Origin of the sequence: Paraburkholderia podalyriae (genome assembly GCF_014397785.1) — a bacterium.
GTDB lineage: Bacteria > Pseudomonadota > Gammaproteobacteria > Burkholderiales > Burkholderiaceae > Paraburkholderia > Paraburkholderia podalyriae.
Genome location: NZ_VZQQ01000001.1, coordinates 343309 through 514144, shown reverse-complemented (window position 1 = coordinate 514144; position 170836 = coordinate 343309). Strand labels below are relative to the sequence as shown.

161 protein-coding genes, 5 pseudogenes and 1 riboswitch (1 of these 167 cut by a window edge) are annotated in these 170836 nt (G+C 64.1%); of the genes and pseudogenes, 63 read left to right on the top strand and 103 right to left on the bottom strand.

The window, feature by feature from the left end:
* Positions 1 to 196: 196 nt before the first annotated feature.
* Both F6X42_RS02320 and F6X42_RS02315 read right to left on the bottom strand, forming a co-directional pair.
* Positions 197 to 1477, bottom strand: a complete 1281-nt coding sequence (locus F6X42_RS02320) for an SGNH/GDSL hydrolase family protein (protein WP_187632636.1) — start codon at positions 1475 to 1477, stop codon at positions 197 to 199.
* Between the two features lie 114 nt (positions 1478 to 1591).
* The gene (locus F6X42_RS02315) at positions 1592 to 3214 is read right to left on the bottom strand and encodes an NAD(P)/FAD-dependent oxidoreductase (RefSeq protein WP_187632635.1); all 1623 of its coding nucleotides are present in this window, start codon (positions 3212 to 3214) and stop codon (positions 1592 to 1594) included.
* 248 nt (positions 3215 to 3462) lie between these two features.
* On the opposite strand from F6X42_RS02315, the gene paaA reads away from it, so the two are divergent.
* The 8 genes from paaA to F6X42_RS02275 all read left to right on the top strand — a co-directional run bounded on the left by paaA (position 3463) and on the right by F6X42_RS02275 (position 9839).
* Positions 3463 to 4461, top strand: coding sequence for a 1,2-phenylacetyl-CoA epoxidase subunit PaaA (gene paaA, locus F6X42_RS02310; protein ID WP_187632634.1), 999 nt, complete (start codon positions 3463 to 3465; stop codon positions 4459 to 4461).
* A gap of 35 nt (positions 4462 to 4496) precedes the next feature.
* Positions 4497 to 4781, top strand: a complete 285-nt coding sequence (gene paaB, locus F6X42_RS02305) for a 1,2-phenylacetyl-CoA epoxidase subunit PaaB (protein WP_187632633.1) — start codon at positions 4497 to 4499, stop codon at positions 4779 to 4781.
* An 8-nt stretch (positions 4782 to 4789) separates the two neighbouring features.
* Complete coding sequence (paaC, locus tag F6X42_RS02300) at positions 4790 to 5602, top strand: 1,2-phenylacetyl-CoA epoxidase subunit PaaC (protein ID WP_187632632.1); 813 nt, start codon at positions 4790 to 4792, stop codon at positions 5600 to 5602.
* A gap of 7 nt (positions 5603 to 5609) precedes the next feature.
* Entirely contained in the window at positions 5610 to 6182 is a 573-nt protein-coding gene (gene paaD, locus F6X42_RS02295) for a 1,2-phenylacetyl-CoA epoxidase subunit PaaD (protein WP_187632631.1), read from the top strand.
* Position 6183: 1 nt separating this feature from the next.
* Positions 6184 to 7272, top strand: coding sequence for a 1,2-phenylacetyl-CoA epoxidase subunit PaaE (paaE, locus tag F6X42_RS02290; protein WP_187632630.1), 1089 nt, complete (start codon positions 6184 to 6186; stop codon positions 7270 to 7272).
* 175 nt (positions 7273 to 7447) lie between these two features.
* Positions 7448 to 8263, top strand: a complete 816-nt coding sequence (locus F6X42_RS02285; protein ID WP_187632629.1) for a DUF1835 domain-containing protein — start codon at positions 7448 to 7450, stop codon at positions 8261 to 8263.
* A gap of 17 nt (positions 8264 to 8280) precedes the next feature.
* Positions 8281 to 8892 (top strand): TetR/AcrR family transcriptional regulator, encoded by a 612-nt coding sequence (locus tag F6X42_RS02280; RefSeq protein ID WP_187632628.1) that lies wholly within the window; start codon positions 8281 to 8283, stop codon positions 8890 to 8892.
* 278 nt (positions 8893 to 9170) lie between these two features.
* A complete protein-coding gene (locus F6X42_RS02275; RefSeq protein WP_187632627.1) occupies positions 9171 to 9839 on the top strand; it encodes a GNAT family N-acetyltransferase in 669 nt (222 codons plus the stop codon).
* A gap of 99 nt (positions 9840 to 9938) precedes the next feature.
* Here the strand turns inward: F6X42_RS02275 and F6X42_RS02270 are convergent, their stop codons facing one another.
* Positions 9939 to 10436, bottom strand: coding sequence for an Lrp/AsnC family transcriptional regulator (locus tag F6X42_RS02270; protein ID WP_167047585.1), 498 nt, complete (start codon positions 10434 to 10436; stop codon positions 9939 to 9941).
* A 187-nt stretch (positions 10437 to 10623) separates the two neighbouring features.
* Here F6X42_RS02270 and hppD point away from each other — a divergent pair, with 187 nt between their 5' ends.
* Positions 10624 to 11721 carry a 4-hydroxyphenylpyruvate dioxygenase gene (gene hppD, locus F6X42_RS02265; RefSeq protein WP_187632626.1) on the top strand — a complete coding sequence of 366 codons (1098 nt, stop codon included), beginning with the start codon at positions 10624 to 10626 and terminating at the stop codon, positions 11719 to 11721.
* Positions 11722 to 11857: 136 nt separating this feature from the next.
* Here hppD and F6X42_RS02260 read toward each other — a convergent pair whose 3' ends face one another.
* Positions 11858 to 12058 (bottom strand): hypothetical protein, encoded by a 201-nt coding sequence (locus F6X42_RS02260; RefSeq protein ID WP_187632625.1) that lies wholly within the window; start codon positions 12056 to 12058, stop codon positions 11858 to 11860.
* A 390-nt stretch (positions 12059 to 12448) separates the two neighbouring features.
* On the opposite strand from F6X42_RS02260, the gene F6X42_RS02255 reads away from it, so the two are divergent.
* The gene (locus F6X42_RS02255; protein ID WP_187632624.1) at positions 12449 to 16048 is read left to right on the top strand and encodes an indolepyruvate ferredoxin oxidoreductase family protein; all 3600 of its coding nucleotides are present in this window, start codon (positions 12449 to 12451) and stop codon (positions 16046 to 16048) included.
* Between the two features lie 159 nt (positions 16049 to 16207).
* On the opposite strand, the gene F6X42_RS02250 is transcribed toward F6X42_RS02255, so the two are convergent.
* Both F6X42_RS02250 and F6X42_RS02245 read right to left on the bottom strand, forming a co-directional pair.
* On the bottom strand, positions 16208 to 18490 hold the full coding sequence (locus F6X42_RS02250; RefSeq protein WP_187632623.1) for an NADP-dependent malic enzyme: 2283 nt from the start codon (positions 18488 to 18490) through the stop codon (positions 16208 to 16210).
* 264 nt (positions 18491 to 18754) lie between these two features.
* Positions 18755 to 18935: pseudogene (locus tag F6X42_RS02245) on the bottom strand (MFS transporter); the annotation flags it as partial.
* 267 nt (positions 18936 to 19202) lie between these two features.
* Between F6X42_RS02245 and F6X42_RS02240 the strand changes: the two are divergent.
* The gene (locus F6X42_RS02240; protein ID WP_018418686.1) at positions 19203 to 19889 is read left to right on the top strand and encodes an orotate phosphoribosyltransferase; all 687 of its coding nucleotides are present in this window, start codon (positions 19203 to 19205) and stop codon (positions 19887 to 19889) included.
* A 128-nt stretch (positions 19890 to 20017) separates the two neighbouring features.
* Here the strand turns inward: F6X42_RS02240 and F6X42_RS02235 are convergent, their stop codons facing one another.
* Entirely contained in the window at positions 20018 to 20707 is a 690-nt protein-coding gene (locus F6X42_RS02235; protein ID WP_187632622.1) for a response regulator, read from the bottom strand.
* A 270-nt stretch (positions 20708 to 20977) separates the two neighbouring features.
* On the opposite strand from F6X42_RS02235, the gene F6X42_RS02230 reads away from it, so the two are divergent.
* From F6X42_RS02230 to argC, 3 genes are all read left to right on the top strand, one after another.
* Positions 20978 to 21574 (top strand): YbhB/YbcL family Raf kinase inhibitor-like protein, encoded by a 597-nt coding sequence (locus F6X42_RS02230; protein ID WP_187632621.1) that lies wholly within the window; start codon positions 20978 to 20980, stop codon positions 21572 to 21574.
* 90 nt (positions 21575 to 21664) lie between these two features.
* Positions 21665 to 22237, top strand: a complete 573-nt coding sequence (locus tag F6X42_RS02225) for a flavodoxin family protein (protein WP_187632620.1) — start codon at positions 21665 to 21667, stop codon at positions 22235 to 22237.
* Between the two features lie 230 nt (positions 22238 to 22467).
* On the top strand, positions 22468 to 23415 hold the full coding sequence (gene argC / locus F6X42_RS02220; protein WP_187632619.1) for an N-acetyl-gamma-glutamyl-phosphate reductase: 948 nt from the start codon (positions 22468 to 22470) through the stop codon (positions 23413 to 23415).
* 253 nt (positions 23416 to 23668) lie between these two features.
* Here argC and F6X42_RS02215 read toward each other — a convergent pair whose 3' ends face one another.
* Positions 23669 to 24304, bottom strand: a complete 636-nt coding sequence (locus F6X42_RS02215) for a LysE family translocator (protein WP_187632618.1) — start codon at positions 24302 to 24304, stop codon at positions 23669 to 23671.
* Positions 24305 to 24413: 109 nt separating this feature from the next.
* Positions 24414 to 25283, bottom strand: coding sequence for an NAD(P)-dependent oxidoreductase (locus F6X42_RS02210; protein WP_187632617.1), 870 nt, complete (start codon positions 25281 to 25283; stop codon positions 24414 to 24416).
* 93 nt (positions 25284 to 25376) lie between these two features.
* Between F6X42_RS02210 and F6X42_RS02205 the strand changes: the two genes are divergently transcribed.
* Both F6X42_RS02205 and F6X42_RS02200 read left to right on the top strand, forming a co-directional pair.
* Positions 25377 to 26135 carry a Mut7-C RNAse domain-containing protein gene (locus F6X42_RS02205; protein WP_187632667.1) on the top strand — a complete coding sequence of 253 codons (759 nt, stop codon included), beginning with the start codon at positions 25377 to 25379 and terminating at the stop codon, positions 26133 to 26135.
* A 55-nt stretch (positions 26136 to 26190) separates the two neighbouring features.
* On the top strand, positions 26191 to 26469 hold the full coding sequence (locus tag F6X42_RS02200) for a hypothetical protein (RefSeq protein WP_187632616.1): 279 nt from the start codon (positions 26191 to 26193) through the stop codon (positions 26467 to 26469).
* A 151-nt stretch (positions 26470 to 26620) separates the two neighbouring features.
* Here the strand turns inward: F6X42_RS02200 and F6X42_RS02195 are convergent, their stop codons facing one another.
* Both F6X42_RS02195 and F6X42_RS02190 read right to left on the bottom strand, forming a co-directional pair.
* Positions 26621 to 26830, bottom strand: coding sequence for a hypothetical protein (locus F6X42_RS02195; protein WP_187632615.1), 210 nt, complete (start codon positions 26828 to 26830; stop codon positions 26621 to 26623).
* Positions 26831 to 27095: 265 nt separating this feature from the next.
* A complete protein-coding gene (locus tag F6X42_RS02190) occupies positions 27096 to 27848 on the bottom strand; it encodes an IclR family transcriptional regulator domain-containing protein (protein ID WP_187632614.1) in 753 nt (250 codons plus the stop codon).
* A gap of 125 nt (positions 27849 to 27973) precedes the next feature.
* On the opposite strand from F6X42_RS02190, the pseudogene F6X42_RS02185 reads away from it, so the two are divergent.
* Positions 27974 to 28183 (top strand): annotated as a pseudogene (locus F6X42_RS02185) (EamA family transporter); the annotation flags it as partial.
* Positions 28184 to 28255: 72 nt separating this feature from the next.
* Here the strand turns inward: F6X42_RS02185 and F6X42_RS02180 are convergent.
* The 6 genes from F6X42_RS02180 to F6X42_RS02155 form a co-directional block, all read right to left on the bottom strand.
* Positions 28256 to 28507 (bottom strand): hypothetical protein, encoded by a 252-nt coding sequence (locus F6X42_RS02180; RefSeq protein WP_187632613.1) that lies wholly within the window; start codon positions 28505 to 28507, stop codon positions 28256 to 28258.
* Between the two features lie 780 nt (positions 28508 to 29287).
* Complete coding sequence (locus tag F6X42_RS02175) at positions 29288 to 30094, bottom strand: DUF2242 domain-containing protein (protein ID WP_187632612.1); 807 nt, start codon at positions 30092 to 30094, stop codon at positions 29288 to 29290.
* A 182-nt stretch (positions 30095 to 30276) separates the two neighbouring features.
* A complete protein-coding gene (locus tag F6X42_RS02170; protein WP_187632611.1) occupies positions 30277 to 30969 on the bottom strand; it encodes a lytic transglycosylase domain-containing protein in 693 nt (230 codons plus the stop codon).
* Positions 30970 to 31056: 87 nt separating this feature from the next.
* Positions 31057 to 32367, bottom strand: a complete 1311-nt coding sequence (locus tag F6X42_RS02165; RefSeq protein ID WP_187632610.1) for a cytochrome-c peroxidase — start codon at positions 32365 to 32367, stop codon at positions 31057 to 31059.
* Positions 32368 to 32390: 23 nt separating this feature from the next.
* Positions 32391 to 33626 carry an alkaline phosphatase family protein gene (locus tag F6X42_RS02160; RefSeq protein WP_187632609.1) on the bottom strand — a complete coding sequence of 412 codons (1236 nt, stop codon included), beginning with the start codon at positions 33624 to 33626 and terminating at the stop codon, positions 32391 to 32393.
* 105 nt (positions 33627 to 33731) lie between these two features.
* Positions 33732 to 33887 (bottom strand): hypothetical protein, encoded by a 156-nt coding sequence (locus F6X42_RS02155; RefSeq protein ID WP_187632608.1) that lies wholly within the window; start codon positions 33885 to 33887, stop codon positions 33732 to 33734.
* Between the two features lie 14 nt (positions 33888 to 33901).
* Here F6X42_RS02155 and F6X42_RS02150 point away from each other — a divergent pair, with 14 nt between their 5' ends.
* Positions 33902 to 34162 (top strand): DUF6723 family protein, encoded by a 261-nt coding sequence (locus tag F6X42_RS02150; RefSeq protein WP_187632607.1) that lies wholly within the window; start codon positions 33902 to 33904, stop codon positions 34160 to 34162.
* Positions 34163 to 34211: 49 nt separating this feature from the next.
* On the opposite strand, the gene F6X42_RS02145 is transcribed toward F6X42_RS02150, so the two are convergent.
* The 6 genes from F6X42_RS02145 to F6X42_RS02120 form a co-directional block, all read right to left on the bottom strand.
* Positions 34212 to 34811, bottom strand: coding sequence for a rhomboid family intramembrane serine protease (locus F6X42_RS02145; protein WP_187632606.1), 600 nt, complete (start codon positions 34809 to 34811; stop codon positions 34212 to 34214).
* Positions 34812 to 34983: 172 nt separating this feature from the next.
* Positions 34984 to 36801 carry a glutamine--fructose-6-phosphate transaminase (isomerizing) gene (glmS, locus tag F6X42_RS02140; RefSeq protein ID WP_187632605.1) on the bottom strand — a complete coding sequence of 606 codons (1818 nt, stop codon included), beginning with the start codon at positions 36799 to 36801 and terminating at the stop codon, positions 34984 to 34986.
* Between the two features lie 59 nt (positions 36802 to 36860).
* Positions 36861 to 38222, bottom strand: coding sequence for a bifunctional UDP-N-acetylglucosamine diphosphorylase/glucosamine-1-phosphate N-acetyltransferase GlmU (glmU, locus tag F6X42_RS02135; protein ID WP_187632604.1), 1362 nt, complete (start codon positions 38220 to 38222; stop codon positions 36861 to 36863).
* 141 nt (positions 38223 to 38363) lie between these two features.
* Entirely contained in the window at positions 38364 to 39362 is a 999-nt protein-coding gene (gene ttcA / locus F6X42_RS02130; protein WP_187632603.1) for a tRNA 2-thiocytidine(32) synthetase TtcA, read from the bottom strand.
* 3 nt (positions 39363 to 39365) lie between these two features.
* Positions 39366 to 39761 (bottom strand): dihydroneopterin aldolase, encoded by a 396-nt coding sequence (locus tag F6X42_RS02125; RefSeq protein WP_187632602.1) that lies wholly within the window; start codon positions 39759 to 39761, stop codon positions 39366 to 39368.
* A gap of 92 nt (positions 39762 to 39853) precedes the next feature.
* Positions 39854 to 40681 carry an SDR family oxidoreductase gene (locus F6X42_RS02120; protein ID WP_187632601.1) on the bottom strand — a complete coding sequence of 276 codons (828 nt, stop codon included), beginning with the start codon at positions 40679 to 40681 and terminating at the stop codon, positions 39854 to 39856.
* A gap of 13 nt (positions 40682 to 40694) precedes the next feature.
* Here F6X42_RS02120 and F6X42_RS02115 point away from each other — a divergent pair, with 13 nt between their 5' ends.
* Together F6X42_RS02115 and F6X42_RS02110 are read left to right on the top strand one after the other, a co-directional pair.
* Positions 40695 to 41897: a class I SAM-dependent methyltransferase gene (locus F6X42_RS02115; protein WP_187632600.1), complete on the top strand. Its 1203-nt coding sequence runs from the start codon at positions 40695 to 40697 to the stop codon at positions 41895 to 41897.
* A gap of 31 nt (positions 41898 to 41928) precedes the next feature.
* Positions 41929 to 42123, top strand: coding sequence for a DUF2905 domain-containing protein (locus F6X42_RS02110; protein WP_167047497.1), 195 nt, complete (start codon positions 41929 to 41931; stop codon positions 42121 to 42123).
* A gap of 31 nt (positions 42124 to 42154) precedes the next feature.
* On the opposite strand, the gene F6X42_RS02105 is transcribed toward F6X42_RS02110, so the two are convergent.
* The 4 genes from F6X42_RS02105 to F6X42_RS02090 form a co-directional block, all read right to left on the bottom strand.
* Complete coding sequence (locus tag F6X42_RS02105) at positions 42155 to 43387, bottom strand: multifunctional CCA addition/repair protein (RefSeq protein WP_187632599.1); 1233 nt, start codon at positions 43385 to 43387, stop codon at positions 42155 to 42157.
* Positions 43384 to 44037 (bottom strand): glutathione S-transferase family protein, encoded by a 654-nt coding sequence (locus tag F6X42_RS02100; RefSeq protein ID WP_187632598.1) that lies wholly within the window; start codon positions 44035 to 44037, stop codon positions 43384 to 43386. Before F6X42_RS02100 ends, F6X42_RS02105 begins: the two co-directional genes overlap by 4 nt.
* 29 nt (positions 44038 to 44066) lie before the next feature.
* Positions 44067 to 45020 carry a complex I NDUFA9 subunit family protein gene (locus F6X42_RS02095; protein WP_187632597.1) on the bottom strand — a complete coding sequence of 318 codons (954 nt, stop codon included), beginning with the start codon at positions 45018 to 45020 and terminating at the stop codon, positions 44067 to 44069.
* Positions 45021 to 45101: 81 nt separating this feature from the next.
* Complete coding sequence (locus tag F6X42_RS02090) at positions 45102 to 47069, bottom strand: lytic transglycosylase domain-containing protein (RefSeq protein WP_187632596.1); 1968 nt, start codon at positions 47067 to 47069, stop codon at positions 45102 to 45104.
* A 77-nt stretch (positions 47070 to 47146) separates the two neighbouring features.
* On the opposite strand from F6X42_RS02090, the gene F6X42_RS02085 reads away from it, so the two are divergent.
* Positions 47147 to 47689: a 5-formyltetrahydrofolate cyclo-ligase gene (locus F6X42_RS02085; protein ID WP_246529910.1), complete on the top strand. Its 543-nt coding sequence runs from the start codon at positions 47147 to 47149 to the stop codon at positions 47687 to 47689.
* 40 nt (positions 47690 to 47729) lie between these two features.
* On the opposite strand, the gene F6X42_RS02080 is transcribed toward F6X42_RS02085, so the two are convergent.
* Positions 47730 to 48242: a winged helix DNA-binding protein gene (locus tag F6X42_RS02080; protein WP_187632595.1), complete on the bottom strand. Its 513-nt coding sequence runs from the start codon at positions 48240 to 48242 to the stop codon at positions 47730 to 47732.
* 211 nt (positions 48243 to 48453) lie between these two features.
* On the opposite strand from F6X42_RS02080, the gene pxpB reads away from it, so the two are divergent.
* Genes pxpB through pxpA form a run of 3 tightly spaced genes read left to right on the top strand, consistent with a single transcriptional unit; the run spans position 48454 to position 50929 of the window.
* On the top strand, positions 48454 to 49107 hold the full coding sequence (gene pxpB, locus F6X42_RS02075) for a 5-oxoprolinase subunit PxpB (protein ID WP_187632594.1): 654 nt from the start codon (positions 48454 to 48456) through the stop codon (positions 49105 to 49107).
* A complete protein-coding gene (locus F6X42_RS02070) occupies positions 49104 to 50156 on the top strand; it encodes a 5-oxoprolinase subunit C family protein (RefSeq protein ID WP_187632593.1) in 1053 nt (350 codons plus the stop codon). The genes pxpB and F6X42_RS02070 overlap by 4 nt, the downstream gene beginning before the upstream one ends.
* Before the next feature lie 20 nt (positions 50157 to 50176).
* Positions 50177 to 50929 (top strand): 5-oxoprolinase subunit PxpA, encoded by a 753-nt coding sequence (pxpA, locus tag F6X42_RS02065; protein ID WP_187632592.1) that lies wholly within the window; start codon positions 50177 to 50179, stop codon positions 50927 to 50929.
* 236 nt (positions 50930 to 51165) lie between these two features.
* Here the strand turns inward: pxpA and F6X42_RS02060 are convergent, their stop codons facing one another.
* The 10 genes from F6X42_RS02060 to ahcY all read right to left on the bottom strand — a co-directional run bounded on the left by F6X42_RS02060 (position 51166) and on the right by ahcY (position 62788).
* Entirely contained in the window at positions 51166 to 52239 is a 1074-nt protein-coding gene (locus F6X42_RS02060; protein WP_187632591.1) for a TraB/GumN family protein, read from the bottom strand.
* On the bottom strand, positions 52232 to 53251 hold the full coding sequence (locus tag F6X42_RS02055) for a peptide ABC transporter ATP-binding protein (protein WP_187632590.1): 1020 nt from the start codon (positions 53249 to 53251) through the stop codon (positions 52232 to 52234). Before F6X42_RS02055 ends, F6X42_RS02060 begins: the two co-directional genes overlap by 8 nt.
* Complete coding sequence (locus F6X42_RS02050) at positions 53248 to 54252, bottom strand: ABC transporter ATP-binding protein (protein ID WP_187632589.1); 1005 nt, start codon at positions 54250 to 54252, stop codon at positions 53248 to 53250. Before F6X42_RS02050 ends, F6X42_RS02055 begins: the two co-directional genes overlap by 4 nt.
* 2 nt (positions 54253 to 54254) lie before the next feature.
* A complete protein-coding gene (locus tag F6X42_RS02045) occupies positions 54255 to 55172 on the bottom strand; it encodes an ABC transporter permease subunit (RefSeq protein WP_187632588.1) in 918 nt (305 codons plus the stop codon).
* Positions 55173 to 55178: 6 nt separating this feature from the next.
* On the bottom strand, positions 55179 to 56189 hold the full coding sequence (locus tag F6X42_RS02040; protein ID WP_187632587.1) for an ABC transporter permease subunit: 1011 nt from the start codon (positions 56187 to 56189) through the stop codon (positions 55179 to 55181).
* A gap of 156 nt (positions 56190 to 56345) precedes the next feature.
* Positions 56346 to 57977: an ABC transporter substrate-binding protein gene (locus tag F6X42_RS02035; protein ID WP_187632586.1), complete on the bottom strand. Its 1632-nt coding sequence runs from the start codon at positions 57975 to 57977 to the stop codon at positions 56346 to 56348.
* Positions 57978 to 58181: 204 nt separating this feature from the next.
* The gene (locus tag F6X42_RS02030; protein ID WP_187632585.1) at positions 58182 to 59840 is read right to left on the bottom strand and encodes an ABC transporter substrate-binding protein; all 1659 of its coding nucleotides are present in this window, start codon (positions 59838 to 59840) and stop codon (positions 58182 to 58184) included.
* 159 nt (positions 59841 to 59999) lie between these two features.
* Positions 60000 to 60830: a methylenetetrahydrofolate reductase [NAD(P)H] gene (gene metF / locus F6X42_RS02025; RefSeq protein ID WP_187632665.1), complete on the bottom strand. Its 831-nt coding sequence runs from the start codon at positions 60828 to 60830 to the stop codon at positions 60000 to 60002.
* An 11-nt stretch (positions 60831 to 60841) separates the two neighbouring features.
* The gene (locus F6X42_RS02020; protein WP_187632584.1) at positions 60842 to 61195 is read right to left on the bottom strand and encodes a phage holin family protein; all 354 of its coding nucleotides are present in this window, start codon (positions 61193 to 61195) and stop codon (positions 60842 to 60844) included.
* Positions 61196 to 61369: 174 nt separating this feature from the next.
* Positions 61370 to 62788: an adenosylhomocysteinase gene (gene ahcY / locus F6X42_RS02015; protein ID WP_187632583.1), complete on the bottom strand. Its 1419-nt coding sequence runs from the start codon at positions 62786 to 62788 to the stop codon at positions 61370 to 61372.
* Between the two features lie 33 nt (positions 62789 to 62821).
* Positions 62822 to 62956, bottom strand: a riboswitch (S-adenosyl-L-homocysteine riboswitch).
* Between the two features lie 264 nt (positions 62957 to 63220).
* Here ahcY and F6X42_RS02010 point away from each other — a divergent pair.
* From F6X42_RS02010 to F6X42_RS02000, 3 genes are all read left to right on the top strand, one after another.
* The gene (locus tag F6X42_RS02010; protein ID WP_187632582.1) at positions 63221 to 64189 is read left to right on the top strand and encodes a LysR family transcriptional regulator; all 969 of its coding nucleotides are present in this window, start codon (positions 63221 to 63223) and stop codon (positions 64187 to 64189) included.
* A 267-nt stretch (positions 64190 to 64456) separates the two neighbouring features.
* A complete protein-coding gene (locus F6X42_RS02005; protein ID WP_187632581.1) occupies positions 64457 to 66145 on the top strand; it encodes an isovaleryl-CoA dehydrogenase in 1689 nt (562 codons plus the stop codon).
* A gap of 106 nt (positions 66146 to 66251) precedes the next feature.
* Positions 66252 to 67670 carry a coniferyl aldehyde dehydrogenase gene (locus F6X42_RS02000; RefSeq protein WP_187632580.1) on the top strand — a complete coding sequence of 473 codons (1419 nt, stop codon included), beginning with the start codon at positions 66252 to 66254 and terminating at the stop codon, positions 67668 to 67670.
* A gap of 585 nt (positions 67671 to 68255) precedes the next feature.
* On the opposite strand, the gene F6X42_RS01995 is transcribed toward F6X42_RS02000, so the two are convergent.
* From F6X42_RS01995 to fliE, 5 genes are all read right to left on the bottom strand, one after another.
* The gene (locus F6X42_RS01995) at positions 68256 to 68600 is read right to left on the bottom strand and encodes an EscU/YscU/HrcU family type III secretion system export apparatus switch protein (RefSeq protein WP_187632579.1); all 345 of its coding nucleotides are present in this window, start codon (positions 68598 to 68600) and stop codon (positions 68256 to 68258) included.
* Complete coding sequence (gene fliK / locus F6X42_RS01990) at positions 68600 to 70012, bottom strand: flagellar hook-length control protein FliK (protein WP_187632578.1); 1413 nt, start codon at positions 70010 to 70012, stop codon at positions 68600 to 68602. Before fliK ends, F6X42_RS01995 begins: the two co-directional genes overlap by 1 nt.
* A gap of 106 nt (positions 70013 to 70118) precedes the next feature.
* Positions 70119 to 70445 carry a flagellar protein FliT gene (locus tag F6X42_RS01985; RefSeq protein WP_187632577.1) on the bottom strand — a complete coding sequence of 109 codons (327 nt, stop codon included), beginning with the start codon at positions 70443 to 70445 and terminating at the stop codon, positions 70119 to 70121.
* Positions 70442 to 70876 (bottom strand): flagellar export chaperone FliS, encoded by a 435-nt coding sequence (gene fliS / locus F6X42_RS01980; protein WP_129959878.1) that lies wholly within the window; start codon positions 70874 to 70876, stop codon positions 70442 to 70444. The genes F6X42_RS01985 and fliS overlap by 4 nt, the downstream gene beginning before the upstream one ends.
* Positions 70877 to 71125: 249 nt before the next feature.
* The gene (gene fliE, locus F6X42_RS01975) at positions 71126 to 71461 is read right to left on the bottom strand and encodes a flagellar hook-basal body complex protein FliE (protein ID WP_187632576.1); all 336 of its coding nucleotides are present in this window, start codon (positions 71459 to 71461) and stop codon (positions 71126 to 71128) included.
* A gap of 236 nt (positions 71462 to 71697) precedes the next feature.
* On the opposite strand from fliE, the gene fliF reads away from it, so the two are divergent.
* The 13 genes from fliF to fliR all read left to right on the top strand — a co-directional run bounded on the left by fliF (position 71698) and on the right by fliR (position 84028).
* Positions 71698 to 73494, top strand: a complete 1797-nt coding sequence (gene fliF / locus F6X42_RS01970) for a flagellar basal-body MS-ring/collar protein FliF (RefSeq protein WP_187632575.1) — start codon at positions 71698 to 71700, stop codon at positions 73492 to 73494.
* Positions 73484 to 74479: a flagellar motor switch protein FliG gene (gene fliG, locus F6X42_RS01965; protein WP_187632574.1), complete on the top strand. Its 996-nt coding sequence runs from the start codon at positions 73484 to 73486 to the stop codon at positions 74477 to 74479. The genes fliF and fliG overlap by 11 nt, the downstream gene beginning before the upstream one ends.
* Complete coding sequence (fliH, locus tag F6X42_RS01960; protein ID WP_187632573.1) at positions 74466 to 75155, top strand: flagellar assembly protein FliH; 690 nt, start codon at positions 74466 to 74468, stop codon at positions 75153 to 75155. The genes fliG and fliH overlap by 14 nt, the downstream gene beginning before the upstream one ends.
* Positions 75149 to 76774: a flagellar protein export ATPase FliI gene (gene fliI, locus F6X42_RS01955; RefSeq protein WP_187632572.1), complete on the top strand. Its 1626-nt coding sequence runs from the start codon at positions 75149 to 75151 to the stop codon at positions 76772 to 76774. Before fliH ends, fliI begins: the two co-directional genes overlap by 7 nt.
* A gap of 17 nt (positions 76775 to 76791) precedes the next feature.
* Positions 76792 to 77241: a flagellar export protein FliJ gene (fliJ, locus tag F6X42_RS01950; protein ID WP_187632571.1), complete on the top strand. Its 450-nt coding sequence runs from the start codon at positions 76792 to 76794 to the stop codon at positions 77239 to 77241.
* Positions 77242 to 77302: 61 nt separating this feature from the next.
* A complete protein-coding gene (locus F6X42_RS01945) occupies positions 77303 to 78835 on the top strand; it encodes a flagellar hook-length control protein FliK (protein WP_187632570.1) in 1533 nt (510 codons plus the stop codon).
* Positions 78836 to 79532: 697 nt separating this feature from the next.
* Complete coding sequence (gene fliL / locus F6X42_RS01940; RefSeq protein WP_187632569.1) at positions 79533 to 80033, top strand: flagellar basal body-associated protein FliL; 501 nt, start codon at positions 79533 to 79535, stop codon at positions 80031 to 80033.
* Between the two features lie 58 nt (positions 80034 to 80091).
* Positions 80092 to 81090: a flagellar motor switch protein FliM gene (gene fliM, locus F6X42_RS01935; protein ID WP_187632568.1), complete on the top strand. Its 999-nt coding sequence runs from the start codon at positions 80092 to 80094 to the stop codon at positions 81088 to 81090.
* Positions 81083 to 81547, top strand: a complete 465-nt coding sequence (gene fliN / locus F6X42_RS01930; RefSeq protein WP_187632567.1) for a flagellar motor switch protein FliN — start codon at positions 81083 to 81085, stop codon at positions 81545 to 81547. Before fliM ends, fliN begins: the two co-directional genes overlap by 8 nt.
* Positions 81544 to 82086 (top strand): flagellar biosynthetic protein FliO, encoded by a 543-nt coding sequence (gene fliO / locus F6X42_RS01925; RefSeq protein WP_187632566.1) that lies wholly within the window; start codon positions 81544 to 81546, stop codon positions 82084 to 82086. The genes fliN and fliO overlap by 4 nt, the downstream gene beginning before the upstream one ends.
* Positions 82086 to 82895, top strand: a complete 810-nt coding sequence (gene fliP, locus F6X42_RS01920) for a flagellar type III secretion system pore protein FliP (RefSeq protein WP_187632565.1) — start codon at positions 82086 to 82088, stop codon at positions 82893 to 82895. The genes fliO and fliP overlap by 1 nt, the downstream gene beginning before the upstream one ends.
* A 34-nt stretch (positions 82896 to 82929) precedes the next feature.
* Positions 82930 to 83199 (top strand): flagellar biosynthesis protein FliQ, encoded by a 270-nt coding sequence (gene fliQ, locus F6X42_RS01915; protein WP_187632564.1) that lies wholly within the window; start codon positions 82930 to 82932, stop codon positions 83197 to 83199.
* Positions 83200 to 83245: 46 nt separating this feature from the next.
* Entirely contained in the window at positions 83246 to 84028 is a 783-nt protein-coding gene (fliR, locus tag F6X42_RS01910; protein ID WP_187632563.1) for a flagellar biosynthetic protein FliR, read from the top strand.
* 75 nt (positions 84029 to 84103) lie between these two features.
* Here fliR and flgL read toward each other — a convergent pair whose 3' ends face one another.
* The 12 genes from flgL to F6X42_RS01850 form a co-directional block, all read right to left on the bottom strand.
* Positions 84104 to 85330 carry a flagellar hook-associated protein FlgL gene (gene flgL / locus F6X42_RS01905; protein WP_187632562.1) on the bottom strand — a complete coding sequence of 409 codons (1227 nt, stop codon included), beginning with the start codon at positions 85328 to 85330 and terminating at the stop codon, positions 84104 to 84106.
* 11 nt (positions 85331 to 85341) lie between these two features.
* Positions 85342 to 87336 carry a flagellar hook-associated protein FlgK gene (flgK, locus tag F6X42_RS01900; RefSeq protein WP_187632561.1) on the bottom strand — a complete coding sequence of 665 codons (1995 nt, stop codon included), beginning with the start codon at positions 87334 to 87336 and terminating at the stop codon, positions 85342 to 85344.
* A gap of 129 nt (positions 87337 to 87465) precedes the next feature.
* Entirely contained in the window at positions 87466 to 88233 is a 768-nt protein-coding gene (locus F6X42_RS01895; RefSeq protein ID WP_512699613.1) for a flagellar brake protein, read from the bottom strand.
* A gap of 284 nt (positions 88234 to 88517) precedes the next feature.
* Complete coding sequence (gene flgJ, locus F6X42_RS01890; protein ID WP_187632560.1) at positions 88518 to 89522, bottom strand: flagellar assembly peptidoglycan hydrolase FlgJ; 1005 nt, start codon at positions 89520 to 89522, stop codon at positions 88518 to 88520.
* 12 nt (positions 89523 to 89534) lie between these two features.
* Positions 89535 to 90704 carry a flagellar basal body P-ring protein FlgI gene (locus F6X42_RS01885; protein WP_281393894.1) on the bottom strand — a complete coding sequence of 390 codons (1170 nt, stop codon included), beginning with the start codon at positions 90702 to 90704 and terminating at the stop codon, positions 89535 to 89537.
* A gap of 2 nt (positions 90705 to 90706) precedes the next feature.
* Complete coding sequence (gene flgH / locus F6X42_RS01880; protein WP_187632663.1) at positions 90707 to 91405, bottom strand: flagellar basal body L-ring protein FlgH; 699 nt, start codon at positions 91403 to 91405, stop codon at positions 90707 to 90709.
* A gap of 29 nt (positions 91406 to 91434) precedes the next feature.
* Positions 91435 to 92223 carry a flagellar basal-body rod protein FlgG gene (gene flgG, locus F6X42_RS01875; RefSeq protein ID WP_187632559.1) on the bottom strand — a complete coding sequence of 263 codons (789 nt, stop codon included), beginning with the start codon at positions 92221 to 92223 and terminating at the stop codon, positions 91435 to 91437.
* Between the two features lie 54 nt (positions 92224 to 92277).
* Positions 92278 to 93036, bottom strand: a complete 759-nt coding sequence (gene flgF / locus F6X42_RS01870; RefSeq protein WP_187632558.1) for a flagellar basal-body rod protein FlgF — start codon at positions 93034 to 93036, stop codon at positions 92278 to 92280.
* Positions 93037 to 93053: 17 nt separating this feature from the next.
* Positions 93054 to 94568 carry a flagellar hook protein FlgE gene (locus F6X42_RS01865; protein ID WP_187632557.1) on the bottom strand — a complete coding sequence of 505 codons (1515 nt, stop codon included), beginning with the start codon at positions 94566 to 94568 and terminating at the stop codon, positions 93054 to 93056.
* A 43-nt stretch (positions 94569 to 94611) separates the two neighbouring features.
* Positions 94612 to 95334 (bottom strand): flagellar hook assembly protein FlgD, encoded by a 723-nt coding sequence (locus tag F6X42_RS01860; RefSeq protein WP_187632556.1) that lies wholly within the window; start codon positions 95332 to 95334, stop codon positions 94612 to 94614.
* Between the two features lie 10 nt (positions 95335 to 95344).
* A complete protein-coding gene (flgC, locus tag F6X42_RS01855; RefSeq protein ID WP_027199188.1) occupies positions 95345 to 95770 on the bottom strand; it encodes a flagellar basal body rod protein FlgC in 426 nt (141 codons plus the stop codon).
* Positions 95771 to 95899: 129 nt separating this feature from the next.
* Positions 95900 to 96397 carry a flagellar basal body rod protein FlgB gene (locus F6X42_RS01850; protein ID WP_187632555.1) on the bottom strand — a complete coding sequence of 166 codons (498 nt, stop codon included), beginning with the start codon at positions 96395 to 96397 and terminating at the stop codon, positions 95900 to 95902.
* Between the two features lie 218 nt (positions 96398 to 96615).
* Here F6X42_RS01850 and flgA point away from each other — a divergent pair, with 218 nt between their 5' ends.
* From flgA to F6X42_RS01825, 5 genes are all read left to right on the top strand, one after another.
* Positions 96616 to 98040: a flagellar basal body P-ring formation chaperone FlgA gene (gene flgA / locus F6X42_RS01845; protein WP_187632554.1), complete on the top strand. Its 1425-nt coding sequence runs from the start codon at positions 96616 to 96618 to the stop codon at positions 98038 to 98040.
* A 198-nt stretch (positions 98041 to 98238) separates the two neighbouring features.
* A complete protein-coding gene (gene flgM, locus F6X42_RS01840; RefSeq protein WP_187632553.1) occupies positions 98239 to 98598 on the top strand; it encodes a flagellar biosynthesis anti-sigma factor FlgM in 360 nt (119 codons plus the stop codon).
* 92 nt (positions 98599 to 98690) lie between these two features.
* Positions 98691 to 99137: a flagellar protein FlgN gene (locus F6X42_RS01835; protein WP_187632552.1), complete on the top strand. Its 447-nt coding sequence runs from the start codon at positions 98691 to 98693 to the stop codon at positions 99135 to 99137.
* A 290-nt stretch (positions 99138 to 99427) separates the two neighbouring features.
* Positions 99428 to 99610, top strand: coding sequence for a type II toxin-antitoxin system HicA family toxin (locus F6X42_RS01830; RefSeq protein ID WP_187632551.1), 183 nt, complete (start codon positions 99428 to 99430; stop codon positions 99608 to 99610).
* On the top strand, positions 99607 to 100017 hold the full coding sequence (locus F6X42_RS01825; RefSeq protein ID WP_187632550.1) for a type II toxin-antitoxin system HicB family antitoxin: 411 nt from the start codon (positions 99607 to 99609) through the stop codon (positions 100015 to 100017). Before F6X42_RS01830 ends, F6X42_RS01825 begins: the two co-directional genes overlap by 4 nt.
* Before the next feature lie 90 nt (positions 100018 to 100107).
* Here the strand turns inward: F6X42_RS01825 and F6X42_RS01820 are convergent, their stop codons facing one another.
* The 20 genes from F6X42_RS01820 to flhD all read right to left on the bottom strand — a co-directional run bounded on the left by F6X42_RS01820 (position 100108) and on the right by flhD (position 122280).
* Positions 100108 to 100842, bottom strand: a complete 735-nt coding sequence (locus F6X42_RS01820; RefSeq protein WP_187632661.1) for an RNA polymerase sigma factor FliA — start codon at positions 100840 to 100842, stop codon at positions 100108 to 100110.
* Positions 100843 to 100878: 36 nt separating this feature from the next.
* Positions 100879 to 101748 carry a MinD/ParA family ATP-binding protein gene (locus tag F6X42_RS01815; protein ID WP_187632549.1) on the bottom strand — a complete coding sequence of 290 codons (870 nt, stop codon included), beginning with the start codon at positions 101746 to 101748 and terminating at the stop codon, positions 100879 to 100881.
* Entirely contained in the window at positions 101741 to 103729 is a 1989-nt protein-coding gene (gene flhF, locus F6X42_RS01810; protein ID WP_187632548.1) for a flagellar biosynthesis GTPase FlhF, read from the bottom strand. Before flhF ends, F6X42_RS01815 begins: the two co-directional genes overlap by 8 nt.
* Before the next feature lie 280 nt (positions 103730 to 104009).
* Positions 104010 to 106112, bottom strand: a complete 2103-nt coding sequence (flhA, locus tag F6X42_RS01805; protein WP_187632547.1) for a flagellar biosynthesis protein FlhA — start codon at positions 106110 to 106112, stop codon at positions 104010 to 104012.
* On the bottom strand, positions 106109 to 107356 hold the full coding sequence (flhB, locus tag F6X42_RS01800; RefSeq protein WP_187632546.1) for a flagellar biosynthesis protein FlhB: 1248 nt from the start codon (positions 107354 to 107356) through the stop codon (positions 106109 to 106111). Before flhB ends, flhA begins: the two co-directional genes overlap by 4 nt.
* Positions 107357 to 107530: 174 nt before the next feature.
* Positions 107531 to 108847: a DUF3443 domain-containing protein gene (locus F6X42_RS01795; protein WP_187632545.1), complete on the bottom strand. Its 1317-nt coding sequence runs from the start codon at positions 108845 to 108847 to the stop codon at positions 107531 to 107533.
* A 14-nt stretch (positions 108848 to 108861) separates the two neighbouring features.
* Complete coding sequence (locus tag F6X42_RS01790) at positions 108862 to 109419, bottom strand: DUF2844 domain-containing protein (RefSeq protein ID WP_187632544.1); 558 nt, start codon at positions 109417 to 109419, stop codon at positions 108862 to 108864.
* 340 nt (positions 109420 to 109759) lie between these two features.
* Entirely contained in the window at positions 109760 to 110470 is a 711-nt protein-coding gene (gene cheZ, locus F6X42_RS01785) for a protein phosphatase CheZ (RefSeq protein ID WP_187632543.1), read from the bottom strand.
* Position 110471: 1 nt separating this feature from the next.
* Positions 110472 to 110867: a chemotaxis response regulator CheY gene (gene cheY / locus F6X42_RS01780; protein WP_129959964.1), complete on the bottom strand. Its 396-nt coding sequence runs from the start codon at positions 110865 to 110867 to the stop codon at positions 110472 to 110474.
* Positions 110868 to 110928: 61 nt separating this feature from the next.
* On the bottom strand, positions 110929 to 112017 hold the full coding sequence (locus F6X42_RS01775; RefSeq protein WP_187632660.1) for a protein-glutamate methylesterase/protein-glutamine glutaminase: 1089 nt from the start codon (positions 112015 to 112017) through the stop codon (positions 110929 to 110931).
* A 5-nt stretch (positions 112018 to 112022) separates the two neighbouring features.
* Entirely contained in the window at positions 112023 to 112736 is a 714-nt protein-coding gene (gene cheD, locus F6X42_RS01770; protein WP_187632542.1) for a chemoreceptor glutamine deamidase CheD, read from the bottom strand.
* Positions 112733 to 113695 carry a CheR family methyltransferase gene (locus F6X42_RS01765; RefSeq protein WP_187632541.1) on the bottom strand — a complete coding sequence of 321 codons (963 nt, stop codon included), beginning with the start codon at positions 113693 to 113695 and terminating at the stop codon, positions 112733 to 112735. The genes cheD and F6X42_RS01765 overlap by 4 nt, the downstream gene beginning before the upstream one ends.
* A gap of 204 nt (positions 113696 to 113899) precedes the next feature.
* Positions 113900 to 115732 carry a methyl-accepting chemotaxis protein gene (locus F6X42_RS01760; protein WP_187632540.1) on the bottom strand — a complete coding sequence of 611 codons (1833 nt, stop codon included), beginning with the start codon at positions 115730 to 115732 and terminating at the stop codon, positions 113900 to 113902.
* 39 nt (positions 115733 to 115771) lie between these two features.
* On the bottom strand, positions 115772 to 116305 hold the full coding sequence (locus F6X42_RS01755; RefSeq protein WP_187632539.1) for a chemotaxis protein CheW: 534 nt from the start codon (positions 116303 to 116305) through the stop codon (positions 115772 to 115774).
* Positions 116306 to 116383: 78 nt separating this feature from the next.
* The gene (gene cheA / locus F6X42_RS01750; protein ID WP_187632538.1) at positions 116384 to 118738 is read right to left on the bottom strand and encodes a chemotaxis protein CheA; all 2355 of its coding nucleotides are present in this window, start codon (positions 118736 to 118738) and stop codon (positions 116384 to 116386) included.
* Between the two features lie 100 nt (positions 118739 to 118838).
* Positions 118839 to 119216 carry a response regulator gene (locus F6X42_RS01745; protein ID WP_018418789.1) on the bottom strand — a complete coding sequence of 126 codons (378 nt, stop codon included), beginning with the start codon at positions 119214 to 119216 and terminating at the stop codon, positions 118839 to 118841.
* A 63-nt stretch (positions 119217 to 119279) separates the two neighbouring features.
* Positions 119280 to 120290: a flagellar motor protein MotB gene (motB, locus tag F6X42_RS01740; RefSeq protein WP_187632537.1), complete on the bottom strand. Its 1011-nt coding sequence runs from the start codon at positions 120288 to 120290 to the stop codon at positions 119280 to 119282.
* Between the two features lie 22 nt (positions 120291 to 120312).
* On the bottom strand, positions 120313 to 121173 hold the full coding sequence (gene motA / locus F6X42_RS01735; RefSeq protein ID WP_027199213.1) for a flagellar motor stator protein MotA: 861 nt from the start codon (positions 121171 to 121173) through the stop codon (positions 120313 to 120315).
* A 136-nt stretch (positions 121174 to 121309) separates the two neighbouring features.
* A complete protein-coding gene (flhC, locus tag F6X42_RS01730) occupies positions 121310 to 121960 on the bottom strand; it encodes a flagellar transcriptional regulator FlhC (protein ID WP_187632536.1) in 651 nt (216 codons plus the stop codon).
* The gene (gene flhD / locus F6X42_RS01725; RefSeq protein ID WP_281393892.1) at positions 121960 to 122280 is read right to left on the bottom strand and encodes a flagellar transcriptional regulator FlhD; all 321 of its coding nucleotides are present in this window, start codon (positions 122278 to 122280) and stop codon (positions 121960 to 121962) included. The genes flhC and flhD overlap by 1 nt, the downstream gene beginning before the upstream one ends.
* Before the next feature lie 774 nt (positions 122281 to 123054).
* On the opposite strand from flhD, the gene F6X42_RS01720 reads away from it, so the two are divergent.
* A complete protein-coding gene (locus tag F6X42_RS01720; RefSeq protein WP_187632535.1) occupies positions 123055 to 124119 on the top strand; it encodes a glycosyltransferase family 4 protein in 1065 nt (354 codons plus the stop codon).
* Between the two features lie 383 nt (positions 124120 to 124502).
* Here the strand turns inward: F6X42_RS01720 and F6X42_RS01715 are convergent, their stop codons facing one another.
* A complete protein-coding gene (locus F6X42_RS01715) occupies positions 124503 to 124805 on the bottom strand; it encodes an H-NS histone family protein (protein ID WP_013090908.1) in 303 nt (100 codons plus the stop codon).
* A gap of 288 nt (positions 124806 to 125093) precedes the next feature.
* Here F6X42_RS01715 and aqpZ point away from each other — a divergent pair, with 288 nt between their 5' ends.
* The 3 genes from aqpZ (at position 125094) to F6X42_RS01700 (ending at position 127371) form a co-directional block, all read left to right on the top strand.
* Positions 125094 to 125834, top strand: coding sequence for an aquaporin Z (gene aqpZ, locus F6X42_RS01710; RefSeq protein ID WP_187632534.1), 741 nt, complete (start codon positions 125094 to 125096; stop codon positions 125832 to 125834).
* A gap of 173 nt (positions 125835 to 126007) precedes the next feature.
* Complete coding sequence (locus F6X42_RS01705) at positions 126008 to 126775, top strand: histidine phosphatase family protein (protein ID WP_187632533.1); 768 nt, start codon at positions 126008 to 126010, stop codon at positions 126773 to 126775.
* Between the two features lie 287 nt (positions 126776 to 127062).
* A complete protein-coding gene (locus F6X42_RS01700; RefSeq protein ID WP_187632532.1) occupies positions 127063 to 127371 on the top strand; it encodes a hypothetical protein in 309 nt (102 codons plus the stop codon).
* Between the two features lie 94 nt (positions 127372 to 127465).
* On the opposite strand, the gene F6X42_RS01695 is transcribed toward F6X42_RS01700, so the two are convergent.
* On the bottom strand, positions 127466 to 128293 hold the full coding sequence (locus F6X42_RS01695) for a Cof-type HAD-IIB family hydrolase (protein WP_187632531.1): 828 nt from the start codon (positions 128291 to 128293) through the stop codon (positions 127466 to 127468).
* A 47-nt stretch (positions 128294 to 128340) separates the two neighbouring features.
* Positions 128341 to 129231, bottom strand: a complete 891-nt coding sequence (locus F6X42_RS01690) for a glucosamine kinase nucleotide-binding domain-containing protein (RefSeq protein WP_187632530.1) — start codon at positions 129229 to 129231, stop codon at positions 128341 to 128343.
* Between the two features lie 140 nt (positions 129232 to 129371).
* On the opposite strand from F6X42_RS01690, the gene F6X42_RS01685 reads away from it, so the two are divergent.
* Together F6X42_RS01685 and F6X42_RS01680 are read left to right on the top strand one after the other, a co-directional pair.
* Positions 129372 to 129968 (top strand): DNA-3-methyladenine glycosylase I, encoded by a 597-nt coding sequence (locus tag F6X42_RS01685; RefSeq protein ID WP_187632529.1) that lies wholly within the window; start codon positions 129372 to 129374, stop codon positions 129966 to 129968.
* A gap of 158 nt (positions 129969 to 130126) precedes the next feature.
* The gene (locus F6X42_RS01680) at positions 130127 to 130552 is read left to right on the top strand and encodes a hypothetical protein (protein ID WP_187632658.1); all 426 of its coding nucleotides are present in this window, start codon (positions 130127 to 130129) and stop codon (positions 130550 to 130552) included.
* Positions 130553 to 130654: 102 nt separating this feature from the next.
* Here the strand turns inward: F6X42_RS01680 and rpsU are convergent, their stop codons facing one another.
* Both rpsU and F6X42_RS01670 read right to left on the bottom strand, forming a co-directional pair.
* A complete protein-coding gene (gene rpsU, locus F6X42_RS01675) occupies positions 130655 to 130867 on the bottom strand; it encodes a 30S ribosomal protein S21 (RefSeq protein ID WP_006050883.1) in 213 nt (70 codons plus the stop codon).
* Positions 130868 to 131277: 410 nt separating this feature from the next.
* Positions 131278 to 132219 (bottom strand): aldo/keto reductase, encoded by a 942-nt coding sequence (locus F6X42_RS01670; RefSeq protein ID WP_187632528.1) that lies wholly within the window; start codon positions 132217 to 132219, stop codon positions 131278 to 131280.
* Positions 132220 to 132489: 270 nt separating this feature from the next.
* Between F6X42_RS01670 and F6X42_RS01665 the strand changes: the two genes are divergently transcribed.
* The 5 genes from F6X42_RS01665 (at position 132490) to F6X42_RS01645 (ending at position 139986) form a co-directional block, all read left to right on the top strand.
* Entirely contained in the window at positions 132490 to 133941 is a 1452-nt protein-coding gene (locus tag F6X42_RS01665; protein WP_187632527.1) for a flagellin N-terminal helical domain-containing protein, read from the top strand.
* A gap of 189 nt (positions 133942 to 134130) precedes the next feature.
* Positions 134131 to 135675 (top strand): flagellar filament capping protein FliD, encoded by a 1545-nt coding sequence (gene fliD, locus F6X42_RS01660; protein WP_187632526.1) that lies wholly within the window; start codon positions 134131 to 134133, stop codon positions 135673 to 135675.
* Between the two features lie 17 nt (positions 135676 to 135692).
* Positions 135693 to 136013, top strand: a complete 321-nt coding sequence (fliT, locus tag F6X42_RS01655; RefSeq protein ID WP_187632525.1) for a flagellar protein FliT — start codon at positions 135693 to 135695, stop codon at positions 136011 to 136013.
* Between the two features lie 315 nt (positions 136014 to 136328).
* The gene (locus F6X42_RS01650) at positions 136329 to 139259 is read left to right on the top strand and encodes an O-linked N-acetylglucosamine transferase family protein (RefSeq protein WP_187632524.1); all 2931 of its coding nucleotides are present in this window, start codon (positions 136329 to 136331) and stop codon (positions 139257 to 139259) included.
* 40 nt (positions 139260 to 139299) lie between these two features.
* The gene (locus F6X42_RS01645; RefSeq protein WP_187632523.1) at positions 139300 to 139986 is read left to right on the top strand and encodes a glycosyltransferase family protein; all 687 of its coding nucleotides are present in this window, start codon (positions 139300 to 139302) and stop codon (positions 139984 to 139986) included.
* Between the two features lie 98 nt (positions 139987 to 140084).
* On the opposite strand, the gene F6X42_RS01640 is transcribed toward F6X42_RS01645, so the two are convergent.
* From F6X42_RS01640 to F6X42_RS01610, 7 genes are all read right to left on the bottom strand, one after another.
* Positions 140085 to 142112, bottom strand: a complete 2028-nt coding sequence (locus F6X42_RS01640) for a class I SAM-dependent methyltransferase (RefSeq protein WP_187632522.1) — start codon at positions 142110 to 142112, stop codon at positions 140085 to 140087.
* The gene (locus F6X42_RS01635) at positions 142109 to 143398 is read right to left on the bottom strand and encodes a class I SAM-dependent methyltransferase (protein ID WP_187632521.1); all 1290 of its coding nucleotides are present in this window, start codon (positions 143396 to 143398) and stop codon (positions 142109 to 142111) included. The genes F6X42_RS01640 and F6X42_RS01635 overlap by 4 nt, the downstream gene beginning before the upstream one ends.
* Positions 143395 to 144447, bottom strand: coding sequence for a pseudaminic acid synthase (gene pseI / locus F6X42_RS01630; protein ID WP_187632520.1), 1053 nt, complete (start codon positions 144445 to 144447; stop codon positions 143395 to 143397). The genes F6X42_RS01635 and pseI overlap by 4 nt, the downstream gene beginning before the upstream one ends.
* 55 nt (positions 144448 to 144502) lie before the next feature.
* Entirely contained in the window at positions 144503 to 145213 is a 711-nt protein-coding gene (gene pseF, locus F6X42_RS01625) for a pseudaminic acid cytidylyltransferase (RefSeq protein ID WP_187632519.1), read from the bottom strand.
* Positions 145210 to 146376, bottom strand: a complete 1167-nt coding sequence (gene pseC / locus F6X42_RS01620) for a UDP-4-amino-4,6-dideoxy-N-acetyl-beta-L-altrosamine transaminase (protein ID WP_187632518.1) — start codon at positions 146374 to 146376, stop codon at positions 145210 to 145212. Before pseC ends, pseF begins: the two co-directional genes overlap by 4 nt.
* Positions 146373 to 147368 (bottom strand): UDP-N-acetylglucosamine 4,6-dehydratase (inverting), encoded by a 996-nt coding sequence (gene pseB, locus F6X42_RS01615; protein WP_187632517.1) that lies wholly within the window; start codon positions 147366 to 147368, stop codon positions 146373 to 146375. Before pseB ends, pseC begins: the two co-directional genes overlap by 4 nt.
* A gap of 277 nt (positions 147369 to 147645) precedes the next feature.
* Complete coding sequence (locus F6X42_RS01610; RefSeq protein ID WP_187632516.1) at positions 147646 to 148245, bottom strand: formyltransferase family protein; 600 nt, start codon at positions 148243 to 148245, stop codon at positions 147646 to 147648.
* Between the two features lie 5 nt (positions 148246 to 148250).
* Here F6X42_RS01610 and F6X42_RS01605 point away from each other — a divergent pair, with 5 nt between their 5' ends.
* Positions 148251 to 148871, top strand: coding sequence for a YdcF family protein (locus tag F6X42_RS01605; RefSeq protein WP_187632515.1), 621 nt, complete (start codon positions 148251 to 148253; stop codon positions 148869 to 148871).
* 2 nt (positions 148872 to 148873) lie between these two features.
* On the opposite strand, the gene F6X42_RS01600 is transcribed toward F6X42_RS01605, so the two are convergent.
* Complete coding sequence (locus F6X42_RS01600) at positions 148874 to 149098, bottom strand: ATP-binding protein (RefSeq protein WP_312892381.1); 225 nt, start codon at positions 149096 to 149098, stop codon at positions 148874 to 148876.
* Positions 149099 to 149639: 541 nt separating this feature from the next.
* On the opposite strand from F6X42_RS01600, the pseudogene F6X42_RS01595 reads away from it, so the two are divergent.
* A pseudogene (locus F6X42_RS01595) lies at positions 149640 to 150849 on the top strand (MFS transporter).
* Between the two features lie 34 nt (positions 150850 to 150883).
* On the opposite strand, the gene F6X42_RS01590 reads toward F6X42_RS01595, so the two are convergent.
* From F6X42_RS01590 to F6X42_RS01555, 9 genes are all read right to left on the bottom strand, one after another.
* Positions 150884 to 151168: a hypothetical protein gene (locus F6X42_RS01590; protein WP_187632514.1), complete on the bottom strand. Its 285-nt coding sequence runs from the start codon at positions 151166 to 151168 to the stop codon at positions 150884 to 150886.
* 149 nt (positions 151169 to 151317) lie between these two features.
* Entirely contained in the window at positions 151318 to 152013 is a 696-nt protein-coding gene (locus F6X42_RS01585) for a glycine zipper 2TM domain-containing protein (protein ID WP_187632513.1), read from the bottom strand.
* 366 nt (positions 152014 to 152379) lie between these two features.
* Positions 152380 to 153108, bottom strand: a complete 729-nt coding sequence (locus F6X42_RS01580) for a cytochrome c biogenesis CcdA family protein (protein ID WP_187632512.1) — start codon at positions 153106 to 153108, stop codon at positions 152380 to 152382.
* Positions 153108 to 153494 (bottom strand): thioredoxin family protein, encoded by a 387-nt coding sequence (locus F6X42_RS01575; RefSeq protein ID WP_187632511.1) that lies wholly within the window; start codon positions 153492 to 153494, stop codon positions 153108 to 153110. The genes F6X42_RS01580 and F6X42_RS01575 overlap by 1 nt, the downstream gene beginning before the upstream one ends.
* A 76-nt stretch (positions 153495 to 153570) precedes the next feature.
* Positions 153571 to 153786, bottom strand: coding sequence for a GDCCVxC domain-containing (seleno)protein (locus tag F6X42_RS43745; RefSeq protein WP_246529918.1), 216 nt, complete (start codon positions 153784 to 153786; stop codon positions 153571 to 153573).
* A 92-nt stretch (positions 153787 to 153878) separates the two neighbouring features.
* A complete protein-coding gene (locus tag F6X42_RS01570; protein WP_187632657.1) occupies positions 153879 to 154376 on the bottom strand; it encodes a DoxX family protein in 498 nt (165 codons plus the stop codon).
* A complete protein-coding gene (locus F6X42_RS01565) occupies positions 154373 to 155188 on the bottom strand; it encodes an HvfC/BufC N-terminal domain-containing protein (RefSeq protein ID WP_187632510.1) in 816 nt (271 codons plus the stop codon). The genes F6X42_RS01570 and F6X42_RS01565 overlap by 4 nt, the downstream gene beginning before the upstream one ends.
* Complete coding sequence (bufB, locus tag F6X42_RS01560) at positions 155160 to 156050, bottom strand: MNIO family bufferin maturase (RefSeq protein ID WP_187632509.1); 891 nt, start codon at positions 156048 to 156050, stop codon at positions 155160 to 155162. The genes F6X42_RS01565 and bufB overlap by 29 nt, the downstream gene beginning before the upstream one ends.
* 15 nt (positions 156051 to 156065) lie before the next feature.
* Positions 156066 to 156386 (bottom strand): BufA1 family periplasmic bufferin-type metallophore, encoded by a 321-nt coding sequence (locus F6X42_RS01555; protein ID WP_187632508.1) that lies wholly within the window; start codon positions 156384 to 156386, stop codon positions 156066 to 156068.
* 133 nt (positions 156387 to 156519) lie between these two features.
* Between F6X42_RS01555 and F6X42_RS01550 the strand changes: the two genes are divergently transcribed.
* A complete protein-coding gene (locus tag F6X42_RS01550; RefSeq protein WP_246529908.1) occupies positions 156520 to 157179 on the top strand; it encodes a sigma-70 family RNA polymerase sigma factor in 660 nt (219 codons plus the stop codon).
* Complete coding sequence (locus tag F6X42_RS01545; protein ID WP_187632507.1) at positions 157176 to 157841, top strand: NrsF family protein; 666 nt, start codon at positions 157176 to 157178, stop codon at positions 157839 to 157841. The genes F6X42_RS01550 and F6X42_RS01545 overlap by 4 nt, the downstream gene beginning before the upstream one ends.
* Before the next feature lie 18 nt (positions 157842 to 157859).
* Here F6X42_RS01545 and F6X42_RS01540 read toward each other — a convergent pair whose 3' ends face one another.
* The 5 genes and pseudogenes from F6X42_RS01540 to F6X42_RS01525 all read right to left on the bottom strand — a co-directional run bounded on the left by F6X42_RS01540 (position 157860) and on the right by F6X42_RS01525 (position 161816).
* Positions 157860 to 158474: a class I SAM-dependent methyltransferase gene (locus F6X42_RS01540; protein ID WP_187632506.1), complete on the bottom strand. Its 615-nt coding sequence runs from the start codon at positions 158472 to 158474 to the stop codon at positions 157860 to 157862.
* A gap of 201 nt (positions 158475 to 158675) precedes the next feature.
* Positions 158676 to 159440, bottom strand: a complete 765-nt coding sequence (gene arsH, locus F6X42_RS43740; RefSeq protein ID WP_246529917.1) for an arsenical resistance protein ArsH — start codon at positions 159438 to 159440, stop codon at positions 158676 to 158678.
* 87 nt (positions 159441 to 159527) lie between these two features.
* Positions 159528 to 159860: pseudogene (gene arsC / locus F6X42_RS43735) on the bottom strand (arsenate reductase (glutaredoxin)); the annotation flags it as partial.
* An 11-nt stretch (positions 159861 to 159871) separates the two neighbouring features.
* Positions 159872 to 160899: pseudogene (arsB, locus tag F6X42_RS01530) on the bottom strand (ACR3 family arsenite efflux transporter).
* A 638-nt stretch (positions 160900 to 161537) separates the two neighbouring features.
* Complete coding sequence (locus F6X42_RS01525) at positions 161538 to 161816, bottom strand: helix-turn-helix domain-containing protein (RefSeq protein WP_187632504.1); 279 nt, start codon at positions 161814 to 161816, stop codon at positions 161538 to 161540.
* 98 nt (positions 161817 to 161914) lie between these two features.
* Here F6X42_RS01525 and F6X42_RS01520 point away from each other — a divergent pair, with 98 nt between their 5' ends.
* Both F6X42_RS01520 and F6X42_RS01515 read left to right on the top strand, forming a co-directional pair.
* Entirely contained in the window at positions 161915 to 162922 is a 1008-nt protein-coding gene (locus F6X42_RS01520) for an AAA family ATPase (RefSeq protein WP_187632503.1), read from the top strand.
* A gap of 86 nt (positions 162923 to 163008) precedes the next feature.
* The gene (locus tag F6X42_RS01515; RefSeq protein WP_187632502.1) at positions 163009 to 165567 is read left to right on the top strand and encodes a S8 family peptidase; all 2559 of its coding nucleotides are present in this window, start codon (positions 163009 to 163011) and stop codon (positions 165565 to 165567) included.
* A 12-nt stretch (positions 165568 to 165579) separates the two neighbouring features.
* On the opposite strand, the gene F6X42_RS01510 is transcribed toward F6X42_RS01515, so the two are convergent.
* Positions 165580 to 169320 (bottom strand): anti-phage protein Upx-like protein, encoded by a 3741-nt coding sequence (locus F6X42_RS01510; RefSeq protein WP_187632501.1) that lies wholly within the window; start codon positions 169318 to 169320, stop codon positions 165580 to 165582.
* A gap of 241 nt (positions 169321 to 169561) precedes the next feature.
* On the opposite strand from F6X42_RS01510, the gene F6X42_RS01505 reads away from it, so the two are divergent.
* A protein-coding gene (locus F6X42_RS01505; RefSeq protein WP_187632500.1) for a hypothetical protein crosses the window boundary here: on the top strand, positions 169562 to 170836 show its 5' portion. Its footprint extends 324 nt past the window's final position; 1275 of the gene's 1599 nt are visible here — the first part of the coding sequence; it begins with the start codon at positions 169562 to 169564; its stop codon lies off the right edge, out of view.

Sequence of the window (170836 nt, the reverse complement as noted above, 5' to 3'; positions counted from 1 at the left end):
CGCACCGCGCATCAAGCGCCCACACTTATCGGCTGTTAGTTTTTAAAGATCGTTCCGCCCAACCCGCAGCACCTGCACCACAACCACCGGCACCGCTTCGTTTGCGTCGCTGCATCTGCAGCAGAGAGATGAAATTATGGAGACTCTTTGACGCCCCGTCAATACCCGTTTTCGCTTTCGCTTAAAAAATTGTGCCTCACTTCAAGGCCGCACTCACCACGGCCTCAACAAGGACAGCGTCGGCCATAGCCGCGTAGCCCGCGTCGCTCGGATGGATGTGATCGCCGCTATCGAAAGCACGCTGCAGACGGTCCGGCTGCGCCCGGTCACGCAGCGCCGCGTCGAAGTCGACAACGCCATCGAAAGCATGACCGGTCCGAATCCACCGATTAACAGCGAGCCGGATGTTTTCCCGCTCTGGCGGCAGCGACGCCGGCGTCAGCGTCGCGCCGAAGACCTTGACGCCATTGCGCCGCGCGGCGGCGATCACTCGCTGGTAACCGGCGATCAGATCGGCGGCCGTGACCGACGTATGCGGAAAGTCGCAGTCGAGGCCGCCATGAGGCGGCATTGCCGCAAAGTTGATGTCGTTGATGCCAATCAGCAGAATCGCCGCCTTGACGCCTGGACGTCGCAAAACGTCATGGTCGAAGCGGCTCGCGAGCGCGTCGCCATAGCAAGGCGAGTCGCTCAAAAGCCGGTTGCCGCTGATGCCGAGATTCACGATCGCAGTCGACTGCGCGCCGCTTGCCGCCAGCCGCCGAGCCAGCAGATCCGGCCAGCGACGGTTCAGGTTCAGGCTGGAGCGCATGCCGTCGGTGATCGAGTCGCCGATCGCGGCCACGGCAGCCGACGGCACCGCCGCCTCCACCGACAACTCAGTGACCCATACATATTGCGTGAAGCGGCCGCGAAACGGTGCGGCGGACGCGTCGGCCGTGTGATTGCCGGGACCCGATACATAATTGACCTGATTCGACACGCGGTGCCACGCGACGATCCGCTGCTCGGGCCCCATAAACGCGCTGATCGCATAGGGCGAGCCTTCGACGACGTCAATCACGATCGGATCGCTGTCCAGCTCTCCGCCAGGCGGAATCCTGACCGCGCCCCTACCGCCAAACGTCACACGGCTACCGCCGCCCTCGACCGCCGCCGCGCCGCCGACCGAGCGCGCGATGCGCAGTTCATCGATGACGAGGGGCGTCTTGCCATATGCATTGCTCAGATGGATTCGCGCCGTTTTCCCCGATAAGGTCGGATAAACGATTTGCCGAACTGTGCGCCCGGCGACTTCTGGCGCGCGATATAGCGACGGCAACTCTGCGTGCTGCGGAATCGGCTGGAGCGCGGTCGCCCACACGGCGACCCAATGCTCGGGCGTTCCGGCAGCGAATGCGCTCGAGGAAACGACAAACGGAGCAAATTGGGCAAGCAGCGCCGCGCCGCATGCGGCAGCCAAGGTGCGAATGGTCATTCGGAGGATCGTTTCGAGGCGAAACGCGCATTGTGCCCGAACGCCGAGGCAATCGTCGGCAATCGCAGGCAGGCCCGCTTCATTCCGACGGTCGGCTGCTGCGCCCGCTGAACGTCACACCGTCTGCTGACACATGATCTTCAGCGCGACCGCTTCGGCGACCTCGATTCCGTCGATCGCCGCCGAGTAGATCCCGCCCGCGTACCCCGCGCCCTCACCCGCCGGATACAGCCCCTTGACGTTGATGCTCTGGTAGTCGTCGCCGCGACGCACGCGCACCGGCGACGACGTGCGCGTTTCAACGCCGGTCAGCACGGCGTCATGCATTGCGAAACCGGCGATTTTCTTCTCCATCTGAGGCAGCGCTTCGCGAATCGCCTCGATTGCGTAGTCGGGCAGCGCGGTGCTGAGATCGGTTGGGCGCACGCCGGGCTTGTACGACGGCACGACCGAACCGAGCGACGTGGACGGCCGCCCGGCGATGAAGTCGCCGACCAACTGCCCCGGCGCCATGTAGTTACCACCGCCGAGTTCGAACGCCCGCTCCTCCCACTTGCGCTGGAAAGCGATGCCGGCGAGAGGCCCGCCCGGGTAGTCGTCCGGCGTGATTCCGACCACGATGCCCGCGTTCGCGTTGCGCTCCGCGCGCGAGTACTGGCTCATGCCGTTCGTGACGACGCGTCCCGGCTCCGACGTGGCCGCGACCACGGTGCCGCCCGGACACATGCAGAAGCTATAGACCGCGCGCCCGTTGCTGCAGTGGTGCACCACCTTATAGTCGGCTGCGCCGAGCTCTTTGTGACCGGCAAATTTCCCAAAACGGCTGCGATCGATTACCCCCTGCGGATGTTCGATCCGGAAGCCGAGGGAAAACGGCTTCGCCTCGACGTGCACGCCGCGGTCGTACAGCATCTGGAAGGTATCGCGCGCGCTATGGCCGACCGCCAGCACCACGTGGTCGCAGAGCAGCGTCTCGCCGGTCGACAGCGTCAACCCGCGCACCTGGCCGTGGTCGATGTCGATGTCCTCGACACGCGTCTCGAAGCGCACCTCGCCGCCCAGTTCGTGGATCATTGCGCGCATCTTCTCGACCATGCTGACGAGGCGGAACGTGCCGATATGCGGCCGGCTCAGGTACAGGATGTCATCCGGCGCACCGGCCCGCACGAATTCGTCGAGCACCTTGCGGCCGTAATGCTTCGGGTCCTTGATCTGGCTGTACAGCTTGCCGTCCGAAAACGTGCCTGCGCCGCCCTCGCCGAACTGCACGTTCGACTCGGGATTCAGCACTGATTTGCGCCACAGGCCAAAGGTATCCTTGGTGCGCTCGCGCACGGCCTTGCCGCGCTCGAGGATGATCGGCCGGAAGCCCATCTGCGCGAGGATCAGGCCCGCAAACAGCCCGCACGGCCCCATGCCGATCACGACCGGACGCGGCGTGTTCAGCTGCGCGGGCGCTTTCGCGACGAACTTGTAGCTCATGTCGGGCGTCACGCCGCAATGCGGCACGTCGGCGAGCCGCTTCAGCGCGGCCGCTTCATCCTTGACCTCGACATCGACGAGGTAGGTGAGTTTGATGTCGGCGCGCTTACGCGCGTCGTGCGCACGGCGAAACACGGTGTATCGGATGAGCCCGTCCCCCGCCACGCCGAGTTCCGCGAGGCGCGCACGGATGGCGGCTTCGAGGACGCTCTCGGGGTGATCGAGCGGGAGTTTGATTTCGCTTAGACGTAACATGAGTACCGGAGATGCAAGTGGGCCGCAAACCGCGGCCAATTCGCGATTTTACCGGTAAGAGTCGGAGCGGGGTGACGGCCGCTCATGAACCGCCGACGCATCGAAATCACGACAAGCCAGCAAGCATGCTTCGACGCCGTAAATGACGCTATCGACTCCGACCTCTGCCGGCAAAAAATTTATTAACCGACCGGTCGGTTGGTTTATACTACGCCCACACAGACCACTCCCCCAGAGAGCGTCCCCCCATGTACACGCAATCCCTCGATATCCCCGGCCATGTCGCCCCGCTCGACGCGGACGCGAATTCGCCCGAACAGGCGCGCTTCGACACGGTCATGGCCGCCGACGGCAAGATCGAGCCGCAGGACTGGATGCCCGAGGCGTACCGCAAAACGCTGGTGCGACAGATCTCGCAGCATGCGCACTCGGAGATCGTCGGCATGCTGCCCGAGGGCAACTGGATCACGCGCGCGCCGAGCCTCAAGCGCAAGGCGATCCTGCTCGCCAAGGTGCAGGACGAAGCCGGCCACGGCCTCTATCTGTATAGCGCCGCCGAGACGCTCGGCGTCTCGCGCGACCAGCTGATCGACGCGCTGCATGCGGGCAAGGCCAAGTATTCGAGCATCTTCAACTATCCGACGCCCACCTGGGCCGACGTGGGCGTGATCGGCTGGCTCGTCGACGGCGCGGCGATCATGAACCAGATCCCGCTGTGCCGCTGCACGTACGGCCCGTACGCCCGCGCGATGATCCGCATCTGCAAGGAAGAGTCGTTCCATCAGCGCCAGGGCTTCGACGCGCTGCTCGCGATGATGGCCGGCACCGACGCGCAGCGCGCGCTGGTGCAGCAGGCGGTGACCCGCTGGTGGTGGCCGGTGCTGATGATGTTCGGCCCGAGCGACAAGGACTCGGTCCACAGCAACCAGTCGGCCAGATGGGGCATCAAGCGCATCACCAACGACGACCTGCGCCAGAAATTCGTCGACGCGACCGTCGAGCAGGCGAAGGTGCTCGGCGTCACGCTGCCCGATGCGGACTTGAAATGGAACGAGGCGCGCGGCCATTACGACTACGGCAACATCGACTGGGAAGAGTTCTGGCGCGTCGTGAACGGCGACGGCCCGTGCAACCGCGAGCGCCTCGCGACCCGCGTGAAGGCCCACGAAGACGGCGCCTGGGTGCGCGAAGCCGCGCTCGCCCATGCCGGCAAACAGCGCCAGCGCGCGCAACAGCACGCCGCCTGAGCGGCACAGCACATCAGAGGAATAGGAGATCAGCAATGAATAGGGAATGGCCGATTTGGGAAGTGTTCGTGCGCAGCAGGCAGGGACTCGACCATAAGCACTGCGGCAGTCTGCACGCCGCGGACGCGCCGATGGCGCTGCGCATGGCGCGCGACGTCTACACGCGCCGCCAGGAAGGCATCAGCATCTGGGTGGTGCCGTCCTCGGCGATCACGGCCTCCGCGCCGGACCAGAAGGCCGAGCTGTTCGAACCGGCGGGCGACAAGATCTATCGCCACCCGACGTTCTACACGCTCCCCGACGAAGTCAACCACATGTAAGCGCAGCCATGACCACTACGTCCACTACGCCCGAACATCTGAAGTACGTGCTGCGCCTCGCCGATACCGCGCTGATCCTCGGTCAGCGCAACGCCGAGTGGTGCGGTCACGGCCCGATCCTCGAAGAGGACATCGCGCTGTCGAACATGAGCCTCGACCTGATCGGCCAGGCGCGTCTGCTGTACACGCACGCGGCCGCGCTCGAAGCGCAGCTCACCGGCCGTCGGCGCAACGAAGACGACTACGCGTACTTTCGCGCCGAGCTCGAATTCGCCAACTACACGCTCGCCGAGCTGCCGCATTACGGGCCGCTGGCCGGCACCGCCCAGGCACAGAAGGACTACGCGGTCACGATCGTGCGCAACTTCCTGTACGCGACGCTGATGATGCATCTGTGGCGCGCGCTGACCGAGTCCGCCGACGCGCAGCTCGCCGCGATCGCCGCGAAATCGATCAAGGAAACGCAGTACCACGCGCATCACGCGAGCGAGTGGCTGATACGTTTCGGCGATGGCACCGACGAATCGCACCGTCGCGCGCAGGCCGCGCTCGACTACCTGATGCCGTACACGTACGAGTTCTTCAGCGCAGACGCGGTGGAAGACGCGGTCGCCGCGGCCGGCATCGGCCCGCGCACCGCGGCGCTGGAGGCCGCGTGGCTCGACGACGTGCGCGCCACGCTCGACGAAGCCACGCTGACGCTGCCCGCGGCGCTCAGGCACGTGACGACGGGCAAGCACGGCGAGCATTCCGAGCACATGGGTTTCGTGCTCGCCGAAATGCAGAGCCTCGCGCGCCAGCATCCGGGCGCGAGTTGGTAAGCACGCGATGACGACAACCTCGACCTCGAGCGCCCCGCAGCCCGCGAACCTGTCCGACGCCACGCTCGCACGCGCCTGGAGCGTGCTCGAAGCGGTCCCGGACCCGGAAATCCCGGTGGTATCGATCCGCGAGCTCGGCATCCTGCGCGACGTGCGACGCGCCGCGGACGGCGCGCTCGAAGTCCTGATCACGCCGACCTACTCGGGCTGCCCGGCGATGTCGCAGATTGCCGAAGACATCAGCCTCGCGCTGGAGGCCGCGCAGCTCACGCCCTACCGCATCGCCACCGTGCTGGCGCCGGCGTGGACCACCGACTGGATCACCGCCGGCGCCCGCGACAAACTGCGCGCGTACGGCATCGCGCCGCCGACGGGCAACTGCGGCTCGGCCGCCCACGCGCCCGCGGCGCCGCAGGAAAAAGTCCTGCGCTTCGTCCCGCGCGCGCTACCCGCGCCGGGCTGCCCGCGCTGCGGCTCCGCGCACACCGAGCGGCTCGCGCAATTCGGCTCGACCGCCTGCAAGGCCCTGTATCGCTGCCTCGACTGCCGCGAACCCTTCGACTACTTCAAACCGTACTGATATGGCCACCCCGCAATTCCATCCGCTGCGTATCCGCGAAGTGCGCCCCGAAACCGCCGATGCGGTCTCGGTCGCCTTCGAAGTCCCGCTCGAACTGCGCGACCAATATCGCTTCACGCAGGGCCAGTTCGTCACGCTGAAGACGCACATCGACGGTGAGGAAACGCGCCGCTCGTATTCGATCTGCGTGGGTGTCACCGACTACGATCGCGACGGCGAGTTGCGCATCGGCATCAAGCGCGTGCGCGGCGGGCGCTTCTCGAACTTCGCGTTCGACACACTGCAGCCGGGCCACACGATCGACGTGATGACCCCGGACGGCCGTTTCTTCACGCACCTGAACGCCGGACAGGGCAAGCAGTACCTCGCGTTCTCGGGCGGCTCGGGCATCACGCCGGTGCTCGCGATCATCAGGACCACACTCGAAGTCGAGCCGCGCAGCATGTTCACGCTGGTGTACGGCAACCGCAGCGTCGAGCAGATCATGTTCGCCGAAGAGCTCGAGGATCTGAAGAACCGCTTCATGAACCGCTTCGTGCTGTATCACGTGCTGTCGGACGATCTGCAGGACGTCGAGCTGTTCAACGGCGTGCTCGACCAGCCGAAATGCGCGGCGTTTATCGAACAGCTGCTGCCGGCCGACGCGATCGACGAAGCGTTCATCTGCGGCCCCGCGCCGATGATGGACGCCGCCGAGGCCGCGCTGAAAGCGGCCGGCGTGGAGCAGGCGAAGGTCCACGTCGAGCGCTTCGGCACGCCGCTGCCGCAGGCGGGCGTGCCGCCCGTCGAGATCACCGCGGACACGCCCGCGGCGGACCTCGAAATCGTGATCGACGGCAAGCGACGCAAGCTGCGGCTGCCCTATCAGGGCGTGAGCGTGCTCGACGTCGGACTGCGCGCGGGCCTCTCGCTGCCGTATGCGTGCAAGGGCGGCGTCTGCTGCACCTGTCGCGCGAAGGTGCTCGAGGGCGAAGTGAAGATGGAAAAGAACTACACGCTCGAAGAACACGAGGTCCGCGACGGGTTCGTGCTGACGTGTCAGTGTCATCCGGTTAGCGACAGGGTCGTCGTGAGCTACGACGAACGTTGAGTCGAGCACTTCTGCGGCCCGGGTGCGGACTGGCTTCGCGTGGCGGCCGCCGCCGCTTTCGGACGTTTCGCGATCCGCTTACACTAGGGGCCGCTCGTCGATCGGGACATCGGTTTCCCGCCGGCGAGCGGCCTCTTTTTGTTACAGCTGCTGGCGTCACAGCAAGCCCTTGCCCATGAGCACGATTCACCTCACCAACGGCGACGTCGCCGCCGAGTCGCTTCGTACCGCGCTGGCCCAAGCGGGCCGCGACGATCGCGTAGAGCCGTTGCGGGACGATCTGGCGGTCGGCCCGTTATGCGGCGTCGACGACGCTCCGCACGTGCGCGCCGACTTCTGGGCGCGCGTCAGCGCCGACAGGCAACGCGACTTCGTGCGCGAGTTCCGCGAACAGGCAGGGGTGCTCGACGGCCTGGCAGGCAGCACCGCGAATCTCGTGGTGTGGCACGGCGAAAGCGCGTCCGATCAGCTGATGCTGCGCCGCGTCTGCTATCTGATGCGCAACGATCCGCAGCGTTTGAACGAAGTGCGCCTGTCGATTGCAGACCTGACCGATCCGCAAGCGTGGGCGCATACCCGCTCGGATCGCGCGACATCGGTCGGCATGTTTGCGCCGGACGTGCTGCAGACTCATCTGCCGGACGCCGCGCCGATTTCCGTACTGCGCATCAGCCGGCTCGCGCTCGAATGGCAGGAGGTCAAGCAGGCGAACGGCGAGACGCGGCGCTGGCGCGACAACACCTTCACGAACAGCAGCTTTGCCGAACTCGACGCGCTGATCGTCGAATGCGCGACCGACGACTGGCAGCCCGCCGCGCGCGTCGCCGCCTATGTGATGGCCGCCGAGCAGTGGCTCCTCGTCAGCGACAGCATCGTGCTGTGGCGCATGCGCGAACTCGCGGCGCTGCGGCGCATCCTTTTGCGCGGCGACGCGACCGAATGGCGCTCGCTCGAACTGCGCGGGGCGCCCGCCCCCTGCTCACCCCAATAAGACAAGAACAGACGAATATGGCCCGCACCCGAGCCCCCGACCACGAAACCCAACGCGAGCAGATTCTCGAACTGGCCGCGGCGAAATTCGCGCAGACCAGCTATCCGAGCACGTCGATGTCTGATCTCGCCGCGGCGAGCGGCACCTCGAAGGCGCGCCTCTATCACTATTACGAGAGCAAGGAAGCGATCCTGTTCGACCTGCTCGATCGCTACACGAAGCGACTGATGCTGATCATCGCCGAGGTGGAAGGCTCGAGCCAGCGGCGCGAACTGAGTGAGCGCGAAACCTTCGCGGAGTTGATCCGCGCGTTTCTGTCCGAGTATGAGACGTCGCACAGTCGGCACGTCGCACTGCTGAACGACGTCAAGTATCTGGTCGATTCGCAGCGCGAGATCATCCTGAACCGCCAGCGCGACGTGGTCGCCGCGTTCGCGCGGCAACTTGCGCGCGCATACCCCGAACGCGCGACTCGCGACAACCAGACCGCGCTGACGATGATGGTGTTCGGCATGATCAACTGGACCTTCACGTGGCTCAAGCCGGACGGCCGCATGGGCTACCGCGAGTTCGCCGAGCAGGTGATCGGCATGGTCGAGCATGGCCTTGGGACGGCGCCGGTCGAGTGACGCGACGGTTCGAACCGATCGCCACCTGCGCCCGCAATGACGCAAAGCAACAACATGCGGACGTGATAAATCCGCGGACGGAATGCATGCGGCATCATGTCACGAACGTGCGTTCACTTTTATTTCCTGTTTAAAATCAATTAATTATATTTATGGTCCCAGCATTCTAGGTATTCGCCTCAGTTTTTAATACGGGTTTTCCCTAGTGAATGGCCCGGGTTTCCGCTAAAATCGGTTTTGCAGTGCACAACGCCGCCTGACTAAAAGGAGAACTCACCATGAACACGCTTAACCATCGCACCACCGAACCGATTGCACCGAGCGATCGTGCGTCGCTGCCTGCCGGACGCGCGCACGTTCTGGTCCGGGAACTCACCGCGGTCGATCGCGACCGCCTCCTCACGCACTTCCTCGCGCTCGACAAAAACGACCGTTTGCTGCGCTTCGGCCAGGTTGTGCCGAACCACGTGATCGAGAACTACGTGCGCGCGATCGACTTCACGCGCGACACCGTGTTCGGCGTGTTCAACAGCAAGCTGGAACTGAGCGGCGTCGGCCATCTCGCCTATTTGCCGGCCGAAGGCGACAAGCGCACCGCCGAATTCGGCGTTTCGGTGCTCGAAAGCGTGCGCGGCCAGGGCATCGGCTCGAAGCTGTTCGAGCGCGCCGCGATCCGTAGCCGCAACGCGCATGTGACGATGCTGTACATCCACTGCCTGTCGCACAATTCGACCATGATGCACATCGCCAAAAAGGCCGGCATGAAGATCGAGTACGCGTACGGCGAAGCCGACGCCTATCTGACGCTGTCGCCGGCCGATCATTCGAGCATCCTCGCGGAAATGCTGCAGGAGCAGGCCGCCGTGTTCGACTACGCGCTCAAGCGCCACGCGCGCCAGGCATCGCGACTGTTCGAGTCGTTCATGCCGGTGGCTGTCGCTGCCTGAATAATCGCTACGGGGAAATGAGAATGGGGCGGCCGCAAGGCCGCCCTTTTTCTGTCTGGAACCAAACGATCGCGACGCGCAGGACCATGCGCCCCGGGCCTACAAAATGGGCAACGCAGTCGTTTCCTTGATCTTTTCCAGCGAAAAGCTTGATTTCACGTCGATTACCGACGGATGCCGCAGCAACTGATCCTGCACAAAGCGCGAAAAGTGCGCCATGTCCTCCACCTGGACGCGCAGCAGGTAATCCATCTCACCAGTCATCGCGTGACACGCGACCACTTCGGGCCACGTCTGCACGGCCGCCCCGAACAGATCGGCGTGCGTGGCCTCGCCATGCGGACTGAACGCGCGACCGCCGCCTTTCTCCAGTCGCACGCTGACATACGCAAGCAGGTCGAGCCCGAGCCGTTGCGCGTCGAGCAGCGCGACGTAGCCGCGAATGACGCCGCTTTCCTCGAGCCGGCGAATCCGACGCAGGCACGGACTCGGCGACAGATTGATCCGCTCCGCTATCTCCTGATTCGAGAGCCGGCCGTTCTGCTGAAGGATCGCCAGAATGCGCCGATCGATTGCGTCTATTTCGCTGTTAGCCATGTTCTGCCGCGCATCCTCCAAACGGAGCTATAAACTGGCTCAAGCGTAGCGACGCGCGATTAACTTCGCAAGTTTTTGCCCCCGCCGCAGTTCTACACTTGCTCTATCCGGTCGCGTTCAGGCGATCGTCCCGCGCTCACCGCCAGCGCACCTCGGCAACCCGCTTGCATAGGATTGGAGACAGACAATGCAGGTTTCAACTTGGGAAAATCCGGTCGGCACCGACGGCTTCGAATTTATCGAATACACGGCGCCCGACCCGAAAGCGCTCGGCAAGCTGTTCGAGCGGATGGGCTTCACAGCCGTCGCGCGGCATCGTCACAAGGACGTGACGCTGTATCGTCAGGGCGACATCAACTTCATCGTCAACGCGGAAAAGCATTCGTTCGCGCAGCGCTTCGCGCGCTTGCATGGCCCGTCGATCTGCGCGATCGCGTTTCGCGTGCAGGACGCCGCGAAGGCCTACAGCCAGGCGCTCGAAAAAGGCGCATGGGGCTTCGACAACAAGACCGGCCCGATGGAGCTGAACATTCCGGCGATCAAGGGCATCGGCGATTCGCTGATCTACTTCGTCGACCGCTGGCGCGGCAAAAACGGCGCGACGCCGAACAGCATCGGCGACATCGACATTTACGACGTCGACTTCGAGCCGATTCCGGGCGCAAACCCCAATCCGGTTGGGCACGGCCTGACTTATATCGATCACCTGACGCACAACGTGCATCGCGGCCGTATGCAGGAATGGGCCGAGTTCTACGAGCGTCTGTTCAACTTCCGCGAGGTGCGCTACTTCGACATCGAGGGTAAGGTGACCGGCGTGAAGTCGAAGGCGATGACCTCGCCGTGCGGCAAGATCCGCATTCCGATCAACGAGGAAGGCTCGGACACCGCCGGCCAGATCCAGGAATATCTCGATGCCTACCACGGCGAAGGCATCCAGCACATCGCGCTCGGCACCAGCGACATTTACCGCACCGTCGACGGCGTGCGCGCGTCGAAGATTTCGCTGCTCGACACGATCGATACCTACTACGAACTCGTCGACCGGCGCGTGCCGAATCATGGCGAGCCGCTCGACGAGTTGCGCAAGCGCAAGATCCTGATCGACGGCGCACCGGACGATTTGCTGCTGCAGATCTTCACCGAAAACCAGATCGGCCCGATCTTCTTCGAGATCATCCAGCGCAAGGGCAACCAGGGCTTCGGCGAAGGCAACTTCAAGGCGCTGTTTGAATCGATCGAACTCGACCAGATTCGCCGCGGCGTTGTGCAAGACAAGACCTGATCACGGTGAGTCGCGAGTAACCGGCGTGCACAGAAAAAAGGGCGAGGATCGCAGATCCTCGCCCTTTTACCTTGCTACGCCGCCGCTCTCGTCGGAACGGCGGCCGGTAGAAATAAGACGCGCGCGATACGGCGCGTCACGAATTCTGCCTGTACTGGTCGCTGCCGATCGCACTGTCGATCCGCTTCATTTCCAGACGCGCTGGGGCTACCTGCGCCGTGCGGATGATCGCGTTCGATAGTGCCCCCGTGCTGCCCGGATTCGAGCGGACCGGCGCGCTCATCGCGAAGAAAGCGGCGGAAACCATCAGGAAGGTCTGGATGTTTCTTGCGTTCATGCGTACTCCTTTTCTAGCTAGCTACCTGCTGCCCTGAAGCTGCGCAGAATGCGCAGCGTTCGGCATCGCTCGCAGGTCGGGGGTTAGACAGTGGTTTTCACTGCGGTTCCGCAAATTTGTAGGTTTTACAGCTTGTTACACGCCCAAGCGCAACTAAGCCGATTCCGCCAAAAATCCTAGCCAATTTCCGTCAACCTGCGGGTAACTAGACGCGAAACCGGTTGAAGTCAGATCGTGCGCTGGCAATTTTTGATCGGCTGCGGCGGGTTTCCACCAGTGCTACCATCACTTAAAACCCGTCAATATGACGACCCCGGCCCCAGCATTCACGAGATGCCGGGGGCCAGAAAAGTTTTGGTGATCCCAAGCTGAAGTGGAGGAGTACACATAATGAATGCCCCGCTAGACGCAGGCCAGCGAGCCTCGCTCGAAGCCGCGTTGTCTTCCGTCACGCTCGACGACAAATACACCCTCGATCGCGGCCGCGCGTACATGAGCGGCATCCAGGCGCTGGTGCGTCTGCCGATGCTGCAGCAGGAGCGCGACCGCGCCGCCGGCCTCAACACCGCCGGCTTCATCTCCGGCTACCGCGGATCGCCGCTCGGCGGACTCGATCAGTCGCTGTGGAAAGCACAAAAACATCTGTCCGCGCATCAGGTCGTGTTTCAACCCGGCGTCAACGAAGACCTCGCGGCCACCGCCGTATGGGGCTCGCAGCAGGTCAATCTGTACCCGAGCGCCAAATACGACGGCGTGTTCTCGATGTGGTACGGCAAGGGGCCCGGCGTCGACCGTTCCGGTGACGTCTTCAAGCACGGCAACTCGGCCGGCTCGTCGCGGCACGGCGGCGTTCTCGTGCTCGCCGGCGACGATCACGCGGCCAAATCCTCTACGCTCGCACACCAGTCAGAACACATCTTCAAGGCGTGCGGGCTACCGGTGCTGTTCCCGTCGAACGTGCAGGAATATCTGGACTTCGGCCTGCACGGCTGGGCGATGAGCCGCTATTCGGGCCTGTGGGTCGCGATGAAGTGCGTGACCGACGTGGTCGAATCGTCCGCGTCGGTCGATATCGACCCACACCGCACCAGCATCATCCTGCCGGAAGACTTCTTGATGCCCGACGGCGGGCCGAACATCCGCTGGCCCGATCCACCACTGGTGCAGGAAGCGCGTCTGCTCGACTACAAGTGGTACGCGGGCCTCGCCTACGTGCGCGCGAACAAACTCGACCGCGTCGAAATCGATTCGCCGCATGCGCGCTTCGGCATCATGACCGGCGGCAAGGCCTATCTCGACGTGCGTCAGGCGCTGACCGACCTCGGTCTCGACGACGAAACCTGCTCGCGCATCGGCATCCGGCTGTACAAGGTCGGCTGCGTCTGGCCGCTCGAGGCGCAAGGCGCGCAGGCCTTCGCCCGCGGTCTCGACGAAATTCTCGTGGTCGAGGAAAAGCGTCAGATCCTCGAATACGCGATCAAGGAAGAGCTGTACAACTGGCCCGACGCGCAGCGTCCGCGCGTGTTCGGCAAGTTCGACGAAAAAGACGGCGCCGGCGGCGAATGGTCTGTGCCGATGGGCAACTGGCTTCTGCCGGCCCACTACGAGCTGTCGCCCGCGATCATCGCGAAGGCAATCGCCACGCGGCTCGACAAGTTCGATCTGCCATCGGACGTACGCGCGCGCATCGCCGCGCGCATCGCGGTGATCGAAGCGAAGGAAAAGGCGCTCGCGCGGCCGCGCGTCGAAGTCGAGCGCAAGCCGTGGTTCTGCTCGGGCTGTCCGCACAACACCTCGACCAACGTGCCGGAAGGCTCGCGCGCGATGGCCGGCATCGGCTGTCATTACATGACTGTGTGGATGGACCGCAGCACCAGCACGTTCAGCCAGATGGGCGGCGAAGGCGTCGCGTGGATCGGCCAGGCACCATTCACGAACGACAAGCACGTGTTCGCCAATCTCGGCGACGGTACCTACTTCCACTCGGGGCTGCTCGCGATTCGCGCGGCGATCGCGTCGAAGGCGAACATCACGTACAAGCTGCTGTACAACGACGCGGTCGCAATGACGGGCGGCCAGCCGGTCGACGGCGTGCTGACCGTGCCGCAGATCACGCACCAGCTCGCCGCCGAAGGCGCGGCGAAAATCATCATCGTCACCGATCAGCCGGAGAAATACGCGGCGAACGTCGGCCTCGCGCCCGGCGTCGACATTCATCACCGCGACCAGCTCGACGACGTGCAGCGCCAGTTGCGCGAGATTCCCGGCACGACGATCCTGATCTACGACCAGACCTGCGCGACCGAGAAGCGCCGTCGCAGGAAGCGCGGCGCGTATCCTGATCCGGCGCGGCGCGTCGTGATCAACGAAGCGGTGTGCGAAGGCTGCGGCGATTGCTCGGTGAAGTCGAACTGCCTGTCGGTCGAACCGCTCGACACCGAGTACGGCACCAAGCGCCAGATCAACCAGTCGACCTGCAACAAGGACTTCTCGTGCGTGAACGGTTTCTGCCCGAGTTTCGTCTCCGTTGAAGGCGGCCAGTTGCGCAAGCCGAAGGCCGCGTCGGGCGTCGGCGCCGACATGCCGCCGGTGCCGACGCCCGAGTTGCCGTCCACCGACCATCCGTACGGCGTGCTGGTGACGGGCGTCGGCGGCACCGGCGTCGTCACGATCGGCGCGCTGCTCGGTATGGCCGCTCATCTCGAGAACAAGGGCGTCACCGTGCTCGACGTCACCGGCCTCGCGCAGAAAGGCGGCGCCGTGATGAGCCATGTGCAGATCGCGAACCAGCCGGCCGACATCCACGCGACCCGCATCGCGATGGGCGAGGCGAGCCTCGTGATCGGCTGCGACGCGATCGTGACCGCCAGCGACGAATGCGTGTCGCGCATGCAAGCCGATCGCACGCGCGTCGTGCTGAACAGCGCGCATACGCCGACGGCCGAGTTGATCAAGAACCCGAACTGGCGCTTCCCCGGCAGCAGCACCGAAGCCGACGTGCGTGCCGCAGCCGGTGACGACAACGTCTCGACAATCGACGCGAATCACTTCGCGCTCGCGCTGCTCGGCGACGCGATCTACACGAACCCATTCGTGCTCGGCTACGCGTGGCAGCGCGGCTGGGTGCCGCTCACGCACGAGTCGCTGATTCGCGCGATCGAGCTGAACAATGTGCAGGTGGAGAAAAACCGCGCGGCGTTCGAATGGGGCCGGCGTGCCGCGCACGATCTGACCGCAGTGCGCAAGCTCGCGCAAACGCAGGGACGCGGCGTCCCGGCGGACAGCGCGAGCGGCAAGATCATCGCGCTGCATACGCCGAAGGCGCTCGACACGCTGATCGACAAGCGCGTCGACTATCTGACCGCGTGGCAGAACCGTGCGTATGCGGAGCGTTATCGCGCGCTGGTGTCGCAGGTGCGGGCCGCGGAAGAAGGGCTCGATTCCGCCGACGGTCAGATGCCGCTCACCGAAGCGGTCGCGAAGAACCTGCACAAGCTGATGGCGTACAAGGACGAATACGAAGTCGCGCGTCTGTACAGCGACCCTGCCTTCATCGAAACCCTGAACGCGACGTTCGAAGGTGACTGGAAGCTGCATCTGCATCTCGCGCCGCCGACGCTATCGAAGAAGGACGCGCACGGCCATCTGGTGAAGAAGAAGTACGGTCCGTGGATGTTCCGTGCGATGCACGTGCTAGCGAAGCTCAAGTTCCTGCGCGGCACCGCGTTCGACGTGTTCGGCAGCACCGACGAGCGTCGCACCGAGCGCGCGCTGATCGGCGAATACGAGGCATTGGTGCGCGAGCTGATCGGCGGCCTGACTACACAGAAGCGCGATCTCGCGGTGGAGCTCGCGAATCTGCCCGACGGCATTCGCGGTTATGGGCACGTGAAGGAAAACAACCTGAAAGGCGTGCGCATCAAGTGGAACGAGCTGCTCGCGCGTTGGCGCTCGACGGATGCGGGCAAGACGACGCAGCACGCGGCTTGATCGACTCTCGCGGCTGAACTGAAAGGGCGGCGGTCTTCACGGACCGCCGCTTTTTTTGGCACGAAAAAAACGCTACGGAGCCGGAGTTCCGTAGCGCTTTTGACGGCGTGGTCGCGAGCGCGTGACTGCCGCGCCCGCTTCGACCTCGAGCGAAATACGTTACTTCGCGTTCACCGACTTGCGCGCGTTCGCCGAAGCGACCGCCGTCATATTGATGATCCGGCGCACGGTCGCGGCCGGCGTCAGGATATGCACCGGCTTTTCCGCGCCGAGCAGGAACGGGCCGACCGTCACGCCCTCGCCGCCCACGACCTTCAGCAGGTTGTACGCGATGTTCGCCGCTTCGACGTTCGGCATGATCAGCAGGTTCGCTTCGCCGCCAAGCGTCGTGCCCGGGAACGCGGCCTTGCGGATCGTCTCCGACAGCGCCGCGTCGCCGTGCATTTCACCGTCGATTTCGAGCGACGGCGCGCGTTCCGTGATCAGCTTGCGTGCCGCGGTCATGCGCTGCGACGACGACGACGGCGCGCTGCCGAAGTTTGAGTTCGACAGCAGCGCGACCTTCGGCGTGATGCCGAACTTCTCGATTTCGCGCGCGGCGAGCATCGTCATGTCGGCGAGCTGCTCGGCGGTCGGCAGTTCGTTCACGTACGTGTCGCACATGAAGAGGTTGCGGCCCGGCAGCATCAGCAGGTTCATCGCTGCGAAGTTCTCGACGTCGTCGGCCTTGCCGAGCACCTGCTCGATGAAGTTCAGGTGCGTGTGGTACTGGCCGATCATGCCGCAGATCATGCCGTCCGCTTCGCCGAGGCGCACGAGGATCGCGCCGATCAGTGTGTTGAACTTGCGCATCGCGGCCTTCGCGACGTCCGGCGTCACGCCTTCGCGCGCGCCGAGTTCGTGATACGCCTGCCAGCATTGGTGATAACGCGGATCGTCTTCCGGATCGACGATCTCGAAGTCTTCACCGCACCTTAGCTTCGAGCCCATTTTCTTCAGACGCATCTCGATCACCGACGGACGGCCGACCAGAATCGGCTTGGCGATCTTTTCGAGCAGCACGAACTGCGCGGCGCGCAGCACGCGCTCGTCTTCACCTTCCGCGAACACGATGCGCGCCGGTGACGACTTCGCCGCCGCGAACACCGGACGCATCACCATGCCTGAGCGGTAGACCGTCGCGCCGAGTTGTTCGCGGTATGCGTCCATGTCCTGGATCGGGCGGGTCGCGACGCCCGAATCCATCGCGGCCTGCGCGACGGCCGGCGCGATCTTGATGATCAGGCGCGGATCGAACGGCTTCGGAATCAGGTATTCAGGACCGAATTCGAGCGAGTGTCCTTCGTATGCCTTCGCGACTTCGTCGCCCTGGTCGGTTTCCTCGGCCAGCTCGGCGATCGCGCGCACGCACGCGAGCTTCATTTCTTCGGTGATCGTCGTGGCGCCGACGTCGAGCGCGCCGCGGAAGATGAACGGGAAGCACAGCACGTTGTTGACCTGGTTCGGATAGTCCGAACGGCCAGTCGCGATGATGCAGTCCGGGCGCACCTTGCGCGCTTCCTCCGGGCGGATTTCCGGCTCGGGGTTCGCGAGCGCGAGAATCAGCGGCTGCGAGCCCATTTCGGCGACCATTTCCGGCTTCAGCACGCCGGCGCTCGAGCAGCCGAGGAACACGTCGGCGCCGCGGATCGCATCGGCGAGCGAGCGCGCGTCGGTATTGACCGCGTAGCGTTCCTTCGACGCATCGAGGTTACCGCGCCCTTCGTAGATCACGCCCTTCGAGTCGGCGACGAGAATGTTCTTCTTCGACAGGCCGAGATTGACGAGCAGGTCCAGACACGCAATGGCCGCCGCGCCCGCGCCGGAACAGACCAGCTTCACTTCGCCGAGCTTCTTGCCGACCACTTTGAGGCCGTTCAGGATCGCCGCCGACGCGATGATCGCGGTGCCGTGCTGGTCGTCGTGAAAGACCGGAATCTTCATACGCTCGCGCAGCTTCTTCTCGATGTAGAAGCACTCGGGCGCCTTGATGTCTTCGAGGTTGATGCCGCCCAACGTCGGCTCTAGCATCGCGATCGCTTCGACGAGCTTGTCCGGGTCAGATTCGCTGAGCTCGATGTCGAACACGTCGATGTCCGCGAACTTCTTGAACAGACAGCCCTTGCCTTCCATCACCGGCTTGGCGGCGAGCGGGCCGATATTGCCGAGGCCGAGCACCGCGGTGCCGTTCGTGATCACGCCGACGAGGTTGCCGCGCGACGTGTACTTCTGCGCGTCGAGCGGTTCTTCGTGAATCGCCATACAGGCTGCGGCCACACCCGGCGAATACGCGAGCGACAGATCCAGCTGGTTCGACAGCGGCTTGGTGGGCGTCACCGAAATCTTGCCAGGTTTCGGATTCTGGTGATATGCGAGAGCGCTTTGCTTGAGTTGTTCGTCCATTTCTAGGCCTGCGAGACGTAAGTGATTGGGCCCGGCGACCCACACCGTTGCAGTGCTTTCATCTGTCGGACGGATAGCCGACCGAGGCGGTTTCCGCACGCGCCCGGTCAGGCGCGATGGCTCACCTCGACGAAGACCGGACGATGTGGAGTGCTTCGCGGGTCGATCAGTGTACACCCCGGACGTGTCGATGCACTGAGTGGTTAACAGGACTCGCCATTAGCGAAACAGTCGCCGCGGATGCTGCGGATTCGATGCGATTGAACGCGAACTCAGATGCAGGTCGGCAGCGATCACGGGCAGCATGAAGCCGAGGATCAGCAGATCGAAGCCGTCCATCGCGTAGCCTAGGCACCGAGGCGAGCAGCGCGTGGCCCGCATAGCCCTGTTTGACGGCGGGGCGGGTATCGATGGCGGAGTCGGAGACGGGTGGATCGGCGTTCATTGAAAGCATTCCGTAGGTCTGAAGGCGGCCTCACCCGGTCACAAGACGATGCGCGCGCCGAGGCACCCGCCGGCCACGCCGCCGCGCACGACGCTCCCTCGGTGGGACCCATTTCAGGTAAAATAGCGGCCCACGCGCGCAGCAAAAGCCGGTCTGTGCTCTTCTCCCGGCCGCGTATTCCGCCCAGCATGGCGCGGCATACCCCGCTTGCTGCGCCACCGGGCCCAGCGCCCGCTTCTCCCCCGCTCACTCCGAAGGATCCGCCCCATGACAGGCTTCGATCGCCAGACGATCTCCGACACCACCGCCAAGATGCTGCTCGAAGTACAAGCAGTGCATTTCAATGCGGAGAAACCGTATATTTTCACGTCCGGCTGGGCAAGCCCGGTGTATATCGATTGCCGCAAGCTGATCTCGTATCCGCGCGTGCGCCGCGGCCTGATGGAAATGGCCGAAGCGACGATCCTGCGCGATGTCGGCTATGAACAGATCGACGCGGTCGCCGGTGGCGAAACCGCGGGCATCCCGTTCGCGGCGTGGCTGTCCGACCGCCTGATGGTGCCGATGCAGTATGTGCGCAAGAAGCCGAAGGGTTTCGGCCGCAACGCGCAGATCGAAGGTCTGCTGACCGAAGGCCAGCGCGTGCTGCTCGTCGAAGACCTGACGACCGACAGCCGCAGCAAGATCAACTTCATCAACGCGCTGCGCACCGCGGGCGCGACGGTGAACCACTGCTTCGTGCTGTTCCACTACAACATCTTCAAGGAAAGCGTGTCGGTGCTGAAAGACATCGACGTCGATCTGCACGCGCTCGCCACGTGGTGGGACGTACTGCGCGTCGCGAAGCAAAACAACTACTTCGACACGAAGACGATCGACGAAGTGGAGAAGTTCCTGCACGCGCCGGCCGAGTGGTCCGCTGCGCATGGCGGTGCAACGTCGACGCCGCAATAAAGCCATCGCGCTATAGCAGTGACAATAAAACGCAGCCGCTTTGATGCGGAGCGAATGAAAAAGCCGCCTGTTGCGAAACTGGCGGCTTTTTTATCGCCGACTACCCGGCAAAGGAACCGCGCGCGATATCAGGACTCGTTGGCGATGTCTTTACGCGAGTCCGACGTCAGATTCAGCAAACCATTGCTCTGCGCATACTGGAATAGTTGGGAGTCGCGATCGATTCCGAGCTTGCGCATGGCCGCGTTTTTCTGCGTGCTGATCGTCTTGATGCTGCGATTCAAGCGCTGCGAAATTTCCTTGATCGTCATGCCCGACACGAACAGGCGCACGACTTCGAGTTCGCGCCGCGACAGCTTCGAGTCGTCGCGCCTGCCGGCCAGATTGACCCGCAACCCATCGAGCACCGCCTTCACCGACGGACTCATATACGTCATGCGACGGCCGACGTGCTGTACCGCAAGCGCAATATGGCTGAGATCGTCCGATTTGTTCACGACCGACGTCACGCCAAGCTCCCTGAGCCGTTTAAGCAATGCGGCGTTCTCAAGCATGGTGAGCACGACGATCGGCAGGTCCGGGAAATTGCGGCGCAAATAGTCGATGAGTTGCAAGCCATCGCCGTACTGACCGCCCGGCATGGCCAGGTCGGTGACGAGTACGTCGCACTCGGTGGATTGCAATATTTTGATGAGTTCAGTCGACTGCCTTGCACGCCCAACGACTTGCATACCGGGAAACTTGACCAGCGCATGTTCAGCGCCAAACAGAATGACCGGATGATCGTCTGCCACCACGACCCTGAGTGAAACTTGCATCGTCCTCCTCTGGACGGATAAACCGGTCTCCACAACTTCTAACACTTATTTCGACGCTCGCAATTTAGACGAGTCAAATACAGCCAGGGTCGCGCGATAAGGCCTTCCACTATAGCTGATTTCCTATCTGCGAATTCCGCGGGACGCGAACTTATTGCGTCGCAGAGCTAATCAGCGCTGATGTTAGACTTGATTCGACCTTGGGGCACAATTCAAGACAACGACCATCGCGAGGACCCGCGCCTCGCGCCCTGACAGGAGAACCGGCATATGCGCGAACGTTGCCTGGTTGTTTCGATGGCTTCCTGCTGGCGGCATCGATCGCTCGCCGTCGGCGCGATGCTCGCGCTATTCGCGGTACACGGCACCGGTGCGCGGGCCGACGAGCCGTTCACGCTGACGAGCGCGAACGTGCGCGCGGGCGGCGCCGTGCCCAATGCGCAGGTGTTCGATCAGAACGACTGCAAAGGCGGCAACCGTTCACCCCAACTGTCATGGCGCGACGCGCCGGCCGGCACCCGCGGCTTCGCGATCACGATGTTCGACGAGGACGCGCCCGGGCGCGGCTGGTGGCACTGGGCGGTCGCGGGCATCCCGGCCACGGTCGACAGCCTGCCGGAGAATGCTAGTTCATCCGGTTTCCTGCATAAGCTCGGCGCGGTCGAAGCGCGCAACGACTTCGATACCGACGGCTATGGCGGCCCCTGCCCGCCGCCCGGCAAACCGCATCGCTATATCATCACCGTGTACGCGCTGAGTTCGGCCGATCTGCATCTCGCGCAAGGACGCCCCGCGTTGATGTTCGATCACCAGATCGGCACGGCCGCGATCGGCAGCGCGCGGCTGGTGGTCAATTTCGGGCGCTAGCGGCGACCATCGCGGTCGTCATCGCGAGCCCCGCGCCGCAGCGCGTTGCTTCTCCCGTTCACGTTGCGGATCGCCTTGCCGGAGCATTTCATGTCGAAGATCGTCATCGTTTATCACAGCGGCTACGGCCATACGAAGAAAGTCGCCGAAGCCGTGCTCGCGGGCGCGCTCGAAGCCGGTGCGCAGGCGAAGCTGATGCCGGTCGGCGACCTCGACGACGCGTCGTGGGACGAACTCGCCGCCGCCGATGCGCTGATCTTCGGCGCGCCGACCTACATGGGCGGTCCATCGGCAGACTTCAAGAAGTTCGCCGACGCGAGTTCGAAGCCGTGGTTCGGCCAGGCGTGGAAGGACAAGATCGCGGCCGGTTTCACGAACTCGGCGACGATGAACGGCGACAAGTTCTCGACGATCCAGTACTTCGTCACGCTGGCGATGCAGCACAGCATGATCTGGGCGGGCACCGGCATGATGCCGTCGAACACCAAGGCCGCGACGCGCAACGACCTGAACTTCGTCGGTGGCTTTACCGGGCTGCTCACGCAATCGGCGGCCGATGCGTCGCCCGACGAAGCACCGCCCCCCGGCGATCTCGAAACCGCGCGCCTCTTCGGCGCACGCATTGCGGGCGTCACCGCGCGCTGGATCGCGCCGCGCGGGTAATGGCTGAACGGCGCCGCGATGGCGGCGCGGCTCATCCGCGGTTCATCCGCGGTTCATCCGCAGTTCATCTTCGGTCATCAGCACGCATTCGCCGTGCAACAGGTCACGCCGATGTCACGTTGCGCGCGCATCGTCGTTTTTTCGCGCTGCACCGCACATGCGCGGCGATGACGTCATAAAATGACGTTCCGGCGCGGCCTCGCGCCCCGTTTCCAGCGAGTGAGATCGAGATGAGCACGAAAGTTTTTGTCGACGGACAGGAAGGCACGACCGGCCTGAAGATTTTTGAATATCTGTCGCAGCGCGCCGACGTCGAAATCCTGCGTATCGAAGAAGCGAAGCGCAAGGACCTGGACGAGCGCCGTCGTCTCATCAACGCGTCGGACGTCACGTTCCTGTGCCTGCCCGACGTCGCTTCGCGCGAATCCGCTTCGCTTGTCGATAACGACCGTACCGTGCTGATCGACGCGAGCACCGCGTTCCGCACCTCGCCCGACTGGGCCTATGGCCTGCCCGAGCTGGCACGCTCGCAACGCGAGCGCCTGCGCACCGCCAAACGCATCGCCGTGCCGGGCTGCCACGCCTCGGCGTTCGTGCTGGCGATGCGCCCGCTCGTCGAAGGCGGCGTCGTCGCACCCGAGTTCGCCGCGCACGCCTACTCGATCACGGGCTACAGCGGCGGCGGCAAGAAGATGATTGCCGACTACGAAGCCGGCGGCAACGACAGGCTGAAGAGCCCGCGCCCGTACGCGCTCAGCCTTACGCACAAGCACCTGCCGGAAATGGCCGCGCATACCGGCCTGAAGTCGGCGCCGATCTTCACGCCGATCGTCGGCGACTTCTACAAGGGCCTCGCCGTCACCACGTACTTCTCGCCGGGCCAACTCGCGAAGAAGACGACGCCGCAGGACGTGCAGGCTCTGTTCGCCGAGTACTACGCGGGTGAAGCGTTCGTGCACGTCGCACCGTTCGACGCCGACGGGAATCTCGACAACGGCTTCTTCGACGTGCAGGCGAACAACGACACCAATCGCGTCGACCTGTTCGTGTTCGGCAACGAGGAGCACTTCGTGACCGTTGCGCGTCTGGACAATCTCGGCAAGGGCGCATCGGGTGCGGCGATCCAGTGCATGAATCTCGCCATCAGCACGGACGAAGAGACCGGTTTGAAACGCTAGGCGAGTCGAACCGCGAACGTCGACACCAGGTCAAGCGTCCGCAGTCCCACGGCGAATTCGGGGCAAAAAAAAGCCCGCCTAGGTTGGCGGGCTGAATCCATATCAGTGGAGACATGGAGGAGACAAGGCCTACTATAGCAAACCGCTTGGTGCATTGCAACATGCAAATTAGGGTTCACCCTCGATGTTGCAAACATACCACGGTCACATTCGTACGGCTCCATTTCCTCTTGTCTGCTGTGGAGCGCGGTGCTTAGTGCCGCGCCAGCGCCATCATCGCGCCGAAGCCGACGAACACACCGCCCGTCAGCCGGTTGAACATTCGCGCAACGCCGCGGCTTTTCAGCTTCGCGCCGATGCGCGTGCCGAAACCCGCGTACACCAGATACCAACTGACCTCGATCGACGCAAACGTGGCGAGCAGTACGCCGAATTGCGGCAACGTCGGCTGGGTGGCATCGATGAATTGCGGCAGCAGCGCGGCCGCGAACAGGATCGCCTTCGGATTGCTGCTCGCGACCAGAAAGCCGTTGCGAAATAGCGCGAAGCGCGAGCGCGCGGGCCTCGCCGTTAGTTCGTCGACGTTTCGCGCAGTCGCTTCGTCGGCCGGCGCGCGCCATGCCTTGATGCCCAGATACACGAGATAGGCCGCGCCGATCATGCGCAGTGCGTTGAACATGGTCGGCCATGCCGCCAGAAACACGCCGAGCCCCGCCGCCGATACCGCCAGCATCAGCACCAGCGCCGAAAGACAGCCGACCATCGTCGCGCTCGCACGGCGCAGGCCGTGCTGGGCGCCGTGCGTCATCACGAGCAGCATGTTGGGACCGGGAATCGCGGAAACGACGAAAACGGTCACGGCGAACAGCCACCAGGTATGCAGAGTCATCGAAGTCGGGAGAAGGGGGAATCGGACGGCTATTATGCCTTGCCGCCCGGCGTGACTCCATCCGGCCACGTTGCGTCGATCGCTCGCGCCCGGCGCTCGACAGCCACCGTCAACGACCGGCCCGCCGCGTCGCCACCTGACCCAGCACCGCGAAATCCTTGTCGCCATCGCCGTGCGCGATCGCCTCGATCAGGCTGTCGCGCACCACGCTCGCGACCGGCATCGGCGTCGTCACCGCATCGGCGGCGGCAAGCGCGAGGCGCACGTCCTTCAGCCCCAGACGCGCCTTGAACAGCGCCGGTTCGAAGCGCTGCTCGGCGATCAACTTGCCGTAGCCCGAGTACACCGGTCCCGGGAACAGGCCGTTGGTGATCACGTCGAGGAAGTCCTGCATCGCGAGGCCGTGCCCCGTCACGAGCGCGGCCGCTTCGCCGAGCGTCTCGATCGCGGCGCCGAGCATGAAGTTCGCAGCCAGCTTCATCACGTTCGCCTGCTGCGGCAGCGAGCCGATGCGCCAGGTCTTCTGGCCGAGCGCGTCGAAAATCGGCTGGACCCGGTCGATCGATTCCGCCGGGCCGCCCGCGACGATCGTCAGCTTGCCCGCGGCCGCGACGTCAGGCCGGCCGAGCACCGGTGCGGCCACATAGTGCACGCCGCGCGACGCGTGCGCGGTCGCCAGTTCCTCGGCCAGTGCAACGGAAATCGTCGCCATGTTCGCGTGGATCAGCCCGCGCGGCGCATGCTCGAGCAGCGACGCGGTGATGACTTCGCGCAACGCGGCATCGTCGGCGAGCATCGAGAACACCGCGTCGCCCGCAAACGCTTCTGCCGGCGTCGCGACGATCTGCGCGCCCAGCCCGGCCAGCGGCTGCGCCTTGTCCGGCGAGCGGTTCCACACGCGCACCGGGTGCCCGGCTTTCAGAATGTTTGCAACCATCGCGGCGCCCATCTCGCCGAGACCGATAAAACCGATGTCCATCTATCGCTCCGTCTTCTAAAGAACCCGAAGTAAAGCACACTCATGCGACACGCGCAGGACAACGCGCAACGCCAGCGGTGCGATACTGCCGAGATGGTCACCGCGACATTCCGCTTCTACGAGGAGCTGAACGACTTCATCGCCCGGCCGCTGCGTCGGCGCGCGTTCCCCTGCGTCTGTGCGCGCGGTGCGACGACCAAGCACATGATCGAGGTGCTCGGCGTGCCGCATACCGAGGTCGAACTGATATTGGTGAACGGCGACTCGGTCGGTTTCGATCATCCGCTCGCCGACGGAGACCGCGTCGCCGTGTATCCGAAATTCGAGGCGCTCGACATCCAGCCGTTGCTGCGCGTGCGCGAGCGACCTTTGCGAGTGATGCGCTTCATCGCCGATGCCCATTTAGGAGGCCTCGCGCCGCTTCTACGGCTCGCAGGCTTCGATACGCTGTACGACAACCACTTTCCCGACGCCGATATCGAGGCGCTCGCCGCCGCGCAGCAGCGTATAGTGCTGACGCGCGACCGCGAGTTGCTCAAACGCCGCAACATCACGCATGGCTGCTACGTGCGCGCGCTGCGGCCGCGTGAGCAGTTGCGCGAAGTGTTCGAACGGCTCGATCTCGCGCGCAGCGCGCAACCGTTCCGGCTGTGTCTGATATGCAATGCGCCGCTGCGGCGCATCGCGCGCGAGGAAGCCGGCCCGCGCGTGCCGCACGGCGTGCTGCAGCGGCACAGCCGCTTCGTGACCTGCGACGTGTGCGGACGCGTGTTCTGGGAAGGCACGCATTGGCAGAGGATGCGCGCGTTGATGGACAGCGTCTCCCCCGGCGCGCCGGAGCGCGTCGGCTGACGCGCCGCGCGCTTGCGTACAATGCGGGTTGATCTATTTGGCAGAGGCCTTTCCGATGGCGATGAAAAAAACCGACCTTGAAAAGAACAAGGCGTTGAAACTGGGCAACGCGATGAAGCGGGCGACCGCGAGCCTTGGCGGCAAGGGCGTGGCGACCGAACCGAAGGTCGACCGGCGTGAGCAGCGCAAGCTCGATCAGGCGCAAGGCCTTGTGCCGTTTGCGTGCAAGCTCAACAGCGGGCTGGTGGATGAACTGAAAACGCGCGCCGCCACGCATCCCGACGGCCTGAACGGGCTGCTGGACGAAGTAATCCGGCGCGGGCTCGCGGGCTGATCTTCCCGCGCGCAACATCCGCCGCAAAAGCAAAAAGGCCAGAGCGCGAGCTCTGGCCTTTTTGCTGGCAACGCATCTGCCTTCACCGGCTGCGTCGACCGGCAAGTGGCGCGGCGTAGCGGTACGGCGCGCCCGACGAGCGGGCGTTGGCTTAGTTCTGCGTGCCCTTGTCGTTCGTGCCTGCTGCCGAAGCTGCGGCGGATACGTGTGCTTTCTTGCCGTGGGTCTTCAGCTGCTTGACGTGGTGCTTCTTCGGTGCGCTTGCTGCTTCCATAGCAGCGGCATCCGATGCCTGGGCGAAAGCTTGAACGGAAACCAGCGCGATCGAGGCGGCTGCGAGCGAGACGATAACTTTTTTCATGTGTTGATCCCCAAACCAGACGACTGAGTCAATGTGAATGAATACAGCTGCGCGGTGGAGCGGGCTGGACTTCGAGGCGCCTTGTGCTCCCCGCGGGAGAGTATTACCCAAGCGTCGGCGGTTTGTCATGCGCAAAACTCGATGTGTATTTTCCGGGAGACAGGCTGCTTTCAGAGCGCTTTCATTTGCCCGGCAAGCGATACCGGGGACACTACAGGGCCGTATCAAGCTGCCTGCGCGCGCTTCGTCGACTGCTTCGCCGCACTCAGATCAGATTCCGCAACAGGCTCGCGGTCTCCTGCAGTGCCGGCAAAACGCGGTGCAACGCGGCGTTCGCCGATTCCTCGCCGATCGGCATGCTGACGCTGATCGCCGCGACCACCGTACCGTGCCGGTCGCGCAACGGCACTGCGACGCCGCGCACCCCGATCTCCAGCTGCTGGTCGGTGACCACGTAGCCGTTGCGGCGGATTTCACCAAGCACTTCTCTGAGCCGTTCGACAGTTGAATAGGTGTACGGCGTGAAAATCTTGATCGGATACGATGCGAGCCAAGGGTCGATGCTATCGGGCGGCTGGAACGCGAGCAGCACGAGCCCCGCCGACGACAACGGCGCCGGCGCCCGCGAGCCGGTCACGAAGCCGACCGCCATCGCCCGATTCACGCCATTGCGCGCAACGTAGACGACATCGTGTTCGTCGAGGATCGCGACCAGCGCGGTTTCCTGCACAGTCGCGGTGATCCGCTGCAGGAACGGCTGCACCGTGCGCGGCAGGCGCGCCGAATCGAGGTAAGACTGGCCGAGCCGCAGCACGCGCGGCGCGAGCCAGAAGAGCTTGCCGTCGGTGTCGACGTAGCCGAGTTCGCACAGCGTCAGCAGATAGCGGCGCGCGGCCGTGCGCGACAGGCCGGCGCGCACGGCGACCATCGTTGGCGTCATGCGCGCGTGCTCTTCGTCGAATGCTTCGATGATCGCGAGCGCCTTCGCGGCGCCCGCAATCCAGTCCCTGTCGTCCATTTCGTTTGCTCGTGCAAGAGCCGGGGATCGCGGTCCGTTCGGCAATTTGCTTGACGACGGTGATCGACGTGAGCGGCGAACCCGCGGCGGTTGCGCGATTATCGCGCGTCTCGCGGGCTTTGACAGTCGCGCAGCGCTACGCGGCACCCTCGCACGCGGCGGTGATTTTTAGCATGGAAGGCGTGTTCGCGGCGTTCGCGGGCTGGCTCGTGCTCGGCGAAACGCTGACGGCTCGCGCATTGTTCGGCTGCGCGCTGATGCTGTCGGGATTGATCGTGTGCCAGATACTGCCAGGCTGGAAACGCGCGCGGCAGCGTGCGCCGCAGGCGTCGTAATCGGGTTTCGTTGCGTGGCTGACGCGTCGAGTGAGTGCGGTGCGCACCACAGGCGTCTCACCCATTCGCTAACTATGCCGCGCGCGGATGAACAAACAGGCTCGGGGTATCGGCGGTCGGCGGAAACACGCACCAGCAGCCGTCGTCGTGACGAAAGAAGAACAGACCGCGCCCGCCCTCTTCCGACGACGTCTCGACCCGTACATAACGCCGCCCGCCCGTGCGCGTGCGGCTGAACTCCGTCACGTGAACCGGATCAGCCGGCGATGGCGCAAGCCACTTCTCGACCAGAAACCGCAACGACTGTTCGCTCGCGGCTCTCATGATCTGCCCCGAAACAGCTTGTCCCGCTGTGCGTCGCGCGCGGACTCGGGGCTGTCGTCGTCGCGAGTCGGATCGACGTCCTCGGCAGCCTCGGCGGCTGCCAGCGCCATCACCCGATTGGTCGCGGCCGCGCGTAGTGAACTGCAATGAGCCGCATGTCGAAGGTCCGAGAGAATACGGACTAACTGTCGTGCTGATCTGCGTTTCATACGTCCCCCGCACTGCACCAGAAACCTCACAAAGCACTTTAACTCTATGCCGGATTGTTCGCTGGCCCAATGGTTTTTGCGAAATAGCAACAGTTGCGCTTGCAATAAGAAGACATGCAATCCCCGTACCGCGCTATCAATGTGCGCGTTCGATGGGCGGAAATCTGTGCGTTGGCGAGCGCTTCGCATCGCGCGAAGTGTTGTTGCGAGAGCAACGGGAAACGCCATCGGAAGCGGCGGTTATCCACAGCGGCCTCTGAATAACGTCGGGATAGCGCGACGAACAGCCTGTGCGCGAAATCTTGATAAAGGCGAGCGTCGGCTAACGGTGTTCGAACTTATCCCACTTATGTAGTTTTTCTACCGACGTGTTCCGCGGGGTTATCGATTCCGCATGATGTTGAAGCGGCGTGACATTTGCGACTTATCCACAGATTCGGTTAGCCCTTGTTAACTACTACTACGTATGTATACGTATTAAGTAAACACCATAAGGCAATACCACTTCGCGCCTGAATCACAGCCTGATCGGAACTTGCTCAGCCTCGATGCGAAAGCCGCCGCGACGCTATCACGGCATCAGCTTGGTGCCGCTCGCGGGTTCGATCGCTGCGGCCTGGCCGATCGGATCGGCGAGCTGGACGACCGGTGAGGGTGTCGCAAACGAAGCAGTCGCGGGCGAGGCCGACGTCGGTTGGACCGGCACGGTCGGCTGCGTTTGAATGGCGGCGGGCGACGTCGCGGGCACCGGTTCGGGCACCGGCTCAGGCGTGGTCACCCGGAGCGGCGCGGCGACCGGCAGCGTCCGCGTTTCGATCGGGCTGCTCGTCACCGGCTGCGTGCGCACGACGGTCTCCAAATAATGATCGACGAGGCTGAAAAAGCGGTCGTAGAACTTGCCCGACGGAATCGTCTCGCTCGAGATCTTCACCATCGCGTCACTATTCGAGCGGATCGGCAGCGACAGCGAACCTAGCACGCTGAGTCCGACGCTCGCCGACGTATCGCTTTTCTTCAACGCGAAGCCGTTCTGCACCGCGTTCACATAAACGATGCTGGTATCGGCCGCCTCTTCGCCGGGCGTGCACACGACGTGAAATTCGACGACCACATGGGTATCGCCGGTCGGCTGAAAATTCTTGGTGCCGTCGACGGTATCGGGACGCGACATCGTCGTCAGATAGCCCTGGCTCAGCAGTGCTCGGCGCGCGGCCTCGCAGCTATCGCCCGTGCTCGAATTGAAATTGCGGGCGTAAGGGCTTGCGCCGGTTTCGAACAGTTCCTGGGTGAATTTGGGCTGCGGCGTGCTGCTGCATGCCGTGAGCGCGAGCAGCCCAAACAGGGCCGCGGCGGTGGTGCGGGAAAAGGGGATCTGCATGATCAGGTGCGAGAAGCGCCTCATGGGCGCGAATGGGAATGCATTGTAGAGCGCGCAGCGCTATGTGCGTAAAAAGTGTGCAACCCGAAACCTATTACGTCGCGTGATAGTAACGAGATGCACGCCAATGACCGTCGAAGCGCGTACGGACCGGAAGGAGACGGGGAACTGCGCGAGCGCGCCTATTTCGATGCCGTGCGCGTCGAGCCCGCTGTCGCCGCGGAAGTCGAGCCCGAGGCCGGGGCCGACGATGCCGCGGCCGCCCCGCTCGCCGCGGGTGTCGCGGGTATCGTAAGCGCCGCCGGCACGCTGAACGCGTTGGCCCACTGGTTTGCGCCGGCACAAAGATCGACTTCGCACGCGGCGGGCCGCCCGGCGGCCCCTGAAGCGCCATCTGCGGGTGTCGCGACCGCCGCGAAATCCTCGACGCGCAGATTCACCTTTTGCGCATAGGCCTTCGAGCCGCCATAGCTCTTGAGCGCGCTATCCAGATCGCCGTTCGCCGAGCGCATGTAGCCGTACAGGATCGCCGAGCCGGCTTCGATGTTCGCATTCGGCTCGGTCAGGTCCTTCACATTGCGCAGCAGCCCGCGGTGCGCTTGTGGCACGACCTGCATCAGCCCCGTCGCGCCGTTGGCGCCGCGGGCTTTTTCCTTGAAGCGGGATTCGATCGAGATGATGGCGAGCAGCAGGGCCGGAGGGAGGGAGTATTTGGAGGCGGCGGATTGCACCGCGTCGGAAATCTTTTGAGCTTTTTCTCTGCCGACACCGAACTTCCGCGTCAGATACGCCGAGATTCGGTCGCTGTTTTCGTCGGCCGCCGCGGTTTGCGCGAGGCCGAGCGAAAGCACGATCAGGCAAAGTAACCGGCTCATGGCGGACGATGGAGGTAAAAAAGATGCGCGCATTATAGCGCCGCCGTGCCGGGCGGCACCTTTCTTCGACGATTTTTGTCTTTTAAATCAAGGGCGACCGGAACTGTCGCTGCTTTTCGATCCGCTTACTTCGCCGCTTTTTCCTTTCAGCTCATAGCCGTCGGTCAGCGTCGCGAGGAACGCGGCGACATCGTCGATATCGCGTTCGGACCAGACCGGGCGCTCGCCCGCTTTGCGCGTCAGCGGCTCATCGGTCGTGTCGACGTTCACGCGCAGCGCGACCGGCAGGTCGTTGAATTTGTCGACTTTTCCTTGCGCATCCTTTGGATACCACTTGTCCGGGTTCGTATCGCGTTGCATGTAAAAGCGCAGCGCATCCTTCAGCATGTGAAAACGGCCGTTGTGAAAAAACACGTGACGCGTCGCGGTATTGCGCAGCGACACCGATTTGAACAGCCCGCAATTGAGCTTGTCGCTCTGATCCTTTCGCAAAGGTCCGCACAGGCCCAGATCGAAATACTTCGGGTCGGCGTTGACCTTCAGCTCAGGGTTGCGCGGCACGCCGAGTGCCTGAAAGTTAAAGTCGGTAAAGAGCGGATGAGCGCCGTTCACGCCTGGCTGGTCGATGTGACAGGATGCGCAATTGCCGCCAGCGGGGTCGTCGAACAGCTTTTTACCATGCAACTCCCGTACAGTTAGTTGCACTTTTTCGTCAAGGTAGTAATCGAACTTGCTCGTGTACGGATGAAAACTCGAGTCTTCGAGCTCGAAGCGCTCGATCGAGTACATCGCCTGCGTGAACGCTTTCGACGGGTCGGCAAAGATGTTCTGGCCGAACACGTCCTTGAAACGCGCCGCGTACGGCGCGCGCTGCATCTTCGCGAGCAACGCGGCCGGATCCTTGTTGGCCATCTCGTTCGGATTGAACAGCGGGAAGCTTGCCTGTTCGTGCAGATAGTTGAAGCGCCCGTCCCAGCCGAAGCCGCCGACGGGCGCGTTATCGGTTTCGCTGAGCCGCTCGGACCGGCTCGCCGCCTGCGCATGCGTCCAGATCGGCGTGCGGTTCAGCACGTAGCGCAGGCTCGGCACCGCGCGCGTGCCCTGCCGATGCAGGTCCGCGCCGCCCAGTTGCGCGGCGAGGCCGTTGGGCGGCCCGTAAGCGTGCTCGGGACTGTGACAGCTCGCGCACGACATCTTGCCCGAGCCCGACAGCGCCGGATCGAAGAAGATGAGCTTGCCGAGCGCGGCGGCATCGCTATAGACGGGCCTCGCATCGGCTGATGCCGGTGTCGGCGTCGGCGCAGCAGCGCGCGCCGCCCCGGCTCCGGCCAGCAACGCGCCGCCCATCAGGGCGGCGAGCGCTAGCCGATGCGCGCTCGCGCGCTCCGTGAATCGCATGACAGAAGACAGCATCGAATCTTTTACAGGTTCGTGAAGATGTCGCTGCCGAACCCGACCAGACCGGCCTGTCCCGCGTAACCGAGGTGGTCGAGCTGAAAGATGTCCTCGATGCTCTTCAACATCGAATAGTGGTTGTACGGCACCGTGGACACCGTGCCCGGCTTGATGAACTTCGAGATCATCACCGCGCCGGTCTGGTCGCCGCCGAAGCTCGTCTTGGTCAGGTTGATCGTGATGCCCTTATACGCGAGCGACGAAGTCTGCGGAAACGACGGCAGGTTCGGGCCCGGTTGCTGGCTACAGCAGGTCGTGCCGGCAAACGTCAGATCCTGGCCCGACGCGGACTGCGTGACGGTCGCGTAGCTGCTTTCGTCGAAGTTGATGATCAGCAGACCATCCTTCTGGAACGCCGGCGACGCGGTGATAATCGGCACCCACTTCTGCAGGAACGCGTTCGCGCTCGTCAGACCGCCCGGCTGGCCGTTCACGCAAGGCGCGTCGTGGCCGTCGTCGCACAGGTTCGGCGTGATCAGGTTGAAGTTCGCCGTGGTCGCCACCGATTGCAGATCGTTCTGCAGGTTATTCAGATTGACGACGTGCGTGCCGCAGTCCGGCGAATCGATGATCGAGTGGAAGTACATGAACGGGTTGTGGCGCGTCGCGTACTGGTCGCCGAGCGGCACGGCCGCGCTCGGTGCTTCGGCCGACTGCGTCAGGTCCGTCGTGTTCAGCGTCGGGTGGCCGCAAGTGGCGGTTTCGCGCGACGGGTCGTTGCCCATGTCGCCTTCGTAGCCCTTCCACGTATAGCCCGCTGCCGTCAGCTGGTCCGGCAGCGTCTTCACGCTCGCCGGATACACGCAGCCCGAGCCGATCGCCTGGCCATCGGAGGTCATGCCGGTGAGCTTGAAGTCCTGGTAGGTGATGCAGTCGTTCTCGGTCTCGTTGGTCGGCGACTGGCCGCTGATCATCGCGATGTAGTTATCGAGACTCACGTGGCCCGTGCCGTAGTACTGCTGCACGAGCGCGCCTTGCGATGCCAGTGTTTGAGCGAGATACGGCGCTTTGGTGTTGGCGCCGAACGTGGTCGAGTAGTTTTCGTTTTCGAGCGTGATCACGAAGACGTGGCGAATCTGCTGCTGTCCGGTCAGTTGCAGCCCGCCGGACGAAGAAGACGAGCCGCAGGCGGCCACGATCAAAGCGATGAAAGCCGTGCACGCGGCCATGATGAATGCGCGTAACCCGATGCGGTGTGACATGTTGGTTGCCCTTTGTTGTTACCTCTTTGTTGCCCTGTCGGGAGTGCTGTCTGATTCGCGGGCAGACTTTAGGTAGCACCCGTGACATTGCGGTGAAAGTTGACGTTAGTTCACCAACAAGTCCATTGGCGAACCAGCGAACGTGTCGGCATCGCGCATCGGCTCATAGGCGAAGGGTTGCCCGCTCGCTTCGCGCTTCGCGCGGATTTGAGACAATGCATGTCGACTGCGCATATCGTTGCGCGTCGCTTCGATGAACAACCGATGTTTCCGCTATGAGCAAGACCGCGTTTATTCCCAGCGTCCCCGGCACCTCGGAGGACGACTTCGACATTTCGGCGAGCGCGAAGATGGCCGGCTACCGGCGCTTCCTCGGCGTATTGAAGGTGGTGCGCACGACCGACGGCCGCGTGCTGTTTCCGTTCGATGGCGCGCCCGAACTGGGCCCGCATCCGAGCCGCCTCGAAGCGCTCGCGGCCGCGCAGGTGTATGGCGAACACATCGTTGCGAGCGATCTGGCGCGGCCGGAGTTATAGGCGGTAGCTTCTTTCGACGGCCCGCGTCCCGACGAGCGCGACGTGTCCGTCAGCGAACACGCACCCGGCTTGCCGCACCGGCGCCCGAGCGCGCGGCGAGCACTCCGCCAAGCACACCGCCGATATGACTCTGCCACGACACATCCGGATAGATCGGCAGCACACCGAACAGCAGGCTCAGACCGTAGCTGCTGACGACGATCAAGGCCACGAGGATCGACACGATATTGCGCGTGTAGTAACCGCGTGCAACGAGGTAACCGGCATAGCCGAACACCAGCCCGCTCGCGCCGATATGCACCGAATACGGTGCGCCGAATAGCCACGCGCAAAGACCGGCGCCGAGCATCGCGCCGATGGTCGCGCGCCAGAAGCCGGCGATGTTGGGCCACGTACACAGCCAGCCGAGTACGACGAGCCCGCTCGTGTTGGCGGCGATGTGCCCGACGCTCGCATGCAGCCACGGCGCGAACAGGATGCCCTGCAAACCGCCGAGCGAACGCGGCACGACGCCGTGTTCGTTCAGACGCAGGAACGGCAACGCGACCGACAGAAAGAACACCGCCCACATCGAACCGACGAACAGCGCGATTAGCGCGACGCGTGACTTCAGCTTTTCGGTCAGCGTGTTGGGAGATGAGGTCTTCATGATGACGAGGCCACGTGGGATGTCGACAGAGGGTAGTCGATGTGGCGTCGTCACGTCGAGGCATCGTGGAAAGACAGATGCCGATTGGAGCGATGGATATTTCGTCAGCCGGACCGCATCGCGGTGCGGCTGATCGCGTGAGCTTGCGGCCCGGTTTGCCGCTGCGTCTTCGTCACTCCACCGTCACCGACTTCGCCAGGTTCCGGGGCTTGTCCACATCCGTGCCACGCGCACAGGCGGTGTGATACGCGAGCAACTGCAGCGGCACGACGTGCAGAATCGGCGACAGCAAGCCATAGTGCTCCGGCATCCGGATCACATGCAGCCCTTCGCCGTTGACGATCTTCGTATCCGCATCGGCGAACACATAAAGCTCGCCGCCGCGCGCGCGCACTTCCTGGATGTTCGACTTCAGCTTTTCGAGCAGCGCGTCGTTCGGCGCGACCGTCACTACCGGCATCGCCTCGGTCACGAGTGCCAACGGCCCATGCTTGAGTTCGCCAGCCGGATACGCCTCGGCGTGGATGTACGAAATCTCCTTGAGCTTCAGCGCGCCTTCGAGCGCGATCGGATAGTGCATGCCGCGTCCGAGGAACAACGCATGTTCCTTGCGCGAAAACTCTTCCGACCACGCGATGATCTGCGGCTCCAGCGCGAGCACGCTGTTGAGCGCGGCCGGCAGGTGGCGCAACTGCCTCAGATAACCGACTTCCTGCTCATCGCTCAGGCGTTCGCGCAGCTTCGCGAGCGTTGCCGCCAGCGTAAACAGCGCGACCAGCTGCGTCGTGAATGCTTTGGTCGACGCGACACCGATCTCGCGGCCCGCGTGCGTCAGGAACGACAACCCGGTCTGCCGCACCATCGCGCTTGTGCCGACGTTGCAGATCGCGAGCGTGTGCCGGTGGCCGAGTTCCTGCGCGTGCCTGAGCGCCGCGAGCGTGTCCGCGGTTTCGCCCGACTGCGAAATCACCACCACCAGCGACTTCGGATTCGGCACCGACTCGCGATAGCGATACTCGCTCGCGATCTCGACCTGAGTCGGAATCTTCGCGAGCGACTCGAGCCAGTACTTCGCGGTGAGCCCCGAGTAATAGCTCGTGCCGCACGCGAGAATCAGCAGGCTGTCGATGTCGGCGAACACCTGGCGCGCGCCTTCGCCGAAGATCGACGCATCGAACGCGTCGGCTTGCGGAATCGTGTCGGTGATCGCGCGCGGCTGCTCGAAGATTTCCTTCTGCATGAAGTGGCGATATGGGCCGAGTTCGACCGCGCCGCCATAGGCGGCGACCTGGCGCACCTCGCGTTGCGCGGCCTCGCCCTGGCGATCGGCGATGCGCACGCGATCGAGCGACAGTTCGCACACGTCGCCTTCCTCGAGGAAGATAAAGCGCTCGGTGCTGCCCGCGAGCGCAAGCGCGTCGGACGCGAGGAAGTTCTCGCCATCGCCGAGTCCGACCACGAGCGGCGAGCCCTGGCGCGCGCCGACCACCGTATGCGGCTGGTCCTTGTGCAGCACCGCGATCGCGTACGCGCCATGCAGTTGTGCGATGGCTTCGCGCACCGCCGCGAACAGGTCCCCGCGATACAGGCTATGGACCAGATGCGCGATAACCTCGGTGTCGGTCTGCGAGACGAACTCGTAGCCCTTGCCCCGCAGCATTTCGCGCAACACCTCGTAGTTCTCGATGATGCCGTTGTGTACCAACGCGAGCGCATCGCACGAGAAAATCGGGTGAGCGTTGTCGGTGACCGGCGCGCCATGTGTGGCCCAGCGCGTATGCGCGATTCCCGTCACGCCTTCGAGGTGACTGTCGCGCACCTGGCCATCGAGGTCGGCGACGCGCGCGACGCTGCGCGCGCGGCTCGGCCCGCGAGCGCCGAGCACGGCGACGCCGCACGAATCGTAGCCGCGATATTCGAGGCGTCGCAGTCCTTCGATCAGGACGGGAACGATATTACGTTGCGCAACCGCGCCGACAATGCCGCACATGGTGTATTCCTTTTCAGTGCCGGATTCAGTGAGCGCGCCTCGTGGGCACGCCGTATCGATCAGCTTTTCTTTTTGACCGGGCGCACGTAGCCCGTTTTGCTCGTTTGGGTCTTGTCGTTCAGCACCAGCGCGTCGGCGGCGACGTCTTTCCAAACCGTGGTGCCGGCCGCGATCGTCGCGCCGCGCTGCACGCGCACCGGCGCGACCAGTTGCGTGTCCGAGCCGACGAACACGTCGTCCTCGATCACGGTGCGGAATTTGTTCGCGCCGTCGTAGTTGCAGGTGATCGTGCCCGCGCCGATATTCACGCGCGCGCCGACATCTGCATCGCCGAGGTAGGTGAGGTGGTTGGCTTTCGAGCCGTGACCAAGCACCGCATTCTTGATCTCGACGAAGTTCCCTACATGAGACTCGTCCTGCAGCGCGGCGCCTGTGCGCAAGCGCGCATACGGACCAACGACGGCCTTCGCGCCGACTTGCGCACCTTCGATGTGCGTGAACGCGTCGACGCGCGTGCCCGCGCCGATGCTCGCATTGCGGATCACGCAGTTCGGCCCGATGCTGACATTATCGGCCAGCGTGACGCGGCCTTCGAACACACAGTTCACGTCGATCGACACGTCGCGACCGCATTCGAGCGTGCCGCGCACGTCGACACGCGCCGGGTCGGCGAGCGTCACGCCGGCGACCAGCAGCGCGTCGGCGACATCGCGCTGGTGAATCCGCTCGAGTTCGGCGAGTTGCTGCTTGCTGTTGACGCCGAGCGTTTCCCACTCGTCGTCGGGCTGCGTGGTGACGACTTCGATGCCGGCTTCGATCGCCATCTCGACCGCGTCGGTCAGATAGAACTCGCCTTGCACGTTGTCGTTTTTGAGCGCCGCGAGCCAGCCGGCGAGGCGCGCGGTCGGGGCGACGATGATGCCGGTGTTGATCTCGGCGATCTTCAGTTGCTCGGGACTCGCGTCCTTCTGCTCGACGATGCGCCGCACCTTGCCCTGCGGATCGCGCACGATGCGGCCATAGCCGGTCGGGTCGTCGAGCGTGACGGTCAGCACGCCGTAGCCGTCCCGGCCCGCGCGTTCGGTCAGCGCGCGCAGCGTTTGCGCGCGCGTGAGCGGCACGTCGCCATAGAGCACCAGCGTGGGCAACGAAGGATCGAGCAGCGGCAGCGCCTGCTGCACCGCGTGGCCGGTGCCGAGCTGCTGCTCCTGCACCGCGAATTGAATATCGGGCGCCGCGACGGCTTCACGCACGGCTTCGGCACCGTGGCCGATCACGACGATCAGCCGCGCGGGCTTCAGCGCGCGGGCGGTGTCGATGACATGAGCGAGGAGCGGCCGGCCGGCCAGAGGATGGAGCACCTTGGGAAGCGCGGACCGCATGCGCTTGCCGGTGCCTGCCGCCAAAATAACGATGTTCATGGCGTCGGCAAATAGACGAGTTTGGAGCGCACGATTCTATCATGCTGCACCTGCAAAAAAGGCCGCTGACGCGGCCTCTGCAGCACTTGCATTCCAGCGGAAAACCGCCGGAATGCCGCCAAAACCGGCACGTTTCGCCAGTTACAGGTCGTCGAACTGGACCAGCGGGATCGTCTTCCCGCTGAGCGGCGCACCGTCGTCGCCGGTCGAGCACGGTTCTTCGTCGAACGCGATATCGCCTTGCGGATCGGCCTCGCCGGTCGCGCGCAGCCCCGCGAACGGAAACAGCTGGTGATCCATCAAATGCGACGGCACCACGTTCGACAACGCGTTGAACATGTTCTCGATGCGGCCCGGGAAACGCTTTTCCCAGTCGCGGACCAGAGCCTTCATTTCCGCACGCTTCAGGTTCGGTTGGCTACCGCACAGATTGCACGGAATGATCGGGAATTTACGCAGCTCCGCGTACTTCTCCAGATCGGTTTCCTTCACGTAGGCGAGCGGCCGGATCACGATGTTCTTGCCGTCGTCCGATTGCAGCTTGGGCGGCATGCCTTTCAGTTTGCCGCCGTAGAACAGGTTCAGCAGCAGCGTCTGCAGGATGTCGTCGCGATGATGGCCGAGCGCGATCCTGGTCGCGCCGAGTTCGCCCGCGACGCGGTACAGGATGCCGCGCCGCAGCCGTGAGCACAGCGAACAGGTGGTCTTGCCCTCCGGCACCAGCCGCTTGACGATGCTGTAGGTGTCCTGGTTCTCGATGTGAAACGGGATGTCGAGCTGGGTCAGATACTCGGGCAGCACGTGCTCGGGGAAGCCCGGCTGCTTCTGGTCGAGGTTCACCGCGACGAGGTCGAAATTGATCGGTGCGCGCTCGCGCAGCCGCATCAGAATGTCGAGCATCGCGTAACTGTCTTTGCCACCCGACAGGCACACCATCACCTTGTCGCCGTCCTCGATCATGTTGTAATCGCCGATTGCCTGGCCGACCTGGCGCGCGAGCCGCTTGAACAGCTTGTTGTTCTCGTACGCTTCCTTCTGCTCGCGGCGCGTGAGCGGCGATTTCGGGGCGCGGGCGGCGCTGGTCGCCGCGGTGGCCTCGGCGGCCTGGTTGCCTGCGTTCAGGATTTCCGGTGCGTTCATCGTTCAGTCCTCCTTGATGCGGAAGACTTCGACGCCGACCGCATCGCAGTCCGGATACACGTCCGGCTTTTCGGTCGACACGCGCGCGCCGCGCACCTGCGGATGTTCGAGCATCGCGCGCACGAGGTCGTCGCACAGCGTTTCCTGCAGATGGATATGGCCTTGCGAGACGCGCTTGGCGATCGTCGAGCGCATGAAGTCGTAGTCGACGACTTCGTTGAGCTTGTCTTGCACCGGCGTGGACATCGCGAGCGGCACGAACAGTTCGACGTTGATCACGACGCGCTGCTCGCCGCGCTTTTCGAAGTCGTGCACGCCGATATTGATGTGCACTTCGTAATTGCGCAGAAAAAGCCGGCGGCAATCGGCGAGCCGGGGGTGCGAAAGAGCGGCAAACATGTTCGTTCCAGTCAAAAAAGCGTGCGGGGCACGCAAGGGGGCGCTTCACCACACGCAACGGCCGCCTCGGCGAGGCAAGCCGCGCCCGCGTGTCAGGCGCCCGTCAAAAACATCACGTCGCGCGGCAGCGGCACCAGATGCTGCCCGCCGTCGACCACCAGCGTCGTTCCGGTGACGCCGGCTGCATCCGCGAGATACAGCGCGGCGGCGACGATATCCTCGGGCCGCGACGCACGGCCAAGAGGCGTCATACGGTGAGCGGCCTCGAACCCGTCGTGGGTCTGGTCGCCCGATTGCATGGTCAGGCCGGGCGCGAGCCCGACCACCCGGAGCTTCGGCGCGAGCGCCTGAGCGAGCGCGACCGTCGCGGTCTGCAGCGCCGCCTTCGACAGCGTGTACGACAGATAGTCCGGGTTCATGTTGTACAGCTTCTGGTCCAGCACATTGATGACGACACCGCGCTGGCTCTCGTCGCGCAACGCCGCATCGGGCGTCGCGTCGTAAAGCATGCGCGCGAGCACGAGCGGCGCGCCGAGGTTCATCGCGGTCAGCTTCAGCAGCAGCTCGTAGCCGATGTCGCGCGCCGTGTCTTCCTCGAAGCGCGACGCGTTATTGACGACGCAGGATGGGCGCCCTAGCGCGGCGGTACAGTCCGGCAGCAGCCGCACGACCTGCGCCTCGTCGCCGAGTTCGGCGTGCAGCGCGACCGCGCGGCGGCCCAGCGCGACGATCTGCGCGACCACTTCGTCGGCGTCCTCACGCGAGGCGCCGTAGTGCACGGCCACGTCCCAGCCGCGCGCGGCAAAGCCGAGCGCGAGCGCGCGCCCGATGCGGCGCGCGGCGCCGGTGATCAGCGCGACGCGGGGCGTTTGGGGCGGCACTTCGGCCGCGCGGGCAGCGTTGTCCGGAGAAACGGTCATTTACAATGCGGGGATGAATCCGAAAGCTCACCAGCCCGATAGTTTACCTGCTCCCGGCCCGAGCGCGCTCGCGCAGTCCGACGCGCTCGTCGCCGAGATCCGCAAGCAGCTCGACACCGCCGACGGCTGGCTGCCGTTCGACCGCTACATGGAGCGCGCGTTGTACGCGCCGGGGCTCGGCTACTACAGCGGCGGTGCGCGCAAATTTGGCCTGCGCGCTGACGACGGCAGCGACTTCGTCACCGCGCCGGAATTGTCGCCCCTGTTCGCCGCGACGCTCGCGCGCCCGGTCGCCGAAGCGTTGCAGGCGAGCGGCACGCGCAACGTGATGGAGTTCGGCGCCGGCACCGGCAAGCTCGCCGCAGGGCTGCTCAATGCGCTCGACACGCTCGGCGCCGAATTCGACAGCTATTCGATCGTCGATCTGTCGGGTGAGCTGCGCGAGCGGCAGCGCGAAACGATCGCGGCGGCCGCGCCCGCGCTGGTCGGGAAAGTACGTTGGCTCGACGCATTGCCGGAGCGCTTCGAAGGCGTGGTGATCGGCAACGAGGTGCTCGACGCAATGCCGGTGCGGCTCTTCGCGCAACGCGGCGGCGTCTGGCACGAGCGCGGCGTGGTGTGGCGCGACGGCGCATTCGCGTTCGACGACCGCCCTGCCGCGGCCGCCGCGGATCTCGCTCTGCTCACGGAAATCGATGCGACCCGCGACCACGCCGGCGACGACTACGTGACCGAAACGCACGAGGCCGCGCGCGCTTTCACGCGCACGATCTGCACGATGCTCGCGCGCGGCGCGATTCTGCTGATCGACTACGGCTTTCCGCGCCACGAGTACTATCACGGCCAGCGCGCGCAGGGCACGCTGATGTGCCACTACCGGCACCGCGCGCACGGCGACCCGTTCCTGTATCCCGGTTTGCAGGACATCACCGCGCACGTCGAATTCACCGGCATCGCCGAAGCGGGCGTCGAGACCGGCGCGGACCTGCTCGGCTTCACGTCGCAAGCGCGCTTCCTGCTGAACGCGGGCGTCACGGAGGCGCTCGGCGAAATCGATCCCGCCGACCCCGCGCGCTTTCTGCCCGCCGCCAACGCGGTACAGAAGCTGCTGTCCGAGGCGGAGATGGGCGAACTCTTCAAGGTGATCGCGTTTTCGCGCGGACTCGACGACACGCTGCGCGCCTTTTCGAGCGGCGACCGCTCGCACACGCTGTGATTCCGAATTCGCCCCGGTTCGAGGAGTCGCGATGATCCGCTGGCTTTTGACTACCTTCATTGCCGTCGCGGTGCTGTCGTCGTGCTGGCCGTGGCTGAGGAAGCTCGGCATCGGCCGGATGCCCGGCGACGTGACCTTGCGGCTGTTCGGCCGCGAGTATCCGTTTCCGTTCATGTCGACGCTCGTGCTGTCGATGCTGTTGTCGCTACTCGCGCGGGCGTTGTAGGCGCCGCGCGCCACATCAGGCCACCGCCACCTCAGGCAAGCGCCGCTTCCACCGCGCGAACCCGCTCCTGATGGACGGCGTCCTTGATGCCGGCCGGCGCATCGGCGAGCCGCTTCGCGACCGCCCCCGCGTCCACGCCTCGCGCGGCCACCAGCGCAACCCTCAGTCGCTCCGCCTGCGCGTACTCGCTCATCTCGAAGCCGAGCCGCCCGCGTGCATCGGACTCGCAGGCCTGCAATGCCTCGGCAAAGCGCGTCGGCTTCCTGATAGCGTCGCTACGCTCGAGCAGCCGCACCAGAGCCGCCGCCCCCATCTCCATCACGCGATGTATATTGCCGTGCTCGCGCGCGACCAGCACCGCGAGATCGCGGCACTCGTTCGGTACGCGCAGCCGCTCACACAGCGGCTTCAGCAGATCGACGCTGCGGCCCTCGTGGCCAACGTGCCGCGGCAGCAGGTTCTCCGGCGTGGTCGCCTTGCCGAGGTCGTGCGTCAGCGCCGCGAAGCGCACCGGCAGCGAGTAACCCTGCTGTGCGGCATGGTCGAGCACCATCATCACGTGAACGCCGGTATCCACCTCGGGGTGATAGTCGGGGCGCTGCGGCACGCCGAACAGCGCGTCGATCTCCGGCAGAATCCGCGCGAGCGCGCTGCAGTCGCGCAGCACGTCGAACATCCGCGACGGCTGCTTCTCCATCAATCCGCGCGACACCTCCTGCCACACGCGCTCGGCCACCAGCGCATCGGCTTCGCCGTCGGCGACCATCTCGCGCATCAGCGCCAGCGTCTCCGGCGCGACCGTGAAATCGACGAAACGCGCCGCGAACCGCGCGATGCGCAGAATCCGCACCGGATCTTCGAGGAACGCGGCGCTGACGTGGCGAAAAAGCCGCGCCTGCAGATCGGCCTGGCCATTGAACGGATCGATGACCGGGCCGGTCAGCTCGCCGTCCGGGCGCACCTCGCGCGCCATCGCGTTGATCGTCAGATCGCGGCGCGCGAGATCCTCCTCGAGCGTCACCTCGGGCGCGTAGAAAAACTGGAAACCGTGATAGCCGGCCGCCGTCTTGCGCTCGGTGCGCGCGAGCGCGTACTCCTCATGCGTCTGCGGATGCAGAAATACCGGAAAGTCCTTGCCCACCGGCCGATAGCCCTGCGCGACCATCTGCTCGGGTGTCGCTCCCACCACCACGTAGTCGCGGTCCTGCACCGGCACGCCGAGCAGCTCGTCGCGGATCGCGCCGCCCACTGCGTAGATATTCATGGGCATTCGTCTTGATAGGCGATCGCGTGCGTTTCGCGGCGCGCGGCGTCGATCCATTCATTGACCGCGGGCAGCGCGGTGAGCCGCTCGACATAGGCCGCCGCGGTCTCCGACAACGCCGGCTTCCACGTGTTGAAGCGCATCGCGACCGGCGCGTACATCGCGTCGGCAATGCAGAATTCACCGAACAGGAACGGGCCGCCGTAGGTTTCGAGGCAGTCGCGCCAGACCGCCTCGATCCGCGCGATATCGGCAAGTGCGCCCGGCGTCGCGTTCCTGCCCGGGAACGACGCGCGGATGTTCATCCACATCTTCGAGCGCAATTCGCCGAAGCTCGCATGCATCTCGGCACTGATGCTGCGCGCGTGTGCGCGCGCAGCCGCGTCGCGCGGCCACAGCGCATGTTGCGGGTAGCGTTCGGCCAGCGTTTCGGCGATTGCGAGCGACTCCCACACGGCCCGCCCCGCGTCGTCGATCAGGCACGGCACCTTGCCCGGTCCGCGCGGTGCCTGAGCGCGGATCTTTACATTCGTGTCCGGCTCGTACAGCCAGATCAGCTGCTCGTCGAACGGAATGCCGAAGTGCTTGAGCAGCAGCCACGGACGCATCGACCACGACGAATAGTTCTTGTCACCAATCAGCAATTTCATGCTTTTTGTCAGGAAGTGAGGAATGGGTCTCAGCGGCCGGCGCTGGCGCGGAACGTATCGAGTCGCGACCCCTTGGCCGCGCCGGTCAGATACGTCGGTACGATCGCTTCGATGCTGACCGGTTCGAGTCCGAGTTCGGGCGCGAGCGGGCCGCTCAGAATATTGGCGACCTTCATCGAATCGAGATTGTCGCGCGAAATCACCGGTTCGCCCGGCGCCATTTCGAAGCTCAGCGCCTGTAGGCGCGCGAGCGGCTCGGGCAGACGGATGATGCGCGCATGCTTGCCGATCACGTCGCCGCAGTACGAAACCAGGTCTTCGAGTGTATAGACGGTCGGGCCGCCGAGCTCGTAAGTGCGCCCGCTCGCGCCGTCGAAATCGAGCACGTTGACGATCGCCTTCGCGACGTCACCGACATAGACCGGCTGGAACTGCGCGTCCGGCATCGCGAGCGGGATCGCCGGAAACACGCGCTGCAGGAACGCGAACTTGTTCAGAAACGCGTCCTCGGGGCCGAACACGACGGACGGCCGGAAGATCGTCCACGCGACGCTCGCGGCATGCACGGCTTTCTCGCCGTCGCCTTTCGAGCGCGAGTACATGCTCGGGCCGCTCGGATTGGCGCCGAGCGCGCTCAGATGTATCAGCCGATGCACGCCCTTGCCTTCGCAGGCGGCGGCGATGCGTGTCGGCAGCTCGACGTGCGCATGCGCGAATTCCCGCCCATAGGGCTTGCCGCGTTTGCCGTTCAGGATGCCGACGAGGTTGATCACGCAATCCGCGCCTTCGACGAAGCGCGCGAGCTGCACCGGGTCGAACACGTCGGTTTCGAGCACGTCGATCGGCAGCATGGTCAGATGGCGCGCGTTGTAGCGTCGCCGCGTGGCAACGCGCACGTCCTTGCCCATCTCGACGAGCGCGTTGACGACGTAGCTGCCGATAAACCCTGAGCCGCCGATGATCGCGATGGCTTGATGTCGCATTTTCGACTCCCTGATGGAAGCCGCGGCAACGGCTGGCGAGGCGCGCCGCAACCTCGAAGCGAGATTGCGGCGGCAAGGCGCTTACGGTGCGATGTAACCCAGGCGCGCCTTCAGCGATTGCGGACGGCCTTCGAACAATGCCGCGTAGTAGACCGTGTTGGACAGCACATTCTTTACGTAGTCGCGAGTTTCCTGGAACGGGATCGCCTCGGCGAAGATCGCGCCTTCGACCGGGCGCTGCAACGACTGCCGCCAGTTGCGCGGACGGCCCGGACCTGCGTTGTAGCCAGCGGTGGCCAGCACGGCGGACCCGTCGAACTGATTGTAGATCATCGCCAGGTAGTTCGTGCCGAGCAGGATGTTGGTGTTGATGTCGTTCATCTGCTCGCGCGACACCGGTCCCAGACCGATCTTCTTCGCGACCAGTTGCGCAGTGGCGGGCATCAGCTGCATCAGTCCGCCCGCGCCGACGTCAGAGCGCGCGTTAATGATGAAGCGCGACTCCTGGCGGATCAGCCCGTACGCCCACTCGACGTCGAGCCCGCTCGACTGCGCGTCCTGCTCGACGATGTTGCGGAACGGCGACAGATAGCGCAGCGAAAAATCGTGCTCGCTCTTCGTGCGGTCCGCGGTGTTGACGGTGCGATCGTACAGCTCGATGCGGCGCGCGTACTCGGCGGCCGCGAGCAGTTGCCGGTCGGACATGTTGCGCAACGGCCAGTTCCACTCGCGATTGCCTTCGAGCCGCAGGTTCAGCGCATAGAAGCGCTGCGCGAGATCGAAGCCCGGCGTGGTGCCGGCCTGCTGCACTTCAGCGTCGGTCACGGTGGTTTTCGGCGGCACGGTGATCTTCTGGCCGAGCTCTTCGAGCGCGAGCTGGCCGTAGAAGTTGAAGTTCGACGCGATCGACTGGAATTCCTCGCTGGCCGTGGCCGTGTCGCCGGCCTGCTTCAGCGCGCGCGCGTGCCAGTACACCCACGACGATTGCTTGCGCAGCGACTCGGGCATCTGCTCGATCGACCAGCGCACCATGTTCCAGTCGCCGGCGAGCAGCGCGCTGCGCGTGCGCCATTCGTATGCGGGATTGGACAGCGGCGCGTTCGCCGACAGCCGGAACCAGTCGACCGCGCCAGGCGTCCCCTTGAGCGCGCCTTGATAGCCGATCGTGCCCCAGCCGATCGCGCGCTCCGGCGAATTCAGCGACGGCGCGACCGCCGCGAACGTGGCCGCGGCCATCGCCGGATCGTTGCGCGCCATGCGCGTGATGGCGAGCAGCGCCAGCTGATGCGACGGCGCATCCGGCCCGACGCCGCGCGCGAGCAACAGCGGCGGCGTACTGGTCGCCTGGCCGAACAGCACCGGGTCGGGCGGCTGGTCGCCGAGCGCGTCGACGAGCTTGCTGCCGGTGCTCGTGTAGTTCTGCTCGTACGCGAGACGGATCTGCTGCCAGATGTCGTCGGCGCTGAATTGGCGGTTCACGCCCAGCACCGTGATCAGATCGACGCAGCCGTCGCCGTACCATTTCGGATCGACGAGCAGCGCTCGCGCCGCGTCCGTGACGTTCTCACCGCGCGACGCGCGCGATTCGAGCGCATAGCACTTCACCTGAGTGTCGTCGTCGAGCACGAACTTCGCGTACTGCTGGTCGAAGTTGCGCCAGTCGTGGCGCGTGCCGAGCACGGTCAGGTAGTCGTTGCGCATGCGATCGGCGATCGCCTGGCCGTCGTACTTCTGCAGGAACGCGAGCACCGGCGCGTCCGGCGCGTCGATGCGCGCATGGCCGGTCGAATCGAACAGCTGCGGCTTGATCTGGAAATACTCCAGATACGAGGGCGCCGGATAATTCGGGATCATGCTCGCAAGCTGGGCTGCGCGCGGCGCGTCGTTATTGCGCGCGGCTTCGCGCAGCTGGACGAATATCTGGTCGTCGTTCGTGGGTTGCGAGAGCGGAAGGGGCTTGACGGCCGAGGCAGTGCTGCAGGCCACGAGTGCCGCTGCAGCCAGCGCGATACCGGCCGCGCGATATACTCGAAAAAGGCGTTTTGACATCGTTGTTTCTGGAGCGCGAATTGGACCAAAGCATAGCATGCAACCCTGTCCCGGCAGCGAAAAAGGCGCTGCGCCGGATGTTGCTGGAAAGCCGTCTGCAAGCGGCTTCCGAGCCAGCGAAGAATGCCGCGCTCGGGCGTCGAATGCTCGACGCGCTGACGCACTACGCGGTATGCAGCGTGGGATTCTACTGGCCCCTCGTCGGCGAGTTCGACGCGCGCGGCGCGATCGGGATCTGGCTCGCGGCCAATCCGCATCACGAAGCCAGTCTGCCAATCATTAAAGAACGTGGCATGGCGCTCGAATTCCATGCGTGGACCCCCGTGACGCCGATGAAAATCGGCCATCACAAGATTGCCGAGCCCACCTCGGGGCGCGTCGTGCTGCCCGAACTGCTGTTCGTGCCCTGCGTGGGTTTCGACTCGGACGGCTACCGCCTCGGTTACGGCGGCGGCTATTACGACCGCACGCTAGCCGGCTGGCCGGCCGCGCACAAGCCGATCACGGTCGGCATCGCGTACGAAGCGTGCCGCACCGACACGCTAGGCCGCGAGGCGCATGACATTCCGCTCAATCTGATCGTGACCGAAGCGGGGTTTCATCCGGCGCTGCCGACCTGAACGCGCGATAGAACGCGCGCAATGCGCGACGCCTGGGCCGCTACAGCGAAGCCGCCGCGCGCGCGGCCGTATCGTACAAGCCCGACGCATTGCGCATCAGCTGCGCGGCCTCGCCGATCTGCTGGTTGGAGAGGCCACTTTCCTTGAGCGTCGAGATCAGGCAGTTTTCGCGCACCTCGCGATATTTCAGGCATAGTTCGCGGCCCGCGTCGGTGGCGGAAAAGAACACTTCCTTGCCGGTCTTTTCGCTTTTTACGTACCCTCTAGCTACGAGCTTTTTCAACGCGTAAGTCGCCACGTGCGTGTCCTCGATGTTCAGCACGAAACAGATGTCCGCGAGCTTCTTGCGGCGTTCGCGATGGCTCACGTGGTGCAGCAGCGACACCTCGATCGCGGTCATGTCCTTGTCACCGGCCGCCGACATGCAGCGCACCATCCAGCGGTTGAACGCATTGCCCGCCATGATCAACGCGTATTCGAGCTCGGACAGTTCCGCGCTGCTGTCGGAGACGAGGTGTTCCGACGAAACGATCTTGGTGGGATGACGCGTCATACGAGGTTCCCGGGACGGAAATGGGCTGGAAAAGTGTCGCAAGTGTACGACGATGCCCCGTCGCCGACGAGCCTGGCAAAAACGCTTATTGGTAAATCGTCGATATTTTATTGATAATGTACGCTCCCAACGCCGCTGACTTCGTGCCGGGCATGCGCCAACGCGCCGCGCCGTCCGCCTCATTTTCCGACTCGACCCGGGCCGCCCAGTCATGAGCCAACCACGAATCATTCCCTTCGGCGACGCCGCGCTCGTCTGCGAAGCGCCGCCGCCCGCCACGCTCGAGTGCCAGCAGCGCGTCTGGGCCGCAGCCATGGCCGCACGCGACTGGCCGCAGGTGCTCGAAGTCGTGCCCGGCATGAACAATCTGACGCTCGTGTTCGACCCGCTCGAGACCGACGCCGACGCGCTCGGCGAGCAGTTGCTCACGGCCTGGAACGCGGTGGCCAAAGCCGCCGTGCCGGGGCGCGACGTCGAGATTCCGGTGCAGTACGGCGGCGCCTTCGGTCCCGATCTGCAGGCTGTCGCCGAACACACGGGCTTGCGCGCGCGCGAGGTCGTCGAGCGGCATGCGAGCGGCGCCTACGTGGTGTTCTTTCTCGGCTTTCAGCCCGGCTTCGCCTATATGGGTGGGCTCGACGCCGCGCTGCACACGCCGCGTCGCGCGTCGCCGCGGCTCGAGGTGCCGGCGGGCTCGGTCGGCATCGGCGGCGAGCAGACCGGGATCTATCCCGCGGAGTCGCCGGGCGGCTGGCAGCTGATCGGCCGCACCGAGGTGCCGCTGTTCGATCCGGCGAGCCGCCCGCCCACACTGCTGCAGCCCGGCGACCGGGTGCGCTTCACGATCGCGGGGATCCACGCATGATCGACGTGATCCGCGCGGGTCTGCAGACCACGATCCAGGACCTCGGCCGCCACGGCTACCGGCATCTCGGCGTCGCGATGGCTGGCGCGCTCGATCGTCTGTCGCTCGAAGTCGGCAACCGGCTGGTGGGCAACCGCCCCGACGCGGCCGGCCTCGAAATCACCTTCGGCCCGACTGTGCTGCGCTTCCTGCGCGCCACGCGCGTCGCGATCACCGGCGCTGAGTTCGGCGCAACGCTCGACGGCAAACCGGTCTATTCGTGGTGGAGCTTGCCCGTGCAGGCCGGCCAGGAGCTCGTGCTGAACGCGGCGAAGCGCGGCATGCGCGGCTATATATGCGTGGCGGGCGGCATCGACGTGCTGCCGATGCTCGGCTCGCGCAGCACCGACCTCGCCGGCCATTTCGGCGGACTCGGCGGCCGCGCGCTGAATGACGGAGACCGTCTGCCGGTCGGCGCGCCGCCGCAGCGCGGCCAGTTCGGCTTCACGCCCGAGGCGCCCGAGTTCGGCGTGAAGGCGCCCGCCTGGTGCAAGTTCGTGCTGGTCCACGAGCCGCTGCGGCGCGGCCGGCATCCGTCGGGCGTGCCGTGGGCGATACCGGTTCGCGTGCTGCGCGGCCCCGAATACGACAGCTTCACCCCGGACGCGCAGCAGTCATTCTGGTCCGACGAGTGGCTCGTCACGCCGAACAGCAATCGCATGGGCTACCGTCTCGCCGGCACCGGGCTGAAACGCACGCACAACACCGATCTGCTGTCGCACGCAGTGCTGCCCGGCACGATCCAGGTGCCGCCGAACGGCCAGCCGATCGTGCTGATGAGCGACGCACAGACCACTGGCGGCTATCCGAAGATCGGTGCGGTAATCCAGGCCGATCTGTGGAAGCTCGCGCAGGTGCGCCTGAACGCGGCGGTCCGTTTCATCCCGGCGACGCACTACGAGGCACGCCAGGCTTTGCTTGAAGAACGCGCGTACCTGCGGCAGATCGATGCCGCGATCGCGATGCATGAAGAGCGTTGCGCACGCCAGGCCGCGCTCGCGGCGCTGTAACAGTGACTAAAGGACTCCCCATGGAAATCGATCTGAACGCCGATCTCGGCGAGGGCTGCGGCTCCGACGAGGCGCTGCTCGACCTCGTGAGCTCGGCCAACATCGCGTGCGGCTGGCATGCGGGCGGCCCCAACGCGATGCGCGACTGCGTGCGTTGGGCCGTGCAGAGAGGCGTGTCGATCGGCGCGCATCCGAGCTTCAACGATCCCGAGAATTTCGGCCGCAAGGAAATGGATCTGCCGGCGGGCGAGATCTACGCGGGCGTGCTGTATCAGCTCGGCGCGCTGTCGGCAATCGCGCAGGCCGAAGGCGGGCGCATCGCGCACGTGAAGCCGCACGGCGCGCTGTACAACCAGGCCGCGCGCGACGCGAAGATCGCCGACGCGATCGTCTCCGCGGTACACGACTTCGATCCGTCGGTCGCGGTGTTCGCGCTCGCCAACAGCGGGCTCGTGAGCGCCGCGCGCAACGCGGGCCTGACCGCGATCGAGGAAGTGTTCGCCGACCGCGGCTATCGAGCCGACGGCTCGCTCGTGCCGCGAAACGAGCCGGGCGCGTTGCTCGACGACGTGAACGAAGTGCTCGCGCGCACGCTCGCGATGATCCGCGAGCAACGCGTGAAAGCCGTCGACGGACAATGGGTGGCGCTGAACGCGCAGACCATCTGCCTGCATGGCGACGGCCCGCATGCGCTCGCCTTTGCGCGACGCATCCGCGGCGCGCTCAACGACGCCGGCATCGAAGTGCACGCAGCGGGCGCCGCGCGCGTTTGAGCGTTCGGATCATCGTCGTCCACGCCCCTTCGTATCGACGAGCTGCTGGCCATCTGGCGCGGTACCTCGTCGATGGCGAGCGTCAGCGCCAGTGCGAGCGCAACACAAATTAGCGCCTTTTTTCATTTCACGGGCGCTGATCGCGATGGCCTGCTCAGCACGGCGATCGCGCTATACGGCGGCCTGCAGTTGCCTACTGATCGATCCCGCCGCTACGGCTGCAGCCTCGATCCGACTCACCCCGCCTCGACCACGAAGCCGTGCTGCCGCAACAGCTGCAGCACGCCCTTCGGTCCACCCAGATGCAGCGCGCCGATCGCGACGAACAGCGGCCTGTTCGGCGCGGCGAGTTGCAGAATCTTCGCGACGAAGCGGCGATTGCGCTCGTAGACGATCCGCTTGTCGATCGAATTGGAGATGCGCGGATCGCGCGCGAGCTTCTCCGATTTGGCAGCCTGCCACGCGGCGATCGCATCGGCATCGCCGACCCGCCATAGCCGATGCAGCGTGCGCACGTCCTCGACGTTCTGCGCGGGCGTCTGCACCAGATCCTGCGCGAGCATCTCGCGCTGCTGCGCGGCCGCCAGCCCGGTGAACGAGCGCATCTGCTGCGCGAGCGTTTCGAGTCCGACGATCTTGCCGCGCGTCTTCAGATACACGTTCTGCAATTGCGCTTCGGTTCCGTACTCGGTTTGCAGACCCGCGGACAGCGAGTCGTAGGTCTCGACCACGAGTGACGCGAGCCACGGCCGCATGTTCTTGATCGCATCGAGCGCGGCCGGGTTGCCGCGCAGCCGCAACGCGAGCTTGTGCCACAGCGGCTCGGGCAGCAGGCCCGGCAGGCAGTCGTGCTTGCACACGCCGTATTTCGAAACGTCGTCCTGCGACACCAGCAGCTCGTCGGGCGACAACTCGAGCGCGAGCGTCGGCGACGCGGCTAGCGCCGCGAGGATCGGCGCGCGGAACGGCTGCCCCGCCGGGTAGTCGGCGGGATCGCCGACGTGCAGCGTGCCGAGCACGTAGATCGTCGTATTGCCGCGCGTCGCGACGTAGAACGGCATGCGCGCCGGTTGCTGGCGCACCGGGCCGCTCGCCGTGGTGCCCGGTGCCGGTGGTGGCGCAATGGAAGGCGGTGGCGCGGCTGGCACCGTGACCGCCGGACGAGCCGCCGGGCCTGGCGCGTTGGCCGCCGCACCGGCGGCGTCAGCGATGCCGGGGTGCGCCACGCCAACCGACAGCGCGCAGGCGGCCACCCAGCCGCCCCGACACAAGCGGCGCGCAAGACGACGCGCCGCCACCGCATCAGGCATCCACGTCCCCCACCTCTTCGGCGCGGTGACACGAGACGAGGCGGCCATCCACTTCTCGCAGCTTCGGCACCTCGCCGCGGCAGCGGTCGATCACGTACGGGCAGCGCTGATGGAACGTGCAGCCCGACGGCGGATTCAGCGGCGACGGCATTTCGCCTTGCAGCTTGATCTTGATCGTGCGGTCCGCCTCGAAGATCGACGGCGTCGCCGACATCAGCGCCCGCGTGTACGGGTGGCGCGGCTTCGAGAAGATGCGCTGCTTGTCGCCGAGTTCGGCGACGCCGCCGAAGTACATGACCATCACGTCGTCGGCGATATGCTCGACCACCGACAGGTTGTGCGAGATGAACACGTAGCTCGTCTTGAACTGATCCTGCAGATCCATGAACAGGTTCAGGATCTGCGCCTGGATCGACACGTCGAGCGCGGACACCGGTTCGTCGGCGACGACGATCTGCGGATCGAGGATCATCGCGCGAGCGATCGCGACACGCTGACGCTGGCCGCCGGAGAACATGTGCGGATAGCGCTTCGCGTGCTCGGGGCGCAGGCCGACCGTGCGCATCATCTGCGCGATGCGTTCGGCGCGCTCGGTCGCGCTCATCTGCGTGTTGATCGCGAGCGGTTCGCCGAGCGTCTGCTCGACCGTCTTGCGCGGATTGAGCGACGCAAACGGGTTCTGGAACACCATCTGCACGCGCCGCCTGAGCGCCGCGATCTTCTCGTGATTCGCGCCGGCCACGTCCTCGCCGTCGATCAGCAAGCGGCCCGCGCTCGGCGTTTCGATCATCGTCAACTGACGCGCGAGCGTCGACTTGCCGCAGCCGGACTCGCCGACTACCGCCAGCGTCTTACCGCGGTCGAGCGCGAACGACACGCCGTTCAGCGCCTTCACCGTGCCGTGCGCGAACATGCCGCGTTTGACCGTGTAGTAGCGCGCGAGCTGGTCGGCGACGAGCACGTGATCGCCAGTACGGTCCGACTGGCGACGGGTTTCGGGTACTGCGCTCATCGGGCGCCTCCTTGCGTGTAAACGTTGGCGTCCTTCTCGAGGTTCAGCGGCTTGATGCAGCGCACGCGCGTGAAGTCGGCGTGAGCGGGCAGCGGCGCGAGCGCGGGGCGGGCCTTCATGCAGTCGTCGATCACGTACTTGCAGCGCGGTGCGAACAGGCACCCCTTGGGCCGGTCGTCGCGGCCCGGCACCATGCCCGGCAACGCCGCGAGCCGCACCGCGCCCACGTTGTGCTCGGGAATCGCGGCCAGCAGCGCTTCCGTGTACGGATGATGAGGCGCGGCGAAGATGTCCGGCACCTTGTTCGTCTCGATCACCTCGCCCGCGTACATCACGGCAACGCGCTGCGCGACTTCGGAGACCACGGCCAGATCGTGCGAAATCAGCACGAGCGCCATGCCGCGTTCCTTCTGCAGGCGCATCAACAGTTCCATGATCTGCGCCTGGATCGTCACGTCGAGCGCGGTGGTCGGCTCGTCGGCGATCAGCAGCTTCGGGTTGCAGGCGATCGCCATCGCGATCATCACGCGCTGGTTCATGCCGCCCGACATCTGATGCGGAAATGAGCCAATGCGGCTTTTCGCATCGGGAATACCGACCTGGTCGAGCAGTTCGAGCGCGCGTTTGTCCAGCGCGCCGCCGCGCAAGCCTTCGTGCAGCTTCAGCACTTCCTTGATCTGATAGCCGACCGTGTAGCTCGGGTTCAGGCTCGTCAGCGCGTCCTGGAACACCATCGCGATGTCCTTGCCGATGATCTTGCGGCGTTGTCTGGCGGAGGCGTTCAGCAGGTTCTTGCCGTCGAACGTGATTTCGTCGGCGGTGACCTTGCCGGGCGCGTCGATCAGGCCCATCAGCGCCATCATCGTCACGCTCTTGCCCGAGCCCGATTCGCCGACCACGCCGACCACTTCACCGGGCGCGACGTCGAGATTGATGCGGTCGACCGCGGGCAGGCCGCCGAAGCTGACCGCGAGATTGCGGATGGTCAATAGATTGCTCATGGTCACGCCATCCGTTTCAGTTTGGGATCGAGCGCGTCGCGCAGCCCGTCGCCGAGCAGGTTGATCGAAAGCACCGAGATCAGGATGGACAAGCCAGGCATCGTAACGATCCACCACGCGCTGTCGATATAATCGCGCGCCGACGCGAGCATCGCGCCCCACTCCGCCGACGGCGGCTGCACGCCGAGGCCGAGGAAGCCGAGCGCGGCGGCATCGAGAATCGCCGACGAAAAGCCGAGCGTTGCCTGCACGATCAGCGGCGCGGTGCAGTTAGGCAGCACCTGCGAGAACATCAGCCGCAATGTGCTCGCACCCGCGACGCGCGACGCCGTCACATACTCCTTCTGCAACTCGCCCTGCGCCGACGCGCGCGTCAGACGCACGTAGCCCGGCAGCGCGACGATCGCGATCGCGAGCATCGTGTTGACCAGACCCGGACCGATGATCGCGACCACGGCGACCGCGAGCAACAGCGACGGCAGCGCGAGCAGCACGTCCATGATGCGCATGATCGGCGTGTCGGCCCATTTCTCGAAGAACGCGGCGACGAGGCCGAGCACGACGCCCGGAATCAACGCGAGCACCACCGACACGAAGCCGATCCAGAACGACAGCCGCGCGCCAAACATCAGACGCGACAGAATGTCGCGGCCCGCTTCGTCGGTACCGAGAATGAACTTCCAGTTGCCGCCGTCGAGCCACGCGGGCGGGATCTTCACGAAGTCGCGGTACTGCTCGATCGGGCTATGCGGCGCGATCAGCGGCGCGAAGATCGCGATGAAGATCAGCACCAGCACGATGATGCCCGCGCCGACCGCGCCGCGGTTGCGCGAGAAGTTGGCCCAGAATTCGCGAGCCGCGATGGCGCGGCCGCTCGGTGGTGTGACCGCTTGGGGGACGGTGTTTTGAATGTCAGCCACGGTGATTTACCTCGTATGGCGAATGCGCGGGTTGAGCACGCCGTACAACAGATCGACGACGAGGTTCACGACGATCACCAGCGTCGCGATCAGCAGGATACCGCCCTGCACGACTGGATAATCGCGCCGGCCGATCGCGTCGATCAGCCACTTGCCGATGCCCGGCCATGAAAACAGCGTTTCGGTCAGCACCGCGCCCGCAAGCAATGTGCCGACCTGCAGGCCGATCACGGTGACGACCGGAATCAGCGCATTGCGCAGCGCATGCACGACGATCACGCGTCCCGGCGACAAACCCTTCGCGCGCGCGGTGCGGATGTAATCTTCGCGCAGCACTTCGAGCATCGACGAGCGCGTCATACGCGCGACGACCGCGAGCGGGATCGTGCCGAGCACGATCGCGGGCAGGATCAGATGGCTGAGCGCGGACTTGAACGCGCCTTCGTCGGTGGACATCAGCGAGTCGATCAGCATGAAGCCGGTCACGTGCGGAATGTCGTATTCGACCGCGATGCGGCCCGACACCGGCGTCAAGCCGAACTTGACCGAGAACACCATGATGAGGATCAAGCCCCACCAGAAGATCGGCATCGAGTAACCGGTCAGCGCGGTGCCCATCACGCCGTGATCGAGCACCGTGCCGCGCCTCAACGCCGCGAACACGCCCGCCGGCAGGCCGACGATCAGCGCGAACAGCATCGCGCAGAGCGACAGTTCGACGGTGGCGGGAAAGCGCGCGAGGAATTCGCCCATCACGCTCGTGTTGGTGATGATCGAAGTGCCGAGGTTGCCGTGCACGGCGCGGGCGATGTAGTGGAAGTACTGCAGTGGCAAGGGCTCGTCGAGCCCCAGGCGGTGCATCGCGGCCGCATGCATGGCCGGATCGACGCCGCGCTCGCCCATCATCACTTCGATGGGGTCGCCCGGGATCAGGTGAATCAGCGCGAACGCGAGGATCGTGATGCCGATGAACGTCGGTATCACCATGCCGATGCGGCGCAAAACGAAGCGGAACATGGTTCGCTCCCATGGTACTGGTGATGAAAAAACGCAACCGGCGACGAGGGCTCGTGACCCCGGTCGCCGGACCATTTCGACCAGTTTTCTAACCGTGCGAAAAGTGTACTGTGTTGCGGCGTACTGTATTGCGGCCTACTGTGCGAACTTTACGGATTACTTGACGCTGACACCGTCGAAGCGCGCGTAGCCGAGCGGTTCGATGCGCATGTCGACCACCTTCTTGCTGACCGGCTGATAGACGGTCGAGTGCGCAATCGGCGAGAACGGCAGTTGCTGCGCGAAAATATGCTGCGCGTCGCCGTAGATCTTCGTGCGCGTCGCCACGTCCGACGTCGTGCGGCCCTTCTGGATCAGATCGTCGAACGGCTTGTAGCACCACTTGGAGAAGTTGTTGCCGTTGATCGCCTCGCAGCCGAGGAGCGTGCCGAGCCAGTTGTCCGGATCGCCGTTGTCGCCGGTCCAGCCGATCAGCATCGAGTCGTCTTCGCCCGCGTGCGCGCGCTTGATGTACTCACCCCATTCGTACGTGACGATCTTCGCCTTCACGCCGATCTTCGCCCAGTCCGCCTGGATCATTTCCGCCATCAGACGCGCGTTCGGGTTGTACGCGCGCTGCACCGGCATCGCCCACAGCGTGATGTCGAAGCCGTTCGGGTAGCCGGCCTTCGCGAGCAGATCCTTCGCCTTGGCCGCGTCGTACGAGGCGGCCGGCAGGTTCTTGACGAACGACCATTGCGTCGGCGGCATCGGGTTCGTCGCGAGCTGGCCCGCGCCCTGGTAGACCGAGTCGATGATCGCCTTCTTGTTGATCGCCATGTCGAGCGCCTGGCGCACTTCGAGCTTGTCGACCGGTTTGTGCGTCACGTTGTACGCGAGGTAGCCGAGGTTGAAGCCCGGCTGCGACGGCATGTCGATGTTCGGCTCGGCCTTCAGCGGCGCGATGTCGGCCGGGCGCGGATAGCTCATCACCTGGCATTCGTCGCGCTTGATCTTCTGCACGCGCACGCCGGCGTCTGGCGTGATCGAGAAGATCAGCTTCGAGATCTTCACCGCGCCCGGCTTCCAGTAGTCAGGGTTGCCGTCGAAACGGATCGTCGCGTCCTTCGTGTAGCTGCGGAAGATGAACGGGCCGGTGCCGACCGGGAACTGGTTGATGTCGGCGGCCTTGCCGGCCTTCAGCAGCTGATCCGCATATTCAGCCGACAGGATCGATGCGTATTCCATCGCCAGATTCTGGATGAACGGCGCGTTGACTTCCTTCAGCGTGAACTTGACCGTGTACGGATCGACTTTCTCGACGCTCGTGATCAGCTTGTCGAGGCCCATGTCGGTGAAGTACGGGAACTGCACCGGATATGCCTTGCGGAACGGCTGGTTCGGGTCGAGCATGCGCTGGAACGAGAAGACCACGTCGTCCGCATTGAATTCGCGCGTCGGCTTGAAGAACGAAGTCGTCTGGAACTTCACGCCATGACGCAGATGGAACGTATAGGTCTTGCCATCGGGCGACACGTCCCACTTCTCCGCGAGGCCCGGCTCGACCTTGGTGCCGCCGCGCTCGAATTCGACGAGGCGGTTATAGACGGTGAACGTGTTGGCCGTGAAGTCGACGCCCGTCGTGTATTGGGCCGGATCGAAGCCCGCGGGACTGCCTTCCGAGCAGTAAACGAGGGTCTTGTTCGGGATCCCAGCGGCCTGCGCGCTCGTCACGCCAAGCAGGGATGCCGCTGCGGCAGCGACGAGCGTAGTCACACGCGCGGCGCGCAACAGATTGTTTTGCTTCATGTTTCCTCCAGGTTCAGGGCCGGCTTGCGCCGGCGTAGCGGGATATTACTTGAGCTTGGCCCGGCCACCAAGCGGAGCAAAATCCCTCTGTTGACGATAGGAAACACTTCGTGCAAACGTTTTGCCGCGGTTTTGCCGCGAGCTGGGCCAGCCCATTCGGGCCGCCCGGCGACGAAAGCGGTGCAAAAAACGCGCCGCGTCCGCTTACTTCAGTCCGACCTCCAGGAATTGAGTCGGCCCGAACGGATCGATCTTGAAGCCCGTCACGTTCTTGCTGATCGGCTGATAGACGGTCGAATGCGCGATCGGCGTGAACGGCACCTGGTCCTTGAAGATTTCCTGAGCCTGCGTATAGGCCTTAGTGCGATCGGCCATGTTGGTGGTGCTGCGGCCCTGCTTGATCAGATCGTCATAGGGCTTGTAGCACCACTTGGAGAAGTTACTGCCGTTGACCGCGTCGCAGCCGAGCAACACGCCGAGCCAGTTGTCGGGGTCGCCGTAGTCACCCGTCCAGCCGATCAGCATCGCCTGATGTTCGCCGGCGTGCCCGCGGCGAATGTACTCGCCCCATTCGTAGGTGACGATATTCACCTTGACGCCGATCTTCGCCCAGTCCGACTGCAGCATTTCGGCCATCAGGCGCGCGTTAGGGTTATACGGCCGCTGCACCGGCATCGCCCACAGCGTCAGCTCGAAGCCGTCGGGGTAGCCCGCCTGCTTCAGCAGCGCCTTCGCCTTGTCGACGTCGTACGGCGCGTCCTTCAGATTCTTGTCGTAGCCCCATTGCGTCGGCGGCATCGGATTAGTCGCGGCCTGGCCCGCGCCCTGATAGACCGCGTCGATGATCGCCTTCTTGTTGACCGACATGTCGAGCGCGCGGCGCACTAGCGCGTTGTCGAGCGGCTTTTTGGTCGTGTTGTATGCGATATAGCCGAGGTTGAAGCCCACTTCGCTCGGCATCGCGAGCGACGCATCGGCCTTCACGGTGGGGATGTCGGCCGGGCGCGGATAGCTCATCACCTGGCATTCGCCGCGCTTCAACTTTTGCAGGCGCACGGCCGGATCGACGGTGATCGCGAAGATCAGCTTGCCGACTTTCGCGACGCCCGGCTTCCAGTAGTCGGGATTGCCGTCGAAGCGGATCGTGTCGTCCTTCGTGTAACTGCGGAAGATGAACGGGCCGGTGCCGACCGGGTACTGGTTGATGTCGGACGCCTTGCCCGCCTTGAGCAGCTGATCCGTGTATTCAGCCGACAGGATCGACGCGAACGGCATCGCAATCTGCTGCAGGAACGGCGCGTCGACTTCCTTCAGCGTGAAGCGCACCGTGTACGGATCGACCTTCTCGATTTTGGCGATGTTCTTCGCGAGACCGAGGTCGTTGAAGTACGGGAAATTGACCGGATACGCCTTGCGGAACGGGTTCTCGGCATCGAGCATGCGCTCGTAGGTGAACACCACGTCGTCCGCGTTGAATTCTCGGGTCGGCTTGAAGTACGACGTGGTCTGGAATTTGACGCCGCGGCGCAGATGGAACGTGTAGGTGAGGCCGTCGGGCGACACGTCCCATTTTTCGGCGAGGCCCGGCTCGATATCGGTGCTGCCATGCGCAAATTCGACGAGCCGGTTATAGACCGTGTACGAGCCGGCGCTGAATTCGACGCTGGTCGTGTATTGCGCGGTATCGAAGCCCGCCGGGCTGCCTTCGGAGCAGAAGATCAGCGTCTTGTCGGGCAGCGTGGCCGCCTGCGACGCGGTGGGCGCGAGGCCGCTCGTGGCGACCGCGAGCGCGGCGAGAGCCGGCAGGCAGAACTGGTGAAGCGCGAACCGTCGGTGTGCCGCAGTCATTCTTGTCACTGTCATATCGTCCTCCGCACAGCAGCCGGGGTAGCTGCATTTCGATGATAGACAGCCAAAAAATGAGCTTCAACAGGGACTTACCACGCTATTTGGGACAAATTTCGCACGCACGCGAGACTGGCGGAGACCGCGCGGCCGTTGCGGCCGCGCGGGGCATGGCAGTTACACGCCAAGCCGTTCGCAGATCGCCTTGGTCGATGCGGCAGCGTTCAGCGTATAGAAGTGCAGGCCGGGCACCTTCGCGTCGACGAGCCGTTGACACAGATCCGTCACCACGTCGAGGCCGAACGCGCGGATCGACTCGCGATCGTCGCCGAAGCTCTCGAGCCGGCGCGCGATCCAGCGCGGCACTTCGGCGCCGCACATTTCGGAGAAGCGCATCAGCTGCGAAAAGTTCGTGATCGGCATGATGCCGGGCACGATCGGCACGTCGACGCCGAGCTGGCGCGCATCGTCGACGAAACGGAAGTACGCGTCCGCGTTGAAAAAGTACTGCGTGATCGCCGAGTTCGCGCCGGCTTTCACCTTGCGCGCGAAGTTTTCGAGATCGTGACGCGGCGAGCGCGCCTGCGGATGGTATTCCGGGTAGCCCGCCACGTCGATCCAGAACCAGTCGCCGAACTCGGCACGGATGAAGCTGACCAGCTCCGACGCATAGCGCAGCTCGCCGAACGCGCCCATGCCCGAGGGCAGATCGCCGCGCAGCGCGACGATATGGCGGATGCCATGCGCGCGGTACTCGCCCAGGATCGCGCGCAGGCTTTCCCTCGACGAGCCGATGCACGACAGATGCGGCGCCGCCTCGAGCCCTTCCTTCGCCATGTCGATGACGGTATCGAGCGTGCCTTGCTGGGTCGAGCCGCCGGCGCCGAACGTGACGGACACGAACTTGGGCTTGAGCGACACGAGTTGCGCGCGCGTCGCGCGCAGTTTGTCGATGCCTTCCTGCGTTTTCGGCGGGAAGAATTCGAATGAGAGTTCGATCGGATTCATAGTCAAAGAGGTCAACCTAGACTGCGGTTGCCGAAAATGAGCGCGGACAGCAGCCACGACACGATGCTGTACAGGATCGAGCCGAAGAACGCCGACCAGAAGCCCGCCACCTCGAAGCCCTTCAGCAGCGACGCGCACAGCCAGAAGCACAGCGCATTGACGACCAGAATGAAGAGTCCGAGCGTGAGGATCGTGACGGGCAGCGTCAGCAGGATCAGCAGCGGCCGCAGAACCGCATTGATGAGACCGAGCACGATCGCGACGATCAGCGCGGTGCCGAAGCTACGGATATGGATCGACGGAACGATGTAGGTGATGATCAGCAGCGCGAGCGCGTTGATGAGCCAGGTCAGCAGCACGGTCATGTAGAACTCCTTGTAAGCACCTGTGCGGAGAAGATGTCCAGCAAACGGAAAGCGGCGCTGGCGAACAAAGCGGCGCATTGCGCGCCGCCCCGGGATCAGACCGTCAAGCTTGCAGCGCCGCCCGCGTGGCCCGGCACGCCGAAGCGCGCATCGAACCCGCGGGCGGGCGCGTGCTTAGTAGCGGTAGTGGTTCGGCTTGAACGGACCGTTCTTGTCGACGCCGATGTAGCCGGCCTGCGCATCGGACAGCACGGTCAGGTTCGCGCCGATGCGCGCCAGATGCAGACGCGCGACCTTCTCGTCCAGATGCTTCGGCAGCACGTACACCTTGTTCTCGTACTTCGCGCCCTGCGTGAACAGTTCGATCTGCGCAAGCGTCTGGTTCGTGAACGAGTTCGACATCACGAACGACGGGTGGCCCGTCGCGCAGCCCAGGTTCACGAGACGACCTTCGGCCAGCAGGATCACGCGCTTGCCGTCCGGGAAAATGATGTGGTCGACTTGCGGCTTGATGTTTTCCCACTGGTACTGACGGGTCGACGCGACGTCGATTTCGGAGTCGAAGTGGCCGATGTTGCAGACGATCGCGTTATGACGCATCGCCTTCATGTGATCGTGGTTGATCACATGGTAGTTGCCGGTCGCGGTCACGAAGATGTCGGCCTTGTCGGCCGCGTATTCCATCGTCACGACGCGGTAGCCTTCCATGGCCGCCTGCAGCGCGCAGATCGGATCGATTTCGGTGACCCACACGGTCGCGCCCAGACCGCGCAGCGATTGCGCGCAGCCCTTGCCCACGTCGCCGTAACCGGCCACGACCGCGATCTTGCCCGCGATCATCACATCGGTCGCGCGCTTGATGCCGTCGACGAGCGACTCGCGGCAGCCATACAGGTTGTCGAACTTCGACTTCGTGACCGAGTCGTTGACGTTGATGGCCGGGAACGGCAGGCGGCCTTCCTTTTCCATCTGGTACAGACGGTGCACGCCGGTCGTGGTTTCTTCGGTGACGCCCTTGATTGCGGCGAGGCGCTTCGAGTACCACGTCGGGTCGATCTCGAGGTGCGCGGCGATCGACTTGTACAGCGCGACTTCTTCCTCGTTGGTCGGCTTGGCGATCACCGAGCGGTCTTTCTCGGCCTTCGAGCCGAGGATCAGCAGCAGCGTCGCGTCGCCACCGTCGTCGAGAATCATGTTGGCGAACTCGCCGTTCGGCCATTCGAAGATGCGGTGCGAGAACTCCCAGTATTCGTCGAGCGATTCGCCCTTGAACGCGAACACCGGCGTGCCGGCCTGCGCGATCGCGGCGGCGGCATGGTCCTGGGTCGAGAAGATGTTGCACGAGGCCCAGCGCACGTCCGCGCCGAGCGCGGTCAGCGTCTCGATCAGCACGCCGGTCTGGATCGTCATGTGCAGCGAGCCGGCGACGCGCGCGCCCTTCAGCGGCTGCCGCGCCTGGTACTCTTCGCGCGTCTGCATGAGGCCGGGCATTTCGGTCTCGGCGATCGTGAGTTCCTTGCGGCCCCAGCCGGCGAGCGACATGTCGGCAACAACGTAATCCTGGTTCTGGGAATCGATGACTGCGGCGTTCATCACGCCCTCCTTTCTAAGAAAATGACTAGAAATGTGACGTGAGCGCGGTTTGAGGCAGCGTTCGGAATCGCGCGAGGCGTGTTCCATGCTGCCAATTGAAGCCTTCGAGCCTGGCGGGCGGCCGGCGAATGCGGATTCGCGGTACCCGTCGCAACGCTCCTCGAAGACGAACGGCGATTGTAGCAAATCGAGATGACTTCGGCGCGCGCCAGATGGCGCTGCGCGCGCGAGCCGCGTGCGCCGCGGCACGAACGCGAGCACGATTTCGCCGACCAGAATGCCCACTGTCGCGCCGACCGACAGCGAGATCCAGTGGCGCTTCGACAGTGCCTGGCTGACATCGGATGCGACGGAGTATCGGGTGCGCCGCCGCATAAACAGAATGACTTACAATCATCGAAGTCATTCCAAACTGGAATTCGAGGGGCGATCATGGAACTCCGTGCGCTGCGCTATTTCGTCGAAGTGGTCCGTCAACAGAGCTTCACCGTCGCCGCCGAGCAGATGTTCGTCACGCAGCCGACCATCAGCAAGATGGTCAAGTCGCTTGAGGACGAGATCGGCTCGCCGCTGCTGCTGCGCGACGGCCGCCAGATGGTGCTGACCGACGTCGGCCGGATCGTCTATCAGCGCGGCCAGGATGTGCTGGCAGCGCATGCGCAACTGCAGGCCGAGCTGAACGATCTCGACACGCTCGGGCGCGGCGAACTGGCAATCGGCATCCCGCCGATGGGCGGTGCGCTGTTCACGCCCGCAATCGCCGCATTCCGCCAGCGCTATCCGAAGATCGAGCTGAAGCTGTTCGAGCAGGGCTCGCGCGCGATCGAGGCAGCGCTGATCAACGGCGAACTGGAACTGGGCGGCGTGCTGCAGCCGGTCGACCCCGACAGCATCGACGTGCTGCCGATGTCGCGCCAGCTGCTGTGGCTCGTCGCGCGTACCGGCTCGCGTTGGGACGGATTGAACGAAGTGCCGCTCGCGCAACTCGCGAACGAGCCGTTCGTGTTTTACGGCGAGAGCCTCGCGTTGAACGACGTCGTGCTGAACGCGTGCCGCGCGGCGGGCTTTGCACCCGCGATCGTCGGACGCAGCGGGCATTGGGACTTCATGGCGGCGCTGGTGCTGGCCGGCGTCGGCATCGCGCTGCTGCCGGCGCCCTATTGCCGGCGGCTCGATGCCGTGCAGTTCACCTGCCGCCCGGTCGTCGAACCGGAGATTCCGTGGGAAATGGCGATCGGCTGGCGTCGCAACGGCTATCTGTCGCACGCGGCGCGCGCATGGCTCGACGTCGCGCGGGAAACGCTGCCCACGCAAGTCAGCGACGATTTCATGCTCGGACCAGGGATCGGCTTCAACGGCATCGCGGTGCCGGATGGAACGCCGACGTCAGCAGACGAGTGACGCGCGGCGGGCGGCTGCATGGCGCAGCCTGCGTTTCCCGAACTTCACGCCAACGTCGATCAAGCCGCCCGCGCCGCCACGTCACCTGGGTGCCGGGGCGCCACCGTCGCCGACGTCCCCGCTTGCTGGCGGCGTCAAACATGGCGCGAACCGCGCCCTCTTCACCGCATGCGGCGTCACGCGCGGCGCTCAACCAGGCGCTTCGAAGCGCATCGTGGATCGCCGTCGGCAAAGCGGCGCACAATAGGCAAAGCACGGAGACAGCAGATGGAACGGCACGGCTTCGGCCAGACTCACGAGGTGACGAATCAGGCACCGCCACTCGCGAACTACAACCTGTTCGCGAGCGACGCCGCTTTGAGCGCGGCCGTCTATCGCGACGGCGCGAGCTGGCATCGCGAGGCGCTGCTGCGGCACGGCGCGGCGCTGACGACGCCCGACACGCTCGCGCTCGCCGAGCTCGCCAATCGCCACTCGCCAGAGCTGGTCACGCATAGTCCGCGCGGCGAGCGCATCGACGCGCTGGAGTTTCATCCCGCGTGGCACGAACTGCTCGCGCTGCTGCGCCGCGAAGGGCTGCACGCGTTGCCGTTTTCCGATCCGCGAAGCGGCGCGATGGCCGCGCGCTGCGCCGGCTACTTCATGCATGCGCAGATCGAATCGGGCTCGCTGTGTCCGCTGACGATGACTTTCGCGAGCATCCCGGTGTTGCAGCGCGAACCCGCGTTGTTCGACACGCTGCGCGAGCCGCTGTATACGCGCGAGCACGATCCGCGCGACGTGCCGCTCACGCAGAAGCGCTCGGCGATGATCGGCATGGGCATGACCGAGAAACAGGGCGGCTCGGACGTGCGCAGCAACCAGACCCGCGCGCATGCGCTCGATGGTGCCGGCGGACGCGGCGCCGCCTACTGGCTCATCGGTCATAAGTGGTTTTTCTCGGCGCCGCAGTGCGACGCGCATCTGGTGCTCGCGCGCACCGACACGCACGAGGGGCTGTCGTGCTTTTTCGTGCCGCGCTTCGCGCCCGACGGCAGCAAGAACGCGGTGCAAATCCAGCGGCTGAAGGACAAGCTCGGCAATCGCTCCAACGCAAGCAGCGAAGTCGAGTTTCTCGACGCATACGGCGTGATGATCGGCGACGAAGGACGCGGCGTGCCGACCATCATCGAAATGGCGAGCTACACGCGGCTCGATTGCGTGATCGGCAGCGCCGCGCTGATGCGCGCCGCGCTAGTACAGGCGATCCATCATGCGCGGCATCGCAGTGCGTTCGGCCGGCATCTCGCCGAACAGCCGCTGATGCGTAACGTGCTCGCCGATCTCTCGCTCGAATCCGAGGCGGCGACGGTGCTGTTCATGCGTCTCGCGCGCGCGTTCGAGGAATCCGCCGACGCGTTCCCGGCTTCATCGGCCGAACGCGCGTGGCGGCGCATCGTTACGCCGGCCGCGAAGTACTGGGTCTGCAAGCGCGCGCTCGAATTCACCGGCGAGGCGATGGAAGTCTGGGGTGGCAACGGCTACGTCGAAACCGGACCGATGGCGCGCTTCTATCGCGAGGCTCCCGTCAACTCGATCTGGGAAGGCTCGGGCAACGTGATGTGTCTCGACGTGCTGCGCGCGATGGAGCGCGAGCCGCAAGCCGCGCAGGCACTGTTCGCCGCGTGGCAGGACATCGCGCGCGCGCATCCGGCGTTGGGCGCGGCACTGACGCGTCTCGCCGCGACGCTGAACGGACCGGCCGCACAGCGCGAGGCGTCGGCACGACGTATCGCGCAGCAGATCGTGCTGATCGCGCAGGCGACGCTGCTCGCGCAACACGCGCCCGCCGATGTCGCCGACGCGTTCATCGCGACGCGTCTCGCCGACGGCTGCGGCGAAAGCGGTCGCGTGTACGGCACGTTGCCGGCCACGTTCGATCACGCCGCGATCGTCGAGCGCGCGTTTCCCGCCTAAGCGCGGCGACCCCGCAAACCCCGAACGCATCGCTCGCAATTCCGACGCAAGCTCGAACCAATAAGCGCGCTCGACGCGCATCGTCATCCATCAGGGAGTGGACTACATGAAGAACGATCTGCCGGAGGTCGCGGCGCTCGAAGCGCTGCTACGCGATCAACGTCACGCGTATCTGCGCGCGCCGTATCCGACGTGGGACACGCGCGCGACGCATCTGCGCACGCTGCGCAAGCTGATGCTCGACAATCGCGACGCGCTTGCCGACGCGATGCACGCGGACTTCGGCAATCGCGCGAAGGAAGAGGTGCTGCTCGCCGAATTCCTGCTCGTGAAGGAAGAGATCGACGCCGCGCTGCGTCACGGCAAGCGCTGGATGAAAGCGCAGCGCCGCAGCACCAACAAGTGGCTGCTGCCGGCGCGCGCGAAGGTCGTGCCGCAGCCGCTCGGCGTGGTCGGCATCATCGTGCCGTGGAATTATCCCGTGCTGCTCGCGGTTGGGCCGTTGATCAGCGCGCTGACGGCCGGCAACCGCGCGATCATCAAGATGTCCGAGCTGACGCCGCGCACCTCGGCGCTCTTCGAGCAGTTGGTCGGCCAGACGTTCGCACGCAATCACGTCGCGGTCGTCAACGGCGATGCGGCGCTGGCCGCCGCGTTCAGCGCGCAGCCGTTCGATCATCTGCTGTTTACCGGCTCGACCAGGGTCGGTCACGAAGTGATGCGCGCGGCGGCCGAGCATCTGACGCCGGTCACGCTCGAACTCGGCGGCAAGTCGCCGGCGCTGATCGGCGCGCATGCGCGTTTCGACAAGGCGGTCGACAACGTGGTCGCCGGCAAGACGTTGAACGCGGGGCAGACCTGCGTCGCGCCGGACTACGTGCTGGTGCCGCGCGGCAAGGAGCAGGCGTTCATCGAACGGGCGCGCGCGCGGATGATGAAAATGTATCCGGACTTCGCGCAGAACCCGGACTACACGTCGATCATTTCGGCGCGGCACTTCGAGCGGCTTGAACGTCTCGCCGACGAAGCGCGCGGCGCCGGTGCACAGTTGCATGCGCTGACCGACGCGACGCCCGATGCCGCGAGCCGGCGCTTTCCGCTTGTCGCTGTGACCGGCGCGCCGGACGACTGCGCGCTGATGCAGGAGGAGATTTTTGGACCGCTACTGCCGCTCGTGCCGTACGACACGCTCGACGATGCGATCGCGTGGATCAATGCGCGGCCGCGGCCGCTGGCGCTCTATCTGTATGCCGACGATGCGCGGACGGTCGAGCGTGTCACGCATGAAACTATTGCCGGCGGGATGGCGGTTAATGAGACGCTGATGCATCTTGCGTGTGAGAGTTTGCCGTTCGGCGGAGTTGGGGCGAGTGGGATGGGGGCGTACCACGGGTATGAGGGGTTCGTTACTTTTTCCAAGATGAAGCCGGTGCTCATGCAATCGCGCTTGAATGCGAGGGGGTTGATTTCGCCGCCGTATGGTTGGCGTGTGAATGCGGTGTTGAAGTTGATGATGAGGGTTTGATTTTTGCTCTTTGGGCGTGCTTTTTTCGTTGTTCTGGAGTTGTTGGCCTTTCCTTGCTTTGTTGTCGGTCTATTAGCGTTGCCCCTATGCGGGGCGGCACCTACTTTCTTTGCTGCTGCAAAGAAAGTAGGCAAAGAAGACAGCTCAAACCGCCAGCTCATAAGCGGGTCCCCTGGCTTGGAAGGGGTAGTGGTGCATCTGGAATCCGTGCTCCCGCACATTCGGCGGTAGTGACAACGCAGTCATCCTTCCGGCGGCGCTGCGCGCGCCGAAACCCCATTCCAAAACCATCGGTTGGTTCTCCTGGCAGACCCGTCCGCGACGCACGCAGTGCGGAGTGGGAGCGGATGACGGCTTTGTCACCGAAGTGGAATGTGCGGGGGCACCGACTCCAGATGCACCACTACCTCACGCAGACCGAGGGACCCGCTTATGAGCTGGCGGTTTAAAGCTGTCTTCTTTGCCTACTTTCTTTGCAGCAGCAAAGAAAGTAGGTGCCGCCCCGCACAGGGGCAACGCTAATAGACCAATAACAATGCAAGGAAAGGCCAACAAGTCCAGAACAACAACGAAAAAAGCACCGCGCTAATCCCCTTCCTGCACGTCAGTAGCAACAACATCAACCACATCCCCCGCGCCAGCGCCATGCTCCGGCTCGGCGTCAGCGCCGCTCTCGAGCCGATGCAACCAAGCCAGCAACTCAGCGACAGCCTGATACAACTGCGGTGGAATCCGCGCATCGAGATCGACCTGCATCAGCAGCGACACCATCTCGGGCGCCTCGTGCACATACAACCCTGCTTCCCTGGCACGCTGCACGATCATCTCGGCGAGCAGCCCATATCCCTTCGCGACTACCCGCGGGGCCGGCTCGCCGCCTTGAGCGTCGTACATCAGCGCAGCCGCGCCGCGGCGATGGGTGCGGCTCATCAGATCTCCCAATCGAAGTCGTCGCGCGACGCGCTGCTCGACCCCGTCGACGCCGTCACAGCCGCGGCCGACGAACGCGCATACGCGGATGCCGCCTGCGCGCCCGCCGCCGATGTGCCCGTAGTCATACCCGGTGCGCCGCCGCCGATCTCGCGAATCGTCAATCCTTGTAGCTCGATCCCCGCCGCCGCGAGACGCTGACGAAAACCGTCACCCTGCTTCGCCAGCCGCGCGGCGCCCCGCGGGCTCGCCTGCACGCGCGCTGTAAGCCGCATGCCGGTCAGCGTCAATTCGGCGTCGACGGTGCCGAGCGTCGGCAGCGACAGCGTCAGGCGCGTGCGCCACGGCTGGTCGTCCTCGCTCGCGAGGCCGCCGCCGCTGCGGTCCCATTCGTCGCCGTCCTGCTCGATCGTCCAGTCGAAACGCGCGCCGGGCCACGCCTCGCCAGTCCAGCGAAACTGCCCGGTCGCGAGCAGATCGAGCTGCTGACGCACCAGCGGTACGGTCGCCGGATGCACCGCGGCCGCCATCGCCTGCGCGGTTTGCGATGAACCGGCATCCGCCGCGTGCGGCGCCGCGCTGTGCAAACCCGAATGCGTGGACTGGCCGTTCAGGTCGGAGACCGAGCTGGCCAGCAGTTCGCCGGCGACCAGACGCGCGGCCTGCGCGTTCAGGATCGATGGCATCGCGTGCGCGGCGGGGTTGTTGTCAGCGGCGTTCGGCGTGCCGGCCGGTGGGCCGCTCGGCGCGCCGCGTGGCGTGGCCTGCGCTGCTCCGTTCGCCGAAGCGGACCACGCGTTCGCGTCGCCATCGTCGGCGCGCCAGTCGGGGGGCAATTGCGACTGCGCGACAAGCTGGTTCTGCGCCTCGTTCGACAGCTCGGCCGGCGAGCGCTGGCCGATCAGCCACGCCGCGAGATGCGCCTCGTAGAAAAGGCCGCTGTCGGCGACCGTTTGTTCCAGCGCGGCCGCGAGCGCCGCGGCGGGCACTTCGGTCGCCGCTACGCTCGCGGTGGCCGCTGCGCTTGCGTTAGTAGCAGGATCGGGATGGATATTGGAGGTAGCGGCGGAACTGGCGACAGCAGCGCCGCCCGCCGCATCGGTCAGCGGCAAGCCCTGGATGGCGACGTCGAGCGCCGGCGCGGCGGCCCAGATCGGCGCGCGACCGAGCACGGCGGGTGTCGCCTCGCCGCCCGAATGCGCGATCGCATTCAACGTCAGCGCGACTGCCGACAGCGCGGTTTGCGCCGACGGCTGCGGCGCGGCCGTCGTGTTCACGGGCGCCGTGGTCGGTAAGGTGTCGACGCCGGCCGCGCCAGTCTGCGAGGTGGTCGCGGTTCCAGGCGCGATGCTGAGCAGACTGTCGATCCGGCTCGACAGCACCGAAGCGAGGGCCGAATCGATTCCGTTCATGCCGGTTCCTTGGTCGCATCGGCGGCCATGCGCGCGATGCTCTGATTGCTTCGATCCTGCAGACGAGCGCGGCGCGCCGCCCGCTCACGCGCGCACCCGCCCACGCTCAGCGCGCCCCGTACAGCTCCTTCAGCACGCGCGTCGGGCGGCCGGCGAACAGCGCCGACAGATGCGCCATGCGCGGGTTCGCGAGGTCGCGGATCGCGGCGTCGTCGGCGAGGATCTGGCGGATCAGCGCGTACTTGCGCAGGCGCTCGTCCTCGTCGAGCTTGACGCCCACGTCGGCTTCGCGCAGCGCTTCGACCAGATGCCGGTACTCCTCCTGCAAGTGGACCAGGTCGTTCCACAGCGCACGGCGGGCGGCCACCAGCATGCGACAGGACAGCGCGGCAACCGCTTCATAGCGGGCAAAATATTCTGCGTTCGATGTCATCTCAGGCTTTCCGCGGCTGGCTGGGCTGCCATCCGCGCGACCTCCGGGGCTATCCCGATCCATGCTTCTTCGAGCGTCGCGAGCAGACCGTCCACTTCCACGAGCATCGCCTCGCTCTGATTGATATTGGCTTCCAGCAGCCGACGCGTCATATAGCTGTACAACGCATTCAGCCGTGCGGCGACCTGGCCGCCCACTTCAAGGTTGAGCGACTGTTGCAGCCCGCTTTCGATGATCCGCATCGCCTTGCTGATCGCCATGCCACGCTCGGCCACGTTGCCCTGCTGCAAATGCATGCGGCTTTGCGCGATCGCCTGCCGTGCGCCCTGGTACAACAACACAGTCAACCGATGCGGACTCGCGCCCATCACGGATGTCTCGATGCCGACGCGCGCATACGCGTTGGCTCCAGCGTGTCCCGGGGAAAACATCGGCGCTCCTCCTCTGATACTGACTGCGGTTAAGTCGTGGCGTGGCCGCGCGGCGGCGCGTCGCCGGCCGCTCGCTGACATGTACTTTGGTTATCGGATGCGCGACGACAAAGCTTTAGGCCGGTGTAAGGGAGATCGAAGGCGCCGCTGGGCGCGGACAGCAAACGCGGCAGGAAGCCGCCGGCGCATGCGTCGGCAGCGGCTTGCCGGATCGTCGGACGGGGCTCGTGCAGACCTGCGCAACCCCGCTCAGATCGACATCTGCGCGATGTCGTTGTACGCGGAGACCAGCTTGTTGCGCACCTGCAGGCCGAACTGGAAGCCGATGTTGGCCTTCTGCATGTCGACCATCACGTCGTTCAGCGACACGTTCGACGCACCGAGTTCGAACGCCTTCGACTCGCCGATCGCCGTCTGCTGGTCGCTGCTGATCTTGTCGAGCGAGGCCTTCAGCGCCGTCGCGAAGCTGGTGGGCGTTGCCGCGCCGGACTGCTCCGCCGCCGGGGCCGCGTCGCCGGCCGCCTGCGCCGCCATCGCCTGCATCTGTTGCAGCGCCGACGATAGCGCGTTCACGGGCATGGTCATGTTTTCTCCGTTGGATGGATGATCGGACCGCCGGAAGGTGTACCGATCTGGACGAAAGCATAGCAGCGGCCCCTCGCGGAAAGTCCCGAAACTAGGGGGGAAACCCGGCTCTATTCAAGCAATCGGCTTGAGCGGCGCTGCGGATAATTTCAATCGTGAAAGTCTCTGTCCGTCCGCCGAGTCACGGCGCGGCAACACGGCAGAACGCCAAGGCATCCCCCGGAGAAACCCGACGCATGGATTCGTCAGCCAACTCTTTGATCAACCCCGACGCCCGCATGGGGCTCGCCGGCGCGCAGTCCGCGGCCGGTCAGGCCGCTAGCGGCCCGGCCGGCGGTGCGGCCGACCTCGGCGGCCTCGGCGGCCTCGGAGGTATCGGCGGCAATTTTGGCCAGCGTCTGTCAGGACTCGCGCAGATGCGCGGCAACCCGCGCGCGCCGCTCGTGTTCGCGGTCGCATTGCTGATCGCGGTCATCGCCGGCCTGTTTCTGTGGTCGCGCGCGCCCGACTACAAGGTGCTCTACAGCAATCTGTCCGACCGTGACGGCGGCTCGATCATCGCCGCTTTGCAGCAGGCCAATATTCCGTACAAGCTGTCCGAAAGCGGCAGCGCGATCCTCGTGCCGGCCGAGCAGGTCCACGAGATGCGCCTGCGCCTCGCGTCGCAGGGGCTGCCGAAGAGCGGCTCGGTCGGCTTCGAGTTGATGGACAACCAGAAATTCGGCATCAGCCAGTTCGACGAGCAGATCAACTATCAGCGCGCGCTCGAAGGCGAACTCGAACGCACGATCGAAGCGATCTCGAGCGTCAAATCCGCGCGCGTGCACCTCGCGATTCCGAAGCCGAGCGTGTTCGTGCGCGACAAGGAAGCGCCATCGGCGGCGGTGCTCGTGAACCTGTACCCGGGCCGCGTGCTCGACGAAGGCCAGGTCGTTGCGATCACGCACATGGTGGCGTCGGCGGTGCCGCAAATGCCGGTGCGCGGCGTGACGATCCTCGACCAGGACGGCAACCTGCTCACGCAGCAGACCAACGGCAGCGGCCTCGATGCGACCCAGCTGAAGTTCCGCCAGCAGATCGAGCGCAACACGCAGCAGCGCATCGACGCGATCCTCGCGCCGCTGTTCGGCGCCGGCAACGCGCGCTCGCAGGTCAGCGCCGACGTCGACTTCTCGCACAGCGAGCAGACCTCGGAGAACTACGGCCCGAACGGCAATCCGCAGCAGGCCGCGATCCGCAGCCAGCAGAGCAGCAGCGCGACGGAAATGTCGCAGGGCGGCGCCTCGGGCGTGCCGGGCGCGCTGTCGAACCAGCCGCCGCAGCCGGCCTCCGCGCCGATCGTGGCCGGCAACGGCGCGAGCTCGGTCACCACCACGCCGGTCAGCGACCGCAAGGATTCGACCACCAACTATGAGCTCGACAAGACCGTGCGCCACGTGGACCAGCCGATGGGCGGCATCCGCCGGCTGTCGGTCGCGGTGGTCGTCAATTATCTGCGGGTCGTCGACCCGAAGGGCCATGTGACGATGCAGCCGGTCAGCGCCGACAAGCTCGCGCAGATCACGCAGCTCGTGAAGGACGCGATGGGCTTCGACGCGGCGCGCGGCGACTCGGTCAACGTGGTCAACAGCGCATTCACCACCGAGCTCGACCCGAACGCCGACCTGCCGTGGTGGCGCACGCCGGACATGCTCGCGCTGTACAAGCAGATCGCGACGTACCTCGGCATCGGCGCGGTCGCCCTGTTCCTGTACTTCGTGATGGTGAAGCCGGCGCTGCGCCGCGCCTTCCCGCCGCCGCCCGAGCCGGTTGCCGCGCTGATGGCGCCCGACGAACCGGTGCTGCTCGATGGCATCCCGGCCGAGGAGCGCGATGGCGCGATCGTCGAAATCGAAGCGGACAGCGAGAAGCTCGCGCTCGAAAACGCGAAGCACAAATACGAGCGGAACCTGGAGTTCGCGCGCAGCATCGCGCGTCAGGATCCGAAGATCGTAGCAACCGTCGTCAAGAACTGGGTGTCCGATGAGCGCTGAAGGCGTAGTGAAGAGCGCGCTGCTGCTGATGTCGATCGGCGAGGAAGAGGCGGCGCAGGTATTCAAGTTCCTGGGCCCCCGTGAGGTCCAGAAAATCGGCGTCGCGATGGCCGCGCTGAAGAACGTGACGCGCGAACAGGTCGACGAAGTGCTGCAGGAATTCGTGCGCGAGGCCGAGCAGCACACCGGCATGTCGCTCGATTCGAACGACTACATCCGCTCGGTGCTGACCAAGGCGCTCGGCGACGACAAGGCCGGCGTGATCATCGACCGGATCCTGCAGGGCAGCGACACGAGCGGCATCGAAGGCCTGAAGTGGATGGACTCGGCGGCGGTCGCGGAACTCATCAAGAACGAGCATCCGCAGATCATCGCGACGATCCTCGTGCATCTGGACCGCGATCAGGCTTCGGAGATCGTCGCGTGCTTCACGGACCGCCTGCGCAACGACGTGCTGCTGCGGATCGCGACGCTGGACGGCATCCAGCCGGCCGCGCTGCGCGAGCTCGACGACGTGCTGACCGGCTTGCTCTCCGGCAGCGACAATCTGAAGCGCAGCCCGATGGGCGGCATCCGCACGGCGGCCGAGATTCTCAACTTCATGTCGAGCAACCACGAGGAAGGCGTGCTCGAAAACGTGCGCCAGTACGACGCCGAACTCGCGCAGAAGATCGTCGACCAGATGTTCGTGTTCGAGAACCTGCTCGACCTCGAAGACCGCGCGATCCAGTTGCTGCTGAAGGAAGTGGAATCCGAGGCGCTGATCATCTCGCTGAAGGGCGCGCCGCCCGCGCTGCGTCAGAAGTTCCTGTCGAACATGTCGCAGCGCGCGGCCGAGTTGCTCGCGGAAGACCTCGACGCCCGCGGCCCGGTGCGTGTGTCCGAAGTCGAGACGCAGCAGCGCCGCATCCTGCAGATCGTGCGCAACCTGGCCGAGAGCGGGCAGATCGCGCTAGGCGGCAAGGCGGAAGATGCCTATGTCTGATCCGAACGCCACGGCAAAGGAAAGCCTCTCGGCCTACCAGCGCTGGGAGATGGCGTCGTTCGACCCGGCCCCGCCGGCGCCGCCGCCGGCCGAACCCGAATTCGACGAGCGCGCGTTCGAGGCCGATCTCGAGCGGCGCCGCGAAGCCGCGCACGCGCAGGGCGTCGCGTCCGGTCATGTGGCCGGCCAGGCGCTCGGCTATCAGGCCGGCTACGACCAGGGGCGCGCGCAGGGTTTCGCGCAGGGTCAAACCGAGGCGCGCGAGGAAGCGATGCGGCTCGCCGCGCTCGCCGAAACTTTCAAGACCGCGCTCGATGGCGCGCAGCACGCGATCTCCGAAACCCTGGTCGCACTCGCGCTCGACATCGCGCAGCAGGTCGTGCGCCAGCACGTGCAGCACGACCCGACCGCGCTGATCGCGGCCGCGCGCGAGGTGCTCGCGGCCGAGCCCGCGCTCGCCGGCGCGCCCGCGCTGATCGTCAGTCCCGCCGACCTGCCGGTCGTCGAGGCGTATCTGCTCGAAGAATTGCAAACGCGCGGCTGGACCGTGCGCACCGATGCGTCGGTCGAACGTGGCGGATGCCGCGCGCAGGCCGGCACCGGTGAGGTCGACGCGGGCATCGACACGCGCTGGCAGCGCGTCGCCGCCGCGCTCGGCCAGGTGAGCACGTGGTGAAGCCGACGCTCGAAGAGATCCGCGCGAGCGATCTGACGCCGCTCGAACGCGAGCTCTCGTTAGCGTCGTTCGGCGCCGAAGCGCTGGCTGATGCCGAGTCGGCCAGTCCCGCCGAGTCCGCGGATTCCACACCGCAAGCTTCGTCGGCTGCGCATCCCTCGACAGGCGCGGCGGCAAGCCGCGAGTCCGCCGCGCCGGACCACGCCGCTCACGCTCCGGGCGAGCCGTCCTACGATCCCGCGCTCGACCTCAATCCACACATGCAGTCGTGGCGCGGCCGGCTCGACGCGCTGCGCGCGCGCAACGCGATCGCCAAGCCGCTGCGCGCCTGCGGGCGTCTGACACGCGCGGCCGGTCTCGTGCTCGAAGCGGTCGGGCTGCGTCTGTCGGTCGGCGCCGAAGTGATGATCGAGCTGCCGCCCGGCAGTTCGCTGCCGATGGCCGAAGCCGAAGTGGTCGGCTTCTCCGGCGACAAGCTGTTCCTGATGCCGACCACCGAAGTGATCGGCCTGTTGCCCGGCGCGCGCGTCTTTCCGCTCGAAAGCGCGCCGATCGCCGACCCGCTCGCCGGCGCGAAGCGTCTGCCGGTCGGCTGGGAACTGCTCGGCCGCGTGCTCGACGCATCGGGCCGTCCGCTCGACGGACTCGGCCCGCTCGGCACGCAAACGGACGCGCCGCTGTCCGCGCCGGTCATCAATCCGCTCAATCGCGAGCCGATTCACAAGGTGCTCGATGTCGGCGTGCGCGCGATCAACTCGCTGCTGACCGTCGGCCGTGGTCAACGCATGGGGCTGTTCGCGGGTTCGGGCGTCGGTAAATCGGTGTTGCTCGGCACGATGGCGCGCTACACCAGCGCCGAGGTGATCGTGATCGGCCTGATCGGCGAACGCGGCCGCGAAGTGAAGGAGTTCATCGAACAGATTCTCGGCGAGGAAGGTCTGGCGCGCTCGGTCGTGATCGCCGCGCCGGCCGACGTGTCGCCGCTGCTGCGGATGCAGGCCGCCGCGTATTCGACGTCGCTCGCCGAATACTTCCGCGACCAGGGCAAGCACGTGCTGCTTCTGATGGACTCGCTGACCCGCTACGCGATGGCGCAGCGCGAAATCGCGCTGGCCGTGGGTGAGCCGCCCGCGACCAAGGGCTATCCGCCGTCGGTGTTCGCGAAGCTGCCGGCGCTCGTCGAGCGCACCGGCAACGGGCCGGCGGGCGGCGGCTCGATCACCGCGTTCTACACGGTGCTCACCGAAGGCGACGATCAGCAGGACCCGATCGCCGACTCGGCGCGCGCGATTCTCGACGGCCACATCGTGCTGTCGCGCTCGCTCGCCGAAGCCGGCCACTACCCGGCGATCGATATCGAAGCGTCGATTAGCCGGGCAATGACCGCGCTGATCGACGAAAATCACCTGAATAAAACGCGTATGTTCAAGCAGATGCTGTCGCGCTATCAGCGCAACCGCGATCTGATCAACGTCGGCGCGTATTCGAGCGGGCGCGACGCGGTGCTCGATCGCGCGATCGCGCTGTATCCGCGGATGGAAGCGTTCCTGCAGCAAGGATTTCGCGAGTGCGCGAACTTCCAGCCGAGCATCGACATGCTGAACGCGCTGTTTGCCTAGGGCCGAGGAGGCTGACGATGTCGAAACATTTTCCGATCAAGACGCTGATCGGTCTCGCGCAGGACGACGTGGACGCCGCCGCGCAGCGGCTCGGCCGCGCGCAGCGCGAGCGCCACGACGTGCAGGCGCAACTCGATTCGCTCGTGCAGTACCGCAATGAGTACTACGCGCGTTTCACCGAGAGCGCGCAGTCGGGCATGCCGGCCGGCAACATGCGCAACTTCCAGGCGTTCATCGACACGCTCGACACCGCGATCGAGCAGCAGCGCAACCTCTTCGCGGCGGCGAACGCGCGCGTCGAGGCGGCGAAGCCCGACTGGCAGCGCCACAAGCAGAAGCTCGGCTCGTACGAAGTGCTGCAGGCACGCGGCGAGGCGGCCGAGGCTAAAGTTGCCGCGCGGCGCGAGCAGCGCGACGCCGACGAACACGCGGCGCGGATTCTGCGCATGCGTGCCGAGGGCGCGTGAGGCGTTGCCTCGCGGCTAAAGCCTGACGGCACACCCGTTTGACGGATTCACAGGATTCCTTATGTCGCTCCTTTCACAGATCGGCTCACAACTGAGCTCGCTGCTCGACACGAGCGGCAATGCGTCGAGCAGCGCGGCCGCAAGCGCCGCGGTCAACTCGAGCCCGTTCGCGCAGACCTTGCGGCAAAGCATCGACCAGCAGAACAGCGCGAATCAACTGCAGACCAGTTCAGCGACGCCGTCGCAATCGTCGGCGTCGAGCGCGCCCAGTGCGCCGCCGCCCTCGCCCGCTCCGGCTCCCGCGCAGCACAGCGCGAGCAGCAGTCAGAGCGGCAGCGGTACGGCGAGCAACGGCGCGTCGTCCACGACGTCGACAACATCGACGACACAAACGCAGCAGGCATCGAACAGCCAGTCGGGCACGACGCAAGTGAGGCAGAAGGACACCAGGGCGCAGACCGACGCTGGCGCGCTTGCCGCCGCGGCGGCTGCCGCCCAGGCTCAGGCGCAAGCGCAGGCACAGGGCGCCGCGAACAACAACGCCGACGCGAGCGCGAGCACCACGACCGATGCCGCAAGCTCCGTCGCCGATGCGGTCAGCGCGCTGGCCGGCACGGCCGCGAACGCGCTCACCGGCACCGTCGCAAGCAGGAAAGGCGCGGTCGATCCGACGTCGCTGCAGGATGCGTTGCAGAGTGCGCTGTCCGCGCTATCGAGCGGCCAGGGCGCGGTGCCCGCGCAGGCGCTCGCAAGCGGCGCCGCCGCGAAGGCGGCGAGCGTGTCGAGCGCGGCGGGCGGTCTGGGCAACGCGAAGAGCGGTCTGAACGGCACAACGAGCGACAAGACACTCGCGAACGGCCTGTCCGGCGACGGCAAGAGCGCCTCGACGAGCCACACGACGGTGACGACGGCGACGGCCGCCGCGACCGCGCTGGCCGACCCATCGGCAGCGAAGTCAGCCGCCGATGCGTTGAGCGCCGCAGCCGCGACGGGCGGCCAGGCGGACAACCTCGCGTCGGCGCGCAGCGCGTCCGATGCGGCGAACGCCGCGCTGTCCGCGACGCAAGCGGCAGCCAACGCCGCGAGCACGACGGCGGCGGCGCAGAGCACTGGCAACGCGAGCGCGGCCGCCGCCGCGAACGCGCTGACGCCGCAGGTCGGCACGAGCGACTGGGAAGACGCGTTGAGCCAGAAGGTGGTGTTTTTGTCGAATGCGCATTCGCAGAGTGCCGAGCTGACGCTCAACCCGAAGGATCTCGGGCCGTTGCAGGTGGTGCTGCAAGTTGCGGATAGCCACGCGCATGCGCTGTTTGTTTCGCAGCATCAGTCGGTGCGGGAAGCGGTTGAAGCGGCGTTGCCGAAGCTTCGTGAGGCTATGGAGTCCAATGGGATTGGGCTTGGGAGTGCGAGTGTGAGTGATGGGTTTGCCCGGCAGAGTGGGCAGCAGCAGAAGAGCGCTGGCGCGGGTGGGTCAGGTGGGGGTGCCGGCCGTGGTGGCGGCTCGCTCGGCGGTGATGGTTCGGTGGACTCCGGCGAGGCCGTTTCTGGTGTTGCCGTGCGGCGGCAGGTTGGGTTGGTTGATACGTTTGCCTGAAGAGGCTTGGCTTTTTTCGTTGTTCTGGAGTTGTTGGCCTTTCCTTGCTTTGTTGTCGGTCTATTAGCGTTGCCCCTGTGCGGGGCGGCACCTACTTTCTTTGCTGCTGCAAAGAAAGTAGGCAAAGAAGACAGCTTTAAACCGCCAGCTCATAAGCGGGTCCCCCGGTCCGCAGGCGGCAGTGGTGCATCTGGAATCCGTGCTCCCGCACATTCGGCGCTAGTGACAACGCAGTCATCCTTCCGGCGGCGCTGCGCGCGCCGAAACCCCGTTCCAAAACCATCGGTTGGTTCTCCTGGCAGACCCGTCCGCGACGCACGCAGTGCGGAGTGGGAGCGGATGACGGCTTTGTCACCGAGGTGGAATGTGCGGGGACACCGACTCCAGATGCACCACTGCCTCACGCAGACCGAGGGACCCGCTTATGAGCTGGCGGTTTGAGCTGTCTTCTTTGCCTACTTTCTTTGCAGCAGCAAAGAAAGTAGGTGCCGCCCCGCACAGGGGCAACGCTAATAGACCGATAACAAAGCAAGGAAAGGCCAACAAGGCCAGACCAACAACCAGAACAAAGATAAAAAAAACAGCCAAAAACCTGAGATAACCAGAAATAGCCCTTCTTTTCGACCCATAGCGCCGCAGGCAAATCAACAACAATCACCCTAACCCTTACTAGGCTGGCAAAAAGCCAGCAACCCAAATGGCAACCACGACCGCCCCGCAACAAGCCGCGCCCGCTTCGCCGGGCCCCCTGAAGCGCATCATCCTGATCGTCCTCATTGCGCTGATCGCCGCGGGCGCCGCCGGTGCGGGCATGTGGTTCTTCATGTCGAAGCGCGCACCCGTCGCCGCATCCGCCGAAGCCGCGCCGGCGCCGGCCGCCGTGCCGCTCTTCTTCCCGCTCGAATCGATGACCGTCAACCTGCAATCGGACGACGGCCAGCAGCACTTCCTGCGCATCGGCCTCACGCTGAAGCTCGGCGACGCCGCCACTCAGCAGGCGCTCACCGATCACATGCCGGAAGTGCGCAGCCGCATCCTGCTCGCGCTGTCGAACAAGCACCCCGACGAGCTCGCGCCGCTCGAAGGCAAGCGCGCTCTCGCCAACGAACTGAAGACGCTGATCACCGAGCCGACCGACAAGAGCGCCGCACCGATCCGCGTGCAGGACGTCCTGTTCACCGAGTTCGTCGTGCAGTGACGTGACGTTGTCTAGCGCTGCCATCATCAATCGCCAAGGGACTCACGAGGAATAAGCAATGGGCCACGAAGAGTTCATGTCCCAGGAGGAGGTCGATGCCCTCCTGAAGGGCGTCACCGGCGAATCCGACACGGAATCCGAGCAAAGCGACCGCACGGGCGTGCGCCCGTACAACATCGCGACGCAGGAGCGCATCGTCCGTGGCCGGATGCCGGGCCTCGAAATCATCAACGACCGCTTCGCGCGCCTGTTGCGCGTCGGCATTTTCAACTTCATGCGGCGCTCGGCGGAAATCTCCGTCGGCCCGGTGAAGGTGCAGAAGTACAGCGAATTCACGCGCAATCTGCCGATCCCGACCAATCTGAACCTGGTCCACGTGAAGCCGCTGCGCGGCACGTCGCTGTTCGTGTTCGATCCCAACCTCGTGTTCTTCGTGGTCGACAATCTGTTCGGCGGCGACGGCCGCTTCCATACGCGCGTCGAAGGACGCGATTTCACGCAGACCGAGCAGCGCATCATCACGAAGCTACTCAATCTGACGTTCGAGCATTACGCGGCGTCGTGGAAGAGCGTGCGCCCGCTGCAGTTCGAATACGTGCGCTCGGAAATGCACACGCAGTTCGCCAACGTCGCGACACCGAACGAGATCGTCATCGTCACGCAGTTCTCGATCGAGTTCGGCTCGACGGGCGGCACGCTGCACATCTGCATGCCGTACTCGATGATCGAGCCGATCCGCGACGTGCTGTCCTCGCCGATCCAGGGCGAGGCGATCGACGTCGATCGCCGCTGGGTGCGCGTGCTGTCGCAGCAGGTGCAGGCTGCCGAAGTGCAGTTGACCGCCGACCTCGCGCAGGTGCCGGTCACGTTCGAACAGATCCTGAACATGCGCAAAGGCGATGTTCTGCCGATCAACATTCCCGAGCACATCACCGCGAAAGTCGACGGCGTGCCGGTGATGGAATGCGGCTACGGAATTTTCAATGGTCAGTACGCGTTGCGGGTCCAGAAGATGATCAGCGCAGCCGACACGATGAAGGAAGGTGGATATGAGTGACCTGAACGCAAAGCCCGAGAGCGATCTCGCGGCAGCCGAGCAACTCGCCGCCGGCGCGCTGTCCGCCGCGGACGAAGACGCGGCGATGGCCGACTGGGCCAGCGCGCTCGCCGAACAGAACGGCAACGACGAAATCAACCCGGCTGCGGGCGCCGTGTTCCAGCCGCTGTCGAAGGTCGCGCCGACCTCGACGCACAACGACATCGACATGATCCTGGACATTCCCGTCCAGATGACGGTCGAGCTCGGCCGCACCAAGATCGCGATCCGTAATCTGCTGCAGCTCGCGCAGGGCTCGGTCGTCGAACTCGACGGTCTCGCCGGCGAGCCGATGGACGTGCTCGTCAACGGCTGCCTGATCGCCCAGGGCGAGGTGGTGGTCGTCAACGACAAGTTCGGTATCCGGCTGACCGACATCATCACGCCGTCCGAACGCATCCGGAAACTCAATCGATGAAACGTTTGGCCGGTCGCGGCGTCCTGTTTGCGTTCAAGGCGCTCGCCGCGAGCGCCACGGTGCTCGGCGCGTCCACCGTCGCGCACGCCGCCGACATGAACGCGGTCAACAACGCCGCGAAGTTCGCGTCGGGCGTCGGCGCGGGGAGCGCGGTGCCGGCGCTCGGCGTCGGTGCGGTGCTGCAAACCTTTGTCGGGCTCGCGGTCGTCATCGGCCTCGTGTTCGGCTGCGCGTGGCTCGCGCGACGTTTCGGCCTGCAACCGGGCCAGCGCGGCGGCCTCGTGAAGACGGTCGGCGGCGCTTCGCTCGGCGGCAAGGAGCGCGTCGCGGTCGTCGAGATCGGCGATACATGGCTGGTGCTTGGCGCTGCGCCCGGCAACGTGCGGCTGCTGCATACGATGCCGGCGGGTTCCGTCGCGGCCGATACGGTTGCCGCTTCGCCCGCACCGCTTTCCGGCACCTTTGGCCAACGCTTTCGCGACGCCCTGAAAGGCGAAGTGGGCAAACGTTTCAACGCGCACGGCGGCGGGGATCGGTAATGCAGGTCAGTTTCAGGCAGTCAGGTGCTTTCCTCACGCTAGCGCGCCGTGTCGCGCGGGCGCTTCCCGCAGTGCTGCAACTCGCGCTGCCGGCATTGCTGTTCGCGCTGCCGACGCTATCGTTCGCGCAAACCGCCGGCCTGCCGGCCTTCACGACGAGCCCCGGCCCGAACGGCGGCACGACCTACTCGCTGAGCGTGCAGACGATGCTGCTGCTCACGATGCTGTCGTTCCTGCCCGCGATGGTGCTGATGATGACGAGCTTCACGCGCATCGTGATCGTGTTGTCGCTGCTGCGCCAGGCGCTCGGCACGACCACGACGCCGCCGAATCAGGTGCTCGTCGGTCTCGCGCTGTTCCTCACGCTGTTTGTGATGTCGCCGGTGCTCGACAAGGCCTATAACGAAGGCTATAAGCCGTTCTCCGAAGGCACGATCTCGATGGACCAGGCGGTGTCGCGCGGCGTCGCGCCGTTCAAGACCTTCATGCTTCGTCAGACTCGCGAAAGCGACCTTGCCCTGTTCGCGCGCATCTCGCATGCGGCGCCGATGCAGGGGCCCGAAGACGTGCCGCTGTCGCTGCTGGTGCCGTCGTTCGTGACGAGCGAGCTGAAGACCGGGTTCACGATCGGCTTCACGATTTTCATTCCGTTCCTGATCATCGACATGGTGGTCGCGAGCGTGCTGATGTCGATGGGGATGATGATGGTGTCGCCGGCGACGATTTCGCTGCCGTTCAAGTTGATGCTGTTCGTGCTCGTCGACGGCTGGCAGTTGCTGCTCGGCTCGCTCGCGCAGAGCTTCGTCTGATCGTTTTCCGACTCCTCGTTCGCAGGCACTCACGATGACACCCGAAGCAGTCATGACGCTGGCCCACGAGGCCATGTACATCGGCCTCATGCTGGCCTCCCCGCTGCTGCTCGTCGCGCTCGTCGTCGGTCTGCTCGTGAGCCTGTTCCAGGCCGCCACGCAGATCAATGAAACCACGCTGTCGTTCATTCCGAAGCTGCTCGCGATCGCGCTCACGCTGGTGATCGCCGGGCCGTGGATGCTGACCACGATGCTCGACTATCTGCGCCACACGATCACCAGCATTCCGACGCTCGTCAATTGAGCGCCGCTGGCACGTCGACGCACGCCCACCCTGCCCTGTTCGCCTCATGTTCACGGTCACCTACGCGCAACTGAACGTCTGGCTGACCGCGTTCCTGTGGCCGTTCGCGCGTATCGCCGCGCTGATCGCGACCGCGCCGGTGTTCGGCAATATGTCGCTGCCCTCGCGCGTGAAGATCGGCCTTGCCGCATTCACGACGATCATCGTCGCGCCGACGATCGGCGCGCTGCCGCAGGTCACTGTCTTTTCGGCGGCCGGCGTGTGGATTCTCGTCAATCAGTTCCTGATCGGCATCGCGCTCGGCGTGACGATGCAGATCGTGTTCCAGGCGATCGACGCGACCGGCTACTTCATCGGCCTCGGCATGGGGCTCGGCTTCGCGACCTTCTTCGATCAACAGGCGACCGGCTCGGGCGTCGTGATCTCGCGCTACATGACGACGATCGCGACGCTGGTGTTTCTCGCCATCGACGGTCATCTGCAGATGATCGCCGCGCTCGTGACGACTTTCCAGTCCGTGCCGGTGTCGGCGAACCTGCTCGCGCCGCATGGCTGGCAGACGCTCGCGAACTGGGGCGGCTCGATTTTTTCCGCGGGGCTGTTGCTCGCGTTGCCGGTCGTCGTCGCGCTGCTGATCGCGAACCTCGCGCTCGGCATTCTCAATCGCGCGGCGCCGCAGATCGGCGTGTTCCAGATCGGCTTTCCGCTGACGATGCTGGTCGGTCTGCTGCTCGTGCAGCTGATGCTGCCGAACATGATCCCGTTCTTCGTGCGGCTGTTCGATAGCGGCATCGATCAAATGGGGCGGGTCGCGGCGGCGCTGGGGTAACGCCGCGTAAATCCCGAACCATGGACAAAAAAAACCGGCTCGCGCCGGTTTTTTTACTGCTGTGCCGAAGCGGCATCAGTTGCCGATGTACTGGAACAGCGACATGCTCTGGATCTTCACGAACGCTTGCTGCGACGCCTGCAAGGCCGCCTGCTGCAGCGTGTACTTGCTGATTGTCTTGACCATGTCGGTCGAGGTGAGGTTCGCGAGATCGCTTGCCGTTTGAGTGGTGTTGGTCTGAGTGACCGTTTGCAGCGCCTCGACTTCCTGCTCGCGGCCGCCCACCGACGCCTGCACCGCGGTGATGTTGTTCAACGTGTTGGCAAGCTGCGACAGACCCGTGTTCATCGCGTTCTGCAGCGTCGCCGACGCCACGTCGTTGCCGCTCACCGGCTGCTGAAGCGCGGCGATCATCGCGTTCAGGTTCGCGAACACGTTGGTGCCTGCCTGGTTGGCCGGCTGCACGGTGAAGGTGTCGTTGGCGGCCGGCGTGCCGGTGATGTCGACGGTCTGGCCGCCGATCGTGATGTTCGAACCCGACGTGTAGGGCTGCGCCGTACCCGCGGTGTTGGTCGTCGTGTCGGTGACCGTGTAGGTCAACGAACTGCCGCTGCCGCTGAACTGGATCTGGTACGAGTCCGCGTTCGCCGCGTTGGTCGGATCGGTGATCGTCACCGGGCCGATCACGCCGGTGCCGGTGTTGGCCGAACTGCCCGAGGCGATCGGCTGCGCATTGGTCGCGCCGACGCTCATGAATACCGACAGCCCGTTGTCGCCGGTCGCGACCGCATTGCTATCGGTGACCTGCACGGTGCGCGAGCCGGTGTCGCCCGTATAGACGACGGTGCCGGCCGAATCGGTCGTGAAGGCCTTGGTCGCATTCTGGAAGCCGGCGAACAGCGCGTTGCCGGAGCCGTCGGTCGCGTTCGCATAGGTCAGCAGCTGGTCGCGCAGGCTCGTCAACTGCGCGGCGATCGCCTCGCGGTTGGTGTCGTTCAGCACGCCGCTGCCGACGCTCAGACCCAGCGTGTTCGCGCTTTGCAGCGTCGTGATGACGCTGGAGAGCGTCGAGTCCTCGGCCTGCAGCGACGACAGCGCGGTGTTCTGGTTCGTCGTGTACTGCGACAGCGCGGCCGCCGTCGAACTGAGCTGCACCGCCTGCGCGGCGCCGAGCGGATTGTCGGCGGCCGTGGTCAGGCTTTGGCCGCTCGAGATTTCCTGATAGATCTGCGACAACTGAGCCTGTTGGTCGCTCATCGTCGACACGTTCATGCTGAAGTACTGCTGGGTCGAAATTCGCATGGTTCAACGCCTTACGAGAAGATGCCAAGCAGAGTCTGGAACAACGTCTGCGCGGTCTGGATGACCTTGCTGTTGGCCTGATAGAGCTGCTGGTATTGAAGCAGGTTGGCCGCTTCTTCATTGATATTGACGCCCGACACCGACTGCTGCGCCGACGTGATCTGCGTGACGAGCGTGCTTTGCGCGGTCGCCGACGTCTGGATCTGCGTAGTCTGGTTGCCGATCGTGTTGACGTAGCTCGCATACGCGCCGGTCAGCGTCGAGGTGCCGCCGTTGAGCGCCTGCGCCGAAGTCAGGTTCGACAGCAGTTGCGCGTTGCGGCCGTCGTTGGTCGCGCCGGTGTTCGGACCGATCGTGAACGAGTCGCCATTGGCGGGCGTGCCGCTGAGCGTAACCGTCACGTTGTTCATCACGCCCGCGCTCGTCGCGTTGGTCGGGTTGGTGATCGTCAGCGTCGCGCCCGCGCTCGCCGTGTACGGCACCGCGGTCGTCGCCGCGCTGATCGTGTACGACGTGGACGGCGAACCGGCAACCGTCACCACCGAGCCGACCGGGAAGCCGGTGAGGCCGGTGCCGGCGGTGTAGGTGATCGTCGACTTGCTGGTCGGCGCGCTGTAGCCGGCCGATACCGTACCCTGCGTGATCGTCGCGCTGCCCGTGTTCGACGTCGAGGCCGACGCGAGCACCGGCGCCGCCGCCGCGATCGCCGAGGCGGACGTGGTGGTCAGCGCGAAGCCGTCCAGCGCGCCCCGGGTCGGCTCGACCGAGAACGAGTCGCCGGCCTTCATCGTGCCGCTCGCGACCGAGAACTGCAGGCCGCCGATCGGGTTGTTCAGGTTCGCCGCCGACCCGACGATGCCGCCGGTCTCGTTGTCGGTCAGCGTGTAGGCGCTGCCGTTGTACGACAGCGTGTAATCGCTCGTAGTCGGCTGGGCCGCGTTGGCGAACGACGCGCCGAGCGTCGCATTGCCGGTGTTCTGCGGGTTCGCGTACACAGTCGGCGAGCCGACGGTGAACAACGCGCCGCCCGCGGTGCCGTTCAGCGTGAGGCCGAGCTCGTTCTGCGCGTTGACCTGCGCGGCGAAGCTGGTCGCGATGGCGCCGAGTTGCGCCTCGGCCGGATCGAGCGTTTGCGAGCGGAATTGCAGCAGGCCGCCGAGCGTGCCGCCAGACACGCTCGTGTCGGACAGCGTCTGCGGGGTCGGCGCGGGCTTCGCGCCGGCCTGGCCGAGATACTGGACCGACAGCTCGCTCGGATCGCTCGTCGACGTCGCCGTGCCGAGGTTGAAGCTGTTGCCGGCCAGCACGAGCGGCTGTCCGTTCGACATGAACAGGCTATAGCTGCCCTTGTCCTGCACGACCGACACGCCGACCAGTTGCGACAGGTTCGACACCGCCTGGTCGCGCTCGTCGAGCAGCTGGTTCGGCGGCTGGCCCTGGTTGCTAGCCTGCGTGATCTGCGTATTTAGCGACGCGATCTGCGCGGTGTAGGTGTTGATCTGCTTGACCGCGTCGCCCAGCTGCGTGTTGACGCTCGAGCGCAACTGGTCGTACTGCTGGCCCGCCGCGTTGATCTGGTTCGCGAGCGTCTGCGCGTCGCTGATCGCGGTCTGCCGCGTCGACACGCTCGATGCGCTGTTGGCGACGTTCTGCAGGCCCGTGAAGTAGCCGCTGATCGCGCTCGCAATCCCCGAGGTCGGACTGCCGACGAGGTTGTTGAGCTCGGTGATCATCGTGTTGTACGCGGTGAGCGAGCTGCTCGACGACTGCGCGTTGTTCAGCTCGGTCGTCAGGTACTGGCTATACGAGCGCTGCACGGTGTCGGTGGAGACACCCATCGGCAGGTAGCCGGAGCCGGTATACGTTCCGCTCGTCTCCGAATACACCGGAGTCTCCACCGTATAGCCGGGTGTCGACGCGTTGCTGATGTTCTCACCAGTGGTCGTCAAACCCCATTGGGCCGCGTTGAGTCCGCTAAGGCCGATAGTCAACAGATTGCTGGACATGCGTCATCCTGAAGGGCGGCATCGCAGACATGCCACCGCGTTAGTGGAACATCCTCTTTAACGGCCCGCCGCGCAAAAAATTGAGGGCCATTCCACTTCGTTTGCGGTCGCCGCGCGTTGCCTCGCCGCTCAGCGCGCCAGCGAGCGGCGCTTCATTTCGAGCTGCGTAATCAGCCGTTGCAGCGTGTTTTCCGCGCTGCCCGGCAGCGTCAGGAAACGAAAGCCGAGCTGATAGCGCTGCGTGCCATTCGGCAGCGCGAGCGAGCGATGCGACACGAGCTGCAGATCCAGCGACAAACGGCCTAGCGCGCCGAGTGTGAGCTCGCAGTCCCTCAGGCGTGCGCCCATCGGCAGTTCGCCGACGCGCTGGTCGGTCGTGCGCATGCCGACGCCGCCGAGCGACAGATCGTGCACCTCGAAGCGGAACGTGTCGCCCTCGGGCAGGCGGCCGGTACACAAGAACGGATCGAGAATCGGCGCGGCGACGCGGAAGTACTCGCGGCGCTGCACGTGGAACAGCACCTCGGGGAAGTCGGCCTCGAACGCCGGCAGTCCTTCGAAGCGGGTTTCGCGCGGCGTCGGGGTCGTGAACTCGACGCGCACGCCGTCGGGCGACGCGTGGAACTGGCAGCGCGGCGCGCCGAGCAGCTCCGCGTTCTGATCGGAGAGCGCGCCCCAATCGAAGGTGAAAGTGCGTTCGCGCACGTCGACGTCGAGCAGGCGCGTAACGAGCTGCCCACCCGCGTATTCGACGGTGAGGAAGTCGCCGCGATTGACGAGATTGCGCAGTTGCACGCCGATTTCCAGCGGATTGCGGCGGCCGAAATCGGGAACGCTCTCGTCTTCCGGGAGGTGCGGCTGACCGTTCGTGTCAGTCTGGCCGTTCGACTGGTTCATATCCATGGGCTTGCCGGTAAGCATGTTCTTGCGGGCATGTGCCACGGCCTGGCCGTCGACTCTGAGGGTCTTCATGCAAGCCGCACCACACGCGTTCGACCGGACCTTACAGCGCTATTCCGGTATCGGGTCTAACTCGTTAGCGGCAGCATCCAGCCAAAATTTAGGGGCTTCTATTAAATATTTGCCGGAAATCTCGCGCAAACGTTAAAACCGTATCCGCCCCATTTTCCGTGATTTTGTTCGTTTTATGCACGCGGCCTCGTCGCGTGCATTGTTTCTAATCAGCCCATTTTCTGCATGATCGACATCAGCTTTTTCGCGTAATGCGGATCGGTTGCATAACCGGCGCGCTGCATGCCGTTCGCAAAGCCGTTGACGTCGCGCGACGAATTGATCACCTGCGCGTAACGCGGGTTGTTTTTCAACATGCTCGCGTAATCGGTCATCGCTTCATCGTACGAGTCGTACGCGCGGAATTTCTCGACCGTGCGATGCGGCTTGCCGTTCACGTATTCGGTCGTGACTGTCGACACGGTCTTGCCGGTCCAGTCGTTGCCCGCCTTGATGCCGAACACGTTATGGCTGGTCGTGCCGTCGGCCTTCTTGATCTCGCTCTTGCCCCAGCCCGATTCGAGCGCGGCCTGACCGATGATGAAGCGCGCCGGAATGCCCGTCGCCGCGCTCGCGGCCTGCGCCGGCGCGGCGAGCTTGTCGACGAACGCGTCGACCTTCGGCGAACTGCCGTCGCCGCGCACCGGCGGCGTCAGCGCGCTATTGGCCGAGTAGGCGCGGCCGAGCGCGAGCTGGCCGTTTGTGTGGGCGTTGCCGTAGGCGCGCGCGAGCGCGTTCAGCGCCGCGCTCTGGCCTTGGTCGCCGCCGCTACCGCCACCGAGCGCGTTGGTCATGCCGGCGAGACCGCCCGCCGCGCCCGCGCCGTTCGCGCCATCCACCTGCATGCCCTGGTTGCGCATCAGCTGTTTGAGCATCGCGTCGGCGACGCCGATGCCCTTCTTCGACAGCTGCTGCGCCATCTGCTGATCCATCATCGACGTGAAGGTCGCGGTGTCGTGCGAATCGAACGGACCGTCATGCGGCGTCGCATCGCGCATGCTCTTGAGCATCATCTGCGTGAACACGGCGTCGAACTGCTGCGCGGCCATCTTCATGCCGGCTTGCGGCGACGCTTTTGCCTGCGCGCTCAGTGCGCCGAAGCCCTGCACGTCTAGCGCGAACCGGCTGGTCAGATCGTTGGCGGAGTTTACGCTATTGGTCGTATCGGAATTCATCTGGCGTGCTCCTTAGATGATTTCAAGGTCGGCGCGCAACGCGCCGGCTGCTTTCATGGCCTGCAGAATCGACATCAGATCCGCGGGCGTCGCACCGAGCGCGTTGAGCGCCTTCACCACGTCGGCGAGATTCGCACCGGCGTTCACGAGTTTGAGCGCGCCGTTGTCCTGCTTCATCTGGATCTGCGACTGCTGCGCGACCACCGTGCGGCCGTTCGAGAACGCGCCCGGCTGGCTCACCACCGGCTGTGTATTGATCACGACCGACAGATTGCCGTGCGCGACCGCGCAGTTCTGCAGGCTCACCATCTGGTTCATCACGATCGAGCCGGTGCGGGCGTTCAGGATGACCTTCGCGGCCGCCTGCGCGGGCCGCACTTCGAGGTTCTGCAATTGCGCCATGAACGAGACCTGCTGCTGCGGATCGGCCGGCGCGCGCAGCTGGATCGTGCGGCCGTCGAGCGCGGTCGCGGTACCACCGCCGAACGCATTGTCGATCGCCGCGACGACGCGCTGCGTGGTGTCGTAGTCCATGTCGTTCAGGTCGAGCTGCATCGTGCCCGCCTGCGACACCGCGGTCGGCACTGAGCGCTCGACGATCGCGCCGCTGGTGATGCGCCCCGCGGCCAGCTGGTTGACCTGCACCTTGCTGCCGTTCGCGCTCGCGCCCGCGCCGCCGACTGCGACGTTGCCCTGGCCGAGTGCATACACCTGGCCGTCGGCGCCCTTCAGCGGCGTCAGCAGCAGCGTGCCGCCGCGCAGGCTCTTCGCATTGCCCAGCGACGATACCGTGATGTCGATCGCTTCGCCGGGCCGCGCGAACGGCGGCAACACCGCGGTCACCATCACGGCGGCGACGTTCTTCAGCTGGATATTCGACAGCGACGACTGCGAGTTGCTCGAGCCCGCCGCCTGGTTGTTGATCGAGATGCCGAGGTTCGCGAGCATGTTCGCGAGCGTCTGCGTGGTGAACGGCGTCTGCGTGGTCTGGTCGCCGGTGCCGTCGAGGCCGACCACGAGGCCGTAGCCGATCAGCGGGTTGTCGCGCACGCCCTGGATCTGCGCGAGGTCCTTCAGGCGCTCCGCGTGCGCGGGCGTGGCGGCCGGCAGCGCCGCGCAGGCGAGCGCGACGAACATCAGTGCGCGGCCCGCGCGCGACAGCGTGTGGAAGACGATACCCATGATCACCACGGCGCCACGTTGAGGAAGAACCGCTGCAGCCAGCCCATGTTCTCCGCTTCGTTTATGTAACCCTTCGCGGAGTATTCGATTTTCGCGTCGGCGACCTGGGTCGAGTACACGGCGTTCAGACTCGAAATCGTATTGGGATTCACGACACCGGAAAAGCGCACGAATTCGTTGCCCTGATTGATCAGCATCTGTTTCTCACCGCTGACGATCAGGTTGCCGTTCGCCTGCACGCCGGTCACGGTCACGGTGATCGTGCCGTTGAACGTATTCGACGCGTTCGCGCCGCCGGTGCCGGCAAAACCGTTGGCGCCGGTCGCGCTCAGGTTGGTCTTGGCGAACAGGCCGCCGAGAAAGCCCGCGGTCGGTACGTTGAAGCTCGTGCTGCCGTTGCGGTTCGCATTCGCGCCGGACGACTTCGTCGCGTTGATGTTCTCGGCGATCACGATCGTGATGATGTCGCCCACGTTGCGCGGCCGCTGGTCTTCGAACAACGGACGGCCCGCGTAGCCCGGGTTGTAGATCGAGCCCGGCGCCTGCGCCTGCGGCGGCAGCGGCGGCAGCGCGGTCATCGGTTGCTGCGTGATCGGTTGCTTCGGCACGAGTGCGCAGCCGCCGAGCGCGGCGAGCAGCGCGAGCTGCACGAGCGCCTCGGCCGTGCGCGAATGAACCGGAGTGCGAGTGGAATGCGACATCATCGTTGACCGCCTTAAATTTCCAGTCCTCAAACCTGCATCTGGCTCAAGGTCTGCAGCATCTGGTCGGAGGTCGTCACGGCCTTGCTGTTGATTTCGTACGCGCGCTGCGTCTGGATCATGTTCACCAGCTCCTGCACGACGTTCACGTTCGACGCTTCCACGTAACCCTGGTTGAGCGTGCCCGAGCCGTTCAGGCCCGGCTGCGCCACGTTCGGCGCACCCGACGACGCGGTCTCAGAGAACAGGTTCTCGCCCTTCGCGTCGAGGCCGGCCGGGTTGATGAAGGTCGCGACCTGCATCGAGCCGAGCTGCTGCGTGTTGCTCGATCCCGACACGGTGATCGACACCACACCATCGCTGCCGATCGTCAGCGAGGTCGCATTGGTCGGGATCGTGATTGCCGGAATCACCTGGTAGCCGCTCGACGTGACGAGCTGACCTTGCGCGTTGGTCTGGAACGAGCCGTCGCGCGTGTAGGCGGTCGTGCCGTCGGGCATTTGCACCTGGAAGAAGCCGGCGCCGTTGATCGCGACGTCCTTGGAGTTGCCGGTCTGCTGCAGGTTGCCCTGCGTGTACAGGCGCTCGGTCGCGACCTGCTGCACGCCGGTGCCGAGCTGGATGCCGGACGGCAGCTCGGTTTGCTGCGTCGAGTTCGCGCCCGGCTGGCGGATGGTCTGGTACAGCAGATCTTCGAACACCGCGCGCGAGCCCTTGAAGCCGTTGGTGCTGACGTTCGCGAGGTTGTTCGAGATCACGTCCATCTGCGCCTGTTGCGCATTCATGCCGGTAGCGGCGATGTAGAGTGAGCGGTTCACTTATGGTTCTCCAAAGTCCGGGGCGCGCCTCGTAGCGCACTCCGTGGCAAGCCGTTAGCTGAAGCTGAGCAGCTGGTTGGCGGACTGATCGTTCTTGTCGGCGTTTTCCAGCAACTGCGTCTGCATCTGGAACTGGCGCGCGTTGGTGATCATCGAGACCATCGCGCTGACCGGATTCACGTTGCTGCCTTCGAGCGACGCCGGCGCGAGCGTCACGGTCGGATCGGCGTCGGCGGGGTTGCCGTCGGCGGTACGAAACAGACCGTCATCGCCGCGCGCGAGCGACTGCGGATCGGGATTGACCAGCTTCAGTTGATCGACGGTGACGACAGCGGTGGGCGGATCGCCCGGCGTCAGCGCCGACACCGTGCCGTCCTTGCCGATCGTGATCTGCGCGCCCGGCGGCACCGATACCGGCCCGCCGTTGCCGAGCACGACCTGATTGGTCGCGTTCACGAGCTGGCCGTTTTCGTCGATGTGCAGATTGCCCGCGCGCGTGTAGGCCTCGTTGCCGTCGGCGGTCTGCACCGACAGCCAGCCCGGCCCCTGAATCGCGACGTCGAGCGGATTGCCGGTCTGCTGGATCGGCCCCGGCGTGTAGTCGGCGCCCGGTGTCGACGACAGCACGAACGTGCGGGTCGTGTCGTCGTTGACCGTGCTGCCGTCGCCGAACGACATCGGCACGGCGCGGAAGGTTTCGAGCTGCGCGCGAAAGCCCGTGGTCGACGCGTTCGCGAGGTTGTTCGCGACGATCGCCTGCTGTTCGAGCGCCTGCGCGCTGCCCGACATCGCGGTGTAGATCAGCCGATCCATGAAGAGGTCCCGTTGGCTTACAGGTTGATCAGGGTCTGGTCGACGGCCTGCTGGGTCTTGATCGTCTGCGCGTTCGCCTGGTAGTTGCGCTGCGCGGTGATCAGATTGACCAGCTCGCTCGTCAGATCGACGTTCGAGTTCTCGACCGCGCCGCCTTGCAGCACGCCGTGGTTGGTCGAGCCCGGCGTCGAAATCTGCGCGACGCCCGAGGCAGCCGTCTGACCGTACTCGTTGTTGCCGAGATCGACGAGGCCGTTCTCGTTCGAGAAGTTCGCCAGCACGATCTGGCCGAGCGCCGCGGTCTCGCCGTTCGAGTAGTTGCCGGTCAGCGTGCCGTCGGAGCCGACCGTGAAGCTCGTCAGTTGGCCCGCCGCGAAGCCGTCGGTCGACAGGCTGTTCACGCCGTCCTTGCCGCCATACTGCGTGGTGCCGGCCATGTTCAGCGTGACGTTCTGCGGCGTGCCCGAACCGTCGGTGGTCGGGATCGACATGGTGAACGCGCCGAGCGTCGCGGTCGCGAGGCCGGTCGTCGCGTCGGTCGTGCTGACCAGCGTGCCCGACGAATTGAAGTTCGCCGTGCCGATCAGCTTCGCGGTGCCGGTCGACGGGCCAGCGTATACGTTCCACGTGCCCGAGCCCGTCTTCGCGAAGTACATGTTGACCGTCTGCGAGCCGCCGAGCGTATCGTAGACGGTCGTGCTCGTCGAATAGTTGTAAGTCGACGAGCTGCTCTGGTTGAACGTGGTCGGGTTCTGCGTGATCGTGTAGGTGTCGGTGGCGGCCGGCGTGCCGCTGAACGTAATGCTTTCGCCGTTGCCGAGCGTGATCGCCGTGCCGGCCGTGTAGTTCTGCGACGCCGTGGTCGTGCCGAGCGTGTTGTCCGTGACCGTGTAGGTGGTCGGGCTCGTGAAGTTGATCGTGTACTTGTCGGTGTTGGTGCCGGCGGCCGCGTTGGTGATCGTCGCGCCGGTCGTGTTCAGCGTACCGGTGTTGCCGGCGCCGGCCGTGGCGGTCGGCGCGCCGAGCATGAGGTTGTCCTGCGCGTTCAGGTTCAGGCCCGCGGTGATCGAGGTGGTCGCCTTCGGCGCGATGTTCGCGGTCGGCACCGTCAGCGGCACGGTCTGCGCGGTGTTGATGATGCCCGAGCTATTGGCCGCGTAGCCCATCAGATCGAGGCCCTGCGCGTTCGTGATGAAGCCGTTCTTGTCGAGCTGGAACACGCCGTTGCGCGAATAGGTCAGCGTGCCGTTGTTCGACATCTGGAAGAAGCCATTGCCGTTGACCGCGACGTTCAGCGCCTGGTTCGTCGTGTTGATCGTGCCTTGCGAGAACTGCTGCTGCACTTCGGCGAGCTTCGTGCCGATACCGATCTGCTGGCTCACCGCGGTCGCGACCGAATTGGCGTACATGTCGGCGAATTCCGCGGTGCCGCTCTTGAAGCCAACCGTGTTGGCGTTGGCGATGTTGTTGCCGATCACGTCGAGATCGCTCGACGACGCCGACAGACCGCTCAAACCTGTTTGGTAACTCATGACGTACTCCGTATCTGCAAAGTCGTAACTGGATGGATGCGGCTTACAGGATCGCGGCGACGCTGGTCAGGCCGACCGTCGAGCCGTTCGACAGCACGAGGCCCGGCGTGCCGCCGCTCTGCTGCACGACGCTCTCGACCGTCGCGCCGGTGAGCGTGGTGGCCGTCGCCTGCTGGCCGTTGATCGTGCCGGTTGCGGTGATCGTGTAGGTGCCGTCGGCGAGCGTGTTGCCCGCCGAGTCGGTCGGCGTCCAGCCGACCGGAATCGTGCCGGCCGACTGCTTGCCGAGGTCGATCGTGTTGACGATCGTGCCGGCCGAGTTCTTCACGACGACCTGCAGGTCGCTGACGGAGTTCGCGAGCGTGACGCCGAACTCGTTCGCTTTGCCGCTCGACACGGTGATCGTGTTGCCCGACGCGAGCACGGTCGAGCCGATCAGCAGCGCGGCCTGCGACTGCTGGCCGGCCGACAGTTGCGTCGACAGCGACGACAGCGACGTATTGAGCTGGCTGATGCCCTGCACCGTGCTGATCTGGGCGAGCTGCGAGGTCATCTGCGAGCTGTCCATCGGATTGGTCGGGTCCTGGTTCTTCATCTGCGCGACGAGCAGCTGCAGGAAGGTGTTCTGCAGGTCCGTCGCCGAGGTGCCGGACGTGCTGCTCGTCGAGCTGGTCGCACTCGAGCCGCTGCTCGTGCCGTTCATCGTGTCGAGCAGCGTCTGCGAAACGGTCGTGCCGCTGCCGCCGATCGTGGTGTTGGTGGTCAAGGCTCTCTCCTCAGGTTCCGATCGTGAGCGTTTTCAGCATCAGGGTTTTGGCGGTGTTCAGCGTTTCGACGTTGGCCTGGTACGAGCGCGAGGCCGAGATCATGTTGACCATCTCCTGCACCGGGTCGACGTTGGGCAGCGTCACGTAGCCGTTCGCGTCGGCGGCCGGATTGCCGGGTTCGTACGCGGTCTTCATCGGCGACGGATCGTCGACGACGCCGGTCACCTGCACGCCGCCGACCTGCTGGCCGGAGCCCGAGCGCGCGCCGCCGAGCGGGTTCACCGCGAACACGACCTGCTTGGCCTTGTACGGCTGACCGTCGGGGCCGGTCGTGCTGTCCGCGTTGGCGAGGTTCGACGCCGTCACGTTGAGCCGCTCCGATTGCGCCGACATCGCGGAGCCCGCGACACCAAAAATGTTCATCAGGGATGGCATGTTTCCTGACCTCTCCTGCCGGTTCGCACCGGCGTTACGTTAAGTCCCGTAGCGTTCGTTTTCCTGCGCGCTGGCTGGCTGGATTCAGCCGCCATGCGCTCTGCTTGTGTGCCGTGCGGCCTGTCCGGCTTACGAGCCCGACGTGATCGCCGACAACATCGTCTTGATCTGGTTCGACACGACCGTCATACCCGACTCGAAGTGCACCGTGTTGTCGGCGAACTGCACGCGCTCGGTGTCGACATCGACCGTGTTGCCGTCGAGCGCCGGCTGCTGCGGAATCCGGTATTGCAGGTTGCCGTAGTCGTCGGGGCTGCCGCCCGTCGCCGTCAGCGTGGCCTTGCCGCTCATGTGGCCGGCCTCGGTGGTGCTCATCGACATGCCGCTCGTCGCGCCCGCGGGTTGCGTCATCGCGAGCGTCGAGCCGTTCGATGCGCCTTGGCCCGCGGTGCTGCCGCCTGTCTTCTTCAGCGCGCCGGCGAGCGACGACGCGAAGTCGATATCGCGCGCCTTGTAGCCGGGCGTGTCGGCGTTCGCGATATTCGACGACAGCAGTTCCTGCCGGTATGCGCGTACATCCATCGCCTGCCGGCCGAACGCGAATTCGGCATCGAGTTTGTCGAGCATGGGAATCTCCCGAGAACGTTTCCAAGGTCGTCCCGTGTGCGCATCGTGCGAGACACGCGGCGGGTGCGAAGGCCTTTTTGCATGTGATGCATCTTATGGGCCGCGTGCAAGCGGCAATCGGACGAATAACCGGGAAAGGGGGCTTCTATTCAACGTTTGCGCGCAAGGGGTGCTCACTAGAATGCAAGGCGTACCGATGCATTCGATGGAGACCCGCGATGGACCAGCCCACTAACACCTTGCCGCAGCGTGCGAGCGGCACGAGCGTGGGCGCGCGGCCGGGGCGGCGCTCGTTCGCGCGTTGCCTGACGCATTGCCTGACGCGGCTGGTCGTGAACGTCGCGGTATGGGTCGCGGGCGGCATCGTGCTGTTGCCGGCCACGACCCGGGCGCAGGATGCGGGTGGCCCGATCGTGATTCCAGGACCCGCCGAGAAAAATCCCGCCGCGCTGAACGATCTCGCGCAACGGATTCAGACGCCGGCGCAGCGCCGCGCGTCGGCGGCATCGCTCGCCGCGGCGAGCGCGCAGTCGCTCGGCCGCGCGAGCGTCCCGCGCGACACCGATGCGTTCGGGCGCGCCGCGAACGCGAGCGGCGCGATCGTCATTGCGGGCGCGGGCGAGCCCGCCGCCGCGCCGGCAATCATCCGCACCAACTTCAAACCGGACGCCAACGGCGTGGTGACGATTCCGCCGGCGGCCAGCACGGGCGCGTCGGGCGTCGCGCGCGTCAATGCCGAAGCGGGCTCGGCCGTCGGCCTCGCGAATCCGCGCGCGGTCGCGGCCAATCCGCCGCAAGGCGGCGGTTTCGACAGTCTCGCGTCGCGCGGCGAGCCGCCCCAGTTGGGCGCGAATGGCAAGCCGGTCGCGACCGTGCACGGGCAGCCGGCCAATCCCGCGATCGCGGGAATGCCCGCCGCATCGTCGGGCACGCGCCAACCGGCGAGCGCCGCCACGATCGCACAGAGAACACCGCAGACCGGTACCGCCGCGCCGCCCGCGCAACCGGCGCCGCTGCCCGGCCAGCAGGACCCGGAAGCGATTCACGCGAGCGCGCTCGCGTTCCTGCAACAGCAGGCCGTCGGCTTGCCCGGCAAGGTGGACATTACAGTCGCGCCCGCGTTTCCGCGCGGCCTCGCCGCGTGCACGTCGCTCGAACCGTTCATGCCGACCGGCGCGCGCCTGTGGGGCCGGCTGACGGTCGGCGTGCGCTGCGCGGGCGAGCGGCCGTGGACCATTTATCTGCAGGCGCGCATCGCGCTGCATGCGACCTATTACCTGGCCGCCCGCGCGATGGCGCCGGGCGAAGTGCTGACGGCCGCCGACCTGGTCGCGCGTGACGGCGACCTGACCGGCCTGCCGCAGGCGATCGTCACCGACCCGTCGCAGGCGGTCGGCTCGGTCTCGCTCGTGCGGATCGCGGGCGGCATGCCGCTGCGCCGCGACATGCTAAAGAGCGCGTCGGCGGTGGCGATCGGCCAGACCGTGCGGGTCGTCGCGGCCGGCGACGGTTTCTCGATTTCGTCCGAGGGCAGCGCGATGAACAACGCGTCGCCCGGTCAGCAAGTGCGCGTGAAGACCGCGAACGGCCAGATCATCTCCGGCATCGTCAAGGACGGCGGGACGGTGGAGATCCAGATGTGAGCGGGCTGGCGGCAATGACCACGCTCGAAGCTGCTGCCGCGGTGGCGAGAGCAGCCAAACGGACATTGACGCGGGCATTGAAGCGGGCATTGAGAGGGGCAGATGGCCACCGGTTGGCGGGCCGGGTGTCGAGCGATTGCGCTAAAGTTTTGATCGGCGGTTGCCGTTATCAGGATCAAATCGTTAGGGAAGCCAATCGTGAAAGTCGATCCCACCACCTCTTCGAATCTGGCGTCGTTGAAAGACGCATTGTCCCGCTCACAGCAAAGCGGCGAAACCACGCCGGCAGCCAGCGCCGCGCAGGGCGCGACGAGCACGGCCGCGCCGGCCGCGAGCAGCGCGTCGGGCGACACCAGCGTGAGCCTGTCGGGGCTGTCGCAGCATTTGCGCAGCCTCGCGGCCTCCGGTTCGGCCGACATCGACACCGCGCACGTCGAGTCGATCAAGCAGGCGATCAAGGACGGCACGCTGCAGATCGACTCCGGCAAGATCGCCGACGGCGTGCTGCAGACGGCGCGCGACCTGTTGCAGAACAAAACCTCGTCGACCGGCAACTGATCGGCATCTCGCCGCGCGGTGAGCTGCCGGGCGGCGTCCGACCAACTCGGTTCGCGTGGTTCGCGGGCCGGTGTGCGTAGCGAGTTGTTGACATGAAAGACGCCCTGGTTGCCACCCTGATCGAAGAATATTCGACCGTCGAGGCATTCGCCTCGATCCTCGCTCTCGAAACCAAAGCGCTGACGGCGGTCTCGCCGCTGGAGCAATTGCCCCCGATCGTCGAGAAGAAAACCGAGCTGATCGGCGTACTCGCGAGGCTCGAAACCGCGCGCGACACGCATCTGGCCGAACTCGGCTTTCCGGCCGGCTGGTCCGGCATAGAGCTCGCGGCGAGCGCCGACGAGCGCGTCGCGACGCAATGGAAGCTGCTGCAGAAAGCGGCCGAGCGCGCGCGGCGCGTCAACGCCAACAACGGCGAGCTGATCCGCGTGCGGATGGAGTACAACCAGCGCGCGCTGAAGGCGCTGCAGGTCAGCGTGCCGCGCAAGACGAACCTGTATGGGCCCGATGGGCGAGTTCCGGCTTATTCGGGACTTTGAGGGGCCGGCCGCCCGGCCTGCAATCGAGCAAAGATCCGATATGAAATGAGAAGGCCCGCCATCGGCGGGCCTTGTCGTTTTTCCGCTGCCGCTTTTTCACCCACGTTCCGCTCCATGTCACGCTGCGTTAGCTGTTTGGCTAGCTAGCGCTAGTCCACCCGTCACGCTGAAATGGTGACTTCCGTCGAGTTTTCGCCAGCGCCCGGCTTCGACTTGGCCGCGCATCAATAGGCGGAAGCTTGCCCGCTAGTCAGCGTGTGTAATCGTGTGTATGATGGAGGGTGTGATGTATGAACAGTGCCGAGGTCGTCAAATTGATTCAAGCGAATGGCTGGCAGCTCGTCCGCAAAGCGGGCAGTCACCATCATTTCAGGCACGCGGGAAAACGGGGGCTCGTGACGGTCCCGCACCCGAAAAAAGATTTGCCGGCCGGCACCCTGAACAGCATTCTGAAACAGGCGGGGCTCAAATGAAGCATCTGATCTTTCCGATCGCCATCGAACCCGGAGACAATACGCACGCGTTCGGCGTCGTGGTGCCCGATATTCCGGGCTGTTACTCCGCGGGCGACACGCTCGAAGAAGCGTATGCGAACGCAAAACAGGCGATCGAATCGCATCTCGAAACTCTGCTCGACGAAGGGCTGCCGCTGCCCGAGCCGCTCGCGCTCGGCGAGCATCGGCGCAATCCGGAATTCGCAGGGTTCACATGGGGTTTCGTGACGACGCGCAATATTCCGGCGCTGAAGAAGGCGGTCCGTATCAACATCTCGCTGCCCGAGGTGCTGGTGCAGGAGATCGACGCGTATGCGCAGGCGCGCGGTATGTCGCGCTCGGCATTTCTCGCGCTCGCAGCCGAACATGAGATGGCGGACGCATGAGCAACCAGGCGGCCCGGCGCGAATCGGCATCGGCGCGCCGCCGCATCCAGAGCCAGCGCTTGAAAAGCGGCGGGCTGTCCCGCGGCGGCATCAGTTCGTTTCGGCGTTCGCCCAGGCCATTTCGCGCAGCCGGGTGCGCAGGCGTGCCACGGCCTGGCTGTGCAGCTGGCACACGCGCGATTCGCTGACTTCCATTACCGCTCCGATCTCGCGCAGATTCATGCCGCGCTCGTAGTACAGCGACATCAGCAGCTTCTCGCGCTCCGGCAGGCGGTCGATCGCTTCGACGAGCGCGGAGCGCAGGCTGTCGTCGAGCAGCGCCGACAGCGGATCGGAATGATCGACGCAGTAGCGGTCAAGAAAAGGTTCGTCGTCGGCGGAGCGGTCGAAGTCTTCGTAGTAGATCAGCTGGCTGCCGTGCAGGTCCTGCAGCATCGACTGGTATTCGTCGAGCGGCATCTGCAGGTGCTCGGCGACCTCCGCCTCGCTCGCCGAGCGGCCGAGGTTCTGCTCCACCTTGTGCACCGCGCTTTCCACTTCGCGCGACGTGCGCCGCAGGCTGCGCGGCAGCCAGTCGTTGCTGCGCAGCTCGTCGAGCATCGCGCCGCGAATCCGCTGGCTGGCATAGGTCTCGAACTGCGCGCCCTGGTCTTCCTTGTAGCGGCCGGCGGCATCCAGCAAGCCGATCATGCCGGCCTGGATCAGGTCGTCGAGATCGACGCTCGCCGGCATTTTCGCGACAAGCTGCAAGCCGAGTCGACGCACGAGCGGTGCGTACTTCGCCAGAACTTCGGCCTGAGAAATCTTTCCCTGAGCGTTATACATCGACATCGTGCTCCCCTTGTCCTTCGTGCGGGCCTTTCAAGCGTGCTGCGCGGACGGTTGGTCGGCGTGGTGCGCCGCTGTAACTGTCGCAGGCGCCCGCCAGGGCGTTTGCGACGACATCGCTGGCCGCATCGGCCAGTACTGCAATTCGGCGGCGAGATGGCGGAAGTCGCGCGCGGCCGGTGTCGACGGAAACGCGTCGACCACACAGCGCGACAACTCGAGCGCCCGCGCGATGCGCACGTCGGCCGCAATGCAGCCGGCGTTTTCCAACGCGACGGTCAGGTAGCGGCCGGCCACGCCGGCGAGATTGCCGAACGCGGCTTGCGCGTCGTTGGCGCTTTGCACGTGATTCGCGAGCACGCGCAACTGCGCGATCGCGTGCGCGTAGTGCAAGCGCTTGATGCACGCATACGCGTCGGTGATCGCCTCGCCCAACATGCGCGCGACGATCATCACGTCGTGCGCCTGCTTGGCGAGGGGCGACAGATGCCCTTCGTCGTCGAGCTGCGCGTCGATCAGCACGATGTCGGCCGAGCCGCCGAGCAGCACGCTGAGTTCGGCCTCCGTATGGCCCTCGCGGTTGTTGCGCGAGGCGGACAGCACCGAAAAGCCGAGCGCGTGACGCGCCGCAGCGAAATCGACCGGGGTCTCGCCGCGCATCACCGCCGCGAAGTTGCCCGCGCCGCGCAAGCCGCCAAGCATCGCGCTCACCGATTTGTCACCGACGCATTCGTCGATCACGAGCACGTCCTTGCCCTGCTGCGCGAGCGCCGCGGCGAGGTTGACCGCCACGGTCGTACTGCCCACGCCCGTCGACGCACCGGCCAACGCGATCACGCGCGCACCGCCGCGCGCGAGCAGCCGCCGCAACCCTTCGGCCTGATCGGAAACGAATTTATCCAAAGCGAACCTCGTGCAACTCGGCCGTCGAACGCGCGGACAGCGAGGACAGCAAAGCGGGGATGTCGTCGTCGTGCGGCACGAACGGCGAGTTGTCGCGCGGAACGCAGAAGGTGCTCTTGATCAGGAATTTTTTCGTCGCGACGTACAGGTTCTCCGGCACCTTCTGTCCGGTCGATACGTAATGCACCGGCAGCTTGTAGCGGATCACCGTATCGAGCACACCGCCCAGGTTCGTCGCTTCGTCGAGCTTGGTCAGAATGCAGCCGGCGAGCGGCTGCTGGTCCGGCGCGCGCTGATACGCCTGCACGACTTCGTTCAACGTGTCGCCGTGGCTCGTCGCGTTGAGCAGCAGCAGGCGTTGCACCGGCTGGCCGGCGCGGCACAGCATCGCGATCTGGTCGGACACGAGGCGGTCGCGCTGGCTCATGCCGATCGTGTCGATCAGCACGATGTGCTTGTTGCGCAGCTCGGAGAGCGCGAGTTGCAGATCGGCGCTGTCCTTCACCGCGTGCACCGAGACGCCGAGAATCTTGCCGAAGATGCGCAGCTGTTCATGGCCGCCGATGCGGTAGCTGTCGGTCGTCAGCAGCGCCACCTTGCTTGCGCCGAAGCGCATCACGCAGCGCGCGGCGAGCTTCGCGGTGGTGGTCGTCTTGCCGACGCCGGTCGGACCCATCAGCGCGAACACGCCGCCGCGCTCCATCAGCGCGTCTTCGTCTTCCATCACCGGCAGGTTCGATTCGAGCACCGAGCGCACCCAGTCCATGCCGCCGTCCATCGTTTCGATGTCGTCGGGCAGGTTGTCGACCATCATCTGCACGAGCTGCGCGGAAAAGCCCGCGGCGAACAGATGCTTGGTGAGCGCGGCGCCTCCGGGGTTGCGGCGCTGTCGATCGCCCCACAGCAGACCCGCGAAGTGCTCTTCCATCATGTCGCGCATCGACGACAGTTCGTGCATCACGGTGTCCTTGACGACCTGCTCCATGCGCCCCTTGATCGCCTCGGCGACGGCGGCCGGCGAGCGGCTTTCGTCGGTGGCCGACGGCACAGGCGCGATCTTCTGCGCGGTGCGGCGCGCGGCGACTTCGGCGGCTTCGCGCGCCCAGTCGGGCGTATCGATCACCGGCGGCGCGGCTACCGGCCGCGCGTCGACCGCGCTGCCGAGACCCTTGGAGGTCGCGACGGCGGGCGTCATCGCGGCGGGACGGGCGCTGTATTCGCCGCTTTGTTGCTGCTGCTCAGCCGCGATACGACGCGCATGATCGATGAGCCACGGATTCGACTCGGCCATCGTGCGCGGCGCGGCGGCTGCGCTCGATGCGACAGCCGGCGATACCGGCACCCCTGTGGCTTTCAGCAGATCCGCGCGAATGTCGTTCGACAGGCGCGCGGCCGCGGCGCGGGCACTCGCGCCGGAAGGTATGGCTGAAGCGGCGGGCGTGGCCGGTGCGTTGAACGAAGTGACTGCGTTGGATGCTGGTTGACTCGCGGCGGGCGCGGCGCCTGTCGCGATGGCTGCGGACGCGGCCGTCGTGGCGCCCGTGCCGCTCGTCGACGGATAGGTATTTGCGGCGGCCAACGGCGCTTCATTCGCGGCCATGTTGAGCGCCGGGCTAGCCATAAAATCCGCAGCCGCGTTCGCAGGAAAATCCGCCGGAAAATTCGCCGGCGCGATCAGCGGCATCGCTTCAGCACCCGCTTCCGGGCTCGCGCCGAACACCGACGAAAACACATCCGGCATGGCGCTCGCGTACGGATTCATCGGCGCCGCGGGCGAGCCGCGCGGCGTGAGCATCGATGCGGCGCCTTCGCGCGCTTTCGGTGTGATCGCGGCGAGATCGCTATCGGCGAGCGCGACGATTTCGACGCTGCCGTCGTCCATCGTGCGATTCGACAGCACGACCGCATCGGAGCCAAGTGCTTCGCGAACGAGACGCAACGCATCGCGACTGGTAGCACCGACAAATTTACGAATGTTCAAGCTGGACCCCCGATGAGGTATACGGACTGGCGGACCGGCAATACACCGTGTCCCATTGCAATCAATTATTGCGAAAGGCGTCGGGCGACGATCGATGGATAAAGACCGTTAAAGGTCGGCAATTCGCTTGATGGACACACGTCAGAAACATCGATTGACGAGGTCGGCAAAGGCGTTTCAGCGGCACAACGGCATGCGGAACCCGAAGCGGAAATGAAAACCGGCGCCCCCTGGAGCGCCGGTTTGTGTGGTGTCCTCAGCCGCAAGCGAGCGGCCTTCGTCAGCCTTGCGCGCCGATCAGATTCACCACCTTGACGTTGCGCGTATCGGGCACTTCCGCATACGACAGCACTTTCAGTTGCGGCAGGCTGCGGCGCAGGAAGCGCGCGAGCATCGGGCGCAGCGCGTGCTGCACGAGCAGCACCGGAGCGAGGCCAAGGTTCTGCTGACGCGTGATCGCCTTCTGCGTTTCGGCGAGCAGCGTGTTCGCGAGACCCGGCTCGAGGCCCGGGTTCGGTCCGGTCGATAGCGCCTGCGACAGCACCCGTTCGAGGTTCGCGTCGAGGCCCATCACCTGCATGTCGGCGATGCCGGGGAACCACTGCTGCGTGATCGCGCGACCCAGCGCGAGCCGCACCGCGGCGGTGAGGTCGTGCGGGTCGGTGATCTTGGTCGCGTGCTCGGCGAGCGCTTCGAGGATCGTGCGCAAGTCGCGGATCGGCACGCCTTCTTCGAGCAGGTTCTGCAGCACCTTTTGCAGCGTGGTGAGCGGCAGCACCTTCGGTACCAGGTCGTCGACGAGCGATGCCGTGTCCTTCTGCATCCGCTCGAGCAGCGCCTGTACCTCGCGGCGGCCGAGCAGCTCCGACGCGTGCGTGACGACGAGGTGATTCAGGTGCGTCGCGACCACCGTGCTCGAATCGACGACGGTATAGCCGTACACCTGCGCCTGTTCGCGCAGGTTCGTATCGATCCAGATCGCGGGCAGGCCGAACGCCGGGTCCTGGGTCGGCGTGCCCGGCAGCGCGGCCGATACCTGGCCGGGATTGATCGCGAGCCACTGGCCCGGATAGGCCTCGCCCGCGCCGACCTCGACGCCCTTCAGCGCAATGCGATAGCCGTTCGGTCGCAATTCGAGGTTGTCGCGGATATGGATGACCGGCGGCAGGAAGCCGATTTCCTGCGCGAACTTCTTGCGGATGCTCTTGATCCGCTTCAGCAACTCGCCGTCCGAGTTCTTGTCGACGAGCGGAATCAGCCGGTAGCCGACTTCGAGGCCGAGCGTGTCGATCATCGTCACGTCGTCCCAGCTCGCCTCGGCGTTTTCGACCGGCGTCAGCGCGGCCGGCGCGACGTCGACGAGCGCCGGCGCGTTCTTGCGCTCCTCGGCGCGCTTCTTCATCGTGCGGCCGAGCTGGATCAGGCCGGCGCCGAGAATCAGGAACGCGAAGTGCGGCATGCCCGGGATCAGGCCCATCAGCACGAGGATGCAGCCGGTGATCATCAGCACGCGCGGGTTCGTGAACAGCTGCCCGGTCAGCTGCGTGCCGATGTCCTCGTTGGTTGCGACGCGCGACACGATCACGCCGGCCGCCGTCGAAATCACCAGCGACGGAATCTGCGCGACGAGGCCGTCGCCGATCGTCAGCAGCGTGTAGTTCTTGCCCGCCGCGGCAAAACTCATGTCGTGCTGGACCATGCCGACGATCAGCCCGCCGATGATGTTGATCACCATGATCAAGAGACCGGCGATCGCATCGCCGCGCACGAACTTGCTCGCGCCGTCCATCGAGCCGTAGAACTCGGCTTCCTGCGAGACTTCCGCGCGACGCTTGCGGGCCTGCTCTTCGTTGATGAGACCAGCATTCAGATCGGCGTCGATCGCCATCTGCTTGCCGGGCATCGCGTCGAGCGTGAAGCGCGCGGACACCTCGGCGATCCGCCCCGCGCCCTTCGTGATCACCATGAAGTTGATCACCATCAGGATGATGAAGACGACGATACCGACCGCGAAATTGCCGCCCACGAGGAAGTGGCCGAACGACTCGATCACCTGACCGGCCGCATCGGGTCCGGTATGGCCTTCGAGCAGCACGACCCGCGTCGACGCGACGTTCAGCGAAAGCCGCAGCAGCGTCGAGAACAGCAGCACGCTCGGGAACGCGGCGAAGTCGAGCGGCTTCATCGTGTACATGCTGACGAGCAGCACCATCACCGACAGCGCGATGTTGAACGTGAACAGCAAGTCGAGCAGGAACGGCGGCAACGGCAGAATCATCATGCCGAGGATCATGCAGATCAGCACCGGCCCGGCGAGGGCGCGCAGGTTGGTGCTGTTTAGCGCTTCCGGCCGTCGGGCGAGGAAACCGGCGCGAACGTTCATGCGGAGGCTCCGTTATTGTCGTTGCCGGGGTCGTCATTGGCGCGGTCGTTGGCCTTGTCGTCAGCCGGGTTCAGCGTGTCGGCGGCTTCCTCGGCGGCGTCCTCGTCCGATACGCCGCCCTTGTCCAGTTCGGGCGGCACGTCGAATTCGGTCGGCGCGACCGGCACGTCGCCGCCTTCAGCCTTGAAGCGGCGCAGCTGATAGACCCACGCGAGCACTTCCGCGACCGCGCCATACAGCGGCCCCGGAATCTCGCGATCCAGATCGACGTTGTGATAGAGCGCCCGCGCGAGCGGCGGCGCTTCGAGCAGCGGCACGTTGTTTTCGGCGGCGATCTCGCGAATCCGCGCGGCCACGAGGTTCACGCCCTTCGCGACCACCTTCGGCGCGCGCATCTCGCCGTCCGCGTATTGCAGCGCGACCGCGAAGTGCGTCGGGTTCGTCACGACCACGTCGGCCTTCGGCACCAGGGCCATCATGCGGCGCCGCGCGATCGCGCGCTGCTGCTGGCGAATCTTGCCCTTGATGTGCGGATCGCCTTCGCTCTCGCGATGCTCTCGCTTCACTTCTTCCTTCGTCATGCGCAGCTTCTTGTGGAACGTCCACAGCTGGTACGGCACGTCGAGCGCGGCCACCGCGAACATGCCGGCCACCGTCATGCCGCAGCACACCGCGATCAGATGCACGGAGTTGGCGAGCGCGAGGTGGAGCGGCTGCGTCGCGAGCGCGAGGAATTGCTCATGGCGATTCCAGATCGCCGTGCCGCCGATCAGTCCCACGACCAGCGTCTTCGCGAGCGACATGCCGAGCTGGATCGGCCCGTTGATCGAAAACATGCGGCCGAGGCCCTCGATCGGGTTCAGCCGGCTGAACTTGGGCTCGAACCCTTTCGCCGACAGCTGCCAGCCGCCCAGCGCCATCGGCGCGAGCAGCGCGGCAAGTCCGGTGAAGCCGAGGATCGGCACCAGCGTGTAGAATCCTTCGCGGCTCGCGGCGCCCGCGCCGATCAGCATGCGGCTGGTGTCGAACGCGCCGGCATGGTTGAACGTCAGCGACGCACGCAGCATGTTCTGCAAATGCTCGCCGATGCTGCCCGACATGCCCCACACGCCGTAGAACCCGGCCGCGAGCAGCGCGAAGGTCGACAGCTCCCGCGAACGCACGATCTGCCCTTCCTCGCGCGCCTTCTGCAGGCGCCGAGGGGTGGCTGATTCGGTTTTTTCGAGGTCACTGTCCTCTGCCACAAAGCTCTCCAGTCGGCCGAGGCGCGGCGCCTCTTTCCAGTGAGAGCGATTATTCCTGCTCGGCGCAAGCGCCGATCGGCGGATAAGGGCGGAGAAACGGGGGTATTTCGACGGATGAGCGGACGGCTCGCGCGTCTGTCACGCAAGCCGTCCGGCATTCGATCGACGTGGGCGTCAGAAGGCGACGGAAGGCGCGGGACCGCCGCTCGCGGTCTGATCGAGGTGGTAGTACACGTGGCGGCCGTAAAAGAACGGCAGACCGAGGTCGAAGCTCGCATTGCCGCCGATCTGGCCGGCGAGGGTGTTGAACGCGAAGTTGCTGCCGGTGGCGAACAGCGTCTGCGCACTCAGGACGCCGATGCTCGCGGCCGCCGACACCTTGTTCAACCCGACCAGCGTGACCGTGCGGGTCTGCGCCGACGACGGGCAATAGAAGCCCGCGAATTGGCTGGCGCACAGCGTGAGCGTGCTATCGCTGAAGAAGTACGCGTTCGAGCCGGAATCGAGGAAAGCCTGGACGGTCTTGCCGTTGAAGGTGCTGTTGTTCAGGTCGCCGAATCTGTCGGTCGTGAATACCTGCGACGCGGCAAGCGGGTTGTTCCCCTGCGTGCCGATGCCGAACACCAACGTGCCGGTCGCCGACGACTGCCCTGTGTCCGACACCGGTGCCATCTGCACGATCACGCCGTTGTTGTCGAGCGGGAAGTTCGCGACCGGATTGGCGATCTGTTGCGGAATCTGCACCGCGGTGCGCGCGCACGACGTGCCGTTCGGGCAGGCGAAGTAGTTGCTGTAAGTCGCCGCGGTCGTTGCGTTCGCGCACGTCTCGCCGCAATCGTTCAGCGCGGTGCCGATGCCGAGAATGCCGTTCGCGCCGAGATCGCTAGCCGTGTTCTGTGCCGAGCCGTTGCCGCAGCCGGTCGCGGGCATCGTGCTCACGTTGTCGCCGATGGTCTGGATGGGGATGCTGGTCGTCGTCGTTTCGCTGCCAATCGTCACGATCGCAGTGCGCACGCTACCCCACGTGAAGCCGTCCGCGAAGGTTGCGCATTCGGCCAGTTTGGAGCCGCCGCTGCCGATGGTGCTGACCGGCAGTGCGCCGAGCAGTGTCGAATTGAGCACCGAGCTGACCACGCGCAGGCCAAACGAGCCTGTGTCGACCTGGATATTGTCGATCGTCTGGCAGTTGGTGGTCGAGCCCGGCGCGCAGATCCTCACGCTGACGGTCGGAATGTTGATGACACCCGAAACGCCGTGGCCGACCGTGATCGGCACGGTGTTCGACGCGTTCGCGGGGATCGGCTGCTGGGTCGGGCTGGCCGGCAGCGAACCGCCGTTCAGTCCGTTCGACGTGCTGCCGCCACTGCTGGAGCTTGAATTGTTGTCACTATTGCCGCCTCCGCCACAGGCGACGAGCGTCGCCGTGAGCAGCACGGCAAGCGCGGCCTGCATCCAGCTTTTGATATTCGCGGTCGTGAGCATGGTTCGCATCGTGGTCCTCGCCGTTACTGGATGTCGGAACCGCTGACGCCGGCCGGCAGCGCGGACGGCAGCCACGCGACGCCGCTGAACGCGCCCATGTGGCCGCCCGAACGCACCACCAGCTCGCTGTCGTCGACGGCGACCGGCCCCCGCGCATTGCCGCGCGCGGCCCGAACCGCCTTCACGCCGGCCACGTACTGCGGAAAATAACTGCCGAGCAGATCACTGAGATCGGGCATTTGCGGACCATGCCACGAAATGCCGAATACCGCGCCGCTCGTGCTCAGATATTCGCGCACCACGGTGCCGTTGCCGAACGTGGTCTCGCGTACCGTATAGGAAGCGGACGTGGTGGAAGTGTTGGATGTCGACGATGCCGCGCTGGATTCAGAACGCATGACACTTTGCGCCGCGCCGCTGGCGGGCTGCACCACGCGGGACGACACCGAGGCGTCGGATGGGGGGGTAAGCGGCGCGCTGCCCAGCGCCGCATGGGCGGACTGCGCGGCCGTCAGGGCCAACAACGAACACGGCAACACCAGCGCCGTGTTTCTCCCGGCGCGACGAATACGACTCCACATGACGATGCTCCTCCCGAGCCGCGGCACGCTTCGCCGATTGGGCGAACCGGCCGCTTATAGGCAGATGATACGGCACCGCCGCGGCCGCAACGCTGAGGGGTCCGCCTCACCGCGCGACCGCCCGGCGTCGCGCTAGCCGGGTGCCGTACCGCTTTGACCTCGTAGTATGCCTGCGGATTCTTTCAGCCGGCGCAAGGTGCGCCCGCGCGCACGACTTACCCGCCTATTACTAGCAGGAAACCGGACGGAAGATGGGTATTCGGCGCGCATTGAACGCGTGTTTGGCGCGAATCGCGGAGAAGCCAGCAGCCCGGCACGCCTGCCGGGCCGAATCGGTCGATCAGAAGCCGAGGCTCGCGAGCAGATCATCGACCTGCGATTGATCCTGCACCACATCCGTCTTGCCTTCCGGATTGATCTGCGGGCCGTTGAGCAGATGCTCCGGGCTGCCGGTCGACGACACCTCGGCCGCGAGCGCCGCTGCGTTCGCCGCGAACTGTTCGCGCCGTTCGAGCGCGATGTTCTCGACCAGCACGCCGAGCAATTGCTGCTCGATCAGATAGACGACGTCGGTGATCTTCTTGATCACCTGGCCGGTCAGATCCTGGAAGTCCTGCGCGAGCATGATCTCCATTAGCTGCGAGTTGGTCGCGCCGGTCGCCTCGGGCACGCCGCGCAGGAAGGTGCGCGTGTCGTTCATCAGCGCGCGCACTTCCTCGCGCTCGATCGGCGCCGCGTACCACTGCTCCCAGCGCGCGTCGAGCGTGCCCGCGTCTTTCTGCAACTGCTCCTGGATCGGCTTCGCGATGTCGATCGCCGACAGCACGCGCTCGGCGGCCTGCTCGGTCATGTTGGCGATGTACTTCAGACGATCGCGCGCATCGGGCACGGCTTCGGCCGCCCGCTCGACGTGCTTGTCGAGTCCGAGCTCGCGCATCGAATCGCGCAGCGTGCGCGTCAGTTGGCCGATGCGCGCGAGGATGCGGTCCGACGCGAAGTCGCCGCTGTCGTGGCCCGTTTCGGCGCCAGGCGTTTGGGTCGGCGGCGTCACGTCAGCTCCCGGCTTTCGCCATCTTCTCGAGAATCTTATTGAGCTTCTCGTCGAGCGTCGCGGCCGTGAACGGCTTGACGACGTAACCGCTCGCGCCGGCCTGCGCCGCCGCGATGATGTTTTCCTTCTTCGACTCGGCCGTCACCATCAGCACCGGCAGGTGCGTCAGGTTCGCGTCGGCGCGGATTTCCTTCAGCATCGCGAGACCGTCGAGGTTCGGCATGTTCCAGTCCGAGATCACGAACTCGTAGCTGCCGCTGCGCAGACGCGCGAGACCGGCCGCGCCGTCTTCCGCTTCGTCGACGTTCGAGTAGCCCAGTTCCTTCAGCAGGTTGCGGACGATCCGGCGCATCGTCGGAAAATCGTCAACCACCAGAATCTTCATTCCCTTATCCATTTCTTTCCCTTTGCTTGATCCATGTAGCGGCGTTCGACCGCGTCACTCCATCCGGCACGCATCATACCCGCTGAACGCGGTCACCCATCGACGACAAACGTGCCATCACGCGCCGGCTCATGTCCGGCAGCGCGGCGATTTCGTCGGCCGCGCCGAGCGCGATCGCCTCGCGCGGCATGCCGAACACGATGCAACTCGCTTCGTCCTGCGCCAGCGTGTAGGCGCCGGCCTTTTTCATCTCCAGCAGACCGGCCGCGCCGTCGCGCCCCATGCCGGTCAGTATCACGCCGACCGCGTTCTTGCCCGCATGCTGCGCGGCCGAGCGGAACAGCACATCGACCGACGGACGATGCCGGTTCACCGGCGGGTCGTCGGACAAATGCGCAATATAGTTGGCGCCGCTTCTCGCGAGCAACAGATGCGCGTGGCCCGGCGCGATGTACGCGTGCCCCGGCAGCACGCGCTCGCCGTGCTCTGCTTCTTTAACGGTAATCCGACACAAACCATTGAGGCGTTGCGCGAAAGATTTCGTAAAGCCCGGCGGCATGTGCTGCGCGATCAACACCGCGGGCGCATCGGGCGGCAGCGGCACCAGCACTTCGCGGATCGCTTCGGTGCCGCCCGTCGATGCGCCGACGATGACGAGCTTCTCGGTACTCAGCAGCGGGTTGTTGAAGAGCGGCGCCGAGCCGACCGGCGTCTGCGCGGCCTGCGCGGCCGCCTGCTGCGCGGGCCCGGCCTGGCGCACGCGCGCGCGGGCTGCCGCGCGAATCTTGTCGGCGAGCTTTTCCGCATAGTCGAGCATGCCGTCGCGAATGCCGACCTTCGGCTTGGTCACGAAATCGACCGCGCCGAGTTCGAGCGCGCGCAGCGTGATTTCGTTGCCGCGCTCGGTCAGCGACGACACCATCACGACCGGCATCGGCCGCAGGCGCATCAGCTTCTCGAGAAAGTCGAGGCCGTCCATGCGCGGCATTTCGACGTCGAGCGTCAACACGTCCGGGTTGTGCTGCTTGATGAGATCGCGCGCCACGAGCGGGTCGGGCGCCGTCGCCACCACCGTCATGTCCGGCTGCCCATTGATGATCTCGGTCATCAGGCTGCGGATCAGCGCCGAATCGTCGACGCACAATACGTTGATCTTTTGCACAGCGCTCACGCCTCCTCTGTGGTTCTGGCGTTGTTGGAATGAGTCGGGCGCGGGCTCGCGCCGAACAGTTCGATTCTCGGCCGCGCGGCGGCCGGCTTCGCGAACAGCTCGACCCGTTGGCGCGCCGCGGCGAGCCGCTCGGCGCGCGCTTCGGCGCTTTGCCGCACGAGCGCCTGTTCGCGCTCGGCGACGCCCGCTTCCTGTTGCAAGCGCAATTTCTTCACCATCACCTGACCGGTGCGCGGCATGAACGCGACCTTGCGCGGATGCGAGCCCTGCAGGTCCTCGGCGACGATGCGGATCTTTTCAGTGGCCAGATAGCGGCGCACGAACTCCGAATTGCGATCGCCGATGTTCATCGTGGTCATGCCCGCGAGCACCGCGCCGCCGCCGAACACCTTGGCCTCGAAGCGCTCGCGCCGCCCGCCCGCCTTGATCAGTTCGTTGATCAGCACTTCCATCGCATACGCGCCGTAGCGCATCGAGTCCGACGCGGCCTGCGCGACGTCGGCGCCGTCGTCGGGCAGCATGAAGTGATTCATGCCGCCGATGCCCGCGGTGCGGTCCTGGATGCAGGCCGCGACGCACGAGCCGAGCACGGTCACGAGCACCATGTCTTCGCTCGTCGTGTAGAACTCGTTGGGCAACAGCTTCACGCCAGGGCGCTCGAAGTGGTTGTCGTAATACAGGTTCGATGCAATCGGCAGCGTGCTGCTCATGCGGCCACCCCGCTCGATTGATGCGCGTCATGCGCGTTGGCGCGCGACGGCGCGCGAGCGCCGCCCGCGTCGCGTGTCAGTTCGTAGACGGTCTGCCCGCGCAGCCGGAACGCCTGCGTCACGTACGTGAAGTTTTCCGAATGGCCGGCGAACAGCAGACCGCCCGACTTCATCAGCGGCTCGAAGCGCGTGAGCACCTGCGCCTGCGTCGGTTTGTCGAAATAGATCATCACGTTGCGGCAGAAGATCGCGTCGAACTGCGTGCGCAACTGGTAATCGCGATCGGTCAGGTTCAGTTGCTCGAAGCGCACCAGCGCGCGCACTTCGGGACGCACCTTGACCATCCCCGCATGCGCGCCCGTGCCTTTCAGGAAGAAGCGCTTGAGCCGCTCGGGTGACAGATGCTTGACCTGGTCGAACTGGTACACGCCGGCCTCGGCCTTCGCGAGCACCTGGGTGTCAATATCGGTCGCGAGCACCGACGCCTGGCGCGCGCCGCTGTCGCCGAGCGCTTCGATCAGCGTCATCGCGATCGAGTACGGCTCCTCGCCCGTCGATGCCGCCGAGCACCACACGGACACCGGTTGCGGGCGTCGCGGCGCGAACTCGGCAAGGATCGGAAAGTGATGGGCTTCGCGGAAAAACGCGGTCAGGTTGGTGGTCAGTGCATTGGTGAACGCTTCCCACTCGGCCGGATCGTTTTCCGCTTCGAGCAGATCGAGATACTGGCGAAACGTATCGATGCCGCGCGCGCGCAAGCGGCGCGCGAGGCGGCTATACGCCATGTCGCGCTTGTGCTCCGACAGCGAAATGCCCGCCGCGCGATGAATCAGATCGCGGATGCGGGCGAAATCCGCCGCCGTGAATTCGAAATCGCGTCCCGTCTCGACGGACCTGGCCGGCTCAGTGCGGTCAGGTGCCACCCGGACGGGGCGTTGTGGTGCGCGCGTTGCCATCATGAAAATTCCCATCTGCGATATGAGCCATCACGCTCGCCACCCAGCCGGACTGCCTGGGGGCCAGGAATTGCCTTCGCGAGGTCGCGCCCTCCCGCGAGTGCCATCGACATACGGCCGGCTCGCGACACGCGTAATGCGCGTGCTTCGATGCTTCGCCCATCCGCGGGCGCGATACCGGTTGACCACATGTCACTCTGCCATTGCCTAAAACGTTTCCCAATCCGCGTCCGAGCTTGCCTTCGCCGCGCTCGCCGCAGCGGCGTGGGTGGGCGTGTCGGTCGTGGCGCGAGCCACGGCTGCGGCCGGTCTGGGCTTCAATGCCGGTTCGACGCGTGCGGCTGCGTCGTGCTGGGCCGGGGCCGTCGCGGCCGCCGCGGTCGCCTTCGTTCCATTGCTCGCGGCGGACGCTTTCGGCGCGGGTTTGGCGAACTTCGTGGCGGGGGTCGGCGCACGCGTCGCCGGGGCGCTCTGACGCGCCGGTGTGCCGGCCACCTTCCAGCCGCCCAGCACCGCCTGCAATTGCCGCGTCTGATCTTCGAGCGACGCCGCCGCGGCGGCCGCCTGTTCGACCAGCGCCGCGTTCTGCTGCGTGACCGAATCCATTTGCACGACCGCGCGATTGACCTGCTCGATGCCGCCCGACTGCTCTTCCGACGCCGCGCTGATCTCGCCCATGATGTCGGTCACGCGACGCACCGCCTGCACGATTTCGTCCATCGTCGTGCCCGCGCGGCCGACCAGTTCGGAGCCGCTCTTCACCTTGTCGGCCGAATCGCCGATCAGCTCCTTGATCTCCTTGGCGGCGCTCGCGCTGCGCTGCGCGAGGCTGCGCACCTCGCCCGCGACCACCGCGAAGCCGCGGCCCTGTTCGCCGGCGCGCGCGGCTTCGACCGCCGCGTTCAGCGCGAGAATGTTGGTCTGGAACGCGATGCCCTCGATCACGCCGATGATATCGACGACCTTGTTCGAACTGGTCGCGATCTCCTGCATCGTCGTGACGACCTGGCTCACCACGTCACCGCCGCGCGTCGCGATGTCCGACGCGTTGACGGCGAGCTGGCTCGCCTGGCGCGCGTTCTCGGTGTTCTGCCGCACCGTGCCGGTCAGCTGATCCATGCTCGACGCGGTTTCCTGCAGCGACGCGGCCTGCTGCTCGGTGCGCTGCGACAGATCGGTGTTGCCCATCGCGATTTCGCGCGCGCCGGTGTCGATCGATTCGGTGCCGCTATGGAGCGCGCGCACCATCGTCGCGAGACTTTCCTGCATCCGCTTGATGCCCGCGAACAGGCGGCCGATTTCGTTGCCGCTGAAAACCTCGACCGTGCCGGACAGATCGCCGGCGGCGATCCGCTCGAAGCACGCGGTCGCGTCGTTCAGCGGCTGCACGATCAGGCCGCGCAGCGCGAAACGGATGCCGATCACCACCAGCAGCGCGAGCGCCGTGATCACGCTGATCAGCGTGATCATCAGCGATGCGTTCGACTGCGCGCTCGTCTGCTGCTCGGTCACGCTCTGCTGCAGCGCCTTGACGACCGCGGCGGCAGCCGCGTCGTAGGCGATGAACATCGGGCTGATCTTCGTGTCCGCGACCGCGTGATACGCGTCCAGATTGTTCGCGTTCAACGCGGCGAATTCGACGTCGACGCCGTCGTGCATCACCGTCGTATGTTTCGCGAGCACATCGTCGAGCAAGGCCTGCTCGACGCCGTGCTTCGGGGTATCGAGATAGGTCTGCCAGCTCTGGTTGCCCTTGCCGAGCAACTCCTGCGCGCGATCGAGTACCTTTTTCGCTTCATCCGCGTTGCCGGCGGCCGTCAGCGTGTTGAAGCGATTGATCGCGATGCGCGAGCGCAACAGATACGCCGACGCATCGTCGAGCGCATGAATCGCGACCAGCTCGCCGCGCGCGATACGATCGAGCGAGCCGCTCGCGCGATTCAGCGCGTTCAACGCGAGCGCGCCGACCACCACGGTCAGCGTCACCAGAAGAATCCCCATCACCGTCAGCGACGTGCGGATCGACCACCTGCTCAGCATTTTGATGCTCCTTGTGCTGTGTTCCGCTACTGCCTGCGCTCAGACGCCGAGCGCCTCGGTCAGCGCCATTTCGGAGCTGGTCATCAGCTTCTCGATGTCCATCAGGATCAACATACGGCCGTCGACCGTGCCGAGACCGGTCAGGTACTCGGTGGTCAATGTCGCGCCGAACTCCGGCGCCGGCATGATCTGGTCGACCGCGAGCGTCAGCACGTCCGACACGCCGTCGACGACCATGCCGACCACGCGATGCGCGACGTTGAGGATGATCACGACGGTCTGATGGTCGTACTCGACGCGGCCCAGATGGAACTTGATGCGCATGTCGACGATCGGCACGATGATGCCGCGCAGGTTGATCACGCCCTTGATGAACTCGGGCGCGTTGGCGATGCGCGTCACGTTGTCGTAGCCGCGGATTTCCTGCACCTTCAGGATGTCGATGCCGTACTCTTCCGCGCCCAGCGTGAAGACGAGGAATTCCTGACCGCCGGCGTCCGCCTGCGCGTCGCGGCGGCCATTCGTACCGCTCGCGTTTGCGACGCTCGAATTGATGGATTGGACTTCTGCCACGTTAGCCCCCAAACGGTTGGGATAAATTGAGTTGAAGTGGTGTTGCGATGTCTGTCATTGCCGCGATTGCTGCATGCGTTACGCGAGGCTCATCGCCTGATGCGCATGCCCATGCGCATGACGCGTTTCGCGGTTCAGCGCCGCGACGTCCACGATCAGCGCGACGCTGCCGTCGCCCAGAATGGTCGCCGCGGAAATGCCATGCACCTTGCGGTAATTCGTTTCCAGATTCTTCACGACCACCTGCTGCTGGCCGACGAGTTCGTCGATCAGCATCGCGAAGCGCCGCCCCTCGGTTTGCATGATCGTGACGATGCCCTGAGTCGGCTCCTGCTTCGCGTCCTGCACGTTGAACACCCCGTGCAGCGCAACGAGCGGCAGGTATTCACCGCGCACGCGCACCACGCGCTCGCCGTTGGCGACCGTGTAGATGTCTTCGGCTCGCGGCTGCAGCGACTCCATCACGAAGTTCAGCGGCAGGATGAAGATCTCGCTGCCGACCTTGACCGACATGCCGTCGAGAATCGCGAGCGTGAGCGGCAGCACGATGCGCGTGGTGCTGCCCTTGCCCGCGTGCGACGTGATCTCGACGTGACCGCCCATCGACTGGATGTTGCGCTTCACCACGTCCATGCCGACGCCGCGGCCGGACACGTCGGTGACCTGCTCGGCGGTCGAGAAGCCCGGCAGGAAGATCAGGTTCCAGACTTCCTCGTCGCTCATCGTGTCGCTGACCTGCATGCCTTGCTTCTCCGCCTTCGCGAGAATCTTGTCGCGGCGCAAGCCCGCGCCGTCGTCGCTGACCTCGATGACGATGTTGCCGCCGTGGTGCGCCGCCGACAGCACCAGCTGACCGGTCGAGTCCTTGCCCGCCGCGCGCCGCGCCTCGACGGTTTCGATGCCGTGGTCGAGACTGTTGCGCACGAGGTGCGTCAACGGATCGATGATCCGTTCGATGAGGCTCTTGTCGAGTTCGGTCGCCTGACCGAAGGTGACGAGTTCGACCTCCTTGCCGAGTTTCGCCGCGAGATCGCGCACCAGACGCGGGAAGCGGCTGAACACGTAATCCATCGGCATCATGCGGATCGACATCACCGCTTCCTGCAGATCGCGCGCGTTGCGCTCGAGTTGCGCCATGCCGTTGAACAGCCGGTCATGCAGCGCCGGATCGAACGTGCTGGTGGTCTCCGCGAGCATCGCTTGCGTGATCACCAGTTCGCCGACCAGGTTGATCAGCTGATCGACCTTCTCGACGCCGACGCGAATCGAGCTGCCTTCCCCGCCGGCCGCCGCGGCGGCCGGACGGGCCGCCTTGCGGTCCTGGTCGGCAGCCGCGGCCGGAGCCGGTTTGGCTGCCGCCCGAGCCGCGGCGGGTGCCGCCGGCGGCGGCTCGACGCTGTCCGCGTGACTGGGCGCGCTTGCGGGGGCAGCGATGTAGGCCGCCGGGGCCGACGATGCCGCCTGCTCCGCGTGATTGACCGCATGCGCGTGCGCTGCCGGAGCAGCGGGCGCGACATGCACGGTTTGCGCCGGCGGCGCAGCGGCAGCGTCGGGCGTTCCAGGTTCGCCCTGCTGCGCGTCGTCCGCCGGCGCGGTGCCACGGCCGATCGTGATCTGACTTTCGTCGATCACGAAGCAGCACACGGCGATGATGTCGTCGGAGGGTACGTCGCTCGAAAGCCACAGCGTCAGATCGCTGCCGCTCTTGAGCTGCCCGACGATATTGCCCAGGTTGCCAAGCTCTTCGGCCAGCAGTTCCTGGTCTTTCTCTCCCACGCCCCGTAGCGTAATTTTCAGATGAGGGCCGGCGCTGTCGGCCGTGCCCGCGGCCTGCCCGGTCTGTGCCGGTTCGCCGTCCGTCCATTCGCCCGCCACCTGCACCGCCTGTTCGACGACGTGCTCGGGCGGGATACTGCCTGACTCCTGTACTGCCGTTGTCTGGGTTGCCGCTGCCTGCGTGGCTGCGGGCGCCGATGCGCTCGCGGCCGGCGCGGTTTCAGCGATCGCCATTGCCGGGGCCTGCGCCGGCGCGCCGCCCATGCGGCTTTCCGCGTGCAGTTGTTCGAGCTTCGCGCAGATCGCGCGCGCCACCGCCGCATCGGGCTCGGCGCTCGCGCGATAGTCGGCGAGCTGGCCGGACAGCACGTCCTTGGTTTCGAGGAACGTGTCGATCATGTCCTTGCGCAGCACCAGCTCGTTGTTGCGCGCGCGATCGAGCAGCGACTCGAGAATGTGCGTGGTCTCGGTGAGCGCGGTGAAGCCGAACGTCGCCGCGCCGCCCTTGATCGAATGCGCGGCGCGAAAGATCGCCGCGAGGTCTTCGGGGTCCGGGCGGGCCACGTCGAGATTGAGCAGCAACTGCTCCATTTGCGCGAGCAGTTCGTCCGCTTCGTCGAAGAACGTCTGATAGAACTGTGTGATGTCGAGTGTCATGCCTGGTTCACCGCGAGAGTGCCTGTCTGTCTGGCGCGAGCTGCCGTAGAGGCGCGTCGGAAGCTATCTGTACTGTGTCTAAAGGTGTTGATTACGCGTATCAGGCCGGGTCCGGTTCGGCGAGCGCCGCCACCAGCTCGGTCAGCATGTCCGGGTCGAGCGGCTTTTCGATCCAGCCGGTTGCGCCCGCCGCGCGCGCCGCCTCTTTGAAGGGTTCGCCCGATTCCGTCGTGAGGACGAGGATGGGCGTCGCCTGATAGGCCGGATTTCCGCGCAGCGCGGTGATCAGATCGAGACCGGTCTTGCCCGGCATGTGCTGGTCGGTCAACACGAGATCGAACGCCATCGCGAGCGCGTTTTCGAGCCCTTCGTTGCCATCCGCCGCGAGCGTGACTTCATAGCCGGCGCCCGTCAGCGTCGCGGCGAGGATCTGCCGCATCGATGCCGAATCGTCGATTGCCAGGATGTGCCTGATCATGAAAACCTCGCTGCGCTTAACACTGGGCCGCGGCCCGGCGGCCGCCGTCTGTTACGGTTACTGTTACTGGGCCGACGGCGCCGCCGCCGGCAACTTCGGTGCAACCGACATCGGCTGCGCAAGTTTTTGCAGCAGCGGCTTCGAGCCGGCTGCGTCGTCCGACAGGGTCGTCGTCGTGGAGTCGTCGTGATCGAGCGCCTCCTCGGACTTCCTGTTCAACACGATGATGCTGATACGGCGGTTCTCCGGATCGAGCGGGTCCGCCTTGTTCAGGTTCTGCGTCGACGCGAGACCGAGCACGCGCATCACCTTCGCTTCGTCCATGCCGCCCGCGACCAGCTCGCGACGCGACGCGTTCGCGCGATCGGCCGACAGCTCCCAGTTGCTATAGCCCTTCTCGCCGCCCGCGTACGGCACGGCGTCGGTGTGGCCCTGCACGATGATGCGGTTCGGCACGTCGTTCAGCGTATGGCCGATCTCGCGCAGAATGTCGCGCATGTACGGCTCGACGACGTCGCGCGCGGTCGCGAACATCGGCCGCTTCTGCGAGTCGACGATTTCGATGCGCAGGCCGGTCAGCGTCGAGTCGATGCGGATCTGCTGCTTGAACTGGCGCAGCACCGGGTTCGCCTCGATCGCGGCCATCAGCTTGACCTGCAGGTCGTGCAGACGCACCTGTTCCTGACGTTCGAGCGCGCCTTGCAGCTGCTTCACCGAGTCGTCGTCGTTGTGCGACGCGGTGCGCTCGGCGCGGCTGCTGCTGCCGTCGGTCGAGCGGGTCACGCCCTGCGCGTCGGTCGAGATGTCGCGCCCGCCGCCCTTCAGGATGCTCGAGTCTTCGGCGCTGCGATCGCCGCCCCACAGCGTGATCTTCAGCGGCTGGTTGAAGTAGTCGGCGATGCCTTTCAGCTGCACGGTGGAGGCCGAACTCAGCAGCCACATCAGCAGGAAGAACGCCATCATCGCGGTCATGAAGTCCGCGTATGCGAGCTTCCACGCGCCGCCGTGATGACCGGACTTTTTCGGCGCGCTGCGCTTGACGACGATTGCGCGGTCTTTGTCCTTGCTGCTCATCGGTTCGGTTCCCGTCGCCTGCTTATTTCGCTTTGACGCGGCGCACGTGCTCTTCGAGCTCGGCGAACGACGGGCGCTCGGTCGAGAAGAGCACCTTGCGGCCGAACTCGACCGCGATCGCCGGCGCATAGCCGTTCAGGCTCGCGAGGATCGTCACCTTGATGCACTGGAACATCTTGGTCGACTCGGTCACGCGCTGCTCGGCGACGCTCGCGAGCGGCCCGATCAGCCCATACGAAAGCAGAATGCCGAGGAAGGTGCCGACGAGCGCCTGCGCGATCATCTCGCCGAGCACCGCGGGCGGCTTGTCGGCCGAGGCCATCGTGTGCACGACGCCCATCACCGCGGCGACGATACCGAACGCCGGCATCGCGTCGCCGACCTTATTCAACGCGTGCGCGGGCGCCTCGCCTTCCTGGTGGTGCGTCTCGATCTCCTCGTCCATCAGGCTTTCGATCTCGAACGCGTTCATGTTGCCGCCGACCATCAGCCGCAGGTAGTCGGTCAGGAACTCGATGATGTGCTTGTCGGCGAGGATCTTCGGATACTGCGTGAAGATCGGGCTCTTCGATGGATCGTCGATGTCGGCTTCGAGCGTCAGCGTGCCTTCCTTGCGCGCTTTCGCGAGCAGCACGTACAGGAGCCCCATCAGCTCCATGTAGACGTCCTTGTTGTACTTCGCGCCCTTGAACAGGGTCGGGATGACGCGCAGTGTCGCCTTGATCGTCTTCATCCCGTTACCGAGAATGAACGCGCCGAGTCCAGCGCCGACGATCATCAGCACTTCAACGGGTTGCAGCAGCGCGCCGAGATGGCCGCCTTCCAGCGCGTAACCGCCGAAAACGGACAACAGCGTCACGAGTGTTCCCACGAAAATCAGCACTGCCGAGCCCTCACAAAAAAGCGACGGTCACCGTCGTTAGTCAGGTTTACGGCACCGAGGCGGAAAACTTTGGGGAAAAAGGCGGCGCCCGAGTCCGGTGTTAACCAGAGGCTTGCGCGGCCTCAACGTATGCGGCTCAGACTGCGGCGGTGACGAGGTTGTCGAGCGTGGGGGCGCTGCAGCGGGCCTCGTGAGCCCGTGCGTCGGCCATTTGCGGCGGCTGGGCCGGGATGCCGCCGGAGGCGACTTGCCGCTCGGCCCGCGTTTGCGCCGCCTTCTTCGTTTTTCCCGCGCGCGACGGCGGCTGGCACAGCCCGCAAACGAAGGCGTGCTGCGGATCGTGCGCGTGCGCGACGAAGCGGCCGCCGCAGCGGCGGCAGGCGCTCATCTGCAGCATGCCCGAGTCGAAGAAGCGCACCAGCGTCCACGCGCGCGTGAGACTAAGCACCGGCTCGTCATCGTGCAACTGCACGTGCTCCAGATACAGGCGGTAGCTCTTGACGATCGATTCGATCGCGCGGCAGCCGCCGTGACCAGCCATGAAACGGTAGATGTTGTAGAACAGCGACGAATGAAAGTTCGGCTGCCAGGTCATGAACCAGTCGGTGGAAAACGGCAGCATGCCCTTGGGCGGCGATACCCCTTTCAGTTCCTTGTACAGCTTGATGAGCCGGTCGCGCGACAGGCTGGTTTCCGCCTCCAGCAATTGCAGACGCGCGCCCAGTTCGATCAGCTCGATCGCGAGGGTGATTTCCCGGACTTCGAGTACGACGCTCTTACCGGCCATCAGCCGATTTGCTCGACCGGCTGGCTCGCCATCAGGATCGCGGAATGAGCCTGCGCGATCGCGCTGGCCTTGTCCTTGTCCGCGAGGGCGGACAGCACCGCGTGATCGTCGAAGCGGAAGCGGCACAGCATCTGGTTGGACGCCGCGAGCTTGACGGTCTGCGCCAACGACAGATTGGCGAGCACGTCGGCCAGCTGGTCCGAAATACCCATGCGGAACATGCCCATCGGCTTGTCTTCGCGCAACAGACGCTGGGCAAGCAGCAGATAGGACAGGTTGACTTCTCTGATCTCATTGAGCATATGGCTAGTCGTGCTCATGATTCCCCCGTACGTAGCCCGGCTGGTCAGGCCGATTTTTTTGCGGAAACGTTTGCTCGAACTCGCGCGCTAAACCCGTGCGAATCGGCTCGTCTCTGGTCTTGCAAGCATTGTCCCGGATGGGGGCACAGACGAAAATCGGAGAGACACCCCACCTGGGTGCCGGATTAATCCGTCATTTGTGTAGGAATTTTTCCTACAACTCTGGCTGCGGCGAGGTACGAACGGGAAAGAAACAGATGCGCGGGGCGGGACTGACGATGCGCTGGGAGCTTCCACGGCTGCGGCGTGTACCGAATGGTGAGTTTTCAAGAAGTTCACCGCCGCACCGTGATACGGTGAAAAACAATTATAAGAGGTTTTCACTCGTCCGCAATCCGGTTCATCCGACCCTCGGGCCCGCCGCTTGCTACGGTGCATTCCGCCTGTTGAGCGTTCGATTAAGTCATTGAATTGACTCTCCCCGATTATGGGGGCTCGCGCTCTGACCTCGCGCGGCAGCTGTAACGGTCCATGTTTCGCGCTGTAACAACATTAAGCGTTTGAAAAATAACTCGAATTACCGCGGTCGATCCCGATAATGGAGGCTAAGGGATTACCCGATACCTGTTTCGGAGCACCCTCGGGCGGGAGCCAACCGCGCCCAACCGTCCGTCAGGCATTCGTACATGGAGTCATCCAGCCGTCGTGCGAAGCCCCGGTAAGTATCCAAAATCTGCATGGGATCGGGGTCGGCGCAGAAGCGCTTATTCGGATCTACACAGGAGAAAACGCATGCGAATCGCACAAATTGCGCCGCTCTACGAAGCTGTCCCGCCGAAACTCTATGGCGGCACCGAACGTGTCGTGTCGTATCTGACCGAAGCGCTGGTCGACCTCGGCCATGACGTCACGCTGTTCGCGAGCGGCGACTCGGTCACGTCCGCCAATCTCGATGCGTGCTGGCCGCGCGCGCTGCGCCTCGATCCGACGATTCGCGATGCATTGGCGCCGCACATACTAATGATGGAGAAAGTCCGCAAGGTCGCGCACGAGTTCGACGTGCTGCACTTCCATCTCGACTACATGCCGTTCCCCCTGTTCACGGCGATGGACACGCCGTTCGTGACCACGCTTCACGGCCGTCTCGACCTGCCGGAATTGCAGCCGGTGTTCGACGCGTTCTCGCATGTGCCGGTCGTGTCGATTTCGGATTCGCAGCGTCTGCCGTTGCAGCAGGCCAACTGGCTCAGCACGATCTATCACGGTCTGCCGGACCAGCTACTGACGCCGCAGCCGCACAAGAAGCCCGAATACCTCGCGTTCCTCGGCCGCATCTGTCCGGAAAAGCGCGTCGATACAGCCATCAAGATCGCCGCGCAAAGCGGTCTGCCGCTGAAGATCGCCGCCAAGGTGGACAAGGTCGACATGGAGTATTTCAAGCGCGAGATCGAGCCGCTGCTGTCGATGGCGCATGTCGAGTTCGTCGGCGAGATCAACGAGGCGCAGAAGCCCGAGTTTCTGTCGGGCGCGAAGGCGCTGCTGTTCCCGATCGACTGGTCCGAGCCGTTCGGCCTCGTGATGATCGAGTCGATGGCTTGCGGCACGCCGGTGATTGCGTTCAACCGGGGCTCGGTGCCGGAGGTGATCGACCACGGCGTGACCGGCTACATCGTCGAGGACGTGCAGGGCGCGGTAGCGGCGTTGCAGCGTCTCGACGAGCTGTCGCGCACTGAAATCCGCGCCCAGTTCGAACGCCGCTTCAGTTCGAAAACGATGGCGCAGAACTATATCGACGGCTATTCGGCGTTGATTGAAACGTCGCGTCGCCCGGTATTGCGCCAGGTCGCGGTCGGCTAGACGCGGTCGGCTAGACGCGGTCGGCTAGACGCGGTCGGCTAGACGCGGTCGGCTAGACGCGGTCGGCTAGACGCGGTCGGCTAGACGCGCTTTGAAACGGTCGGCGCTTTGACTGCCGGCCGTTTTCGTTCGCTTTTGAACCAGCGCTGTGAACCTTGGCTTATAGCGCCCAATAGCGGACGAATTCGGCGTCGGAATCGTTTGCACGAGCGGGAAACGAAGTCTTTGCGCTGCCGGACACGAAAAAGCCGCCCTGTAAGGACGGCTTTTTTAATACAGCGATGGTTGCGCTTCCACGTCGGATTAGCGCGGGGCGAATAAGCCAGACCGCAAAAAAACCTTCAGTCAGCTTGCACCCCGTCTCGCATCACTTCGTGCGGACATCAGGCCGAGCCAATCAGAAAGCGCTCGCGATTCTTGCCGACGATCCATTTTGGCGGCTTTCCGCGCCCGCTCCATGTATTGCCCGACTTTGGGTCCTGATATTTCGCCGGCAGCGGCGTCTTCTTGGGCGGCCGGCCCCGCTTGGCGGCGACAGCGAAGCCGAGATCCTGTGCGGTCAGACCGTATTCGGCAATCTTTTGACGGATATCGGCGACGACATTGTCGATTTCCGTGCGTCGCGCTTCTTCTGCCTGCGCCTGCAATTTGGCAATCTGCGCCTTGAGGTCTGCATATTGAGACATTCGGATCTCCCCTTTCTAAGAACTCATTCGACCGCAGACTAGCTGCAATTATAAAAATTCGCAATGGACACTAGTACGGGTTTAGCGAATTTTCCTCTGATAATTATTAAATCGGGTGAAATGTGAAAACCAGTGCTTTATCTCACAATAGTTTATAAATTTTGTCCGGGTTGACAATCCTTGACATTCGATTTGGCGCTACCTACCTAGAATTGCGCGCTCAAGGCACGTACTCGTCGTTTTTCGCTGCGTGCTTCTGAAGACCCATTCTTTTTAGGATCACCAAACATGGAGTTGTCAAAGCGCCTCGTTGCCGAACTGTTCGGCACTTTCTGGCTCGTGCTCGGGGGCTGCGGCAGCGCGGTCCTCGCCGCCAACTTCGCCGGGCCGGTTCACGGTCTGGGCATCGGCTTCATCGGCGTGTCGCTGGCCTTCGGCCTGACCGTGCTGACGATGGCTTTTGCGATCGGCCACATTTCGGGCTGCCACCTGAATCCGGCGGTGAGCGTCGGCCTGACCGTCGCCGGCCGATTTCCGGTCCGCGATCTGCTGCCGTACATCGTCGCGCAGGTGATCGGCGCGGTGCTCGGCGCATTCGTGCTGGCGCTGATCGCGTCGGGCAAGCCTGGCTTCGATCTGGTCGCGAGCGGCTTCGCGACAAACGGTTACGGCGAGCAATCGCCGGGGCACTATTCGCTCGCCGCCGCCTTCATTTGCGAAGTGGTGATGACGGGCTTCTTCCTGTTCGTGATTCTCGGCGCCACCGACCGCCGCGCGCCGGCCGGTTTCGCGCCGATCGCGATCGGCCTGTGCCTGACGCTGATCCACCTGATTTCGATTCCCGTCACCAACACGTCGGTCAATCCGGCGCGCTCGACGGGCCCGGCGCTATTCGTCGGCGGCGCGGCGCTCGATCAATTGTGGCTGTTCTGGGCTGCCCCGATCATCGGCGCGGTGATCGCGGGGGTCGTCTATCCGCTGATCGCCGAGGATCGCATCAGCGAGGCGCGCAAGCGGGTACTCGACTGACGGCCGGTTTCGCGCGTCGGTCGGATGAACGTGATCCGGTCAGCATCAATGGGGGCCCCAGCGCCCAATATTGATTGCGACCACCGACGCGATACGAATGCCGCGCCGGCCGCGTGCAGATGTGCACCGCTGCTAGAATCGGGCGACTTCCCGGCCTCGTACAGGTGCTCTCGATGAACCGTTTCCGCGGATTCCTGCATGGCGTCGCACTGTCGCTCGGCGGCTTGTGCGCGAGCGCGCTGGCGTTGCCGGCCTTGTCCGCGGCGACGGACACGTCGGCTGTCGTTGCGACCGCGGCCCCCGCCGTAGCGACGGCGGGCGGCAATATCGAAACCCTCGTATTCGTTCGACACGGCGAGAAACCCGCGCAAGGCTACGGCCAGCTCGACTGCCAGGGGCTGAACCGTGCGCTCGCGCTGCCGGCCGTGATCGCCGCCAAATTCGGCAAACCCGATGCGATCTACGCGCCAGACCCTGGCCAGCAAAAGGACGACAGCGGTCATCCGTACTATTACGTGCGCCCGCTCGCGACGATCGAGCCGACCGCGATTCAATTCCAGATGCCGGTGCAAACGCCGTACGGCTTTGCGCAGATCGACCAGCTCGGCAATGCGCTAGTCGATCCGTCCAATCGCGGCAAGCTGATCGTCATTGCGTGGGAGCACAAGCTGATCGAGAAGCTGTTGCGGCAGATGTTGAGTGCGCATGGCGGCCGTGCGGCCGACGTGCCGAAATGGCAAACCGACGACTTCGACAGCATTTACATCGTGCGACTCGACTGGCGGAACGGCACGCCGCGCGCGAGCTTCAAACACGATCGCGAAGGGCTCGACGGACGGGCCACCGATTGCCCCTGCGCGGCGTTGCCGGGCGTGTCGGCATCCTCCGCGGGGGCCGCCTCTTCCGCTACTTCGGACGCTTCGGCGCATGCGGCGGATTAATTGAGTCATACAGATGTAAGCCGTGATTACGCGCGCTGGCGAGTCAAGCGGCAAGCGTGCGCGATGAGCCGCCTGCGGGCTTGAGTTGACCGGCCGCAAAGCCCCGTGTGGCGCGACTGCAAGCGGGACAAGGTGGGCGCGCGCAACGTCCGCGCGGTCTTTCCTGTCGTCTTCGATGACTTCGACGATGCTTGCAGTCCGTAACATCTGGTCGCAGTTCACCCCGCCGCGAGCGCATACATTGGCCCTGTGCGACAAACCTACGTCGCTTCACAGGAGAGACCAACATGAAACGCATCGTCACTCACTTGCTGGTTGCTGCCGGACTCGCGGCGGGCGCATGCGGTGTCGCGCAGGCGCATACGGATCTGAGCGTCGGCCTATCGCTCGGCGCCCCGGTTTATGCCGCGCCGGTTTATGCCGCCCCGGCGCGCGTGTACGCGGCACCGGAGCCGGTGTATTACGGCGGCTGGGATCATCGCTACGAGCGCGGCGACTACTACCGCGACTATCACCGCGATGACCGCGGCTGGGGTCACGACAACCGCCGCTGGGGTCATGACGATCGCGGCGAGCATCGCGGCTGGCGGGATTGACGAACGCCGGCGGAGCGCATGCCCCGCGCTCCGCGAGCAACTTTTGCGGCCCGCATTCGCGCGAGCGGATTCGGGCCGCTTTCTATCGCAGTGGCTACGGCTCAGACGCCAGTTCGTCGCTCAGCGCAAACAGTTTGCGCAGATGATGCGCAACGCCCGCTTCGAAATTGTTGCCGATGCGCGGCACATGCGGCAGACGCGTGATCAGATCGGGATTGGCGTTGTTCATCATGAAGGGATGGCCGGCCGTCTCGAGCAGATCGATATCGTTCATGTTGTCGCCGAACGCGACGCAATGTGACGCATCGACACCGAGGCGCTCGAGTACGATCTGCAGCGCGCGCCCTTTCGACACATTCGCGGTCATCACTTCCAGACAATCCGGCAACGAGTACGTCACGTACAGTCGCTCGCCGAATTCGCGTTCCAGATTGGCGGCCACCTGCGCGAGATCGGCGGGTTCGCCGATATACAGCGCCTTTGCAATGTCGACGCCGTCGTGCTTCGGCAGATCGGTCACTTCGTAAGTGAAGCCGGAGTCCTGGTGGAACGCCAGCAGATGGGGCGCATCGCGGTCGATCAGCCACGCGTCGTCCGCAAACAGGTTGACGATCACTCGGCCATGCGCGCCGGCAATTTCGGGCTGCACGAGACGCTGCACGGTCGCTGGCGGCAGATCGTCCGCGTGGATCACCGTGTTATCAGGCGCGTGAATGCGCGCGCCGTTCGACGTAATCAGATACGGATTGATGCCGAGCAGATCGCGGATGCCCGCGACGTCACAGTAATGCCGCCCCGTGGCGATCACGAACCGCAGCCCATCGCTTTCGAGCTTGCGCACCGTGGCGACCGTGAACGGGTCGACCTGGTGGTCGGCGTTGAGCAGTGTGCCGTCGAGATCCGTGGCGATGACTTTATACATGGTGAGTCCGGCGGCTGAGCCGTCGAGGCAGTGTCAAAGCGGATATTTTACAGGTCTCGTCCGGCCAGCCGCCGCGCTTCGCGCCGCGCCAGTTGCAAGCCGCCATGCGCCGAATCTGCCCGCGGCTCGCACAGACGCGCCTGATACGCGTGCGGCACATACTCGCGTAACGGCGCACCGAGGCCTCCGCACAACGCGACCGGCAGCGTGCCCGTGGCGTCCAGCGCCGCTATCATCTTGCCGACTTCGCTGCCGGCCTCGCCGAGCAACCGCGCCGCGAACGGATGTGCGCGGTGCTCGATAGCAATCGGCGCGAGCCGCGCATAAGCGGTCTGATTGGCCGCGCACAGCCAGACGACGAGAGTGTCGCGATCCCGCGCGCCGGTATGCGCGAGCAGCGCACGCGCGAGTTCGTCGACGGGCGCGCGGCCGTCGAGCGCATGTTGCGCGTGCACGATCAGCCGGAGACCGAGCCACGCGCCGCTCGCTTCGTCGGCTGATGGAAAGCCGTAGCCGCCGGCCATGCGGAATTCGCCGTCGCTCGCGAGCGATGCCGCGACGCTGCCGGTGCCGAGTGCGACGATCACACCGGGCGCGCCATCGTGCGCACCGAGCAACGTCGTGTAGGCGTCGGTCTCGACGGCCAGTCCGGCTAGCCGCGGCGCCTGGTCGTGAAACTCGGCGAGCCAGTCGCGATTGTTGACGCCCGCGAGTCCGCAACCGAGCACGCAGCGCGACCAGTCAAGCGCGACTCCGGCTCGCTCGAACGCTTCGCCGCAGGCGGCCTGAATGGACTGCCATGCGCGCGGGATGCCGAGCCCAAGACCCGACGGGCCGCTTGTCGCCTGAGCCAGTTCGCGGCCCTGCGCGTCGTCGAGCACGACGCGCGTGCCGGTGCCGCCGCCGTCGACGCCAATCAGAAAGAAGTCGTGGTTCATCGAATCGAATCAGTTCCGTGGGTGAATGACTCGTAGCGTGGCAGGTCAATTGGAATCACGCAATTAGCCGAATGGCCAGCTTGCGGCGCACACCGCTTCCGCTATGCTGGCGAACCACATGGCCACGCGGGAGCGCGACAGTGACACAACGATGCAACTGGGTATCGAGCGAAGCGCTCGCACAGTACCACGACACCGAGTGGGGTGTGCCGTCGCGCGACGATCAGCACCTGTTCGAGATGCTGGTGCTTGAAGGTGCGCAGGCCGGTTTGTCATGGTCGACGATACTCAACAAGCGCGCCGGCTATCGGCGCGCGTTCGCCGACTTCGACATCGACAAGGTCGCAGCCTTCACGTCGAAGCACGTGGATGCGCTCGTCGCGGATCAAAGCATCGTGCGACATCGCGGCAAGATCGAGGCGGCCATCCGGAATGCGCGCGCCGTGCAGCAGATCCAGGCCGAACATGGCTCGCTCGCGAACTTCCTGTGGTCATTCGTCGACGACACGCCGATTCAGAACGAATGGGCTTCGTATAAGCACGCGCCTGCATCGACGGAAGTATCGGACGCGCTAAGTAAGGGTCTCAAGCGCTACGGCTGCAAATTTGTCGGTTCGACGATCTGCTATGCATTCATGCAGGCGGTCGGCATGGTCAACGATCATGAGACGAACTGCATGTGCCGCGAGCGATGCGCGTCCCTGGGAAAGAAAGGGCGTCGCCCTAAGGCGGGGTGAGCGACAGCGTTTGGGGGACGCGCAAAAGCGCGAATTGGAGCCGTTTCATGCTCATAGTCGGCCCTTCGTCGGACGACCCGGGGCGGATACTCGTTGCCATGCCCTCAAGCGATGCGCGCTCAACAAATAACCACCGCCTCGGACGCGGGAGACCAACCATGAAATCACTTAGCTTCCTGACCCATCAGGACATTTACGATCAGTCCGTCACGCATCTGTTCGACCAGAAACGCGCCGCCTTGCTGCCGAGGGGCGGCGGCGCCTACCGCGGCTATTGCGGCGGCTGCCCGGTCGGCAACCTGATCAGGCCGCGAGACTATATGACGGCGATGGAAGGCGTGCCCGTGCGCTTCATCGGCAAACCACCGGCCGAGGTGCCCGCTTACATGGATGTCGGCGTGGCCGCGCTGAAAAAAGCGCTGCTGCGGGCCCGCATCAATGTGTATGACCCGGTGACCATCGCTTTGCTCAGTTGCCTGCAAAATGTGCACGACGTATTCGGCACATGGGAGTGGCAAGAGCGGCTGGGCTCGATCGCGCGCGAATTCGCGCTGTCGGCCGAGCTGCTGAGGAGCGCGGCGTAACAGCTGGACGCACGGAGTGAAATCGCGCGCCCCAAAGCAAAACGGCGATGTGGCTTCTTTCGAAGCTCACACCGCCGTTCGGCGTGCGTATAAAAAGCGTGCTTAGTGCAGCTTTTTCGGCAGCATCTGGCTGCGCAGACGCTTGTGCAAGCGCTTAACAGCTGCTGCCTTCTTGCGCTTGCGAGCCGTGGTCGGCTTTTCATACGACTGGCGTTCACGCAGTTCAGCGATCAGGCCATTCTTTTCGATTGCGCGACGAAAGCGGCGAATTGCCACTTCGAACGGCTCGTTTTCTTTCAGAAGAATCGTCGTCATGTAATTCCTAACTCAATCACTAGATTTAATTGCGTGGTGGTAACCACTCAGGTCACCAATCACGCGCCGGCTCTCCGGTCGCTCCGATTCATGGCCAGTAACAGGCAAACGCGAGGCTGATAGACAGCTCCGGCCAAACCACGAATGAAGCGAGAGGCAAAGCGGCCACGGAGGCCGGAAAAGAGAGGTGGGGAGTTCACCGCGGAACGCGGACAGACATAATACAAAAGCCGCGTCTGTTGCCGTTTCGCCAACCTTTCATCAATGCAGAACACTGACGAAACAGGCAAAGATCTCAATTCACTCTCGATAATATCAGGAAACTACCCATCCTACCAGGGGTTTACCGATTGCGCCAGGCTTTCCCCCGGCGCGGACCGCCCGCGTCGGCGGCCGAGGTGTGCGTCCGGTCAGGTGCTCGCTTCGTCCAGCTCGCGGATATCGTCGGCTGTGAGAAATAGCCGGACGGCCGCGGCCAGGCTTTTCAGCTGCTCGACCGAGGTCGCGCTCGCAATGGGGGCCGTAACGCTCGGCCGCGCGATCAGCCATGCGAGCGCGATCGCAGCCGGCGTGCTGCCATGCCGTTGCGCAACACGGTCGAGCGCGCCGAGAATCCGGAAGCCGCGCCCGTTCAGGTATTTCTCGACCCCGCTCCCGCGCGCCTTGCCGGCCAGATCGGCCTCGCTGCGGTATTTGCCCGACAGGAACCCGCTCGCGAGACTGTAATAGACCACCACGCCGAGATGATTCGCGAGCGCCACCGGCTCGCTGTCGCGCTCGTATTGCGCGCGGTCGTACAGATTGTATTCGGGCTGCAGCAACTGATACTCGGGCAGCCCGTGCTGGCGCGACACCGCAAGCGCCTCCTCGACGCGCGCGCCGCTGTAGTTCGACGCGCCGATCACACGCACCTTGCCCGCCTCGATCAGCGTCTGATACGCGCCGAGCGTTTCCGCGAGCGGCGTCGCGGTGTCGTCGTCGTGGGAGAAATAGACGTCGATGTAATCGGTTTGCAGGCGACGCAGCGAGTCTTCGACCGCAGCCCGGATGTTCGCGGCCGACAGCCCTTTGCGCTGCGGATGCTTCGAGACCTTGGTCGCGAGCACGATCTGCTCGCGCTTGCCGCTGTGACGGAACCACTTGCCGAGGATCGTCTCCGACTCGCCGCCCTGGTTGCCGGGCACCCAGGCCGAGTAGACATCGGCGGTGTCGATGAAGTTAAGACCGGCGTCGACGAACGCGTCGAGGATCGAAAACGATGTCGCCTCGTCGGCGGTCCAGCCAAATACATTGCCACCGAACATCAGCGGCACGACCTGCAATTCGGAACGGCCAATCCTGCGCTTTTGCATGATTTTCTCCGGGATCGATAACGGACGAGCGAACGACAATACGCCCACTTTCGATCACCTGCAGCGCATCGCGCCGGTCAGACAGGATGGGGCTCGCGCCCGCGAACCCCGCCGGGCGCGGCAAACAATTAGGTCGCCATTACAGAAAGTTGCTCAAGTTTTTTGGAGGCGGGCCGTCAACCTTCACTGAGGCGGCCAGCAATGAACACGTGCTTCCGCCGATGCCACCACTGGCAGGTTTAGGGCTCATGCCTCTACAGGAGAATTTTCATGCTTAGCATCAACAGTAATATCAATTCGCTGACGGCTCAGGAAAACCTGACTGGTTCCGGCAGCGCACTCTCGCAGGCCATTACCCGCCTGTCGTCGGGCAAGCGCATCAACAGCGCGGCGGACGATGCGGCCGGCCTCGCGATCTCCACGACCCTGCAAACCGCAATCAACGGCCTGAACCAGGGCGTTTCGAACGCGAACGACGGCGTGTCGATGGTGCAAACGGCAAGCACCGGCTTGAGCCAGATCACGCAAAGCCTGCAAACGATCCGTTCGCTCGCGAACGAGGCAGCAGGCGGCTCGCTGTCGGCAAGCAACCAGGCAGCACTGCAACAGGAAGTTGCACAGCAGATCTCTGAAGTGAACCGTCTCGCCTCGCAGACGACGTACAACGGCATCAACCTGCTGAACGGCACGGCTGGCACCATCAATGTCCAGGTCGGCTCGAACGTCGGTCAGACGATCAGCCTGAACCTGAGCCAGGGCGTTTCGGCCGCTTCGCTGGGCTCGGGCACGGTGCAGGCAGGCAACACGCTCGGCACGATCACCGGTCTCGACCTGAACGCGAACGGCACGGCCAACTCCGCTGGCGGCACGGGCGCGATCACTCAGATCAACATCCTGTCGAACGGCACGGGCGGCTTCACCTTCACCGACCAGAACAACCAGACGCTGTCGCCGACGGCGTCCAACAACCTGTTCTCGGTTGCAGGTTCGGCAAGCGGCATCTCGACGATCTCGCTGGCTACCGGCGCGAGTAACGGCCTGCTGCAAACCAACGAACTGACGTCGGTCAACGCTGCGTTCTCGACCGGCGGCGGCTCGGCTGCGGCAGCGGGTACGGTCCTCGGCACCCTCTCGGGCCTCAACCTGAACGCGACGAACGGCTCGGCAGCAACCGCAGGCACGTCGAACACCATCACGTCGATCACCGTCGAATCGAACGGCACGGGCGGCTTCGAGTACGTCGACCAGAACGGCAGCCAGCTTTCGAGCACGGCTGCAACGAACCTGTTCACGAGTTCGAGCGCAGGCATCAGCGCCTTCAACGGCGCCCAAACGACGATCGGCTCGACGTCGGCAGCGCAGACGGCCGGCTCGGCACTGGCATCGGTCAACACGGACAACGTGCCGACCTCAGTTGCGAACATCAACGTCAGCACGACCGCCGGCGCGAACCTCGCGATGGAATCGATCGACAACGCTCTCGCGACGATCAACAACATCCAGGCAACGCTGGGCGCGGCACAGAACCGTTTCACCGGTATCGCGACTTCGCAGCAAGCCGAATCGACCGACCTGTCGAGCGCACACGCGCAGATCACCGACGCTAACTTCGCGGAAGAAACGGCGAACCTGAGCAAGGCGCAAGTGCTGCAACAAGCCGGTATCTCGGTGCTGGCACAGGCCAACTCGGAGCCGCAGCAAGTTCTGAAGCTGCTGCAGTAATACTGGCGCAGGTAGAGTGACGCGGGCGGGGCGGTGAGCGGCAATACGCCCCGTCCGCGTCACGACGATTCAAACGGGAGGCTCGTCCTCCCGCAGTGCATTGTGCAGGACAGCGCGTGACGCGCTGAATATCTGGCCGCAGGCAAGTTCCCCCCGTCGCGTGGCCGCGACCACGCATGGAGCATTCTCATGTCAACGATTTCCGGCTCGTCGTCCTCAACATCAGCCTCAGCGGCCGCGGCCGCGGCTCAAGCCGCGGCGGCAGCGGCCCTGCAACAAGCTGGGCAATCCCTCATTGCCGGGTCGACAGGCAACTCGACGCTCGACGTCCAGTCGCTCACGACGGCGCTGGTCAACGCCAAGGTGGCCGGACAGGCCGCGACGCTCACCGCCCAGGCCAAGAACGACAACACGCAGATTTCGGCCATCGGCCAGCTTTCGTCCGCGCTGTCGAGCCTTCAGATTAGCCTCGCACCGCTTGCAACCGGCGCTTTCCAGTCCGACTTCACGGCGACCGCCAGCGGTAGCGGTCTGACCGCCCACGCCGGTTCGGGCGCCGTGTCCGGCTCCTACTCGATCGACGTCACGCAGATCGCCCAGGCACAAAGCATTTCGTCGGGCGCCTTCACGTCGACGCAAGCGGCAGGACTCGGCACCGGCACGCTGACGATTGCCGTCGGCGACAAGTCGATGTCGCTCAATGTGACGTCATCGAATAACAGCCTGAGCTCAATCGCCGCGGCAATCAACGGCTCGAGCCAGAATCCCGGTATCACGGCGACCATCGTGACCGGCTCGGACGGCTCGCACCTGGTGCTCGGCTCGTCGACGACGGGCGCGTCGAGCATGATCAACGTGACCGTCAGCAATCTGGCCAACGACAACGGACTGTCGAGCCTCGGCGTCACCTCGGCCGCGGGCACGGGCGCGAGCGGCGCCTCGACGATCACGTCGGCCGGGACGATCGCATGGAACCAGACTACCGCTGCACAGGACGCGCAGTTCACGATTAACGGCACGAAGGCGACCAGCTCGAGCAACTCGGTGACCAGCGTGCTCGCCGGCGTGACGATGAATCTGGGCTCGACCTCCGTCGGCACGACGCAGACCCTGACCGTCGCATCGGACGCCACCAGCCAGATCAGCGACGTCCAATCCTTCGTGAGTTCCTATAACTCGCTCGTCAGCGCGATGAGCTCGCTGTCGTCGTTCAACTCGAGCGCGTCGGCAGGTTCGCAAGGCGGCCCGCTGCTGGGCGATTCGATGCTCCAGACGATTCGGTCCACCTTGGGCAACCTGCTGGGCACGAGCGTCTCCGGCTCGGGGGTGACCGCGTCACTGTCGTCTATCGGCATCTCGATGAATTCGGACGGCACGTTGTCGGTGGATACATCGACGCTCACGAGCGCAGTGCAGAACAACCCGACGCAAGTCGGGACGCTGTTCAATTCGACCAACGGCATCGCGAAGCAGATGAACACCGACATCGCGACGTTCACCAAGACCGGTGGCGTGATCGACATTCGCACCAGCGCACTGACCGCCGACCTGAAGAGCGTGACCACGCAATCGAATTCGCTCACCGCGTACGAAGCGCTACTCACGTCGCAATACTCGGCCCAGTTCACCGCGCTGAATTCGCTGATGGCGACCACCAACAGCAACTCGCAGTATCTGACGCAGCTGTTCGGCGGCACGAATAGCGAGGGCGCGCTCGCCAAGAACGCGTCGTAACCATCCGGGAGAGGGTCATGACTCAGGAGCGGCATGCCGCACAGCAAACCGAGCTCGTCGAACAGGTGCTCGGACTGACACAGCAGATCGCGTTCGCCGCGAGCCTTTACGACTGGCAGAAGGCTGCCGGTCTGGCGCAACAGCGCTCACCGCTCCTGATGTCGATCCAGGCCGAACAAACGCCGGCGACCCTCCACGTGATCCGGCGCATTCAGGCACTCGACGCGGCGCTGCTCGAAAGCGCACAGGAATCGCGCGACGAACTCGAGGCGGAATACCGGACTGCGACCAGTTCCAGCAAGGCGGTCCGCCAGTATCACCAGATCGCGCAACTGTAGTCCAAGACGGCGAGCGCGTGGACGCCGTATGGCATCCACGCGAAATCCCGCCGCATCGACGGCATGGCCGTTGACTCCAGCCCGCCCCGTGCGGGCTTTTTTTTCGCGCGCAAAAACGGCAGCGGCTGTTCGCGACGAACAGCAAGGAAATCCAGCCTTTACTCGGCCAATCGGTTGCCTCGCGTCTGGATAGACTGATCCGACATGCCAGTTTGGGCGAGGCGCGCCTACGCCCCATCCGCGACGATTCCCAGAAGCCAGACCACGAAGGGCTTCGTCGTGCGATGCCTGCAATCGACGTACACAAGGGCACACATGACTACCGAAGCCGACCTGCAACAGGCCCTGAGCCATCATCAGGCACAGCGGCTCTCCGAAGCGGAGCAGCTTTACCGCTCGATCCTGCTGGCCGATCCGGCTCATCCCGATGCCAATCACAATCTCGGCATTCTGGCGCTGCAGTTGCAGCAGCCCGCGGCCAGCCTGCCTTATCTGAAAGCCGCTGTGACGGCCGCACCGCGTTCGCCGCAGTACTGGCACGTCTATGCCAACGCGCTGACGATGGCCGACCAGCCCGCCGAGGCCGAACGGGTCCGGGAAGAGGGCCGCCGGCACGGCATCAAGTTCGACAGCGGCGCACCGACGCCGGACGGGAACGTGCCCGCGGCCGATGAACTGGCCAATCTCGCCGCGGAGTTCGTCGCCACCATACAGACGCTTCACGACAAAGGCATGCACGACAGCGTCGAAGCATTGGCGCGCCAGATGATCGCGGCTCTCCCCGCCCATGGATACGGCTGGAAAACGCTCGCCTACGCGCACCTGCGGCGCGGCGACCTGCACGGCGCGCTCGCGCCGCTCGAACGGGCTGCCGCGCTGCTGCCGCTCGACGGTGAAGTACGCCAGCATCTGGACGCCGCGTGCGCGATGCGCAACGCGCTCGCGCTCGACGGCCGCGGCGATTACGAACAGGCGGGAAAGCTTTACCAGCGTGTGCTGGCGGCCTATCCCGAGCACCCCGACGCCAATCACCGGTATGGCGTGATCCTGATTCGCCTGTTGCAGCCCGAGGCGTCGCTCCCCTACCACGAGCGCGCGATCGGGGTCGCCCCGAACCAGCTTCAGTACTGGGCCAACTACATTGACGGCCTGTTGCAAGCCGACCAGTTGAAGGCCGCCTGGATCGCGCTCGAAATGGCCCAGCAACGCGGTCTGGCGGGCCCCGCCATCGACAAGCTGATCGGCATCATGACGGTGGTGAGCACGCAGCCGGTCGCCAAGGTCGCGCCGGCGAAGCCGGCCGCGCCGCAACCACAGGTTCCCGAGCCGAAGGCTGCCCCTGACAGCGTCGTCGAGACCAGGCCGCGCCAGACCAGCACAGCTGCGCCGACGGAACGCGAAGTCCACGCGTTAGCCGAACTGTTCAATACCGGGCGGGTCGAGGAGACGGCGCGAAGCGCCCGCAAAATGGCGCAGCGCTTCCCCGATCACGGGTTCGGCTGGAAGGTGCTGGCCGTCGCCCTGCACCGACTCACCCAATACGACGAAGCGTTGAAGTACGCGCGGATTGCGCACGGCCTGTGGCCGAACGACGAGGACACGCTTCAGGTGCTCGCTAGCATCCTCGCATCGAAGGGATCGCACGCCGAGGCGGAAACGTTCTGCCGGCGCCTGATCGAACGCAACCCGAGCCGCGCGGAAGGGCACCGCGTGCTGAGCATCATCTTCCAGGAAACGGGCCGCCTCGACGAGGCAGAGCAGTTCGCGCGACGCTCGATGGAACTCGACCCAACCTCGAGCTTCACGCCCAACTCGCTCGGTGTCACGCTGATGCAGCAAGGGCGCCTGTCCGACGCCATCGACGAGTTCCGGCGTGCGCTCACCATCGATCCGAACTTCGAGCTGGCCTACAATAACCTGCTGTTCTGCATGACGCATAACGAGGCCATCGCGCCGGACGAGTTGTTCGCCGAACATCGTCGCTTCGCCGCGCACTTCGAAGCGCCGCTGAAGCCGAAGTGGCCACGTCACGAGAACACACGTGATCCCGAACGCGCGCTGCGCGTCGGTTTCATCTCGGGCGACTTTTGCCGCCACGCCGTCGCGAGCTTTCTGGAGCCGGTCGCGGCGCACCTGTCGCGCGATCCGAAGCTGTCGCTGTATGCGTATTCGAACACCTATCTCGACGATGGCACGACCGCTTCACTGCGCAAGATCTTCGGCCATTGGCGCCATGTCGTCGGCATGAACGACGACGCGATCGCCGACATGGTCCGCGCCGACGGCATCGACATCCTGATCGATCTCGCCGGGCACACTGCGCACAACCGGCTGCTGACGCTCGCGCGCAAACCCGCGCCCGTCCAGGCCTGCTGGATCGGCTACCCCGGCACCACCGGGCTCGATGCCGTCGACTATTTCATCGCCGACCGGCTCTGGGTACCGTCCGACAAGTTCCGCAGCCAGTTCTCCGAGAAGATCGCCTATCTGCCGGCGGTGGCGCCGTTCGTCGCCGATGCGGTGTGTCCGCCGGTCAATGCGCTGCCCGCTCTGCACAAGGGCTATGTGACCTTCGGCAGCTTCAATCGGATGGACAAGCTGCGCCGCGACGTCGTGGCGCTGTGGTCGCGGCTGATGCACGCGGTGCCGAACTCGCGCATGGTGCTCGGCGCCATGCCGCGTGACGGCAGCCTCGGCAAGCTGCCCGAATGGTTTGCCGAAGAAGGCATTGCGCGGGACCGCCTCGACTTCATGGCGCGTGCGAGCGTGCCCGTCTATCTGCAGCAACATCACCGCGTCGACTTCTGCCTCGATAGCTTCCCGTTCTCCGGTTTGACCACCGCGCTGCATTCGCTATGGATGGGCGTTCCGACCTTGACGCTGCCCGGCGACACGGTGCCCGGCCGTAGCGGCCTCACCGCGATGACCCACGTGGGCCTCGCCGATTTCGTCGCACGCGACAAGGACGATTTCGTGCTCAAGGGCGTGGCGCTGGCGTCGGATCTCGACGCTCTGGCGGCACTGCGCGCCGGCATGCGCGAACGTTGTGCGCAGTCGCCGGTGTTCCGTCCGGAGCTGGTGGCCGCGACCGTCACGCAGGCGCTGCGCGTCATGTGGCGGCGCTGGTGTGACGGCCTGCCGGCGGAATCGTTCGACGTCTCGGAGTCGACCAATCCGCTCGCCGCGCAACCGTCGTCGACACGCCCCATCGTCGCGCCCGTCGATCTGCGGCTGGTCCGTGGCTAGACGCGATGCCTGAGCTCCCCCGAACAATCGAGTTTGAACCATGAAGCCCATCCGATTCGTCTGCGGGACGCGCCGCAACCCGCAACAGTTCTCGAACGAGACGGCGCTCGGCCGCTCGCTGAAGCTGTACAACCATCTACAGCACGCGCAGCTGCATCTGTTCGACAACAACGCGCGCGGTCTGTCCACGATCTACAACGAAGCGATCGACTACGCCGCGCACCATCCAGCGATTCTGGTGTTCGTTCACGACGACGTCTGGCTGCACGATTTCTTCTGGAGCGAGCGGATCGTCGAGGGGCTCGCGCGCTTCGACGTCGTCGGGCTCGCCGGCAACACCCGCCGGGTGCCGGGTCAGCCGTCATGGGCGTTCGTATCGCCCGAGTTCAAATGGGACGAGCCGCGCTATCTGAGCGGAACGGTCGGTCACGGCAAGGGCTTCCCTTGCGACATCGTGTCCACGTTTGGTCCGTCCGGTGTCGAGGTCAAGCTGCTGGACGGGCTCATGCTGATCGCCGATAGCGCGAAGCTGATCGAAGCCGGCCTGCGCTTCGACGATCAGTTCGCGTTCCACTTCTACGATATGGACTTCTGCCGCCAGGCTGAACTCAAGGGCCTGCGCATGGGCACATGGCGGCTTTCGGTCGTGCACGAAAGTGGTGGAGCTTTTGGGTCGGGGGGGTGGCGCGACGGGTATGAGCGCTATTTGCGCAAGTACGGCGAGTAACAGTGGCGGCCTGCGCGGCCTCCACTGATTCCAGCAAGGTCGCCCCCTGCCGGGGCTCCCCGCTCGAACGGCGTCGCACCGTCGACGGGGTTTCGCGCTCAGGCTTTTTCGAGCAGAAGATAGAACTGGATCGTGCAAAGCTCGAGCAGTTCGTCGCGAGTCACGTCCTTGAGCGTCATCCGGTCGAGCTCGATGTTGATGGGTGCCGTCATGTTCTGGTGCTGCTGCCAGAACTTCAGGAGTCCGCCGTCGAGCGAATTGCGCGTCTGAGTCACGCGATAACCGGTCTCTTCACAGAACTTGATCATCTCCTTGCGCGTGAAAAACCGAATGTGCGTCACGTCGAGCAGGCCGGCCTCCGCGTAGGTCCAGTTACCCTTGCTGAGGCCGTCCATCAAGCCGAGATGGCGAGTGTTGGGGATGCTGAGAACAAGCTGGCCGCCCGGCGACATGTACTCACGCAGTTTGACCATCACACCCCACGGGTTGTACATGTGCTCGAGCACGTCCGCGAGCAGGACCGCGTCCAGCGTGCCGGGCGCTAGACCCTCATGCTCCAGGTCGAAATCCTCGAAGCGGCCAACCAGCACGTTATCGAGCTTCTTGCGGGCGAGTTCCGCGGCGTAGCGGTTCATCTCGATACCCCACGCGCGACTGCCGGGAAACCGGTCCTTCACGAGCGCGGCGTTGTTGCCGGCCGCGCAGCCAATGTCCAGGATCAACGAAGGCGTGTTCGTGAACATCTGGGCGAGATCGCTCCGGCCGTTCGCGTGGTAGGTCCCGTTCAACGGTGCGGACTCGGCATCCAGATATTGCTGCCAGACATACCGCTTCACTCGCCGCGGCAAGCTTACCGCCATCGTCGCCATGAGTTCGGCAACCCGCGCCGCGGCCGAACCATCCTCGGCAGCGTTGTAGTGAGCGGCACGGTTGCCCATGATCTCGATCACCTCACGCCGGGCCGTCTGGTCGGTCAACATCCGGTGCATGATGCCGGCCAGATCCGCAGCCTCGACCTCCAGAATGCCCGACTCTGCTTCGAACGACGGGCCCATTACGATGCCCGTTGCGTTCAGCAGGTTGATGACCGGCGTGCGCGCAAGCATGCCTTCGATCAGATAGTTCGAATCGACGGCAACAAGCAGATCCGCACCCGCGGCGAATATCTGCGTATCGTCGGCACAGTAGAAGTAATCGCCTGCGGCCACACCCAGTTCGCTGAGAACTTGCGCGCAACGACGCTCACCGTCAGTGCGGTTCGCCGGCCTGTCCTTGATGACGCCATTGAACTGAAGCCCGCTCGCGCGCAATGCCTCGCAGCTCGCGACGAACACCATCAACGAATCGGCGTAGATGTCCTCGTTGCAGTGCGCACTGAAGTTGGCCGACCATGTCGTGCCAAACACAAGCAGCGGCAGGCCCGGTTTGAAGCCGTATTTCTCGTCGAGAGCGCGACGGCAGTCAGCCTTCCTGCTGCGGAACTGGGCGTAGCTGTCCCAGCCCGGGTTGCCCGTGATCACGAAGCGATCTTCCGGGTAGCCCAGATCGAGGTAGCCTTCCATACCTCGCCGGCCGAACACGGCAAGCTTGTCTGCGACGATATCGTTGTGCACCGTGTAAGGGTCCGCGAGGGCGAGGCCGTGCGCCACGTGCAGCGTGGGGATATCGCGTGATTTGGCCCACGTCGTTGCGACCTTGCCGTCCCCGGTCGCGTCCTCGCTCGTGACGAACAAGGTGATGTCAAAACGGTTCGCGGCCTCGTTCAGGCGCGTCAGCAACGCGGCCGTCTCGTGCAGGTCAGCAGCGAGCGTCCCGGCGATGACCGTCGACGTCTGAGCCAACGCGCCAACGGGTTCGCGCGCTTCGTTGGGACGGGTATTCAGATACTGGACGAACTGCGCCTGCATCAGTGCGGTCTCGACCGCGAATCTCGCATCGCCCGACGGATCGAACATATCCTCGAGATAGACGACCGTGCTACCCGTAGCTTCGATCCCGGTGCGCATCAGCGGTTCGGTCAGGTCGGCCGAGAGCAGCACGACCATCGGTTCGTGCATCTCCAGGAATCGACGCAGCGCGTCGAACTGCGTGCCCCACAACAGGCTAATGACGGCCTTTTGCTTCATTGCCGACCTCCAGTGAACATACCGAAATGCTTTTCCAGCAACGCCTTGACCAGGTTGTATTCAACGCCGACCGTGACGTCGACGCCGTCCTTGAAGCGGAACGGCGCGTCGGCCGCCCAGCCGCGCGCGATCTCGCTCGCGCGCTGATCGATGCGCTCCTGTTCGATCCACGCCAGAAATTGCTCGAACGCGCCCGGTGGGATCACGCCACCAAAGTTGAAGTCGGGTTGCCGCGCCGTCAGCGTCTTGAACAGCAGGAAGAAGAAATGCCGGCTGCGCAGCGGCTGCAGTAGCCGTTCAAGCCCAGTCGCATACTCGTTCGGCGTAAGTGGCAACCAGGGCAGCAGCGCCGCGAAGTCACGCTTGTCGAGCGCAGCGTCGCGCGCGGCGACGTCGGCGGCGAACCGCGCGTTCGCCTCGGGATCGGGGCAGTTGTCGAACACGACGAACATGCGGCCCGTCACGCGCGGCGTCAGGTGCGCGATCAGCGATTCTTCGAGGAAGAGGCCCAGGTCGAACAACTTGTTGTCCCGCGCGAACCACGACAGCGCGCGCTTGAAGCGCTGCGTCGCATCGAGTTCGGCATACGAGAGCCAGTTGATGTTGCCGCCGCCCAGAAACGCGCCGTACGGCACCGCGGCGACAAGACGCAATCCCGCACTGTTTGCGAAGTCGACGAGCTCGTCGACGCTCGCACGCGACATGTAGTACGCAAAGTCACCGTTGTTTTCGGTGAGCTTCAGCGGCTCGGGCCACTTCGCATGATCGACGCCGTAGGCGGCAGTCGTGTGATCGCGCGAATGGATGTCGAAGATCAGCCGTCCTTCCGGACGCACGACACGCTTCCATTCGAGAAGCGATTCGCGCCAGTTGGGAAAGTGAACGAGCACGTTGAGCGCCACTGCACAGTCGAATTCGTTGTCGCCGCACGGCAGCGACGCGACGTCGCCCACCTTCAGCGTGATGGGCGCCCCGGCCGCCAGCCGGCGAGTCTCGTCGAGCATCGCCTGCGAGCTGTCGATCCCCGTCAGGCGGTAGCCGTCCGCGACCAGCGGCAGTGCCGCCCGGCCCGTGCCGACGCCGATATCGACGATCTCCGGCCCGCGCACGAAGCGCTTGATCGTGCCGACCTCGACGGCGTTCTTCAGGGAGTTGGTCGATTCACTCTGAACCATGCGGCCCGAGTACCAGTTGACCATGCCGGGGTCCTGCCAGGCCCCGGTTTTCCAGCGAATGAGATCCGACAGTTCGGGTTCGGTAGTGGGCGTTGCCAGCCGATTGTTCATTTCAGAATGTCCCAGGAAAGGGGGGTGCCGCGCTTGAGCGGTTGTCTGACTCTCGTCCCAAGAATGACGTCGAGGTATTTCGGCGAAAGACCCATGCCTGGCCGGATCGCGCGGACGTTTTCAACCGTCAGCGCTTCGCCAGCAGCGATGTCGCGCACGATGTAAAGAGAGCGCCTGAATATCGACGACGCGCGTTCCTGCTGCGTCGGTCCGTACGCAACGTGGCCGAGCGCCAGCCACGCACGCTCAGACTCGACAACGAGTGCCTTCATTTCCTCCGGTTCGAGCGAGAACGCCGAATCGACGCCACCATCGGCACGGCGCAGCGTGAAGTGCTTCTCGATCACGCTCGCACCCAGCGCGACGGCGGCCACGGCGGCGCCGGTTCCCAACGTGTGATCCGACAGGCCCACTTCGCAGCCAAACAGTTCGCGCAGGTGCGTGATCGTACGCACGTTGCTGCTCTCGGGCGACGCCGGGTAGGAGCTCGTGCACTTGAGCAACACGAGCTGCCCGCAGCCGGCCATGCGCGCCGTGCGCACGGCCTCGTCGATTTCGGCCACCGTCGCCATGCCCGTCGAGATGATGAGCGGCTTGCCGGTCGCGGCGACCCGGCGAATCAACGGCAGGTCCGTGTTTTCGAAGCTCGCGATCTTGTAGGCGGGCACGTCGAGCGTCTCGAGGAAATCGACCGCTGTTTCGTCGAACGGCGTTGAGAACGCGAGCATGCCAAGTTCGCGCGCCCGCTCGAAAATCGGCCGATGCCAGTCCCAGGGCGTATGCGCTTCCTCGTAGAGGCGGTAGAGCGAGGTGCCCGTCCAGAGGCTCTTCGGGTCGTCGATGCGAAACTCGCCGGCGTCGAGATCGAGCGTCATCGTATCCGGCGTGTAAGTCTGGAGCTTAAGCGCGTGCGCGCCGCTCGCGGCCGCCGCCTCGACGATCTCCAGCGCCCGCTCGAGCGACTGGTTGTGATTGCCCGACATCTCGGCAATCACGAAAGGCGGGCAGTTCAGGCCGATCTGCCGATTCGCAATCTTGAATGCGCTCATTGCGCGTCTCCTTACCAGTGATACGCCGGCCGAACCGGGTGGCCGATCAGGGCGGTCATGGCGTCAGCTCGCCTGCGGCCGTTAACGCCGCGTACATCCATTCGGCGCGTTGCCAATCCTCGGGGGTGTCGATGTCCTGGACCAGATGCCGGGGTAGCGCGACCGGCAACGCGGCGGGGGAAAACAGCGTATCGCCGCGCAACCAAGCGCCGACACGCCCCCAATAGAACTGCCCGGCGTCGTGCCACGCCTCGTGGAGATCCTGGGAACGCACGAGGCGGTATTCGGGGTAGATCGCGTCTAGCCCGCCATCGGCGGTGACATGCAACGCGCGCTGGACGGGAAAGCCGAATGTTGTCACCGAGAACGCGTACGACCTGTCGGTGTGCGATTCGAGCGATTGCAGGCCTTCACGCAGAAAGGCCGGTTGCAGGAAGGGCGCCGTCGCGTAGATGCAGCAGGCGAGCGTCGGCGCGTCGCCTAGCCGCATCAGTTCGTCGATTGCATGCTGGACGACTTCCATGGTGCCCGTGTGATCGTCGGACAGTGCCTGCGGCCGCATGAACGGCGTCTCGGCACTGTACTCACGAGCAACACGCGCGATTTCTTCGTCATCGGTCGAGACGACGATGCGATCGAACAGGCCGCTCATGCGGGCCGCGCGGATCGAGTAGGCAAGGATCGGCAGACCGTGGAACAGGCGGATGTTCTTGCGCGGAATGCGCTTGCTGCCGCCGCGCGCCGGAATGATTGCGACGACGCTCATGCAACCACCGCTTTCAATGCCCTGGCGACGATGTCCTGATCTTCGTCGGAAAGGCCTGCGTACATGGGCAGGCTTATCGCTTCCCGGTAGTACTGTTCAGCCTCCGGATACCGGTCAGGCGCAAAGCCCAGGCGCCGGTAGTACGGCTGCAGGTGCACCGGAATGTAGTGCAAATTGACGCCGATTCCGGCTTGCCGCAAGGCTTCGAACGTCTCGCGATGCGTGCGGCGGGTCACGCCGGGCTTTAGACGCACGACGTACAGATGCCACGCCGAATCATTGAGTGCATCGTATCGAGGGAGGGTTAGGGGCAGGCCCTCGAGCAACGTCGCGTAACGTGCCGCCAGCGCCCGGCGGCGCGCGAGGAATGTGTCGAGCCGCTCGAGTTGCGAAAGTCCGAGCGCGGCCTGCAAGTCGGTCATCCGGTAGTTGAAGCCGAGCTCCTGCATCTCGTAGAACCACGGCCCTTCGCTATCGATTTCCATTCTGGACGCATCGCGCGTGATGCCGTGACTGCGCAGACTCAACAGACGCTCATAGTATTGGGGGTCGTTCGTGAGCACGGCCCCGCCTTCGCCGGTCGTGACGATCTTCACCGGATGAAAGCTGAAGACGGTCATGTGCGCGTAGTCACCGCAGCCAACCGGCCGACCCGCGTACGTCGCGCCAACGGCATGCGAGGCGTCTTCGATCACGACGAATCCAAAGCGGTCCGCGAGACGCCAGATTGCGCGCATGTCGGCGCTGCGGCCCGCGAACGCGACAGGAATGACGACCTTAGGCAGCGTGTTGGCGTCCCGAGCTTGGACGAGCTTTCGTTCGAGCGCGGCCGCATCGAGACAGAAGGTATTGGGATCAATGTCGACGAAGTCGACATCGGCACTGCAATAGCGCGCGCAATTCGCCGAAGCCACAAACGTGTTGGGCGTCGTCCACAGCGTATCGCCCGGGCCTAGTCCTGCAGCGAGACAGGCAATGTGCAGGGCCGACGTGGCGTTGCAGACGGCCACTGCGTGGGCTGCCTGTGCACGCGCGGCGAGCGCGATTTCGAAGGCGGGGACGGCGGGCCCTTGCGTCAGCCAGTCCGAGCTCAGTACGCGAACGACGGCGGCAATGTCGGACTCGTCGATCGACTGACGCCCGTACGGGATCGTTGCGCTCATACGTCTCGTTTGTCGAGTGCTCTCAACTCTGAGACGCTCAGGAAATGGCGGTTGTTGTCCGACGTGTACGTGAACCCTTCTTCGGCCGGCACGCCACGCTCGCCAAGGCCGTTCTTCATGTAGTCGTCCTGCACGACGAACTTGATCGACGGCGTGATCACGTAGTGATCGTCGAACGTGATCGCGTTCATGCTGTCGTCGCGCGTGATCATCATTTCGTGCAGCTTCTCGCCCGGCCGGATACCGATGATGTGCTGCGGCAACTCCGGCGCCATTGCCCGGGCAAGGTCGACAATCCGGACCGACGGAATCTTCGGCACGAACAGCTCGCCGCCATGCATGCGCTCGAACGCCTTCATGACGAAGTCGACGCCGTGGTCGAGCGTGATCCAGAAACGCGTCATCCGCTCGTCGGTGATCGGCAGACTCCCCTCACCTTCGGCAATGAGCTTGCGAAAGTACGGCACGACCGAGCCGCGCGAGCCCACCACGTTTCCGTAACGTACGACGGCAAAGCGCGTCCGTTGCTTGCCGACGAGGTTGTTGGCCGCAACGAACAGCTTGTCCGACAACAGCTTCGTGGCCCCGTAAAGATTGATCGGGCTCGCCGCCTTGTCCGTCGACAGCGCGACCACTTTTTCGACGCCGTTCTCGATTGCCGCATTAATGACGTTCTCGGCGCCGTCGACGTTCGTTCGAATGCACTCCGTCGGGTTGTATTCAGCGGCGGGAACCTGCTTGAGCGCGGCGGCATGCACGACATAGTCGATGCCCCGCATCGCCTGCCTGAGACGCTCACCATCGCGCACATCGCCAATGAAGTAACGCATGCAGCCAGCAGTGTATTTCTGCTGCATTTCGTATTGTTTGAGCTCGTCGCGCGAGAATACAACCACGCGCGCAGGTCGCCACTTTGCCAGCAGCGTCTTGACGAACATCTGGCCGAACGAACCCGTTCCGCCCGTGATAAGTAGCGATTTGTTGTCGAACATTCCCCGATCCTTCAAACCCGTCACATGCCGCCGATGCGCTCGCACCCGGCACCCGCCGATCTACGGCAGCGGATCGGTCAATCGATGCGCGCCATGCGGGTGACAGATACAGCGAGCGCGAAGCTTGCCATCCAGTGACGTATGCTATTCGAGAGGGAGGGCTGTCTTAGGCTGGATTTGGAGGCGTTTTACCCTTCTAATCGGCAAACTGGCAGCCCCGTCAGACGGCGCCCACAGGTTGGCCGGAAACGGGCGACTACAAGACAGGGGAAACACGTCACGAAGACGCGATGAGCCGCCGATGGCGTTCGCGCAGCGTGAGCAGCGGAACATCCCATCCCTCCGTACCTAGAAGCTGCTCCCTGAAACGGGCGAAATCGGCCGACGCATGGAACGTCCCCGCCTCTCGCTGCGGCTGGCTGATGATGCTTCGGGTGCGCAGATCTTCCCAGTGGTTCCTGAATAGCGTTTGAATCGCCTCGTGAAGCCGCCGGTAGGAACTCGCCAGCGTCTCGCTGGCTTCATCTATCGCAACGTGCTGCTGCAAGAGAATGGCGCCCGTATCGATTCCTTCGTCGATCTCATGAATCGTCACGCCTGGCGGGGTCCCGTCGAGGTACGACCACGCATTCGGATCAGCGCCACGATTGAACGGCAACAACGAAATATGCAGGTTGACGAAGCGGCCTGGCAACGTATCGAGCACGGCCCGCTTTAGAATATGGCGGTACGAGTAGCTAACGATCAGGTCCGGCCCATGCCCCACGACATCGTCTGGCGTCAGCTTGTGATCGACGACCGTCATGTCTTCGCGCTGGCTGAGCCACGTGATTAAAGGCTCGCTGATCGCATTATTTGTCAGAAACAGGATTCTCATCTCTCATGCTCGATGCCAACGAAGGCGACTACGACGCCGCCATCGTACTTGCCAATTTGATGGACGCGCAAGGACGACTCAACGACGAAACGCGCGCGCGCCTCGCTCGTGCCGTCGCGCTCTTGCAAGCGGGGCGAGTCCCGCTCATCGTGACCAGCGGCTGGGCGTATCGCGCTGATTCCGACATCGCTATCGCCGACGCCATGCGCCGTCACGCGATCGACGCTCATGGCCTCGATGACGACACGGTCGTCGCCGAAACCTCGGCACGCGACACGGTCGGCGATGCGGTCTTTACCAAATTGCGGCTCGCGCGGCCGCGCGGCTGGACGCGTGTAATTGTCGTGACCAGCGCTTATCACGGCGCGCGTTCGCTCGATATTTTTTCGTTCGTATATGGTCCCCGATTCGACGTTGCGCTGAGCACGGCCGCCTCGCCGGATACGGCCGCGCTGCGCGAGGCCGAAGCGAAGTCGCGAGCAGCGTTCGAGAGGACGTTTGAAGGCGTTGCGGCAGGGGACGACGGGGCGATCGTCGCTCGGCTGAGCACGCGGCATCCGTTTTATAACGGCGACGTATATGCCGCGCTGACGGACCGGGTTCTGACGAACATGGAAGAGGGTTGAGCTCAAGCGCTTTCTCTCGCCGTCAAGTTGAACGGTTGAAAATATCGGGCGCGAAATCCGCCGTCCATGTTCTCGAGCACGAGGCGCCCACCAGTTCGTCGCGCAATTTCGGACACGATAGAGAGACCCAATCCGCTTCCTGACGCTGATGAGTGGTTCAACCGATAGAACGGTTCCAGCACGCGCTCAAGTTCGTTAGCTGGTATGCCGGGTCCCGTGTCACACATCCTGCTCGCAGGGCAGACGATTGCAACGGTTCCGGAGGGCAACCGCCACCTGGACGTCTTCGTTCAACTGGCGGACCCCACGCAACTGTCCATTGAGCAGCTGAAACAGATCCCCATCTTGGCCAATGGCTGGGCCGCCTTGCGGGACGTGGCCGAGAGATACTGGCCACACCGACCGCGCCGCTCGGGCAGGTCATCTCCGCCTCGAAAAAAGCGCTCGAAACGCTTCGCATGCCGGTGGGATATGAAGTGAAGTTCGGGTGCCGGGACTGCTTATATTGCACATGCCGCTGGCAAAGGCGCTGCCCCGGAACAAGGGCTCGCCATCGTTACACTGGGCGGGCTGGTCTGGAGCGGTTTGCTCAGTACGAACCTGCTGCCGGCGCTCTATGTGTACCGGCGCGAGCGGCAACGCCGGAATACGTCTTAAATGATGTCGACGCCGGAGGGCCCCGCAGGCAGGCATCGAGATTGATCGCACCGTTGCCCGTCGATGTGACAATACCCGGATTGACGCAGACCACTACTGAACCGAGGACACGTGCAGACGGATTCAACCCAGCGTGCCAGTACGCTCAGCCAAATTCCCCGTGGCATCTGGATGCTCGGCTTCGTGAGCATGTTCATGGACATCTCGTCCGAAGTCATCCACAGCCTGCTGCCGATGTTCCTCGTGACAAGTCTCGGTGCAAGCGCCACGATGGTCGGCCTGATTGAAGGCGTGGCAGAGGCGGCTTCACCCATCGTCAAGGTGTTTTCGGGAGCACTGAGCGACTACCTCGGTAACCGGAAGTGGCTCGCGGTCATCGGATATGGGATGGGAGCGTTAAGCAAGCCACTGTTTGCGCTGGCGCCCACGGCGGGCATCGTATTGACGGCACGGGTGGGCCGACAGAATAGGAAAAGGCATTCGGGGTGCACCGCGCGACGCACTCGTGGCTGACATCACCCCAGCGCATCTGCGCGGCGCGGCCTATGGCCTGCGGCAATCACTCGACACAATCGGCGCCTTTCTTGGGCCCTTGCTCGCGGTCGCCCTGATGCTGCTGTGGGCGGACAACTTCCGTTGGGTATTCTGGGTCGCGGTGGTGCCGGGACTTATTGCCGTAGCGTTACTCGCTTTCGGTATCACGGAACCCGCGCGGCAGCCGGGAGCAAAGCGCGTCAACCCGATTAAGCTCGAAAGCCTGAAGAAACTCAGTGTGCCTTACTGGTGGGTTGTCGGTGTCGGTGCATTCTTCACGCTCGCACGCTTCAGTGAAGCCTTCCTCGTGTTGCGCGCAATGCAGGGCGGTGTGCCGATAGCCCTCGTGCCTCTCGTCATGGTGGCGATGAACATCGTGTACGCGCTGTCGGCGTACCCGTTCGGAAAACTGGCTGACTCGATGAGTCACACCAGGCTGTTGGCCGCCGGCATTCTGGTGCTCGTCGCATCCGACATCGTGCTGGCTCATGGCAACTCATGGCCGGTCGTGATATTCGGAGTAGCCCTGTGGGGGCTGCATATGGGATTGACGCAAGGTCTGCTGGCGACCATGGTCGCGCAATCAGCACCGACCGGGCTGAAAGGCACTGCATTCGGTTTCTTCAACCTGGTGAGCGGACTGGCGATGCTTGTCGCCAGTGTCGTGGCCGGTCAACTCTGGGACCGCTTCGGAGCGAGTACGACGTTTTATGCCGGAGCGGGATTCTGTATCGCCACGCTGTTCGCGCTGGTGATCCGGCCAATGACACGCGACAGCAGGACATGACCTGGCGGCTACTCTACGAGCCAGCAATGACGAATCAATCGTCGTCTTCGTGACGATGATGCTCCCATCCACGGTGCCGGCCGTGGTCATGCCATCGGCGCTCGTCGCCGTAGTCGCCTTCATAGCGGTATCCGTAGCCATAGGCCGGGGCCGGCGCGTAGACCATTGGGGGCGGCGCCTCGTACACGACTGGAGGTGGCGCAACATACACGGGACCAGGAACGCCCAGAAAAACGCCGATGTCCGCGTGAGCGAAAGCCGCGCTGGAAGCACAGGCGGCGGCCATTCCCACTGCGAGAAAAAGGGTAGCGCGCTTCATGGAATTCTCCTGTCCTGCCGGTTCTGACGGATGCCAGACTACGACGAACGATGCAGATTGTAGGGGGCGCAAGTTGCAGCAGGTACAGCCGGATTGTCAATTCTGTAACCGGCAGTAACCGTGAAGGTCCCGCCGGTTCTGGAGGCTGGTTACGACGCGCTCAGTGAGTCCCCCGACACATGAACGCGCTCACCGATCTGGACCGGCGGTTGCGTCGAATAGTTGAAGTTCCGGTAGCTACCATCCTGCATCCTGACCTGCACCTGGTAGCTGGTCTCCTTGCGCACGGCATGCTCAATGCCATTGCCCGCAAAGCCACCGCCGACGGCGCCGGCAATCGTTGCCAGAACGCGACCGCGTCCTCCGCCGACCTGATTTCCCAACAGCCCGCCAGCCACTGCGCCGCCGACGGCCCCGAGCCCCGTTGTCGGCTCGGGTTGCTGAACCGCGTTGACGGCGACTACTTCGCCGTCATTCGGGTCAACGGCGACTGGCCGCTGCGCGGCAATTGCCGGGGATTGATATGCATCGTTGTTAGCATATCTTTGGGCCTGCTCAACGGGTACACCATGGCGATGATGGACGCGCGGCTGGGCTGGTGCTTCCTCCCGGGTCACGCGTTGCTCCGCGTTCGGTTGCGGCGAAGCAACCGGAGCGCTGGCGATTGGCGCCGCAACCGGTAGAGCTTGCGTCGGAGGCGCCGTGACAGCCCGGGACGTCGGAAGAATTCCCGTCATCGCCGCGATACCCGTGGCGCTGGCCAGGATGACGGCCACGGCTGCGCCTGCAACCAAAGGGTGAATGCGGCCGCGCTGCGGTGAACTGGACGTCAGGTTGGTGCTCATGTCGCTCTCCGTTGATGTGTATCAGGAAGAACGCCGCAACCGACACAGCGGTGCACCGGGCCACTGCGACATTTGTAAGCAGTTGTAGTGCGCTACGCATCCGCTGTTCTGGCCACGTCCGAAGGTAAATCGGCGTCGTTGCTACGATAGGCCGGATGTGGTTGCATATGCGGCTGACCGATGCGCACAGGAAACTTGAACTGCGATGAATACACGACAAAACGAAAGCCGTATTCACGTGACGGAAATCCCCTGGCCGCTCGGGACCATCATCGGCACGAGCCTGTTACTCACCGCCATCCGCATTTTTTCAGACATACACCACCGGCACAGTCACTGAGCCGACGCGCTTCCCGTCGTTGCCGGTCACAAAGCTGTCGTGAAGGCAATCAGCCACGGTGGACTTGCAGAGAGAATCGCAGCTTCGAGTGCCTTGTCCAGGCCGGTTAGGGCAAGCACGCCGAATGCGACGAAGAATGCTCCGAAGATTGCCTTCCCGAGCTTCGCCGCAGAACCAAGTCCACCGCGCCACCTTGTCACCGACGCTCGCGAAAGCGCACCCAGTATGACCAGCGGAAGGCCGGCGCCCACACCAAACACCATCATCAACAACGCGACATTGCCAAGGTTTCGTCCCTGGGACGCGAGCGTCGTGGCCGCTCCCAATGTCGGACCAACGCACGGTGTCCAGACGACCCCTATGAGCAGTCCAATAGCGAACTGACCGGGCAGGGTGTCGCCTCTTACCTTGCTCAGCCACCTTTGGCCCGCGCTGCCGAAGCGCGCGGTCGCACGACTGAACGCGGCCTGCAAGCCGGCAGAGAGCATCACCAGTCCAAACAGAATCATCAACAGCGCGGCAACATTGCGAAAGACGCTATCTTCGAAACCGAGCGATGCGCCCAGCGTCGCCAGAAAAATGCCGATGACCGAAAAGGAAGCACCCAATCCGAGCGCGAGTGCGAAGACTGCCATCCGGTGCGCCGACAACGCCGACGCGACGAGAACCGGCACTAGCGGCAGCACACAGGGGGACAACGTCGACAGCGCGCCCGCCGCGAAGCTCAGACCGAATGTCCCCAGTCCGAAGTCCATCACAAGGCCTTTGCGAACGTATCCCTGATATCCCGCTCGCGCGTTTGCCCGGTCGACCGGCCGACTTCGTGGCCACCTTTGAACACGACGAAGGTCGACTGCTGCGTCACCTTCATGGCGTGCTTCAGGGCGGCTTCCTTGTCGTAGTCGGCCACGAAGATCGTCACCTGCTTCATGTCCGGTTGCGCTGCAAGGCGGTCGACAATCGGTTGCTGAACCTTGCAGGTCGGGCACCAGGTCGCATGGAAGTAGACAACGACCGGCTTGCCGGCGGCGTTCAACTGGTCAAACTGCGCCTGGTTGAACGGCTGTTCGCCGCCGAGCGCCCCGACTGCAGCAAAGGCAAGCGTTGCAACAAGAAAAATGCGCGCTATCGTTTTCCACATGCTCATTCTCCGAATACCGGCGTGCACACAGGTTATTCATTTGACAGGAAAGACCATTGCGCGTTTCGTCTGCAAATCAGTGGGCGCGACACGGACTCGCCTGTTGCACCGCGGGGCACGCCGTCGTGCCATATGAGCAGTAAACGCAGCAATCCCCGGCCTTCGGCTTGAGAACCGTTTTGCAGCGCTCGCACTCATAAAACCAAACGCAGGCATCGATGGGCATCATTTCTCGTTTGGCGTACCCGCACATCGGACAGGTGATGGTCGACTCACGTATGACTGTCTTCATCACTTCGTCTCTCTTGAACTGGACGGACTATCTGTTTCTTCCCGTTATAACCGTCGAACCAGAAGCGTCACCCAATGAAAAAAGACCCGGGCTCAGTCTGCCGGACGACTTGACCCATTGCTGGAGACGGTACTAAAGCGTCTATATAACAGATGGTCCACGGACCAGTTGCCCGCGCCCCGGCACAACAGAACCAGCAGCATGGCAGCCCACTGGATGTGCGTGGGCCATGCAAGCGGATACACAAACACCTCGATGACTGTCGTCATGCCGAGCAACACAAATGCGACGGGTCGCGTGGCCAGGCCCAAAACCAGTAGAACCGGCGTGGTCAGTTCGATTGACACCGCGACGTAGGCGGCGGCCTCCGGTGCCAGCAACGGCAATCGATAGTCTTCCTTGAACAGTTCGAGCGCTGCATTCCAGTCGGCAAGTTTGGTCGTCGCCGAGTTCCAGAAGACCGTTGCCACTGCGAATCGCAATGGGAGCGCAAGCACCGCGTACGGCACGCGCTCCAGCCATCCAATGACACGTAGTATGCGGTCGTTCAGCGTCGGCCCGCGAAGGGCGGATTGAGATTTTCGTGTCATGCGAGCGGGCTCCCAGTTGTAGGTCCGCATGCCGGATCTGCTGTGCAGACATCGACAAAGCAACCCGATGCCAGGAGCGATGCGAGCCACACGTGCGCATCGCTGTCCGGCGCTTCGGCAAGCGCCTCATGCAATGCGTGCCCAGCAACCAATGCCGTTGTAAACCGCCATTGCCACTCGGCTATCTGCCTGACCTGCACACCGACCGCGCTCCGGTAAACATGAAGCCAGACCGGGGCGGCGTCCAGTCTGATATTCGTCAATGTGCTGTCATCGTGAGTCAACACCGCGCGCCAGATTTCATCTACCGGAAAGTCTGATTTAAGCAGGCGGGCAGCAAAGCTTGATACGAAACGTACCGACTGCAACCCGTCTTCGTTCAGTCGCTGAAGGCGTCGCAAGTCGAGCGGCTTTGCGTCTGGCGCATGCAGCACCTCGTTCACGGCCCATTCAAGTCGCGCAGTGTCCGGCAGATAGTCGAGCGACGCCGCCTCTGGCATCCGTGCGAGGAAATCCGGGAACGCCGCGCCGTAGCTGTCGAGCTGCGCATGCAACGGTGGGCATTGCTCGATAAACAATCGAGCCGCACCTTCGAAGAATTCCTTTCCTAGCAAGGCCTGTATGGCCGGATAGGAAAGCTGCAACGCTTTGAGCAGCGCACTGTTCACCGTATTTCGATAAATGGCGAGCCGTGCCTGCGGGGCCACCCCTTCGGCCACTACGTATTGAGCTGCGACGCCGTCAGCAAGACCGAGCAGATCATTGCGGACCGCGCGTTGTAAATCAAGCAGCGTCGGCGCGCACGTCGTCATTCCGTTGCCCCTCCAAATATGCCTGCGCAATCGCCGCCTCCTCCATCAGGACTTCGAGCGCCGGCACATCCGTGTCCCACTCGATGAGGGTGGGAACGGCGCCGAAGCGCTGGAGTGCCTGTTGAAACAGGCTCCATACCGGCGGAGCGACGCGCGAGCCGTGGTCGTCGATACGAATGACCTGCCCTTGGTCGAGCGGCCGCACACTGTGACCCGCCAGATGGATCTCGGTAACGGCCGACCGAGGCAGAGCATCCAGATAGGTCCATGCATTCCACCCGTGATTGCTGGCGCTGACATAGATATTGTTGACGTCGCACAGGATGCCGCATCCTGTGCGACCCGCGACCTCGGCCAGGAACTCCCATTCCGGAATGGTCGAGTGGCGGAACCGCAGATAGGTTGATGGGTTTTCTATTGAAATGCGCGACTGCAGACAGGTTTGGACCTGGTCGACATGACGGCACACAACAGCGAGCGCCTCTTCGGTCATCGGCAACGGCAACAGATCGGCAAGGTAGATGCCACCGCTGACACTCCAGGACAGGTGTTCCGAAATCAGACCTGGCTCGACACGCTCGACTACGGCGCGCACGCTCTCCAGATGCACAGCGTCCAATCCTTCGGCGCTGCCCAGAGAGAGCCCGACCCCGTGAAGAGAGACTGGGTAATCGCAGCGTATCGCATCCAGATAGCCCGGCGTGCTTCCTCCGCCCATATAGTTCTCGATGTGCACCTCAAACCACGCGATCGGTGGCTGTCTTTCGACAACCTCCAGATGGTGTTGGAAACGCAGCCCAATCCCGGCCCGCGCCGGAATCAGGCCGGACGCACATTGCGATGCAGCAGGAGCGGCGGACATCGATTGCTCCGTGGCTCATGCGGGCTTCAGCTTGCCGCCCTGGATTTTGCTGCAATCTCCAGCGGGGAGCAGAACGAATGATTTGGGGTCGCGTGCCTGGGTGGCCTGGCCGGCGCACGAGTGAGCCCCCTCCGCGCAGTCGTTCTTTGACACCGCGTTGATGCCAAAACACTTCTCCAGTTTGTTCTGCTCCATGCGAGCCATGTTGTCTTTGACGACCTGGGGCATCTTGCTCATGTCCTTCATTTCCTGAGCCTGAGCCGGCAGCGCCTGTAGCGCAAGCGCCAGGCCGATTGCCGACGACAGGGTCGAAGCGGCCATAACATGTTTGTTCATCGCGCATCCTCCTGCGGGTTGCGGCCTCGCACGCGGGCCGTGTTGGAAAGTTCGGCCGCTCAGCGCAAAAGGTTACGTCCCAGGCAAACTTTTTCTACGTGACAAACGGCCGTCCGCGCAGCAATAATTTCGGATGCTCCAGCGTCCGCACACCACCAATCCAGTTTCAGGTTCCGGGGGAAACGGCCCGGAGACGACTGCATCTGGCCAACAGACGGAGCCGCTTGCCAGCCGAGCCGACGGCACGCTGGACTGGTCCAGCGCGATGGCGAGAGCACAGGCGGGTGACAGGGAGGCCTATCGCCGGCTGCTCCAGGACATCGCCCCCTATCTTCGCGCGCTCGCGGCGCGCCACTTCCGCAGCGATGAAGATAGAGAGGACGCGGTTCAAGACGTGCTGCTCACCGTGCACTCGGTCCGCCATACCTACGACCCGGCCCGCCCGTTCGGACCTTGGCTGGTGGCCATTGCCAACCGGCGCATCGTCGATGGACTGCGTCGGCGCGGACGCATCGGGTCACATGAAACCCTGGTGGAAATGGACCCGGAAACCTTTCCCGCGACCGAAACGAACCTACAGGAAGAGGCGGCAGATGCCCGCCTGGTCAGGGAAGCCATCGACCAACTGCCAGTCGGACAGCGCGACGCCATGCGAATGCTCAAGCTCGAGGAAATGTCTCTTCAGGAGGCTGCGGCTGCGAGCGGAACGTCGGTCGCTGCGTTGAAAGTCGCAACTCACCGGGCGATGAAACGGCTGCGTGCACTATTCCTGCCTGGAGGTGGCAAATCATGACCCGGACCTCCGACCTGATTGACGTGCTGGTCGCGGATGCAACGCCGGTCCGGCGCCTGCGTCATCCCGCGGCGAGAGCTGCATGCTGGCTGTTGTTCGCGGGCCTCGTGATGCTCGTGGTCGGTATCGCGCATGGGGTGCGTGCGGACCTGGCGCTCAAACTCCAGGAGTCTCTCTTTGTCACAGGCGTAGCCGCAGCCATGACGACCGGCGCGCTCGCAGCGGTGGCGGCTTTTATCGCCAGCGTGCCGGGTATGTCGCGTCGCTGGCTTCTATTGCCAATACCCGCCTCGCTCATCTGGATGGCGACCATTGGCTATGGCTGCCTGACCAATTGGGTTTCCATTGGGCCGGACGGTATGTCCTTGGGAGAAACTGCCCGATGCTTCGCAACGTTGGTGCTGGTCAGCGTGCCGCTATGTCTGGCGATGCTCGTCATGCTGCGCTACATAGGCCGCCTGTCGCCAACTCCGGTCACCATGACTGGAACCCTTGCGGTCGCGGCGCTAACATCGATAGCGTTGTCGATCCTGCATCCGCTCGACGCCACCATGATGATACTGGTGTGGAATTTCGGGGTTACCGCGCTGTTCCTGTGGTTGAACGGCCGGTATGGGCAGCGGCTCCTCGCGTGGGTTGCTACGGCAGGCAAACCGGCGTAGCTGCGCGGCGTAGCTGCGTCACCGCTTACGGAAGCAGCAGTAAAGAAACTGCTGTCTGGCGTGAGTGGGCGTCTCGTGGTCTTCGAGCGTGCTCGAGAGCAACTCGAATCCGGCGCCGATTTCATCGGACAGGCTTGCCACGTCGTATCTCCTCACGTCCAGCCCGCTGCACCTGACAGGTCCTTCCGGGCCGAACGTCGCAATGACCGCATATGCCCCGGGCTTCAGTGAAGTCGTGAGCAAGCTGACATATGCGTCTCGTTGCGACGCTTGGGTCAGGAAGTGAAAGGCAGCGCGGTCGTGCCAAACGTCATAGCGAGCCTCCGGCAAATGCGCCAGCGTGATATCGGATTCGACCCACGTTACGTATTCGCCAAGCGCTCCCAACCGTCGTCTGGTTGCCTCAAGAGCAACGGGTGACACATCCAGAACGGTCAAATCCCGGTAGCCGCGCGCGAGTAAATCATCCACCAGTGTCGATTCGCCGCCACCCACATCGATGATGCTTGCATCCAGGTTAAATGCAACTTCGCCAATCAGCCTCAGCGAGGTGTCAAGGTGCGGCCGATACCAGCTAACCGCGCTCGGGCTCTTCGCCCGATAGACATGGTCCCAGTGTTCCTTGCTTTGCATGCGGATTCCTCGACGACCGAAACGCTTGCAGTCACCTCGAAAGTCTAGAGCATAACCGGCTAAATCGCCGGAAGCACTGAACGACCCGGCGCAAACCGTCGTGCGCCGAGGCACACCGGCGCTTCCCGCTCATACGGCGATTGCACGAGTCGCTTGACGAAGACGCGCCGCGACAACAGTCGCCGTGAGGGTTCGGCCAGCTTATTCGACTTCGCCGTCGTCGCTGTCTGCGGCGTCTGCATCGTGCTCATGGGTCATTGCCGCGTGCGCGTGCGCTGCCGCAACTACCGGCGCCTTTTCCTTGCGCTCGCTGTAGCGGTCCGTCAGGTAGTCGGACCGGTCGCGCACGAGCAGCGTGAACTTGTAGAGTTCCTCGATGACGTCTACGACACGGTCGTAATAGGACGACGGCTTCATGCGCCCGTCAGCGTCAAACTCCTGATATGCCTTCGCGACCGACGACTGATTCGGGATGGTCACCATCCGCATCCATCGACCAAGCACGCGTAGCGCATTGACGGCGTTGAATGATTGAGAGCCACCGCATACCTGCATCACGGCAAGCGTGCGGCCCTGGGTCGGACGGACGCCACCCATCTCAAGCGGCAGCCAGTCAATCTGGTTCTTGAAGACTGCCGTCAACGTCCCGTGACGCTCGGGACTGCACCACACCTGGCCCTCGGACCACTCCGACAGCTTCCGGAGCTCGACCACCTTCGGATGGTCTGCCGGGACACTATCCGCGATGGGTAGGTCATGCGGGTCGAAGACTTTCGTCTCGGCACCGAAGTGCCGCAAAATTCGCTCAGCCTCCAGCGTCAGCAGGCGGCTATAAGAAGTCGGGCGCAGTGAGCCATAGAGCAGCAGAATTCGAGGCGCATGAGTTGAGACTGCACGCGCCTCCAGCTTCTGGGTGTCGGGCGTGTCCAGCAATGGCAGCGTGACGTTACGAAGATCCGACGACATCAGCAAACCCCGGCCGTCGGCGTTGACTACCCGTTCGCCGTCTTCCTTCGTGAACTCGCCCCGTTGCGGATTCGGCAGAATCTCGAGAACCACTTCCGATGGCCGGCACAACCGAACGCCGAGCGGCGTGACCACAAACGGGCGGTTGATGAGAATCGGATGCGCAGCCATCGCATCCAGCAACTGGTCATCTGTCAGTGACCCGTCTGCCAGACCGAGTTCCGCGTAGGGCGTACCCTTTTCGCGAATAGCTCCGCGGACCGTCAATGCGGCAGACGAAATCATGCGCTTGAGCTGCTCGCGGGTTGGGGGATGTTCGAGATACTCGATGACTTCCGGCTCTATCCCGGCGTTGCGAATCATCGCGAGCGTATTGCGCGACGTGCCGCACTCGGGGTTGTGGTAGATCGTGACGCTCATGTTGTCCTCCCTCAGTTTGCGCGCGCTTCATACCAATGCTGCGAGCGGTTGGCTACGCCGACGACCAGCAGCATCACGGGTACCTCGATGAGGACACCAACAACCGTCGCCAGCGCAGCGCCGGACTGGAAACCGAACAGGCTGATAGCCGTTGCAACAGCGAGCTCGAAGAAGTTGCTCGCGCCAATCAGACTCGATGGACCAGCCACACAGTGAGCGACGCCGAGCCGGCGATTCAGCACATATGCCAAGCCAGAATTTAAAAATACCCGGATAAGGATGGGCACCGCCAGCATTGCGATGACCAGCGGCTCCTTGACGATGGCCTGGCCCTGAAATGCAAAGAGCAGCACCAGCGTGCCAGGCAATGCGCAATTCGAATACGGACCGAGCGCCGATACGACCCGCTGAAAGTGAGTCTTACCTCGGGTAAGCAAGATTCGACGCATCAACTGCGCGATGATGACCGGAATGACGACATAGAGACCAACCGACATAATCAGCGTGTCCCACGGAACAGCGATGGCCGACAGACCCAGCAAAAGCGCGACGATAGGTGCGAACGCCACAATCATGATGACATCGTTCAGCGCGACCTGGGATAGCGTGAAGTATATGGGTCGCCCTTGCAAAGCTGCGACCAGACGAACACCATCGCGGTGCACGGCGCGGCTGCCAGCAGAATCAGGCCGGTAACGTAGCTGTCGAGTTGCGCCGCCGGCAGGTACGGTGCGAACACGTGGCGCACGAAAATCCAGCCGAGCAGCGCCATTGAGAACGGTTTTACGAGCCAGTTCACGAACAGCGTCACTCCGATGCCGCGCCCGTGTCCTTTCACTTGCGCCATCGCGCCGAAGTCGATTTTGATGAGCATCGGAATAATCATCACCCAGATGAGGAGGCCGACGGGGATGTTGACGTGCGCGACTTCCATGCGACCGACGGTTTCAAACACCGCCGGAAACCACCGGCCACGCAATATGCCGCTGACAATGCCCAGCGCCACTCACGCAGTGAGGTAGCGTTGAAAGAAGCCGATGGCTGCGGGGCCGCTATCCCGTCCGGCACTCGAATGCGAGCCCGAATGTAGCGACGAGGCGTCGGATCAGTCATCGGCTGGGACAAGCAAGGGAAGCGATGCGTATCGCCGGCAGTTTGAAACCGGTTGCACCGGCGGCCAGTCATGGCAACGGCACGGAATTCCCGGGAGCGAGATTCCATACAATTTCCGTACCAGGTTGAGATTAGAGGCGCACCGAATGTGGTTTTACTCTACTGATGTCGCGTAGTGCACTCTACTGATGTCGCTTAGGGCCGTTTTCGACCAGATTTTGGAAGAAGATGGCCACCTCAGGCCGCCATCTCGAACCAAGGTGCACCCTACTGATGTCGCACATTCACCTGAACGACCCTACAGGTGTCGCACTCAGTTTTTCTCCAGAGGCTCGACAGATAAGGCTGAGCAGCCGCTCATCGGCCTCAAAATTTGCGTCCGAGAGCTCCCGCCGCGCAGCAAAAGGCGAAAAGGCTGCAACCCTCTCTCGGTCACCGAGACTCAAAGCCCTCGACCGCCTCGAGAAGAGACCCAACTTGCGATTCGCGCTCTACTCCGGTTCCGGCATCCCCAACTAGCAAATCTAATTTTTACTGTATATACATACAGTAATGCGCCTTTACTTAACCGTCAACTCCTGCGAGGCCTTCGAGCAGCTTGACCGTTTTACGCGCGTTGTCCAAGGCGCCCTGGATTCCGTCCGCCGCGCCCGGGTTGGCCATCAGGAAGTCTGCGAGCAGGGAGAGGCAATCGTTAATAAGGTGCGTCGGCGCTCCCGCTTTCTCGGCTTCGAATCTGGATAGGGAGGACTTGTTGACGCCATGAGCGGCAGCGAACTCGGCTTGTGTACTTTTGCCGCGCGCCCACCGAATCAACTCGCCTTGGGTTCTGGGTGGAATCATCCTGAATGTGGTGCTGTAATCGCATCTAGTTGCTATAATAGCATTATAAAATCGGTATGAAGCCTATACTTCGTTTCGAGACTTTTTTGAGGTTCCTGATGGCACGTTCCGACCAAGTGAAGGCACTACTGCGCGCATATGCTGGTGACAACCACGAGCATTTCTTCGCGGTTGCCATGCAGATGGCCGCGGACGAAGCGCATCGTGGCCACACCAAACTGGCGGCAGAACTGCGCGACCTCGTGGACGCAGCAAAGGCTGGTAAGAAGCCCGGGCTTTCGTCGGTGCGCAGCAAGGGTGCCGAGCGCGCGATTCCGCTCGCTCAGCCAAAGGGCGAGCTCTCCGAGTTGTTGACGGTGCAGTATCCGGAAGAGCATCTGCAGCAGATGGTGCTGTCGAACACTGTTCAAGCGAAGTTGAATCGCGCGCTCCGTGAGCAACGCCATCATGAACAGTTGAGCAGTCACGGGCTAAGCCCACGCAGGAAATTGCTTTTTGTCGGCCCGCCGGGCACTGGCAAAACCATGACGGCCGCGGCATTGGCTGGCGAGCTGCGTCTCCCCCTGTTCACTGCGCGCTTCGACAGCCTCATCACCAAGTTCATGGGCGAAAGCGCGTCAAAGCTGCGCCTGGTGTTCGAAGCGCTAAAGTCGACGCGCGGCGTCTATTTTTTCGACGAGTTCGATTCGCTCGGCCTGCAGCGCGGCAGCCAGCATGATGTTGCCGAGATGCGCCGGACGCTGAACATGTTCTTGCAGCTCATAGAGCAGGACGCGTCGGACAGTCTTCTGATTGCAGCAACGAATCACGGCAAGGACTTGGATACGGCTCTGTTCCGTAGATTCGATGACGTCATCAAGTACGAAGCGCCCGACGAACGGCAAATTGAAGCGCTGCTGAAGAACAGCCTCGGCGTGTTCCGAACGCCAGATATGGACTATCGCCGGCTCGCCCTTGTAGGCAAAGGTGAGTCACACGCCGATATCGTCAAAGCGTGCCTCGACGCATTGAAAGACGCGATTATGGAAGGCGAGAAGACCGTGAGCGAGGCGAGCGTAATCCTCCATCTTGAGGAGCGCGCGCAAGGACACAATCTGAACCGGTAAAAGCTGGGAAAACACCCCGAAAAATCAGGAAATCTTGCGGTAGACTCTCACTCAAGTCAATAAAACGAAATCTAGAACTTGAGAGAATGGCAGACGAACTGTTGAGCCACCTGCTGATTGGTGGGCGCGTGAAGGGGATTCCATTCAAACCGCCACTGGCAGTCCCACGAAAGCACATATACAAACGGAACGTGGGCGAACACGGTCGCCGACTTCTTGCTCAACTCGGCGAACTGGCCGCCGCCATCGGCGAACTCGAAGCTGCCCGCAAAGCACTCGAGCTACCGCTGCAACGGGGCATGTCCATCGCAGTGGAATTCACGCCGCGCGGCAAGTTCGACTGCAGCAAAGTCGACTGGAGTCAGGACAAGATTGAGCTACTCACTGTCCAGGCTCACACAAACTCCGATATCGCGGTCCTGCATATCCCAGATGGGAAGCTCGCCGCGCTCGTGCGCCGTATCCGCGATTACGTAGAAACCGAAAATGAGCCCACCATTAAACAGGCGGCTCTTGTCGACGCGATTGAGAACATTAAACGTGCGGCCTTCGGTGAAATGTGGACAGGTCCTGGCGACCCGCCTACTGACGGAGAGGCGCACTGGTTCCAAGTTTGGCTACGCCATTCTCGCGGTAATGCCGGCGACATCGTCAGCGAGTTCACCGAACTGGCCGAGCATGTGGGCATTCAAACGGAAGCGGGCCACGTTGCGTTTCCTGGCCGCATTGTGGTCGCAGCATTTGGCACCAAACACGCGTTCGAGCAGGCAGTCGAACTTCTTGACCTGATTGCCGAAATACGCCCGGTCGAACCGAACGCTGAGTTTTTCCTCAGCAAACTTAGTCAGTCGGAACAAGCAGACTGGACTAAAAGCCTGCTTTCCAGAACAACCTTCCCGGAAGATGAAGCGCCACATCTATGCCTAATGGATACGGGCGTGAACCACGGGCATCCGCTTCTGGCCCCCGCGCTTGCTGATGAGGACATGCATACGTACGACCCGGCGTGGCAAAAAGCTGACCATGCGGGCCACGGCAGCGAAATGGCCGGTATCGCGCTTTGGGGCGACCTCACCAAACCGTTGTCGTCCGAAGATGAGGTCCTCGTCCCGCATCGGCTCGAGTCGGTGAAAATCCTTCCTCCCGTCGGGGAGACCGCGCCCAAGTTGTGGGGTAAGGTCACTGCAGAATCGGTCTACCGGGTCGAGGTCACAGCGGCGGCACGCTCGCGAGTGTTTGCGATGATGACCACAACGGTCGGACATCTGCTTGGGTTACCCTCCGAATGGTCGGCCACCTTAGACCAACTTGCCTTCGGACGTCCCTCCGTCGACGTCGCCAACGTTGGACGCGCGAAGCAACAGCCCGTGCGAGTCCCTCGTCTGTTCGTACTTTCCGCGGGCAATGTGCCGTGGGCCGACTGGGCGGAATATCCCGTCAGCAACCACAAGAGCCCCATCCAGAACCCCGCGCAAGCATGGAACGTGTTGACGGTGGGAGCGGCGACGGCGCTCACCGAAATCGACGGCAAGACCTATCCCGACCTTAAGCCGCTTGCGACGGCGGGCGACCTTTCGCCGTCTTCGACGACTTCACTGTTGTGGGCAAACACGGCGTGGCCGTTGAAACCAGATGTCGTTGCAGAAGGCGGTAACGCCTCCCGCGACAAATACTCGGTGACAATCGGGCCCGACGCCCTTCGAGTTCTGACGACTTCGGATACGCCGACGGCGGCACTTTTCGCGGCGACTGGAGATACGAGCGCTGCGGCAGCCGAAGTAGCACGGTTGTGTGCCCACCTTCGCGCCGAGTATCCAGACTATTGGCCCGAGACGATTCGCGCGCTGGTTGTCCATGGGGCAGACCACACGCCAGCAATGCGCGCGCCGTTTCCAAGAGTCCTCAAGCAGGACCACAAGGACCGCCTGCTGCGCATGTACGGCTTCGGCCTCGTGAATCACGACTCCGCACAGTTCTCAACCGCGCACCGCCCGACCCTCGTAGTTCAACGTTCGTTCGCCCCCTATCAGCGACAGGTGGGCGGGTACATCGGCTCCGGGCCGATGCAGCTCCATGACCTGCCGTGGCCAGCAGACGAGCTGAAGCGTCTCAGCGAGAAACAGGTCGAGCTGCGCGTCACGCTGTCGTATTTTGTAGAACCCAACCCGAGTGCGCGTGGCTGGTTGAGCAAGTTCCGCTATCAGTCCTTTGGTCTGCGGTTTCTCGTAAAAGGTGCTTCTGAAGAGGACGCGCAGTTCTTGCTGCGGGTGAACCGGCAACTGCGCGAGGAGCTCTCAGAAGAGGAGCTGGAGGAGGAGTACAACGACCCAGACGTCAAGGATTGGCGATATGGGCCGAAGATACGTACCCGTGGCTCCGTCCACTCGGACATGTGGAAAGGCACGGCACAGCAGCTCGCTGCCAAGAACCAGATTGCGATTGTTCCCGTTGGTGGCTGGTGGAAATACTGGAAGAGTGCCAAGCAATACGGCATGGAAGCCCGGTACGCCTTGGTCGTTTCACTGCGCGTCGGCGAGGATGTCGATACCGACATCTACACACCGATTGCGACCATCATCGCGCCGGCAGCCGTCATCGATGTCGATGTGGACGGCGGGGCGACGGTTTTCAGTAGCGGCAAGTAACCATCCTGCTTGCTATGATTGAAAAGTCTTGGCGACGAACTCACGGAGGTTGCCGAGTGACACGATGCGGTCGCTCGGAAGAGGCAAGTCCTTCACATAACTAAACGGAACCTCCACATTGGTGACCAAAGGATTCTCGATATGCATACTGGTAAGGGAGAGTTTCAAGTATTTTGCGACATGTTCATGGTTTGCACGAATCCACGCCATGCGTCTCAAATGCTTGTGTAAATGGTCACCTTCGCGGCCCGCAAACCGAGCACAGCATTGAGCGATTTCGGAGATGGTACGCGCGCTTTTCAACCGCTTGCACTCAATGGCCAGTACCTCTCCCGAAGGCAGCCAAGCAAGCACATCGACATCTCCAAGGTTGGGGGATTTGGGGGCACCAAGCTGCGTCATTTTGACTTCCTCTTCGGTATTCCAGCCGAGCTCACGTAGCGCGGACGCGACCTCGTGCGTAAAATGACGCCCTGCTTCGTCAACCTTTCCGCCAACATAGGAGCGCATCTCTCGCGACTCAAAAACGTCTTTATCAAAACGAGCGTTGACCGTCGAATCGATGAGATACGTAACCGAATCGCGCAGCGTGCCCATCCCCACAACGTAATAAGTAACGTCGCCCTCCACGCATGTAATCAAGGGGCGCAGCATGACAGACAATCGTCTCTCGAATCTCCACGGCTCGACGTCTCGGACCTTGACGGGAGACTGCGGAGCCCACGTCGCGCGCGCAGGCAATGCAAAGCACTTCAAGAATGCATCGACGTCGCAGGCGCGGACGTCCCGCTTGCCCATGAAATTCAGCAGCTCATCGCGAGTGAAGGCTGTCACGACCTGTTGACCGGTGATAAACGAGTCAAATATCGCCGCGCTTATTTCCGTGAACGCTGAGAACTCGAGGCAATATTCAGCCTTGAACGCAGCTCGGAAGACTGGCCCTTCGTATTGATTTGTCGTTGCAGCCGGACTTTGAGGCTCTGATGGCAGTACCCAGTCCTCGTACGAAGCCGCGGCGTCTGCAAATCCAGCAGCAAACGCCGTTTCTCTGTAGGGCGTTCCAATCTCATCTAGTACATCGGGAGAAAAGGCATATGCACCGCTCGGGTAGATTGTGATGCCCGAGGACGATAGCCCGTGATATATCGTCTCGGAGTGCCTGCCCAAGGAGACCAACGTGCACATCAGACCGTACAGCTCGTCTGTGGAGAAGTCATCGGGCAACTCTCCTCCGTTTGTACTACTCTCGCACACCGCAGCCTCGACCAATGTTCGTAGCGTTACGCTTACTTCAGCACGAACCGCATCGGCCTTGCGTGCAGCGCCAACGCCATCCGCCGCACCGTACAAGGCTTGCACTGCTCTGGCAGTCGACCGCCATCGCAATTTGTCGTTTAACTGCGATTCATGCAAAAACAGAAGATGCATCACCAGTTTCTTCTGGTTGAACAAGCTTAACTTCTTGGCAACCTGATGCATCAGATGTGTGACCGCTTGGTTCAGCGCCTTGCAACTGTCCTGTGGGGAGAGTTTGCGTGGCTTAAGCTGGACCGGATAAAACTCGAATGCAGTCCTCTGTGCGGCCCCGACATGTTCGTCCGGACGTTCGTAAATCGGGTTCGCCTCCTTTGAGAGCAGATACTCTATCGGGTCATAGCTTTCAAATGCATGGAACACCTTTGCGCTCGCCGCACCCAAAGCTTGTTTCGCTCGTTCCGCGCTTGTCACCAATGCTTCGTCTGTCCTACGAGGCGGCAGCCGAAATGCCTCCAGGCCATCGAGGACTGCGGCTAGTAATTTACGCTCCCCATCATTTGACACGCCGGAGAACGTGCGCAGAAAGGCCGCCCCTGCAGTGACCTTTACTAGCGGAATCTCGGTATGGCGCGAAAGGAGATACTCTTCGTCTTCCTGTGGAAGGCTTTTCGCTTCGTCAATTGAACGAATAGTCCTCAAGTCGAGCAAGACCTCCACCGCGGGCATCGCGAACTGGACAGGAGGGGTTGTCCCCAACAGTGCCATAGGCAGCAGAAACTGCAATTCCTCCCAAGCCTTGTGCTGAAACTCTCCCAGTCGTTCTCCGACACTTCGCCCAATCATCGAAACCCAAACAGACGTACCCCGCACTCGAATGCAGAAGCATCGCCCACCGCCTCTGAGTCGGGTGATGCTCAGATAGACGGGAAGGCTTTTCAGGACTGGATACACCGCGTCTCGATTGGCGCGAAAGACAGTGTCCCAGCGACCCCAAACGTCTGGTTCGCAATGCCTGTCCATGGACCGTCTATGCCGCACGCGGAACGCCGTAAGGTGGTCGTTCCCAAGCTGCACATGCGCATATCTATCCCTCGGTAAGTCGGGCGGCGACAAATGACAATCCAACTCCAGCCAATATGCGTAGAGGTTGAGAAGGCCGCTTGGATTGCCGAACTCATATCCTTGAGCCTCCATTCGCGCCCTCTGAGTAAGCATGAGAGCGATTCTATTGAGGGCACCCGCTTGGTCCCACAAGATGAACTCTAGCTCCTGCAGTCGGCAAAGGTCGAATGTCCAGTTCGGCGTCGAAAAGGGAGAATCGAATGCTATGGCTTGACCGAGATGTCCAAACAGCCCCAGGGTATGGCCCATGGCAAACGAGCCAATCGATTCGACGTGGCTTCTTACCCTAGTGACATGATTGTTAATCATCGCCTGCTCGTGGCTGCCATACTCCCTCGGCTCAAGAAGTCCGGCAACAGCGCTTTGTTCTAGGTCGTCCCAAAGCACGAAAAGGTGAAAGAATCTTTTTTGCCCCAGCCGGAATACCGCGCTACGACCGAGCGCACCGCAATTCTCGGCGTCGTCCGGAAGGGGGACCTTCTCAACCATATGGCGCCCCCCAATGTTCAGGTACGAAGCTGCTCGGGCCATCAGAACATTATTCAATGCCTCCTGGAAGGAGCGAATCTGCCCTTGCTCCAACAGCTTCCGAAGAAGGTAGCGTCGGGCAGCATAGGTAACCGCTGTCGGCAGCGAGAGAACAATGCAGTCGGCAAACTCGACCAATGGGCATTGTTGCAGAGGCGATTCCTCGAAGTGCTCAGCGAGTGAAGCATGGTCACTGTCTGCCCGGAAGATGAACGGTTGCAGATGGGTCAAGCTAATACCACCTTGCTTCAATTCGTCCCGGCCCACAATTGCGCGCACGCTCGTTGCCTTCCAATCGACCGCGATACTTTCTGGAAAAGGACCTTTGGGAACTGAGCGCTCGATGGTCCATCTCGATAGTCCTGCGCGTTGCAGGATGAAATGCGACAGAGCGAGTAGTGCGTAGACAGGCTGAAGCACCTCATCTGTTGGCACGCTCGCTCGTTCGAAGACTTCGAGCATCAGGTTTAAAGAGTCGTCCGGCGTTTCCCACAATCCGGGAAGCACGAGAAATTCTCCCTTCAGAGACACGATGTTCGTTACAAAGACGTCTTCTGGCGGGTCTTCCATCGTTGCGACAGGATGCGTACCTAACTGGCGATTCAACCAATTGAGCACATTCTTCGGTCCGACCATCGTCTCCCCGGTGCAGTTCGCGGCAATGAGATGAGCCAGAATCTCCAGCCGGTATGTGTTTGCCTGAAACTGAGGAAGCGTCAACAGACCAGACACAGCGGACAGCGCCCGCCTCTTCGAGTATTTGGACAATATTTTCGGCAGGTTCCGCGCAACGGTCACCTCGAATCGCTTGCTGGAAGACACGTCGAACGGGGAATAGTGACTCAATGGAACCTCTCGTAATAGTTATCGACGACACGACTTCGCGCCGGTGGACGATGCTACCTCGCGCTGTGAATTCGATTTGACAGTTCAAATATCTCATTAGGTCGAGGAACTGGCAACGTTCCACGATGGCTAACACGCTCGAGGCAAAGCGATACCGCACGAACGAAACCTCGCTCGTGCGTAATGTGACACTCCTCTGAGACGGCAGGCTAATATGTAGCACTCTTTTGGCGACTTTCCGATGCCCGAAAACATTGCACCCAATACGCTCGCAGAAATGGAGCGAAAGCTGTTCGATTTGGCGGATGCCGACGGCGTCAACGATTCGGAGCGCATACTCAATTCGCTGTGCCGTAGGTCCTTCCTCAGGCTCTGGTCGCAAACGAACGTCTATACGGACGAAGGCTTCAAGGACGGCAAGGGCAGCACTCGGGAACTGTGCGATGCACTCGTCATATTCGGCAATGACGTGATTGTCTTTTCGGACAAACACATTGCATTCCAGGCTGACAAAAAACTCGCTATCGCCTGGCCAAGGTGGTACAGGCGCGCGATACTCGAGTCCTGCAAGCAATTGCACGGCGCAATGTCATGGCTACAGCGCTTCCCAAGTCGGGTATATCTGGATGCAAAGTCCACGCGCAGCCTGCCAGTTGTCGTCCCAGCAAAAGGGGCGGTTAATTTTCACTTGGTCGCAGTTACACGAGGAAGCCGACAAGCCGCGCTTGCGTACAACGACGGGGAGGGATTGGGCTCTTTCCGGCTAAACAGTGAGGTCGAAAGTTCCCAGCACCTCGATACGCCGTTTCTCGTGGGCCTTCCCGAGCCAGAGAAGCACTTCGTTCATGTCTTTGACGAGGTGTCAATCGAGCTGTTGCTGAGCGAACTGGATACCGCTGCCGACTTTCTCGACTATCTAAAAAAGCGAGCGGCCCTGTTAGGTCGGCGCGGAACTCACGTCTCGGCCTACAGAGAAGAAGAGTTGCTAGCGGCGTATCTTCGCACGATGGACTCAGACGGCCAAGAGCACGTGTTCTTTGAGCCGCAACCGGACGGTGCCATACCAGACGCAATTCTCTTCGACGTTGGCATTTACGAAGCGCTCAAGAATGACCCCGGCTACACGCGTAAGAAGAATGCGGACAAGGTCGGCTATGAATGGGACAAGCTCATCGAGCGCTTTGTGGAATACGGTGACCCCGGAATTCATAACAAGTATGGCACCCAAGGAACAGCCGAAACCGAGCAAGGGTTGCGTCTCATGGCCGCCGAAACGCGGTTTCGTCGTCGGCAACTAGCCGAGACGTTCATCGGCGCGTTGCAACGAATCACCCCCGGGGACCATCTCGGTCGGCTAGCATACGCAGGCGTAGCCGGAGAGACCGTTTACGTGTTCGTAGTTGTCGCCAAACGACAGGACGAGAGCTACGCCAGTTACCGGGAATTCCGCTTTGCTCGTTTGCACGCCTATGTGCGAACGGCCAAGCTGCTAGCCCCGTTGGGAACAGTGTTTGTC

Coding starts and splice junctions, on each gene's coding strand:
- F6X42_RS02320 (WP_187632636.1), bottom strand. CDS start 1,477: ATGACCATTCGCACCTTGGCTGCCGCATGCGGCGCGGCGCTGCTTGCC.
- F6X42_RS02315 (WP_187632635.1), bottom strand. CDS start 3,214: ATGTTACGTCTAAGCGAAATCAAACTCCCGCTCGATCACCCCGAGAGC.
- paaA (WP_187632634.1), top strand. CDS start 3,463: ATGTACACGCAATCCCTCGATATCCCCGGCCATGTCGCCCCGCTCGAC.
- paaB (WP_187632633.1), top strand. CDS start 4,497: ATGAATAGGGAATGGCCGATTTGGGAAGTGTTCGTGCGCAGCAGGCAG.
- paaC (WP_187632632.1), top strand. CDS start 4,790: ATGACCACTACGTCCACTACGCCCGAACATCTGAAGTACGTGCTGCGC.
- paaD (WP_187632631.1), top strand. CDS start 5,610: ATGACGACAACCTCGACCTCGAGCGCCCCGCAGCCCGCGAACCTGTCC.
- paaE (WP_187632630.1), top strand. CDS start 6,184: ATGGCCACCCCGCAATTCCATCCGCTGCGTATCCGCGAAGTGCGCCCC.
- F6X42_RS02285 (WP_187632629.1), top strand. CDS start 7,448: ATGAGCACGATTCACCTCACCAACGGCGACGTCGCCGCCGAGTCGCTT.
- F6X42_RS02280 (WP_187632628.1), top strand. CDS start 8,281: ATGGCCCGCACCCGAGCCCCCGACCACGAAACCCAACGCGAGCAGATT.
- F6X42_RS02275 (WP_187632627.1), top strand. CDS start 9,171: ATGAACACGCTTAACCATCGCACCACCGAACCGATTGCACCGAGCGAT.
- F6X42_RS02270 (WP_167047585.1), bottom strand. CDS start 10,436: ATGGCTAACAGCGAAATAGACGCAATCGATCGGCGCATTCTGGCGATC.
- hppD (WP_187632626.1), top strand. CDS start 10,624: ATGCAGGTTTCAACTTGGGAAAATCCGGTCGGCACCGACGGCTTCGAA.
- F6X42_RS02260 (WP_187632625.1), bottom strand. CDS start 12,058: ATGAACGCAAGAAACATCCAGACCTTCCTGATGGTTTCCGCCGCTTTC.
- F6X42_RS02255 (WP_187632624.1), top strand. CDS start 12,449: ATGAATGCCCCGCTAGACGCAGGCCAGCGAGCCTCGCTCGAAGCCGCG.
- F6X42_RS02250 (WP_187632623.1), bottom strand. CDS start 18,490: ATGGACGAACAACTCAAGCAAAGCGCTCTCGCATATCACCAGAATCCG.
- F6X42_RS02240 (WP_018418686.1), top strand. CDS start 19,203: ATGACAGGCTTCGATCGCCAGACGATCTCCGACACCACCGCCAAGATG.
- F6X42_RS02235 (WP_187632622.1), bottom strand. CDS start 20,707: ATGCAAGTTTCACTCAGGGTCGTGGTGGCAGACGATCATCCGGTCATT.
- F6X42_RS02230 (WP_187632621.1), top strand. CDS start 20,978: ATGCGCGAACGTTGCCTGGTTGTTTCGATGGCTTCCTGCTGGCGGCAT.
- F6X42_RS02225 (WP_187632620.1), top strand. CDS start 21,665: ATGTCGAAGATCGTCATCGTTTATCACAGCGGCTACGGCCATACGAAG.
- argC (WP_187632619.1), top strand. CDS start 22,468: ATGAGCACGAAAGTTTTTGTCGACGGACAGGAAGGCACGACCGGCCTG.
- F6X42_RS02215 (WP_187632618.1), bottom strand. CDS start 24,304: ATGACTCTGCATACCTGGTGGCTGTTCGCCGTGACCGTTTTCGTCGTT.
- F6X42_RS02210 (WP_187632617.1), bottom strand. CDS start 25,283: ATGGACATCGGTTTTATCGGTCTCGGCGAGATGGGCGCCGCGATGGTT.
- F6X42_RS02205 (WP_187632667.1), top strand. CDS start 25,377: ATGGTCACCGCGACATTCCGCTTCTACGAGGAGCTGAACGACTTCATC.
- F6X42_RS02200 (WP_187632616.1), top strand. CDS start 26,191: ATGGCGATGAAAAAAACCGACCTTGAAAAGAACAAGGCGTTGAAACTG.
- F6X42_RS02195 (WP_187632615.1), bottom strand. CDS start 26,830: ATGAAAAAAGTTATCGTCTCGCTCGCAGCCGCCTCGATCGCGCTGGTT.
- F6X42_RS02190 (WP_187632614.1), bottom strand. CDS start 27,848: ATGGACGACAGGGACTGGATTGCGGGCGCCGCGAAGGCGCTCGCGATC.
- F6X42_RS02180 (WP_187632613.1), bottom strand. CDS start 28,507: ATGAGAGCCGCGAGCGAACAGTCGTTGCGGTTTCTGGTCGAGAAGTGG.
- F6X42_RS02175 (WP_187632612.1), bottom strand. CDS start 30,094: ATGCAGATCCCCTTTTCCCGCACCACCGCCGCGGCCCTGTTTGGGCTG.
- F6X42_RS02170 (WP_187632611.1), bottom strand. CDS start 30,969: ATGAGCCGGTTACTTTGCCTGATCGTGCTTTCGCTCGGCCTCGCGCAA.
- F6X42_RS02165 (WP_187632610.1), bottom strand. CDS start 32,367: ATGCGATTCACGGAGCGCGCGAGCGCGCATCGGCTAGCGCTCGCCGCC.
- F6X42_RS02160 (WP_187632609.1), bottom strand. CDS start 33,626: ATGTCACACCGCATCGGGTTACGCGCATTCATCATGGCCGCGTGCACG.
- F6X42_RS02150 (WP_187632607.1), top strand. CDS start 33,902: ATGAGCAAGACCGCGTTTATTCCCAGCGTCCCCGGCACCTCGGAGGAC.
- F6X42_RS02145 (WP_187632606.1), bottom strand. CDS start 34,811: ATGAAGACCTCATCTCCCAACACGCTGACCGAAAAGCTGAAGTCACGC.
- glmS (WP_187632605.1), bottom strand. CDS start 36,801: ATGTGCGGCATTGTCGGCGCGGTTGCGCAACGTAATATCGTTCCCGTC.
- glmU (WP_187632604.1), bottom strand. CDS start 38,222: ATGAACATCGTTATTTTGGCGGCAGGCACCGGCAAGCGCATGCGGTCC.
- ttcA (WP_187632603.1), bottom strand. CDS start 39,362: ATGAACGCACCGGAAATCCTGAACGCAGGCAACCAGGCCGCCGAGGCC.
- F6X42_RS02125 (WP_187632602.1), bottom strand. CDS start 39,761: ATGTTTGCCGCTCTTTCGCACCCCCGGCTCGCCGATTGCCGCCGGCTT.
- F6X42_RS02120 (WP_187632601.1), bottom strand. CDS start 40,681: ATGACCGTTTCTCCGGACAACGCTGCCCGCGCGGCCGAAGTGCCGCCC.
- F6X42_RS02115 (WP_187632600.1), top strand. CDS start 40,695: ATGAATCCGAAAGCTCACCAGCCCGATAGTTTACCTGCTCCCGGCCCG.
- F6X42_RS02110 (WP_167047497.1), top strand. CDS start 41,929: ATGATCCGCTGGCTTTTGACTACCTTCATTGCCGTCGCGGTGCTGTCG.
- F6X42_RS02105 (WP_187632599.1), bottom strand. CDS start 43,387: ATGAATATCTACGCAGTGGGCGGCGCGATCCGCGACGAGCTGCTCGGC.
- F6X42_RS02100 (WP_187632598.1), bottom strand. CDS start 44,037: ATGAAATTGCTGATTGGTGACAAGAACTATTCGTCGTGGTCGATGCGT.
- F6X42_RS02095 (WP_187632597.1), bottom strand. CDS start 45,020: ATGCGACATCAAGCCATCGCGATCATCGGCGGCTCAGGGTTTATCGGC.
- F6X42_RS02090 (WP_187632596.1), bottom strand. CDS start 47,069: ATGTCAAAACGCCTTTTTCGAGTATATCGCGCGGCCGGTATCGCGCTG.
- F6X42_RS02085 (WP_246529910.1), top strand. CDS start 47,147: ATGTTGCTGGAAAGCCGTCTGCAAGCGGCTTCCGAGCCAGCGAAGAAT.
- F6X42_RS02080 (WP_187632595.1), bottom strand. CDS start 48,242: ATGACGCGTCATCCCACCAAGATCGTTTCGTCGGAACACCTCGTCTCC.
- pxpB (WP_187632594.1), top strand. CDS start 48,454: ATGAGCCAACCACGAATCATTCCCTTCGGCGACGCCGCGCTCGTCTGC.
- F6X42_RS02070 (WP_187632593.1), top strand. CDS start 49,104: ATGATCGACGTGATCCGCGCGGGTCTGCAGACCACGATCCAGGACCTC.
- pxpA (WP_187632592.1), top strand. CDS start 50,177: ATGGAAATCGATCTGAACGCCGATCTCGGCGAGGGCTGCGGCTCCGAC.
- F6X42_RS02060 (WP_187632591.1), bottom strand. CDS start 52,239: ATGCCTGATGCGGTGGCGGCGCGTCGTCTTGCGCGCCGCTTGTGTCGG.
- F6X42_RS02055 (WP_187632590.1), bottom strand. CDS start 53,251: ATGAGCGCAGTACCCGAAACCCGTCGCCAGTCGGACCGTACTGGCGAT.
- F6X42_RS02050 (WP_187632589.1), bottom strand. CDS start 54,252: ATGAGCAATCTATTGACCATCCGCAATCTCGCGGTCAGCTTCGGCGGC.
- F6X42_RS02040 (WP_187632587.1), bottom strand. CDS start 56,189: ATGTTCCGCTTCGTTTTGCGCCGCATCGGCATGGTGATACCGACGTTC.
- F6X42_RS02035 (WP_187632586.1), bottom strand. CDS start 57,977: ATGAAGCAAAACAATCTGTTGCGCGCCGCGCGTGTGACTACGCTCGTC.
- F6X42_RS02030 (WP_187632585.1), bottom strand. CDS start 59,840: ATGACAGTGACAAGAATGACTGCGGCACACCGACGGTTCGCGCTTCAC.
- metF (WP_187632665.1), bottom strand. CDS start 60,830: ATGAATCCGATCGAACTCTCATTCGAATTCTTCCCGCCGAAAACGCAG.
- F6X42_RS02020 (WP_187632584.1), bottom strand. CDS start 61,195: ATGACCGTGCTGCTGACCTGGCTCATCAACGCGCTCGCGCTGCTGATC.
- ahcY (WP_187632583.1), bottom strand. CDS start 62,788: ATGAACGCCGCAGTCATCGATTCCCAGAACCAGGATTACGTTGTTGCC.
- F6X42_RS02010 (WP_187632582.1), top strand. CDS start 63,221: ATGGAACTCCGTGCGCTGCGCTATTTCGTCGAAGTGGTCCGTCAACAG.
- F6X42_RS02005 (WP_187632581.1), top strand. CDS start 64,457: ATGGAACGGCACGGCTTCGGCCAGACTCACGAGGTGACGAATCAGGCA.
- F6X42_RS02000 (WP_187632580.1), top strand. CDS start 66,252: ATGAAGAACGATCTGCCGGAGGTCGCGGCGCTCGAAGCGCTGCTACGC.
- F6X42_RS01995 (WP_187632579.1), bottom strand. CDS start 68,600: ATGAGCCGCACCCATCGCCGCGGCGCGGCTGCGCTGATGTACGACGCT.
- fliK (WP_187632578.1), bottom strand. CDS start 70,012: ATGAACGGAATCGATTCGGCCCTCGCTTCGGTGCTGTCGAGCCGGATC.
- F6X42_RS01985 (WP_187632577.1), bottom strand. CDS start 70,445: ATGACATCGAACGCAGAATATTTTGCCCGCTATGAAGCGGTTGCCGCG.
- fliS (WP_129959878.1), bottom strand. CDS start 70,876: ATGTTTTCCCCGGGACACGCTGGAGCCAACGCGTATGCGCGCGTCGGC.
- fliE (WP_187632576.1), bottom strand. CDS start 71,461: ATGACCATGCCCGTGAACGCGCTATCGTCGGCGCTGCAACAGATGCAG.
- fliF (WP_187632575.1), top strand. CDS start 71,698: ATGGATTCGTCAGCCAACTCTTTGATCAACCCCGACGCCCGCATGGGG.
- fliG (WP_187632574.1), top strand. CDS start 73,484: ATGAGCGCTGAAGGCGTAGTGAAGAGCGCGCTGCTGCTGATGTCGATC.
- fliH (WP_187632573.1), top strand. CDS start 74,466: ATGCCTATGTCTGATCCGAACGCCACGGCAAAGGAAAGCCTCTCGGCC.
- fliJ (WP_187632571.1), top strand. CDS start 76,792: ATGTCGAAACATTTTCCGATCAAGACGCTGATCGGTCTCGCGCAGGAC.
- F6X42_RS01945 (WP_187632570.1), top strand. CDS start 77,303: ATGTCGCTCCTTTCACAGATCGGCTCACAACTGAGCTCGCTGCTCGAC.
- fliL (WP_187632569.1), top strand. CDS start 79,533: ATGGCAACCACGACCGCCCCGCAACAAGCCGCGCCCGCTTCGCCGGGC.
- fliM (WP_187632568.1), top strand. CDS start 80,092: ATGGGCCACGAAGAGTTCATGTCCCAGGAGGAGGTCGATGCCCTCCTG.
- fliN (WP_187632567.1), top strand. CDS start 81,083: ATGAGTGACCTGAACGCAAAGCCCGAGAGCGATCTCGCGGCAGCCGAG.
- fliO (WP_187632566.1), top strand. CDS start 81,544: ATGAAACGTTTGGCCGGTCGCGGCGTCCTGTTTGCGTTCAAGGCGCTC.
- fliP (WP_187632565.1), top strand. CDS start 82,086: ATGCAGGTCAGTTTCAGGCAGTCAGGTGCTTTCCTCACGCTAGCGCGC.
- fliQ (WP_187632564.1), top strand. CDS start 82,930: ATGACACCCGAAGCAGTCATGACGCTGGCCCACGAGGCCATGTACATC.
- fliR (WP_187632563.1), top strand. CDS start 83,246: ATGTTCACGGTCACCTACGCGCAACTGAACGTCTGGCTGACCGCGTTC.
- flgL (WP_187632562.1), bottom strand. CDS start 85,330: ATGCGAATTTCGACCCAGCAGTACTTCAGCATGAACGTGTCGACGATG.
- flgK (WP_187632561.1), bottom strand. CDS start 87,336: ATGTCCAGCAATCTGTTGACTATCGGCCTTAGCGGACTCAACGCGGCC.
- F6X42_RS01895 (WP_512699613.1), bottom strand. CDS start 88,233: ATGAACCAGTCGAACGGCCAGACTGACACGAACGGTCAGCCGCACCTC.
- flgJ (WP_187632560.1), bottom strand. CDS start 89,522: ATGAATTCCGATACGACCAATAGCGTAAACTCCGCCAACGATCTGACC.
- F6X42_RS01885 (WP_281393894.1), bottom strand. CDS start 90,704: ATGGGTATCGTCTTCCACACGCTGTCGCGCGCGGGCCGCGCACTGATG.
- flgH (WP_187632663.1), bottom strand. CDS start 91,405: ATGTCGCATTCCACTCGCACTCCGGTTCATTCGCGCACGGCCGAGGCG.
- flgF (WP_187632558.1), bottom strand. CDS start 93,036: ATGGATCGGCTGATCTACACCGCGATGTCGGGCAGCGCGCAGGCGCTC.
- F6X42_RS01865 (WP_187632557.1), bottom strand. CDS start 94,568: ATGAGTTACCAAACAGGTTTGAGCGGTCTGTCGGCGTCGTCGAGCGAT.
- flgC (WP_027199188.1), bottom strand. CDS start 95,770: ATGCCATCCCTGATGAACATTTTTGGTGTCGCGGGCTCCGCGATGTCG.
- F6X42_RS01850 (WP_187632555.1), bottom strand. CDS start 96,397: ATGCTCGACAAACTCGATGCCGAATTCGCGTTCGGCCGGCAGGCGATG.
- flgA (WP_187632554.1), top strand. CDS start 96,616: ATGGACCAGCCCACTAACACCTTGCCGCAGCGTGCGAGCGGCACGAGC.
- F6X42_RS01835 (WP_187632552.1), top strand. CDS start 98,691: ATGAAAGACGCCCTGGTTGCCACCCTGATCGAAGAATATTCGACCGTC.
- F6X42_RS01830 (WP_187632551.1), top strand. CDS start 99,428: ATGAACAGTGCCGAGGTCGTCAAATTGATTCAAGCGAATGGCTGGCAG.
- F6X42_RS01825 (WP_187632550.1), top strand. CDS start 99,607: ATGAAGCATCTGATCTTTCCGATCGCCATCGAACCCGGAGACAATACG.
- F6X42_RS01820 (WP_187632661.1), bottom strand. CDS start 100,842: ATGTATAACGCTCAGGGAAAGATTTCTCAGGCCGAAGTTCTGGCGAAG.
- flhA (WP_187632547.1), bottom strand. CDS start 106,112: ATGAACGTTCGCGCCGGTTTCCTCGCCCGACGGCCGGAAGCGCTAAAC.
- F6X42_RS01795 (WP_187632545.1), bottom strand. CDS start 108,847: ATGCGAACCATGCTCACGACCGCGAATATCAAAAGCTGGATGCAGGCC.
- F6X42_RS01790 (WP_187632544.1), bottom strand. CDS start 109,419: ATGTGGAGTCGTATTCGTCGCGCCGGGAGAAACACGGCGCTGGTGTTG.
- cheY (WP_129959964.1), bottom strand. CDS start 110,867: ATGGATAAGGGAATGAAGATTCTGGTGGTTGACGATTTTCCGACGATG.
- cheD (WP_187632542.1), bottom strand. CDS start 112,736: ATGAGCAGCACGCTGCCGATTGCATCGAACCTGTATTACGACAACCAC.
- F6X42_RS01765 (WP_187632541.1), bottom strand. CDS start 113,695: ATGATGGCAACGCGCGCACCACAACGCCCCGTCCGGGTGGCACCTGAC.
- F6X42_RS01760 (WP_187632540.1), bottom strand. CDS start 115,732: ATGCTGAGCAGGTGGTCGATCCGCACGTCGCTGACGGTGATGGGGATT.
- cheA (WP_187632538.1), bottom strand. CDS start 118,738: ATGACACTCGACATCACACAGTTCTATCAGACGTTCTTCGACGAAGCG.
- F6X42_RS01745 (WP_018418789.1), bottom strand. CDS start 119,216: ATGATCAGGCACATCCTGGCAATCGACGATTCGGCATCGATGCGGCAG.
- motB (WP_187632537.1), bottom strand. CDS start 120,290: ATGAGCAGCAAGGACAAAGACCGCGCAATCGTCGTCAAGCGCAGCGCG.
- flhC (WP_187632536.1), bottom strand. CDS start 121,960: ATGGCCGGTAAGAGCGTCGTACTCGAAGTCCGGGAAATCACCCTCGCG.
- flhD (WP_281393892.1), bottom strand. CDS start 122,280: ATGAGCACGACTAGCCATATGCTCAATGAGATCAGAGAAGTCAACCTG.
- F6X42_RS01720 (WP_187632535.1), top strand. CDS start 123,055: ATGCGAATCGCACAAATTGCGCCGCTCTACGAAGCTGTCCCGCCGAAA.
- F6X42_RS01715 (WP_013090908.1), bottom strand. CDS start 124,805: ATGTCTCAATATGCAGACCTCAAGGCGCAGATTGCCAAATTGCAGGCG.
- aqpZ (WP_187632534.1), top strand. CDS start 125,094: ATGGAGTTGTCAAAGCGCCTCGTTGCCGAACTGTTCGGCACTTTCTGG.
- F6X42_RS01705 (WP_187632533.1), top strand. CDS start 126,008: ATGAACCGTTTCCGCGGATTCCTGCATGGCGTCGCACTGTCGCTCGGC.
- F6X42_RS01700 (WP_187632532.1), top strand. CDS start 127,063: ATGAAACGCATCGTCACTCACTTGCTGGTTGCTGCCGGACTCGCGGCG.
- F6X42_RS01695 (WP_187632531.1), bottom strand. CDS start 128,293: ATGTATAAAGTCATCGCCACGGATCTCGACGGCACACTGCTCAACGCC.
- F6X42_RS01690 (WP_187632530.1), bottom strand. CDS start 129,231: ATGAACCACGACTTCTTTCTGATTGGCGTCGACGGCGGCGGCACCGGC.
- F6X42_RS01680 (WP_187632658.1), top strand. CDS start 130,127: ATGAAATCACTTAGCTTCCTGACCCATCAGGACATTTACGATCAGTCC.
- rpsU (WP_006050883.1), bottom strand. CDS start 130,867: ATGACGACGATTCTTCTGAAAGAAAACGAGCCGTTCGAAGTGGCAATT.
- F6X42_RS01670 (WP_187632528.1), bottom strand. CDS start 132,219: ATGCAAAAGCGCAGGATTGGCCGTTCCGAATTGCAGGTCGTGCCGCTG.
- F6X42_RS01665 (WP_187632527.1), top strand. CDS start 132,490: ATGCTTAGCATCAACAGTAATATCAATTCGCTGACGGCTCAGGAAAAC.
- fliD (WP_187632526.1), top strand. CDS start 134,131: ATGTCAACGATTTCCGGCTCGTCGTCCTCAACATCAGCCTCAGCGGCC.
- fliT (WP_187632525.1), top strand. CDS start 135,693: ATGACTCAGGAGCGGCATGCCGCACAGCAAACCGAGCTCGTCGAACAG.
- F6X42_RS01650 (WP_187632524.1), top strand. CDS start 136,329: ATGACTACCGAAGCCGACCTGCAACAGGCCCTGAGCCATCATCAGGCA.
- F6X42_RS01645 (WP_187632523.1), top strand. CDS start 139,300: ATGAAGCCCATCCGATTCGTCTGCGGGACGCGCCGCAACCCGCAACAG.
- F6X42_RS01640 (WP_187632522.1), bottom strand. CDS start 142,112: ATGAAGCAAAAGGCCGTCATTAGCCTGTTGTGGGGCACGCAGTTCGAC.
- F6X42_RS01635 (WP_187632521.1), bottom strand. CDS start 143,398: ATGAACAATCGGCTGGCAACGCCCACTACCGAACCCGAACTGTCGGAT.
- pseI (WP_187632520.1), bottom strand. CDS start 144,447: ATGAGCGCATTCAAGATTGCGAATCGGCAGATCGGCCTGAACTGCCCG.
- pseF (WP_187632519.1), bottom strand. CDS start 145,213: ATGAGCGTCGTCGCAATCATTCCGGCGCGCGGCGGCAGCAAGCGCATT.
- pseC (WP_187632518.1), bottom strand. CDS start 146,376: ATGAGCGCAACGATCCCGTACGGGCGTCAGTCGATCGACGAGTCCGAC.
- pseB (WP_187632517.1), bottom strand. CDS start 147,368: ATGTTCGACAACAAATCGCTACTTATCACGGGCGGAACGGGTTCGTTC.
- F6X42_RS01610 (WP_187632516.1), bottom strand. CDS start 148,245: ATGAGAATCCTGTTTCTGACAAATAATGCGATCAGCGAGCCTTTAATC.
- F6X42_RS01605 (WP_187632515.1), top strand. CDS start 148,251: ATGCTCGATGCCAACGAAGGCGACTACGACGCCGCCATCGTACTTGCC.
- F6X42_RS01600 (WP_312892381.1), bottom strand. CDS start 149,098: ATGTGTGACACGGGACCCGGCATACCAGCTAACGAACTTGAGCGCGTG.
- F6X42_RS01590 (WP_187632514.1), bottom strand. CDS start 151,168: ATGAAGCGCGCTACCCTTTTTCTCGCAGTGGGAATGGCCGCCGCCTGT.
- F6X42_RS01585 (WP_187632513.1), bottom strand. CDS start 152,013: ATGAGCACCAACCTGACGTCCAGTTCACCGCAGCGCGGCCGCATTCAC.
- F6X42_RS01580 (WP_187632512.1), bottom strand. CDS start 153,108: ATGGACTTCGGACTGGGGACATTCGGTCTGAGCTTCGCGGCGGGCGCG.
- F6X42_RS01575 (WP_187632511.1), bottom strand. CDS start 153,494: ATGTGGAAAACGATAGCGCGCATTTTTCTTGTTGCAACGCTTGCCTTT.
- F6X42_RS43745 (WP_246529918.1), bottom strand. CDS start 153,786: ATGAAGACAGTCATACGTGAGTCGACCATCACCTGTCCGATGTGCGGG.
- F6X42_RS01570 (WP_187632657.1), bottom strand. CDS start 154,376: ATGACACGAAAATCTCAATCCGCCCTTCGCGGGCCGACGCTGAACGAC.
- F6X42_RS01565 (WP_187632510.1), bottom strand. CDS start 155,188: ATGACGACGTGCGCGCCGACGCTGCTTGATTTACAACGCGCGGTCCGC.
- bufB (WP_187632509.1), bottom strand. CDS start 156,050: ATGTCCGCCGCTCCTGCTGCATCGCAATGTGCGTCCGGCCTGATTCCG.
- F6X42_RS01555 (WP_187632508.1), bottom strand. CDS start 156,386: ATGAACAAACATGTTATGGCCGCTTCGACCCTGTCGTCGGCAATCGGC.
- F6X42_RS01550 (WP_246529908.1), top strand. CDS start 156,520: ATGCTCCAGCGTCCGCACACCACCAATCCAGTTTCAGGTTCCGGGGGA.
- F6X42_RS01545 (WP_187632507.1), top strand. CDS start 157,176: ATGACCCGGACCTCCGACCTGATTGACGTGCTGGTCGCGGATGCAACG.
- F6X42_RS01540 (WP_187632506.1), bottom strand. CDS start 158,474: ATGCAAAGCAAGGAACACTGGGACCATGTCTATCGGGCGAAGAGCCCG.
- arsH (WP_246529917.1), bottom strand. CDS start 159,440: ATGTCGTCGGATCTTCGTAACGTCACGCTGCCATTGCTGGACACGCCC.
- F6X42_RS01525 (WP_187632504.1), bottom strand. CDS start 161,816: ATGATTCCACCCAGAACCCAAGGCGAGTTGATTCGGTGGGCGCGCGGC.
- F6X42_RS01520 (WP_187632503.1), top strand. CDS start 161,915: ATGGCACGTTCCGACCAAGTGAAGGCACTACTGCGCGCATATGCTGGT.
- F6X42_RS01515 (WP_187632502.1), top strand. CDS start 163,009: ATGGCAGACGAACTGTTGAGCCACCTGCTGATTGGTGGGCGCGTGAAG.